Genomic DNA, 229481 nt, shown 5'->3' with positions numbered 1-229481 from the left:
CGGTCGGCTCACCGCGCGCGTGCGCAGCGGCCTCTTCCATGCTGGCGATCAGGTCTTGTCCGAACGTGCTCATCACTTCTGCTCCTTCTGTCCCGCGCCCTTGATGCTCCCGCCCTTGATGCCCCCGTCCTTGATGATGGCGGCCAGCGCGCTCACCGCCTTCTTGTCGTCCGCGCTCATGTCGCTGGCCTCAGCCTTGGCATAGGCCAGCAACAGATAGAGCGGGTGGTCGGTGTCGTAATAGAAATAAATCACCCGTGCGCCGCCCCGCTTACCGCTCCCGGCGCGTCCCCAGCGCATCTTGCGCACGCCGCCCGTGCCGGGGATGACATCGCCGCCCTCGGGGTTGCGCGCCACGTGATCGACGAGGAGCGCAAGCTCCTCCTCGCTCCATATCTTCTCCGCCTGACGCAAAAACAGGCCGGTCTCGACAACCGTGAGCGGGCGGGTCTGCATGACCGGTCTGTACGTCAATGACGCCTAATAGGCAAGAGCGGTTCGCACCGTCTCGCTCGGCCGCCCGCCCGGCCCCGTCGCGCGTCATATTCTGGTCGGCCGTGGGACGTCTCTGGTCATAGCGGACGGTTTGCCCGGCCTTGGCCCGCGAAGTCTTCGAATCGGTGGTCGCGCACACCGATAGCGTGGTGGTGGCGAGCGGCAGCATCGCTGCGATCCTGGTGTTCATGGCGCTGTTTCCCCGCAGCGAACCGAGGGGTGACAGATCAGGCCTGAAGCGCCTGCGCGACAGATCCGGGCGTAGCACGTCCCGGTGCTACCGCCGCACACAACGCCAGCAACCGCGCCGCAATCCCCTCCCCTGGCGCAATGTCGATCGTCGCAGTCGTCAGCGCGTCCGCGCACCCGGTCACGCGGTAACGCCCGGTCTCCCCCGCCACGTGCAGCCCGCCATGATGCGGGTACAGCAGCATCAGCTGCGGACAGGCATACAGCCGGCCATAAGCCATCATCTGATAGACATCGGCCTGCGACACGCCCTGTTTGGGATCATCGATCCGCGCCGCGATCCGTTTCCACTTGGTGTCGATCACCAGCAACGTCTCGGTCCCGCGGCGGACGAGGATATCCGGGCGGACCTGGAACCGTCGCGCGCCGTCGGGCTCGCTCAGGCAGAACAGCCGGCGGTCCTGCGCGACGACGTGGAGGTCGCTCCCCTTCAACGCCCGCGCGAGCATCCGCGCGACATAGGCCTCGAACAGGTCGTTCATCGCGAACAGCAGCGCAAAGCCTGGGGCCCGACCGTGCGCGGTCGTCTGATAATCGCCTCGCAACAACAACCGCGCGAGATCGCGCAAAGCGCCCCAGCGCGCATTGGTGCGATCGAGCACGATCTCGTCCCAGCGCAGCGCGGTCGCCGGAACCGCTGCGACATCGGCATAGATATAGGCCAGCTCGCGCAACCGCCGCTGGTTAGCGACCGAGCCCGACACCTGCGCGAGCCGGGTCACCACCGCCTTCATCAGGCGGTTGAGCGCGATATCGCTCGACAATGCGTCGAACCGGCAGGCGAGCCGCTGCGGGCTTGCGGCAAGCGTGGTGAACTGGCGCTGGACGTCGAGCCGCCCACGCAACGTCGGCAAGTCCTCGGCATGCCCGACATAGCGGCGTGGCATTCCGTGGCGGAGCGCATCAGTGAGCATCTCGCAGAACCGCGTGATCAGCAGCTCGAGCAGACTGTGCCGCTGGACACCGAGCGTCGTGAGCGGTCCCGTCGCGAGATCGAGATCATGCGCGACCGCGAGCATGTGGATCAACCGCGCGCGGATCTGCGTCTGGCTCGTCTCGTCGTCACCGGTGCCGAGCCCCTCGATCTTGGGGAGGATCTCGCACGTCACACCCGGCGCGGCGATCACGCCGACGGCCTGTTGCGCGCGCAGCCGGCGGTGATGGTCGGTCAGGATCCCCGCGCCATCCTCCCCGCCCAGCGTCGCCTCGCGCGCGACCGCGATCAGCCGGTCGGCGTGCACGCGGGTGAAGGCGCCCTCCCCGTCCGGCTCGATCGGGAGATATTGCCATTCGCTGACGGTGCGATGGATCATGCGAGCCCGGCATAGGCGTCAGGTGCGAAATCGTCCGAACCGGCATCGGGTTTGCGCACGCTCCACCGATACCGTTCGCCGCCATATTCGCTCTCCAGCCCCGCGGGCGCGGCCAACACGGTGCGCTGGAGGAAGCGTTCGCCCTTGGCGTCGCCGAGCGCGGCGGCGATCTTGCCCCAATCCTCGTGGAAATATTCGGCGAGCAACGGCAGCACCTTGCGCCGCATCACCCGGTCGACATCGGGGCGCGTTTTGCAGCCCATGAAGAACGCGTGGCCGATCTGATGCTCGCGATCGAAGAGATATTCGATCCGTTCGTTGAGGCGGGTGAGCAGCGCCTTGAGGTCGACCTCGGGGACATCGGGCAGGATCGACGTGTCCGGCATCATTTCGCGGAAGTCGAACCTCCGGCGAAGCGCGGTGTCGAGCAGCGCGATCGAGCGGTCGGCGGTGTTCATCGTGCCGATGATGTGGAGGTTGCTGGGCACGCCGAATGAATGCTTCGAATAAGGGAGCGTGACCCGAAGTTCGTAGTCGGCACCGATGCGCTTGTCGGGTTCGATCAAGGTGATCAATTCGCCGAATACCTTGGAGATGTTGGCGCGGTTAATCTCGTCGCAGATCATCACGAATTGCTTGGGCCGTGTGGTCTCCGCGCTTCCGGACCCCGGCAGATTGAGCGCCAGGGCTTCCCGATTGAGATATTGCTCGACCAGCCGGTAGCAGGATCGCATCGTGAACGGGCGATCGTAAAAGTCGACGGAAAGCGGTTCCTTCGGGATGTACAGCCAGCGAACTCTGCGGCGGTGATAATAGTCCTTCTCGTCGCCCGGGACATACTCATAGGGACCGGTGATTTCGCCAATCGCGCGATACCGCGAATTGCCGTAGGAGATGACGACGACATCGCCTTCCTTCATGTTGACGCGAAAGCGCGCCATCTGGACGATGTTGGCGTCATTCCCGTTGGTTCCCGGGTGATCCTGGTTCCAGCGGGCGTGGACCGCCTCATAGCTGTCATACGGCGTCCAATCGATCTCGCCGCCCCAGCCAAGGACGACGTAATTCCCGTCGATCGCTGCCTGGAAGATGTGATCCTCCGACCCGGCGCGGCCCAACGACATTTTGAAGACGTCTCGTCCGGTGAGGTCGAATGGCTCCCCAGCCTCGGCGGTCTGCATCGCCTGCTCCGCAATTCTGGCAAGCTCGCGGAACACGCCCGGCTCGGGCTTCAGCTGGAACCCGGCACCCGACGCCCCCTCGCCTTCCGTTTCGCCAGTGCTGGGCCGCAGCCCTTCCACGAAATCCTCGTACGCATAGGATTGATGGAAAGTGACGAAGCGCACCTGTCCCGCCGTGACCAGTTCGGCATAGCGATGCCGCATGGCCTCTTCGCTGGCAGGAACCACACCGTCGCATAAGGCGACCGCCTCGCGCGCCGTGGCAAAGGTCTTGCCGGTACCCGGAGGGCCATACAAAATGAGGTTGGTCGGCGTCGATTGGATCTGCCGGGCGGTAACGTCGGACCGCACCGTAAAGACAAAGGTTGTCGCCGAACTCAGCGGCTTCCCGATCCGACGCGGTGCCGCAAGGCCAGTCAATTGCTGCATCTTGGGGCCTGCCAGCGCCTGGCAGATGTTGGGCCACGCATCGGTCAAACCCAGCGTATCGTTCACCATCCGAACCGCAACGGAGACCTCTGTCTCACCAGCAACACGCGCCGGTTCGATATAGTCCGCCAGCACATGCTGACGGATCCGATCGGCGTGTGAGCCATCGCCGACCCGGTCGTTTCAAGGCTGACGGGCCAACCACCAGGCATAATCCTGTGCTTCGCCGTCGAAGGCGAAGCGGATCAACCGATCGGCCAGTTCCTTGCCGGCATCGAGCCGCCAGACGCTGTCGTTGGAGGTGTAGAAATACCAGGTCCGGGGTTCATCCAGCGGGGTCCAGTCGACCGCTACGTTCAGACCGTCCTGAGGGTTGGCCGTCACGACGCCGGTGGCACGGATGCGCATTGCCGAGATGCGCTCGCCTTTGGACTCGAACGGAAGATCGTGGGTTTGGTGGAAATAGTCCCGCATCGCGATGCGGTCTCCGGGCTGCATCGCGCGAACCGCCGCGCTATAGCGCCCTTCGTTCTGCAGCGACCAACGGTGGCTTGCAATGAAATCAGCAAAACCATCGATGTCGCCGTTCCGCGCGGTGACCAGCCAGTAGGCTTCTTCCGGATCGTCCGGCGCGGTCTCCGCATCGCCATTGGGTGCCAAGCCTAGCGCGAACTGCTCATACTGGCGCAGCACGGCATAGATGTTGCGCAACTGGCCGGTCGGATCACTGGCTTGTGGGACCAGCGAAGCGGGTGGGCGAACAGCATCGGTGCCGACTTCGGTCAGCGCTTTGATGTCATTGCGAAGCGTTTCCAATTTGCCTTCGGCAAACACCGTATCGAGATCGTTGGTCGAATACCCCAAGTCGATAAGCGATCGTTCCAGGCGAGCGATCCGCCGGATCCGTCCGTAAATCGCCTTCGGTGAGAGCGGTTCGCCATTCCACCGGCGTTCTTCCAGCCAGGTCCTGAAATCTGCTTCTTTCATAATCCGTCCCCCACAGAACGCTTTTCGCGTCCCACTATCCTCTGGTCTTAGAAGGTCGGACGAATCTCCGTCCAGTTCCAATGCTATCGCTCGGCTGAACGCCATCAGCGCCCGCGCGGCAGAAGCGGACGCGGCATTCAAAATCGTCTGTGCGCCTACCGACCGTTGCGTTTATTGCGAATATCCGCTACACCCCTCCCTTACCCGGAGACCGACGATGACCCTCCCTGCCTTCGCAGAACCGCTCGGCGGGCGTTTGCCCTCGATTGCCGACCGGCATGTCGCGAACCAGCTGCGCAGCGTAATCGCGGCGACCGCGACCGGCGATGCGACGCTTCGCGTGATGGAAGCGGGTGGGCGTACCCCGACCGAGATCACGCTGACCCCGGGCATGTCCGAGCTGCTGATGGAAATGCTGCGCCACATCGGCAGCGGGCATGCGGTGACCTTCGTGCCGATCGGCGAATTGCTCACCACGCAACAGGCGGCGGATCTGCTCAACGTGTCGCGCCCGCATCTGATCAGCCTGCTCGAGCGCGGGCCGATCCCGCATCACCGGGTCGGGCGGCACCGCCGGATCCGGGCGCAGGACATCTTCGCGTACAAGGCGCAGCGCGATGCAGGCCGAAGCGAAGCGCTCGATGCGCTCGCGGCCGAGGATGCGGACCTGCTGTAGCAGGTCCGCGCGCGATGTTCGCCAACCGCTACAGCGCTCTGGTCGACGCCTGCTCGCTGGCAAGCGTGATGCGGCGCAACCTGCTGCTGTCGCTCGCCGAGGCCGAATTCTTCCGGTTGCGCTGGTCGGACCGGATCCTCGACGAGACGCAAGCCGCGATCGACACGATGGCCGAGCGCAAGGGGCTGGCGGACCATGCCGGCCGGGCCGCCCGCGCGCGCCAGGCGATGCAGACCGCGTTCGAGGATGCGATGGTCACCGACTATGCGCGCTATCTCCCACTTGCCGACGGGTTGCCCGATCCGGACGACGCGCATGTGGTGGCGGCCGCGCTCAAGACGCAGGCGCAGACGATCATCACAGAGAATTTGCGCGACTTTCCCGCAGATCTGCTCGACCCGCTCGGGATCGAGGCGCGCAGCGCGGACCCTGGCGATTCAGGGTACGACGCGCGAGCTCACACGCGAAAAGGCCGCCCGGGGCAATCGAGAGGCCTTACCCCGCAGCGGGGGGCCTTTGGCGGTTGCTCGACCCGCCGAACGATCCCGCCGACACCGCGCGCCCGTTCACCTGGACCACTCTGCATCGCCGCCCCGGGCTCAGTGTCCTGTCGAGCAACCCGGCAAGGCGTGACAATCTAGCTCCACGCCGGGTCGGGTGCCGGGACCCCGATCTGGTCGACGCGCTGCGCCAGGCGCTCGCTAATCTGGAGGCCGAAGGCCGCGGGCTCAAACAGCAAGCGTGTTTCCCGGGGGAAACACAAGCAGTTCGACCGTATGACGCGCGCCGACCGTCAGAGCCTGTTCGCGCAGTTCGACCTGCTCCTACCCTATCTCGCCAACCTGCTGCCGCGTGATCAGCGCTAGATGATGGAACGCCCGTTCTAAAGCCTAGCCACGTCGAAGCGTATCAAGCGGATCGATTGCAAGAGCCCGGACGGCAAACTTTGGGTCCACGTCTTGCGTAATCCCGATTAAGGCATGGCGACGATCTTGGATGCCTATATCATAATCTATCGTGCGAGCTTGCTTGCTGACATGACGCGACGCGCGTCAAAGACGCCGCGCACGCTTCATCCGATGTCCTACGACTTGCTTCGCGCGATCGGGCGGCCGACAACCGGACGCGCCTCTTAGCTGCTCGGGCGGGCGCTCGACCGATTGATGTCGACCACGATCAACGCCAACATCCGCGCCGATAACTGCTGCAAAGCGACTCTAGCTGGCTCGACCGCTGAACCCAGCTGGTCGAAGAAATTACCGAGCGATCGCGCTGAATGACGCTCAGATGTCGAACTGGTTTCGAAGGCGTGACGATGTAAGGCGGGATGCTGTCGGTCGACCGTGCTTATTTCGACCTGACCGGGCGGGTGAGGACACTGGCTGTACCGCGTCGCGCGCCAGCATACCGGCGGGGCAGGGGCTCAAGGCCCGTTGCGAAACCCGCGCCTCCCAAGCCTCACCGGGCAGTGACCGATTACGCGGAAACGATCGAGGTCGCGGCGCTGCTGCGGCGTTCTGGAATGAGACTAGAGAAGCTGGCGACCGCCGGCAAAATCACGGATGCGACGATGGCGCCCCTTCGCGCCGAATGCCCGTGGTGGGACTATCAGACGCTACATGGCAAATGCCGTAGCTCACCTCTAGCCGCCGGGTCGTTTAAAGTCTGGTAAGACCCACAATACGACATTGACGACGACCCCGCCGCTTCCCAAAACCGGCCATTTGTTCATGTATTCATCCTCCAGCCAAAACGGCCGAATTTGGGAAGCGGAGACAGACAGCTTGCATGATGTATGATCGCTCTGTTGAAACAGACTGGAACGATCACGTGGCCCGTATCGGACAGCGGCGGTCCGATCGAACCGCTCGTCAGGTTCGTGACCAACCCGGCAGGCGCCGCGATCGCCAACACGGTCGGACCGCTGCGCCAGGTCGTTAGCGATGCCAAGAGCGATATGCGGCGGCATCTTGTCATCGCAGAAAGTGATTCGATGACGCCTGGAGCCGTAATTCAGGTGCAGCGATAGGGAGAGGCTCTCGCCGATCCCGTCGCAAACAGGATCGGTTTGAAGGCTCGAAATTGCGACAGCCGCGTTTGTGATGGATGACCAAGACGATGATCGTGCGCAGCAGCGAACCTTATAACGCCGAGCCTGACGCGGCGGCGCTGATCGCACAGTTCCTGACTCCGCAAAGCCTGTTTTACGTCCGTAGCCACGGCGCGGTACCGAACCTCCCCAGCGATCACGCTATCGCGATTGCCGGGATCGGGATCGCAGCACGATCCTTCACCGTGACCCAGCTCGGACAGGAGTTTCCGGCCCGCACCGTCACCGCGGTTTTGCAATGCGCGGGGAACCGGCGAACCGATCTGCAACAGGTTGCCAAGACCTCCGGTGACCCGTGGGATGTCGGCGCGGTCGGGAACGCTGAATGGACGGGCGTCCGTCTGGCCGATGTTCTGGCTGCGGTCGGAGCAGCGTCGGATCCAGCCTTGCACGTCGGTTTCACCGGGGCCGATGACGTCGACGTCGATGGCGAGGTCGCGCGATACGGTGTGTCGATAGGCATGGACAAGGCGCGCGATCCCGACGTCATCCTAGCCTGGGCGATGAACGGCGAGCCGCTGACACCGGAACACGGCGCGCCCCTGCGCCTGATCGTGCCGGGATATGCCGGGGTCCGCAGTGCCAAGTGGCTCACCCGTATCGACGTTCGCGACACTCCCTCGGAGGCGCCAATCCAGGCACGGGATTACAAGCTGTTCCCGGCGAGCGTCGCCAAGGCGGACGCTGACTGGGGCACCGGCCTGACGATCGAAGCGATGCCGCTCAATGCAGCGATCTGCACGCCGCGGCTCGGCGAGACCTTGACCGATGGCGTTCGGACGATCGCGGGCTATGCCGTCGCTTATGGTCGCGCCGTCTCCCGGGTCGAGGTGTCGCTGAATGGCGGCAGGGACTGGCAGCAGGCCGGTCTGCGGGACGATCCCGCTGCGCAATGGGGTTGGGTCCGCTGGTCGCTCGATGCCACGCTCGCCAAGGGCCACCAGCATCTGGTCGTCCGCGCGTTCGACGATACGGGACAGGCGCAGCCCGAGCGACCGGATACGATGTGGAATTTCGCAGGGTATCTCTGCACCGCCTGCCACCACGTCCATGTCCTAGTGAACTGAGACTGTGCGCCCGGCGGCGCAGCGTTGGACGTCGGAGTCGGTAGCAGCGTTTCCGACCTTCGTCCTGGCGTCGATCGGGTCGCGTTCTCTAAGCTGACCCGTGCGATCGAAGGAACAGTCAATGAAACGATGGCAATGGGTTATCCGCCTGCTCACCCGGCGGATGTGGTTCCGCGCCGCGCTGTTCTGCCTGTTCGCGGTCGCGCTTGCGCTCGCGGGTGCGCTGATTGGCCACACCATTTCCTACGACGTTGCCACGACGATCGGGGCCAAGTCGGTCGACAATATCCTCGGCATCCTCGCCTCGAGCATGCTCGCAGTAACCACCTTCTCGCTCAGCACCATGGTATCAGCCTATTCGGGCGCGACCAGCACGCTCACGCCACGGGCGGTACAGTTGCTGATTGACGACAGCACCGCACAGAACGCGCTGGCGACGTTTCTCGGCAGCTTCCTGTTCGCGATCGTCGGCATCATCGCCCTGTCCACCGGCATCTATGGCGATACCGGGCGGGCCATCCTCTACATCGGCACGATCCTGGTGATCGTCATCATCGTCGTCACTTTCCTGCGCTGGATCGAACATATCGCGCGTTTCGGCCGCGTCTCGGATACGATCGATCGTGTCGAGCGCGCCGCAACTCAAGCGGTCCGCGCGATGGCGCAGCGACCGCGCTTCGGCCCGCGCGCGCGGCTTGTTGTGCCAGACGGCGCAACGACCGTCCGGCATGACCGGATCGGCCGTGTGACGCATATCGATGCCTCCGAACTCGCCACAGTCGCGGCCGAATTGGGTGCGACTATCACCCTGGCAGCCTTGCCGGGAACGCTGGTCGATCCAGCACGCGTGCTCGCGTGGACGATGGGGACACCCGATGCGCGACAGCTCGGTCGTATCCGGGCGGCCTTCACGGTGGCGCACAGCCGCGCTTTTGATCATGATCCCCGCTTTGGCCTAGTCGTCCTGTCGGAGATTGCGTCGCGCGCGCTGTCGCCTGCGGTCAACGATCCCGGGACGGCAATCGCCGTCATCGAAGCGGGAACGCGCGTCCTCGCGGCCTTGCTGCGGCATGACCCCGACGCAGTAGCGGCAACACCCGCTGGGATCGATATGCCGCCATTCGCCTTCCCCGACCTGATCGAAGACCTCTACCGCCCCATTGCCCGCGATGGCGCAGGCGTGATCGAGGTCGGCATTCGGCTACAGAAATCGTTGGCAGCCCTGCAGGCGATAGCAATCGAGGCAACGGCCGATTGCAGAGCCGAAGCGCATGACGCACTGGCGCGCGCCGAGCTTGCGCTGACCAGTGCGGCCGACCAGAAACGTCTGGTTCACATCCACGACCGCTTCTGGCCGCGGGGACGCTGAACCGCGCTACCGGGCGACGTATACGCTTACCCCGCGACCTTTCGCAAAATGCGCGAGAGTTGCTCGACCGAATATGGCATGTGCAACAGCTCGAACCCGTGGGTGCCGTCCTGCGCGAGGACATTGCTATAGCCTGACGTCAGGACAACCGGCAGGTCCGGATATCGCGCGCGAATGGCCTTCCCAAGCTCTATGCCGTTCATGCCGGGCATCACCACGTCGGAAAACACGATGTTGAAGCGCGATGCGTTCGTGTCGAGTTCCGCCAAGGCCTCCTGAGAGTCCGCGGCCCACACCGTGACATATCCCAGTTCTGCCAGCGATTGGGTCGTGAACGTCCCGACCTCCTTGTTATCTTCAACGACGAGGAAACAGGTGCCATGACCGTCGGTCAGCGTATCATGCTCCGGTCCGGCAAGCGCTTTGATCTCTTCCTCGGCGCGCGGGAGATACAGTGTGAACGTCGTTCCGGACCCGACCCGGCTCTCGACAAGGATATCGCCATCGGACTGTTTGGCAAAGCCGAACACCTGGCTTAGTCCCAGCCCCGTCCCTTGACCTACGCCCTTGGTCGTGAAGAACGGTTCGAAGATGCGTTCTACTTGGTCCGGCGCAATTTGACCCATATTCGGTCGTTCGAGGTGACACAGCCGCTACTTAGAAGCGGACGTTCATTCATAGCATCTCAACGATAATGTTGGAGCGACTTGGAGGCTGATGGGTGAAGCGAGCGCCGGGTGATCAATGCAGCGTATGTCATCGGCAAGAAAGAAGATTGCAAATAGCGACGCCGACCGTAGTGTCGACGTAATACACCATGTGATCGGTTGCATCATGACGTTCCTGCGAATTCCCCAATGAACCCGACACGCAGGACAATCTTGGTCGGGACCGCAGGCGCTGCCTGCGCTACTGCCATGCCGACGCTGGCCGAGAGCCGGAAGCATCCAGCGGTGCAACTTCGATCATGGATGGCGCTTGCTTCCGTACCGGGGGCAAGCTGGGCCGTGTTCGACGGCGGCGCTAAGCCGATGAGCTTTGCCGAAGGATACGCCAAAGCCGGCGAGGTAAGGGCGACCACGGAGACGCTGTTCGAAGCCGCTTCCCTGTCAAAGCCGGTCCTGGCCGCTGCTATTCACGACCTCGTCCGCGATCGCCGTATCGACCTCGACGAACCGATTGCTAGCCACGTCGATTTCACCCCAGATGCCGCGACCCGGACTATAACGCCGCGTCATCTGCTGTCGCATTCCAGTGGTCTGCCGAACTGGCGAACCGAAGCGAACAGCGATCTTGTGAGCGGGTTCAGGCCTGGCTCCGACTTTCGTTATTCCGGGGAGGGCTACACCTTGCTCGCGCGGCTTGCCGAGGCGATAACCGGGCAGACCGCAGCTGAGGTCGTCCGCTCCCGAGTGCTGACGCCGGCAGGGATGACGCGAAGCAGGTACGGCTGGGCAGCCGGGCAAACACCTATGGTGGCATGGGCCCATGATGCTGGCGGCGAACTAATGGCGGACGCGGGTCCCGCCAAGTTCCAGGCGAGCCGGGACGCCGGGCCCCGGCGACCAGTTGAAACGTGGACACAGGGCGATCGGATTGCAGCGGCCAAAGCGCTTGGCAAGCCGGCCTTGCCCGTCTTCATGACCCCAAACATGGCGGCGGGACTGTGGACGACTGCTGGCGACTACGCCCGATTTCTCAGCTTCACTCAACGCTACCCGGACATGAACACGCCGACCGTGACAGTCGAAGCCGGTCTCTCCTGGGGCTTGGGGTGGGGACTCGAACATTTAGGCTCGGAGCGCTTCGCGTGGCACTGGGGTGCCAACGACGGCGTCGCCAACTTGTTCGTTCTCGATCTCGCCAGCGGCGCCGGCTTGGTGGTGCTGACGAACGGCGCCGGCGGCCAAAGGGTGTATGAACGAGCCGCCCGCGTCCAATTCGCACGCGAGTTCGACGCGCTGACGTGGTTGCAACCGTGACGTCGATTTGACCCAATTTCTGACGCTCGCGGCGGCTTCTAAGTTTCCCACGTTCGGACGTTCGTTCATCTCTACAAAACTGCCCCGCCTGGCTGGCACAACGAGAGCGGGTACCGGTCCGTACTCCGCGTGCCGCTAGCCTTGAGCCAGCCGTCGTCCCGCTTGTCTCTCAAGATTACGGATGCACTCTGCACTATTCGCGTGAGCCCGTTCCCGCGGGGGGATCGTTATGCGACTTCCTCTACCGGAGTTTTCCATGCCTGCGCGACAGCAGCGTGGAGCGCGTCGTCAACGGGCGGGCGAGATCGGAAGCGCTGCTGCAGCAAGGCGCAATCTACTACCGGCAGGCAGGGCAGAGGCGCGGCTCGAGGCCGCCGGTGATCGGCTCGTCGGCGAGCAACGCGTCGAGATACATCGGCGTCGCAGGCACGCGCACCCGCTGCATAGGTTGGCGCCAAACCGATCTGGACGATTGGTTGCGCAATCCGTTGGCCTACGAACAGGAGATCATCGTTTCTCCGGCGACGGCAGAAGGGCGGAGGGGCGCGTACCGCTGATCGTTTTCACATCCGCAGTTACACCGCCCGAAGCCGGCTCGAGACAATCGACTACAAAGGCTTTGCATGTCCGCTTGCGGCTGCAGCGTCAGAATTTGCCCTCGAGCGGAAGAGGAAACGGGACCGTGCTTACTCAGCAACCCTCTCGGCTGCGGATGTGCAGTCCTAAAAACACCGTGCCGAGCGCATGTCTTCCAGTCAGCCAAGGTCGAGCAGGTTCATCCCGTCATGGGCAAGCAGAACCACGCGCAGGGTATGTGACGGCGCAGGTGAGACGATGTGTTTTTCAACCATGATAATCTGGATACTCAAAGCCGAGTGCCACGCCATAGGCAGTCCGCCTGCCGTAACGACGCGCAATCTCGGCGAGAACACGATCGAGCGTGAACGCCGATGTCTTCGACTCAGGCGTGACGATGCGCGTGAGTGCATTCGGATCGGTACGACCGGGCAGCAGGATCAGGCCGTGCAGGGTCGTGACCGGAGCCGGGTTTCGCGTAAATGCATAGGCCTTTGCCCGGCCCGTTCGCGCGTATGCATCTGCTGTGAAGGCGACCGCTATCTCATCTACTCCCGGCGAAAGGGTGACGCCGATCGACTGGGGATGATGAAACCAGCCATTGAAGTATTCGGTGGCCGCAAAGGCTGCAAGATTGCGGCCGAACTTGGGAGAAAACCGGTGACTGTCGTGGGCCGCGTTCCAGTCGGGTGCGCCGATCATGGCTGCGACCGCCGCGGCGCGGTGGCGACCGGCGATTGCTTCGACCAAAGCCAGCGATGTCGGAACCGCCGCACTGATCCCCGCACTGGAAACGATCCGTCCATCGGCGACATAGCGACGGTCGTCGACCCAACGCACCCGGGGGATAGGTCTTGCGACGATAGCCAGCGGTTGCCCAATGCGCGGTCGCGCGATGCCCGTCGAGCACGCCGCTGCTGGCAAGCACCAACGCACCGTCGCAGATGCTGACGAGCGTGCCGCCCTTTGCTGCCTGCTGCCTCACCCAGGACAGCAGCGCGGGATCATCGTGCCGCACCACCGCCGGCACCACGATATAATCCGCGTCCTCGGGAAAGCGCCTGTCGAACTCGGCAACCGAAGCCTGCGGCTGAATATGCAGCGCGGGACGCATCGTCATGATACCCGCGCCGGTCGCGACGGCAACCACCTCGCCGACGGCCGCCTGCTGCAAGATGCCGTACGGAATGACATAGTCGGTGAGTTCGGTACCCGCGTTTATGCCGACGATCGCGATAACCGGCCGTGGTCGCCCAAAGCGCGCCTGATACGGCAAAATGTGTTCGATCGGCGGCTGCGCTGAACCTTACAGTGGAAGCCTTGGCGAGATAGAGGATTGATTAGCGGCGACCGAGCAACAGCCGGCAACAAGAAAGGCGGCTGCAACGAGCCCGATGCGATGTTCTGCAAGGGTAGAGTGAAACATGATGGGGTCCAGGTTGTGGAAAATACCCTTTCATGACCCGGATTGGGGGACAGCTCATAGGACTGCCTTGCTTCATTTCCTGCCAGTCCAAGGCCGCAACGGTCGCTCGGCGCCATTGCTGGGCCCTGCCTTGGCCAAGATCCGGCCAAGACGACCCACTTTCAGCCAGTGCCGCATCGTAAGGCGCGTTCCCGAAGCGGTCGCTGGTAGATACGCAGACTTACAGGCTGAGAAAGCGGGGGCCTGATCGTAATGCCTTTGCCTGCGCGTGAGAGGATTGCGCAGGGCGGTCCGAAATGCCCGCTTGCACTCTCGGCGATCAGCCGTGACGATGCGGCATGCTGTCTCTCCTCCCGCTTCTGCTTCTTCAGGCCGCAACCCAACAGCCGCCCCCGCTCACGCCGGCGAGCAGACCCGCACCGTCCGTCTCCAGGTGGCCTGCACGCGATGCGATATTCACGGTACGGGATTTCCGGTTTCGCTCGGGCGAGACCGTGCCCGTGTTACGCATCAACTACACGACGCTGGGATCGCCGCACCGCAACGCCAAGGGGGAAATCGACAACGCCGTCATGGTGCTGCACGGCACCGGCGGCACCGGCCGCCAATTCCTCGCGCCACAGTTCGCCGACGCGCTGTACGGACCCGGGCAACCGCTCGACATAACGCGCTACTGGATCATCCTTCCCGACGGCATTGGGCATGGTAAGTCTTCCAAACCATCGGATGGTCTGCACATGCGTTTCCCGCATTACGACTATGACGACATGGTCGAAGCGCAATACCGTTTGTTGCACGACGGCCTCGGCATCCGCCAGATGCGCCTCATCATGGGAACGTCGATGGGTTGCATGCACAGCCTAATATGGGGCGAAACGCATCCCGACTTCGCCCGGGCGCTGATGCCGCTGGCTTGCGAGCCGGTCGAGATCGCTGGCCTCAACCGCATGTGGCGCAAGCTTGCGATCGACGGGATCGAGGCGGACCCGGCGTGGGCGGGTGGAGAATATCGTTCGCCGCCCACGCAAGGGCTTCGCACTGCCGCCAGCCTGCTCTTCGTCGCGGGCGCCGCCCCGCTTTACTTTCAGGCGCAATACCCGCGCCGAGTGGCTGCCGAGGCGTTTGCCCGCGAGCGGGTGGCCGCGTCGATCGCGGGAACGGACGCGAATGACCTGATCTACCAGGTCGACGCGTCGCGCACCTATGACCCGTGGCCGCGGCTCGAGGCGATCACCGCGCCCACTGCCTGGGTGAACTCGGCCGACGACTTCATCAACCCGCACAATCTCGATTATCCGCAGCGCGCGGTACTGCGCATGCGGGATGCCAGGTTCCGCCTCATCCCCGAGACGACGGACACGCGCGGCCACGGAACGCACACCGCTGCTCGGTTCTGGAAACAGGACTTGGTCGACCTGCTCCGACGCTCCGAATAGGGATTGATGCCACAAATCCGCATGCAGACAGTCAAGCGCGTTGCTTATCTGCCTGGCTTTCGCCCTTGGGTCATTGCGGCGATCGCCGTTCGAAACCCCTTGTGCGAAGATCGGAAGGGTTAAGCGGGCGATCGCTCAACCGATTGCACGCCATGCTTCTGGCTACGATTATCTCGCCTTGCCCCCCCGGGGCGCGTCAAACGCGACTGGGGTCGAGCGTCGTCTGCGACGTCTTTTCGGCATGAACCCGAAAAACCCCACAAGGCCACGCTGGTCGCTTGCGCCGTCTCGTCAGGAACACCGCCTGGCTTGCGAGTATCGTCGCCGCTCCCCGTTGCAGATTTCGGTCGCAGCGGTCCTGCTGGTGGCCGTTGGAAAACCGGCTGTCGCCTCTGCCCGAACTGCGGGGCTTGAAGATGACACGAGCGTGATGCCTTCACTGACTTCGACCTTCATCTTGAACCCGGTGAGCGGATTGCAAGGAACCCGGTCTGCGGACTCTTCGGGAGACACGTTCGGCCCCCGCAGCATCGGGGAACAAAGCGACATCATCGTGACGGGTAAAAAGGCGCTCGCGCCCGATCCGCTGGCGACCATTAACGTCAAAGCGTTCGACGCGACCCAGGCCGTGGACCGCGCGTTCGTCGGGCCGGTTGCCATGGCCTACAAGAAAGTCCTTCCCTCGCCGGTCCGCAGCGGGCTGCGCAACGTCCTATACAATCTTCACGAACCCGACGTTTTCATAAACTATCTCCTGCAACTCAAGCCGGGCAAGGCCGCCGAGACGCTCGGTCGTTTCGCGCTCAACAGTACCGTCGGGATTGGCGGCATCCTCGACATCGCCAAACGGAAGCCGTTCAGGTTACCCCGCCGGCCCAACGGATTTGCCGACACCTTCGGGTTTTACGGCATCAAGAACGGCGCGTTCCTGTACGTGCCGCTGATCGGACCGACGACGCTGCGCGACTTTGCGGGCGGTATGCTAGACCGCTTCGTCCTGCCGGTGGCTGTGGGCAGTCCGTTCAACACACTGGCGTTCTCGATACCCGTCGGCGTGCTCAGCACGCTCGATCATCGTGCCGAATTCGACGACCAGCTGCACGAACTCCATGATGGCGTGCCTGATCCCTACAGGACATCGCGAAACTTTTACCTCACGCGACGGCAGGCAGAAATCGATCATATCCGCGGTGAGAAGCGATCGACGCGCAGGAAACTCCCGCTGTCCCCTCCAATACCCTCTGCGCGCACCGAACCGCCGCTGGCGCCGAGCGTTCAAGCCGTCACGGGGGCTACACCGGACTATGGCAATGACTGATACCGCAGGTTCCGGGCGCTACGGTCTGGTGGCACGGCTGCTGCACTGGATCGTTGTGATGCTGCTTATCGTGCAATTCACGATCGCCTGGAGCATGCCTGATATTCACGGCGGGATGCGACCGGTCGGGTTGATCGGTTGGCATCTGTCGTTTGGCGCGGCAATTCTGGCAGTAATGCTGCTTCGCCTGGTCTGGCGCCTGACGCACCGCGAACCCGCGGCGCCCGATACGCTATCCGTGCCGCTGAAAAGACTATCGCGGGGAACGCATGTGCTGCTCTACACGCTGCTCCTTGCACTCCCGTTTCTCGGCTGGGCCAACGCGTCGGCGCGCGGCTGGCCGGTCAGGCTGTTCGGTGCCATTCCGCTGCCGCCCCTTTCTACCACGGGATCCCGCCTGGGTCTCTGGCTGGGAGACGTTCACGGCACCGTTGCGATCGTCCTTCTGGCGGTGATTGCATTGCATGTCGCAGGAGCGATGTATCATCTGCTGATCGTGCGCGATCGCACCGTCCAGCGCATGCTGTAGCATAGCGCCGGTCGCTGCGTCGCATCGGGACGAGACGCGGCGGGATGAAGGAAGCAGCCGCCAACACCAGTACCAGCGTTACCTCGACCGTCACGACCCCGAACGCCCCCAGCGCTGCCGCGAGCGACGCCGCGCCGCCCGTCTTACCAATCGCGGCAACGGCGGCGACGAACAGCATGTCCTTGCCCGGCATGAAGGGTAGCCGCGAAACCAGTTGCCTTAGCGTCAGGAACAGAACGCACGTATCGAGCGTCAGCCCCGGCTCGACGGTCAGCCACATCGGAATCAGCAAGCCCAGCATCGCGACCGCCCGCACGGCATGGATACCGGCCACGAACAGCACATCGGGACCTGGCATTTTGAGCAGGCGATGCCGTAAGCTGATCATCCCGACGCTGGGCGCGATAACGAGCGCGCAGGACATAGCGACATGGGGGACGCTCAGACCCATGGTTGCCAGCCCGCGGCCTGCCAGGAACGGAACGACCAGGGCGACCGTCACGCCGTTGCCGACCAGGGCGGACAGCAGGGAAATGTCCTTGATCGCATGCGCGGGCGCGGCGATCCCGCGGCCCCGCGCCCAAGCGAACAGATACACGTCGCCGGAGTAGGCGAACATCAGTTCGTTGCTCAGGAACCGCCGGGTCAGCGCGCCGAACATTCCCTCGTGCACACTCCAGACCCGTCGGAAGATCGCCAAATCCGCCAACGGGTGAACCAGCACATAGGCCAATGCCGCAACCCAGAAGCCGACGGGGAGGTGCGTGAGGGCGGCGGCGCTTCCCGCTGGAATGTGCCGAAGCGCAACGAGCGCGATCACCAGCCAGAGGATCACCAATGTTCCACGCATGATCCCGTCACGGGCGGCGCTCGGCACCATTGTCTCCGTGACGATCAACGGTCGATCGTCCCGATCAGACCGTGGACCCCGAACCCTGCGTCGACCTCGCTGACGCGGGCGGCTGGCCCGAGCATCTGACCGAACGTCTCGGCCGTGAACAGGCGATGCGTTCCGCTTTTATCGAGCCCAACCCGCCGGAGCACGGCTGCTTCCGTCACGTAAAGAACAACTCGTCCGTGCGGCCGTGTCACACGGCGGAGTTCCACCAGCACAGCGCGCGGATCTTGCCAGAAATAGGCGACGTTCGTCGCAAGGATCCGGTCGAAACTGTGATCGGCAAAGGGCAATGCATCGAACCGTCCGACGCAGAAATGCGCATCGGGATAACGCCGGGATGCGACGGCGATCATCGCATCCGAATGATCCAGTCCCGTAACGCGCCTGGCTCCGACGACCAGCTGCAGCGCGGGAATGGCATCGCCCGCACCGCACCCCAGGTCCAGCACCGCATCCCCTGGGCGGGGGGCCAGCGCGGCGATGGCGAGGCGGGTGGGCCGACGGTTCACCAGCCGCATGGCGTCCGCCACCACCCTGCCGCCGAGGCCGCTCGGCCTGGCCAGCTGGCGGCCGAGCGCGGTTGCGATCCCGGTCACGCGTGCTTGAGCTTGGCGTCGATCTTGGCGAGCAGCGCGCGCATTTCGGCCCGGCGACCGGCGTCCCATACCGGTCGGCTGGCGTTCACCGGCGCCTGCAGCCCGCGAAGGGCATAGATCCTCGCCTCCGCGGGCCGCCCCTCATCGTTGAGGAAATCGGCGTAGAAAAAGGTGTTGTCGAGCCCGCGCGGATCTTGTCTTAACGCCCCCTCGAGCAGCGCACGCGCCTTTGCTGTGCTGCCAAAGCCGACCGGGAACCCCGGTACACGGTAATAGAGCACGCCCAGGCTCATCTTTACGCCGCCGTCGGCGATGTTCGGATCGATCGTCTGGGCGCGCTCGAGAATGGTCTTGGCGGTTTTTGCCAACCCCAATTGGCGAAAGACGCTCGCCCGCGCTGCCTCTTCGCTGGTCACGATGCCTTGCCACAAAAGGGGTTCGGCCCGTCCCGGATAGCGCGCCACGACTTGCGCTGCCTGTCCCGCCAGCACATCGAGTTCGCGGTACTGCTCGTCGCGGTTCGCGACCTGGTAGCGGATGTGCGCCCATTGATCGTTGATGCGCTGGACCGCGGCATCCATCTGCGGATTGTTGCTCGCCTGGGCCGCGCTGGCGACGCCCCAGAGCAGACAGATCATCACGGCTTTACCGAACACGCGCATTTGATGGGCTCCTAATCAATGTTCTGGAAATAGCGTACGGGCGGTTGCGACCGGCTTGGTCAGGCCGCGGTCGATCAGCCCCGGCAAGGCGGCGTTGAGCTGGCTGAAGATCCGTTCGGGCAAACCGATCGAGACGTCGTTCGCACGCTGTTCGATCGCCGCGACGATCCGGTCGGCGACCAGGTCCGGCGCATCCGCCGCCATGCCGCTCAACTCCATGAACCGCTCGACCGCCGCCGTATTGAAGCCGGTGCGAACCGCTCTTGGCGCGACATGCGTGATCGTGATGCCACGGCCGCGAACCTCGCGACGCAGCGCTTGGCTGAAGGCCTTCAGCCCGGCCTTGGCGCTCGAATAGGTCGTAAAGTAGGGATAAGGCACCGCCCCCATCACCGAGCCGATATTGACGATCTGCCCCGATCCGCGCGCAATCATCTGCGGCAGCACCGCGCTGGCGAGGATCGTCGGCGCGACGAGGTTCACGGCATAGCCAAGCGCGATCCGCGCCGGCCCTTGCGCCTCCAGCGGCCCGAAATACTGCAACCCCGCGACATTGCACAGAATGTCGACGCGCCGTCCCGCCAAGGTCGTCGCGAGCTCCGCCAAGGCATCGGGACACGACAGATCGCTTTCCACGCTTTCGGAGCAGGTCACGCTGAACCCGCGATCGATCCCCACGACATTGGCGCCGGCGTCGTTCAACCGCATCGCGATCCGCGAGCCAATCCCTCCGGCCGAACCGGTGAGGACGACCCGCAACCCGTCAAGCCGCGACATGCATCGCCTCCAGTTCGATGGCGGCGAACAGACCGCCGAACAGGCCGAACATCGCGCGGGCCATGGCGATGATCGCCGCCTGATCGCCCGGATCGTCGATCCGGTTCATCAACCGCTCGAAGAAGACCATGTGCTCCTGATCCAGCGCGCCGTGCGAGGTCAGATAATGGAAGGCGTCGTCGGGCAGCCCCAGCGCGGCCTGCACCGCCCCCGCCCCATGGCTTGCCATCGCGATGCTGGTCCCTTCGAGCACATAGACCATGCCGAAGAAGGCCGCCGGATTGCCTTCGCGGATCGTGCGATACGCGTGATCGACCATCGCCCTGGTCGCCGGCGACGGCAAACCCGCGCCAACCGCCTCGGCATCCCCGCCTGCCGCAGCAATATCGTCGAGGATCCAGTATTCGTGCCCCGTCTCTTCCTCGATATAGTCGTCGAGCGCGGTCACGAGCGTCGGGCGGTGGCTCAGGCGCGCGCGCGCTTCCTGCATCAGCGGTACGGTGTGGCGGACATGGTGAAACGCCTGGGTGGATAGGCGATATAGTCCGCGACCGAGATCCGACCGGTCAGCCCGGCGATCAGTTGCGGCGTCATCTGGAAACGCGCCTGCGCCTCGCGCGTCTCGGCGACGAGACGGTCGAAGAAGGGCTGGTCCAGTCCGGCTTCGCGATACGGGTAGGCCGCCTCGATCGCGCGTCGGCGCAAACGGCCATTGCCGGTCAGCAATCCAGCCGCAGGCGTGAACGGGGGCACAATTTGCCACTGCGCGACCCGCGCGTAGGCCGGCAGCATCAGGTTTGCGGCGGCTACGGCAGCGGAGACGTCCGCTGCCGGGTTGGCCGGTACGATCACGGCGTCAAGCGTCGATCGACCGTCGCCGCGTACCAGCACCTGTAGAATGGCGGGATCGGCGCGCAACGTACCTTCGACCCATTCCGGCGAAATATTGCGTCCGTGACTGGTGACGATCAGCGACGATTTGCGCCCCTCGATCCACAGCCTGCCAAGGTCGTCGATCCGCCCGATGTCGCCCGTTGCAAACGGCGCAGCGGGCCGTGGATGGCCGATCGTGCCAAGGAACATCGGTCCGTCGATGAGGATCTCGCCATCGTCTGCCAAGCAGATCTCGTTCGCGCCGATCGACTGCCCGACGCTGCCACGCGAACCCGGGTCGCCGTCGTCGAGCGCGACGACCGACCCGCATTCGGTCAGCCCATAGCCCTGCCGGACCGGCAGACCGACCGCGGCAGCGGCGTCGAGCAAGCGCGGCTCGATCCGCGCGCCGCCCACCGCGACCAGCGTGAGGCGCGGCAGCCGCCTGCCGGACGCGGCCATCGCGCCGACGAGACCAGCCAGATATTCCGGGACGAGGATCAGCGAGGTGATCGCATTGTCTTCGATCGCCCCGAGCATTTTCGGAAAATCGGGGCGAAACGGGTCCGCCATACCGACCGCCGCCTGCGGAAGCGCGACATAGGTCCCTCCCGCCAGGATCGTCGCATAGAATCCCGCGACGTTTTCCAGCAGGATGCCCGGCGGCAGGATCGGCAGGTGCCGCCCGGCATGGTGAGTCCCGAGATGCTCTACGACTGCGCCCGCCACACGGCACAGGTGCGTCATCGACAGGCAGATGCCTTTCGGATCACCCGTCGATCCGGACGTGAAGGTGATCCGTGCCGTCTCCTCGGGTACATCCGCCCGCAGCGTGCGACACGGTTCGACTGTCATCGTGAAACGTGGGGTCGGACCGTCCGCAAGGTCGATCGCCCCGCTGACGACGGCGGAGGCACCGGCATGATCGAGCGCTGCGGCACCCTGCGCGAGGGAAAAGAACGGCGGCAACGGGATGGTGACGATTCCGCTCCCGACCAGCGCGAGGTCGAGCAGGCATTCGGCAACGCCGTGATCGACCCGGATGCCGAGCGGTCTGGCGACATCGCACCGTGTCGCGACGTCGCTCGCCAGCATCGGCAGCGCGCGCTCCAGCGCTTCCCAGCTCATTGCGACCGAACCGTCGATCGCAATCGCCTGCGGCTGGGCTTCGGCATGACGGCGAATTGCCGTCCAGAGTTCGCTCACGGCCGTGTTCTCCCATAGGTAATGGTATCGAGCCGTCGCCGGCACAGCGCGACGTCCCCGACGCAGAGCATCGGGTCGGCATCGTAATAGCGGCCCCATTGCGCGGCCTCGCTGCCAACCGCGGAAATTGCGGCGGGCACGAGCACGATGATCGGCAGCGCCAGCCGCGCGAACATCGCGCGGAGCGGTTGCGTCAGGACGGCAACCGCATAGTCCGCCCGGCCTTCCAAGGCGGCGGCGGCTTCCCGCCACAGCCTGATCGTGGCGCCGGGCCGATGCGACGCGTGATTGCCGATTTCGGCGATCCGGTCGCGCGGCACCGTGCAGCCGAAGGTCGCGCCGACCAGGTGCTCGATCGGCCGCTCGACGTACCGCTCAAGCAGCAGCGGCTCTGCGCCTGCGGTGCGAAATCCGAGCACGGCGTGCGGAGCATCGGGCTGCCCCACCGTGAGGTAGGCGGGATATTCCGCGGTCGGAAATGCCGCATGGACCGCCGCATAGCGCTCGACAATCAGGGTACGAATGGCGGGATCGTGCATGAACACCTCGTCGATGCACGAAAGACGCCGTGGTCAGGCAGACACCCTACCTCTGCTCCGGAAGGTAGCGACGACGCCTCAGAAGGTCCGCCGCACCGACAGCGCGATCGTGCGCGGGCGAACGGGAGTATGCTGGCTCGACGCCGATACCGAGAATGGATTGCCGAACGCAAAGCTGTCTGCGCGGCTGTTCAACAGATTGTCCGCACTCACCCGCCATTGCCACGCAGCCCGGCCCGCCGATAGCGACGTCGCGAGCAGCGTGATCGGCTCACTCACTCGGTCGAGCGCAGGGTCGAAGCTCAAGCGCGTTGCGCCGACGAAGCTGGCGCGGGTGGTGACGAGAAACGTCCAGCCGTTCCTTTCCAGCGCGTATGTCGCCTCGCCGTGCGCGCTGAGATCGGGAATGACGGGAAGCCGACGATCGGCGGCAAGCGCGGGCGCGGATGCCGGGTCGATCCGCGCATGTTGCAGGAGCGTCCCCGCCGACACCGTCCAATGCGCCCCCGGGTGCCACCGCGCGGTGAGATCAACGCCTTGATTGGTCGCGTCCCCCGCGTTGCGCGTCGACAGCAACCCTTGCGGACCAAGCACATCCGCCTGGACATGCGCCCAATTGGTAACGAAGCCCCCCAGATCCAGCATCAGCCGATCGCCCGGCGACGACCAGCGCAGCCCGAGATCATAGGCCTGCAATTCGTCCGCCTCATACGTCGATGTCTCGGCGCTGGTGCCATCCGTCGCATCGATGCCGCCCGGGCGCAGCGCGGACGCATAGCGGGCGAAGACGAGGAAACGCGGGTGAATTTGCCAGGCAATCGTCGCGCTCGGGCTGGCCCTTACGACGGCTCGGCTGATCACGGCTTCGTTCAGTTGCTCGGTCCGGTCGTCATCGACTGCGGATCGGAACACGCGCACGCCCGTGCTTGCCCGAAGCGTCGGCGTCAGATGCCAGGTCCCCTCGCCGAACACTGCGACTTCCTCAACCCGGCGGCGGACCTGCAGGACGGGCAGCGACGTCGCGCCGACCAACGTTCCCCCCGCGTCCGTCGCCGCCGACAGGACCGACGCCCCCACCAACCCATCCAGCGCCCCGCGCGACAGCAACGCCCGAACCTCGCCGGTCGCGACCCGATATTGGCGCATGTCGTGATACCCCGCCGGTGCGGTGCCGCCGAGCGCAGCGGCCTTGGCCGACGCGTCGTAGGTGGCAGAAAGTTCCTGCCACGCGAGACTGCCGGCCGCCGTAATCCTTGCGGCACCAATCGATCCGGTCGCGGCAACGCTGACCAACGAAATCCCGGTGTCCTGCGGTTCCTTCAAGCGCGCCGCACGCGTGAGGGTGTGCGGTGCCTCGACATATTGGCTGTCGGCGACCGAAGAGGATTGCGTCACTCCCTGGAGGTCGACGATCCAGTCGCCACCGGGGCGCGTCCGAACCGTAAGGCGGCCACCGCTCGTCTGTCCGTGGTTGATGTCGCGTGCGCCCGCTGCCGTGTCGATCCATCCCGCCTGCCCGATGCGATAGCCGACCAGCCGGATGCCCAACCGATCGGGCACGATCGGGACGTTGATCATGCCGTCGAACGCTCCCGCTGCCGATCCCCCTTGCGTAGCGCTTACGCTTCCCTCTGCCATGCCGGCCGTGTGCGCGAGATCCGGTTTCGCGGGCACCAGCCGGTAGACGCCGCCCAGCGCCCCGGTGCCGTAAAGCGGCCCCTGCGGCCCTTTCAGCAGTTCAACCTGCGCCATGTCGACCAGGCGCAGATCCGGATCGGGCGCGTCATAGGTCAGACGGGCTTCGTCCAGTTGCACGCTGACGCTCGATTGACCGAACCCATCGAACGGGCTGTCCGCGACGCCGCGAATGAACAGCCGGTTCCGGCCGGGGCCGAGGTTTGTCACCGACAGGCCGTTGACCAGGGACGCGAAGTCCCGCGTATCGGGCGTCTGTCCCAAGACCGACAGCATCGCCGGGGACACGATCGTCAAAGGGGTTGCAGTGGACGCCAGCGGCTCACGATGCTTGGTGCCGGTGACGAGAATGTCGACCTGATCCGCGGAACCGACCGTTTCCTCTGGGGGTAAGACGCGCGATCGCCAGACGATTTTCGGTCTCGGTCGGTCGATCCGCCAAAGATCAGGGCCGACGCGGACCGCGAGCAGCCCGGTGCCCTGCAGCAGTTCGGCGAGTGCCGCGGAGACCGGCAATCTCCTGTGGATGGCCCGCGTGCGGAGCGCCGGCAGCGCAAGATTGGTCCCGATCGACACGCCCGACTGGCGCGCCAGTTCCTGAATCGATCGCTCGATCGGGCCAGCCGGAATGTCGAGCGACTTGCGCTGTGCAACGGCCGCGCTGCTAGCGCCGAGGCTCCAGACGAGTGCGAACGCCATCGCGGCGCGCGGCAACCCCGACGATCGCTGCCAGCGACTCTGCAGGTTTGGCCCCATCCCCAATCTTCAACGCTCCAGAGAAGTGGAGATCGGCGATTGCGGGATCGACCGTCGTCTCCAGGCCGGCATAGCGGGAGATGTCGTTGGCAACCAGCAGCAGCGGTGCACCGGCATAAAGAAGTTGCCCGCGTCGCCAGCTTCCGATGCTGTCTGCGGCAACGGTCGAGACGGAGACGGTGGCACCTCGTGCGACCATCGCATGCCCTCGAACCAGGGTGATCGGCGCGGTCAGCTGGAGTGACGTCACCGTCAGGTCGCCGTCGGCGACCGCGATGCGCGTAGCGGCTTGGTCGGTAGCCACGTTGAACCGTGTTCCGATGTCGGAAATGCGATAGCCGCCCGCCGCAATCGAGAGGGACCGTCCGGTCCGGTGCGGAACTTCGAAATACCCCGCACCGGTCAGCGCGAGTTGAGTCTGGTCGCCATTGCGCGCCACGAGCCGGCTATGGGGCGCGAGCGCAACGCGGCTGCCGTCGCCGAGGACGATCTCCCTGCTCGAAGCGTCGCTACGCCAAGCGACGTCGGGAGCTGCGCGGGGGATCATCGCGGTCACAGCCAGCGTCGCGGCGACTGCACCCCCACCCGCGACCACCCATCGCCAGCCAGCGCGGCGACCCGCCGCACGGGCAGGCACCTCCTTCGGCGGGTCAATACCTGCCAGGATAGCACTCCGCTGCGAGATGATATCGTCGTCCAGCAGCGCGATGCGATCGAACGCGTCGCGATGCCGCGAATCGACTTCGAGCCAGGCCGCAAACCCGTCCCAGTCCATATCGTCGGCGTCTTGTGCGGCATGCCACTGCGCCGCGCGTTGCCCAATATCCTCGTTCATTGAATCACCTCGCGTCGGCTTGCTAACCGCCGCTTCCTGCTTGTATCGGCAAGACGCCGTGCACCGACGGTCACCCCAGTTTCCCATCGTCAAGCAGCCGCCGCAGATGCGCCATTGCGACTGCCATGTGTTTTTCCACGCCCTTGCGGCTGATGCCGAGTTGCGCGGCGGTATCGGCGTGGCTCAAGCCATCCAGCTTGTGGAGCCGAAACGCCCTCGCAGCGCCTGGCGGAAGCTGCGTGATCGCGTTCGCCAGTCGTTGCGCATCTTCCCTGGCGATCAGATCGGTCTCGGCCGACGCGTCAACATGGGGTTCGGGCGCGTCGCCGCCAAATCCCTGCTCGCTGTCGGCCCACGCGCCTTCACGCGCCACGCGACGCCGTCCTGCCCGCAGACGGTCGAGGACGATGTTCTGCGCCATGCGATATAGATAGGCACGTCCGTTGCCGATCGGCCCGGAGGGCGCCGCGCCAAGCTTGAGCCAGAGCTCCTGCACCACGTCCTCGGCCTCGAAAATGCTACCGGTTCGTGCAACCAGAAAACGCAGCAAAGCTGTTCTGTGCTCGACGTACAAGGCCATCAGACCGTCTGAACCGTCTTCCCCGCCGCTTGTGTTCAACCGAACGATCCTCCGCCGGCTGCCGGTACCACACGTATGAGCGCACCGCCATTGGTGCGATCGCCAACGCGACCCGAAAGCGAACGCGCGGCGCTCCACCATCTTGTGCCGTTCCGGATTTTGCAACCTGATGGCCAGCCGTCCGTCCGCTTTCGTCGGCTGATAGCAAAAAGCCACGGTCTTTCGGTGAGCGTTCCTCACATTCGATATGCCGTTCGATCAGACTATCATACTGGCAAAGGGCGAGGGGCCCACGGCACCCGAAGATATGCGCATCGCGAGTGCCTGTAAGCGAAAGACAGTTTTTCGGCTGATCGTGCATCTTCCCGACACCGGATGGGGAAGGCAATTTCTCCACTTCTGTGTTACGCCGAACCGTTCAAACCAGTCCTTGGGCCCTGAAGCTCGTGAAACCGTTTGCGCTGATTATGAGGTGGTCGTGTAGGCGTATCTCTAACGCATCTGCAGCGCGGGCAAGTCTGCGCGTTGCGTTGATGTCGGCTTGGCTTGGGGCCGGATCGCCACCGGGGTGGTTGTGGACCAGCACAATGCTCGCTGCCATCAAGTCGAGGGACCTCCGCATGATTTCCTGAACAGGAATCGTGACCGTGCCGGTCGTGCCGATGCCGAAAACCTCATCACGAATAAGCCGCGATCGTCGGTCGAAAAACAGGACATGGACTCGCTCGACTGGGGCATGGGTCAAGTCGAGAGCCAGATAGTCCACCATGTCCTGCAGCTGTGCGGCCCCTCTAGTAATCCGGTATCGCAGGGCATGCATCATCGTGACGCGGAAAGCGCTGATGAGGCGGACCGTAGCTACGTCATTATCTGTGATCCGCAGCAGGCGTCGCCGTGTCGCCGACAGCACGGCGGCAAGCGATCCGAATTCGTCGATCAGGATATGGGCGCAGGTGGCGGCGCGTTCGCGGCCGAGCGACTGGAGGATGGTCGTCTCCAAGAGGGTTCGGCACCGTTTTGTATCGTTCTGTGATGATAGCGCCAGATGCCCGCGCCGAGAACCGCCAAGCCCAGATAGGCCGGAGCGATCTGCATTACCGCGTATCCCAATGGACGCAGGTGCCGGTTCACCACGATGTCGAAGTGGCTGAGCACGGTGATCATGTGCGTCGCCAGCAGGAATGTCGGCCACAGGCGGTTCGCTCGCAAAGCCAGGACGCCGAGCGCGACGATCAACGCGGCGTCGATGATTGTCGTAGTCATGTCCGGGGCCAGAAATCGGCGGTTGCCCACGAACGCGGCGAGATACGAAGCGATCTCGGCGGCCAGCAGCGTCGACGCTCCGACCCGCTCCGGTGCTCCGCCTTGCCGCATCGACCATATCCAGATCAGCAGCAAGGGGAGCCCGAAACGGATCAGCGGCGGGATCATGACCGATCGATCACGCCTTCTTGGCTTGCCGTCAACTGGTCGAGGTCATGGCGACAACCTTGCCGTCACCGTCATTGGTGGTCAGCACATCATCAGGGCAGCCATTGTCGCCGTAGCCGCGGATCCCGATTTGCGCCGGGATAGCCTTCAGCAATCCGTGCAGATGCAGGAGGCGTTCGCGGTTTTCCAGCGAACTCGTCATAGTCTCAGCGGCGAGCTTGAACGCGGCCGCGCCCAGTTCGAACGGGAGTCCGGCCTTCGCGCGTTCCTCAAGCATGGTTGCAATGCAGCGAGCGGTCATGGCTGTGAACTGATCGCTCGCCTGTTCGACGGGACGTAGGGCGGCGGCGACGTTTCGAGTTGCTTCTCGACGTTCCTTGAGCATTTGCTTCTCCTCATCCCGGCGGGGACGCCGTCGGGTGCACAGTTGGATTGGACGCAGCAAAAATCGATTATGTCCTGAACCGCACTCGACATCGGAATGCTTGCAATCACCACGAGAGATGTGGCGAACACGAGCAGGATGCTGAGACCGAATGTTCGGAAGACGTTCAGGTCGTATCGATTGGCTGCTCCGTCTCCATCCGGAAGGTTCACTGGCACCGGTTGCCATGACGGCAAGTCGCCGACATCGCTACCGTCTCGGAGCACTGAACCGTCCTGCTCCGATGCGGATGTCTCTGGCGCGCAATCGGTTGTGGTGGCGATACTGATAAAATGACTACCTATCGGATCGCTATGTTGAGCGCGCCACTCCAGAAGGAGCTTTGCCGCCTCCCGGCGGCTACCAACGCCAAGTTTTGCGACAGCTTTCGCGATATGGATGTCTACGGTGCTCTTGGCTATGCCAAGCTCGAACGCGATCTGTAGCGAGTCTTTGTGCTCTGCCACCTTGCCAAGACACGCTAACTGCTGCCCGGTCAATTGTGCGTCCTTGAATCGATCATCTGGCATCTGGCGCAATCTAGGCAGCGCGGATTCAATGGAAAGGCGGTCCATGGCCACGCATTGGTCGTAATCTTACGGCGCCAGAGTAAAGACAGCGGCGGACTTCGCGTGGCGGGTTCTTACAATGCTCGTTTCAGGACGCTTGTGCAGTGGCGGCGGGCAGTTGCAGAACGATGCTGACGGTGAGCTGCTGGAGCATACCACCGTCCAGTGAATGCGTTTAGCCTCAATTCCCGGACGGGGGCTCGATCAGCTTGATCGCACGTCATAGCTTAACTCAACCGACGCCACGGGGCGACTTCGGGTTTGAGCAGCGATAGCTCATAAGCCCATTTCATCAATCTGTAGTTACCTCTTGTAAGGCAGGGGCAGGATAACCGCGCGAAAGGCCTACCCGGCGGGAATGGAGCATGGCGATGGGTTCTCGTCTTGACAAAGATGGGAGGATTGAGCGCTCGACGTAGGGGCCAGTATCGACCCTGTGGAAAGCGGCACGTTCCTTGTCGACCCGCCCGAGGCGTCTAGCGATCCAACGACCCATAAAATACGCTGAACAGAATGCTCCCAGACGACATCGATATGCCGTCGCAAGGACACTGAATCACCCACGCCCAATCATCCGAAACACGGGCTGGTCAATGGCAGATCTACGCCATTCAAGCTACGCCCGCTTGCGGAATTTGCCCTTTACGACATCGCCACCGATCCGAAGCTCGTCGAGATAATCCGACCACCACTGGGCCATGCGAACACGCTCGGCCCAGTGAGCGCCCCGGTGATAGGCGGCCCGCACCCTGTCCTTTTCGCCATGCGCAAGAGCGCGCTCGACCGCATCGGGGTGCCAAAGCCCTGACTCATTGAGCAGCGTACTGGCCATCGCCCGAAACCCATGACTGGTCATCTCGTCATTCTCGAAGCCCAACCGCCGCAGGGCCACGTTCAGGGTGTTATCGGAAAGCGGCCGCTTCGTCGTGTGGAGCGCCGGGAATAGATACTCGCTCGTTCGGGCGAGCGATCGGAGATCCTGAAGAATAAACAACGACTGGCGAGACAGCGGTACCGCGTGCGGCTGCTTCATTTTCATCCGCTCGGCTGGCACCCGCCAGACCTTCTCGGCGAAGTCGATCTCATCCCACTTGGCTTGCCGCAGCTCACCCGGGCGCAGGAACACATGCGGTGCAATCCTCAGCGCGTGAAGGGTTTCGGGCCGGCCTTTATAATCCTCGATTGCGCGCAGCAGCTCTCCCACTTTCTTGGGCTCAATGATCGCCGCATGATGCTTCACTTTCGGGACCGTCAGCGCGCCGCGTAGAATGTCAGCAGGGTTTTTCTCTGTGCGTAACGTCGCAAACCCGTAGCGAAAGACGCGGCCCGCAAAAGAACGGAGCCGGAGCGCGGTCTCATGGTGCCCGCGACGCTCGACACGCTTGAGGACATCCAGCAGTTCGTGTGGCGTCACCGACGCGATAGGACGCTGGGCGATGCCGTCGAGCAATTCGAGAAACCATCGCGCCTTTTTGATGGTCGCCGGCGATCGCCCTTCCCGCTCCATCTTCTGGATATATTCCTCGGCGACGAGGCCGAAGGTCGTTTGCGCCGCCAATTCGGCGGCAATACGCCGTTGGCGCTTCTCCTCTACCGGGTCGATCCCATCAACGAGCTGAGCGCGAGCCTCGTCGCGCTTCTTTCGCGCCTGCTGAAGCGACAGCTCTGGGAAGGTGCCAAGCGACAGCTTCCGCTCATGGCCCAGCACTTTGTAGCGAAATCGCCAGAGCAGCGCCCCGGAGGGCTGAACGATAAGGAAAAGCCCGTCGGCGTCGGGAACCTTAAATGGGCGCGCTTCGGGTTTGAGCGAGCGAATCTGAACAGTCGTAAGCATGGTGGACCACAGCTCCTACGTTGCTCGTGGTCCACCGATTCGTGGTCCACTTTTGGTGGGCCACGGTGGAACAAAGTGAGAAACCGTGGAACCAGCAGGAGCCATTATACCGCAGATTTCCGCGGTTTTCTACAATGTTCTCAGTATGTACTGGTGCCGCTTACAGGACTCGAACCTGTGACCCCCGCATTACGAATGCGATGCTCTACCAACTGAGCTAAAGCGGCATGCACGATGTCGGATCGACGATCGTGGAGGCGGGCGCTTATCAAATCGAATTCGGGATGGCAAGCCGAGAGCGCAATCTCGGGAAGATTTCTGGCTTCTGCCCATCCCTTTACCGGACGTTTACCACGCAGGGCGCATAAGGTCGGGCAGTAACGGCCCCGTCGGGCCAGATAGGGCGTTTGCGCAATGGATAGTGTTCACGACTTCGAGGATGATCGGATCGGCGCCGAGGATCCCGGTCGCGGCGCGCAGGACGCGGGCAGCGATGATCTGGCGGAAGCGCAGATCGACGTCGGCACCGACGAGCGCCGCATGCACGTCCGCGCGTATAACTACTGGGTTTCGCTGCTGGGCGGGCGGGGATATCCCTCGATCAACGATCTCGATCCCGGGACCATCGCGGACTTTGGCCCACATAGCGTGCTTCTGGATTTCACACAGGGCATCGAAAACCCCGCAATCGCCTATCTCGGGCGCGCGCTGCGCGACGAATGTTCGCTCGACGCTGGCACGACCCATATCGCGCAGGTGCCGAGCCGCTCGCTCCTGTCGCGCCTGACCGACCATTATCTGCAGATCATCGCCAATCGCTCGCCGATCGGGTTCGAGGCGGAGTTCGTCAGCACGCGCGGGCACAACACGCTGTACCGCGGCATCCTGATGCCGTTCTCCTCCGACGAGGATACGATCGACTTCATCTACGGGGTGATCAACTGGAAGGAACTGGTCGACGCGGAGATGCAGGCCCGCCTCCACGCGGAGATCGAAGCGGCCCGGGGCGCACCCAAACCCGTCGCGACCGCCCCCATCTGGGCCGATGGCCCCAGCGGCGGGTTCGACGACCTGATCGAGGACGACGACCGCGCCGACGATGCACGCGCTGGCCAGCCATCCGATCCGGAAGACGCCGCCGACGTCGCGTCGCAGCGCGAGGACAGCCTTGCTGACCGGTTACTGCTGGCACAGCAGACCGCGGCCACGCTGCGTGCGGCAGATACCCGCAGCCGCGCCGCCCTGTACCGCGCCCTCGCCCGCGCGCATGATTTCGCGGCGGCGGCGGATGCCGATCCCCAGGGGTATGACGCCTTGCTGAAGCACGCGCGCATCCCGGTGCAGCTGCGTGCGCCGATGACCCCGGTGGTCAAGCTCGTCTTCGGCACCGACTATGACAAGACGCGCCTGACCGAATATGCCGCCGTCCTCGCATATGCGCGCCGTACCGGCGTACCGGCCGGCGGGCTGCAGGCATTTCTCCAGTCGCAGGACGGCGGGATCAAGGCCGTGGTAAAGGCCGAGCGGCTGGCGCGCGCGCCGGTCGCGAGCCCGCGATCCAGCCCTTCCGTCCAGCTCGCCAAGCGTCCCACGCTCGCCAGTGTCACCATGCAGACCACGTCGCCCGAAGGGGATTACGTCTTGCTCCTCGCGCGGTCGGGCCATCCGGGAACCCTCGACATCATCGCGACGATCACAGACGATTCCGCGCTGACCGAGCGCGCAATGCGCCGCGCGATCAGCTGAATTTGCTGCACCGCCACAAGTCTTGAGGTCACGAACGGACCGGCGCATAGGAGCGCGCATGCCAAAGACCACGTTGAAATCGCTGTCGGATGCCCTCGCCGTCCGGCTCACCAAGGGCGCTCTTCCGGGAGAATTGCAGGGGTTCGGGGAGGCCGAGCGCGCTACCGCCGCCAGCTTCGTCGCCGCCACCGCCGAGCGGCGAGCGCCCGCCACCGCGACGATCGCGCTCGAGCCGCTCCCGGCAACCGACCCGCGCCGCCTGATGCGGCTTGCGATCGTCAACGACGACATGCCCTTTCTGGTCGATTCGATCGCGGCGACGATCGGCGCGCACGACATTTCGATCGACCGGATCATTCACCCGGTGCTGCGCGTGACGCGCGATTCGGATGGCGCGCTGACCGAGGTCGACGAGGGTGCCGCCGAATCGATGATCTATATCGAGCTCGAACGCGTCGATGCGCGCGAGCGGCGCGAGCTCGTCACCGATCTCGCGAAGAACCTTGCGGACGTCCGTGCGGCGGTCGGCGACTGGCATGCGCTGCAGGACGCGCTGGCGGCGGATATCGCGACGCTCCCCGAGGGCGAGGGAAGCGCGCTGCTCGCCTGGCTGCTCGACCGCAACATGACCTTGCTCGGGCACCAGACGTGGTCGGGAACAGGTTCGAACGATGCGGCGACCGAAGCGCAGGCGCTCGGCATCGCGCGCAATCCGCAGCCCGTGCCGATCCTCGCCGAAGCGTCGCGCAGTCTTGCGATGCGCTGGTTCGAGGATGGCGGCGAGGCGCCGCTGCTGCTCAAGTCCAATCTCATCTCGGGCGTCCACCGGCAGGTGCCGCTCGATCTCGCTCTCGTCCCGCTGCGCGATGGCGCGCGCGTGGCCGGCCTGTCGATCCACGCCGGATTGTGGACCAGCGCCGCGCTGGGCGCGGCGCCCGAGGACGTGCCGGTCCTGCGCGCACGGCTCGCTGCGCTGGAGGCCAAGTTCGGGTTCGACCCCAAGGGCCATACCGGCAAGGCGCTGACGCATGCGCTCGCCGCACTGCCGCACGACCTGATCACCGGCTTCACGCCCGAGGCGCTCGAGGATGTCGCGCTCACCGCCATGTCGCTGGCGGATCGTCCGCGGCCCAAGCTGGTGCTGGTGCGCAGCACGCTCGGGCGGCATCTGTTCGCGTTCGTGTGGCTTCCGCGCGACGACCTCACCACCGCGCGGCGGATCGCGATCGGCGACATGCTCGCCCAGGCGGCGAACGCAAGCGTGCTCAACTGGTCGATCGCGGTCGACGATACGATCGCGCTGATCCGCTTCACGCTCGATCTGCGCGAAGGCGGCGTGCTGCCCGAGACCGAGGCGCTCGACACGCGGATCGCGCGGATGGTGCGCGGCTGGGTTCCCGCGGTCGAGGCGGCGCTGGTCGAGCAGACCGATGCCGCACGCGCGGCGCGCCTTGCGCTCAAACATGCCGCGAGCTTCCCGCAGGGGTATCGCAGCGCCAACACCGCTGAGGAAGCCGCGCGCGACATCGTGCGGCTGGCGCGGCTGGAAAACCCCGGCGATCGCTCGGTCCGGCTGTACCGCGACGAGCGCGGTGCGACCCGGCTCAAGATCTACCGCGAGGGCGGCGCGCTCGCGCTGTCGGACGCGGTACCGGTGCTCGAGAATTTCGGCTTCCGCGTGATCGAGGAACTCCCCACCGCGCTGCTCGGTGACGAACAGGGGTTCGTCCATGAATTCCTCGTCGAAATGGGCGGCACCGTTCCCGATGCCACGCTGCTCGAGGATGCGATCAAGGCGGTGCTCGAAAATCGCGCCGAGAACGATGCGTTCAACCGGCTGATCGTCGACGCCGGGCTCGCGTCCGAATCGGTCCTGCTGTTCCGCGCGTGGTTCCGCTATCTGCGGCAGGGGGGGCTGACGTACGGCCTCGTCACCGTGGTCGACGCACTGCGGCGTGCGCCGAATGTCGCGGCTGCGCTGATCGAGCGGTTTACCGCGGCGCATGATCCCGCGCGCGACCGTTCGGGGATCGCGGCAGCCGACACCGCGATCGATGCGGGGCTCGACGCCGTGTCCGCGATCGACGACGACCGTATCCTGCGCTCGCTGCGCAGCGTGATCGCCGCGACGTTGCGGACCAATGCGTTCGCGCCCGCAGGCCAGGTTGCGCTGGCGTTCAAGCTCGACAGCCATCTCATTCCCGGCCTCCCGGCCCCCGTTCCGTGGCGCGAGATGTGGGTCTATTCCGCACGGATCGAGGGCATCCATCTGCGCGCCGGCCCGGTCGCGCGTGGTGGCCTGCGCTGGTCCGACCGGCGCGACGACTTCCGCACCGAAATCCTCGGGCTGATGAAGGCGCAGCGCGTCAAGAACGCGGTGATCGTGCCGACCGGCGCGAAGGGTGGCTTCTATCCCAAGCAGCTGCCGCCCGCGTCGAACCGCGATGCGTGGCTCGCCGAGGGGACCGAAAGCTACCGCGTGTTCATCCGTACTTTGCTGTCGATCACCGACAACATCGTCGAGGGCGCGGTGGTCCACCCGCAGGACGTCGTCGTGCATGACGGCGAGGATCCCTATTTCGTCGTCGCCGCCGACAAGGGCACCGCGACCTTCTCCGACGTCGCCAATGCGATCGCGCTCGAGCACGGCTTCTGGCTGGGCGACGCGTTCGCGAGCGGCGGGTCGGTCGGTTACGACCACAAGGCGATGGGGATCACCGCCAAGGGCGCATGGGTCAGCGTCCAGCGGCACTTCGCCGAGCGCGGCACCGACGTCCAGACGCAGCCGATCCGCGTCGTCGGGTGCGGCGACATGTCGGGCGACGTGTTCGGCAACGGCATGTTGCTGAGCGCGGAGCTCAAGATCGTCGCGGCGTTCGACCACCGCCATATCTTCCTCGACCCGAACCCCGACCCCGCCGCGTCGTTCGCGGAGCGCACGCGGATGTTCGCGCTGCCGCGCTCGAGCTGGGCGGATTATGACGGGTCGCTGATCTCCACGGGCGGCGGGGTGTTCCCGCGCACCGCCAAGGTGATCGCGCTGACCGACGAAGTCCGCGTAGCCCTCGGCATCGCCGAGCGCGAGATGGAGCCGGGCGCGCTGATCTCGGCGATCCTCAAGAGCCCGGTCGACCTGATCTGGTTCGGCGGGATCGGCACCTATGTGAAGGCGCGCGCCGAGAATAACATCGCGGTCGGCGACCCCGCCAACGACCGGCTCCGCGTCGATGCAGAGGATCTGCGCGCGACCGCGATCGGCGAGGGCGCGAACCTCGGTGTGACGCAGGCGGCGCGCATCGCTTTCTCGGCGCATGGCGGGCGGATCAACACCGACTTCATCGACAATTCGGCGGGCGTCGATTGCTCGGACAATGAGGTCAACATCAAGATCGCGCTCAACCGCGAGATGATCGAGGGCCGCCTCGCGTTCGAGGATCGCAACGCCTTCCTCGCCGGGATGACCGACGACGTCGCGCATCTGGTGCTGGAGGACAACCGGCTCCAGACGCTCGCTTTGTCGATCGCCGAGGCGGGCGGGGCACAGACCGTGCCGAGCTATGTCCGGCTGATCGAGATCTTCGAGGCGGCAGGCTCGCTCGACCGCGCGGTCGAGGGGCTGGCGGGGAATGACGACCTGCTCCGCCGCTCGGCCGAGGGCCGCGGGCTGACCCGGCCCGAGCTTGCGGTGCTGCTCGCGACCGCGAAGCTGGCGTTGCAGGCGGCGATCGAACGGTCGGGGCTTGGCCTCGCCGACGAATTGCTCCCCGATCTCCACGCCGCTTTCCCGCGCGCGATGCAGGAACGCTTCGGCAAGGCGATCGACGAGCATCGGCTGCGCGGCGAGATCGTCGCGACCAAGCTCGCCAACCGGATCGTCAACCGGATGGGCGTGCTCTACCCGTTCGAACTGGCCGAGGAAGAGGGCGCCGCGATGAGCGACATCGCAGGCATGTTCGTCGTCGCGGAACGGCTGTTCGACCTCCCCGCCCTGTGGCGCGAGATCGAGACGACCGACATGCCCGAGGCGGCGCGGATCGCCTTGTTCGACGAGACGGCGGTCGCGACGCGCTCGCAGATCGCGGACCTGCTGCGCGCGACGCGGACCGGGTCCGGGCCGGGCGATACGCTCAGCCGTCTTTCCAAGGGGATCCTGGAACTCGACCGACAGACCAAGGCGTTGCTGCTGGAAGAGGCGAGCGCGCACAGCGCCCGGATCGCCGGCGCGCTCGAGGCGGCAGGTGCGCCCACCGCGCTGGTGCAGAAGGTGGTTCGGCTGTTCGAGATGGACGGCGCGGTCGGACTTGCCGATCTCGGCGACCGGCTCGGGATCGACGAGACCGTGCTCACGCGCGCGTTCACGCGGCTCGGGCAGGCGCTCGGGCTCGACTGGGCGCAGGCGAATGCGGCGCGGATCGATTCGAGCGATCCGTGGGAGCGGCTGTTGATCGCGGGGCTCGCGCGCGACTTCCAGCAGTTGCGGCTCGAATTCCTCGCGCGCTCGGCGGGGGGCAAGCTCGATCCGCAGGCGTTGGTCGAGACGTGGCTTGGCGACAATGCCGCGCGAGTCGCGCAGTTCAAGGCAGTGGTCGACCGTGCGCGGCTGGCCCCTGCCCCGAATGCGGCGATGCTGGCGCAGATCGCGGGTCAGGCGCGGGTGTTGCTGGGGCGGTAGGCGCGGTTCCGGTTATTGGGTGCGCGTCCCTGCCCGGTGCAGGGACGCGGCCTTTCTTTCTTTTTGGAGCCGGCGTTCTGGCGGTTCTGCCCCCCCCCACACTTCGTCATTCCCGCGAAGGCGAAACCTTTGCACAAAGGCAATTGGAGGTTTGGTCGCCCCCCGCTCCCGATGAGCTGCCGTCATGCTGAACTTGTTTCAGCATCCACCGCGCAACAGCCATGGTCCGGACTCGCGGAAGGCTGGATCCTGAAACAAGTTCAGGATGACGGATGTTGGAGACCGATCGAAACGACGGCCGGCGGTGGCGAAAGCTTCAAAGAGAAGGAGTCCCCTACGCCGCGACCCGCGCGCGCTGCTTTGCCTTCAGCGCGGCTTTCCACCCGCGGGCGCGCCACCACATGATGATGCCGGTGACCGCAAGCACCGCGGGCAGGATACCGCCCAGGAACACCAGCAGCTGCCACGCGAACCCCATTCGCGTCCCGTCGTGCAGCCGCCGCATCGTCCGCGCGAGCGTTTCGCGTTCGGGGCGTGCGGGCTTGACGCGACCGGTCGCGTCGTCGACGGCGACGGTGACGGTGACAGCAGCGGGGGTCGATCCGGCGAACTGGACCTTCCATTCGGGCTTGCGATCGGTCGGCCATTCGACCCGCGCGATGTTTCCTGGCGTCACCGATCCGGCCCGACTGAGGACCGCGTCGAGCGGCAGCGACGGGCGTTCCAGCACCAGCGGTCGCGCGCCGGGTCCGCCCGGCCCCCGCGCGCCGGGGCCAGTGCCGCCGCCACCGATCCCGGCAAACACCTGCGGGAACGCGATCCACACCCCCGTCAGCGACAGCATGAACAACGGCAGCGCGATCCAGAAGCCGAACAGGTGGTGCAGGTTTGTGTCGGTGTTGCGATGCCGCCGCCAGCGCAGCCCGCGCGCCCATCGCCCCACCGTCGGCCACCACAGCCACAGCCCCGAAACGCTCGACAGCAGCATTGCGACGCCGATCCACCCGACGATCTGCCGCCCGACCCCGGGCACGAGCAGATTGCCGTGGAGATTGTGCAGTACGCGCAGCACGCCACGCGCGCTGGTGCCGACCGCGAGGATCTTCGCAGTCGGCGGATCGAGATAGACCGTCGTGCGCAACGGCGGTCCGCGCCGCGCGGGGTCCGGCGGGGTGATCGCAGTGACCTGCACCGGGCCGTCGCGCTCTGGCAGCGCGAGGCTGGCGATGCGCTCGCCAGGATTCAGCGCCCCGCGCGCCGCCGCGACATAGCGTTGCGGGTCGAGCGTGGTCGTGCCGGTCGTCGCATAGCGCGCCGGGTTGAGGACGTGATCGACCGCCTCGTCCCACACCAGCACCGCGCCACTGAGCGAGAGCGGGATGATCAGGATCGCGAGCAGCAGCCCGATCCATTTGTGGAGCTGGAACCAGACGTTGCGGAGTGCAATCTTGGACATCAGACCTCCGCCCAGCGGCGCAAAAGATTGTGATAGACGCCCGTCAGCCGGACGATCTCGGGATCGTCGCTGCCGAGCCGGGCTGCGATCGACTGGATCGCGGTATCCTGTTCGAACAGCAGCGCGCGCGCGCCATCGTCGCGGACCATCGACTGGAGCCAGAAGAAGGACGCGACCCGCGTGCCGCGCGTTACGGGCGTGACGTGATGGACGCTGGACGCGGGATACAGCACGAGCTGCCCCGCCGGCAGCTTGACGCGCTGTTCGCCGAACTGCGTCGCGATGACGAGCTCGCCCCCGTCGTAGCTGTCGGGGTCCGACAGGAACAGCGTCGCCGACAGGTCGCTGCGGATGCGGAAGTCGCTCCCGCGCCGGATGCGGATCGCGGTGTCGACATGCGCGCCGAACGCATCGCCCTCGGCGTAGCGGTTGAACAGCGGTGGGAAGACCTTGAGCGGTAGCGCACTCGCCACGAACAGCGGCGACGCGGCGAGCGCATCGAGCACCAGGCTGCCGCCCGCGCGCGCCACCGCGCTGTCATCGGGCAATTGCGTGTTGCGCTTGGCAAGCGCGGATTGCGCGCCCGAGGTCGCATTGCCGTCGATCCAGTCGGCGGCATCGAGATCGGCGCGCAAGGCGGCGACCTGTTCGGCCGACAGCAGGCCGGGGATGACCGTCAGCATGTGGCACTCTGGATCGCCTGGACCCCACGCGCGCGGAACGCCGCGATGTCGCAGGCGGCGAGCCAGGCCGCGGCCTTCTCGACGAACGCCGGGGTCGCACTTGCGCCCGCCCGTCGGAGCCAGCCGAGCGCCTCCTCGACATGGCCGGTCCGGCCGAGCATCCGCGCATGGTTGAACGCGCCGCGGAAGTCCCCGCCCTGCGCCGCGCGCGCATAGCATTGCGCCGCCGCCTTGAGATCGCGCGGGACGACCCAGCCATCCTCATGAAAGCTGCCGATGAAGTTGATCGCCTTCGCGTTGCCGAGCGCGGCGGCCTTGCGGAACCAGCCGAGCGCCGCCACCCGGTCCTCGTCCACGCCATGCCCGAGTGCGAGCAACGTCGCGTAATTGTACATGCCCCAATCGAGTCCGGCCTCGGCGGCGATCCGGTAGCACGCCGCGGCGCGCGCCTTGTCGGGCCTGGTGCCCCAGCCGAGGTCATAGCAGCGCCCGACCATGTTGATCGCCATCACATGATGCTGCGCCGCCGCGCGCACGAACCAGCCGAGGGCGGCGGTCGCGTCGCGCGGCACGCCCGTGCCGTCGAGCAGCATCTGACCATAGACGGCCTGCGCATCCGCCATTCCCGCGTCCGCCGCCGCGCGGACGAAGGCGGCGCGGTGCTCGGGTGGACCCGAGAGGTGCGCGGCGATCTGCTCCGGCGACAGCGCCGCCAGTTGCTCCGGTGTCAGCATCAGAACTTGGCCGTCACCGTGCCGAACACCGTCCGCCCGGGGGCGATCGCCGCGTAATGCGCGGTGAAGGTCTGGGTGAAATAGACCGTGTTGGTGAGGTTCTGCGCGTTGACGCTGATCTCCACATTGGGGGTGATCGCATAGCTCGCGCGCGCATCGAAGCGCCAGTAATCCGGGATCCCGCGCGACAGGATGGTGGTCGCGGGCGTGATCGTCACGACCCCCGCGCTCGTCTGGGTCGCGGCGCGATTGTCGGCATAGCCGCCATATTGCCGGCCCATGTAGATCGCGCTGCCGCCGATCTGCAGCCCCTTCAAAAGCTCGTAATTGGTCGTCGCGGTGAAGCTCTGCTTGGCGGTCTGCGGGACCTGTCGGCCGGTGTTGACCGAGGGGACGTAGACCGTCTGCGCCGGCGCCGGGCCATTGGCCGCGACGGTCAGCGCACTGTTGCCGCCGTCGACGATCTTTGGGTCGAGATAGGTATAGCCGCCGAACACCGTCCAGCCGGGCAGGATCGTCCCGCTCGCGGTCAGTTCCACCCCGCGAATGCGGGTGCGGCCGAGGAAGCCGACCGTGTTCGCGTCGATCTGGACGCGCGCGTTGGTGATGTCGGTCTGGAACACCGCCAGCCCGAGCTGGAGCTTCTCGTGGAACAGGCTCCCCTTGGCGCCGACCTCGTAGGATTTGGTCTTCTGGACCTTGAGACTGTCGAGGATCGCGAGATTGGCCGCGCTGTTGGTGGTCGGCAGCGCATTGTCCTCGCGCCCTTCACCGAGCAGCGCGTTGGGCGGCGTCGCGGCGGTGGCGTAGCTTGCGTAGAGGCTAGTCTCGCTGGTCGGCTTGAACACCAGCCCGGCCTGCCAGTTGAACAGCGTGTCGGTGCGCGACAGCCGCGTGGCGGTCGATCCAGCGGCGAAGGGCAGAGTGACGGTCGACTTGAACCGGTCGTAGCGCGCGCCAAGGTTGAGGATCAGCTGCGGCAGCAGCGTGACCGAATCGAACCCGTAGACCGAGACCGTGGTGGCATCGTTCTGCGTTTCGGTATTGGCGGCACCCCGCACGATCGCGGTGGCCACGCTCGACGTGTCGTTGGCGTAATTCACCCAGGGGTCTGACGGGTTGGGAGCGAACAGGCTGGCGCAATAATAGCGCGCGATCGTCGCGCTGTTGCAGCGCGGGCTGATCGTCGATCCGTTGGCGGAAACGAAGGTACCGCGACGCGTCTTCTCCCAGGCGAGCTCTGTGCCGACCGCGAAACTGTGCTTGATCCCGCCGGTGGAGACGGTGCCGCTGAGGTCGGTCTGGTCGATCAGGCTTTCGGTATAGCTGTAGCGCGTGTTGCCGCGCCGCCAGACATAGCCGCCGGTCAGCACGTCGCCGCGCGCACCCGCCGCGCCCGTCGGGTTGGTCGTCGCGGTGCCGAAGACGTTGCCCTGGCTGTCGTCGGGCAGCGTGAAGATGTACGCCTGGTCGCTGTGCGCATAGCGCGCAGTGTTGCGCAGCGTGATACCGCCGAAATCATGCTCGACCCGCAGCATCGCCTGGTTGGTCGTCGCGTCGCGGAAGTCGCGATCCTCCAGGCCGTAGAAGGCCGAGCGCTTGACGGTGCCGGTCTGCCCGCCGCGCGTGGTGATCGTGCCGATCGCGGGGGTGGTGAAGACGTTCCCCGCCGGCAGCGCGCAATTGGTTGCCGAGCAGACATATTGGTACGGGATGCCGCTGTCCGGCAACTCGTGGCTTTCGAGGTAATAATAGCTTGCGGTCAGCCGCGTGGGCGTGCCGAGGCCGAGCGTGACACTGGGCGCGAACCCCCAGCGCTTCGCATAGATCGAATCGCGGTCGGCGAACTTCTGGTCGTGCCACAGCCCCTGGAGCCGGAAGGCGGCGGTGTCGCCCAGCTGGACGTTGACGTCGCCGGTGACGCGCTTGAAGTCGCCATTGCCATAGCTCGCGCTCGCCGTGCCGAAGGTGCGAAGTTGCGGCAGGCGCGACAGGATGTTGAGCGATCCGCCCGCATTGCCGCGCCCGCCGAGCGTCGAATCCGACCCGCGCACGATCTGGATCGAGTCCACCGCGAACACTTCCCGCGTCTGCGACGACAGGTCGCGCACGCCGTCGACATAGACGCTGCCCTGGCTATCGAAGCCGCGGATGAACGGGCGGTCGCCGATCGGATTGCCGCCTTCCGCCGCGCCGAAGGTGATGCCGGGAACGGTGCGGAGCGCATCCTGGAGTGAGGTCGATCCGGTTTGCTGGATCACCGATTTGTCGAGCACGACGATCGACTTGGGCGTGTCGACCAGCGGCGCGACGAGCTTCGGATCGCGGCGCGGCTCGCGCTGGCCGTGGACGACGATGTCGAGTTTATGGTCGGGGTCCTCGTCGTTCGCCGGGGGCGGTGGCGGGGGCGCATCGTTGGCGAAGGCGGGCAGGCTCGCAAAGGCACCGACACAGGACAAGGCGAGGTAGGCAGGCTTTGCGGCGACGAGACGTGACATGAAATTTCCCCATTCGTTGGGGTCTCGCTATTGCGAGTCACTCGCATTGTCAACGCTATTGAGAATTACTCTCATTTGAGTGCCTGCAGGAGTCGGCTTTGCGCCACGGTCAGCCGAAGACTACAAACGCTTACAAACTTCCAGGATCGCGATGCGCTCCGAAACCACCCAGCTCCGCAGCGCACTTGCCAGATTTGGCGGATCGTCCGCCATGATCCGCAGCGCATCCACTTGCGCGATCACGGCATTGAGCGGCAGCCCGCGCACCCGCGCGGCATCGTCCAGCGCGCGCCAGAAGATCGGTTCGAGACTGATCGAAGTCGCATGTCCCGCAATTGTCACCGACCGTTTGACGGGACCGACAAAGCCGCCGGCCGGTGGCACGATGCCAGTGTGCCCCGGCTCGCTCATTCGACCAGCTTGTGAAGATAAAAGGTCGTCGACCGCTTCTCGGGTCCATAGACCCCGGTGGCACGAATGGTCTTCTGGTCCGGCATCAACTCCAGCGAAAAGACGTCGTCGACGGTACCCCGCGCCGACAGATCGGTTTCCACAATGAGATCGGGCCGAGGGCTCGTGATTTGTGCGCGAACACCGGAATTATCGCCATCGAATTTAACCGGATCGCCCCCGATGATGGCGTCGAAACCGCTTCCGCTGTCGGTCCGCGAACTGAAGCGATTGCCGTGGAGTTTCAGGATCATATCCTGTCTCGAATCAGCCGTCACGCCGACACGCTTCCACGTCCCGGAAATCAGATGCGCGCCCTTCGATGGCGACCCGATCCGGCGCTGCACCGTCTCGCCCCTCACGACTTGCCCGTCGGGGCCGGTGTAGCTCGCCACATGCCAGGTGAGCGTGTCGCCGTCGGGTGAGAGGACATAGTCGACGGTATAGGCGAGCTTGCCGCGGACCTTGTCGATCTCCTTGATGACGTGGTCGCTCTCGATCGAGATCGACTGCTCATCCACATATCCGTCCGAGGAGACCGGGTGGAGGCGACCATCGGCTTTCACGGCCCTGTTGTCGTCTCGTCTGAAGACCCCGTCGCGCACGCGAAAGACCGTCGGCTTGATATCCCCCGTGATCGACGCCGTATCGATCCGCCATCGTCCGGTGAACGCCTCGTCGGTGGTTTCGGCCGACGCCACGACGCCGATCGACAGGACGGCAAGCGCGATGATCCTGGCGCCGCAAGCGACCCGAGCGATGCGACAGTTCTCTTTGGGCCGGATCAACCGCTACTCCTGTGCGTGAACGTCTTCTGTCGATACGGGATCGCACCATCCGCGCCCATCGGCGATCGTCCCTGTGCCGAACCGGCCATCGCTCAGGGCGTATCGAACAACGCCGCGAGCTGCTCGATCAGCGTGCCCCCCAGCTGCTCGGCATCCATGATCGTGACTGCGCGCGCGTAATAGCGCGTCACGTCATGCCCGATCCCGATCGCGGCGAGCTCGACCGGCGACTTGGCCTCGATCCAGCCGATCACCTGCCGCAGATGCCGTTCGAGATACGACCCCGAATTGACCGACAGCGTCGAATCATCGACCGGCGCGCCGTCCGAGATGACCATTAGGATCTTGCGCTCCTCAGGCCGCGCGATCAGCCGCGAATGCGCCCACAGCAGTGCCTCGCCGTCGATATTCTCCTTGAGCAGCCCCTCGCGCATCATCAGCCCGAGCGAGTTGCGCGCGCGCCGCCACGGCTCGTCCGCCTTCTTGTAGACGATGTGCCGCACGTCGTTGAGCCGCCCCGGCTGCGGCGGACGCCCCGCCGCCAGCCACGTCTCGCGCGATTGCCCACCCTTCCACGCGCGCGTGGTGAAGCCGAGGATCTCGGTCTTGACCCCGCAGCGTTCGAGCGTGCGCGCGAGGATGTCCGCGCTGATCGCCGCGATAGAGATCGGACGGCCGCGCATCGATCCGCTATTGTCGATCAGCAGCGTGACGACGGTATCGCGGAAGTCGGTCTCGCGCTCGATCTTGTAGCTCAAGGACAGCGTCGGGTTGACCACGATCCGCGCGAGCCGCGCCGCATCGAGAATGCCCTCCTCCTGGTCGAAATCCCAGCTGCGGTTCTGCTGCGCCATCAGCCGGCGCTGGAGCCGGTTGGCGAGCTTGGTCACCGCGCCCTGCAGATGGACGAGCTGCTGGTCGAGGTACGACCGCAACCGCACGAGTTCGTCCGCGTCGCACAGGTCGGTCGCGGCGATCACTTCGTCATAGGCGGTGGTCCACGCCTTATATTCGAACTGCGGCGCGAAATCCTGCGCGGGGCGGTTCGGGCGGACCGGAAGCATCCCCTCCTCGCCATCGTCGCCAGGCTCGCCGTCCATGTCGTCGAACGTATCGTCGCCCTGCTCCTGGCCTTCGCCGTCCTCGGCCTCGGAATCCTGCTCGGACCCGCGCGCCTCGATCTCGCCCTGGCCTTCCTCGCCCTGGTCGTCGCCGTCCTCGCTCTCGTCTTCCTGCTGTTGTTCCTCGGTGCCTTCGTCCTCGTTGCCGCCCTCGTCCGATTCATCGGGCAGCATGTCTCCCTCGACCAGCTCGAGGTCTTCGAGCACGCGAGTCACGAGCCCCGCGAACGCGCGCTGGTCGTCGATCGCGAGCGCAAGCCCGTCGAGGTCCGTGCCCGCCTTCTGCTCGATCCAGTCGCGCACCAGTTCCAGCCCGGGCTCTGCCGCGGCGGGCGGGGGCGCACCGGTCAGCCGCTCGCGCACGAGCAGCGACAACGCGGTCGACAACGGCACCTCGTCGCGGTTGCGCGCGCGCGTGATCGGGTCGGCGCGCAGGCGGGTCTCGAGCGCCCGGCCGAGATTCGCGGTGATCCCGGCATAGCCACGGCTGCCGAGCGCCTCGACCCGCGCATTCTCGACCGAATCGAACACCGCGCGCGCGACCGCATCGCCCGGGGCATGGCGGGAATGGATCGCGGCATTGTGGTGCCGCAGCCGGAGCGCGAACCCGTCGGCGAACCCGCGCGCCTCGGCGACCTGCTCAGGGGGCAGGCTCCGCGCGGGCATCGGCACCTTGATGTGCTTGCCCGACTGCGTCGGCGCGTCGGCAGTGTAAGCGAGCTCGATCTCGGGTTCGTCCGCGAGCGCGCGCGCGGTCCCGCCGAGCACGGCCTTGAAACGATCGAGGGGGGTATCAGTAGCCACGGGTCAACTCCGGCACGACGCTGTGCCCAGGTGCGAAATCGTGATCCACGGGGATCGCCGCAACCGGGGTGGTGGGATTGTCGGCTGCCACGTGCAGGGCGGCGCCACCGAAACCTAGCTATCAGATTGCGCCCGCGCCGAAAGGCAAAACAGCGGTTGGCGCAACGGTATCAGCGTCAGCCTTCGATCCGTGGCTGCGCGCTGCTCCGCGCGCCCATCTCGATCATCGTCTCGATCCGGACGACGCGCTTGTCGATCATCGCGGCATAATCGCTCAGGCCCTTCACGTCTGACGCGAGCCGATCGACTTTTCGGTCCATCACTTCCAGACGTTCCTGCATCAGCACGACGTTGCGGATCGCCTCCAGCGCGTCCCCCAGCGAACTCACGTGCGGATGCCAGCGGCGCGCAAGGTCCGATCGACCTCGTCATGGGTCGCGTCGAGCGTCTCGATCATGCGATCGATCGCGGCGGCCATCCGCGGCATCGCCACATTGACTTCGCTGACCAGCGCCGCGAGGTCGGCATCTTCGCGGTCCGCACCCTCGGCAATGTATCGGCTCGATGCCTCGCGCAGCACGTGCCCGACAGAATGGCCGGTGCGGGCGGCAAACGCATCGAGTGCTGCCTTGTCATCTGGTGTCGTCAAGAACGTCACGCGCGCGGTCTGCATGGGGCGACTCCTTATAAGGTCATTATAAGGAGCGCCCGGGCGGTTGCAAGACGAGGTGGGGTGGGGCTTACAACGGAATGTTGTCGTGCTTCTTCCACGGATTTTCGAGCTGCTTGCCGCGCAGCTTGCGCAGGCCCAGCGCGATCCGGCGGCGGGTCGAGTGCGGCTGGATCACTTCGTCAATGAAGCCCTTGCTTGCCGCCACGAACGGGTTGGCGAAGCGTGCCTCATATTGTGCGGTCTGCTCGGCGATTTCCTCGGGCGTGCGTCCGCGGAAGATGATCTCGACCGCGCCCTTCGCGCCCATCACCGCGATCTCGGCGGTCGGCCACGCATAGTTGAGGTCGCCGCGCAGATGCTTGGACGCCATCACGTCATAGGCGCCGCCATACGCCTTGCGCGTGATGACGGTGATCTTGGGCACGGTCGCCTCGGCGTAGGCGAACAGCAGCTTCGCGCCGTGCTTGATGATCCCGTTCAGTTCCTGCGCGGTCCCCGGCAGGAACCCCGGCACGTCGACGAAGGTGACGATCGGGATCTCGAACGCATCGCAGAAGCGCACGAAGCGCGCCGCCTTCTTCGACGAATTGATGTCGAGGCACCCGGCGAGCACCATCGGCTGGTTCGCGACGAACCCGACTGTGCGCCCCTCGATCCGCCCGAAGCCGGTGATGATGTTGGCGGCGTGAGTCGGCTGGACCTCGAAGAAATCGCCTTCGTCGACGGTCTTCCGGATCAGCTCGTGCATGTCATAGGGCTGGTTGGCCGACGCGGGCACCAGCGTGTCGAGCGACTCCTCAAGCCGGTCCCACGGGTCGGACGACGGCCGCTCGGGCGATCCCTCGCGGTTCGAGGCGGGGAGGAAATCGATGAAGTCACGCGCGGCGAGCAACGCCTCGATGTCGTTCTCGAACGCGACGTCGGCCACCCCGGACTTGGTCGTGTGCGTGACCGCGCCGCCGAGGTCCTCCTGCGTGACGATCTCGTTGGTGACGGTCTTCACGACATCGGGGCCGGTCACGAACATGTACGACGAGTCCTTCACCATGAAGATGAAGTCGGTCATCGCGGGCGAATAGACCGCGCCGCCCGCGCACGGCCCCATGATCAGCGAGATCTGCGGCACCACGCCGCTGGCGAGCACGTTGCGCTGGAACACTTCGGCATAGCCGCCGAGCGAGGCGACGCCCTCCTGGATGCGTGCGCCGCCGCTGTCGTTGAGGCCGATCACCGGCGCGCCGACCTTCAGCGCCATGTCCATGATCTTGCAGATCTTCTGCGCATGGCGCTCGGACAGCGACCCGCCGAACACGGTGAAATCCTGCGAGAAGACGAACACCAGCCGACCATTGATGGTCCCAGAGCCGGTGACGACACCGTCGCCCGGGACGATCTGGTCCTGCATCCCGAAATCGACGCAATTATGCTCGACGTACATGTCGAGCTCCTCGAACGAGCCTTCGTCGAGCAACACCTCGAGCCGTTCGCGCGCGGTCAGCTTGCCCTTGGCGTGCTGCGCGGCGATGCGTTTTTCGCCTCCGCCCAGCCGCGCCGCGGCGCGCTTGCGTTCCAGTTCGGCGAGGGTCGAGGACATGGCAACTCCTAAGGATCGGCTTGAACACGCGTTTGCGGGTTCTTTTCGCGTTTTCAGGCAGGAACGCAACAGCCCGCCTTGCCAAGCCCCCGCCTCCCCCGGCAGATAGCGCCCCGCAGGAGAGCGTGCATGTCCGATCCAGACCTCTATCCCGTCCCCGCCGCATGGGCCGCGCACGCGCGCGTGGATGCCGCCGGCTATGCCGCGCTTTATGGCAGCAGCCTCGCCGACCCCGACCGTTTCTGGCTGGAACAGGCGAACCGGCTGGACTGGATCAAGCGCCCCGCCATGGCGGGCGACTGGTCGTTCGATGAACAGGATTTTCACATCAACTGGTTCGCCGACGGCACGCTCAACGTCGCGGCGAATTGCCTCGACCGCCATCTCGCGAAGCGCGCGAACGACGTCGCGCTGATCTGGGAACCCGACCTGCCGAACGAGGACGCCCGACACTTCACCTTCGGTCAGCTTCATGCCGAAGTCTGCCGCTTCGCCAACGTGCTGAAGGCGCAAGGCGTCGCCAAGGGCGACCGCGTCACGATCTACATGCCGATGATCCCGGAAGCGGCGTTCGCGGTGCTGGCGTGCGCGCGGATCGGCGCGGTCCATTCCGTCGTGTTCGGCGGCTTCTCGCCCGAGGCGCTCGCGGGGCGGATCGCCGATTGCGGCTCGACGATCGTCGTCACGGCCGACGAAGGGCGGCGCGGCGGCAAGACGATCCCGCTGAAAGCCAATGTCGATGCCGCCGCGGCGCAGGCGCCGGGACTCGCCACAGTCCTCGTCGTCCGCGCGACCGGCGGCGCGGTTGCATGGCAGGACGGGCGCGACGTCTGGTATCACGAGGCCGCCGCGGACGTTCCCGCGACCTGCGATCCCGAACCGATGGGCGCGGAAGACCCGCTGTTCCTGCTCTACACTTCGGGCAGCACCGGCAAGCCCAAGGGCGTGCTCCATACCACCGGCGGTTACCTGGTGTGGGCGAGCCTGACGCACGCGCTTGCGTTCGATTACCGTCCCGGCGACGTCTGGTGGTGCGCCGCCGATATCGGCTGGGTGACCGGCCACACCTACATCCTCTACGGCCCGCTCGCCAACGGCGCGACGACGCTCATGTACGAGGGCCTGCCCAACTGGCCCGACGCGAGCCGGATCTGGCAGGTGGTCGACCGCCACAAGGTCAACACGCTGTACCTCGCGCCGACCGCGCTGCGCGCGCTGATGAAGGATGGCGACGGCTTCGTCACCGCGACCGACCGCTCATCGCTCAAGCTGTTCGGCACCGTCGGCGAGCCGATCAACCCCGAAGCGTGGCGCTGGCTGCACCACATCGTCGGCGAGGGGCGCTGCCCGATCATCGACACCTGGTGGCAGACCGAGACCGGCGGCGCGATGATCGCGCCGCTGCCCGGAGCGACCGACCTGAAGCCAGGCTCGGCGACCACGCCCCTGCCCGGGATCGAACCCCAGCTGGTCGACCCCGAAGGCAAGGTGCTGGCCGGCGCGACCGAAGGCAACCTCGTCATCGCGCGCAGCTGGCCCGGCCAGATGCGCGGGCTGTGGGGGGATGCGGACCGGTTCTTCCAGGCCTATTTCTCGACCTATCCGGGCAAATATTTCACCGGCGACGGCGCGCGGCGCGACGGCGATGGCTATTGGTGGATCACCGGCCGGGTCGACGACGTCATCAACGTCAGCGGCCACCGCATGGGGACCGCCGAGGTCGAGTCCGCGCTGGTGCTTCACCCGCACGTGGCGGAGGCGGCGGTCGTCGGCATGCCGCATGACATCAAGGGCCAGGGCATCTACGCCTATGTCACGCTCAACTCGGACATCGATCCGTCGGGCGACCTCCACCGCGAACTGATCGGCTGGGTCCGCAAGGAGATCGGGCCGATCGCGACGCCCGACAAGCTGCAGTTCGCGCCGGGCCTGCCCAAGACGCGCAGCGGCAAGATCATGCGCCGCATCCTCCGCAAGATCGCCGAGGGGGACGTGTCGAGCCTCGGCGACACGAGCACGCTGGCGGATCCTGCGGTGGTGGACGATCTGGTGGCGAACCGGGTGGTGTGATTCCAGCCCCGTGCCCGCCGGACAGGACGAGCGGGTCAAACGCACGCCCCGCCGCAGCATGGACGCCGTTTGACCCCAAGCACCCCCGCTCTTACTGGAACAACCGCGCAAACCAGCCTCTTCGGCGGTGTTGCTCCTGGGCTTGCGCGGCGGCCTGCATCAGGCCCTCCTGCCGGTAGGTCGACCCTGCCGCCTCGTGCACGCGATCGATCAGGAAACTCAGGTCGTGATGCATGACGCCGAGCCGATGCTCGATCCCCTCGAGATTGACCGAGCCGGTCGAATGCCCGACGCCACTGCTCTTCTTGGCGGGTGGGGTCAGCGCGGGATCCCCGGTCTTTTCCAGGACCACGAGAAACTCGACAGTGTCGTCGACCACGTCGATGACCTTCGCGCCGATCAACCCCGCGCTTTCGACTTCGCGGAACACGGACCGGAAGGATTCGGGCGTCCATACCGTGCAGTGTGCATCGATGTAGGGGCTGTCATTGTACAAGGCGACCCCCGTACTGATGATATCGCTCCTCGAATAATGCGGCTTCAGCCGAGCCACATCTTCGGGCTTAGTCCAGTCGACAATGTCTTCAGCCGTTATGGACAGCGAGTTTGACATAAAGTCGAGAACCTGACCGACCGTTGGCACGATCGGCTGCTCGATCCACCACTGCAACAGTTGCGCGAAATCGGTATCCTTCCGGTGGAAGTCGTTGTCGAACTTCCTGTTCGGCAGGAACAGCGCGACTCTTCCGCCGACCTTCAGCGCCTCAAGGATCTCATTCAGCCACCCCAATGTATTGGGAACATGTTCCATGACATGCGACGCGATAACGAAGTCGAAGCTTTCATTATCGTTCATGCACTGCTTCAGGGTCTTGCCCGGCTGCCATACGAAGTCGATCTTGGGCACCACCGCCCCGTCCAATAAGGGATTTTGCGACGCCTTCTGAACGATCGTTTCATTGTCGATACAGTCAGTATATCGAACATTGTACGCGTCCTTGCCAAGAACAGGCTGGAAGTAGGGAGAGACCTCCAGGCCATAACCTTGCATGTTAACGAGCTGCGCTAAAGACTCTAGAATAGCCGCTCCGTGCGCTACCATTCGTTGATCCCCCGTCGGTTTGGGGCGTGCTAACGCATCCGTTGGGCGATTGCACTAGGATGTTGCGGCGACGACAATACCGAAAGGAAATCCGCAACGAACGCGCATAGAGATCGTGGACGATCAACATGCCGACACAGATACGACACAGCATGAAACCCAATGGTCGCCGCTCCCGTACAGCGGGGTCTGCCCTTCTCCGACCCCGTTCGGGAAGCCGGCCGGTCCGCTCGCAGACGTCGAGTGTGCCAGGCGATGCCAGCTTCCCCCGCGACCGCCAATAGCCGCACGATCCCCGCCGAAACCGCACATAGCTATCCGTTGCAAGCCCCGCGGTTCTGACGCATAGGCTCCGCCGCAACCTTGGTGACCAAAGGGATTGAACATTGAAGGATCCCTCGCCGGATCATACGCACGAGGGTCATTTCGATACGGTGCGGGATCTATCTCGTCCGACGCGGCCGTCGTACCATGTCAGAAACTTGTCACGCCATACTACGCCGTTCAGACTGTGGTTGGCGATCGTCCTGATCCCGACCCTGCTGTTTACTGCCTACATGCTGTTGGTGCAGACGCCGTCTTATCTCTGTGAGTTCCGCGTGATCGTGCGGAACGCGCAGGAAGGCGGCAACTCCGCCTTCCCGCAGATTACCGGAATCGGCCTGCCCTCGGTCAACGCAGCCGACAGCTACGCCATCATCCAGTATCTGGAGAGTGGATCGGGCGTGAAGGATCTCGACCGCCGGCTGAACCTGCGCCAGCTGTATTCCGCGCCCAATATCGACCCGACCTCGCGCCTGTCGTCCAATGCGTCGCCAGAGGCGTTGGCCCGCTATTGGCAGAACCGGATCGACGCCTATTACGAGAACACCACCAATACGGTGGTGGTAAGGGTCCGCGCCTATGATCCAGCCACCACGCTGCGGCTGTCGCAGGCGGTGCTCGCGGCATCGGAACAGTTGATCAACACGATGACGGCGCGGTCGCGCCGCGATCTGGTGGCTTATTCGCGCAAGTCCGCGTCCGAGGCCGGTATCGCGCTGCGGCGGATCAATGCCCAGTTCCAGAGCCTGCGTAACCAGCGCGGCATGCTCGATCCACAGCTCGCCGCACGGTCGAACATGGAACAGCAGACGACGCTGCAGGGGGAGATCGTCAAGGCGCAGACCGAACTGGCGCTGCGCGAAAGCTACTCGCCCGGCTCGCCCGCTCTGCCGACATTCCGGAAACGGATCGCATCGCTGCGCGCCGCGCTCGCCGCGTTGCAGGCGCACTCGACGGGCGACCAAGGCAGCGGCGGCAACCTCTCGGGCGCGCTCAACGCGTTCCAGCAGGTGCAGGTCGAGCAGGACTTCGCCCAGAAACGCTACGAGTTGGCGATGGCATCACTGGAAAAGCAGGAAGCCCTGGCGGCACAACAGCAATTGTACCTGGACACCATTTTCGGTCCCACGCTGCCCCAGGAACCGGACTCGCCGCGCATCGCGATCGCGCTCGCCACGTTCCTGGCCTTCGCGATGTGCGCATGGATCATCGCGACCCTCGTTCTGAAATCCTACCGAGAGAGGGTTTAAGTGGCCGACATCCTGGTAACGGGGGGTAGTGGCGTGGCCGGCGCCGCGCTGGAGGCGCTGCTGGTCGCCCGGGGCGCGGATGTGCGCATCCTGCGCGGGCGGGCCGACGGCGACCTTGAGGACTGGCACGTCTGCCGCGCGGTGTTCGAGCGCGAGCGGCCCCGCTTCGTCTATCATCTGGCGGGCGCCGTGTTCGGCATCGGCGGCAACACGGCGTTCCCCGGCGATGCCTTCCGGCGCAACACGTTGCTCAATCTCCACGTGGTCGAGGCGTCGCGCCAGATCGGCGTCGAGAAGATCGTCGCAATGGGGACCGCCGCCATCTACGCCGATGGCTTGCAGCAGCCGATGCGCGAAAGCGACGCGCTCACCGGCGAGCCGCATGCCTCGGAATATGCCTATGCCTTCGCCAAGCGCGGCCTGCTCGTCCAGCTCGAAAGCTATCGGCGACAGTTCGGAACACGCTTCGCTTATGCGATCTCGACCAATCTCTACGGCCCGCATGACCGCTTCAACGTCGAGTACGGGCATGTCATCCCGTCGCTGCTGATGAAGTTCGAATGCGCCCGTCGCGACGGCGGCGTCGTCGAGATCTGGGGCGACGGATCGCCCCAGCGCGACTTCCTATATGCCGAAGACGCGGCTGCCGGGCTTGCGCTGATGATGGAGCAGGGTGACGGCAGCTACAACCTCGCGTCCGGAACGCCGTGCACCATCAGCGAACTCGTGACGGCGATTGCGGCTTTCTATCCCGACGTCGCGTATCGCTGGAATCCGGACAAGCCGCTCGGTCAATTACGACGGTCCTATGACGTCGGCCGGATAAAGGGTATCGACTTCCAGGCGGCCCATTCGATCGAGAGCGGCCTGGCGGCGACGATTGACTGGGTAAGATCAAACTTCGATGAATTGCGTGTCTGAAGAGGTCCCACTGCGGCGTCCGGCGCAAGCTACTGACGCCGACCGGCAGACATGCATCGCCGACAATAGAAATCGGAGACTTTACACATGGCACGCTTAGCCATTGTCAGTACTTATAACGAAAATTGCGGCAACGCGTCCTATACCCACGTTCTGAAAACGGGCTTTAGCGAGTTCGTCGAGGTTGACGTTTTGCCGCTCGATCTCTTCCTTCTTCAACGCAAGGGCAGCGCTTTCACGCGCGCCGGTGACGCCCATATCCGGGCGATGGCCGCGACGCTGCGAACCTATGATTACGTCAACATCCAGTTCGAAGCCGGGCTGTTCGGCCGGACCGTCGCGGACGTCCGCCGCCGGATCGGCTGGCTGATCGAAGCGGCACCAAACCTGATCCTGACGATGCATCGCGTCGATGTGGATTCGACGTCGCGGTGGCATGCCGCGTGGCTCGCCATTCGGGCGCGTTCGTTCAAGCCGTGGAAGCGCCGGGCCGGCTCCAAGCGGTACGTGGATCTCTATCGCGGGATCATTGAACAGGTCGGCCGGGAAGCGAAGCACAAGAACGCGTGGATCAAGGTCCATACCAAGCGTGAGCGTCGGATCATCACCGACATCTATCAGATGCCCCATTGCTTCGACTATCCGCTCGCCTTCCTGACCCCCGAGGAGCGTGACGCCGCCTGGGCGCAATCGGACATGGCGAGCTTTCATGAACGGAACGGCTTCGGTCCGGACGACAAGATCGTCGGCCTGTTCGGCTACATCTCCGAATATAAGGGGATCGAGACGGCCGTGCAGGCGCTGCTCGAATTGCCGCCGGAATATAAGCTGGTATTCTTCGGCAGTCACCATCCGCAGTCGATCCAGGCCCATTCGGCCGTGCATCCGTTCATCGACAAGCTCATCAAGCTGGTCGACGAGGTCGTCTCGGCCGTGGACGCGCGCGAGCGCGGCGACAGCCGGGTCAGGGCGGTCGGCAAACCGATCGAATCCCTGGACGAGGCCGGCCGCGTGATGCCCCTGCCCGCCACCGTTTCGCCGCCCCCACGCCTTTCGGCGAGGGTCCGCTTCGTCGGCAACCTGCCCGATGCCGAATTCATCGAGGCGTTGCGCCTGTCGGACGCCGTCGTCCTGCCGTATATCGAGGTCGGACAGAGCATGTCCGGCGTCATCGTGCTGGGCATGGAAGCCGGTGCCAAGCTGGTATGCGCCAACAACCATTCGTTTGCCGAAACACGCCGCTATTTCGGCGATACGTTCCTGGGCTTCGACATCGGCAACTATGTCGAACTCGCGCAGAAGGTCCAGCACGCAGCGGCGCAGCCCGAACGCTCGACGATGCGCGAGGCCCGCGACCAGGCCTATGCCCGCTACAACATCGCCGGTAGCATCAAGGCACAGCTCGACCATTTCCAGCACGTTGCAGAGAAGAATCCGCATGTCTAAGGTTGCTCTCATCACCGGTGTCACGGGGCAGGACGGCGCGTATCTCGCGCGGCTGCTGATCGACCAAGGATATGCCGTCCATGGCATCATCCGGCGGTCCTCCGCCCCGAACGTTCATCGTCTGTCCAAGCTCCTCGGCGGGGACATGGCGAACGGGCGGCTGAAGCTTCATTATGGCGACATCACGGACTTTTCGTCGATGGTCAGGATCATCGCCCAGGTTCGCCCGACCGAAATCTACAATCTCGCCGCGCAGAGCCACGTCGCGGTCAGTTTCGAAACGCCGGAATATACCGCCAATGCCGACGGCATCGGCGTCCTGCGCCTGCTGGAAGCGATCCGCACCGCCGGACTGAACGATCATGCGCGCTTCTATCAGGCATCGACGTCCGAACTGTACGGCAAGGTGCAGGAAACGCCGCAGACCGAAACCACGCCCTTCCACCCGCGCAGCCCCTATGGCGTCGCCAAGTTGTACGGGTATTGGATCACCGTGAACTACCGCGAAGCTTACGGCATGCACGCGTCCAACGGCATTCTGTTCAACCACGAAGGCCAGTTGCGCGGCGAATTGTTCGTGACGCGCAAGATCAGCAAGACCGTCGCGCAGATCAAAGCCGGTCACAAGCAAACGCTGCGGCTCGGCAATCTGGAGGCGCGACGCGACTGGGGGGACGCGCGCGATTACGTCCGGGGAATGCACCTGATCCTGCAGCAGGAGGAACCCGACGACTATGTGCTCGCGACGGGCGAGATGCACAGCGTGCGCGAATTCGTCGAGGTCGCGTTCGGGCATATCGACCGGACGATCCGTTGGGAGGGCGAAGGCGTCGACGAAGTCGGGCTGTGCGCCACCACGGGCGAGATGCTGGTGATGGTCGATCCGGAATATTTCCGGCCGGCCGAAGTCGATCTGCTGCTGGGCGACCCCACCAAGGCGCAAACCAAATTGGGCTGGAAGCACGAGCGCAACTTCGAGCAGCTCGTCACCGACATGGTGAGCGCCGACGTCGACCGGCAGCAGCGGATTTCCGACAGCCGGATGGTGCTCGAGGACTTCCTGTGAAGCACTCCGGCGGGGAGCAACGCGGCACATGCCGAGCCAGGAGCTGATCGAAGCCACCCGCCGCGCCGCGGCCGAGGAGGCGCTGGCCGCGGCACTGCGTCACATGGCGGCAGGCGAGCACCAGCAGGCGCGCGCCACCCTCGAGGCCGCGCTTGCGCAAATCGGCGAGCAGAAGGACTTGCTGGCGCAACTCGCGCTGCTGCAGGCAGCCGCTGGCGACCAGCGGGCGGCGATTGCGACCCTGCACCGCCAGTCCGCGATCGCGCCGCTGGAAGCGGAACAGCACGCGTTCCTCGGCTTCGAGTATCTCGCCGCGTATGAACCCGAGCTCGGCGAGGTGCACCTGCAGGCGGCGGTAAGCGGCGCCCCGGACAATGCCGTCTACAGGACGGCGCTGGTCCAGGCGCTGATGCAATTGGGCCAGGCACGCGCGGCGGTTGGCGCGGCGATGCCCGCGCTGCGCCACGGCGCGGTGAGCGGGCCGCTGTTGCACGCGGTGTTCGCCGCGACGATGCAGCTCGAACGCCCCCGCCTCGCCGGTCAGGTCCAGCGGCGCGTCCTGCGCCTTCATCCGGACGACCCTGCGATCCGCTTCGGCATGGCGCACGCGTTCCTCGCCAATGGGCAGGATGCGGCCGCGTTCGATCTGCTGTCCGATCTCCCCGACCACGACGATGCCGAACTATGGTTCCTGCGCAGCGTTGCGCTGGCGCAAGGGAAACGCTTCGAAGAGTCGTTCGTGGCGATCGAACGCGCGATCGCGCTTGCGCCAGCCGAGCGGGGCTATCTGCGTCATGCCGTCGCCGTGCTCGGACAGCTTGCCCGGCACAGCGATGCGGCAGCCTTTCTCGACACGTTGACGGATTCCGACCCCGACGGCGCCCCCGATGACGAAGCGTGGCTGCGCGGCGTCTTTGCGACCTATACCGCCGCCGGTCGCTATGATCGCGCGATCACGGTCGGGGCCCGGCTCGTCCAGATGGCGCCCGACGATATCGACTTCCTGTCGGTCTACGAAACGGTGATCAGCAAGCATCTCTACGCGCGGCTGATCAACAGCAAGCCGAACGGGGCACCGGCGCCGGACCGGCCGGCCCGCGCCCCGACCCAGGGTCGCATCCGTCCGGCGAGTTTCCTGCGAAGCTGCTCGGCGCTTTTCCGCCGCGAACTGAAGACGCGTTTCGGACGGTCGCGCGCCGGCTACCTCTGGGTGCTGTTCGAACCACTGGCGCATATCGGCATCATGATCTTCCTGATCGGCATGCTCAACCATGGCGGCCTGCCTCCGATGGGGCAGAGCTTCGCGGTGTTCTATTTCACCGGCATCATTCCGTATCACATCTTCACGCACACCGCGGGTCATCTGATCGGCTCGGTCCCGGAAAACCGGCCACTGCTGCAGATCCCCCGAGTCCGCATTCTCGACATCTTCGCCGCACGCGCGATCCTCGAGGCGTTGACCGAACTGATCGTCGCGACGATCTTCCTGAGCGCTTTCCTCATCGTCGGCATGGACGCGATGCCGCTCGAGCCGCTCGCGGTCGTGGGCGCGCTGCTGTTGCTGTGGGTCGCAGCGCTGGGGGTCGGCATGATCAGCGCCGCGATCGTCTCGGTCTTTCCAGGGTGGGAACGGATCTGGGGGGCGCTGGCATCGATCATCTACTTCTCGTCCGGCACCTTTTACGTCCCGCGCATGATGCCGATCTGGATCCGCGACATTCTGGTGTGGAACCCGGTCCTGCAGGGGATCGAACTCGTGCGCTTCCACTATTTCCATGAACCCGCGCCTGAATGGCTCAGCGTCGGCTATCTGGCCGGCTTTGCGATCGGCGCCGTCACGCTCGCGCTGATCCTGGAACGGGTGATGCGTCGGCGCATGCTGGACGTCGAATGATCGAACTCGACCGCGTCACCAAGATCTACCATCCGCGCGGCGGGGGCCGCAACGTCGTGCTCGACAAGGCGAACGTCGTCTTCCCGACCGGACGCAACGTCGGCGTGCTGGGCCTGAACGGGGCTGGCAAGTCGACCCTGATCCGGCTGATCTCGGGAACGGAAATGCCCGACAGCGGCGAAGTGCGGCGCGATCGGCAGGTATCCTTTCCGCTCGGCCTGGCCACGATCTTCCATCCCGACCTGTCGGGGCGCGACAATGTCGCGTTCCTTGCGGACATCTACGGCGTCGACCGCCGGTTCCTGGCCGATGCGGTCCAGGACTTTTCCGAACTGGGCCGGCAGTTCGACAACCAGACCAAGACCTATTCCTCGGGCATGTTGGCCAAGATCGCCTTCGGTGCCTGCCTAGGCATCGATTTCGATATCTACCTGATCGACGAAATCACCGAGGTCGGCGATGGAAATTTCCGGGAAAAGGCGCTCGCCGCATTCGCCGAACGGACCGCTTACGCCGACATCATCCTGGTGTCGCACAACGTCGACACGATCCGCCAGTTCACCGACATGGGCGCGGTGCTGCATGGCGGGCGAATCGAGATGTTCGAGGATGTCGAGGCTGCGATCGTGCGGTATCGTTCGCTGACGTGAACAGGGCGGCGTAGCGCGCGATGTGGAACCGGCGATCCCTGCTTGCGGCGGCGGGTGCTGGGCCCATCCTGTCCGCCACGCTGGCCACGGCGCCGGCGCGGGCGTCCGCGACGGTACCGGACGGCAGCGCAGCGATCATTCGTTCGGGCCGCTCGATCGAAGCCTTCGGCGCCCGGCCGGATGCCTCCGGCCCGGTCAACCTGCGCGCGTTGCGCGCGTGCGTGGCCGCCTGCCGGGACGATGGATCCCCCGTGCTGGTACCTGCCGGCGTGTTCCCGCTGTCGGACGATGGCCGACCGATCATCCTAGACCTGACCCGACCAGTGCGCGGCGCGCCGCATGCCGTCGCATTCGTCGGGCTGGCGGGGCCTGGCCAGTCGATCCTGCAGATCGAGGGCCGATCGGGCGGATTGCGCTTCGTCGCGGCCACCGACTGGTTCGATCCCGTCCTGGAGGGGCTTGGCTTCGTCGGCGCGCTTGCCGGCCCGCTGGTCTCGATCGGGCGTAATGATTTTGCGGATCCGGTCAACATGCTGCGAATCCGCGACGTCGCCGTCGACAATAGCTTCAACCAGGGCGCGGTCACGGCCCTGCGGCTCAACTATCTGGCACCGGGCAGCGTGGCGATCGGGCTGAAGGCCAATGCCTATGCCGACGGGCGAGGACACAATCACGGGACTGCGATCGAGTGCCGGCAGGTCGAGTGCATGACGTTTGCCGGCGGGGCCGCGTCGAATGCGGCGACGGGCTTCGCGATCCGCGACGGCGTCAATTTCGGGATTACCGTTCAGGGGTTCACGTTCGAGAACACCGACGTTGCTTTTGGCAATGACGTGCCGACGTCCGGTGCCCATGCGGTGATCGGCTGCCAGTTTTCCGAAATCCGGACCGCGGCGATCCGGAGCATCGGTTGCAACCGCGCGCAGTGGATTGAATTTACCGCCAACAACTTTGCCATGCCGACCGCCGCGATCGTCGATCCGGACGCATGCGAAGGCATTCGCATCCACGATCGGCACGGCATCGCGACGCCAGCACTGCCCCCTTCCGGGGCGATAGTGCGCAATCGCTCGGGGCAGCCGGTGCAGGTGCTGCTGTGGGGCGGGCTGGTCCGCTCCGTTCTGATCAATGGGATCCGGATGGGTTCAGCGGAGCCTGCCGCGTTGTCCCCAGGCACGGGCGTCATCCTGCAGCCCGGGGACACGATCGGGCTGGACTATGTCCGCGCACCACAGTGGCACTGGCGCAGCGCGGGCTGACCCGCGGCTGCGCCGATGCCGCCGGAGCGTCGCGTCAGTTCCCGCTGATCGTGCGGGCGGCGACGAACGGCGAGAACAACTGGTTGATGATCGCGACGAACTTCGCCGTCCGGTTAACCGCCGCCGTGCTGACGTACAGGACGTCCTTGTCATGCATCGGGAAACGCTGGGCGATGAAATAGCTCGCCGGATTGATCATATCGAGGCGATAGATCACGGGTTGCTCGGGTTGGCCGGCCGTCGGCGCCGCTTCGTACCGGAACAGGAAAACCGCACGCGGATTCGCGGTAGCGTCATTCGGCCCGCCCGCGCGCGCAACCGCTTCGGCGAGCGTCAGGTCGCTTTGATCGAACGGGATCTGCGCGACGCGGCTCGTGGCACCCAGCACGATGAACGTCTGCGGCCGGCGAATGAGCTCCACGCGATCCCCGGGGGTCAGGACGAGATCGTCGGGCGCCCCCACGCGGACCCGGTCGAGCCGCTCCTCCACCTGTTCGCTGCCGCGCGTCACGCGCACCACCATATCCTGCGTCTGCGCAACGGTCCCGCCGGCATTGGCGATGATATCGAGCAGCCGTTCGCGTTGCCCGGTGACCTCGATCCGGCCCGATCGCCGCACGTCGCCGGACACGAACACCGTCTCGCTGACATTACCGTGGATCGTGACCAGAACCTGTGGATTCTGTGATTTCGCCTTATAGGCCCGCTCGATCGCAACCGCGATTTCACTGGGCGTATGCCCCGCTACGCCGATCGTCCCGGCATAAGGGAGGCGGATCTTGCCCGCCTCGTCCACCGTCACCGTCGGAAAACGCTGAACCTGCGACGAGGGGTCGAAATCGCTGCCGACAGGGCGCGCGCCCCCGAACAGCGTAATTCCGATTTCGAACACCGCGATGTCCAGCTGATCCCCGACGCCTACGATCCCGGTGGACTGGTTCGGGCTCAAGGGTGCCAGCGTCGCGAGCCGGGCCGTCGTCATATCGCTCGACTGCACCGCCTTTGCGGCGATCGTTGAATCGATGTCGACGATCCGCATGCCGATCGCGTTGCGATTGGCCTGCGTGCCGCGCAGGACTTCATGCGCGGTTGGTCCACTGGTCGGCAGCGAGGCACAGCCGGATACCGCCAACGCCGCAACCAACGTCCCGAGACAATAAAGAGTAGCTAAAGGACCTTTTGCCGAAGGCAAGTCGCTGGCTGACATGAAACCTCTAACCGTAATTGACCGGAAATGGACCGTGCGACTATTCTCGACAGCTCGGCTATGCCCGGGCTCGTTAGCGCTTAGCGTCCAGCCACTCAAGCGACTAGGTGGCCGACGGCACGGCGACCAGCGTCGCCATGCCCCGAGATCGGCCGCCGTTGCTACCGCAGCAGCACCAGTTCCTCTGCCATCGACGGGTGCAACGCGACCGTCTGGTCGAACGCGTCCTTGGTCAGCCCGGCCTTCACCGCGACCGCCGCCGCCTGCAGGATCTCGGGTGAATCCGGCCCGATCATGTGAAGCCCGAGCACCTGGCCGGTCTCGGCATTGCACACCATCTTGTACAGCGCGCGCTCGTTACGGCCCGCGAGCACGTTCTTCATCGGGCGGAAGTCGGACATATAGACCTTGACCGAACCGAACTTGTTCTTCGCCTGCGCCTCGGTCAGCCCGACGCCCGCCATCGGGGGATGGCTGAACACCGCCGAGGGGATGTTCTCGTAATCCACCCGGTGCGGCTTGTTGCCGTACATCGTGTCGGCGAATGCCTGCCCTTCCCGGATCGCGACGGGGGTGAGCTGGACGCGGTTGGTGACGTCGCCGACCGCATAGATGCTGTCGCAGGTGGACTTGTTGTCTTCGTCGACGACGATGGCGCCCTTGTCGTCCAGTTCGACGCCGGCGCTGTCCAGCCCGAGCCCTTCGGTGTTGGGCGAACGGCCGGTCGCGAACATCACGCAATCCACGTCGATCGGCTCGTGCCCGCTCATCGACACGCGCAGGCACCCGTCCGGCTGCTTCTCGATCCCGCGGAACTCGGCGTTGAAGCGGAAATCGAGCCCCTTCATCATTGAGATCTGGAGCAGGCGATCGCGGATCGATTCATCATAGCCGCGCAGGATCACGTCGGTGCGGTTGATGAGCGTGACCTTCGCGCCGAATTCGTTGAAGATGCCGGCGAATTCGTTGGCGATATAGCCTGCGCCCGCGATCAGGATGCGCTTGGGCACCGCGTCGAGATGGAACGCCTCGTTCGAGGTGATGCCGAGCTCGTGCCCGGGGCACTCCGGCACGATCGGTGTCGCGCCGACCGCGATCAGGATCTTGCCCGCGGTGACCTCGCGCCCGTCGCCGAGCTTGACCGAATGCGGGCCGGTGACGGTCGCGCGGTCGAGGATGATCTCGACGCCGTTGTTGGTCAGCGTGTCGGTATAGGCCGAATTGATCCGGTCGACTTCCTCCAGCACATTGTCCCGCAGCCGGACCCAGTCGAACCCCAGGTTCTCGGGCACGTCCCAGCCGAAGCGGCGCGCGTCCTTCAGATCCTCGGCGAAATGCGCGCCATAGACGAGCAGCTTCTTGGGCACGCAGCCACGGATGACGCAGGTGCCTCCAACGCGATATTCCTCGGCCACCGCAACCTTCGCGCCATGCGCTGCCGCGACACGCGACGCGCGGGTGCCGCCGGAGCCTGCACCGATGACGAAAAGGTCGTAGTCATACTCAGCCATGTCTTGTCCTTCCGGGGCCGCCAAACACGCGGCCTGTAAATCTCTGTCAGTCACCGCCCCCACCGTTCGTTTCCAGCGGATTGGGCAGTATCGCGTATCGCTAGCGTTGCCCCGCGCGCCGCATCGGCATCGCGTCGATCGTCGCGACCAGCGTCGCGGCGTCGATCGGCTCCGAACGGCGCAGCGCGGCGTGGCCGTCCTTGCCGACCAGCACCACGCCGAACGCGGCCCGGGGCAACCGCCACCGCGCGCGCAGCGACGTGGCGGAGTCCGCCGCGCCTTTGACCGTATCCCCGGCAAGCTCGACGACCGTGACGTCGCGGGCGTCGAGTTCCCTGGACATCCCCGCGAGCGCGGCCTGCTGCGCGACCCTGCGCGCATCCGCCGCACCGGGCGCGGCGACGATCAGCACCCGTCGTTGGTGGCGCATGTCCGCCACCGTCATCGAAGCCATCATCGCCGCGAGCACGATCATCCGAACGCGCGTTTGATCAGGTCGGTGGTCGACACGTCGAATTCCTGCCCGCCCGCATCCGCCGCCTTGGCCATTTCCTTGCCGAGCTCGACGCCGAACTGGTCGAACGGGTTGATCCCGATCAGCGTCGCATTCACGAACACGCGCTGTTCGTAGAAGGCGATCAGTGCACCGAGCGTGCGCGCGTCGAGATCGTCGAGCAGGATCGTCGACGACGGACGGTCGCCCGAATAGCTGCGCGCGGCATCGTCGTTCGGGCGGCCCTTCATCAGCGCGGCGCCTTGCGCGAACGCATTGAGCAGCAGCTGGCGATGGTGATCCTCGGCGAGCGTGTCGCCCGGCTCGATCACCGCGACGAACTCGACCGGGACCAGATGCGTGCCCTGGTGGAGCAGCTGGAACACTGCATGTTGCGCATCGGTGCCGACCCCGCCCCAGGTGATCGGCGCGGACGGGCCGTTGAGCTTCTCGCCATCAACGGTCACGCCCTTGCCGTTCGATTCCATCTCGAGCTGCTGGAGATAGGACGGAAGCAGCCGCAACCGCTCGTCATAGGCGAAGGTCGCGCGCGTCTCGGCGTGGCGGTTGTGGGTGTAATAAAGGTCGGCGAACGCCGCGAGCACCGGCGCATTGTGCGCGAGCGAGGTCTGGCGGAAATGCCGGTCCATCTCGCCGGCACCGTCGAGCATCTCGGCAAAACAGTCCCAGCCGAGCGCGAGCGCGGCGGGGAAGCCGATCGACGACCACAGGGAATAGCGCCCGCCGACGCTCTCCGCGAACGGCAGCACGCGGGTTTCGTCGACGCCCCATTCGACCGCCTTGTCGGGGTCCGCGGTCAGCGCGATGACCTTGCCATAGACGTCGTCGACGCCGCCCTCGCCCATCCACTGCAACACCGACTCGGCGTTGAGCATGGTTTCCTTGGTGGTGAAGGTCTTCGACGCGACGACCAGCAGCGTCGCGGTCGGGTCGAACTTCGCGAACGCTTCCTCAAGCGCGCAGCCATCGACGTTGGAGACGATCGCCACGTCGTAGCGTCCCGATTCGCGTCCCAGGGCATCGACCAGCAGGTTCGGCCCGAGCGCCGAGCCCCCGATGCCGACGTGGAGCACATGGCGGATGTCGCCGAGCGCGCCGCCCTCGATCGCATCGATCAGTGCGCGCATCCGGGCGTGGAGCACACGGGCTGCGGCGACATCGTCTTCCGCGCCTTCACCACGCTCGGCGACATGCGTCGCGGCACGGCCCTCGGTGGTGTTGACGATCTCGCCCGCGAACAGCGCCTCGCGCTTGCCGCTGAGATCCTGTGCCTTGGCGAGTGCCTCGAACGCGGCAACCGCCTGTTCGGTCAGGTGTGTCTTGGAGAAATCGAAGTGCAGCCCGGCGACGTCGACGCTGAAGCGCGCCAGCCGCTCGGCATCCTCCGCGAACAGGGTTTCAAGCCGGGGGCTGGGAAGCCCCTCGATCGCGGTCCAGTCGGCTGCCATGAGTACCTCGTTGCGTTTGGGTGGTCGAATCCCGGTGTAGATCGCCCTAGCGTCACCCAGTTACAACCGCCAGCTTGACGACACGCTCCGTCCCCCGCAAACCGCGCCGCATGGCCGACACCGAACCCTCCCCCGCCCCGATCGGCAAAGCGCGCGTCCGCGCGGCCAAACCGGCGAAGTCCGAGACGCGCGAGACGCTGAGCTTCTTCCTGAAGCTGGCGATCGTCGTGTTCGTGTTCCGCAGCTTCATCTTCGCGCCGTTCAGCATCCCGTCGCAGTCGATGCTGCCCCGGCTTTACGTCGGCGATTACCTGTTCGTGTCGAAGTGGAATTACGGCTATTCGCGCTGGTCGCTGCCGTGGGGCGTGCCGCTGATCCCCGGCCGGATCCTCGGGCGTGATCCGGCGCGCGGGGACGTCGTCGTGTTCCGTGGGCCTCCGGGCGAGGACCATGACGTGATCAAGCGCGTCATCGGCCTGCCCGGCGACACCGTCCAGATGCGCGGCGGCCAGGTGTTCCTCAACGACAAGGCCATCCCCAAGGTGCGGATGCCCGATTTCACCATACCGCTGTCGCCCAATTATCCCGGCGGGACCGAATGCCCTGCCGAGTTCGAGGATGCGGACGCATCGGGCACGCCGATCTGCCGCTATCACCAGTTCCAGGAGACGCTTCCCAACGGCAAGACCTATGCCGTGCTCGATCGCGGCGAGATGCCGAGCGCGGACGATACCGCCGTGTACAAGGTGCCCGCGGGCAACGTCTTCGTGATGGGCGACAATCGCGACGACAGCGGCGACAGCCGGTTCGACCCGCCACAGGGCATGGGGTTCGTGCCGATGGAACGGATCGAGGGCAAGGCGGTCGTGTCGTTCTTCTCGACCGATGGCTCGGCGAGCTGGCTGCTGCCATGGACCTGGTTCAGCGCGGCGCGCTGGTCGCGGATCGGGGAAGGTTTTTGAGCGTAGCACTACAGGACTGGGTCGCCGCCGCGTTCGGGCATCGTCCGCTCGACCTCGCACCGTTCGAACGCGCGCTGACGCACGGCAGCCAGGCGGCGGCGAATTACGAGCGGCTCGAGTTCCTGGGCGACCGCGTGCTCGGGCTGGTGATGGCCGAATGGCTGTTCGAGCTGTTCCCGAAAGAGCCCGAAGGTGCTTTGTCGAAGCGGTTGAACGCGCTGGTGACGGGCGCGATCTGCGCCGACGTCGCGCGCTCGATCGGCGTGGTGCCGTATCTCAAGCTCGGCAAGCAGGCGCGCGACGATGGCGCGTCGGATAGCGACAATGTGCTGGGCGACGTGATGGAGGCGCTGATCGGCGCGGTCTATCTCGAGGCCGGGCTCGAGGGCGCGCGCCATGCGGTCCGCACCTGCTGGGACGACCGCGCGAGCCGGCAGCTGGCCGCACCGCAGCATCCGAAATCGGGGCTCCAGGAATGGGCCGCGGCGAACAACCGCAAGGCGCCGATCTATGAAGTGATGGAGCGGTCGGGCCCGCATCACGCGCCACGCTTCCGCGTGAAGGTCGCGCTCGGCGGGTTTGCCGAGGCGGAGGCGGAGGGCAGTTCGAAGCAGGAAGCGGAGACCGCGGCAGCGACCGCGTTGCTGGAGAAGCTGCGCTAATTCCATACTCTATCCCCCCCGGCGAAGGCCGGGGCCCAATCGAGGTCCAGAAGATTGCTGGCGACTGCGCGCAGTTACCTCGACCATCACTGTTGGGCCCCGGCCTTCGCCGGGGAGGCGCATTGAGGTCAGTGGAGCACGCTCCGACGTAAGCACAGATGCTATCGGCGAAGCTGCGCTAATTCCATCAGTCGGCACAGTTGCGCTTCCCCGGCGAAGGCCGGGGCCCAGTCGAGGAACAGAGGATTGCTGGCGACTGCGCGCAGTGACCTCGACCATCCCTCTTGGGCCCCGGCCTTCGCCGGGGAGGCGCGTTTAGAGCTGCGGAGCACGCTACGACGTAAGCACAGATGCCATTGGCGAAGCTGCGCTAATTCCATCAGTCGACACAGTTGCGCTTCCCCGGCGAAGGCCGGGGCCCAGTCGAGGAACAGAGGATTGCTGGCGGATGCGCGCCGTTACCTCGACCATCTCTCTTGGGCCCCGGCCTTCGCCGGGGAGGCGCGTTTAGAGCAGTGGAGCACGCTCCGACGTAAGCACAGATGCCATTGGCGAAGCTGCGCTAATTCCATCAGTCGACACAGTCGCGCTTCCCCGGCGAAGGCCGGGGCCCAGTCGAGGAACAGAGGATTGCTGGCGACCGCGCGCCGTTACCTCGGCCATCACTCCTGGGCCCCGGCCTCCGCCGGGGAAGCGGATGCAAGGAAGGAAGCGCCCCCACCCCTCCTCCCTTCGGTTGACGCCCCCGCGACCGCGCGCGTAGGCACACCTCATGCGCTTCTTCTCCGATAACGCCGCTCCGGTGCACCCCGCCCTGTTTGCCGCCATGGCCGACGCGAACACCCTCGACACCGCTTATGACGGCGACCGCTGGAGCAAGCAGCTCGACGCGCGCTTCTCCGAAGTGTTCGAGACGCAGGTCCGCGCGCTCTGGGTGCCCTCGGGCACCGCCGCAAATTGCCTCGCGCTCGCCGCGATGTGCCCGCCGCACGGGAGCATCATCTGCCACCGCGACGCGCATATCCAGAACGACGAATGCGGCGCGCCCGAATTCTACACCCATGGCGCGAAGCTGTTCCTCGCCGAGGGTGACGGCGCGAAGCTCACCTCCGAGACGATCTCCGCCGTCCTCGACGCGACGCGCTACGACGTCCACCAGACCCAGCCGCACGCGATCTCGATCACCAACGCGACCGAATATGGCCGCGTCTATTCGCCTGCCGACGTCGCCGCGATCGGCGACCTCGCCAAGTCGCGCAAGCTCGGGCTCCACATGGACGGCGCGCGCTTCGCCAATGCGATCGCTTCGTCGAACTGCTCGCTCGCCGACATGACCTGGCGCGCGGGCGTTACCGCGTTGAGCTTCGGGTTCATCAAGAACGGCGGGATGAACGCCGAGGCCTTAGTGTTCTTCGACACCGATCTCGCCGACGCGACGCTGTACCGCCGCAAGCGCGCGGGCATGTTGCTGTGCAAGGGCCGCTATCTCGCCGCGCAGTTGCTCGCGATGCTCGAGGGCAATCTGTGGCTCGACCTCGCGCGCAACGCCAATGCGGGCGCGGCGCTGCTCGCCCAAGCTGCGGGCAACCGACTGATCCACCCGACCGAGGCGAACGAGGTGTTCATCCGCGTGACCATGGAGGAAGCCGCGAAGCTGCGCGGCCTCGGCTTCGATTTCTACGACTGGGGCCCGGGCGAAGCGCGGCTCGTGATCTCCTGGGATCAGGACCCCAAGGACATCCAGCCGCTCGCCGACGCGATCGCCGCGCTTTGAGTTCCGCGCCCCCCGGCGCCTGGCCACCGCGATCGAGCCAGCTCGCGATCCTGATCCCGTTCGGGATCGTGACGCTGATCTGGGGATCGACCTGGCTCGTCATCCGCGGCCAGCTCGGTGTCGTTCCCGCGAGCTGGTCGGTGACCTACCGCTTCCTGATCGCCGGCGTCGTGATGGCGGGCTATGCGCTTGCACGGCGGGAGCGACTGCGGCTCGATGCGCGGGGGTGGCGGTTTGCGATCCTGCTCGGCCTCGCGCAATTCTGCCTCAACTTCAACTTCGTCTACCGCGCGGAGATGCACATCACGTCAGGCCTGGTGGCAGTGGTGTTCGCGCTGATGCTGCTCCCCAATGCGGTGTTCGGGCGAATCTTCCTCGGGCAGAAACTGGGGCGGCAACTGGTCGTCGGGATGGGCGTCGCGATGGCGGGCGTGGCCCTTCTGTTCCTGCGCGAGATGCGGGTCGATCCGCACGGGCCTACGCAAGTGCTGATCGGGATCGGCTTTACCGTCCTCGCGATCTTCTCCGCCTCCACCGCCAACGTGATGCAAGGCACGCAGACCGCGCGGGGGTATCCGATGATCCCGATGCTCGCTGTGGCGATGTTCCTGGGCGCGCTATTCGACGGGACGTTCGCCTGGATCACGACCGGGCCGCCGGTGTTCGAGGCGACGCTCGCCTATGTCGCGGCGACGCTCTACCTCGGCGTATTTGCCTCCGCGATCGCCTTTCCGCTCTATTTCGGCGTGCTCCGCGTGATCGGCCCGGCGAAGGCGGCCTATTCGGGCGTTATGGTGCCGGTGATCGCGATGTGCCTGTCGACGCTGTTCGAGGGTTATCGCTGGTCGGCGCTGGCAGCGGCGGGCGCGGCGCTGGTCGTCGGCGGGCTGGTCATCGCGCTCAAGGCGCGCAGACCCTCGCGATAGTCCGGGTAGCGCGGGGTCCAGTACAGCACGCGCCTGGCCTTGCCGTTCGCGACCCGGCGGTTCTCGGCGTAGAAGCCCTGCGCCATCGCCGACAGCGTCTCGAGCGCGACGAACGGCGGCGGGGCCATCCCGAGCAGCCGCGCGGCGAAGTCGACCACGTCGTTCTGGCTCGCGGGCAGGTCGTCGGCGAGGTTGTACGCGCCCGGCGGGCCGTTCATCCCCGCGATCACGCCCGAGACGATGTCGTCGACATGGCAGCGGCTGAACACCTGCCCCGGAGCCTCGATCCGGTGCGCCGCACCGCTCGCGACCCGGTCGAGCGGGGAACGGCCGGGGCCGTAGATCCCCGGCAGCCGAAAGACATGCGCGCCCGCCGCGAGCCACGCTGAATCCGCCTCCGCGCGAGCACTACGACGGCCGGTACCGGTCGGGGTGGTTTCATCGACCCACGCGCCGTTGGCGTCGCCATAGACGCCGGTCGAGGACAGATAGCCGCGCCATCCGCCGAGCCGGGCAAGGTCGGCGCCATAGGCCGCGAGGACGGGGTCGGATTCGTTCGCCGGGGGGACCGAGGACAGGACGTGCGTGGCCACTGCGATCTCGCGCCGCACCGCGTCCATGTCGTCGAAGCTGATCGTCCCCGCGCGCCCGTCACGGCTGGTGCCGACGACGCGCCAGCCGTCCTGGCGCAACCGGTCCGCGAGATGCTGGGCGGTGTAGCCGAGGCCGAAAATCAACAGGCGCATGATAGTCCTTGCCCTTATTCTAACCTCACCCTTCCCCGGCGCAGGCCGGGGCCCAGGAGCGAAACGTTTCGTCATCGCGCGAAGTTTCCAGTTACAGAAACCAGCGCTACTGGGCCCCGGCCTTCGCCGGGGAAGTGAAGAAGATGTGTCCCCTCACTTCGCGCCATATCCCCCATAGAGCAGCCCGAAGAAATCCCCCTTGTTCCACCGCGGCCGCGCGTCGCCATCGGCGATCTCGCGCGCGATCGCGTAATTTGCATTCACGAAGCGGATCCCCTGCGCCCAGTCGATCGGCTGCGCCAGATCGTCCGAGACCTGGTGATAGCGGTGCGCGAAGAAGTCGGCGGTCGCGGCCTTGCCCGGTCCCTTCTGCCCCGGCCACAGGAACACCGACGGCACCCCCTGCTGGACGAAGCGATAATGGTCGGACCGCACGAAGATGCCCTGCGCGGGATCGGGATCGGGCGACATCGTCACCCCCAGCGTCCCGACCGCCTTCGCCACGATCGGCCCGAGTGTCGAACGATCCGCGCCGAACACGGTCATGTCCTCGAACGGATAGGACAGGATCGGCATGTCGAGATTGACGTCCGCGACGATGCTGCGGATCGGCACGGTCGGGTGGCGCGCGAAATAATCCGAGCCGACCAGCCCTTTTTCCTCCGCGGTGACCGCCAGGAACAGGATCGAACGGCGCGGCGGCTTGCCCGACGCCTTGAAGCGTTTCGCTTCCTCGATCAGCGCGGCGATCCCGACGGCGTTATCCTCCGCGCCATTGTAAATCAGGTCGCCCGTCCCCTCCGCCTTGACGCCCAGATGGTCGAGATGCGCCGACAGCACCACGACCTCCTGGCCGAGCGCCGGATCGCGCCCACGGATCATCCCCGCGACGTTGGCACTGCTCGCCGATTCGAATGCGGTACGAATCGCCACCGCGAGGTTGGCGGCAAGCGGTTCGGCGGTGAAGCGCGCCTCGGCGTTCGCGGACCGGTCGAGGATCGTCTTCCACGCCGTCCGCGCGCCCGTGAACAGCTTGGCCGCGCCGCTCGCGCTCAGCGTGGCGAGTTGCGGCGCGCCCGGCATGTCGCCGGTGCCGTCGCGAAGCGCCCAGGTCGTGCGCGCGCGGTCCCAGCCGCCGCCGCCGGGGGGCAGGACGCCGCGCGTCAGCAGGATCGTGCCGACTGCCCCGTGCGCCGCGGCGATCACCGCCTTGGTCGCGGGACTCTGGAAATGCGCGCGTTCCTCGCTCTGGAAGCTTTCGGGCGCGCCGCCGAAGAAAGCGACGATCTTGCCGCGCACGTCGACGCCCGCATAATCGTCGCGCTTGTAGCGCGGTGCGACGATCCCCTGCCCGACGAACACGACCCGCGCATCCAGCGTGGTGCGCGCCGCCCCGGCGATCGCGCCCGGGGTAAAGTCGTCCCCGAACATCAGCGGTTGCGGCCCCGCCCCCGGGCGCGTCAGCACGACATCGCCGTGGTCGGCGGGACGATAACTGACGAGCGGCACGGTCTGCAGATAGCCACCGTCGTCACCCGCAGGCGCGAGCCCCGCCGCGAAGAACTGCGCCGCGACATATTGCGCGGCGATCGCATATTCGGGACTCGCCGCGTCCCGCCCGCGCAGCGCGTCCGAGGCGAGGAACAGGACATGCGCCTTCATCTGCGCCTGATCGTCGGGCAGGGCGGCGGCCAGCGGTACGCGCGGCGTCTCGGCGCGAACGGCAGGCGCCAGTGTCGCGAGCACGATAAGGAGGAAGCTACGCATCATCCCGCCGGGGGTAGCAGTCGCGCGAGGCGAGGCAAGCCGGTTGCGCACGCCACGCGATTTCGGTGGCACGTCCGCCACGTGCCCCTTACATCTCGGACAATGCTCGACATCCAGACCAGCCTCGCCCAGCCCCATGTCACCCGTCGCGCGGATTATGCCGCGCCTGACTGGCAGGTCCCGGAAATCGCGCTGGATTTCGATCTCGATCCGGCGCGGACCCGCGTCCGCGCGACGCTGCACGTGCTGCGCAGCGACGCGCATCACCGCCCGCTCCGTCTCGATGGCGACGGGCTGACCCTCCTTTCGGTCAAGGTCGACGACGTCCCGGTCAACGACTGGGTGATCGAGGACGGCACCCTGGTGCTGATGCTGACCGGCTCCGCGCATACCGTCGAGACCGAAGTCGAGATCGCGCCCGATCGCAACACCCAGCTGATGGGGCTCTACGCCTCGGGCGGCAATCTCTGCACCCAGTGCGAGGCGGAGGGCTTCCGCCGCATCACCTTCTTCCCCGATCGCCCCGACGTGCTGAGCCGCTACAGCGTGCGGATGACCGCGGACAAGGCGCGCTATCCGGTGCTGCTCGCGAACGGTGATCCGGTTGCGCAGGGCGACGCGGGCGACGGGCGGCATTGGGCGGAGTGGAACGATCCCTTCCCCAAGCCGTGCTATCTGTTCGCGCTGGTGGCGGGCGACCTCGCGGTCAATCGCGGGACGTTCGTCACCAGCTCGGGCCGGACGGTCGAGCTCGGCATCTGGGTCCGCGCGGGCGATCTGGAGCGCACGCACCACGCGCTCGACGCGCTCAAGACCTCGATGGCGTGGGACGAGCGGGTCTATGGCCGCGAATATGACCTCGACGTGTTCAACATCGTCGCGGTCGACGATTTCAACTTCGGCGCAATGGAGAACAAGGGGCTCAACATCTTCAACAGCCGCTACATTCTGGCGGACCCCGACACTGCGACCGATTACGATTACGACGCGATCGCCGCGGTCGTCGCGCACGAATATTTCCACAACTGGTCGGGCAACCGCGTCACCTGCCGCGACTGGTTCCAGCTTTCGCTGAAGGAAGGCTTCACGGTCTACCGCGACCAGACCTTCTCCGCCGACCAGGGTTCCGCCGCGGTCAAGCGGATCGAGGACGTGCGGGGCCTGCGCGCCGCGCAATTCCCCGAGGATGCAGGACCGCTCGCGCACCCGATCCGGCCTGACGCCTATCAGGAAATCTCGAACTTCTACACGGCCACCATCTACAACAAGGGTGCCGAGATCATCCGGATGCTGGCCACGATCCTCGGCCCGGACCGCTTCCGCGCTGGCACCGATCTGTATTTTGACCGGTTCGATGGGACGGCGGCGACGTGCGAGGATTTCGTCGCGAGCCTCGAGGAAGCGAGCGGCGTCGACCTCAAGCAATTTCGCCGCTGGTACGGCCAGGCGGGGACGCCACGCGTCACCGCGTCGCTGACGCACCATCTGGGGTCGGCGCGCGCGGAACTGGTGCTGACGCAACGCACCCCGCCGACCCCGGGGCAGCCGGACAAGCTCCCGGTCGTCCTGCCGCTCAAGATCAAGCTGTTCGGCGCCGAGACCGGCCATGCGCTGACCGACGAGCAGACAATCCTGCTGACCGACGCCGAGCAGACGATCGTGTTCGAGACCGTCACCGAGCGGCCCGTCCTGTCGATCAACCGCGGCTTCTCCGCGCCTGCGATCATCGCGACCGACCGGACCGCGGAGGATCTCGCCTTCCTCGGCGCGCATGACGACGATCCGTTCGCGCGCTACGAGGCGTTGCAGCAGCTGATGCTCGACACGCTCGTCCAGGGTGCGTCGCAGGGCCGCACGGATCATGCCGCCGTCGTTGCCGCGATCAGGGGTACGCTCGCCGATGCCACGCTCGACTCGGCGTTCATCGCGGAAGCCGTGCTGCTCCCTTCGGAGAGTTTCATCGGCGACCAGCTTGCGATCGTCGACCCCGAGGCGATCTTCCGCGCGCGTGAGTCGCTCCGGCGCGACATCGGGCGGGCGCTCGAGAGCGAATGGCGGTCGGCTTATGACCGCGCCCGGGCGAACACGACCGGCGGCTATGTCTACTCACCCGACGCCAAGGGCCAGCGCCGGCTCAAGGCGGTCGCGCTGGGTTATATCGCGGCATCGGGCGCGTCGGACGCGGGCGACCTCGCGTTCGCGCAGTTCGAGGCGGCGGACAACATGACCGACCGGCAGAGCGCGCTGACCACATTGGTCGGGGGCGAGGCCCCGCAGCGCGAGCCAGCGCTCGACATCTTCTACAATCGCTACAGCGACAATGCGCTGGTGCTCGACAAGTGGTTTTCGGTGCAGGCGATGGCGCCGCGCGACGATACTGGCGCAGCGGTCGAGGCGCTGTCGCGGCATCGCGACTTCACTTTGTCCAACCCGAACCGCGCGCGCGCGCTGATCGGGGCGTTCGGGGTGAACCAGCGTGCGTTCAATGCGGCGTCGGGGGCGGGGTATCGCTTCCTGGCGGACCAGTTGATCGCGCTCGACAAGCTCAACCCACAGACCGCGGCCAAGCTGATCCCGCCGCTCGGGCGCTGGCGGCGGTTCGATCCGGCGCGGGCGGGGTTGATGCGCGCCGAGCTCGAGCGGATCGTCGCCACGCCGGGGCTGTCGAAGGACATGTTCGAGCAGGCGTCGAAGAGTCTGGAGGGGTAAGGGAGATCACTGGCCGGTAATTGCTTCCCCGGCGAAGGCCGGGGCCCAGTAGCGCGCCGGATCGTGGAAGCCGCTGCGCGCTGTTACTGCTGCCATCACGACTGGGCCCCGGCCTTCGCCGGGGAAGCAGTTCGTCGTTAACGCGTCGCCGCAACCTCGGTCCGCGTAGCGGCGTGCGCGCCCTCGACCGGGTGCAACGTGACGAGCGCGACCGCGCCCAGCGCGAAGCCGCCAACGAACTGCCAGATGAAATCGGACTTCAGGATGCTGCGCATCGTCTTACCTCTTCGTCGCCGGCAGAAACGCCAGAAAACGTAGCGGTCAGATCGTCCTGATGCTGCACCGCGACAAGAGCCAAATTGCAAACGCAGCGTTGCCAAAAGCTGAACGATCGTTTCGGGTGCGGTTTACCTCAACGCGGCGCACGCCGCCTGGATCCGCTCGCAGGCGGATTTCAGCAGCGCATCCGACGTCGCATAGGAGATCCGCATCGCCGGCGACAGACCGAACGCCGCGCCCTGCACCGCCGCGACCTTCGCATCGTCGAGCAGATAGGCGACCATCGCCTCGTCGCTGTCGATCAGCTTGCCCGACGGCGTCGACTTTCCGATCAGGACCGAGAATTCGGGATAGACGTAGAACGCCCCGTCCGGCTTCGGGCAAGTGATCCCCTCGGCATCGTTGAGCATGCCGACGACGAGGTCGCGCCGCACCTGGAACGCCGCCGCCCGCTCCTTCAGGAACGACTGGTCGCCGTTGAGCGCCGCCACCGCCGCCGCCTGGGCGATCGAGCAGGGGTTGCTGGTCGACTGCGACTGGAGCTTGGCCATCGCCTTGATCAGCCACGATGCGCCGCCCGCAAAGCCGATCCGCCAGCCGGTCATCGCATAGGCCTTGGAACAGCCGTTGACGGTTAGCGTGCGCTCGTAGAGCGACGGGCAGACCTGCGCGATCGTCGCGAATTCGAAGCCGTCGTACAGGATGTGCTCGTACATATCGTCCGAGAAAATCCACACGTGCGGGTGCCGTTCGAGCACGTCGCCCAATGCCTTGAGCTCGGCTGCGGTATAGGCGGCTCCCGTCGGGTTGGACGGCGAGTTGAGGATCACCCACTTGGTCTTCGGCGTGATCGCCGCCTCGAGCTGCTCGGGGAGCAGCTTGTAACCCTGCTCGGGGCCGGCGGCGACGAACACCGGCGTGCCGCCTGCGAACAGCACGACGTCGGGGTAGCTGACCCAATAAGGCGCGGGGACGATCACTTCATCACCCGCCTCGACCGTCGCGACGATCGCGTTGAACAGCGTGTGCTTGCCGCCGACGTTCACGCTGATCTGGTCGGGCGTGTAGCGCAGGCCGTTGTCGCGCGCGAACTTGGCGGCGATCGCGGCCTTCAACTCGGGCGTGCCGTCGACGTTGGTATATTTGGTCTGGCCGTCGCGGATCGCCTTGATCGCGGCTTCCTTGACGAAATCGGGCGTGTCGAAATCGGGCTCGCCGGCGCCGAGGCCGATCACGTCGACCCCTGCGCGCTTCAATTCCTGCACGCGCGACGTGATTGCCAGCGTCGGCGATGGCTTGATCCGGTTGAGCGCGGCGGAGGGGTGCATAGCAAAGGCCTAAATCACGAAGGGTCGGGCGTGCGCTTATCGCGCCGCTGGCGCCGTCGCAACCGTTCGTCGCGCACGAATCAGACCGCGCACTGCATTGCCGATGAAAAATTCGTGCGCCAGTTCGGCCGCGGTGACCATCCCCTCGACCGCGCGCCCGCTCGCCAGCAGGTCCGCGCGCAGCACCCCGGGCAGCAGGCCGTCGGCCAGCGGCGGTGTCACCAGCACATCGCCGCGGGGGACGAACAGCGACGTGAAGCTGCCTTCGGTCAGCCGCCCATCCGGACGCTCGAACACGACTTCGAATGCCCCGGATGCCGCCCGCGCCTGATCGTAGAAGCGACGGTCGCTCGTCTTGTGGCGCAGCCTGATATCGGCGACCGCAACCGGTAAGGGCATGACGGCAACGGCGACCGGCTGGTCGGAGGCAACCGGCATCGCGCTGACCTCGATCGCAACCATGCCACTCGGCGCCAGCAGCAAGCGGACTCGCGACGCCACGCGCAGGCGGAAGGTCGCGGCCTGAAGTTCGTTACGGGCGGTGTGGCGATCGAACACGAAGTCGAACGCACGCGCGCTCGCGGCGAGCCGTTCGAGATGCCGGTCGAGCAACAGCAAGCCCTGTTCCGGGTCGAACCCCATGGTTTCGATCAGATCGAACCGCCCCGCGCGATGCGTGAGGAAGGCGAGCTTTGCCCGCGCTTCGTCCCACTCGGCAGCGGGATCCGAATCGGCGACGATGCCCCCGCCCGCCCCGAGCGTCGCCGTGTCCTCGCCCTTCGGCCAGGTCAGCGTGCGAATGGCGACGTTCGCCATCGCGTCGCCGGTCGCGTCGAAGCGGGCGATCGTGCCGGTGTAGAGGCCGCGCGGCGACGGCTCGATCCGCCCGATGGCCTGCATCGCCGCAATCTTCGGCGCGCCGGTGATCGACCCGCACGGGAACAGCGCCGCCAGCACGTCCACCGCATCGTTCCTCGGCGCCAGGTCCGCGGTGATGGTCGATACCATCTGGTGCACCGTCGGATAGGTCTCGACCGCGAACAGCGTCGGCACCGCGACCGATCCCGCGCGCGCGACGCGGGCGAGATCGTTGCGCATCAGGTCCACGATCATCAGATTTTCGGCGCGCTGCTTGGTATCCTGCGCGAGCGCCGTCGCGGCCGACCTGTCCGCGTCGTGCGAAGCCTGGCGCCGCGCCGTGCCTTTCATCGGACGGCAGGTCAGCCGCTCCCCCTCCAGCGCAAAGAACAGCTCGGGCGACAGCGAGAGGATCGTCGCCGCGCCCGTGTCGATGAGTGCGCCGAACCCGGCGGCCGCGCTGCGCCGCAGCCTCGCGTACAGCGACAGCGGGTCGCCACGGACCTGCATCGTGGCGCGATAGGTCAGGTTCGCCTGGTACAATCCCCCCGCGACGATCTCCGCCTGGACTGCCGCAAACTGCGCATCGTAGGCCAGGGGATCGATCGCCGGCACAGGCTCGGAATTCCATGCCCCGGCCGGATCGGGCAGCAACGCGGCGACCGCATCGGGGGCGATCTCAGCATAATCGGCAAAGATCCCGAACCAGGCCAAAGGCTGGTCCGTCGCGATCGGTCGCGGCACCGCGGGCTCGAAGGCGCCTGCCGCCTCATAGGCCAGGAAGCCGACCGCGTGCAGCCCGGCATGCCGTGCCGCCCGTATCGCCGCCAGCACCCCGTCCACCTCCGCGACCGTATGCGCCTCGACGATCCGGAGCGGATCGACATACAGCCGCGCCGGAGCGCCGTCCGGGCGGGCATCGTCGAGCAGGACGAAGGGCTTGGTCTGGTGGCTCAGCATGTCTGCGGATCAGATGCCCCGTCAGGCGCCCCGGGGGCAAGCCCCGGCGTCACCAACGCCACCCGCGTCTTGCTCCCTATCCCGCGCCACCGTATTCACGGGCCATGAGCACCCCACCCCTTCGCGCCGCGATCCTTCCGGTTACCCCGCTCCAGCAGAATTGCACCTTGCTGTGGTGCACCGCGACGATGCGCGGCGCGTTTGTCGATCCCGGCGGCGACCTCCCGCGGCTGCACGCAGCCGCGGCGCAGCACGGCGTGACGATCGAGAAGATCATCCTGACCCATGGCCATATCGACCATTGCGGAGAGGCCAAGCCGCTCGCGGACGCGCTCGGCGTACAGATCGAGGGACCGCATGAGGAGGATCGCTTCCTGACCTCGACCCTGTCGGAAAGCGGGGCACAATATGGCATCCCCGGCGTCAACTTCGAATCCGACCGATGGCTGGTCGAGGGGGACACGGTGACCGTCGGCGATCTCGTGCTCGACGTCTATGAAACGCCCGGGCACACGCCCGGCCACGTGATCTTCCATCACGCCCCGTCGAAGCTCGCGATCGTCGGCGACGTGCTGTTCGCCGGTTCGGTCGGTCGTACCGATTTCCCCCGCGGCAATCACCAGCACCTGATCGACTCGATCGTGACCAAACTCTGGCCGCTCGGCGACGACACGACGTTCCTGCCGGGCCACGGCCCTGCCAGCACCTTCGCGCACGAGCGCCAGACCAACATGTTCGTCAGCGACGCAGCGCTCGCTGCCTGACCGTCGGCGGCATCCTCGGGGATGCCGCTCAGCCCGCCGGAACGGCGCTCGGGGGGAGCGTCGTCCTGGCGTGGTGCCCGAGGAGCGGCACCGCAATCGCGTAACCACCGAGGCCCAGCAGCAGCAGGAAGGTCAGGATCGTCCCGACCATGCGGCCCACTGGCAGGCCGTCCATCCCCAGCGCGTGCGCCACCCGTGCCACCAGGAACGCTGCGCTTGCGCCCCACAGCCACCAGGAACTGCCGGACGTCAGTTCGATCAAGCCGATCAGGATCACGATGAACGGCGCATATTCGACGAAATTGGCGTGCGCGCGCATGCGGCGAATCAGCACTTCATTGCCGCCGTCGCCCAACAGGATCTTCGCCTTGGTCCGGACCGAACCGACCCGAATCGCCAGCCACAGGTTGATGATCGCCGCGGCCCCCGCGGTCACCAGCGTAATGGTCATGTCCGAGCCGCTCATCATCGCAAATATCCCCTCACAACGGGAGAAACCCGTCGCACGGGCGCGCAAAGCTTGCAACGCCGTATAGAATCGCTATAGGCCGCGATCTTCGCGAGATGTCAGGCCGCCGGTGCCGCTTGCGCGGTCGACCATGACGTCGATTGCGTCGTACCTGGTTCGGGCTTATCGCACCGGTTCAGACAAGTATAAGGTTTCGCCGAAATGGCCGTCCCCAAAAGAAAAACCACGCCTTCCAAGCGCGGCATGCGCCGTGCCCATGATTCGCTGACCGTCGCGTCGTTCCAGGAATGCCCCAATTGTGGCGAACTGAAGCGTCCGCACAATCTCTGTGCGTCGTGCGGCCACTATAACGGCCGCGAGATCCTGTCGGTCGAAGGCTGATCCCGACGGGATCGGCGCGGCTCGTGCTATCGGGCGTGTACCCATTGCGCGTTTTCAGGGAGCGGCCAGCGTGACGAACAGCTCCCGGATCGCGGTCGACGCGATGGGTGGCGACGAAGGGCTGGCAGTGATGCTGGCTGGAGTCGCGCGGGCACGCCGCCGCTACGACGACATGCAATTCATTCTCGTCGGTGACGAGAATGCGATTGTCGCTGGGCTGAAGCAGCATCCCAACCTTTCGGCGCATGCCGAGATTGTCCACGCGCCCGAGGTCGTCGGATCGAGCGAAAAGCCTACCCAGGCGATTCGCCGGTCGAAGAAGACGTCGATGGGCATTGCGATCGACATGGTGAAGCAAGGCCGCGCGGCCGCCTGTGTCTCGTCCGGCAACACCGGCGCGATGATGGCGATGGCGAAGCTGTCGCTGCGGATGATCCCCGGGATCGACCGCCCTGCGCTCGCCGGACTTATGCCGACGCTTGGCGACAATGATACGGTGGTGCTCGATCTGGGCGCCAATACCGAATGCGATGCGCGCAACCTCATCCAGTTTGCCGTGATGGGCGCGGCCTATGCGCGCACTACGCTCGACCTCGCGCGTCCCCGCGTCGCGCTGCTCAACATCGGCAGCGAGGACCAGAAGGGCACCGACGTGATTCGCGACGCCGCCCAGGCGCTGCGCCACGCATCGCACCTCCCGCTCGAGTTCACCGGCTTCATCGAAGGCGACAAACTGTCGCGCGGCGACGTCGACGTCATCGTCTGCGACGGGTTTTCGGGCAACATCGCGCTCAAGACCGCCGAGGGCACCGCGCGGTTCGTGGCGGATCTGCTCAAGCGCGCGTTCCGGTCCTCGGTGCGCTCGAAGATCGGATTCCTGATCTCCAAGCCCGCGACCGACCTGCTGCGCCATCATCTCGACCCGAACAATCATAATGGTGCCGTCTTTCTCGGGCTGAATGGGCTCGTTGTGAAGAGCCATGGCGGCGCGAACGAGATCGGCGTGGCAACCGCAATTGCAGCGGCGGCAAAGATGGTACGGGACGACCTGACTCGGCGAATCGCCGAGGACCTGCGTGAATTCGAGGCGAAGGCAGCATGATTCGATCGGTTATCGTCGGAACCGGATCCGCGCTCCCGGCGCGACGCGTATCGAATGCCGAACTCGCCGAGACCGTCGATACTTCGGATGAATGGATCGTCGAGCGGACCGGCATCCGCTTCCGCCATATCGCCGCGCCGGACGAGACGACTGCCACGCTGGCGGCCGATGCGTGCCGCGCGGCGCTCGGTTCGGCCGGCTTGTCGGCGCAGGACATCGATCTGATCGTGCTGGCGACCGCCACCCCCGACCAGACCTTCCCGTCCAGCGCGACCAAGGTGCAGGCTAGCCTTGGCATCAACGACTGCGTCGCCTTCGACGTGGCAGCGGTGTGCTCCGGGTTCCTGTACGCGCTGCAGGTGGCGGACAGCATGATCCGCGCGGGATCGGCGCGCCGCGCCCTCGTAATCGGATCGGAGACGTTCAGCCGCATCCTCGATTGGGAAGATCGCACGACCTGCGTCCTTTTCGGTGATGGCGCCGGGGCTATCGTGCTCGAAGGTCAGGACAATAATGATACGGGCGCGGAGGGTCGCGGGATTCTGGCGACCCGCCTCCATGCCGATGGACGGCATAACGAGCTGTTGTACGTCGATGGCGGCCCGTCCACGACCGGAACCGTCGGCAAGGTCCGCATGAAGGGACGCGAAGTGTTCCGGCACGCCGTCGTCAACCTCGCCAGCGTGATGACCGAGACGCTCGCGGTCAGCGGCCTGTCGGCCGCGGATGTCGACTGGGTAGTGCCGCATCAGGCCAACGCGCGCATTCTGGACGCGACCGCGCGCAAGCTTGGACTGGCCCCAGACAAGGTGATCGTCACCGTCGATCAGCACGCGAACACGTCGGCCGCATCGGTCCCGCTCGCGCTGGATACGGCAGTCAAGGACGGCCGGATCAAGCAGGGCGACCTGATCGTCCTCGAAGCAATGGGCGGCGGCTTTACTTGGGGCGCCGCGGTCGTGCGCTTTTAGTCTTAACCTTGTTACGGTTCTGTAACTAGCTCTTTCCGTTCCTGCCTTCCTTGTGTTAGACCAACGTCTTGCCGCTAGGGAGGGATACCGGGATGGCGCCTGCAGGAACGTTGACGAGGGCCGATCTGGCCGAAGCGCTACATCATCAGGTGGGTCTGTCGCGCGCAGACTCGTCGCGTCTGGTCGAACAGATTCTCGGACACATGTGCGGGGCCTTGGCGAAGGGGGACAACGTCAAGATCTCGGGCTTCGGAACGTTCGTCCTGCGCGACAAGGGAGAGCGGATCGGCCGCAATCCCAAGACGGGAATCGAAGTGCCGATTGCCCCTCGCCGCGTTCTGACGTTCCGGGCGAGCCAGATGATGCGCGACCGCATCGTCGAAGCTGACTGAGACCCGACATGGTGATGCAACCCTTGCTGCCCGCGAAGGCGGATGGCGCCTATCGCACGATCGGGGAACTGTCGCGCGAGACTGGCCTGCCCCAGCATATCCTACGCTATTGGGAAACGCGGTTTCCCCAGCTGAAGCCGCTGCAACGCGCGGGAAACCGGCGATATTATCGGCCTGAAGATGTAGCGCTGGTGCAGCGCATCGCGACCATGCTCAATGAAGACGGCTATACGATCCGTGGCGTCCAGCAGGCGCTGATGGCCGAACGCAAACGCCCGGCCGGGCCGCTGCCGGCGTCGAGCATCGATGCGATCCTCAGCGTGCGCGATTCGCTCGCGCGGGCGCTGGAGCAGGATCTGGGCTGAGGAAGATTGGGGACTACGACACAGTGGCTCAGGTGCAGCCGCAGAGTCGGGCACGCTTTGCCGTTCTGTCCCTATGTAATTCCGTTCGCTGCAACATATCTTGGCGCAACATGGTGCCACCCAAGGACAGGCAAGCACTTGCGTGAACTCTGCCCCCGCCAGTGCGACCGGCATTACGTAGCGGAGGCGTCGCCACAGGTCGTGACGAACGCGCCCGGATCAGCCTTGAGCCTTCGTCAGCGCTCGCGCGTCGCCGCGAAGGTGACCTTGGGGTAGCGATCCGCGACATAGCCGACGTCCCACGCGGTCTTCGCCATATAGACCGGGTTGTTGTCGCGATCCTTCGCCATCGACGTGCGGTTCAGGTCCATGAACGCCTTGAGATCCGCCGGATCCGCCGCCGACACCCAGCGCGCGGTGTCGTACGGTGCCATCTCGAGCCCCGCATCGACCTTATACTCCGCCTCGAGCCGCGACAGCAGCACCTCGAGCTGAAGCTGCCCGACCACGCCGATGATCCAGTTCGACCCGATCTCGGGGTAGAACACCTGCGTCACGCCCTCCTCGGCCATGTCGTCGAGGGCTTTCCGCAACTGCTTGGTCTTGGTCGGATCCTTGAGCGCGACGCGGCGCAGGATTTCGGGCGCGAAATTGGGCAGCCCGGTGAAGCGCACGTCCGCGCGCTCGGACAAGGTATCCCCCACCCGCAGCGTCCCGTGGTTGGGGATGCCGATGATGTCGCCCGGAAACGCCTCGTCCGCCAGCTCGCGCTCGCGCGCGAAGAACAGGATCGGCGAGTGGATCGCGATCGGCTTGCCGTGCCCGGTCGGGGTCAACTTCATGCCCCGCTTGAAGGTCCCCGAACACAGCCGCATGAACGCGATGCGATCGCGGTGGTTGGGATCCATGTTCGCCTGGACCTTGAACACGAAGCCGGTGACGTCGGCACGCTCGGGCAGCACCTGCTCGGGCTCCGCGGGCTGCGGGCGCGGACCCGGTGCATGGCGGCCGAGTGCGTCGATCAGCTCGGCGACCCCGAACTCCTTCAGTGCCGATCCGAAATAGACCGGAGTCTGGTCCCCGCCGCGATACGCCTCCACGTCGAACGCGCCATAACCGCCAAGCGCAAGTTCGGACTCGTCCTGGAGCAACTGCAGCCCCGCCGGGCTGAGCGTCGCGGCAAGCGCGGGGTCGTCGAGCCCGGTGAAGCTCAGCGCCTTGCCTAGGAACTCGCGGCTCGGCCCCTCGGGCTGGCTCAGGCTGTTGGCGTGGAGATCGTACACCCCTTCGAAATCGCTCCCCATCCCGACCGGCCAGCTCATCGGCGTGACGTCGAGCTGGAGCATCTCGGCAATCTCGTCGAGCAGCTCGAACGGCGGGCGCCCTTCGCGATCGACCTTGTTGACGAAGGTGATGATCGGCACCGAACGCAACCGGCAGACCTCGAACAGCTTGCGCGTCTGCGCCTCGATCCCACGCGCGGCGTCGATCACCATGACCGCGGAATCGACCGCGGTCAGCGTGCGATAGGTGTCTTCGGAAAAGTCCTCGTGGCCCGGCGTGTCGAGCAGGTTGAAGGTTAGCCCGTTGCGCTCGAACGTCATCACCGACGACGTCACCGAGATCCCGCGCTGCTGCTCGATCTTCATCCAGTCCGAGCGCGCGCGGCGGTTCTGCCCGCGTGCCTTGACCTCGCCGGCAAGATGGATCGCGCCGCCGAACAGCAGCAGCTTTTCGGTCAGCGTGGTCTTGCCGGCGTCTGGATGGGAGATGATCGCGAAGGTGCGGCGGTCGGACGTGTGATTCATCGCTGCGCTGTAGCGCCTCAGCCCTCCAACGTCACCTGCAACCCACAGGCCAGCGTCGCGCCCGGTGCGATCTCGACGATGCCGGGTTTGTCGCGAATATCGCCGGTAAACCCCTGCGGGTCGGCGATGCCGTGCCACGGCTCGATGCAGACGAACGCGGCCCCCGGCTTGGTCCAGATCCCGAGCATCGGCATGAGCGGGAAATCGACGCGCAATTGCGGTCCGGTCGGCGCGCCGTAGCGGACGCTGCGCGATTTGGGCTGGTCCCAGATCAGCGCGTCGCGGTCGAACAAGGCGTCGTCGAGCGCGAGCGTGCGGCCTTCGAGCGGCGACGGGCGACGCTGCTCGGCGATCCCGCCACCGATCAGCTCGCGCAGCGGCTCCGGTTCGTCCTCGGCGAAGACGATGCGGTGGTCGGCGCGCGGCAGGCCATACGGCAACGGCCAAGCAAAAGCGGGGTGGAAGCCGAAGCTCGCCGGGAGCACGTCGCCGCCGCGATTTTCGATCACCACCGCGACATCGAGCGTCGCGTCGGTGATCGTGTAGGTCACGCGCAGCGTGAAGGGGAAGGGATAGATCGCACGGCTCGCGGCGCTATCCTCGAGCAGGAAGACCGCTTGCGCTTCGCTGTGCTCGACCAGCGTGAAGAGGCTGCGGCGGGCGAAGCCGTGCTGCTGCATCGGATAGTCGGTGCCGTCGATGTGGAGCACGTCCCCGTTGAGCCGCCCGACGATCGGAAACAACAACGGCGCGTGGCCGGTCCAGAACGCCGGGTCCGCGTTGGTCATCAGCTCACGGCCGTCGGCATCGCGCAGGTGCGTCAGCTCCGCGCCGAGCGGGTTGATCGCGGCGGAAAGCTGCGGCGTGGCGATGGTGATGAGAGGGTCGGCCATGTCGGTCTGTCCTTCGATTGATGTCAGTGCTGTGCCCTTCCCTGGCCCTTCCCCGGCGAAGGCCGGGGCCCAGGAGGGCGCGGGAAGAGGCGCGCGCTGTGCGTCGTTTACCAAAACCTTTCCTGCCGGGCCCCGACCTGCGCCGGGGTGGCACCCTGCCGCTGGCATACCACCCCGGCGAAGGCCGGGGCCCAGGAGTGCACGGGAAGAGGCGGACGCTGCGCTTCGTTACCAAAACCTGTCCTGCTGGGCCCCGGCCTGCGCCGGGGATGTCGGAAAAGGAGCGGTAGGGATCACCCCCGCAAACTCGCCCCCAGCTTACCAGCCGCAGCAACCACCTTGTCCGCGACCGCCTTCAGCTCCGCCTCGGTGAAGCTCTTCTCGCCCGGCTGGAGCGTGACCTCGACCGCGATGCTCTTGTGCCCCGGCTCGACGCCTGTCCCGGTGAACACGTCGAACACGCGCACGCCGACGATCGCCGCCTTGTCCGCGCCGCGCGCCGCGCGCACCAGCGCCTCGCCCGAGACGCCGTCGGGCACGAGGAACGCAAAGTCGCGCCGCACTGCCTGCAACGCCGGCGGCGCATAGGCCGGACGCGCGAAGCTCGACGTGCGCTTGGCGGGGATCGCATCAAGGTAAAGCTCGACCGCCGCGACCGGACCATCCACGTCGAACGCACGCGTCGTCAGCGGGTGGACCATCCCGAACGCCGCGAGCACCGTCTTTGGACCCAATCGCAGCGTCCCCGACTGGCCGGGATGCCAGGCGTCGCCCGCATCCCCCATGACCTGCAGATTGTCGACTGGCGCACCCGCCGCCGCCAGCAACGCCAACGCCTCGGCCTTGGCGTCATAGGCGGTGAACTGCGTCGCCTTGCCATCCTGCCAACCACGCGCGCGCGCCTCGCCCGCGAGCACCACGCCCAGCGTCGGCCGCTCGCCATGGGCAAGATAGCGCCGCCCGAGCTCGAACAGCCGCACGCCACCCGCGCCCCGCTTCATGTTGCGCTCCGCCGCCGCCAGCAGCCCCGGCAGAAGCGACGGGCGCATCACCTTGAGCTCCTCGCTGATCGGGTTGGCAAGCGTCCACGAAGCCCCCCCGATCGCGGTCGCCTGCGCGTCCGACAGGAAGCTCCAGGTGATCGTCTCGTTGAGCCCCCGCGCCGCCGCAGCCCGGCGGACCCGGCTTTCGACCTTCTGCGCCGGCGTCGCGGTCGGCTTCGCCACCCCCGCTGCGCGCGGCAGCGGAGTCGCGGGGACCGAATCGATCCCGACGATACGGATCACTTCCTCGACCAGATCGGCCGGGCCATCCACGTCGCGCCGCGCGGGCGGCGGCAGGACGGTCCAGTCGTCCTCGACCGTGAAGCCCAATGCGGTCAGGATCTCGCGCTGGCGCTCCGGCGCAACCGCGAGGCCACCGAGCGTTTCCGCGCGCGCCGGATCATAAGCGATCCGCTTGCGCGTCGTCGGCGGGGTGCCGGAATGGGTCGGCTCGCTCGCGTTGCCACCGCACAGGTCGAGCACCAGCCTGGTGGCGATCGCCAGCCCTTCCTCGAGGAACGCCGGGTCCACGCCCCGCTCGAACCGCGAGCGCGCGTCCGAGGTCAGCATCAGCGCCTGCCCGGTGCGCGCAATTGAGTCCGGGTCGAAATAGGCGCATTCGATCACGACGTCGGTCGTCTCGGGCGTAACGCCCGAATCCTCGCCGCCCATGATCCCGCCGATGTCGTGGACATGCGCGTCGTCGGCGATGACGGTCATCGTCTCGGCGAGCGTATAGGTCTTGCCGTTGAGCGCGAGCACCTGCTCCCCCGCCGCCGCCTTGCGCGCGACGAGCCCGCCCGACAGCTTGGCGCGGTCATAGACGTGCAGCGGTCGCCCGAGATCGAACATCACGTAATTGGTGATGTCGACCAAGGTGGAGATCGACCGCTGGCCGATCGCCGTCAGGCGGCGACGCATCCATTCGGGCGCGGTGCCGTTGACGAGGCCGGTGACGCCCTGCGCGTAGAAAGCGGGGCAACCCGCGGCATCGTCGGTCCGCACGTCGGGGCCTGCGCCCGCGCCCGCAACCGGCGCATAAGCGAGCGGCTTGGCGGTGCCGAGCCCGGCGGCGACCAAATCGAGCGCGATTCCGCGCACGCCCATGCAATCCGGGCGATTGGGGAGGACGTTGACCTCGATCACCGGATCGTTGAGCCCGGCATAGTCAGGATAGGCCATGCCGATCGGCGCATCGGCGGGAAGCTCGATGATCCCGTCATGCTCCTCGCCGAGTTCGAGCTCGCGCGTCGAGCACATCATGCCGTTCGATTCGACCCCGCGGATCGCCGCGACCTTGAGCACCATCCCGTTCGACGGCACCGTTGCGCCGGGCGCGCCGAACACGCCGACCAGCCCCGCGCGCGCATTGGGCGCACCGCAGACGACCTGCAGCGGGCCATCGCCGGCATCGACGCTCAGCACTTGCAGCTTGTCCGCCTGCGGATGCGGCGCGGCGCTCAGCACCTTGGCGACACGGAACGCGGCGAGCGTCGCACCGAGGTTCTCGACGCCTTCGACCTCGAGGCCGATCCGCGTCAGCGTTTCGACGATTGTATCGAGCGAGGCGTCGGTGTCGATATGCTGCTTGAGCCAGTCGAGCGTAACCTTCATGCGCCGACTCCCTGGCTCAGCGTGGGCACGTCGAGTGCCGAGAAACCGTAATGCTTGATCCAGCGCGCATCGCCTTCGAAGAACGGGCGCAGATCATCCATGCCGTATTTGAGCATCGCGAGCCGATCGACCCCGACCCCGAAGGCGAAGCCCTGCCACTCGTTCGGATCGAGCCCGCACGCGGTGATCACTTTGGGATGCACCATTCCGCTGCCGAGCAGCTCCATCCAGCCCTCGGACCCGCCAAGCACGCGGCGGCCCTTTTCCATCGTCCAGCCGACATCGACCTCGGCCGAAGGTTCGGTGAACGGGAAATAGCTCGGGCGCAGGCGGAGCACGATGTCGTCGCGCTCGAAGAACGCCTTGAGGAAGGTCTCGAGCGTCCATTTGAGATGGCCGAGCGTGATCCCCTTGTCGATCACCAGCCCCTCGATCTGGTGGAACATCGGCGTGTGCGTCGCGTCCCAGTCCGAACGATAGACGCGGCCCGGCGCGATGATGCGGATTGGCGGTTTCTGCCCCATCATCGTGCGGATCTGCACGGGCGAGGTGTGGGTGCGGAGCACCTTAGCCTCCTCGCCCTCGCTCGCCTTCAGATAGAAGGTGTCGTGCATCGCGCGCGCGGGATGGCTCTCGGGCATATTGAGCGCGGTGAAATTGTGCCACTGGTCCTCGATCTCGGGCCCGGTCGCGACCGCGAAGCCCAGATCGGCGAAGATCTCCGCCATCTCGTCGAGCACCTGGCTGACCGGATGGACCGACCCTTGCGGTGCCGAGTCGGCGGGGAGCGTCATGTCGATCGTCTCGCGCGCCAGCCGCGCGTCGAGCTCGGCGCGGTCGAGTGCTGCCTTGCGCGCGGCGATCGCAGTGGTCACCGCCTCGCGCACGCCCTGAATGCGCGGGCCCTGCTCGAGCCGCTCCTCGGGCGACATCTTGCCGAGCGTCTTGAGCAGCGCGGTGATGCTCCCCTGCTTGCCGAGCAGCGCGACACGAAGCGTCTCGAGCTCCGCCGCCTCGGCCTGGCCGATCGACGGCAACTGCGATTCAATCTCGGCAAGGTCAGCCACGTTCATCTCCGTCATTCCCACGCAGGCGGGAAGCCATCATGGGTGCCGCCGTAGCGGGAGGTGAAGCCCTTGATCAACCCTGCGGTGCTGATGCAGCCGGCCGAGAGGACTCAAGGTAACGCCGATCTACAGCTGTTCTCCAAAACCGCCCGTCATCCTGAACTTGTTTCAGGATCCACCCCTCCGTGAGTCCGGACTATGCCCGTTGCGCGGTGGATGCTGAAACAAGTTCAGCATGACGGCAGCTTTTGGGCCGCGGGATGACCGACAGAGGAACCCCAAAACAGAAAAAGGGCGCCGGTGTTGCCACCGACGCCCCAAATCCTACCGTCTCGCAAACAGGTCGCCCTCAGGCGGCCTGGGGCAGAGCCGCCTTCGCCTGCGCGATGATGGCGCTAAATGCGGCACCCTCGTGCATCGCGAGATCCGCGAGGACCTTGCGGTCGAGTTCGACGCCGGCGAGCTTCAGGCCATGCATGAAGACGCCATAGGTAAGACCCTCGACGCGGACCGCTGCGTTGATACGCTGGATCCACAGAGCCCGGAAGTTGCGCTTCTTAACCTTGCGGTCGCGATACGCATACTGGCCGGCCTTCTCGACGGCCTGACGGGCGATACGGATCGTGTTCTTGCGACGGCCATAATAGCCCTTCGCCAGATTGAGGATCCGCTTGTGCTTTGCGTGGGTGGTTACACCCCGTTTTACGCGTGCCATTCTCTAATTCCTTCCGCTCAGCCGAGACCGTAGGGCGCCCACGCCTTGACGGCGGCGGTATCTGCCTTGGACAGCACCTTGGTGCGGCGGTTCTGGCGGATGTACTTGGCGTTGTGGCTCATCAAACGGTGACGCTTGCCAGCGACGCCATGCTTCAACAGGCCGGATGCGGTGAGCTTGAAGCGCTTCTTGACGCCGCTCTTCGTCTTGAGTTTGGGCATTTTCGTCCTTTCAGTTTTGCGACGATCTATGAACGGCCACGGCAGCCCATACCGGCCGGGCAGTTCCTCTTACTCGCAGGAAAGCGGGCGCATAGCCGCCCCCTCGTGAAAACGCAACCTCGGATGCGCGGAGGAACGATTACGCTAGGCGAACGGTTTGGCAGCGATGGACGCCGCCCCTTATCCGCCCGCTCAAGCGACCCCGGCACCAGCAGCGTCCCCGCCGCGCCGACGGCGATGGTGGCGGATCGTCCGCAACACGCTGATCGGCCTCGTCGTCGCGCTGTTTCTGGCGTGGCTGGTGCTCTACATTACCAAGGGTCGGTTCCTGAAGGGTCCGTTCGAGCGAATCGTCTCTTCGGCGACGTCGCGGCAGGTGAAGGTGGCGGGCGACTTCCAGCTCTATTTCGACCCGATCACGATCCATTTCCGCGCCGACGGGATGACGATCTCCAACCCTGCCTACACCTCGAGGCCGAACCTGTTCGAAGCCAAGCGGCTCGATTCGCGAATCGCACCGCTGTCGCTGCTGTTCGGGAAACGCCATTTCTACACGCTCGACCTGACCGACAGCGCGGTCGACCTCGAATGGAATGCCGCGCATACGCACAACAGCTGGACGTTCAGCGAGAAGAAGGGCGGCAAGCCGCTCGCCTTCCCCCGGATCGACGTTGCGACCGTGGCTGGCACGACGCTTCGCTATGTCGATCCGCGGATGCGGCTGCGCACAGATCTCGCATTCCAGACGATCACCTCGACCAATGCGCAGATCGGCAAGTCGGTCCGCTTCTCCGGGTCGGGGCAAGTCCGCAACACGCCGTTCACGCTGGTGGGCGCGCTGCTGTCGCCAGACGCCACGGTCGCGCGCGGCCAGAACAAACTGACGATGACCGCCGACGCCGCGCACAACCACATTACGGTTGCGGGCACGCTGCCGAGCCTCGCCGATATCGAGAACGTCCCGCTGACCGTCTCGTCACGCGGTCGCAACCTTGCCGAGCTGCTCGACATCATCGGCGTGGCCGTCCCGCGCAGCCGCACCTATCACGTCAACGCGCTCCTGACGCAAAGCGGTACGACCTATGCCTTCACCAAGCTGACCGGCCGGTTCGGCGACAGCGACCTGGCGGGCGCGTTCACGGTGGAGAATGTCGAGCCGCGCCTTCACATCGGCGCGACGCTGACGACGCGCAAGCTCGACATCATCGATGCGGCGCCGTTCATCGGCTACAATCCGGACATCGTCGCGACCCAGGGCGCCGTCGCCGCCGCCGCCAGCACCGGGGCGGCACCCGCGCGCATCCTCCCCAACGCTGCCATCCCGGTCGAGACGTTCAAGAATTTCAACGCCGATCTCCATTACAAGATCGGGGTCGTGCGCTCCAAGAATGTCCCCGTCTCCAACATCGACCTGACGCTCTCGCTAAAGGACAGCCTGCTCAAGCTGTCGCCGCTGACGTTCGTGATGGCGCGCGGCAATGTCGCCGCCGACATCACCTTCGATGCCCGTCGTCGTCCGGCGCACGATACATATGACATTCGTTTGTCGCCGACCCCGATGGGCCGGCTGCTGGCAGGCTATGGCGTGATCGAATCGGGGACGACGGGCGTGGTGAAAGGCCGCATCGCACTCACCGGCGACGGCGACACGCTCCACGATTCACTGGCCAGTTCGCACGGGCGGATTGCCTTCGTGATGCCAGGTGGCACCTTCTCGGCCCGCAACGTCCAGCTGTCCGAGCTCGATATCGGCACCTTCGCGCAGAAGCTGTTCCAGGGGAAGCTCAAGGAGCCGGTCAAGATCAATTGCGGGCTGATCGGGTTCAGCGTGCGCGGCGGGGTGGCGGCGGCGGATCCGATCCTGATCGACACCGAAAAGAACGTGATCGCCGGCCGTGGCGGGTTCAGCTTCCGTGACGAGCATCTCGACCTGGTGTTCCGGGCGGATGGCAAGCGGATCAGCCTGTTCTCGGCGCAATCACCCGTGGGTCTGGTGGGGTCGTTCGCCAAGCCCGGGATCAACGTCGTCACGCCGCAGTTGCTGGAACGTGCGGGCGCTGCGGCGGGGCTCAGCCTGGTGGCGACACCGGTGGCGGGGCTGCTGGCATTTGTCGATGTGGGCGATGCGAAGGCCGCGCAATGCGGCCCGATCCTTGCCGCTGCTCCCGCCAGCGCGCAGCGCACGACCAAGGGTCAGCCGCGCGACGACGTCGGGCATGGCACCACGGCGACGGCGGAGAAGGATAAGTCGGGCAAGGCGCCGCGGAAGAAGTTTCTGGGGATTTTCTGACGCGCGCGTGCCCGCCGACCGATCGTCACCCCGGCGAAGGCCGGGGCCGCCACGTAAAGGGGGCAAAACCGGCGATACCGCACCCAGACGTCTCGCCGCGCCCGGATGACCACACGGCCCCGGCCTTCGCCGGGGTGACGGGAACCGTCTCTCAGTGCCCGCCGCGGCAGGCCAGCGCCTCGAGGATATCCTCGATCCGCGCCGGATCCCCTGCCGCCACCACTTCGCCGACGCTGTCCGCGGTCAGCGGATCGCCCGCCCAGTCGCACATGCGCCCGCCCGCACCCTCGACGATCGGCACCAGCGCGGCGAAGTCGTGCAGCTTCAGTTCGGCTTCGACCACCACGTCGAGCCATCCGCTCGCGACACAACCGTAATTGTAGCAGTCCCCGCCCAGCACCGTGCTGCGCACCCCCGCGTCGAGATGTTCGAACGCGTGCAACTGATCGTCTTGGAACAGCGCGGGCGAGGTCGTGGCGAGCAACGCCTCGCTGAGCGCGGAACAGCGCCGCGTGACGGCGGGCTTGCCATTGAACAGCGTCGGCTTGCCGGTCGTCCCAACCCAGCGCTCGCCGATGATGGGCTGGTCGAGTACGCCGAGCATCGGCCACCCCTCGACCACCAGCGCGATCAGCGTCCCGAAGATCGGCCGACCGGAGATGAACGCGCGCGTCCCGTCGATCGGGTCGAGCACCCAGGCGCGGCCCGATGTCCCCTCGCGCACGCCATATTCCTCGCCGATGATCGCGTCGTCGGGGAACGTCCACTCGATCAGCGCGCGCATCGCCGCCTCGGCGGCGCGGTCGGCGAGCGTCACGGGCGAGGCGTCGCCTTTCATTTCGAGCCCCTGCTCGTTTCGCCAATATGGGCGGATCGCGGCGCCCGCGGCATCGGCGAGCGCGGCGGCAAGGGCGAGATCGGATTCGGTAATACGCATGCGGCCTGCGTAATCCCGCTGGCGAGAATCCGCCAGTCTTGCCAAAGTATCCGTGGATTGGGACCGCAAGGGGGACGACGATGCGGACACGGGATCTTGCGCTCGCCGGGAGCCTGCTGGGGGGGAGCCTGCTCGGGGGGCTCGCTGCTGCGCCGGCCACTGCGCAGTTGCGCCCGCTGCTCGATCCTCCCGCCTCGGCCGAAGCGGCACGCGCCGGGGTCGAAGTCTATGTCCTCAACGAAAGCCAGACCGCGCAGCCCGCGCAGGGTCCCGCCGAGATCGAGACGATCGCGCAGGACGGTACGCGGTTGCGCCTGGTCGCTGCGCCGGACGCCGCCGCCACCGTCGCGCCTGGCGGGTTCGCGCGGCTGCAATATCGTCTGGCGACATCCTATCCGGTCGCCACGGCGCCACTGGACCCGGACCATGCGCCGACGGCGCTTGCGGCCGCCACGCCGTCCGGCACCGCCCCCGCGACCGGCGAAAGCGTCATTGCCACGTCGCGCGGCGGGTCGGGGGCGTTTGTCGACCGACTGCGCCCCTATGCGCCGACCTATGCGGTCATGGGCGCGGGCAATTCGGGAACGAAGATATCGGCCAGCTTCGATTTTCGCCTGCTCGGCCGCGACGACGGACCCCATCTGGACTTCGCCTACACACACACCTTCTTCCTGGCCACGGACCGGCCGTCCGCCCCGCTCACTGCGCAGGGGTTCGCCCCCGAAGTGTTCCTCGACCTCCCCATCGATCCCAGCCTGACCATCGGCGGCGGGTATCGTCATGATTCGAACGGTGGCGGCGTCACCAATTCGGTCGACGTGAATCGATTCTACCTGCGGGCAAACAAGGTCATTCCGCTCGGTCACCGCTGGACCGTCGGCATTGCCCCGATGGTTTGGGGCTATTTCGGCGACCAGGGACTGGCCCCCGATCTCGATCGGTACTGGGGCTATGGCGCCCTCGCAGTCTCGATCGGCCAGCGCGACGGGATCAAGATCGCCGTGACCGGCCGCGGGAATCCGGTGACCGGCAAGGGCAGCACCGAAAGCTTCGTGTCTTATCCGCTCGCGCGGATCAGCCAGAAGCTGCCGCATATCTATCTGTTCGGCGATTTTTTCGCGGGATATGGCGAAACGCTGATCGCCTATGACCGGATCGTCAACCACGCGCGCTTCGGGATTGCGGTAACGCGGTAAATGCCTCGAATACCGGCATCGTTACGCCGTCGGTCACTCTATTTTAGCAGTTTGGGGCCTAGGCCTTCGACGACAGGCAGCGCCGCGATCCGTCGGCGCAAAGGGCAAGGGGCAGTTCGAGCGATGGCTACGGCAAGGGAGGCACGACTGGCAACGGTCGAGTACCGCGCCGACCAGGTGTTCGACCGCATCGGTCGGTTCCTGGCGCAGCACCGGTTGAGTCCGGACCCGCTCCATTACGCTTTTGCGTATCGGGTGATCAGCCAGCCCGCCGGCGTGTTGGCGCAATCGGTGGCCGCGTTGACCGAAGGCGGCATCCGGCTGACCGCGCGCGATATCGAGAAGCTCGGCGGTCAAGTCGCGACCGGTGCGACCCCGGACATTCCGGATGCCACGGATGCGGTCGAAGGGCTCGTCGCGCAGACGCAGATGCACGTCGAGGGCTTTACCGACATGATGCACGCGATCCGGACCGAAACGCAGGATTTTGGCCGCGATCTCGCGGCCAGTGCCAATGCGATGCGCGCGAGCGACAGTGCCGGCGACATCGTACGCCTGACCGGCGTCATGCTGGATCGGGTGCAATCCGCCGAAACCCGCCTCGCCGCGGCTACGCACGAGGCGGAGGAGCTGCGGTTGAAGCTGGAAGAGGCGCGCAGCAACGCCCGCTGCGATCCCCTGACCGACCTGCCCAACCGACGCGCCTTCGAGGAAAGCTTCGCCAAGCACATGCAGGCGGGCGACGCCGTGTGCCTGGCGGTGTGCGACGTCGACCGGTTCAAGCGCGTCAACGATCGCTTCGGCCACTCCGTCGGCGACCGCGTCCTGAAGGCGATTGCCGAGGCGCTGACGACCGCTTGCCCGGGCCACATGGTGGCGCGCTACGGTGGCGAGGAATTCACCGTCCTGTTCGTCGGCACGACGCTCGACGACGCCTATGCCACGCTGGAACGCGCGCGCGACGTGGTGGCGGACAAACGGTATCGTCTGCGCGAATCGGACGAGCCGCTGGGTGCGGTGACGTTCTCGGCGGGCATTACCGAGGCCAAGCCAGGCGAGTTCCTCGGCTCCCTCTTCGGCCGCGCCGACAAGCTGTTGTACACCGCAAAAGACAATGGCCGGAACCAGATCCGTCGCCTTTAGGATTCTACGCCGATCGTTGGTGCTTTGAACCACACCACCCAAGGCACTGTCGGCTGAAAAGTGCCTAAACACCTCTAAAACAACAAATTATGAAAGTGGCACGCTCCCTGCAAACGAAGGGATATCGGCGATCGGATGGTCCGCATTGCCAATCCAAAGGGAGATTTGTCATGTCGATCCGTTTCGAAGCCCTCCAGCGCGTTGCTTTCTCGCTCGTCGCCGCGCTCGTGCTCACCACCGTGCTCGCGTCGACGGCCGTGTCGGTCGCGCCACTCGCCTGATCCGCCGGGCATTGCCAACATGCTTGGATTATCGCGACTTTTGCACTGACAAGCGTTTCGCCGCACGCTAGCCTCGGGCGAGAGGTTGCACATGGCCCGAAACCGCACGCCCGTCACGACACTGACCCTTGCCGCGCTGCTGTCCGCCTGCAGCGGCGGCGGCGGGGGGTCGACGACAAGCGCGACGGTCACGCCGACGCCCACCCCGGCAGCGACAACGGCGGGGTGTTCGCTGCGCGACCGGCAGGACTGGGCCGCGGCGCAATTGCGCGAATGGTATCTGTTCCCGGACACCCTGCCCGCGGCATTGGATCCGACAGCCTATTCAACCGTCGGCGACTATGTCGACGCGCTCACTGCGACCGCGCGGTCTCAGCGCAAGGACCGCTATTTCACCTATCTGACGTCGATCGCGTCGGAAGATGCCTTTTACGCGTCCGGTGCGAGCGCCGGTTTCGGCTTCCGCCTCTCCTACGACAGCACCGCGCGGCGGGTTTTCATTGCCGAAACCTTCGAGGGCACGGCGGCGTCCGCAGCGGGTATCGATCGCGGGGCGGAGATCGTCGCGATCGGCACGTCCGCTGGTGACCTGCGGACGGTCGATGCGATCATCGCCGCGCAAGGCACCGCGGGCGTCACTACCGCGCTCGGCCCGAATACGACCGGCATCGCGCGCCTGTTGCGAATCACCGATTCGAGCGGCACGCGGGACGTGACACTCGCCAAGACCGATTATGCGCTCACACCGGTGTCCAGCCGCTACGGCGCGCAGATCATTACCGATGGCGGCCAACAGATCGGCTACATCAACCTGCGGAGCTTCATTTCGACCGCCGATCCCGCCCTGCGCGCCGCCTTTGCACGGTTCAAGACGGCCGGGATCAGCACTGTCATCGTGGACGTGCGCTACAATGGCGGGGGCCTGGTTTCGATCGCGGAGCTGATGGCGAACCTGCTTGGCGGCGCCCGCTCCGGTAGCGACGTGATCGACTATACGACCTTCCGGCCGGAAAAGTCCGCCAGCAATGTCACCGCCTTCTTTGCCCCCCAACCGCAATCGATCGCCCCCACCCGGATCGCGTTTATCGGGACCGGCGGGACCGCATCGGCCAGCGAACTCGTGATCGCGCAGGCCATTCCGTACTTTCATGCCAACGCTGCACTGATCGGCACCAATACCTACGGAAAGCCGGTCGGACAGATCGCGCTGGATCGCGCGCAATGCGACGATCGGCTCCGCGTCATCGCCTTCGCTCTCCAGAACGCAGCCCGGCAAGGCGCATATTATGACGGGCTGGCGAGCATCGTCGAGGCGAGTTGCCAGGCCAGCGATGATCTTACTCATCCGCTCGGGGACCCGCAAGAGGCGTCGACCCGCGCGGCGCTCAACTATCTTGCCGGGAAGAGTTGCCCGGCCATTGCCGCTGGCACGCAAGGCACCCTGGCGTTGCGGGCAAGCGCGACCACGCGAGAATTGCTAACGCCCGAACGCCCCGACACGACGCAACGCGAGGTGCCGGGGGCGTTCTAGTCAAACCGTTGGGTCAGGCGGTCGCCGCCTCGGCCTTCGGGTTGGTCTTGCTGGTCGCCATCTTCGTCAGCTTGTCGTCGGTCGCATATTCCTCGTCGAGCGTTTCCTGGAGAATCGCCGCGATCTGATCGCGACCGAGCTGCTTCGACCAGGCGATCAGCGTACCGTAGCGCGTGATCTCATAATGCTCGACCGCCTGCGCAGAGGCGATCAGGGCCGCGTCGAGCACGGCCTTGTCGGCGATTTCGCCAGCGACCTCGTTGGCTTCCTTGATGATCCCCTCGATCGCGGGGCAGGTCGCGCCCTTCGGCTGTTCGCCGAGCAGGTCGAAAACCTGTTCGAGGCGGCGAATCTGACCTTCGGTCTCGAGCAGATGCGTCTGGAAACCGCTCTTGAGACCGGCGTCCGTCGCCTTGTCGATCATCTTCGGCAGCGCCTTGGTGATCTGGTTCTCGGCATAATAGACGTCCTGCAGCTGATGCAGGAAAAGATCCTCGAAGGTAACGATATCCTTGGTGAACAAGCCCATGTCGTGTCTCCTCGAAAACAGTGCCGGACCTGGCGCCGATTGATGGGGGGTAGCCGGACGCGAGGGGTGGCACGTCCGGCTTGTTCGTCAAACGGGCGGACCACGGGGTGGTTGCGTGGCGGGTCCTGAAATGATGCTAACATCGGTCAACCTGCGGGATCGGCGCGACGAACAGAATTGATGCCGCCATATGGGCGTCTTCGCGCTAGAAGGCTGCGGGCCTTCCGCCCCTGAGGTATGTCCGATGGCGAAAAGCCAGAAGAAGTCGAACAAGGAAACACGCAAGCCCAAGGCCGAAAAGGCGCCGAAGGCGAATGCGTCCAACCCGACCACCAAGGGTCAGCCCGTCGCGATGGTCAACATCAAGGGATGAGCATGGTGGACGACGACCGCGGCGAGGGCGACGCCTTCGTCTATGACGAAGCCTCGGGCGAATGGATCAGTGCGGTCGATGCCGCCGCCAAGGGCGACCCCGCTGGCGACGCCGTGGTCGTTCGCGACGCGGTCGGCAACGTCCTTGCCGACGGCGACCAGGTCACGCTGATCAAGGACCTGACCGTCAAGGGTGCTGGCCAGACGCTCAAGCGCGGCACGCTGATCAAGGCGATCCGCCTGACGGGCGACGCCCAGGAGATCGACTGCCGGTTCGACGGGATCAAGGGCCTCGTGCTCCGCGCCGAATTCGTCAAGAAGCGCTGACCCCCTGGTCGCGACGCCCCTCGTCGCGACCATTGCCCCAGTCGTTCACACCAGCGTGTTGCGCCGGACCAGTTCGCGATACCAGGCAGCGCTCAGCTTGGGCGTGCGCACCTGCGTAGCGAAGTCGACGTGGTGGATCCCGAACCGCTTGGTATAGCCATCCGCCCATTCGAAATTGTCCATCAGGCTCCACAGGAAATAGCCCTTGAGCGGATAGCCCTCTGCCGTCGCCCGGTGGAACTCGGCGAGATAGTTGCGCAAATACATGATCCGGTCGCTATCGTCGATCCGGCCGTCGACCACCGGATCATCCGCCGAGGTCCCGTTTTCGGAGATGTAGATCGCCTTTGGCTTCCACAATTCGCTGACTGTCCGCACCCCCCAATAGGCGACCTCGGGGCCGACGTAGAGCCAGGGCGAGGCCATCCGCGGCGATGACGGGAGATGCGGCAGGATCTTGTAGCCGCTCGGCCCCGCATCCGCCCGGACGTAATTCGGGGCGTAGATGTTGAGCGCGACGAAGTCGAGCGGGCTGCCGATCGCCGCCATGTCCCCGGCCGCGACGCGCGGTGCATTCGCCCCTTCGCGGGCGAGATAGCCATCGGTGTAGCGCCCCTCCATGATCGCGGTCAGGAACATCGCATTTTCCTCGCGCACCGCGGTCTTTGCGGCCGCGATATGCTCGGGCGTCTCGATCACGGGCACGTAGAAATTGGAATTGTCCGCCAGGCCGACCTGCGTTCCCGGGCGCGCATGCGCGCGGATCGCCTGGACGCCAAGCCCGTGGGCGAGCACGCCGTGGTGACGCACCTGGTTGCCGGCCGCCGGCGGCAGGCGCAGGCCGGGCGCGTGCCGCCCCTCGATATGCCCGATGTCGGTGAAGCACCGCAGCTCGTTGACGGTCATGAAATGGTGTACGCGATCGGACAGTTTGCCCGCCATGTAGCCGGCATAATCGGCAAAGGCGGACGCCGTATCCCGCGATTGCCAGCCGCCCGGCAACGCTTCCGGCAGATCCCAATGGAACAGCGTGACGTAGGGCGTGATCCCGGCGACGAGCAGCGCGTCGATCAGCTTGTTATAATAATCGACGCCCTTCTGGTTCGGCGTCCCGCGCCCCTCCGGGAAAATCCGCGACCAGGCCAGCGACAGGCGATACGCCTTCACGCCAAGGCCTTTCAGCAGCGCGATATCCTCGGGGTAGCGGTGGTAGCTGTCGCACGCCACGTCGCCGGTATCGCCATTGGCGACCCGACCCTGCGTATGCGCAAAGACGTCCCAATTGGTCCGGCCGCGCCCGTCCTCGGCCACCGCGCCTTCGATCTGATAGGATGCGGTGGCACAGCCCCACAGGAAATCATCGGGAAAGGACAGCGACCCGGCCGGCGCCTTCGGAGTCATAGTGGCAAGCGCACTGCCCGTGCTTCCGGCGACGGCGGCCCCCAGCATGCTGGCCTTGATGAAATCCCGCCGATCCATAATTCATTTCCCGTACAACCCGTTGGCACGTTCGCAATCATTGACAACGTTGTCAAGAAACGTCGTCGATCGATGGCGTGCGCGGGCATGGCTGTAGCTTCACCGACTGATCGACGAGACGAAGCGGGAAGGTGAGCTCAACCGCCGCCCTTCCCGCTTCGATCGCCGATGCGCTCCGTCAGAACTTGAACCGCGCCCCTGCCAGGTAGCGCGCCGAGCCTTCCTGCATGAAGAAGATCTCGTTCGGCGAACGCCCGTAGATCTTCAGACCATCTTCGAAGATGTTGATCCCTTCGATCGACACGGCGATGTGCGGGGTGACATCGTAGCTGACGTTGAAATCGACCTGGCTATGCGCCGCCGTGAAGCGGGGGCTGTGATAGCTGTCGGCATTGACCCCGGACAGGAACTTGTCACGCCAGTTGTACGACAAGCGGGCAGAGATGCCGTATTTGTCGTAGATCAGCGTGGCGTTCGCGGTGTCGGACAGGCCGAGGAGCGCGAACTGATCCTGGTTGATCGGCGCGGCAACATTGATGCCGACGTCCCCCTTCACATGGGTGTATTGCGCCGCGACCCCGATTCCCGTCTGCCCGAAGAAGTACTGGCCCGCCAACTCGATGCCGTAGATTTCGGCATCCTTGTTGTTGATTGGCGTACTGACGTTGAACGTGAACAGTGGGTCGTTGGCATCGGCAATGATGTCGACCGCATTCAGCGTCGAGTCGACGAAGGATTGCGTCAGCGAGCGATTGACCGTGTTGTAGTTCGCAAGGAAGGTATTGGTCGCGGCAGCGGTGTTGCCGTTGTTCTGGACTAGCAACGCGGTGTAGGTGAACAGGTTGACGTCGGTGACGTCCGCCCCGATCGTCTGCAGCTGCGCCTTTGCGGTGCCCGATCGGCCCGACACGCCCGAGGACGGATCACGCAGACCATAAAGCGATTGCGGGACGACCGAGGTGCCGATGAAGTTGTGGACGCGCTTGTCGAAGAAACCGACCGACAGATAGCTGCCGGGCTTGAAATACCACTCCAGCGCCACGTCGAAGTTGTCGGAAACCAGCGGCTTCAGGTTTGGATTGCCGGAGTTTCCGCCCGTCTGACCACCAACGGCGGTCGCGTCGTTCGGATTCCCCACGCTCGCCGACGTGAACAGGTTGTTGTAGGTCGGCCGTGCGATCGTACGGCTTGCCGAGAAGCGACCGATCAGATTTTGCTTGATGTTGAACTGGAAATCCATCGACGGCAGAAGATTGTTGTACTTCCCCCGACCCGACGTGTTCTGCAGGTATTTGCTGTCGAAGATTAGGTCCTGCGTGAAGTCGTTGTCGGACTGCCACCGGATATCGGCGGGCGCATAGAGCACGCCGCTTGCCTTGACCTTCGTCTGCTCGTAGCGCGCACCGGCGACTAGCGCCGCGTCATGCCCAGCGAGCTGCCCCTTCCAGGTCACCTGGCCGTACACCGCCCAAATGTCTTCCTGGACCCGGTCGTTGCCATAGCCGTTCACGCCGTTCGCATGGCCAGGCGTATTTGCGTATGCCCCGCTGAGGGCGTTGTAGAGCGCGGTCGCGTCTTCGGTACGGAAGGCGACCAGGCCGTCGCCGCTCGCTTTCGGATCGAAATGGGTGAACTTGCAGACGAGGCAGAATTGCGAGACTTGCCCCGGTGCGATCTTCTGGACGTCGCCCGGGAAGTTGTTACCCCAGTCGCCCAGCGTCTGGTAATAGGTCGTCTGGGTCGAGAGCGTGTCGGTCTTGCGATAGTCGCCGCCAAAGTCGAAACGGCTCCCCCCGCCCAGATCCCAGCCGGCGTCGATCCGGCCTTCCTTGATCGTCTGCCGCAGGCTGGTCGAGATCTGCCGACCGACCTGGCTGCCGAGATCGCCGACGTCGAGCTTGCCGTTCCCGTTGCCCTTGATGATCGCGTTGCCGGGAGCCGGCGTCGCCGGATCGCTGAACTGGACGGTCTGGACCGGGAAGCCGTTGTTCGAATAATCCCACGAATGCTGCGCCAGCAGCGGGATCGACAGCGAAATCAGCGTCGAGCTCATCCCGTTGGGGTTATCCGGCGTGCTCTTCGACAAGCCGACATGGCCATCGGCGGTGACGGTGAAATTGTCGGTCAGCTCCCACCGGGCGTTCAGCCCGAAGTCCTGGAGCTGGTTCTTCTGCGCACGATATTGCTGTTCTGCGCCCGAATCCTTCTGCGCGCCGTTGTTCGTCTCGTGCAGGTAGGTTGCGGTGCTGACTTCATGACCCTTGTCGAAGGTGATCTCGTCGAACAAGCCGGCGAACCAGTTCGCCTCGTCCGAACGCCGTTCGGAAGCCCGGTTCTGGGCAAACAGTCCATCGGCTGTCAGCAACAGCCGATCGGTCGGCTTGAATTGCAACGAACCCTGGAAGTTCATCCGCTCGTTGGTGTCTTCGGCAAAGTGGTAGCGCGCGTCGTCGGGCCGGGCGACAAGGGTGTTAGGGTCGGACGGCGCGTTGTTGATCTTGGTGGCGGCGTTGACGTGGCTGCCACTCGGATCGAGCAAGGCCGCAAGCGTGCTGATGTTCCAGCCGTTGACCGACGCGCTCACCGCGGAGAAATTGCGCTTCTGATAGCTGCCGAACAACGACGCACCGAACGTGTGGTTCGAATTCGACCAGCTCAGCAAGCCGGAGGCCTGCGGCGTGACGTGGCTGCCACAGCTGATGCAGGCATCCGCGCTCGTGTCGTAATCCGCCTTCACCCCGAACGACCCGTTGAAACCGCTCTCGCGGGCATCGAGCGGGCGGCGGGTCACGACGTTGATCGAGGCGCCAATGCCGCCCGAAGGGATCGCGGCGCGGCCGGTCTTGTAGACCTCGAGCGTCTTCACGCCTTCGGATGCAAGGTTGGAGAAGTCGAACGATCGACCGGTGCTGCGGGTGAAGTCGTTCTCGCCGCCGACCGAGGTCTGGTCGGACGCTGCCAGTTGGCGACCGTTTAGCGTCACCATGTTATAGTCGGGACCAAAGCCGCGAACGGTGACCTGCGCGCCTTCGCCATTGCGGCGATTGATCGACACGCCCGGGATACGCTGAAGCGATTCGGCGAGGTTGGTGTCAGGGAACTTGCCGATATCCTGCGACGAGATCGCGTCGACGATCCCGGAGGAATTGCGCTTGATGTCGATCGACCGTTCAAGCGAGGCGCGAATGCCGGTAACGACGATGTCGTCAGAAATCGGCGGCGGCGTGTTCACGGGATCCTGTGACACCGGCTGTGCATTGGTGACTTCCGCGCCGGCCGCGGGTGCGGGTGCGATCACGGGCGCGGTTTGCGCAAAACCATAGCCCGGCACAGCAAGGCCGACTGCAAGTGCGATGGTTGATGTGGTGCGCGCGAGCATGCTCGCCGGGCAGAAACCCTTCATGACGTCCCCTCCTGTTCCGCGACCCCCCTGAGCCACGGCTGGTTGCCGACCGTCTTGGTCAGCTTACCCTGTTGGTAGCGATAGCATTTTGTCTTACGTTGTCAATTACGATTTGTGTCGCATCAATGCAGGATCGCAAACCGTCGGCCGGGCCGCGCGTTGATGGTGACGCGCTGCGAAGCAAGGCGATACGGAATGCTACCGTTGTCAGCCCCGACCGCGTCTGTGATATCGAGCAAGCCGCCTTGGAGGACCGTTTCCTGTCTCGTGAAATCAAACGCACCACGATCGTCGATGTCGGCCGCCAGGCGGGCGTCTCGACGAAAACCGTGTCGCGCGTCTTCAACGATGAACCCCATGTCAGCGAGGCGATCAAAGACCGCGTCCGCGCCGCCGCCGCCGCGCTCAACTATCATCCCAACGTCTTCGCCCAGTCGCTGGTGCGACGTCGGTCGCACCTGATCGGGCTGGTCTATGAAAAGCCCAGCGCGAGCTATGTCGTGGAACTGCAGATGGGCGTGCTCGACCGCCTGCAAGGCGAACGCTATCGCCTGATCGTCATCCCGATCCAGTCGGCGCAGGACAATGCATCCGAGATCGTCGGGTTGCTGCGCGCCGCCGCGCTCGACGGAGTCGTGTTGGCGCCACCGGCATCGGATCATCCGCTGATCCTCGCGCAGCTCGAGGCGGCGGGGATCCGGTACGCGCGAATCGCGCCGTCGCGCCAGCTCGAGCTCGGGTCGTCGACCCTGCTGGATGACGTCGCCGGCGCGCAGGCCGTCGCGGCGCACGTGCTGTCGCTCGGCCACCGCGACATCGGCATCGTCAAAGGCGATCCAACCCATGCCGCGACCGATGCACGGCTGATCGGGTACGGCCAGGCATTCCGTGATGCCGGCTGCCAATTGCAGCTCGACCGGATCGAGACGGGACTGTTCACCTTCGATGGCGGCTATGCGGCCGCCCGTCGCTTGCTCGAGCGGAGCGATCGACCGACGGCGATCCTCGCACAAAATGATGAGATGGCGGTGGGCATCATGCTCGCCGCCCGGGAACTCGGACTATCGATCCCGGAGGATCTGTCGATCGCGGGGTTCGACGATGCCGAGGTTTCCCGCATTGCGTGGCCGCGCCTCACGACGGTGCGACAGCCCGTTTTCGAAATGGCGGTCGCCGCGACGGACATGCTGATCGCGGATCTCGAAGGTCGCGCGGGCGAACGGCACACGCATCACAGCAACAGCCTGCTGGTCCGCGATTCCACCGCGGCCTTGCGGCCTGACCCATCCTGACCACTTCGCCCTGCGAAGCGGTATCCGGGCTGCCCGACCCTAGCGTAGCGGACTGTGACACTTGGGCAACGCGCGCGTATCTTCGTACATGAACGCGGATTCATACGACGCTGCTTTCTGTGCAGGCGGGCAGTACGTCTGCTCTTGACGCCACCCTTGCCAACCTAAGATTAGTCGCCAACGAATGAACAGTAGGCAGATCTGGAGACTAGGTAACAATACACTGCTCATCATGTGGGGCCATAACCCCTTCTATGCCTTGCCCTACTTAACCTTACACGCGTCGATACCTGGATTGGCGTTCCAACATCAACCCGACATTATAAAATGACGCCAATATGACGCAGCTGTATTTTTTCAGTGACATTGGCTGTAACATTGCTGACCAAATTGGGTTGTAGCGGCCGCTGGACCGGAATGAGAAAATTCTCGAGGTTCAGGGGAAATCACAATGACTGTTCGATCGGGCCTCCGCCTGCAGCTGCTCATGGGCGGCGCATTGCTGGCTATCACTGCCGCGCCCGCCGTGGCACAGACCGCGCCGACCGGCGACTCCGCGCAGACGACGGCCGCCGGCGACGTCGCGCCGACTGCAGACGCGGCGACCGCGCCGTCTGACCAGCAAGGTCTGGGCGATATCGTCGTTACCGCGACTCGCCGCGAAACCAACCTGCAGAAGACGCCGATCTCGATCAGCGTGCTGAGCAGCCAGGGCATCACGGATCGTCACGTCCAGAGCCTGTTCAACCTCGCCGACGGCTCGATCCCGTCGCTCCGCGTCGCGACCTTCGAGGCGCGCCAGTCGGCGCTGACGATCGGTATCCGCGGCATCGTCCCCTACGATCAGAACCAGACTGCGCGTGATGGCGGCGTCGGCGTCTACATCGACGGCGTCGCGCTCGGGAAGACCCAGGGCCTCAACGCCGCGTTGTTCGACATCGAGCGCATCGAAGTCCTCAAGGGCCCGCAGGGCACGCTGTTCGGTCGCAACACCGAAGGCGGCGCGCTGTCGCTCGTCTCGAAGGCGCCGACCGGCATCCTCGGCGGTCGCGTTACCGCGGGCGTCGGCAACTATGGCAGCCACAACGCCGACCTGCATCTCGACCTGCCGAGCTTCTACAACATCTCACTCAAGTTCGACGGCGTCTACCAGCACCAGGATCCGACCGTGAAGGACCCGCTCACGGGGTCGACCGGCTGGAACTATTACGACCGCAAGGGCGGCCGCGCCGCCGCGCGCTGGCAGCCGATCGACGGCTTCACGGCAGACTTCGCCTATGACTATGCGAAGGACGAGAACACCCCGCAGTACAGCCAGCTGGTCAACTACAACCCGGGCAACCTGCCGGTCGGTACGTTCAATTCGGCGGGTGCGCTCCAGCTCAACGGCGTCGCCTGTGGCGGCACCATCACCCCGGTGCAGGCTGCAGCAGGACGTCCGATCTGCATCGCTCCGAAAGCACCGCTCGTCGGCGTTCATCCCGACCGCCAGACCGTCGCCGACGTCGGCGTCCCGCAGCAGCCCAGCGTCGACATCACGCACGGCTTCTCGGCCAACCTGAAGTACAAGCTCGCCCCCTGGATCGAGCTGCGCTCGATCACCGCATGGCGCGGCGTCAGCACCGATCAGTGGGACAACTCCGGCGGACCGGAGCGCAGCACCTTCGCGCCGTTCGTGCCCAACACCGCCAACCCGACCGCGATCAACACGACCGGTACGTTCAGCCGCTACAGCCTGTCGTTCCTGCGCCAGCATCAGTTCAGCCAGGAAGTCCAGGCGGTCGGCAGCATCCCGCAGTTCGATTATGTCGTCGGCGGCTATTACTACACCGAGCAGGCGTCCGAATATGCCGCGACGCCGCTGAGCAACCAGTGGAACGGCGATGGCACCGCCTACACCGTGCGTTCGCCGATCCCGGGCAATTCGACCGCGATCAGCGGCGCGAACTCGGGCTATCAGCAGTATGATCCGTCGTGCAACAACGGGCTGGCGGCGACCGCTCCGCAATTCCGGAACAGCTGCCAGTTCATCACCCGCGCCAGCGCGGCGACGGACCACAACTATTCGGTATTCGGCAACCTGACCTTCACCCCGGAAGCGCTTGGCAACGTGGTGCACATCACGGCCGGCGGTCGCTGGACGAAGGATGATCGTCACGGCCTGCTCTATGTCGTCAACAACCGGACCGATCTGAACCCGGTCACCACGGTCGCCAACAGCACCGCGACGCCGTTCACGTTCAAGAACAACATCAGCCGGTTCGATCCGATGATCAACATCGCGTTCGATGCGACCCCGGACGTCCACCTCTACGCAAAGTATGCAACGGGCTTCCGTGCCGGTGGTGCGAACGATCGTTCGCTCCAGTTCAACGCCTTCGGTCCTGAAGCGGTCAAGTCCTACGAAATCGGCGCGAAGATGGACTTCCTCCAGCACCGCGCGCGCCTGAACCTCGCCGGCTACATCATGGACCGCAAGAACACGCAGTTCGACTTCGACTATTTCGATACGAATGGTTCGAGCGTCACCAACGGCAGCCACATCGAGCAGACCGTCAATGCCGGCAACAGCAAGATCCGCGGTATCGAAGCCGATCTGACGGTGAAGCCGTTCCCGGAACTGACGCTGACCGGTTCCTATGCCTACACCTACTGGAAGGCGCCGTCGGCGATCAGCCCGCTGGGTGGTGGCCTGCAGCAGCTGTACATCGTCTACACGCCTAACAATGCGGCATCGGGCGCGATCGACTATGTCACCCCGATCCACATCGCCGATGCAAGCGTCCGCCTGCATCTCGACGGCAACTATGCGAGCAGCCAGTACAGCTTCCAGCTCGAGCCGACCAAGACCGATGCGAGCTTCGTAATGAACGGCCGCCTCGCGCTCGCCGACATCTCGGTGAATGACCATAACAAGGTCACCGTCTCGGTCTGGGCTCGCAACCTGCTCGACACGACGTACATCTACCGTCGCTCGGCAGCGAACTCGACGCCGGTCCAGAACATCGGTGCCAACGGCCAGCTGGTCTCGACCAACTACGGCGGCATCCTTGGCGACTATGCCAACTTCAACCCGCCGCGCACGTGGGGCCTGGAGCTTTCGGCAAAGTTCTGATCTTCCAGATCAGACGGTGATCCTGACAGACCCGGCCCGAGCATCCCGCTCGGGCCGGGTTTTTCACGTGCCCCCTCGAAGCATCGCCATTGCGCGCAGTCAGCGCACGGCATCCCCGCACCGCAATCTGCCGCCGCGCAGCCGCGCGATCGCATCGACCAGCGTGCGGCCATCCCGGGCCGTCAATCGATCGCGCGCGCGGAGCTCATCCCTGATCGACGAGCATGTAGCCGACCCCGCGAATCGTGACGATCGGATCGCGCTCGCCCGCCGCGCACACCTGCGCGCGGACCCGTCGGATATAGGATTCGACGATGTTGGTGGCGGGCTCGACATCATAGTTCCACACCGTCCTGTAGAACATCTGCCGGGTAACGACGCCGTTCTTGTTGCGGATCAATTCGCACAGCATCTGGAATTCGAGCTTAGGCAGGCTGAGCACGCGGGTGCCGCGGACCGCACGATGCTTGACCTCGTTCACCTCGATATCGCCGGCCCGCATCAGCCCGCTTTCGCTCGCGCGCGTGGTCCGTCGCAGGATCGCCTTGATCCGTGCCTCGATCTCCACCGGTGCGGCGGGCTTGACCAGATAATCGTCCGCGCCCGCGTCGAGCCCGGCCACGCGCTGATCCAGATCGCCAAGCGCGGTCAGCATGACGATCGGCACGCTCACCCCGCGCTCGCGCAGGACCTTTGCCACCGTGAACCCGTCGACATGCGGCAACATCACGTCGAGCAGGATCGCGTCAAATCTGTCGTCCGTCGCGCGCAGCAATGCGACCCGCCCATCTTCCGCGACGACGCAGTCGTGCCCGAGATCGGCCAGATCGCTGACCAGCGACCGTGCTGCGCGGGCATCATCCTCGACGATCAGAAGACGCATAGTCGGTGGTTCCCTGACGCTGAATCGCGTCAGAGCCATCGCCTGTTCGATCGCCAGTTACAATGCATTGTCGCCCGCACGCCGGGTCGGCGCCGATGCCCGCATTCAGCCGTCGAAACCGCGCGCGGCCAGTCCCACCGCTGCCGGTACGGGGGCGCCGGGCAACCCCGGGATGGCGTCGACCCAGAAATCGTCGGCCTGGCATCCGGGGACCGGGTTGGCGCGCAACACCTCGGCCGGATCGCAGAGAACGGCGAGACAGTCCGCGAGCGATGGAGCATTGGGGGGACCAATCGTCTCGTGGACCATCTCGTCGGTCGTTTCGGCATCGGCAAGCAGGCGTGCCCGCGCCGCCGACCACAGGGCCATGCCGTCTTCCAGTACGAACGTTAGCGTGACGCGGAACTGGGGCTGGGGACCGACGCCGAAGTCAGTACCGTTCCGCATGCCGGTGAACGTTTTGGCGTCAAAGGAATACATCGGACATCCCACCGTAACTGGCCGTTGAACGACAGTGGCAACATAATCTTATCTGTTATACTTGCGAATATAGCATAAACACCATGGTTCGTTTGACTATTGCAACGCGTAATCCCGCAGCGCCCCCGGATCCGCGCGCCCATGCGCCAGGATCAGGCACAGTTCGGCGAACAGGCGGTCCCACAGGGTGCACGGAATCGACAGCGGCTGTCGCGACTGGCTGGTATCGATCTCGATCCTGCTGACCGGATCGACCGCGAGGCGCAGGGTTGCACTCCACATGCCGAAGATCTGCTCGTCGGGCAGCACGTCCGGCACGGCGAGCCGCGCCGACAGGAGAAACCCCCACAACACTTCGGCGCCGTACAGGTCCAGCGTGGCGTGCGGTTGGCCCGGGGCGTCCGGGCGCTGCATGACGACGCGCGTACCGGCGGGATGCCGCTCCGCTCGCAGGCGCAAGCGCAGGCCCAGCGCATCGATGATCTCGCGGACCCTGGGAAGACCATCGTGTTGCATAGGACTATCTTAAGCCACCACCGCCGTAATCGGACGCGCCACACCGGTAAAATGGCAATGCCCCGGGAATCCTGATCGCGCGCCCACGCGCCCGACGCGGTTCGTCGGGTCAGAACGGGAAAAGCGCGTCATAGATCTGTTGCCCCCAGCGCGCCTGTTGCGCATCCGACAATTGCCCGCGCCCGCCATAGCTGATGCGCGCCTCCGCAATCTGCGAATGGAGGACCGAATTGTCGCGCGCGATGTCCTGCGGCCGGACGATGCCGGTCACGATCAGCTCGCGCAGTTCGTTGTTGACGCGCACTTCCTGTCGCCCGCGCACGGTGAGATTGCCGTTGGGCAGAACGTCGGTGACGATCGCGGACATCGTCATGTTGATCGTTTCCGACCGGCTGATCTTGCCGCCCCCCGCCGATTGCGACTTGGAACTGGTGCTGGCGAGGTTGGTCGGATCGATGCTCTTGGGGAGCAGCTTCTGCAGCCCGAGCAGACTGCCGACACTGGCGTTTTCGGATCCGGTACGGTCCCGCGTGGTGTTGTTCCCGACCTCGGCCTTGTCGGCGATATTGATGCGGATCGTCAGGATGTCGCCGATCCGGGTGGCGCGCTGATCCGCCAGGAAGGCTGCGGCGCCGGCCCGGAACAGCGATGCGGTGACGGGCCCCGGTGCGGTGCCGGGGCCGGATCCGAACATCCCCGGAGTGCGGGCCTCGCGGCGTAGCGTGGCACCGGCCTGGCCAAGCGAAGGCTCGACCGCGACGTTGGCGGTGGTCTCCGCCGGCGACATTTTCGGGGCCTTGCCGATCGTCTGTAATCGACCGACCGCGCCGCACCCCGACAGCAGCAGCGCGCCGCTCGCCAGTACAAAAATGGTCTTCATTGCATATGTCCCCTGTCAGAATGCCCGAACCGCGGCGTCAGCCCCGCCACCCCGGCGAAGGCCGGGGCCCAATCGCGATGGTCGTGGTACCGAAGCGCGGGTCTCAGCCTACAACCGTACTTCTCTTGGGCCCCGGCCTTCCCCGGGGTGGTGGTCTGTATGGAACGGCCCTGCCCGCACGCGTCTTACGGCCCGACCAGCACCAGTCCGCTCGCCGCCGCCACGCCGTCCAGCGTTCGCGCCGTGGACGCCGCCACGACCCGGACCGGCTCGCCCGACCCCGCGCTGGCGAGCGCGCGCCCGCTGGTGGTGATCAACAGACCGCGACTGCGATAGGCGATCAGCACCGGCTCCCCGCGCCGGACCAGCCGCGGCGTCACCACGTCGGTGATCCGGACGACACTCCCCGGGGCAAGGCCCCGTGCCGCTTCCTTGCCGACCGCATCCCGCGGATCGAGCGCCCCGCGCGTCTGCCCGATCGGGCGATCCTCATAGATAAAGTCCTGCGCGCTCAGCACGTTGCCTTGCATCACCGCGTGGGCGAGCACGGCGACCTGCGCCGTCGTCGGCCGCGCCGCGAGCGGGACGGCGACGGCCAGCCGCGGGGACTGCGCCCCGAGGGGGCAGGCGACCGCGACCAGGAGGAGCAGCGCGATCCGCGCACTCATCGCAGCTGGCTCGTCGTCGCGAGCATTTCATCGGCGGTCTTCACCACGCGGCTGTTCATCTCATAGGCGCGCTGCGCGGTGATCAGCGCGGTGATCTCGGACACTGGATTCACGTTGGACGCCTCGATGAACCCTTGCGACAGCGTACCGAACCCCGGCTCGCCGGGATTGGCCAAGGTAGGCTGGCCCGAGGCGCCGGTCGCGAGGAACAGGTTGCCGCCCTGTGCCTCCAGCCCGCCTTCGTTGACAAAGGTGGCCAACTGCAATTGTCCGACCGTCTGCAGATCCGCCTGCCCGGCGAGCTTGACCTGTACCAGCCCGGTCTTGGAAATGCTGACGTCGACCGCTTCGGGCGGAATCGTGATTCCCGGTTCGACCGCGAGGCCGTCGGCCGTGACGAGCTGGCCCTGATCCGAAAGCTGCAAGGATCCGTCACGCGTGTAACCGGTCTCGCCCGACGGCAGTGTCACCGCAAAATAGCCGCGCCCCTGGATCGCAACGTCATAGCGATTGTCGGTCTGTGTCAGCGCGCCCTGCGTCGCGATGCGATAGACCCCGCCGGTCTTGACGCCCGCGCCGATCTGGATCCCGGTCGGCACGCGATTGTCGCCGCCCGCCGCGGCCCCGGGACGCGAGACCTGCTCGTACAGCAGGTCCTGAAACTCGGCGCGCTGCCGCTTGAACGCGGTCGTGTTCATGTTGGCGATATTGTTCGAAATGACGTCGACGTTGGTCTGCTGCGCCAGCATGCCGGTGCCCGCAATCGATAAGGAACGCATCTTGGGTCTCCTGGAAAAAGGGATCAGCCAAAGTGGCCGAGCTTGTCGATCGCGGTCTTGCGCATGTCGCCTAGCGCCTCGGTCATCTTCATGCTGGTCTGATAGGCGCGCAGGATCTCGACCATGTTGGTCGTCTCGACGATCGGCTGGACGTTGGAGCCCTCGACCCCACCGCTGCGCAGTTTCGTTTCTGCCGCGCTCAAGCCGCGCCCGCCGGTCGCGGTGAACAGCCCGTCGCCGCGCGGATCGACCCCTGCTTCGTCGCCGAAGACGGTGACCTCGATCCGGCCAAGCGCGCCGGTCGTTCCCGTGACGGTGCCATCCGCACCGATGCTGAGCTTGCCGATGTCCTCGGGTGGCACCGCGATCGGCTGGCCACCCTCCCCGTGTACCGCCAGGCCGCCGGCCGTCACCAGGGTCCCGTCGTCCGCGACCTTCAGATAGCCGGCGCGCGTATAGGCGACGCTGCCATCCGGCGCGTCGACCGCCAGATATCCCGGGCCGTCGATCATCACGTCGATCGGATTGCCGGTCGGCTGGAACCCGCCCGCCGCGGTATCGTGCGTCGCGCCCTGGTCGAGCACCAGCGACGTGGTCGGCACCGGACTTTGCGGGTCACCCGTCTTCTCGACATATTCGCGAAACACGGGGTCTTCGCGCTTGAACCCGGCGGTCGAAACGTTCGCGAGATTGTTCGCGGCAACGTCGAGCCTGCGCCGCAGCGCCTGCTCGTGGCTCAGCAATACATAGGAGGATATGTCCACCCGGTCGGTCCTCACGAAAATCGCTTTTTGTGGCCGCTAGGCAAAATCTGCCCGGCTGCTCTCCTATAATAGGCGGGAATTGCCGGTGCGGTCGCACGCACGGCGCCGCAGGGGACGCAAGGATGAGCGAACAGCAGACGGATACCGACGCCAGCGGAGGCACCACCCCTTCCGATGGCGACGCGGCCCCCGTCCCTGCCAAGAAGAGCAAGAAACTGATCCTGCTCGGCGGGATCGGGGCGGTGCTGCTGCTTGGCGCCGGTGGCGGCGCCTGGATGCTGCTGGGCGGAAGTGGCAAGGCCCCGGCGCCGCAAGAGGCGGCCGCCGATGCGCCCAAGGATGACAAGGGCGGCGGAGAAGCCGGCAAGGAAGGTGAGCATTTCGTCGACGTGCCCGCGATGGTCGTCAACCTGCGCAGCGCGGACGGCGCCGCGCGCTTCCTCAAGGTGCATCTGATGCTGGTGCCCGGCACGAAGATGACGCCCGAGCAGATCACCGCCAAACTGCCGCTGTTGCTCGATGCCTATCAGCCGTTCCTGCGGGAACTTCGGCCCGACGACCTTGCCGGCTCCGCGGCCGTCTATCGCGTCAAGGAAGAGATGCTGGTGCGGGCGCACCAGACGCTCGGCGACGGCGCGGTGAAGGACGTGCTCATCCAGGACCTGATTCAGCAATGAGTATCGAACTCGAGGATTTCGACCTGCCCGAACCGCCGGTCGCGCTGTTCAACGCCGATGCGACGCTTGGCCAGGCCGATATCGATGCGCTGTTCGGTGACATCGGCGCGCCGGTCGACCCCAAGCAGGGCCTGCGCGCGGTCATCGAGTCCGACGTCATCAGCCATGAGCGGCTGCCGATGCTGGAGGTGGTGTTCGATCGAATGGTGCGGATCTTCGCGACGTCGATGCGCAACCTGACCTCGGACGCGATCGACGTCAGTCTCGAGGAGGTCAATTCGGTCCGCTTCGGCGATTTCCTGAGCCGCGTGGCCCTTCCCGCGATGATCGGCGTGTTCCGGATCGAGGAATGGGAGAATTACGGCCTGGTGACGGTGGATTCCGGGCTGATCTACTCGGTGGTCGACGCGTTGCTCGGCGGGCGGCGGGGCGGGGCGACCGTGCTGATCGACGGACGCGGGTTCACCACGATCGAAAGCGACCTGGTCGGGCGAATGCTCCGCACGGTCCTTGCCGACATGAGCAGCGCGCTTGCGCCGATCACGCCCAATACGATGGCACTGGAGCGGATCGAGACGAGCACGCGCTTCGCGACAATCGCCGGGTCGACCAATATCTGCGCGGTCGCGACGTTCCGGGTCGATATGGACGACCGCGGTGGACGGTTCAGCATCCTTCTCCCCTATGCCACGATCGAACCGGTCAAGCATTTGCTGGGCCAACGGTTCATGGGCGAAAAGCTGGGGCGGGACGGCATCTGGGAACCGCACATGACCGCGGAGGTGCGCAAGACCACCGTCAGCCTGGACGTCGTGCTGGGCGAGCGCCTGCTTGCGCTCGAGACCGTGCGCGACTTCGCGGTCGGGCAGACCATTCCGCTCCACCGCGGACCGGACGATCCGCTCGACCTGCAATGCGGCGGCGTCACGCTTGGCCGCGCGCAGATCGGGCAGCGCTCCAACAACATCGCCGTCCGCATGATGACCGACATAGCCAGGGGACCCAAGCCATGACTTTCGCCACCATCGCCAACCTCCTGACGACGATCCTGTGCGTCGCGGTGCTGGTGCAGAGCCAGCGGGTCAAGCGCGCGCTGGATACGATCCGGCACGGCGAGCTCGGCCAGGTCGTCGCCGCGCTCGACCAGTCGACGCTTCAGGCGCGGATCGTGCTGTCGGAACTGAAGGGCACCCTGTCCTACGGCAGCGGGCAGGCGGCCGCCGCGGTCGAGGGCAAGGCCGTCCTCGACGAATTGCGGATGATGATCGACATCGCCGATGCCACGGCGGAACGCCTCGTTACCGCAGCCGCCGCGGGGCGCCAGGGCGACCTGGCCGATCTGGTCGAGGAGGCAGCGCTGTGAAGATGCGGATTTCGTTGCTGACGCTGACCACCGGCATGGCGGGCATCGCCGCGGTCGGCAATGCGGTCGCGGTCGCCTCACCGGCCGAACCGACCCCTGACAGTCGACTGGGGCTGTCGGTTCAGCAGGACATGGCGGTCCGGGACCGGCAGTCCGCCAGCCGCCAGCAGGCGATGGACCTGCGGGAACAGGCGGTTCGCGCCAGCGCTGCACGGATCAAGGCGGAGCTGGAGGCGAGCCGCGCCGCGCCGCCGGCGGGGCCGCAGGGCGGATCTACGGACACGACGCACGATACCTTTTCCGATCTCGCCAGCATCTATCAGGCGATGAAGCCGGCCAAGGCGGCGGTGGTGTTCGAACAGCTCGACCTCGACGTACAGGTCAAGGTTGCGCGCAAGATGCGCGAGCGGTCGACCGGCATGATCCTCGCGGGTATGTCGCCAAAGGGCGCGGCCCGCCTCACGATGGCGCTGGCGCGCGAACCCCGCGCTACGATTGCTGCGCGCTGACGTCGAGGATCAGCACCTGGCGGACCTTGGGGTCGACCGTCCGCGCCGCGTCGGTCAACATGCGGGACAGCAATGCCGCATCGACCGGCGCGCGCGCGGAGGCGTGAAGCCGGGCAAACTCCAGCCCGGCCGACAAAGCGGCGGCGCGCAACACCGGCACCCGCCCCGCTGCCCCCGCCCCCTGGGCCGGATCGGCATAGTCGAGCGCGGCCTGGACCCGCAGGGTTCCAGCGAACCGCCCGCCATCGAGGATCGGGACGCGCAAGGGCGCGACCGGAACGGCGAGCCCCGCAGCGGCTTCCCCCCCCGCCGTGACGCCGGCAGCCCCCCCGGCGGCCCAGGCGGGAATCGATGCGGTCACGAGCAGGGTCAGCGCCACCATGACCGGGCGCCAGGGATGCACCATCGCAGATCTCCATTGGTCCGCCCCAACCGCGGCGCGACACCGCCTCTATAATAGAGGCGACGGACAGCAGGCGGATTGCGCGATGAGCCACGATCAGAAACCGGCGCGGGTCCGCGTCGTCACCGCGGCGTCCCGGCCGACCACCAAGGGAGGAAACGGGGCAGCCGCCACAGCGGCGACCGAGGCTCGGCAGGACGCTGCTGGAACCGGATCCGCAAGCGTGGCCAGGCCGCGCGGCGCGGCGGGAATATCGCTGATGCTGTGCATCCTGTTCGTCGCTGCGGCGGGCCTCGGCGGCGCACTTGCCGCGGTGATGCTGCCGTGATCCGGTCGCGCCACGGCTTGCTCGCCCTCTCGGTCGCGCTGATCGGGACGGCACCGGCGCCAGTGACCGGGCCAACCGACCCGTCCCCGCCCGTTGTGCCGCGCACCGCCCCCCTTGCCGCCGTCCTCGCCGAGCAAGCGCTGCCTGCGCGCGATGGCCGCTGGCCGCGGATCCCGGACGCCATCGCATGGACCGCGATCGCCCGATCGACCCCCGACACCCGCCAGGCTGCGCGCTGGACCCTGGCGCAAAGCCTGATCGCGCAGGAGCGGATGGCCGATGCGTCGGGCGTGCTCGACACGATGGTGGGCGATGATCCCGCCCTCGCTCTGACGGCGGCCTGGCGGCTTGCCCACGGGGTCGTGCTGGCAGCGCTGAACCATCCGCATGAGGCCCTGCAGGCGCTCGGCATGCCGGCCCTGGCCGATCATCCGGAAGCCTGTGCCTGGCAGGAGCGCGCAGCCGCCGCGATCGGGGATACCGTCGCCGCCGCGCGTTCCATGCGCTGCGCCCTGCCCGCCATTTCCGGGCGCAGCGGGAGCAGTCGACGCGCCTTCCTGTTGAGCTTCGCCGATGTCGCGCTTGCAACCGGGCATCCCGCTGACGTGCGGACGATGCTTGCCCCGCTCGGCGAGCACGATCCCGCCGCCAATATGCGCCGGGCTCGCATGCTGTTGACGCAGGGCGACCATGCCGGCGCCCGGCTGCTGCTGCAACGCGTCGGGATCAGCGGGACGCCGGAACTGCGCGCGGAGGCGGCGGTCGCCTTGCTGGACGACCGTTTCGCGGCGGGCGAAATGACGCCGGACGCGGCCGTGCATGCGCTGGACGGCCTGTCGTTCTGGCGCGGCGGCACGGTCGAACGCCGCGCCCTTGCGCTGCGGTGGCGGATCGCCGAGGCGAAGCATGATCCACGCGCCGCGCTGGCCGCGGGCGCGACGTTGTTCCGCTACTTCAACCTGGGGGACCAGACCGCATCGACCTTGCTTCGCCTGCAGGGGCATTTGCGCACGCTGGTCGACGCCAATGGAGCCCCGATCGGCGCGGCGGCCGGGCTGTTCTGGGACTATCGCGATCTGCTGCCCGGCGGCGGTGAGGGCGAAACGATTGCAGCCCGGCTGGCCGATCGCCTGGCGGCGGCCGGCCTCTATGGCCGGGCGGCGGACCTGCTGCGGTTTCTCCTGGAACGCCGCCCGGCCGACGCCGCGACCGGTCCATTGTCGGTCCGCGTCGCCGAACTGGATCTCCTGGCCGATGCGCCGGATCGCGCGATTCAGACGCTGCGCGCCGGCAGTGCGATCCCCTTTCCCGCCGACATTCAGATCCGGCGTCGCACGATCGAAGCCGCGGCGCTGTATCGTCTCGGCAAGACGGACGAAGCGCTGGCACTGCTCGATGGCAGCCCCGGCGACAGGGATCTGCGCAGCGAAATCCTGTGGCAAAGACACGACTGGACCGGTTTTGCGACAGGCAATGCGGCCGACCTGCCCGGCCCGGGCGCGCTGACCGACGCAAACCAGGCGCGTGTCCTGCGCCAGGCCGTCGCCCTCTCGCGGACCGGCAATCGCACCGCGCTGGCCGGGTTGCGCAGGCGCTATGCGCGCAGCTTCGCGGTACTGACCACGCGCGACGCGTTCGACTTCCTGACTGCGCCCGCAGCCACGCTCGATCCCGCCAAGGCCGACAAGGCCTTCGCCAAGCTTGCACTGCTGGATGCACCGATGCCGCTTGCCGGGCTTGCAACCGGCCCGGCACGCGCCGCGCGCAACTAGCGTACCGCCTCAACGGCGCGCGCGCGCCAACCGCAGGACATAGCCGATCACCTCTGCCACGGCGGCATAATGTTCGACCGGGATCGGGCGATCGATCTCGGCACTCGCGTAAAGCGCGCGCGCCAGCGGCCGGTTCTCGACCAGCGGGACTCCCGCGGCGGTCGCGACTTCCCGGATCTTGAGCGCAATGGCGTCGGTGCCCTTGGCCACCACGATCGGGGCGGATCCCCGGTTGTGATCATATTTCAGCGCAACCGCAAAATGCGTGGGATTGGTAATGACGACGCTGGCATCGGGCACCGCCGCCATCATCCGGCGGCGGGCGCGCTGCATCCCGATCTGGCGGATCTTCGCCTTGATCTTGGGGTCGCCCTCCTGCTGCTTGTGCTCGTCCTTTATCTCCTGCAACGACATGCGCATCTTGGCGAGCCAGGTACGGCGCTGATAGACGAAGTCGAACAGCGCGATCGCGCCGACCAGGATCGCGACCGATCGCACCAACTGCGCGACCACACCGCCGGCAACCGTGCCGATTGCGATCGGGTCGAGGCCGACCAGCGTCTCGAAGCCCCCGACGAACGGTCGCAGCGCCAGCCCGGCAATCGTACCCACGCCGATCAGCTTCGCCAGCGTCTTGGCGAACTCGACCAGCGCCCGCATGCCGAACAGCCGCTTGGCCCCGGCGATCGGGGACAGTTTCGACCATCTCGGTGCGATCCTTGACCAGATCACCATCGGACGGGCCTGAAAGACGCCGCCAAGCAGCGCGCATCCGATCAAACTGGCGAAGAGCGGCAGCAGCGTCGCCCCGATCACACCGCACAGGCTGCGGATCAGTGCATGCGTGCCGACCGGCCCGAGCGGAACCGCCTCGGCGTTCCCCCACAGCCGCGCCAGCGCGGTGCCGAGCCGGGCGAAGGCGATCGTCCCGACGCTGCCGGTGGCGATCAACATGCCGACGAAGCCGAAGACGTGCCGTACCTCGGGCGATTGCGCGACGTCCCCCTTGGCGCGCGCATCGTCGAGGCGTTTGTCGGTCGGGTCGTGAGTCTTCTGGTCCTTGTCCCCCGCCACGGATCAGCTCCAGCCGCTTTGCATCCACTGCGCCATCGCAGCGGCAAAAGCGGTCAGCATCGCCCCGCTGGTGCTGGCGGCAATCCCGAGACCGAGCAGCAGGTTGAGCGGTTGGGCAATGAAGAACAGCTGGATCGTCGGCGCGACCCGCGCGGCGAGCCCCAGCGCCATGTTGAAGACGATCCCGTAGACGATCAGCGGCGCCGCCAGCGACACCCCAAGCGTCATCGTCTCCCCTGCGACCCGTACCGCCAGCGTCGCGAAATCGGCGGCGGGCAGGACCGACCCGACCGGAAACGCGGCATAGGACCGCACCAGTCCGCCGATCCACAGGTGGTGCACGCCCGAAGCCATGCAGACGACCGCGGCGGCGATGGCGAAGAAGCGCGACAGCTCGGGTGCCGTGCTGCTTTGCGCAGGATCGAACAACACCGCGGAGGACAGGCCGACCTGCAGGCTGATGATCGACCCGGCGATCGAGATCGCGAGAAACATCATCCGGATCACCAGCCCGAGCGCAAGCCCCGTTCCAAGTTCGGCGGCGATCACGCCGGCAAGCGTGGCATCGCTGCTCGTGGCAAGCGGAAGGACCGTCGGCGACAACAGCCCCCACAGTCCCAGCGTCATCCCCCCCGCCGCCAGCAGCCGGATCCGCGCCGGTATCGCATCTTCCGAAAAAACCGGGAGCAGCATCAACACGGCGCCGACCCGGGCAAAGAGGATCAGGAATGCGGTCGCATCCAGCGGCAGCCGGTCGAACATCCGCGTTCAGCCGTGCGCGACGTGGTCGGCGATGACGCGCATGAAATCGTTGAGCGCGGTCCCGATCATCGGCAGGGACAATAGCAGCATCGCCCCCATGGCGATCAGCTTGGGCACGAAGGTGAGCGTCTGTTCCTGGATCTGGGTCAACGCCTGCAGCAACCCGATCGCGAGGCCGGTGACGAGCGCGGCGCCCAGCAGCGGCCCGGCTACGGTGAGGATCAGGACCAGCGCGGCGCGCGTGATCTCCATGGCGGCGGCGGCGTCCATCAGATCTGCATGCGCATGATGTCGGAATAGGCACCGACGACCCGGTCGCGCACCGCCACCATCGTATCGAGCGCGGATTCGGCGGCACCGATCGCGGTCACCACATCGATCAGGTCGCCCTTACCCGCGATTTGCTTGGCCGATGCCGTCTCGGCCGCGCGCAAGCCATTGCCCGCGTCGCCGACCAGCTGCGACACCATCGCCCCGAACCCGCCGGTGGCATCCGGCTGCTCGGTTCCCGCCAGCGGGCCGGCGGAAGCGCCGCCGAACGATGTAACGCCGGCAGCGCGGCCATAGGCGTTGGCCGCGTCAAGGGCCCCGATGGACATCAGCATGTTCCTTATTTGAGCAGGTCGATCGTGCGCAGCGTCATGGTGCGGCTCGCCTCGATCGCGTTGAGATTGGCTTCGTAGGACCGCTGCGCCGCCTTCATGTCGGCCATTTCGACCAGACCGTTGACGTTGGGCGTCAGCACATATCCGCGTGCGTCGGCGGCGGGGTTGCCCGGCTGGTAGACGCGCTGGAAATCCGATCGGTCGGTGGCGACGCCACCCACCTCTACGGTCGTGGCGCCGCTCGCACGGTCGACCTCCGCCTTGAACGTCGGGATGCGGCGTCGGTAGGGGGCACCCCCCGGGGTCGTCGCGACCGAGCTCTGGTTCGCAAGGTTTTCGGCGATGATCCGCATCCGCAGCGATTGCGCGCGCAGACCGGATGCCGATACCGATACCGTACTGTCCTGGCCCATGCCGACCGTATCCCGACGCGAGGCAGGCAAGGATTGCCGCCCCCGACCCTCTTATAGGCAAGATTTTCCGGGTCGGGTCCGGGTCGGCTGAAATTCGCTCCTATAAGTCTGGACGAAAGGGGCTGCTGCATGTCCGTTCTGGAAACCGTACCCGTCGAGGTGTCGATCGTGCTCGGCGCGGTGCGCCTGCCGATCCGCCAGGTGTTGAAAATGAGCCGCGGCGCGACGATCGCGTTCGATTGCGGGCATGAAGATCCCTCGTGCATCTATGCCAATGGCACACTCGTCGCGAAGGGCCGGATCCAGGTCACCGGGGAGCGCATGGCGATCGAAGTCACCGAAGTCGTACCGCGCGGGGTTGCGGCATGACGATCCTCGCGCTGATGCGCATGCTCGGCGCGCTGGCGCTGGTACTCGGCGGGCTCGCGGGCGCCTTGTGGGCGGTGCGGCGTTTCGATCTCACCTTGCCCGGACGGATCGGCACGGCGTCCCGGCCGGAACGTCGCCTCGCCCTGGTCGAGCGACTGACCGTCGATCCCCGTCGTAGCCTGGTGCTGGTGCGTCGCGATGGACGCGAGCATCTGCTGCTGATCGCGCCCGAGGGGCATGTCGTGATCGACGCGTTCGACGCAGCGACTTTTTCCGGCATGGTCGACCGGCATGTCGCCGCGGCCCCGGCGGAGACGGCCGATGCATAAGCGTCTCTTGCTCGCCGCTGCGACCGGGCTGATCCTGGTCCCCACGCACGCCTTCGCGCAGGCAACGCTGACGCTGGGCGGCGGCGGTGCGACGAGCGGCAAGACGATCGGCCTGGTCGCGATGCTGACCGTGCTGAGCCTTGCGCCCGGAATCCTGATGACGATCACCTCCTTCACCCGGATCGTCGTCGCGCTGTCGCTGCTGCGCAGCGGGCTCGGCGCGCAGGGCGTCCCGCCCAATCCGGTGATCATCAGCCTCGCGCTGTTCCTGTCGCTGTTCGTGATGACGCCGACCTTCGAAGCCGCGTGGCAAGCGGGGGTAAAACCCTATACCGAGGGTAAGATGAGCGAGACGGTCGCGTTCGAGCGAACCGCCCAGCCGTTCCGGGTCTTCATGCTGGCGCAGGTCCGCGACGACGACGTCGCCTTGTTCAATGGCCTGTCCCGCACGCCCGCGGCACGCCGCGCCGACGTGCCGCTGACGACGCTCGTCCCCGCCTTCATGATTTCCGAACTGCGTCGCGCGTTCGAGATCGGGTTCCTGTTGTTGCTGCCCTTCCTCGTCATCGACCTGGCGGTTTCGGCCGTGCTGATGGCGATGGGGATGATGATGCTGCCGCCGGCAACCGTCGCGCTGCCGTGCAAGATCATCTTCTTCGTGCTGGTCGACGGCTGGGCGCTCGTGGCGGGCTCGCTGGTCCGCAGCTTCGCGACGGGGTGACCGCCGGTCCCGCCAGACGTCCCGTCCTCCTTACGCGCACACATCATTCCCCGCCCGGGCATCGCCCGGCCGCAAGTCACCCGCGGGCGGAGAACCGTGTCGCGCCGTCCTGCGACCAGGCGGACAACGTCACGAACGGGATCGGCTCGGGGAAGAACAACCCGACCGCATCGGGTCTGGACCATCGCACCACTGCCGCGACATGACCCAGTCCGGCCGCTTCGAGCCGAACGCTGGTGTCGCGCGCCAGATCGCCCGCGCCGCCGACACACGCACCGCGTTGCCCGATATCGAGCAGGCGTGCCGCATGCGGATGCCCCGCGACGCGCAGGATCGCCTGGCAATCCGCTTCGAGGCGGGGGCTGCGCTGCTTGAAGCGACCCTGTCCCGAATGGCCGAGCAGCGTGTCGCGCTCGACCGGTTCGGAAAAGGCGACACCAGCGGTATTGCCCGACACCCAGGCGACCGTACCCGGTACCAGCGTCGTCCCCCGCAATTCCACCGATACCGGATCCCCGACCGCCAACGGCGCGCGGATTTCGATCTTCGCGCCCCCCTGCGACAGATTGCGGATGCGGCACACCGTGTCCCCCAGCGGTGCGACGATACGACCCAGCAGCAACGTGGTGACCAGCCGGTCATCCCGCGCCTTGCGACGATCGCCCGGCAGCGTTTGTGGGTCGCTCATCCAAATATCCTCGTGGCTATCATGCAGGAACGGCCTGCGTCACCGCTACTCGCCGTACAACGCCACGGCCGAATGCTTCGGTCGCGGCATCCAGCGTCACGCGACGAAACATATCTATGTTCGGTAGCGCGCCATCGCGGCCGGCGGCAAGCGGAATACGATAGGTCCGCATGTTGATGGCGTGTTGCAGATAGGGCAGCCGCGTCGTCACCCGCGCGGCCTCTGAAGTCGGTACCTCGAGCTGCTCCTCGAACGCCGCATAACCCGACAGGCGCCCGTCGGGCAGGACGAGCGGCGCGGTCATCCGCGGCAGCGGGACGAGCGTCGTCTCGACCTCCTTGGCGACGGTCGCCCTGGCCGATGCCGCGGGCGGACCGAACGCGTAGCGCGCGCCCAGGCCACTGGCCGCACCGACGATTGCGCCCAGCAGCAGGACGACGACCGGAAGAAGACGCTTGGCCATCGTCAGAACTTGAAGCTGGCATCGGTCGGCAGGGTCGGTTTCTCCCCCTTGACGATGATCGTGATGCGACGATTCTCGGCGCGGTCGGGCTGGTCGGGATAGACCGGCTCGCTCGCCGCCTTCGCAATGACGCCCGCGATCCGATCCGGGGTCAGCCCGCCTGCTAGCAGCACGGCGCGTGCCGCCAGCGCGCGTTCGCCCGACAGGCGCCAGTTCGCCTCGTCCTCGCCGCCCGCGCCGTCGGTATGCCCCTCGATCGTCAGCCGCGCATCGGACTTCGCAAGCCTGGCCGCGATGGTTGCCATCCGGTCGCGCGCAAAGGCGTTGAGCCGCGCCGTACCGGCCTGGAACATCGGTCGATTGGCGGTATCCATCAGGGTAATGCGCAGGGTTTCCCCCTCCGCGTCGACCTTGCTCGCGACCGTGGCTGCGCTCGGCGGTCCGCTATCCAGCGCGACGCGCAGCTCCTGCGCGAGCACCCGCAGCGAGGCGTCGGGCACGTTGGCGGTGCCACCGCGCGACACGCCCCTGGTTTGCGCGTCCATCGCCGGCACCCCGTGCGCCTTGGTGGCGTCCGCATCCATCTTGCGCGAATAGCCGCCGTTGCCGGGCCGCTCGCCCGGGCTTTCGCCAAAGCCCGAGGCCGACGTGCTGGGTGGCGAGGGCGAGAAATATTCGGCAAGCCCCTTCAGGCGTTGCTTGTCGGGATTGCTGATCAGCCACAGCAGCATGAAGAACGCCATCATCGCCGTCACGAAGTCGGCATAGGCGACCTTCCACGCACCGCCATGATGCCCGGCTGCCGACTTCTTGATCTTGCGGATGACGATCGGGCGGGCATTCGGGGCATGGCTCGCCATCAGGCTGCTCCTCCACCGGCTGCGGCAACGACCGGAGCGGGACTGACGCCGGCGACCGCGACCCACAGCCGTTCCTGAACGCAGCCGAGCCGGACCGGCGCAATCGCCGCGTGCAGGTCGGCGCCTTGCGCCAACCGCTCGAGGACTGCGGCATTCTCCTCGGTCGACTGGACGATCATGTCGAATGCCTGCAGATGTTCGACATAGCGTTCGACGAAATAGGCATCCTCCACGAGCGTCTCGGCAAGCGCCTCGACCCGCTCGCGCACGGGCGCAATTCGTTGGCGATCGCGGCATGCAGCGGGGCATGCGGGACCAGCGGGGATGCGGCAGCGGAGCGGACGTCAACGGCAGCGGGAAATGTCATCGGCCTAACCATCAGAAGAGTTCGATCTCGCCACCACCCATCGGGATGCGGGGGGCAACGGGCGGTGGCAACGGCCGATCGGTGACGGTCGTGCAACGGACCTTGCCGTCAAAGGGCCGGAATTCGAGCTTGCGCGCGAGCGTCCCCCCCGTGTCGACCTGCCCGATCACGATCGCCTCGGTCGTCAGGAACCGCTTGGCGAAGGCCGCATTGGCGGATCCGATCCCGCCGAGCCCGGCGATGATGTTCGCGCCCCCGTACAGATTCGCGCGCAAGCGGTTGCGCGCCGCGCCGGCCTTCATCATCGCGTTGATCAGCAGCTCCATCGCGTGCACCCCGTAGCGTTGCAGGTCGCCGTCGCGCAGGTGCTGGTCATGCTGCGGCTCGCCGAGCAGAAAGTGGTTCATGCCGCCGACATGGACTTCGGCATCGTGCAGGCACACCGCGATGCACGAGCCCAGCACGGTCGAGATGACGCTGCCTGGTTCCCCCACCACGACATGCTCGCCCTGGATGATCGGGATACGGCGGACCGATGCGGTCATGTCAGTGCGCCGAAAACGCGTTCGATCTTTTCCTTGAGCGCGGCCGGGGCGAACGGCTTGACCAGATAGTTGTTGACGCCGAGCGCCGCAGCCTGCTGCACGATCTCGCGGTCCGAGGATCCCGTGAGCATGATGAACACGGTTTTGCCGAGCACGGCATCGGTGCGGATCGCGCGCAACAGGTCGATCCCATCCATCTCGGGCATGTTGTAATCCGAGATGACGAGATGGACGCGGTCCGAGCGGATGGCGGCAAGCGCCTCGCTCGCCGCGCCCTTGTCGCGAATGTCCTTGAAGCCGATGTCCTGGAGCGCGCGCCGAATCATCGCGCGCATACTCGCCTGATCGTCGACCACCATGACTTTGATTGCTGACGCAGCAGGCATTTATGGCTCCCTTTCTTGTCCGTCGCGACAGGCGGCGAGGATCGCGCCGGCCATGTTCGACAGACTGACTTCCTTTTCGATCGCCCCCATCTCGAGCGCGACCCGTGGCATTCCCCAGACCACGCAACAGCCGCGGGTCTGTCCGAACGTACGCGCCCCGGCTTGCCGCATCGCGAGCAGGCCGCGCGCGCCGTCTTCCCCCATCCCGGTCAGGATCGCACCGACCGCCTTCTTGCCGAGCGGTGCAACGGAGTGGAACAGCTGGTCGACCGACGGGCGATGGCCGTTGACGGGGCCGTCGGCGATCAACCGGACTTTCCCGGTCAGGCCACCGTCGAGCGCCATGTGGTGCGTACCCCCTGGTGCAATATAGACGGTTCCGGACCGAAGCGGGGCGCCATCCTGTGCTTCCCGCACATTCACCGTACAGTCGCGGTCGAGCCGGTCGGCGAAGCTCGCCGTGAACGCGGCAGGCATGTGCTGGACGACCAGCACCGGCGGGCAATCACCCGGAAATTGCGGCAGAATGCGAAACAGCGCCTCGACGCCGCCGGTCGACGCGCCGATCACGATCAGGCGCGGACGAAACGCGGTCGCCCCCACGGTGGGCGCGCTGCGCCGCTGCACATGCGTCCGGCGCGCGCGGGATTCCGCGGCGTCGCGCACCGTCTGGCACAACAGGGCGGCATCCTGTTGCCATCCGGCCGGGCCGCCCGTGGGTTTGGCGATGCAATCCACAGCGCCCAGTCGCAGCGCCTCGACGGTCGTCGACGCGCCGGCCGCGGTCAACGAGGACACCATCACGACCGGCATCGGGCGCAACCGCATGATCCGTTCGAGAAAGGAAAGGCCATCCATCCCGGGCATTTCCACATCGAGCGTGATGACATCGGGGTTCAGCGCGCGGATCATCTCGCGCGCCGCATGGGGCTCCGGCGCGGCACCCACCACTTCGATCTGCGGATCCGACGACAGGATCCGCGTCAGCGCCGCGCGCATAGCGCCGCTGTCATCGACGATCAGGACGCGCGTGCGCCGCATTATGCCTGCTCCCGCCGGGCATAGATCGTCTGGCCGCAGCCGCGCATGCGTTCGGCCGCCTCGCCGATCAGCCGCTCTGAATGACCAATGTAGAGAAATCCGTCTGGTGCGAGCTGGTCGATCAGCCGCGCCTCCAGCTCGGCCTTCGCGACATCGTCGAAATAGATCATCACGTTCCGGCAGAAGATCGCGTCATAGCGCTGCTTCATCGGCCAGGGCTCGAACAGGTTGAGCACGCGCGCGGTGACGAGCCGCCGCACCGCCTCGCCGACACGATAGCCGCCGTCATGCGGCGCGAGCCAGGCCTTGCGATAGGCAGCCGGAATCGGCTCTACCGTTTCGGCGGGATAACAGGCGCGCCGGGTCGCCTCGACCACCGGCTGGGACAGGTCGGTGGCGAGCAACTTGACGTCGCGCCCCTGTATCCACCGCGCTTCCGCCGGCGTTTCGCCCAGAAGCGACATGGCAATCGAATAGACCTCCTCGCCGCTCGAGCATCCGGCGGACCAGATGCGGATCGGCCGGTCTGCCGGCCGTGCCTGCAACCGCGGCAGCAGTGCCGACCGGAAATGCTCGAAATGATGACTTTCGCGGAAGAAGTGCGTGTGATTGGTGGTCAGCGCAGTCACCATCAACCGCCGTTCCTCGGCGTCACGATCGACCAGTGCGAGATACGCCTGGAACGTATCGAGCCGATGCTCGCGCAACCGCCGCACCAGGCGTGACTGGACCAGCGTCCGCTTGGTCGACGACAGATGGATCCGGGCCGCGCTCTGCATGATCCGCGCGACCCCGGCGAACTCGGCATCGCCCAGTACCGGCAGCGCGTCGACACTCATCGAATCGACCGGCGCGGAGGCAAGGCCGAAAGCGCTCATGCCGCGATATCCAGCGCGCCTGGTGCAGCCGCGGGGATAGCGGCCGGCGCGGATGCCGCCGCGCCAGCGACGGCTGCGGTCGGCAACAGAGCGGTCGCGGTGCTCGTCACCGTCAGCGAGTCGAGATCGAGCAGCAACACCATCATCGACGTGGCGTTGCTTCCGTCCGTGCCACGCGTGTTGATCTGGACGAGGCCGGCGATCACGTTGGTATCCTGGATCTCGACATCGGGGGCCGGCTGGATCTGGGATTCCTGGATACCGACGATGTCATTGACCTCGTCCACCAGAAAGCCCGCCTGCTTGCCCGCGATGCTGACCACCAGGACGCACGAACGGCTGTGGATCTCGCTCGGCGTCCAGCCGAGCCGTTCCGCCAGGCCGACGATCGGCACCACGGTGCCGCGCAGGTTGGTCACGCCAAGGATATAGCTGGGCACGCTCGGCAGCGGCGTGGGGGCCGCCCATTCGCGAATTTCGATCAGCGATCGCATATCGATACCGAAGGTTTGTTGACCGAGCGCGAACGTCACCATTTTCAGTTCGCCGGCATTTTCCGTCATGCTCATGCGGCAAGTCCTTTTGTCAGGGTTCGGGAGAGGGCAGCGACGGGCGCGACGAGCGCCTCGACATCGAGGATCAGCGCGATCGAACCGTCGCCAAGGATGGTCGCACCGCCAAGTCCGCGGATCGGGTGGAGATTCTGCTCGAGGCTCTTGATGACCACCTCGCGGCGATCATCGATCGTATCGACCATCAGACCGACATTTCCCGCAGTCTCGCTCTCCACGATGATGACCAGCGAGTCCTCGGGCGCCAGCGGGTTGGCGTCGTGCAGGCCGAAGGTGTGCGCGAGCCGCCGAACCGGCAGATAGGTCCCGCGGACTTCGATCACCTCGCTCCCGGGTGTGGTGGCGCGGACCTGGCCCGGCTCGGGCCGGATCGCCTCGACCACATGCGCGAGCGGCAGCACGAAGCGCTGGCCGGCCAGTCGGATGACCATCCCGTCGAGAATCGCCAGGGTGAGCGGCAGGACCAGCGTGAACGTCGTACCCCGCCCGGGAACCGAGCTGATGTCGACTCGCCCGCCCAGCGCCTCGACATTGGAGCGCACGACATCCATGCCGACGCCGCGCCCGGAAATGTTCGAAACCGTGTTCGCGGTGGAGAAGCCCGGCGCACAGATCAACTGATCGATCTCTTCGTCCGACAGCACCGCGTCGGCGCCGATCATGCCCTTTTCGATCGCCTTGGCGCGCACGCGCGCGCGGTCGATCCCGCGGCCGTCGTCGGCGACCGTCACGACGATACGTGCGCCCTTTTGCGCCGCCGACAGGCGAATGACGCCTTCTGCCGGCTTGCCGGCGCGCAGCCGTTCCTCGGGCAATTCGATCCCATGGTCGACGGCATTGCGGATCAGATGGGTGAGCGGATCACCGATCTTCTCGATCACCCCCTTGTCGACTTCGGTCGTCTCGCCGTGCGTTTCCAGGGTGACCTGCTTGCCCGTCTCGGCGGTGAGGTCGCGCAGCATCCGCGGGACGCGGTTGAACGCCTGGCGGATCGGCTGCGCACGCAGCGACATCACCGTGTCCTGGATCTCGCGGGTCAGTCGTGCCTGTTCCGGAAGTTCGACGCGCTGCTGGTCGGCAGGCGACAGGCGATCCGACAGGATCGACCCGCGGATGACCAACTCGCCGACCAGGTTCAACAACATGTCGAGCTTGTGCAGGTCGACGCGGATCGTCTGCGAACCGGCGTCGCCAGTGCGCGAGTCCTGCATCGGCGTGCTCGCCGGCGGTGCCGCCGCCGCGATGATCGCCGGCGCGGCGACTTCGACGCGGTGCAACAGATCATGGATGGCGCCGGGCTCGCTCAGCGGGGCGACCGGAGGCTGCTCCAGGAGCTTGCTGTCGCGCTCGCGCGTGATGTCGATGGCCGAATCCGGCGCGACGAAGTCGAAACAGTCGCCGATCTGGTCTTCGCTGACGTAGCCGGGCACCTTGAGCGTCCAGCGCAGATACGCCTGTTCCGGGTCCAGGTCGCGGAGCGGTGGCAGCGCGCTGGTGTCCATATCGCTGACCCGCCCGCCCAGGTCTTCCAACTCGCGGATCACGAGGATCGGCTCGGCACCATTCGCCATGGCACTCCGCGAGGGCGCAAAGACGATCGTCCATTCCGGATCGCACGGCGGGGCAGCCTCGGTTTCCTCCGGAAATTCCTCGATCACCACCGCCACCGGCTCGAAACCGAACGGGTCGACGTCGCTCTCCGCGCCCGGCGCGACGACGGGTTGCACGCTCGGCTCCGGCACAGGCGCGGGAGCGGGAGCGGCGACGGCCTCCGCACCCTGGCCGGCCAGGATCGCCTCCAGCGCCGCCAGCGACGCGGCGTCGTCGGGGCGCCCCATCGTTCCCTGCGCGGCGGCGACATGATCGGACAGCTTGTCGAACGCGCCCAGCATCACCGCGACCACGCCCGGCGCCGGCGCGATCCGCCCGGCGCGTATTTCCTCGAGAACGTTTTCGAAACGATGTGCAAACGCGGTGAGGGCCGCATGGCCGAAGGCGCCCGCGCCGCCCTTGATCGAATGCACCGCGCGAAACACGCTGGCGATCGTCTTGGGTGCCGTATCCCCGGCCTGCATAGCGGCAAGCCCCTGTTCGGCCGCTAGCAATCCCTCGGCGCACTCCTCGAAGAAGATGCCCTGGATCTCGTCGAGTTCGTTGCTCATGGGCACACCCGGCGGATCGCCGCTCCCAGTTTGGCCGCCTCGAACGGCTTGGTGATCCAGCCCGTCGCGCCCGCGACCCGCGCCCGCCCCTTTTTCTCGTCCGAGAATTCGGTCGACAGGACGAGGATCGGCGTACCGCGAAACTGCGGCAGCGCCCGGACCGCCTCGATCAGTTCGAAGCCGTCCATCTCGGGCATGTTGATGTCGGTGATGAGCAGGTCGGGCTGCACCTCGTGCATCCGCGCAAGCCCGTGCACGCCATCATTGGCGGATTCGATGGTGAAACCCTGCGCGGTCAGCGAAGCTTTCAGCAACATCCGCATGCTGGCGGAGTCATCGACGGTCAGAATCAGTTTGCTCACGGTTCAACGTCCTCCTCGGCACCAATCGCCAGGGTATGATTGAGGCCGAGCGCCGAAATGCGCGCGGCGAAGGCTGGGCTGGGATTGACGATCGCAAAGGCGCGGCCCGCGGCCTGCGAGTCGATCCTCGCGGCGATCAACAGCTGGAGGACCGCCTGCCCGACGCTTTCGACGCTGCTGGCGTCGATCGTCACGCGCTCGCCGAAATTGGCGGCGAGAACGAGCCGGACCTTGAGGTCCTCGGCGGTCACGGTGGTGCCATGGGCGGGCAGGCAGATCTGGTCCACCATGATCCCAGGATCAGGCTGGTTGGGAATTAAGGTCATTTTTGGCCTCGTCGAGTGCGGTCTCGAGTTGCTGGAATGTCGGCGCATGGTCCGACGGCGTGGCACGGCGCGCGATCTCGATCGCGACCTGCGTGGGCATGCCCTGCGCGTGCGCGACGATCGCGGTCTTGGCGATGACGAACGGCTTTCCGTCCGCCTCGACGATCTGGAGCAGTTTCGCGGCGAGCGGTCCGACCAGACAATAGGCCAGCAGCACGCCGAGGAAGGTCCCGACCAGCGCGCCGCCAATCATCGCGCCCAGGACTTCGACGGGTTTGTCGATCGATCCCATCGTCTTGATGACCCCCAGCACGGCCGCGACGATCCCGATCGCAGGGAGGCCGTCGGCCATCGCCTGCAGCGCATGTTGCGGGGCGAGTTCGTGATGATGATGAGCCTCGATGTCGTTTTCCATCGCCTCGGCCAGCTGATGCGGATCCTCGAAATTGACCGTCATCATCCGCAGGTAATCGCAGATGAACTCGATCAGATGATGGTCGCCGAGCAAGCGCGGGAAGCGGTTGAACAGGCGGCTTTCCTTGGGATTGTCGAGATGCGGCTCGATCGCCGTCGCGCCACCTTTCTTGAACGTGACCAGCAGCCCGAACAGCATCGTCAGCAGGTCGCGGTAATCCTGGTCCTTCCACCGACTGCCCTTGAAGGCACGCAGCAGCCCGGCCCCGGCCTTCTTCACCACGCCCATCGGGTTCGACACGATGAACGCGCCGATCGCGGCGCCGGCGATCGCCATCAACTCGTGCGGGAGCGCCTCGAGAATGATCTCCAGCTTGCCGCCGCTCATCAGGAAACTCCCGAAGACGCAGGCCAGGATGATCACGAGACCAACGCCGTTGAGCATATGCGATGCCTACCCCTCCGATCCGCCACCATGCGGTCTGGCAGATTATAGAGTGCTGGCGGGATGGGCGGTTGCCTGTCGATCGTTTTCACGGGACCAGCGCACTCGGTCCACGTCGGGGACGGCGCCCGCGACCGGGACCGTCGCCGAACGCCTAGAATAGACGCAAACCCCCTTTGCAGGAGCACTCATGTCGGTTGAGGCCTATTGTCGCGCGCGGACGATCGTCGAAAGCCCCCGGGCGACCGAACGTCGGCTGATCGGACAGATGATCGGGACGATGATCGCGGCGCGCGACGAGGGGCTGCAGGGCGTCGAGCTGATGCCGGTGCTGCACCGCAATCGCGAGATGTGGACTACCTTCGCCGCCGCCTGTGGCGCACCCGGCAATGCGCTGCCCGACAGCTTGCGGGCCGGCATCATCTCGATCGGGCTGTGGGTCGATCGCTTTACCAGTGACGTGATCGCCGGGCGCGCATCGATCGACCCGCTGATCGGGGTGAACCGGTCGATCCTCGACGGCCTCGCGACCGAGCCGCTCGCGGCCTGAGCGCCGCTCAGTCCGTCAACAGGCCCGCGGCGAACGCGAGCCGCAACGCTTCGGACAGGCTGCTGACGTCGAGCTTCTGCATCATGTTGGCGCGATAGATCTCGACCGTGCGGGGCGAGAGGTCGAGATCATGCGCGATCACCTTGTTCGCGCGCCCCTCGATCAATCCGAGCAGGACCTCACGCTCGCGCGGCGACAAGCTGGCAAGACGGGCGCGGGCGTCGTCCGTCCGGGCGTTGCGCGCGGTCATGTCCTCGAACCGGTCGAAGGCGGCGTCGATCACATCCAGCAATCGATCGGGATCGTACGGCTTTTCGAGAAAATCGAAGGCGCCTGCCTTCATCGCCTGGACGGCAATGCCGACTTCGCCGCGTCCCGTCAGCATCACCGCCGCGAAATGATCGCGCCGGGGTTGCAGCGCGCGCAGCACATCCAGCCCGGTCGCGCCGGGCATGTGGAAATCGAGGAGCAGCACGCCACGGTCCATCGCATCGATCGCGTCGAGGAACGCATCCCCGGACGGGAAGCCGCGGACGATCAACCCGGACACCTGCTGGAGCAGGGTCTGCAACGAAAGCCGGACCGGATCGTCGTCGTCGACCACATAGACGCTGCGCATCATCGCTGTGTGCCCCCCGATTCCTTGACGACGCGCGGTACGGTGAACCGGAATTCGGCACCGCCCGAGGCGAGATTTTCGGCCTGCAGGCTGCCCCCGTGCGCTTCCACGATACGACGGCAGATCGACAGGCCGATGCCCATTCCCGCTTTCCCCTTGGTCGAGGTAAACGGCATGTACAGTTGCGCCAGGATCGCCGCCGCGATGCCCGGCCCGGTGTCGGATACGGCAATCTCGATCCATTCCGCGTCGACCACGCGCGATGCGATCCGGATCCGCCGCCGTTCCTTGGCAACGGTGTACAGAGCATCCAGGCTGTTGCGCAGGAGATTGACGAGCACCTGCTGCACCTGGATGCGATCCGCGAACATGAAGTCGGCGTCGGGTGCCAGCTCGTAGCAGATGGTCACGTCGAGCCGTTCGTAGCCGACGAGGACCAGCGCACTCGCGGCGCGGATCGCCGCCTCGACCGGCTCGATGCGCGTCTCGGTCTCATGCCGCGAGGCGAAGTCGCGCATCCGCCGGATGATTTCGCCCGCGCGCAGGGATTGGTCGCCCGCGGCGATGATCTGGTCGCGCAGGGCGTCCTCGTTGCGATCCGCCTGCGCGAGCCCGCGCCGGGCCGCCGCGAGATAATTGGAAATGGCGGTCAGCGGCTGGTTGATCTCATGCGCCAGGCCAGCGGCCAGTTCACCCATCGCGTTCAACCGTCCGACATGGGTCAACTCGCTGCGCAGCGAACCGAGCCGTTCCTCGGTCTCGATCCGTTCGGAAATATCGCGAACGAACCCGGTGAAGACCCGGACACCGGCATAGCGCGCTTCACCCACCCGCAGTTCGATCGGCACTTCGCGCCCGTCGATCCGACGCGCGGTCAGGAAGCGCGTTCGATCGATCACGCGTTTCGTACCCGTTCGGAGATAATGCAGCAGGTAGCCATCGTGCCGGACGCGATGGTCGTCGGGCATCAGCATCGACACGTTCGCCCCCACCACTTGTCGCGCGGCATAGCCGAACAACCGTTCGGCGGCCGGGCTGAAGGTGAGGATGATGCCCGTTTCGTCGATGACGATCATCGCATCCGGGACGGTCTCGAGCACGGAGCGCAGCTGTGCCTCGCGCGCGGCGAGCTGTATTTCGTTCGCTACCCGGTCGGTGACGTCGATGTTGACCCCGATCGCGCGCGTGAGCTGGCCCGTGCCGTCGTAGAAACACCGCGAGGAACCTTCGATCGTGCGGACCTCGCCGTCGGCGCGCCGCATGCGATAGCGAAAGGAGAAGCGGTCCGCCTTCGCCCAGACGGCGGCGGCCATCCGCTTTTCGATGATCACCCGGTCCTCGGGAAAGACATCCGCTGCCCAGCTCGCATAATCGCGGACGGAGCCCGCCGGAATGCCGAGCAACGTCTCTGTATTCGCAACCCAATGGATCGCATTGCTCTCCACGTTCCACTCGAACACACCGATCGAATGGGCCTGCGCCGCGAGCAGCAAGCGCGCCTCGCTATCGCCCAGCGCGCGTTCGGCGGCAGCGCGCGCGGTGATGTCGCTCATGGACAATATGGAAAGTCGGCTGGCGCTGCCGGCGCTGCGCGCGACCTCGAGCAGGCGGAGCGCGTGGCCGTCGCGATGCCGTTCGATCAATTCGATCCCCTCGCGCTGGTCGTTCGATCGCGTGAGCGGCGGCGGGTCCCCCTCCAGCGTTCGAGACTGCAGCAACGCATATTTGTTTTTGCCGACCGCATGCGCTGCCGGCCAGCCGTAGAGATCCTCGCAGCCGCGCGACCAGTGTGCGATCGTTCCCGAGGAATCGATCATCACGATCGGTGCGCAGTCGAGCGCGTTCGCGAAATTGCGTGTCGCCATGCGTTCGGCGACCAACCCCGTGATCAGCCACCAGATGACCGCGCCCAGGACAATCGTCTCCAGCGGCACGACCGCCATGAACTGGGTCGGATCGGGCGGCGCGGGAAGGATCAGTCCCTGCAGCACCTCGATCAGCGCCGGGGTGACGAGAATGGCCGGAAGGACCAGATGCAGGTTGCGCCAGCCCCTGATCTCCTGCTGCGCGAGCGCCACCAGGGCGGCATCGCACGCTTCGATCAGCACGGCGATCGCGAGCACCATCGCCGGGATCGCGACAGGCACCGCGACGGCCGTATTCTGCAACGAGGCGGGCGAAGGGCTCGCGCGCAAGGTCACGTCGAGCGCGATCATGACCAGGCTGGTTGCCAGCGCGGCCGTCAACGCCGCGATCCGCGTAAAGTCGACGCGGCGAACCCGCAGCAACGCCACGCTGACCAAGAGCAGGCCTAGGATCACCGGCATCCCCCCGGCGCTATCGAGAATACCGGGATGCGCGGGACCGCGCACGAGCGTCACGGTGACAATCAGCGCGGGACCCGTCAGCAGACTGGCGATGATCCAGACCGGCGCGGGCCGATGGGTTGCGGTCAATGCGGCGCAGACGAGCAAAAGACCAACGGCGTCGGCCGGCCGGGCCACCATCCCGCCATGACCAAAATCGAGCAAGTCAGGGATGCGAAGCGCCCAACCCAGAAGAACGGTAACAGTACTGGCGATGCAGACCACCAAGCAGGCGATACGGCTCGTTCGACGGACCGGGTCTGTTGCAGGGCGCACTTCCGCTGACTTTGGCACTTTCCTCCTGCAACAACAGAGTTACCATTTGCGACAATAAGCGACGACGGACCGCGAAACGCAAGAGCCGCCACACCCACCGTATCCGCCGATGGTTAAGACTGTGCTACATGAAGGTCGCGGCGACGATGGCGCCGAGGTGATCCGACGGTCGCTGGTCGAACGCGATCTCGACCGGCGGGGACGTACTGTAGCCGAACATGCGTCCGTCACGATCGACCGTCACCGCAACGATCCGGAGCGCCGTCACTTGCGTTTCTTCCGCAGCATCGTCCTGCCCGAGCGTGGCGGTTTCGTCCACGACCGCGAGCCCTCCCGCGACCGGGTACCGATCGGGGTCGACGATAACGATCGCATTGCCGGGCAATCCGCCGCCCAGCGTCGGGCGACAGGCGCGCAACCCGAACGCCCGCGATCCCGCGTCGCCGATTTCCAGGATCATGATCCCGGTAGGGGTTCGCGCGATCAGCCCGTTGCCGAGCGGCGTGCCGAAGACCGGGAGACGCCGCCCGCCCTGCCCGTCCGGCGCCACCGCACTGACCGTTCCGCTACGCAGGTTGGCGATCTCGGCGCGCAGCGCCACCATCCGCTCGCGCATGCGCTGGCCGCGCAACGCCGGATTCTGCATCGCCACCACCATCGCGTGGAGCGTGCCGTCCGCGGCCTGTATCGAAAGCTTTCGGCGCAGTGCAGCTTCGTCCGGCACCTCGAGCATCTGGCAGATCGCGGCCTGAGTCGTCGCGTTCCAGCGGGCGAACGGTCGCTGCGCATTCTCGATGCGTGACAGCGTAACCGGGGCGATGCCGTAAGTCCGCTCGATCGCGGCGATCGTCAGCGTGCGATCGGCTTGGCGCCGCAACCGGATCGCCGCCGCCAGCGACAGCGCGAAGACTTCTTCGGGAACATCCACCGCCCGCCGATCGGCAAAGGGAGCGGCCCAGCGATCGATCGAGAACTGCGGCGCATCGAGGTCCAGCAGCAGGTCTTCCGCCTGAATTCCAAGCGTGTCGGCAATTCTGCCCAGCTCATGCGCGCGCGGGACGACCTCGCCGCGCTCGATCTTCGATAGCCGGATGTAAGGGATGTCCGGGATACGGCTCGAGAAGGGCAGCAGCCGGGAAAAACCGGCGCGCTGTCGCGCTTCGCGTACTCGGTTCGGGAACACCACGGCGCGGAACGGGTCGACGGTCAGAGCATTTGGCAAAGGCGGAATATCGTCGGCGTCGACCAAGCTCATCTACCTTGTTCCCGGGCCTGTCGACCGGACATACCCCATCCAGAGCATAGGCTGGCACCGGAGGAGGGTAAATCCTCCATTCCGGGGGTCAATGGCATCGTTGGGGCGCTCGGCGTGGCGCTCGCAGCAGGGCGAGCCCACCGTCCGGCGAGAACCGTTTCAGCGCAATCAGGCCCCGCGGGTCGGCCAGCCGTCGGTCGATCCAGCCCGGGTCCATCGGCCACAGGTCCTCCGGCGTGATCGCAATCCCCGTACCATCGCTCAGGATCCCGATCCGCGCTGGCCGGGCGCGTTCCGGCCAGCGCGCGCGCAGCAGATCGAACAAGAGCTTCGACGTCCGCACGATCTGGCGATCCCGGCGACGGTTGGTATCGAGCACGAGGTCCGTCGCGCACAACTTCCGGTCCCAACACCGCAGGTGGATGCCGGGGCTGCCGAATTCCGCGGCCGAAGCGATCAACACCGTGCCGTGCGCCGGATCGTCGCGCTCCAACAGCGACCCGATCGCGCAGCAGAAGTTGGTGGCGACGGTATCCATCAGCGTATCGCTGAACGGGACGAGCGTGGAGGCCAAGGGATCGAACGGCTCGTCGGCACGCGCGGTCGGGCTGGAGAGCGACGCAGTGCGCATCACTGCAGCCGATCGCTGCTGATCGCGCCAAAACCGTACCGCACGGGTTCGCCACGCATCCCATCCAGGGTCCGGTCGATCGCATCGGTTCCGTCGATCGCCTCGACCGCTGCCGGGTCGAGCACGATCACGCGTGCCAATGCATTATGGGGCGCATGCGTATCGGGCAGGATCGTGGTGTCGGCCGCACCGTGGTCGGTCTTGCGCCGGCGCGGGTGCGGTTTGCGACGGTCGGCAAAGCCCGCGAAGCGCGGGTCCGACGTCGCGATCTCGGCAACAACGCGAGCGGCGCGCTTGGCCACCTGGCGGGCGCGTTCGCGCTCGATCGGGCATGTGTCGACATCCTCGGCCGGCATCGGATCGTCGCGCAGGCGGCGCTCGACCAACGCGCGCTGGGTTGCGATCCGCGACTCCAGTTCGGCAAGGTCGCTCGCATCCGGCGTCACCGGCTTCGCGCGGAACCGCGGCAGTGACGTCGTCTCGGACTGGACCGAACGGACGCTGCGCGCCTTGCGCTTCAGCTGGTCGACGCCAACCTGGCGCAATTGCGCGACATAAGCGTCGAGCAGCGCGGTCCGCAGGTCGTCCGCCATCATGCCATCGACCCCCGCTTCGGTACGGTCGAGCGCGGCTTCGTCCTCGATCATCGCCTCGAGCGAAGTGGGTTCGCCATCGGGCCCGATCGTGGCGGCGTGCAGCGACACCGTGGTCGCCTCGACCCGGCGCGCGGACTGACGCTGGTCCGTCATCAGCCGGAAGCGCAGGCTCTGCAGTTCGCCGCGCAGCTGCCAGTTGACGAAAGTGGTGAATTGCGCGCGGGTCGGGTCATACGCCTCGATGGCGCGGTGCACGCCGATCGCACAGCATTGTTCGGCATCGTCCCAATGGGCGGTAAGCCCATATTGACGGATGAAATGCCGGATCCGCGGCGCGATGATCTTGAGGACCGCGGCGAAGGCGCGATCGGCGAGGATCCGCTGTCGCGTCGTCGGCGTCGCGCCAGGCGCCGGGCGGTTGGCGATGACGTCGGCGACGGCGGCTTCCAGGGCAATGGTGGTCTTCGACATGAGCTCCCCCAGGGGCTGTCGGGAGCAGCACCGTTGCTGTTCCCGTTGCGCCAACCATGCCCACCGGGGTTAAATGGGATTATAAATATCCTATACGTAAAACCCCGAGGTCGAACTGTTCGTCGACTACTAAACCAATGGTAATGGGCGATTTACGGTGGGTACCGGGTCGTTAACCATTCTATAGGATGAATGCAGCTGCGCCCCTCAAGCGAAGCGCTGCGGCTGCACGTTGCGGGTCACATAGGCGGTCAGCCAGGCGCGGTGCGCCGCGCTGGCGTCCCCGCTCGCCGCGATCGCGCGGCTGGCACTGCTGCTGCCGATCTGTGCCGTCAGCAGCGCATGTGCGTGGGACTCGGCCAGGCCGCCCTTCAGGAAACGCACGAGATCCCCCGGTCCCAGGTGATGCCCGAGATAGGCCGATCGTGCGATGGCTGCGGAATCATTCCCGACGGGCACACCGGCGCGATGCAGCGTGTCGAGGTTGCTGCGCGCGTAATCCGCGATCGTCTGGATCGCCGCCGGAGCGTCGTATCGCAGCGCGAGCAATGGCGCGCGCGACTCCGGGCGAACCCGCCCCCGTTCATCGAGCCAGCCACGCGCGCGCGCGACGCCGTTGAGCCATGACCCGGGCTTTTCGGCGATCGATTGCCAGGTACGACCGAGAAACTGCCCCAGTCCGGCCGCGCTCGACCGCGGATTGCGCGAGAAGCAATTCCACCGCCCACTCGAATCCTTCGCCGCCTCAGCCTGGACGATCGCCGCCAGCGCCGTGTCGGGGATGCCGGAACGCGCCGCCGCGGCGCGCAGCGCTGTCGCATGAACGACATTGGGGCCGAGATTATGCATCGCGCCATCCACCGATCCCGGCGGGCAGACCGCGCCATCACCGACGGCCAGATCGTCGAGCGATGCCTGTGGCGTGTTGCCGTGCCGCGCATCGAACAGCGCGATCAGATGCGTCAGGTCGATCCGGTCCGCATAGCCGGACATCGGATCGACCGCAGTCGGCGCCGCCGGACCCGACAGCGTATCGGCGGTGGAGGGGGACGGGGAACCGCCGGTACCGAGCGCCGCGCGCCACAATTGGTCGGACACCTGCGCATGGGCCGCCGCTTCGATCAGGTTGGCACGCTGGGTCGGCGTCAGGCGCGCCGCATCGCTGACGGGCGTCATCGCTCTTGCGGGCGCTTCGCGCTGTGCAATCGGACAAAACGCGCGGCCGACATGTCGTCGACCAGCGCCTGCTGCTCCCGGTCCTCGGCCAGCCGCACTTCATTGCGAAACACATCGGCCGCCGACTCCACCGCCCGGATCGTGGCATATTGGCGTGCAGCCCGGTGGCGGAGCAGGTCGAGCTCGACTTCGGCTGCGTCAGCCTCCGCCGCGCGCCGTTCGCGCTCGTCGCGCGCGCGCGCCAGATAGGAATCGGACAGCAGCAGACAGTTGCCAGCCGCAAGCCGCGCTTCCGCGGCGATCTTCTCGCTCAGCGCGAGATGGAGCAGGCGCGCCTCCGCCAACCGCGACGAAGACGCTGCAATCACTTGCGTCAGCGCGTCCATTTCCCGGTCGAGCGCGCGCAGCGCGGCATCATACGGCGTTTGCATCTCACTCCTCCAACAACTGCGCGATGGCCGCGAACGCCTCCGCCGCGTCCCCGCGATCCTGCTTCGTCTGGGTCAGCAGGGCCTCGATCTGCGGCGCGATGCGGATCGCGCGATCCACCTCGGGATTGGCGCCCGTGGCATAGGCGCCCAGCCGCACGATCTCTTCCATGTCGCCGTGCGTCGCCAACAGTTGGCGCGCGGCGATCCGGATCCGATTATGGTCGCCCGAAAGGCACTGCGGCAACATGCGCGATACCGACTTGAGCAGGTCGATCGCCGGATAGCGGCCCCGTTCGGCGATCTTTCGCGTGATCACCACGTGTCCGTCGAGGATTCCCCGGACGGCATCGGCAACCGGCTCGTTGTGATCGTCGCCATCGACCAGCACGGTGAACACCCCGGTAATGGTCCCCTGCCCCGGCAGCCCCGGCCCGGCGCGCTCCAGCAACCGTGGCAATTCGGCGAAGACGGTCGGGGTATAGCCGCGCGTGGCGGGCGGCTCGCCATTGGCCAGGCCGATCTCGCGCTGCGCCATGGCAAAGCGCGTCACCGAATCCATCAGGCACAGGACGTTCAGCCTGCGGTCCCGGAAATGCTCGGCGATCGCGAGCGTCGTCCACGCCGCCTGCCGCCGGATCAACGCCGGTTCGTCGGACGTCGCGACGACCACCACGCTGCGCGCCAGGCCCTCGGCACCGAGATCGTCTGTCACGAATTCCTGGACCTCGCGGCCGCGTTCGCCGATCAGCCCGATGACCGCGACATCGCACGCGGTCCAGCGCGCGAGCATCGACAGCAGCACCGACTTGCCGACCCCCGATCCCGCGAACAGCCCGAGCCGCTGCCCGCTGCAGAGCGGTACGAACAGATCGAGCGCGCGGACCCCGGTATCGATCCGTGCGCCGACCCGCGCCCGTGCCGCCGCGGGCGGCGGCGGCGCCTTGATCGCCTGTGGGTCGGGGCCGTTGGGCAAGGTGCCGAGCGCATCGATCGGCCGGCCGAGCCCGTCCACCATTCGCCCGAGCCAGCGCAGCGACGGACGGACCGCGAACGCCCCGTCCTCGAGCCACGCCGGCGTCCCGGACATCAACCCGTGCGGATCGCTGAACGGCAGACATTGCGCTCGTCCTTCATTGATCCCGGTGACTTCCGCAGCGACCGGACCGCTCGTCGTCTCGATCGCGATCCGCGATCCGATCTGCGCTGCTCCCGAAAGGCCGTCGATTTCGATCAATGCGCCCTGCACCGACACGACGCGGCCGTAGCGCCGATAGGGCGACACCGCAGCCAGCGTGCGGGCGGAAGAGGCAAGCGAATGCATGTCCCGTCAGGCCGCGAGCATCGCGGCATCCGCGCGGACGGGCACGCCTTCCTGCCGGATCAGCCCGCGGCATTCGGCAAGGGCACCGACATAGTCGCACACCGCGACGGCGTTGGCGAAGCGGACGCCGGCGGCACGCGCGGCATCGTCCGGCCGGCTGGCGAGCAACGCGCCGAGATCCACAAGGATCTGCGCCCGATTGCCCTCGACGTCCTGGCCGACATAGGCCTGCAGGCACGCGTAATACAGGCGGCGGGCGGGGGTGACCGCGAGCTCGGCAGGCATGATCGCCGCACCCCGCAGGATCGTGGCCTCGTTCTCGACGATGACCTGGGCGGCCACCGGCACGCGCAGGATCGCGCCATTGACGATCATCGTTTCGCCGTCGTGCAAGGCAAAGCAGCGCATCGCGCAATCCTTCCTGAGAGGTCCCGATCTTATAGGCGTGCGCGCGGGCTGCCGGGCGCATGCGGCAAGATTTGCCGGTGCCATCCCCCTTTTGGTGCAGCGGCGTCCGCGCGCGCGGCGATCCTCTATGATGCTTGCGATATGCCCGGACACGGTCCGGCGCGTTAGACGTGGGAGACCCCGGTTGAGCCTTTATTCTGCCCTGTACGCTGGTGTTTCGGGCCTCAGCGCCGAGTCCGCCGCCATGGCCGCCGTTGCCGACAACATCACCAACATCAACACGGTGGGGTATGGCCTGCTCCCGATCATCAACGATGCGACGCGCGAACCACGGCTGGACGACCAGGTCCGGGCGTTGCGGCGGCAGATGGCGACCGAATTCGGCTTCGTCCTCCCGGCGGTCCGGATCATCGACAATCTCGCGCTCAAGCCCGACGAATATCTCGTCACCATCAAGGAAACCGAGGCGGCGCGCGGTGAAATCCGGCTCGACCGCTTGCTGGTCATCAACCCGGGCGGGGGGCAGGTCGGGATTCCCGGCGAAGCGACGCGCGAACCAGTGTTCAATCTCCCCGCCCTGTGGATCGACCGCGACCTGCGCGAGGAGGCGGGGTTCCGCGGGCTGACCGTGGTGGATGCGGGGACCATCATCACCACGCACCTGACCGAACTGGTCAAGGGCAGCATCGCCGACCTGCTGAGCTATACCGAAGTGCAAAAGCTGCTCGGCGAAATCCATCCGGATTCGGCCAAGCTGGTCGCCGAGATCGTTCCCGCGCGAATCTCCGTATCGGGCGTCCAGCGGATCCTGCAGAACCTGCTGTCGGAAGGCGTGTCGATCCGCGACATCCCGACCATCCTCGAAGGCATTGCCGAGGCCGCGCCGATCACCGCCAACCTGACGCAGATGACCGAACACGTCCGCGCCCGGCTTGCCCGGCAAATCTCGGCGCAACAGGCGCTGGACGGCGCGATCCCGATCGTCACCCTGTCGGCCGATTGGGACACCGCCTTTGCCGAAAGCATCGTCGGCCAAGGGGACGACCGCCAGCTGGCGATGGCGCCTTCGGCGCTGCAGGGGTTCATCGCGGCGGTGCGCGAGACGTTCGACGGGCTGGCGGGCGAAGGCGAGATCCCCTGCCTGCTGACCAATCCGTCGATCCGCCCGTTCGTCCGATCGGTGATCGAGCGCGTGCGACCGGCAACCGTCGTCCTCTCCCAGAACGAGATTCACGCACGCGCAAGGGTCAGGGCGCTCGGGAGTATCGGTTAGCGCGGCGTGCTCGTCGAGAACGGTCGGTCCGCCGCGCCGGTGGCCCAGGCCTTGTCGGGCGTGGCCTGCATCCGGAAGTGCAGCGTGCCGCCCGCCACGATCTGGTCGTGGCGCAAATACGCCTTGGTCACCGCTGCGCCGTTCAGCGTGACGCCACCGACGTACGGATGCGCCGCATCCAGCCCTTCGGTGCTGATCGTCAACCGCTTGCCATTGGGAAGCGCGAGCACGGCGCGATCGACGAACGGGCGGCCGATGACATATTCGAGGCTCCCCGGCGTCACCGGATAGAAGCCCAGCGCGGTAAAGACGAGCCACGCCGACATCTGCCCGAGGTCGTCATTTCCCGCGAGGCCGTCGGGCGTGGGATGATACTGGCTTTCCACGATCTGCTTCAGCCGCGCCTGCGTCCGCCACGGCGCGCCGGCATAGCTGTAGAGATAGGCGACGTGATGGCTCGGCTCGTTGCCGTGGATGTACTGGCCGATCAGCCCGGCGATATCCTCGGCATGGCTATAGTCGAGCTTGGAATTGTCGTAATCGAACATCGCGTCGAGCTTGGCGACGGTCGCCTGGTCGCCCCCCAGCGCGACCGTCAGCGCTGCCTGGTCCTGCGGCACGAACCAGCTGTATTGCCACGCATTGCCCTCGGTATAGTCCGACCCGTAATTGATCGCGGTCGGGTCGAAGGGCACGCGGAACGCGCCGTCGCTCTTGCGCGCGCGGACGAAGCCGGTCCTGGGGTCGAAGCTGTTGCGCCAGTTCGCGGCGCGCTTGCCGAACGTTACGGCAACGTCCGACCGCCCCATCGCCGCCGCCATGCGCGCGATGGTCCAGTCGTCATACGCATATTCGACCGTTTTGGAGGCGGCCTCTGGCTCGCGATCGATCGGGACGTAGCCGAGCTTCATGTAATCGCCGAGCCCGCCGTACGGCGCATAGGTCGCGCTCGCGACCATCGCGTCGAGCGCGGCCTTGGGGTCGAACCCGCGGATCCCCTTGAGATAGGCGTCGGCGATCACCGGGGCGGCGTGATAACCGATCATTGTCCAGGTCTCGCGCCCCTGGAACTGCCAGACCGGCAGGATCCCGTACGGGCTGTCCTCGCGGCTCGCGATCAGCGAGCGGACGATCTCGCTCGTCGTCGCGGGCGGCTGGACCAGCGTCAGCAGCGGATGCTCGGCGCGGAACGTATCCCACAGCGAGAAGGTCGAGCGGAAGGTGTAGCCTTTCGCGAGATGCACCTGATTGTCGGGCCCGCGGTAGCGCCCGTCGACATCCCCTGCGACCGACGGCGCGAGCAGGCTGTGGTACAGCGCGGTCGCGACGTTGCGGCGCATCGGCGCGGGTGCTTCCAGTGTCAGCACGTCGAGCGCCTTGTGCCACGCCGCGACCGTCTTCGCGCGGATCGCGTCGAAACCACCCGTCTCGCTGGCGAGATTGGCGATCGCGCCCGCTTCATCGACCGAGGAGATGGCCACGCGCACCTCCAGCGGGCGCGCGAGCCGGCCGAAATCCAGCCTGGCGACCAGCGCGCGGCCGAGCCGCTCGGCCACCGCGTCGCTGTCGCGGCCGGGGCCCTGGAAGCCCTTGTACGGCACGTTCTGCTCGGTGCTGACGAAGCCGTGGCCGGTCAGCGGCGCCGAGAAGCGCATCGCGAAGAACAGCTGCCGGTCGGGCGCCCAGCCGCGCGTCTGCCGCGCACCGACGAGCGTTCCGTCGGGCAGCAGGCGGAGCGACGACCACAGGATCTTGCCCGAATAATTGTACAGCGACGAACGCAGGTCGATCACCAGATGCGCCGCCTTGCCCGCCGGGAAAGCGTAGCGGTGCACCCCGACGCGCGTCCCCGCGGTCATTTCCGCGCGAACGCCGGGATCGGTCAGCGTTACCGCATAATAGCCGGGGGACGCCGCTTCGCTGCGATGGTCGAAGCGCGAACGATAGCCCGACCCCGGTTTCGCCGCATCGCCCGGTTCGAGCGGGACCGTGTCGCCTGCGACCGGCATGACGAGGAAATCGCCAAGGTCGGAATGTCCCGCGCCCGAAAAGTGCGTGTGCGAGAAGCCTTCGATCGTCGGGTCCGAATAGCGATAACCCGCCGCCCATTTGTACGCATCGCGGATGACGTGACCGGTGTCGGTATCCGGGCTGAGCTGCACCATCCCGAACGGCGCGACCGCGCCCGGGAAGGTATGTCCCTCGCCTCCCGTGCCGATCATCGGGTCGACCGAGTCATAGGTCGATTGCGCGGCGAGCGGCGTCAGCGCGATCGCGGAGGAAACGGTGAGCGCGGCGAGGGTGCGGAGCAGGGTCATTGCGCAAGTAGAGCAGCCACCTGCAGCAATGGAAAGGGCGATCAGGTGTTGCGTTGTGCATACCGCGTCGCCAAGGCTCCGGGCATGGCAGAAGATCTAGACGCCTGGTTGCTCGCCAACAGGCTCGGAATCCCCGACACGATCGCGTATCTGCGCAAAACCTACCCCTCGCCGACGTGGCGGGAGCATCATAATTTCGGGGAGCTTGCCGACTTCTGGCTGCGGGTCCACGCAAGTCTGCGCGAACAGGGCGGGCAGTTGCAGAAGATCACCGAGGCGTTTCGCGAGGGCACCCTCGACGCGACCACGTTCCAGCGGACGTTCGTCCCGCGCTTCAACCATTTCCTGCAGCATCTCGAAGGGCATCACCAGATCGAGGACGCGGCCTATTTCCCCAAGTTCCGGGCGCTCGATCCGCGAATGCAGACCGGTTTCGACTTGCTGGAGAACGACCATCAGCTGATCCACGGGGCGCTGCTCTCCGCGCTCGAGCATGCCCGGCTGGTCGTCGCGGCGCTACCCCGCGGCGCGGATTCGGTGCGGAGCGCGAGCGACGACTATGCCGTCTCCACCAACCGGCTGATGGCGTTGCTCGCGCGGCATCTGGCGGATGAAGAGGATCTGGTGATCCCGGCGATGCTCGAACATGGCGAACGCAGCGTCGGCTGACGCACGCCCGTCCCGTTACCCCGCCCGCTTCAACGGACCGAGCGCGATTCCCAGCCGTTTCACGCGGTAATAGAAGGTCTTGCGCGGGATACCGAGCTGTTCGATCGCGGCGCCGACCTCGCCGTTCGCAGCCCCCATGGCCGCAATGATCGCGGCGCGTTCGAATGCATCGAGCCGCGCGGGCAGGCTCTGCGGCCGGTCGTCCGGCGCGGCCACCGCCGCATCGAGCCCAAGCACGAAGCGTTCCGCGAAATGCGCGAGTTCGCGGACATTGCCGGGCCAGTCGTGCGTCGCGAGATGATGTTGCGCCGCGCCGCTCATCGCCGGCAGCGGCTGGCCCAGCCGTGCGGCGGACTCGCCGACGAAATGCGCGAACAGCGGCACGATATCCTCGCGCCGTTCGCGCAGCGGCGGGATCCGCAGCCGCACCGCCGCGATCCGGTAGAGCAGCGCGGGCGCGATCGCATCCTCGCCGCGGGCGCCTTCCTCCGCCGCCGTCGCGATCACGCGCAGGTCGATCGGGATCGTGTCGCGCGCGCCGGGCGTAACCAGCGCGCGTGCCTCGACCAGCGCGGTCAGCCGGGCCTGCAACGCGCGCGACGCCTGGTCGAGATCGTCGAGCAGCAGCGTCCCCCGGCTCGCCGCGACGACGCTGCCGCTGCCGACCCGCGCGAACAGGTCGCCGTCGAGCAGCGCATCGGGATAGGCCGCGCACGCCACCCCGAGCAGGCGATGCCGCCGCCGCTTGCCCGCCGCGTGGATCCTTCGCGCGAGCAGCGCCTTGCCGGTCCCCGTCTCGCCCTCGATCAGCAGGTCGATGTCGGCGTCCGCGAGCGTCGGGATCATCGCGCGCAGCCGTTCGATCGCGGGCGACTGACCGATCAGCCCATCGTCGGCCTCCGCGAGTGCGGCGGCACGCAGCTTCCGGTTCTCGAGTTCGAGCGCCCGCGCCGTCGCCGCGCGGGTGACGGCGGCGACCAGCACGTCGGGATCGAACGGCTTGGTCAGGAAATCCCATGCCCCCGCCTTCAGCGAGTCGACCGCCATCGCGACATCCCCGTGTCCGGTGATCAGGATCACCGGCAACGTCGGGTCGCGCGTGCGCAGCAGATGGAACAGCTCGGTCCCCGACAGCAGCGGCAACCGGACGTCGGTGACGACCACGCCTGCAAAATCCGGCGTGATCGCCGCGAGCGCGGGCGCGGCGGCGGGATAGGCATCGACCGCGAACCCGGCGAGCGCCAGCAACTGCGTGGTCGAGACGCGCAGGTCCTCGTCATCCTCGATCAGCGCGACGCGGGGCGGCGTGCTTGTCATGGCGCGCGCCGCAGCAGGATCTCGAAACAGGCGCCCCCGCCCCCCGGCACCAGGCGGAGATGCCCGCCGAGATCCTCCATGATGTCCTTGGCGATCACCAGCCCGAGCCCGAGTCCCGCCGCCCGACTGGTGGCGAACGGCGTGAAGAGCCGATCCGCGATGTCAGGCGCGATGCCAGGCCCGTTGTCGCGGATCTGGAGCACGACCGTGTCCGCGCGTCGGTCGAGCGTCACCACGATCCGCGGCGCGTCCACCGTCGCGACCGCTTCGGTCGCGTTTTGCAGCACGTTGACCAGGACCTGCTCGAGCCGGATCCGTCCTGCGACGACATCGAGGCCCGCCGGAAACGTCGGCCAGTCCACCGCCACGCGCGACAGGTGGTCGCGCAGGATCAGTTGCGCCCCCTCGATGACGTCGGTGAGCGCGACCGGACCGATCTCGCCGCTCGCCTTGCGCGCGAATCCGCGCAATTGGGCGGTCACTGCGCCGATCCGCTCGGTCAGCCGGGCGATCGCCCGGAGGTTGCCGCGGACCTCCTCGGTCGCACCGCGGTCGAGCAGGGTCTCGCCGGTCGCGGCATAGGTGCGGATCGCGGCGACCGGTTGCGCGGTCTCGTGCGCAACGCTGGCGGTGACCTGTCCGAGCGTCGCGAGCCGGTTGGCCTGGCGCAACGCCTCGCGCAGCGCGCCTGCCCGCGATTCGAGCGCGGCGCGTTCCTCGATCTCGCGGCTGAGCGCGGCGGTCCGGTCGGCGACCGCGCTTTCGAGCAGGCTGGTGCGCTCGGCGCGGCGACGCGCGCGTGACCAGGCGCCATAGGCCAGACCGATCAGCGCCAGCGCCAGCACGCCCGCCGCGGCCGCCACCGCGCGCGCGACGTCGTCGACCGCGAGACGCGTCGATTGCGCCAGCGTCACCCGCCAGCCCGCGAAATCGGGTGCGGTCTGCTCGACCAGCAACGCGCCGGGGATGCCGGCGATGCGGATCAGCCCCGCGCCGTCGCGCTGGAACGGCACGCCCCGCAGCGCCGCCGCACCGCTCTCGCGCAGCGCACGCTGTCGCAATGCTGGGGACAGCGGCCGGGTCGTCGCGAACCGCCACGCCGGGCGGCTCGCGATCAGGATCAATCCGGCGGGATCGGTGACATAGGTCACGCCCCCGGCGGCCGCCCATTGTCGCTCGATCGCGGCGAAATCGAGCTTGACCACCACCACCCCGCCCGCCGCGGTGCGCCGCGCGAGGTACAGCCCCGGGCGGTTGCTGACCGTCCCCAGCGCGAACTGTCGGCCTTCCCCGCGGCGTCGGGCATCCTGGAAATACGGGCGGAAGCGATAGTCGCTGGCGACGAAGCTGTGGCTGCTGCGGAAGTTGCTGGCGGCGATCGCGTGGCCATCCGGGGCGATGACATACATGGCGGCCGCCCCGGTGAGCGCCGCCAGCCGTTCGAGCTTGCGATCCAGCGCATCGGTCGCCCCCGCCCCCCCGGCCAGCGCGGCGACCACGTCGCGGTCATCGGCCAGTGCCAGCGGAAGGAGCCGGAACCGGGCGATCTCGCTCGCCAGCAGCGCCGCGCGCAAGCGCGCATCGGCCGCGACCGACGTCGCCAGCCGCGCACGTGCGCTTTGTTCGACCGCGGTGCCCGTCCCCCAACCGACCGCGACCGCCAACAGCAGCGCGACGAGCAGGATCGCATATCGCTGGACGGGAAACGGCCGGGCCATGCGCGACTGTACCAGCCTCCCTGTCATGTGCAACTTTCGGCACACGGGCGCGCATTGCGCGGCCAAAGTCGGCACACCGAGCTAACGCGATGATGCGTAAGCCATTGTTTTTTGGTTAATATTCGACTCGTCGCATTTACGCCCCGGCCGCAGCATCTTGGCGGCAATACTGCAACCACAGGTATCGCCGCAGAGCAGAACCTCGCGACCCAGAGGATGAAGGCCCCATGACCATTTCGATTCCCGCCGCCGGCGACCAGCCGCCCGCCGCCCCCAAGCGGTGGTATGCGCAGCTCTATTTCCAGGTGCTCACCGCGATCGTCGCGGGCGTGCTGCTCGGCCATTTCGCGCCCCATACGGGCGAGGCGATGAAGCCGATCGGCGATGCCTTCATCAAGGCGGTCAAGATGGTGATCGCGCCGGTCATCTTCCTCACGATCGTGACCGGCATCGCCGGGATGCGCGATCTCGCCTCGGTCGGGCGCGTCGCGGGCAAGGCGTTCGCCTATTTCCTGTTCTTCTCGACGCTTGCGCTGATCATCGGAATGGTCGTCGCCAACGTCGTGCGCCCTGGCGCGGGGCTCAATATCGATCCCGCCTCGCTCGATACCTCCAAGATCACCGAATATGCCGAGAAAGCGCATGAGACGACGCTGACCGGCTTCCTCACCAGCATCATTCCCGACACATTCCTGTCGGCGATGACGCAGGGGAACATCCTGCAGGTGCTGTTCATCTCGATCCTGTTCGGGATCGCGCTCGCGCTGATCGGGGACCGCGGCACCAAGGTGGTCGACCTGCTCAACGACGTGTCGATCGCCTTCTTCCGGCTGGTCGGCATCGTGATGCGCGCGGCGCCGATCGGCGCGTTCGGCGCGATGGCGTTCACGATCGGCAAGTACGGTGTCGGCACGCTCGCCAATCTCGCGACGCTGGTCGCGACCTTCTACGGCACCTCGCTGCTGTTCGTGCTGGTCGTGCTCGGGCTGGTCGCACGGTTTACCGGCTTCTCGATCATCAAGCTGATCATCTACCTCAAGGCCGAGCTGCTGCTGGTGCTCGGCACCTCGTCGTCGGAAAGCGCACTGCCCTCGCTGATCGAGAAGATGGAACGCGCAGGCTGCCCCAAGTCGATCGTCGGGCTGGTCGTCCCCACCGGCTACAGCTTCAACCTCGACGGCACCAACATCTACATGACGCTCGCGGCTTTGTTCATCGCGCAGGCGTGCAACGTCGACCTGACGCTCGGGCAACAGCTGCTGCTGCTGAGCGTCGCGATGCTGTCGTCGAAGGGCGCGGCGGGCGTTACCGGCGCGGGGTTCATCACCCTGGCCGCGACGCTCTCGATCGTGCCGTCGGTGCCGGTCGCGGGGATGGCGCTGATCCTCGGGGTCGATCGCTTCATGTCGGAGTGCCGCAGCCTGACCAACTTCATCGGCAATGCGGTCGCGACCGTCGTCGTGTCGAAGTGGGAGGGCAAGCTCGACGTCGAGCAGCTCAACGCCGCGCTTTCGGGAAAGGTGCTTCCGGCGCCGGCCGTCTCGTCCGCCCCTGCCGCGCTTAGCGTCGCCAACTAAGCGCCAAAGGACTTTTCATGACACATCTTTCGCGGCTGCGCGCCGCCACGGCCATCCTCGTGCCTTTCGCCGGCCTCGTCCTCGCCCCTTCGTCGGCGCTCGCACAGGCAAGTTCGGTCGAAAAGGCCCCCGCCACCCCGATCGCGACGGGCTATCCCGCCGCCGGGTCGGGCGATGGCGCCAACGCCAACGGGTACAATTTGTCGCGCTGGGCCGAGGACTGGCGCGGCATGGCGGACCCGGCAAAGCGCAACGATCCGCTCGACCGGCTCAAGTTCCTGCCGCTCGACTCGAATGGCGACATCTACCTGACGCTGTCGGGTGAAGCGCGGCTGCGGATCAACCACACCACCAACCCCAATCTGCGCGAGAGCAAGGCGCAGCGGCAGGACATTCTGCGGATCGTCGGCGGTGCCGACCTGCACGTGGGCCCGCATCTGCGTGGCTATATCGAGGTCGCGCATGGCGGGATTTCGGGTGTCGAGCTCGGCGCGCCCGCCGCGACGCTGCGCAACGATCTCACCGTCCAGCAGGCGTTCGTCGAGGGTGACGTCGACGTCGGCTCGGTCCAGCTCGGCGCACGGTACGGGCGGCAGGAATTCACCGACGGCCCCAATCTGCTCGTCTCGCAGCGCGACAACAACACGATCCGCTATACGCTCAACGGCATCCGGCTGTGGGCCAAGGGCAAGACCGTCCGCGCCGACCTGTTCGACCTCAAGCCGACCGCTTACGGCGATCTCGGGACCGAGGACGACATCAGCGATCCTGCGCGGCGCTTCTCGGGCGTGTCGCTCGGCTTCGCGGTGCCCAAGACCGCGTTCGGCGGGTCGAGCGTGTTCGTCGACCCGTTCTTCTGGCGGCGCAAGAATTCGATTGGCGCCTGGGGCGGGCGGATCGGCCCGGCGGAGCGTTTCTATGCGGGCGTCCATGCGTATGGCGATGCGGGGCCGGTAACGATCGACTGGACCGCCAACCACCAGTTCGGCACCTATATCGACCAGCGGATCGATGCGTGGCAGTTCTTCGTCGCGCAGACCTACCGTGTCGGCAAGGCCAAGACAGCGCCGCGCGTCGGCGTCCATTTCGATTATTCGAGCGGTGGCGGCGGCTATGGCGGGCGGACGCTGAACAACGCCTATGCGCCGTTCGGCAACAACATCTATTACAGCTACCAATTGTTCCTGACGCCGTCGAACCTCGTCACGCTCGCCCCCAACGTGACCGTATCGCCCGCCAAGTCGCTCCGCGTGACCGCGGAATATGCGCTCAACTGGCGCGCGAATGTCACCGATGCGGTGTACCGCGCAAGCGGCGCGCCATTCGTTGGAACGCAGAACTTCCGCGCCGCGCGGATCGCCAACGTCTCGCGGTTGCAGGCGGTGTGGGCGGTGACGCCGCGCATCTCGGTGACCGGGCGCTACGAGCATCTCGCCGCCGGGCCTGCGCTCAGCGACGCGGGCTTCAAGAGCTCCGATTTCCTCGCCGGCTGGATCAGCCTGCGCTTCTAAGAAAAGGACCCCGATCATCGCTCCCGCTCATCACGCCGCCGCGCGCGCGCTGCTCGCCGATCCGCTGACCAACAAGGGCACCGCCTTTACCGAGGCGGAGCGCGATGCGTTCGGGCTGCACGGGCTGCTCCCGCCGCACATCGGTACCCTCGGCAGCCAGATCGACCGGCGGATGCGCGCACTCGACGGGATGGCGGACGATTTCCACCGCTATGCCTTCCTGCGTGAACTCCAGGATTCGAACGAGATCCTGTTCCACGCGCTGGTCCAGCGCGACCTGCCGCGGATGCTCCCGCTGATCTACACGCCGACCGTCGGCGAAGGGTGCGAGCGATTCAGCGAAATCTGGCACCGCCCGCGCGGGCTGTTCCTGAGCTATCCCAACCAGGGCCGGATCGCGGATATCCTCGCGGACCCGGCATTCGACCGGGTCAAGGTGATCGTGGTGAGCGACGGCGAGCGCATTCTCGGGCTCGGTGACCAAGGCGCGGGCGGGATGGGGATCCCGATCGGCAAGCTAGCGCTCTACACCGCGTGCGCGGGGCTGCATCCGGCGGAAGTGCTGCCGATCCTGCTCGACGTCGGGACCGACAATGCCGCGCGGCGCGACGATCCGCTGTATGTCGGGTGGCGGCATGCGCGGGTGCGCGGCGAGGAGTATGACGGCTTCCTCGAGAGCTTCGTGGCGGCGGTGTCGGAGCGCTGGCCGAACGTGCTGCTGCAATGGGAGGATTTCGCAGGCCATAACGCACATCGCCTGCTCGATCGCTATCGCGACCAGCTGCTGAGCTTCAACGACGATATCCAGGGCACTGCGGCGACCGCGCTCGGCACGTTGCTGTCGGCGATCCGGCGGACCGGCGGCGCGCTTGCGGACCAGCGGATCGTGTTGTTCGGCGCAGGCGCGGCGGGGTGCGGGATCGGCGAGCTGCTGGTGCGCGCGATGGTCGCCGACGGGCTGAGCGATGCCGAGGCGCGCACGCGGATCTGGGCGGTCGACCGCGACGGGCTGATCGTCGCCGGCATGCCCGGGCTGACCCCGCCGCAGACCGCGCTTGCCCGACACGAGACGGACATTCCGACCCCGCTCGACCTGCTCGGCACCGTCCAGCGGATCCGGCCGACCGTGCTGGTCGGCACCTCGGGGCAAAGCGGCGCGTTCGGCGAGGCGGTGGTGCGCGCGATGGCGGCGGGGGTCGAGCACCCGATCCTGTTTCCGCTGTCCAACCCGATCTCGCGCGCGGAGGCGCATCCGACCGACCTGTTCGACTGGACCGACGGCCGCGCGATCGTCGGCACCGGCAGCCCGTTCGGGGTCGCGGGCGTGACGCAGGTCAACAACGTCTTCATCTTCCCCGGCGTCGGGCTAGGCGCGCTCACCGTGGGCGCGCGCTGCGTGACCGAAGGCATGTTCATGGCGGCCGCACGCGAACTGGCGACGATGGACGGCGAAGGCGGCAACCTGCTCCCGCCGATCACCCGGTTGCGCGACATTGCGCTACGCGTCTCGACCGCGGTCGCGCGGCAGGCGGTGGCGGAGGGCGTGGCGCCCGCGAACAGCCCGGCGCCGACCGAGAGCGATATCCTGACGACGATGTGGGTCGCGCGCTACGACTGAAGGGCATAGGCCGACGCAGCCAAAGCTGCCCGTGCGGCGTTGCATTGCGCTATGATCGTGGCGACTGCCCTCCGCTGGTTGCGTCATGTGGCAACGCTCGCACTCCTCGTCGCGCTCGCGCTGGTCGTTTTCCTGGTTGTCCGCCCTGCGCCACAGGATCTGCCGTGGACGCCCCTTCGGCTGGACCAGCCGCCCGGGCTGTTCACCGGGCGCAAGCTCGCAGCGTTGGCGCGCGACGCGCCTGCCTGTCGCGCGCTGCTGCGCGGTGCAGGCCTGAAATTCGCCGCGGTGCCGCCACATGGCAGCGATCAATGCCGCATACAGGACAGCGTGCGCATCGTGCCGCGGCAAGAGATGCTGGTGCTCAGCCCAGCGGTCGCCACCGCCTGCCCGGTCGCCGCCGGCCTGCTGCTCTGGCAGGCACAGGTGGTCCAGCCCGCCGTGCAGCGCCTGCTCGGGACGACGGTGGCGCGGATCGAACATCTCGGCAGCTACTCGTGTCGTCGGATGTACGGCCGATCGGGTGGCAGCTGGAGCGAGCACGCGACGGGGAACGCCATCGACGTCAGCGCATTCGTGCTGGCGGACGGACGACGCGTGTCGGTACTGCGCGACTGGTCCCGTGACGATGTGCGCGGGCGGTTCCTGCACGCGGCCCGCGATGGGAGTTGCCGTATCTTCGCGACCGTCCTGTCGCCGGACTATAACGCCGCACACCGTGACCATCTGCATCTCGACGAGGCAGACCGGGGCAACTTGGGCTGGCGCGCCTGTCGCTGACCGGCGAAGCAGCCGCAAGGCGCGCGATGACGCGACGTTGCGCCGGCCCTGAAAAATGTTTCTGCCACCGTCCAATTCATTAGAAAACGTTTTAAATATTCTTTATAAAAGCTTTTGTTAATAACTAGGTAATTTGAGCCGGCCATGGTCTTGGCGCGTAAGGCGGATGTCTGGATAGAAAATTGTTTCACGACGATGACACTGGCGGCGATGAAACGGGTCGTCTTGCCGCGCTCCATCGCTACGATTTGTTTGGCAGTCCGCCGGAGCCTGATTTCGACAAGATGACCGCCCTTGGAGCGGAATTGTTCGAAGCGCCGATCTGCGCGATCGTCCTGGTCGCCGAAGATCATCTGTGGCTGAAATCGCATCATGGGACGGATTTGACCATCCTCGCCAAAGCAAAGTCGTTCTGCAGCGAGGCGATCGGCGATAGCGCGCCGCTGCTGGTCGCGGATGCAACGACCGATCCACGTTTTGCACATAGCGAGCTGGTGCAGCTTGCCGGTATTCGCGCTTACGCCGGCGCACCGTTGACCACCGCCGATGGCCATCGGATCGGGACCTTCTGCGTGCTGGACACGATCACGCGCCAATTCACCCCGCAACATGCCGCAATGCTGACGCGCATGGCGGGCATCGTGGTCGACCTGTTCGAGCGGCGTTACGGGGACCGCGTTTCGGAAATCCTGGCGCCCTTCGCGCAAGGCGCCCACATGGCGCTGATCACGACCGACGGGGCCGGCCGCGTGTCGTTCTGGAACGTGGGCGCCGAGGAGATGTTCGGCTATAGCCGCGCGGAAATGACCGGGCAGGATATGGCGCGGATCGTTCCGCCCCGTTTCCGCGGTTCGCATCCGGACGGTTTTGCCCGGGTCGCGGCAGGCGCGGAATCGAACCTCGCGGGCCGGCCGCTCGAACTCATGGCGCTGCGTAGCGACGGGTCGGAATTCCCGATCGAATTGTTCCTGACCATCTGGCGCGGACCGCTTGGCGTCGGATTTGGTGCACAGATCCAGGACATTTCGGAGCGTCGCAGTCGCGAAGAGCAGCTCGAATATCGCGCAAATCATGACCCGCTCACCGGCCTGCTCAACCGCACGGCGTTCAAGGCGTGCGTGTCCGCGCATCTGCGCAAGAACGCCAGCGCTGCGGTGATCGTGTTCGATCTGGACGGGTTCAAGACCGTCAACGACGACCTCGGCCACGCCACCGGCGATGCGCTGCTGCAGGCGCTGGCGCTGCGCACCCTGGCGTTTACCCGGGACGGCGAGGTCGTTGCGCGGCTCGGCGGGGACGAATTCGCGTTGCTGCTCGCCGACGGCAGCGAACTGGGCGCCATTCGGGAGCGTGCCAAGACGTTGCTCGAGCTGATCAATCGTCCTTTCGCGGTCAACGGATACCAGTTGAAGCTGGCCGGCAGCGTGGGGATCGCGATCGCTCCCTTGCAGGCGCGCGATACCGAAGCGTTGCTGATCCGGGCCGATCTTGCGCTGTTCAAGGCCAAGAACGATGGCGGAAGCCGGTACCGCATCTTCGACACGGGGATGGAAAAGCAGCTCGCAGCGACCCGCGTGTTCCAGGACGAACTCCGCCACGCCTTTGCCAAGCAACAGTTCGAACTCCATTTCCAGCCGCAAGTGAGCCTGGCAGACGGCCGCCTGGTGGGCGCCGAGGCCTTGTTGCGCTGGCGCCATCCGACCTTGGGCCTGCTCTTCCCGAAGGCATTCCTGTCCATTCTGGAAACCCATGCGCTCGCCTTCCAGACCGGCGGGTGGGTGCTGGACGAAGCCTGTCGCACGCTCGCGCAATGGCGACTCGCCGGGCTTTCGGGGATCCGCATGGGGGTCAACCTGTTCGCCGCGCAGCTCCATGCCGGCATGCTCGTCGAAACGGTCGAAACGACGCTCGCGCGGCACGGCCTGGCGCCGGCGGACCTGGAGCTGGAAATCACCGAGACGATCGCGTTGCGCCAGGATCGGCGGGAGCTCGACCCGCTGCGGACGCTCCATACGCGCGGCGTCGGGATCGCGTTCGATGATTTCGGAACGGGCTTTGCATCGCTCAGCGCGCTGAAGACCTTTCCGCTGTCCCGCCTCAAGATCGACCGCTCGTTCGTCCAGGACGTGGTGAGCGACGCCCATAGCCAGGCGATCATCAAGGGTGTCGCGACGATCGGGCGCAATTTGGGGATCAACGTCATCGCGGAAGGGATCGAGACCCGCGCGCAGGCGGAGGCCCTGCGCGAGGCGGGCTGCGATGCCGGCCAGGGGTTTCTGTACGGACGCGGCGTCCCGGCGGACGCCTTCCTGGCGCGGTATCTCGACAACCCGCGGTCCTATGCCCCCGCATTGGACGAGGCGGAGGCCTGAGCGCTTGCCAACCTTTCGCGCGTCGCAGCTTAGGACCGGAATGCGACGCCCTCTTGCGCCGCGGCGCACAAAAGCTAAGCCCCCGCAACGACACGAGCCTTATTGTGAACACACGTGGGAAGCAGGAGATCTGATGCATTTCAGAGCGATGCCCAAATCCATGCTGCGCCGCGCGCGATGGCTTGCCCTCACCTGCACCGCGCCGCTGGTCGGACTGTGCGCCACCTCGTCGACGCAAGCGGCGTCGTCATCCTTCGATCTGGTCGGCCCCAAGGTCGAGGTCACGGTCAAGCATGGCGCGGTGACGCTGCCGCTCGAGTCGGTCCCCAATCTCGTCGAGGGCGATCTCGTTTCGGTCAAACTCGATTTGCCGGAGGAGCAGACCGAGGGCTTTCGCATCGTGGCGGGCTTCCTGCGTGGTGCGATCGACCGGCCTGCCAAGGACTGGTTTCACGAGGCGCGTAGCTGGAAAGGCAAGGGCGCCGATTTTTCGCTGACCGTCCCCAAGGGCGCGCAACAGATGGCGCTGCTCGTCATTCCCGAAAGTGGCGGTGGCGCCAATGCCGTGATCAGCACGGTGCGCAAACGGCCCGGCGCGTTCGTCCGCGCGGTGCAGGAACTCAACCAGGCGACGCTGGACCGGGCCCGGCTCGACGCCTTCCTGCGCGAAACGCTCAAGGCCGAACGGCAGAACCCCGAAAGCGTCTCCGCCGCCTCGCAGGTGCTGACGCGCAGCCTGTCGATCAAGCTCAAGGCGGAATGCCTCCAGCAACCCGCCGAGCTGCAGGCCGCCTGCCTAACCGGCGACCGCGAGACGTTGTTGCTGGCCGACACGCACAGCTCGGCACTGGCCTCCACCCTCGCTGGCGCGCCGACCGATCTCGCCTTCCAGCTCAGCGCGACGCCCCAGGCAGGCTACGGCTCGTACAGTTCGTACATCGGCGTGGTGCGCGACATGTTCCGCCTGCTCGGTGCGTTCCAGTCGACCCAGCTGCAGTTCATCCCGGCACTGGCCCAGATCGGCAACGGGCGCGCGACCCTGCTGCTCAACACGCCCTTGTCCTTTGCCAAGCCGACGTCGGTCATGGTCGTCGCGATGCCCGCGATCGAGGCTGCAAAGCCGCCCCCCTTGCGTCCCTCCACGCCCGACATCGCGCTGTGCGCGTCCCCCGACATGGTGTTGCCGGTCGAGGGCGCGCCGTTGATCTACGCAACGCAATTCGCCCGCGAGATGGCGTTGCGGCTGAAACGTCCGGACGGCACGCTGGTCGACGTTCCGGTCCACGCCGAGGCGCGCCGCGGCGGCTATGTGCTGGACGGGCCCATTCCGAACGGACCGTTCGGGGGCGCGATTCCGGCGCAGCTGCATGGCACCTGGGGCTTTACCCCGTTTGACGGGCCGAACTTCGCCTTGTCCAACCCACTCGTCAACAGTTGGAAGACGGCCGAGGGCACGTCGCTCGTCGTCGGCCGCGCCAACGATGTCGAGATCCTCGGCGGCGGCGCGGGCTGCGTGTCGCAGGTTTCGGTGCGCCGGGGCGACGGGGCGCCCCGGCCGGTACCGTGGAAGCAGGCGGGCACCCGCGGGATCGTCGCGACGCTGCCCCTCGAAAAAATGGCTCCGGGACCGGTCTCGATCGTGATCGAAGGGGTTGCCGGATCGACCCCGGCCGTGGTGACGCTGTCCGCCCTGCAGGAGGCCAGCAGCGTCGACGAACTGTCCTTCCACGCGGGGGATGGCGAGGCGATCCTGACCGGTGCCCGGCTCGACCAGGTGCGCAGCATGACGATGGGGCCGATGACGTTCCATCCCGGGGGTTTGACGCGGGTCGACAATCAGGACCGGCTGACGCTGCTCGCGAACGACCCGGCGCAGGCGCAGACGATCGGCGCGGGAACCAGCCTGACCGCGGAAGTGACCTTCAGCGCGGGCCGCCGCAAGACCATGCCGGTGACGATTGCCGCACGCCGGACCGGGGCGGTGCTCGTCCGGATCGCGGGCCAGACGCCCGCGCACGACGGCACCATCCCCATCGTCATGCGCGACCCCAACGTGTTCGCGCAGGACGCACGGATCAGCTTCGCGTTTCACAAGGATGCGATGGAGCCGCTCGATGGCCAGGAGTCGATCGAGGTCGCGACCGCGGACGGGCGTGCATCCGGAATCATAAAACCCGGCAAGGGCTATGATCTGCAGGACGCGGCGACCGGGATCATCGCGTTTTCGCCGATCGAGGCACTGGGCGCGCTGGCCTACGGTCCGGTCCGCTTCCGGGTCTGGCATGACGACATCGCGTCCAACTGGACGCCGCTGGCAACGATCGTACGCTTGCCCGACATCCGCTCGGTCAGTTGCCCCGGGCGCGAGCGCTGCCAGATCGGCGGGGACCGGCTGTTCCTGGTGAAAGCGATCGGCGCGAGCGAACAGCCCGATTCGATGCAGGCGATCCCCGACGGCTTCGTCGCCGCCAAGATCACCACGCCAGCGAGCCGCGACGGTCGGATCTATCTCCAATTGCGCGACGCGCCGCAGGCCTTTGCGACGGTGTCCACCACGAACCGGTAGCAGTGCAGCATTGGTGCGGACGATGAGGATCCTTCCCCATCGTCCGCGGCTCAACCGAACCGGATCACGAACAGGCTGGCATTGTCGCTGCCATCCCGCGCCAAGGCGTTGGCGACCGCCGCGCCGGCAATGGCAAGGATCGCGGGCGACGCCGCCCCGGCAGATACAAAACGCTGCACGGGCAGCGACTACGCAGCAAAGGATGTGAGTCAGTCAATCGAAACACGGTCGGATCAACGCCTTGTCGGATGAAGCTGCCGAAATGGCGGGGCGTGCGGACGCTATCCGGGTCTGGACAGGCGGGCGGAAGGACCGGTAACGCCGCGCGGATGAGCATTACCGCAACGATCATGAACACGGCCACCGGCCAGCCCATCCAGAAAATGGTTTTCGGCCGGATGCCCAAGCCGTGGGTGTCCTTCAATCTCGAGACCGGCGAGCTCGTCACCGCCGACCGCGTCGAAGTCGGCAAGCCCGCGCCGGGCAAGTTCGCGGTGCCGGTGGCGGTGTGGGTCACGCCCAAGGGCTGATTCGCCACCCCTCAAACGACAACGCCGGTCATGGCATCAGGACGCATCTCGCGGTAAGGGCCGGCGATGTTGCGCATTACCGAACTGGCCCTTCCGCTCCATCATCCCGATGAGGCGCTCCCCGCTGCGATCTGCAAGCGGCTCAAGATCAGCCCACGCGACCTGATCCGCTTCAAGGTCGCGCGCCGTGCGCACGATGCGCGCGACAAGATGGCGATCCTTCTGGTCTATTCGCTCGATGTCGCGGTGAAGAACGAGGCGACCGTGCTCGCCAAGTTCCGCAAGGACCGCAATGTCGGCACGACGCCCGACACCCGCTACAAATTCACCGCGCAGGCCCCCGCCGTGCAGAGCGAGATCCGCCCGGTCGTGATCGGCGCTGGCCCGTGCGGGCTGTTCGCCGGGCTGATCCTCGCGCAGATGGGGTTCCGCCCGATCATCCTCGATCGCGGCAAGGTCGTGCGCGAGCGGACCAAGGACACCTGGGGGCTGTGGCGCAGGAGCGTGCTCAACCCCGAATCGAACGTCCAGTTCGGCGAAGGGGGTGCCGGCACCTTCTCCGACGGCAAGCTCTACAGCCGGATCAAGGACCCGCGGCACCTCGACCGAAAGGTGCTGACCGAGTTCGTCAAAGCGGGCGCGCCCGAGGAAATCCTGACCGAAGCGCATCCGCACATCGGCACGTTCCGGCTGGTGACGATGGTCGAGAGCATGCGCGAGAGCGTCGAGGCGCTCGGCGGCGAATATCGCTTCCAGCAGCGCGTCGAGGGGATCGATATCGAAACCCGCGGCGACGGCAGCCGCCACGTGCGCGGGCTCCACATTCACGACGGCAGCTATCTGCGCGCGGATCATGTCGTGCTCGCGATCGGGCACAGCGCGCGCGACACGTTCAAGATGCTCCACGAGGCTGGGGTCTATGTCGAGGCCAAGCCCTTCTCGCTCGGGGTGCGGATCGAGCATCCGCAATCGTGGATCGACACCGCGCGCTTCGGGCCGAGTGCTGGCAACCCGATCTTGGGGGCGGCCGACTACAGCCTGTCGCACCACTGCAAGAACGGGCGGACGGTCTACAGCTTCTGCATGTGCCCGGGCGGCACCGTCGTCGCGGCGACCTCGGAGGAAGGCCGCGTCGCGACCAACGGCATGAGCCAATATTCGCGCAACGAACGCAACGCCAATTCGGGGCTGGTCGTGGGCATCGACCCCGAGCCCGACTATCCGGGCGATCCGCTCGCGGGGATCGCGTTCCAGCGGCACTGGGAGTCGCTCGCTTATGTCGCGGGCGGGTCGAGCTACAAGGCGCCCGCGCAACGGCTGGGCGATCTGCTCGAGGGCAAGCCGTCGTCCGCGCTGGGGCAAGTCGTGCCGTCCTATCGCCCCGGCGTGACGATGGGCGACCTGTCCGAATGCCTCCCCGAGTTCGCGATCACCGCGATGCGCGAGGCGCTCCCGGTGTTCGGGCGGCAGATCCCGGGGTACGACCATCCCGACGTGCTGCTGACCGGAGTCGAGACGCGCACCTCCTCGCCGGTCCGCTTCAAGCGCGGCGACGATCTGCAGAGCCTCAACACGCGCGGGCTGTATCCGGCGGGCGAAGGGGCTGGCTATGCGGGGGGCATTCTCTCGGCGGCGGTCGACGGGATCAAGATCGCCGAGGCGGTGGCCGCGAGCCTCACGCAGACGGCGATGCCGCTGCCGGAGTGAACCGAACGGTCCAACCTTTGTTGTGCACTGCAACACAAAGGGAGATTGACGATGGCCAGCACGGCCAAACCCCTCACCGCCGAGCGCGCGATCCTGATCCTCGGCTGGGTCGCGACCGCGACGGCGGTGATGATGTACGTGTCGTACATCTCGCAGATCCAGCTCAACCTTGCCGGGCACAAGGGATCGGTGATCCAGCCGCTGGCGACGGCGGTGAATTGTACCTTGTGGGTGGCGTATGGGCTGCTCAAGCCGCAGCGCGACTGGCCGGTGGCGCTGGCGAATGCGCCCGGCGTGGTGCTGGGCGCGATCACGTTCGCAACGGCGTTGTAACGGTATAGCCCCTCCCCTTCAGGGGAGGGGTTGGGGTGGGGCAGTCCAGCAAAGCAACCTCTCTGCGAGACACAGCCCCACCCCCGGCCCCTCCCCTGAAGGGGAGGGGCGAAGCCCGACTACTACGCCAGCGTCATCAAACTCGCATTCCCGCCGGCCGCGGTGGTGTTGATCGAAACCGAAACCTCCTCGCACAACAGATCCAGCGGATACGCATCCGCCCGCGCCACCACGGCCGCGCTCGATGCGCCATGCAGCGACACGATCGCCCCCTCCCGCGCCGCCAGCGCGCGCGAAGCGGCGGCGACGTCCGCCGCATCCCCCTCGACCAGCGCGCCCGCCAGCGCATCGACCTCGGAGAGCCCTTGCGACGGCCAGCTGATCCGCGCCGCCACCGCCGCGGGCATGCCCGCCGGAGGCACCGCAAGCGGACCGCCCGGAATAACCACCGCATGGTTCCCCGTCGCGAGCACCGCGCCGATCTGCCGCCAGAGCCCGTGCGCGGTCCGCGCGATCACCGCGATCCGCCCGCGCGGGTGGAGCGCGTAGCGGTTGGTCTCGCCGACCGGCCCGGCCAGCTCGACGGTATAGCCAAGCCGCGAGCGATCCGCGATCGCGCCGACCGCCGCCGCCATGGCGGGCTCGCCCTGCGTCCCGAGCCAGGTCGCCAGCACCCGCGCGACGGAATCGCCCGTGCCCGCCTCCGACGGCGTGGCGGCCGCAGACGCCTGCACCAGTCGCGTGAGATACATCGGTCCGCCTGCCTTGGGCCCGGTTCCCGAAAGCCCACGCCCGCCGAATGGCTGGACACCGACGACCGCGCCGATCGTGTTGCGGTTGACGTAGAGGTTCCCCGCGCCGATCCGCCGGGTCACATGCTCGATCGTCGCATCGAGCCGGGTATGCAGCCCGAAGGTCAGCCCGTAGCCGGTCGCGTTGATCGAATCGATCAGTGCGTCCAGCCCGCCGCTGCGATACCGCAGCACATGGAGCACCGGCCCGAACACCTCGCGCCCGATCTGCGCGATAGCGTCGATCTCGATGATCGTCGGCGCGACGAAGGTGCCGTGTTCGGTCTCGAGCGCAAGCCGTGCCTGCTCGACGCGGTGCCCCGCAGCCTTCATCCGCGCGATATGATCCTCGATCCCGTCGCGCGCCTGCGCGGTGATGACCGCGCCGATGTCGACCGCGAGCCGGTCGGTCTTGCCGATCACCAGCTCCGCCACAGCGCCGCGCAGCATCGCCAGCGTGCGATCCGCGACTTCCTCCTGCAGGCACAGCACGCGCAGCGCCGAGCAGCGCTGCCCCGCGCTGTCGAACGCGGACGCAAGCACGTCGCCGACGACCTGCTCCGCCAGCGCGGACGAATCGACGATCATCGCATTCTGCCCGCCGGTCTCGGCGATCAGCGGGATCGGCGTGCCCTGCGCGGTCAGCCGCCCGGCGAGCTGGCGCTGGATCGTCCGCGCGACCCCGGTCGATCCGGTGAAGATCACGCCCGCAGTGGCGGGCGCGCCGACCAGCGCGGCGCCGACCGCGCCATCGCCGAGCACGAGCTGGACGACCGCCTCGGGCACTCCCGCCGCATGGAGGATCCGCACCGCTTCCGCGGCGATCAGCGGGGTCGGCTGCGCCGGCTTGGCGACCACCGGGTTGCCCGCGACCAGCGCGGCGGCGATCTGCCCGGTGAAGATCGCGAGCGGGAAGTTCCACGGGCTGATGCACGCGATCGGCCCGAGCGGCGTCGCACCGCCGAGCGTCTCTCGCGCCTGCATCGCGTAATAGCGCAGGAAATCGACCGCTTCGCGCACCTCGGCGATCGCATTCGCGGCGGATTTGCCCGCCTCGCGCATGACCAGCCCCATAAGTGTCGGCATCGCCTGTTCGAGCGCGTCCGCCGCGCGATCGAGACACGCCGCGCGGTCGCCGACCGAAGTCGCGGCCCAGGATGCCGCGACACCGGCCGCGCGCTCCATTGCGGCGGTCGCCTCCGCATCGGAATGCTCGAACACACGACCGACGATATCGCGGTGGTCGGCGGGGTTGCGGACGAGCACCGGCGCGCGACCGTCTTCCACGCCCGCGCTCCAGTCCTGCTGCGCGCTTGCGACCAATGCGTCGCCAAGCGCGAGCAGGCTCGCCTCGTCGCTCAGGTCGAGGCCTGCCGAGTTGCGGCGTTCACCGTAGATATCAACGGGCAGCGCGATCTCGTCATGCGGCGCGCCGGGCACCGGCATCGCGCGGACGATCTCGACCGGATCGGCGATCAGGTCCTCGATCGGCACCGCAGGGTCGCCGATCCGGTTGACGAACGACGAGTTGGCACCGTTCTCGAGCAAGCGTCGGACGAGATACGCGAGCAGCGTCTCGTGCGTGCCCACCGGTGCATAGACTCGGCACGGGCGCGCAAGGCCATTCGCGCCGACGACCTGGTCGTACAAAGGCTCCCCCATGCCGTGGAGGCACTGGAACTCGTAATCGCCGACGACAAAGTCCTCGCCCGCAAGCTGGTAGATCGTCGACAGCGTCTGCGCGTTGTGCGTCGCGAATTGCGGGAACACCGCGTCGCGCGCCGCCAGCAATTTCCGCGCGCACGCGATGTACGCGACGTCGGTGTAGATCTTGCGCGTATAGACCGGATAGCCCGACAGCCCGTCGACCTGCGCGCGCTTGATCTCGGCATCCCAATAGGCGCCCTTGACCAGCCGGATCATGATCCGCCGCCCGGTCCGCCGCGCGAGCGCGATGACGAAATCGATCACCAGCGGGCAGCGCTTGCCGTAGGCCTGGACAACGAAGCCCAACCCCTTCCACCCGTCGAGCGCGGGATCCTCGGCGAGCGCCTCGAGCAGGTCGAGCGACAGTTCGAGCCGGTCCGATTCCTCGGCATCGATGTTGAAGCCGATGTCATAGCCCTTGGCGAGCAAAGCGAGCCCGCGCACGATCGGCAGCAATTCGATCATCACGCGTCCTGCCTGGGCGCGGCTGTAGCGCGGGTGGAGTGCCGACAGCTTGATCGAGATCCCCGGCCCGCCATAGACGCCGCGCCCTTCCGACGCTGCGCCGATCGCGTGGATCGCCTGTTCGTAGTCGCGCAGATAGCGCGCCGCGTCCGAAGCGGTCGTCGCTGCCTCGCCGAGCATGTCGTAGGAGAAGCCGTAGCCGCGCGCCTCACGATCCTTTGCGTGGCGCAGCGCCTCGTCGATCGTCTGGCCGGTGACGAACTGCTCGCCCATCATCCGCATCGCGAGATCGACCCCGCGGCGGATCACCGGCTCGCCGACCCGCGCGACCAGCCGCGTCAGCGCGGTGGCGAGACCACGATCGTCCGCGCTTGCGGTGAGCTTGCCCGTGACGACCAGCCCCCAGGTCGCGGCGTTGACGAACAGCGAGCGCCCGTCCCCGATGTGCGATGCCCAGTCGCCGCCGCCGATCTTGTCGCGGATCAGCGCATCGCGCGTCGCGGTGTCGGGGATGCGGAGCAACGCCTCGGCGAGGCACATCAGCGCGACGCCCTCCTGGCTCGACAGCGCATATTCCTGGACCAGCGCCTGCACCCCGCCACGCGCCTTCGATCCGCGCAACCCCTCGATCAGCGCGCGCGCGGTCCCGGCGGAGGCGCGGCGGACCGCGTCGGGCACGGTGGCCGCCGTGACCAGCGGCGGGACGCAGACCGGCTCGGGCGTCCGCGTGGCGGCGGTGATCGCCGATCGCAGCGGATCGGCGGTGCGGATCATCGGGGCGAAACGGGCGAACGGCGTGCGCTGGTCGGTGGTCATGGCAGTCCTTCGGGCAGGTGCGATCCGCTATAGCAGCACACCCCTGGGGAATCCGTCCGATCATGCTTGACTAGGACGCCATATCGACCCCAATTGGATGCGATGACAGGTACAGTTCCTACGCAACGCGCCATTGTTGGTGAACTTGACCGGTTCGATCAGGCGATCATCGCTGCGTTGGCGCAGGACGGCCGGATGACCGTCACCGATCTGGCGGAGCGGATCGGCCTGTCCAAGACGCCTACGCAGGTTCGCCTGAAACGGCTGATCGACCAGGACTATATCCTCGGCTTTCGCGCGGTGACCAATCTCGCCAAACTCGGGCTCGACCATGTCGCCTTCACCGAGGTCAAGCTGTCCGACACGCGCGAGAGTGCGCTGCGCGACTTCAACGCGGCGGTGCGCAAGATCCCCGAGGTCGAGGAATGCCATCTGATCGCGAGCAGCTTCGATTATCTGCTGAAGGTCCGCACCACCGACATCCGCCGCTATCGCTACGTGCTCGGCGAGAAGATCTCGAGCCTGCCGCACGTCGCGAGCACCTCGACCTTCGTCGCGATGGAAACGATCCTCGATCACGATCGCTGAATGGCGCAAAAAGGGTGGTGGGCGATGACGGGCTCGAACCGCCGACATTCTCGGTGTAAACGAGACGCTCTACCAACTGAGCTAATCGCCCGCGCGACTCAACGACAAGGTCGGTTCGGCGTGCCGGGGCCAATGCCACCGGTCTGCGGACAGGGCAAGCCCGTTCATTCGTCAGCCGATGGCTAAGCCGGCATGCCGGACCGCCGCGACATAGTTGCGCATCCCGAGACTGGCGCGAGCCGATAAGACCATGAACGCGCGGCGACGGTCGAAGGGATCCGGGCGACGTTCGAACAACCCGGCCTCGGTCATGCGCGCGATCCAGCGCAGCGCTGTCGTCGGCGCGACGGCGGCGGCGATGCACAGGCTGGACACCGAAACCTGCACGCGCTCCAGCTCCGCGGCGAACAAATCCAGCAACATGTCCCACGCCGGGTCCTCAAACAGTCCTGCTCCGAAAAACTGGTCCCGCAGGCGACGCGCGCGGATCGTATCCCGCACGTCGCGGACTCGAATGTCGGAGCGGTCCGCCGAGGGGCCGGTGCGATAGCTGAGGCTGGTATCCGTTACCAATCCGACCCGTACCGCCTCGTCTTCGCCGCGAGTCAGGCGGGTCAGCGTTTCGGCGATCCGCGCAATTTCCTCGTTCAGCCGCATCAACCGCGCCGCCTCGCCATTCGGTCCGATTTCATGAACCCGCTCGAGCGTGGGACTGAGCGCGAGGCAAAGGCTGCCGACGCATTCCGCGACCGATGGCGCGCATAACAGGTCCACCGGGGCCGCGCCGATCGCGGAAGCGACGAGATCGATCTGGGACGGTTCCAGGACGATGACGACGCTCGCGTCGCGCATGCCGGCAAGATCGGCGAGCAGCGGCAACACGTCCTCCAGGACAGCATCGGCAACCCCGATGGTCTCGGCGAGGATCACCCGACATAAGGCTTGTCGCTCGAGCCGGGGGCCCGCCTCGGCCCAGGACAGATGCGCCTGCAGCCTTGCCCCGCTGGCCAGGACTGCCATGCCCCCCGTGGTACGGCCGGAGATCGGAGCTTCGTCCGCGATCACCAGCACCGACCGGCGATCCGCTCCCGCGCCATCAGCTCCGGTGCCGGCGAGCCATTCGACGTCTGCCTGTCGTGTCATTCCGCGCTCCCCCCAGATGCGGCCGCAAAGGTCTATGTAAAGTACGCATTTTGCCAAAGGCGAAACAGCGTCGATCACGCCATTTCGGTGCATGTCCCTGCAATTGGGCTGGTAACCGTCGCGCCGGTACCACCGGAATGGTGCAGGTTTTCCGACACTATTCGTAGATCGAACCAATGTCGTCGAACTCGGCGTGCAGCAATCCCATCGCCGCGGTTCCCAGCGCTCCGGCACCAAGCGCGATCCAGAATGCACCTGCCGCCGCCGCGAGCAGCCAGCCAAGGATCGTACGGGCATCGATCGTTCCGAACTGTCGTTCGAGCTGATGCTGTTGAGCAAGCTGAAGCGCCTCGCGCGAAAAATGACCGTTCGCCAGATCGGCGAAATAGGGTGCCAGCGTAACGGAGGACACCGCCGTAAACGCCACCATGACGATCAGCGCGATCACGAAATACGCGCCGAACAGGGTCCAGAAATGCCCCTTGCTCAATGCCCAGCCCTCACCGAGCGCGATCCGGCGCCGCAGCATCGTCAGCGGAAAAATGAGGGACATCCGAACCTGCAGATAAACGCTGAGGGCGACGACGGTTATCACGACGGGGATCGCGAGCAGCACGCCCGCGATCGGCGAGGCGACGCTGAGAAGGGCGATCAGAAAGGTCGCGATCATCAGGACCGTCAGCCACGCGACCGTGAACAGGATGGCCAGGACCGCCCCCACCCCCAGCAGGCGCAGTTCGTCGAAACCGAGACGCAGGAACGCAAACCGACTTTCCTGCGGCCGCACGGCAGCGCGCAGTCCTGCTGCGTAAAGGACGATGACCAGCAGGAGCATGCCCAAATTGAGCACGGACAGCTGGCTCATCACCCCTGGGAGGGCAGTCGGGGCGACCGACGACCCGGTGCCGCGCTGCAGCGCCACCATATCGTGAACCAGCGGCCGCATCGTCAGGGCCAGGATGCCATTCATCCCGAGATACAGCACTGCCCACACCAGCACGGCACCGATCCGCTCGCGCAGCAGCCGAAAGCCGCCGCCGATAATATCCCCTACCGTCATCGTTCACCCGCCCCGATCATCGTGCCCATGCCGATTGGAGCGGAAGGCCAGACGTTAGTCCAGCGACTTGACGATTTCCTCGACCATCTTCTTGGCGTCGCCCAGCAACATCATGGTATTGTCCATGTAGAACACGTCGTTGTCGACGCCGGCATAACCGACCCCGCCCATCGAGCGCTTGATGAAGAGCACGGTCTTGGCCTTTTCGACGTCGAGCACCGGCATGCCGTAGATCGGCGAGGTCTTGTCGGTCTTGGCCGCCGGGTTGGTCACGTCGTTCGCGCCGATGACGAAGGCGATGTCGGTCTGCGCGAATTCGCTGTTGATGTCCTCCAGCTCGAACACGTCGTCATACGGCACGTTCGCTTCCGCGAGCAGCACGTTCATATGCCCCGGCATGCGGCCCGCGACCGGATGGATCGCATATTTTACGCGGACCCCGTGCGCCTTGAGCTTGTCGCCCATTTCGCGCAGCGCGTGCTGCGCCTGGCTGACCGCCATGCCGTAGCCGGGGACGATGATCACTTGCTCCGCCTGTCCGAGCAGGAACGCCGCGTCGTCGGCGCTGCCGCGCTTCCATGGGCGCTGTTCCTTGGCCTCGCCCCCCGCCGCCGCCGCATCGCCGCCGAAGCCGCCCGCGATCACGCTGATGAAGCTGCGGTTCATCGCCTTGCACATGATGTAGCTGAGGATCGCGCCGGACGATCCGACCAGCGCGCCGGTGATGATCATCGCGGTGTTGTGGAGCGTGAACCCCATCGCCGCCGCCGCCCAGCCCGAATAGCTGTTGAGCATCGACACGACGACCGGCATGTCCGCGCCGCCGATCGGCACGATCAGCAGGAAGCCGATGACGAAGCTGAGCAGCGTGATCGTCCAGAACACCCAGGCGCTCTGGTCGAGCGTGAAATAGGCGACCAGCCCGAGGATCCCCGCGAGCACCGCGAGGTTGATCACGTGCCGTCCCGGCAGGAGGATCGGCTTGCCGCCCATATTGCCGTTGAGCTTGAGGAAGGCGATCACCGATCCCGAGAAGGTGATCGCGCCGATCGCGACGCCGAGCCCCATTTCGATCCGGCTCTGGACGAAGATCACGCCCTGCTCGGCGATCCCGAACGCGCCCGGATTGAGGAACGCCGCGCAGGCGACGAGGACGGCCGCCATGCCGACGAGCGAGTGGAAGGCGGCGACGAGCTGCGGCATGTCGGTCATCGCGATCCGGCGCGCGGTCACCAGTCCGATCACGCCACCCAGCGCGATCGCCGCCAGGATCTCGACCACGGTGACCGTATCGACGTGCGAGAAGAACGCGACGAAGTCCTCGCCACCGGTCGTGCCGACCGCGACCAGCTGAATCGTCGGGACATGCGTCACCAGCGTCGTCACCACCGCGATGGTCATGCCGATGATGCCCATCCGGTTGCCGCGTTGCGACGTCGCCGGGCTGGAGAGCCCGCGCAGCGCGAGGATGAAGCACACCCCCGCGACGAGATACGCCAGCGACGCCCAGGGATTGACGGTGATGTGTTCCATGATGCTCAATCCCATTCCGTCACCCCGGCGAAGACCGGGGCCGCCCTGTTATCCGGGACGGGCGGTGCCCCAAACCCAATGCCCTCGGCCTGCGCCGGGGAGACGGGTTACTTAACGACCGGCGTCTTCTTCTTGTACATCGCGAGCATCCGCGCGGTGACCGCGAAGCCCCCGAAGATGTTGACGCTCGCCAGCACCACCGCAAGCAGCCCCAGCCCCTTCGACACCGCACCGCCCCCGCCGATCCCGGCCGCCGCCGCCGCGATCAGCGCGCCGACGATGATGACCGAGGAGATCGCGTTGGTCACCGCCATCAGCGGCGTGTGGAGCGCGGGCGTGACCGACCAGACGACGTAATAGCCGACGAAACAGGCCATGACGAAGATCGACAGGATCGAGATGAAGTCCATTAGATACCCTTTGCGTGCAGCAGGAGCGCGACACCCGCGCCGATCGTGGCGCTGATCGCGGTCGATACGCCGGCGATGATGGTGACGGTAGACCACAGCCGACCAGAGATATCGCGCCCGTTGTCAGCGATTTGCCTGGTCAGCATCGCCGCGTTGTCAGCGAGTTGTCTGGTCATCGCGCTGGAGCTCTCTGCGATGGCTTGCTTCATTTCCGCCAGTCGCGCGTCCAAATAATCCTTGGTGACAAGATCCTCGCGCCCCGTCGTTTGCGCTGTTCCAAACGCGTTTGCCAACACCCGCGCCTGATCGTGCCCGAAACCGGCATCCTCGAAACTCTTTGCAAAAGCGAGCGTATCGATCGGCACGTTCATGGTCGCTCCTGTCCGCCGCCCCGGCGCTTGATCCCTTTACGCCAACAACCGCGCGTTCACCACCTTGCCGCCTTGGGTCAGCCGGATCGCGTCGCCGATTTCCTCGTCGAGCACCGGCTTGCCCTGTTCCTTGTCCCAGAACGCGCTCAGGAAATTGAACAGGTTGCGCGAGAACAGCGCCGACGCATCCGCCGCCAGCCGTGAGGCCACGTTGCGATAGCCGACGATCGTCACGCCCGACACGACCACCGCCTCGCCCGCGACCGATCCCTCGACATTGCCGCCGCTTTCGACCGCGAGATCGACGATCACCGACCCGGGCCGCATGCTCGCGACCTGCGCCGCCGAGATCAGCCGTGGTGCCGGGCGCCCCGGGATCAGCGCGGTGGTGATGACGATGTCCTGCTTGGCGATATGCCCCGACACCAGCTCGGCCTGCGCCGCCTGATATTCGGGGCTCATCTCGCCGGCATAGCCGCCCGATCCCTCACCCTCGATCCCAGCGACATTCTCGACGAAGATCGGTTTCGCGCCGAGGCTCTGAATCTGCTCGCGCGTCGCCGAGCGGACGTCGGTCGCGGACACCTGCGCACCGAGCCGCCGCGCGGTGGCGATCGCCTGGAGCCCGGCGACGCCGACCCCCATCACGAATACGCGTGCGGCGGAAACCGTGCCCGCCGCGGTCATCATCATCGGAAACGCGCGGCCATAGGCTGCGGCGGCATCGAGCACCGCCTTGTAGCCCGCGAGGTTCGATTGCGACGACAGGATGTCCATCGATTGCGCGCGGGTGATGCGCGGCATGAATTCCATTGCCAATGCCTCGATCCCGGCGGCGGCATAGCCATCGATCCGCGCGCGATCGGCAAACGGGTTCAGCGCGGCGACCAGCCATGCCCCGTTCGCGGCACCGGCGAGCGCATCGGCGTCCGGGCCCTGCACCCCCAACACGATCTCGGCGCCGGCCAGCGTCGCCGCACGATCCGCTACCGTGGCGCCCGCGGCCGCATAATCCGCATCGGCGATCGACGCGGTCGCGCCGGCCCCCGCCTCGAGCGCGACACTTGCGCCCAGCGCGATGAATTTCTTGACCGTTTCGGGGGTCGCGGCAACGCGACGCTCGCCCTCGGCGGTTTCGCGGAGGACGGCGATCTTCATCCTATTTGCCCGAGATCAGCCACACCACCACGAAGGCGATGATGAAACACGCGACTGCGCCATATTTGAGCACGCCAATGACCTTGTCATACGTCGCGCGGTGGACTTGGAGATCACTTTCGGTGGCCATCGGTTCGGTCCTCGCCCTATCGTTGCGTCCGGCTTAGCGCGCGGGAGGCAAGCCCTCAACCCCCAGGAAATACCAAGCCGCCATGTCCCGGCCGTCCCATGCCGGGGCGCTTAAGGGCGCTTTCACACCTTGCCGTTATGGATTCGTCGTGAACGGACAGGACTCGGGGAAGAGCATGACGCGTAACGGGCAGCGCCTGCTGATGCTGATCGACGACGAACCCGCGCAGCGCAGGCTGATCGCGGCGATCGCCGCGCGGCGCGGCTGGCGGGCGATCTTTGCCAATGACGGCGCGATGGCGATCGCGATGCTCGGCACGCAGGAAGGGCTGCAGCTCGATGCGATCCTGCTCGACCAATGGGCCCCCGAGGCCGATCCGACCGCGCTGATCGCCGAGCTGCGCAGCCTGCGCCCCACGCTGCCGCTGTTGCTGCTGACCGCCAACGGTTCGGTCGCGCAGGCAGTCACCGCGATGCGCACCGGCGCGACCGACTTCCTGGTCAAGCCGCTCGCGCCCGAGCGCCTGCTCGCCGCGCTCGACGCAGCGGTGGCCCAGAAGACCGCGGGCGAACTCCGCCCGCTGACCGAGAAGATTCCCGCGCTGCTCGCGTTCGACGAGATCGTCGGCTCGGCGCCCGATTTCCGTGCCGCGCTCGCGATCGCCGCAAAGGCCGCGCGCGCGCGCGTGCCGGTGTTGCTCGAAGGCGAAAGCGGCGTCGGCAAGGAAGTCGTCGCCGAGGCGGTCCATGCCGCCTCGCCGCGCGGCAAGAAGCCGATGGTCGCGGTCAATTGCGGCGCGATCCCCGCGAACCTCGTCGAAAGCGAACTGTTCGGGCACGAGAAGGGCGCGTTCACCGGCGCGTTCGAACGCAAGATCGGGCGCTTCCAAGAGGCCGACGGTGGCACGCTGTTCCTCGACGAAGTCGGCGAGATGCCGCTCGAGGCACAGGTCAAGTTGCTCCGCGTGCTGCAATCGGGCGAGATCCAGCCGCTCGGCGCGCGGCACACGCGGGAGGTCGACGTGCGCGTCATCGCCGCAACCAACAAGCGGCTGATCGACGAAGTCGAGGCAGGCCGCTTCCGCGAGGACCTCTATTACCGGCTCAACGTCGTCCAGGTCACGATCCCGCCGTTGCGCGAAAGGACCGGCGACATTCCCGCACTGGCGCGGCACCTGATGGCGCGGATCGCGCAGCAGCCGGGCCTGCGCCAGCTCGGCATCACCGACGATGCGCTCGCGCTGCTGGGTCGCTACGACTGGCCGGGGAACGTGCGGCAGCTCCAGAATGCGCTCTTTCGCGCGGCCGTGCTGTGCGATGGTGCCGCGCTGACGCAGGCCGACTTCCCGCAGATCGCGGCGCTTGGCGGCAAACGCCACGCGCCGACCATGCCGGTGCCGATGGCGACGTCCGGCGGCGTCACGCTGTTCCATGCCGACGGCAACCTGCGCGCGCTGGAGGAGATCGAGGCGGACGTCATCCGCCTCGCGATCGGCCATTACCGCGGGCGGATGACCGAAGTCGCACGGCGGCTCGGGATCGGCCGGTCGACGCTGTACCGCAAGCTCGGCGAACTCGGGATCGACAACGCGGTCGCCTGACCGGCTGCTACCAGAGGATTCCCCGCTCGGGCTTGACCGGCTCGGGCGCAGCATCGCCGAGCGACTGGAGCAGGTCGATCTCGACCGTCCGGCACATCGCGGTCAGCGGCAGATCGTGGACGGTGTTGGCGAACGGATCGACCAGATCGTCGCCGATCTTGAGCACGGCGAGGAACATCAACCCCGCGACAGTCGACCCGATCGGCGTGGCGAAGCCCAGCGTCTCGACCAGCCCGATCGGCAGCAGAATGCAGAACAGGCGCGCGAAGAATTCGGGGAAAAAGCGGTATTGGTTGGGCAACGGGGTGTTCTTCAGCCGCTCCATTCCCCCTTGCGCATTGGCGATATCGACCAGCACGCGCTCGATCGAAGCCTGCTGGATCGTGTCGAGCCAGCCCTGCTGGCGTGCCTGATCGACCCGCCGTCCCGTCCCGTCGAGAATACCGTTGGCGACGTTGTTGCGGGCAAGCGACGGGGCCGCTTCATCAGGCGACAGGAAGCGGAGCGCCTCCTCGCGCGGATCCTGCTTGCGCAACTGGCAGCGCAGCACGTGGACATAGGTGATCTGGCGCAGGATGATCGCACGCTGCAGATCGCGTCCCTCCTCGTCCGGCAGATAGCTCCGCGCGGCGCGTGACAGACTGCGCGAGGCGTTGATCATCGCGCCCCACAGGACGCGGCCCTCCCACCAGCGCTGATAGGCCGAAGTGCTGCGAAACCCGAGGAACAGCGCGAGCGCGGACCCGAACAGCGTCAACGGAAGCGACGGCGCCTTGAACGGCAGCACATAATACGTGACCGTCACGATCACGTCCCACACGAACAGGGCGAGCAGGGGGCGCCAGACCTCGGCGACGATCTGGCGATACCGCGGCACTGCATCGATGATCATGAACTTCCTCCGGGCAGTAGGGTGGGATGCGCGATACGGAGACGAGCGGCTGGGGTCCAGTGCGGCGCCCCCGGCATGGTGCCCACGAGTCCCGCTGGCACGCCCCGTTACGCCGTCTGGCGTGTCGCGCAGATGACAGCTATGTTATTTTTCTCCCTGCGGAACGGACCACGCCGTAAAAGGCTTCATTCCGCATGGATCAGAAAAAAGCGCCCATTGTCGAAGCCTTGGCGCAAGTGGAGCGCCGACCGATCCATGGCTTCGGCGCGCCCGGGCATAATCAGGGGGCGGCGATCCCGGCCGACCTGCGCCGCCTGCTGGGCAAACGCATTTTCGCAGCGGATCTGCTGACCCCGAAGGGCCTCGACGACCGGACCGAAGGTGCGCACGTCGTCCAGCGCGCGCATGAACTCGCGGCGGACGCGTGGCAGGCGGATTTCTGCCGCTTCGTCACGGGCGGATCGACGCAAAGCCTCCACACCGCGCTGGCGGCGGTCGCGGGTCCCGGCGACACCGTGCTGTTCGCCACCAACGTCCACAAGGCCGAACGCTCGCACGCGCTCGCGACCGGGCTCGATGCGGTGCTGGTGCCGGTGCTGATCGACGACGACTGGGATATCGACCACGGGATCACCCCCGCCGCGCTGTCGGCGGCGCTGGCCGCGCATCCGGATGCCAAGGCGTTCGTCGTGGTCAGCCCGACCTATTACGGCGTGACGAGCGACATCGGCGCGCTATCCACCATCTGTCACGACCACGGCATTCCGTTGATCTGCGACGCGGCGTGGGGCGGAGCGTTCGCCTTTTGCGAGCGGCTGCCGGACGATGCGCTGACCAAGGGCGCGGATATCGCGGTGTACAGCCTCCACAAGACGATGGGGTCGCTCGCGCAAGGCTCGGCGTTGCTCGCCAAGGGGACGCTGGTCGACCAGCAACGGCTGTGGATGGCGTTCGAACTGTTCGAGACGACCAGCCCGTCGGTGCCGATCCTCGCGAGCCTCGATGCGACCCGGCGCGACCATGCGCTGGATGGCGAGCGGATCTGGGGTAACGTGCTCGACCGCGCGGCGAAGTTGCGGCGTCGTCTGGCGCGGATACCCGGGCTCCGCGTCTTCGGCGAGGAACACCTTCCTGCGGCAACGCAGCTCGATCCGACCAAGGTGCTGATCGACCTCTCCGCGCTCGGCGTGACGGGCTATGCGGTCGACGACTGGCTGGTGAAGCATCACCGCGTCAGCGTCGGGCTGTCGGATGCGCGGCATCTGCTCGCGGTGGTGTCGATCGGGACGACCGCCGCGGATGTCCGCGCGCTGGTCGGTGGGCTCAAGGATCTGGCGAAGCAGGTCGCCGCCGGCACTGCCGACCTGCCCCCCGCCGGGGTGTTTCCCGGGCTTTCGACGCTGTCGGTGACGATGGCGGCGGACCCCGAGGAGGCGTTCTTCGGCGAGGTCGACCACGTTCCGATCGCGGAAGCGGCCGGCCGGATCGCCGCCGAGGTGATCGCGCCAGCGCCGCCGGGTGTCCCCCGCCTCGTTCCCGGGCAGCGGATCGAGGCGGCGCATGTCGCGTGGCTGGTCGCGAACCGTGATGCGGGGGCGTTCTTCCTCGATCCGATCGATCCGAGCGAGCGCACGATTCGGGTGGTGCGCTAGGGCGCTTTTCCCTTCCCCCTGTTATGCGCTTCCCCGGCGAAGGCCGTGGCCCAGTCGAGATGGCCAAGGGTCTGAAGCGCAGGCCTCCGCTTTCTTCCGGTCCTCTCCTGGGCCCCGGCCTTCGCCGGGGAAGCGAACAGGGTCTCGTGCAGGGACCGCTTCAGCGCCCCACCAGCGCCTGGTCGCGCAACCCGCGCCAGACGCGCACCGCCTGCACCGTCTCCGCCACGTCGTGGACGCGCAGCAATTGCACCCCCGCCTCGATTCCCTTGAGCGCAAGCGCGAGCGACCCGCCGAGCCGCGCATCGGCGGGGGCCTCGTTCGACAGCGCGCCGATCATCCGCTTGCGGCTCGCACCCAGCAGGATCGGGCAGCCGAGCCCATGGAAGAGCGTCAGCCCGTTGATCAGCGCGAGATTGTCCGACAGGCTCTTGCCGAAGCCGATGCCGGGATCGACGATGATCCGGTCGCGCGCGACACCGCCCGCGACGACCGCGTCGATCCGCGCGTCGAGCCAGTCGAACACGTCGGTCAGCACGTTGCCATAGCCCGAACCGCCATGCCCGCCCGCCGCCGGATCGGGCGAATGCATCAGCACCACCGGACACTGCGCCCGTGCGACCACGTCGAGCGCGCGATCGTCCCACAGCAACGCGGCGACGTCGTTGACGATCGCCGCGCCCGCCGCGAGCGCGGCTTCCATCACCCCGGCCTTTCTCGTGTCGATGGAAACCAGGGTCCCGCTCCGCGCGAGCCGCTCGACGACGGGGACGACGCGCGCGATCTCGTCGCCTTCCCAGACGACCGGTGCGCCGGGACGCGTCGATTCACCCCCGACGTCGATCAGCGCAGCGCCCGCCGCCGCCATCGCGACCCCCGCCGAGGCGGCGGCGGCGGGGTCGTCGGCATGCGTCCCGCCATCCGAGAAGCTGTCGGGCGTGACGTTGAGGATCGCGGCGACCGAGGGCTGGTCGAACCGCAGCGTGCGCGCACCGAGCGTCAGCGCGGGGCGCGGCGCGGTGATGCGCGCGTGGAGCCGCGCGGCGCGATCGTCCTGCAGCAGCCGGTCGAGCACGGTGACGGGCACGGTGCGACGCTCCCCCGCCTCGATCACTTCATAGGCGGCGAACCACAGCATCCCCCCCGCCAGCCGCGCGACCTCGCCGTCGCGACCGACGGGCGTGTCGACGAACTGGACCGGACGGAGGTGGAGGGTCATGATGTTCTCCCGTCACTCATCCGTTCGTTTCTCGACTTCGCTCGAACCGAACGGACAGAGGGGCGCTCAGGGTTGCGTCGCGAGCAGATATTCCTGCCGCAGCGAATCGATCGGCTTGAGCCCCTCGCCCGTCTCGAAATGCCAATAGGTCCAGCCGTTGCACGACGGCGCGTTCTGCAGCGTCGCGCCGAGCTTGTGGATCGATCCGGTCGCGCCGCACAGGCTCTCGAGGCTGCCGTCGGCGCGGACCAGCGCACGGTGCTTGCGCTTGGCGTCGACAACGACGCGGCCCGGCGTCAGGAACCCGTTCTCGACCAGCACCCCGAACGCGACCTTGGGCGCTGCCTTGGGGCTTTGCATCGTCTTGAGCAGGCTTTCATCGAGCGGCAGTGCCGCGGCAATCCGTTCCTCGGCGGCGGCGATATAGTCGGGCTCGCGCTCGATCCCGATCCAGCGCCGGCCGAGCCGCTTGGCGACCGCACCGGTCGTGCCCGTGCCGAAGAACGGGTCGAGCACCACGTCACCCGGCTTGGTGCACGCCAGCAGGATGCGGTACAGCAAAGCCTCCGGCTTCTGCGTCGGGTGGACCTTGATCCCGTCCTTCTTCAACCGCTCGGGTCCGCCGCACACCGGAAATTCCCAGTCGCTGCGCATCTGGAGCTCGTCGTTGAGCGTCTTCATGCTGCGATAATTGAAGGTGTAGCGCGCCTTCTCGCCCATCGACGCCCAGATCAGCGTCTCATGCGCATTGGTGAAGCGCGTGCCCTTGAAATTGGGCATCGGGTTCGACTTGCGCCAGACGATGTCGTTGAGGATCCAATAGCCGAGATCCTGGATCGCGGCGCCGACCTTGAAGATGTTGTGATAGCTGCCGATCACCCAGATCGCGCCATTGTCCTTGAGGATCCGCTTGGCCTCCGCCAGCCACGCGCGCGTGAAGGCATCATAGGCGTCGAGGCTGTCGAACTTGTCCCAGGCGTCGGTCACCGCGTCGACATGGCTGCCGTCGGGCCGCGCGAGATCGCCGCCGAGCTGGAGGTTGTAGGGTGGGTCGGCGAAGATCATGTCGACCGACTTGGCCGGCAGCGCGCGCATCGCGGCGATGCAGTCGGAGCGCAGGATCTGGTCGAGCGGAAGCTCCGCCATCGGCGCGAGCGTGGCCGTGCCTCCGGCTTTGATCTTTTCCAAAACGCCCATCATTGCCGCCCCTGTTCGCTGTCGCGCGCATCCCTGCGAATCTGGGGACTCCCGTCAAGGGGCGATGCGTTAACCAGATTCGCGGGCGATTCGTTAGCCATGCGGAACATTTCCGGAAGCTCTCTAGATGTTGAGTCCGCATCGATCGGCGGACTCAAGCGATGGTGTGTGACGCAAAAGACTCAGAGCAGAAGATACGCATCCGCGACCGGCCGAAAACTTCTCCGGTGGAGCGGGGTCGGCCCATGTTCGCGCAAAGCCGCCAGATGCGCGGCGCAGCCATAGCCCTTGTTGGAGGCCCACCCGTAGTGCGGATGCGATTCGGCGTGCGCGAGCATGATCGTGTCGCGGGTGTGCTTGGCGACGATCGACGCAGCCGCAATCGACGTGCTGATCGCGTCGCCCGAAACCAGCGGGGTGGCGGCGTGGCTCCAGCGCGGCAAACGGTTGCCGTCGACCAGCACATGACCCGGCGCGACGCCCAAAGCCTCGACCGCGAGCGTCATCGCCTTCATCGTCGCCCAGTAGATGTTGAGCACGTCGATCTCGTCGGCCTCGACGATCCCGATCCCCACGGTCGCGCAGTCTTGCAGCCGGTCATGCAGCCGCAACCGCTCGGCGGCGGAGAGCTTCTTCGAATCGTTGATCCCGCGCGGGATGCCCTTGGCCGGCAGGATCACCGCGGCGGCGACGACCGGGCCGGCGAGCGGACCGCGGCCCGCTTCGTCCACCCCCGCGACGGGCGCGAGACAGAGCTTTTCGTGTTTGAGGCTAGGCATCGGGCAACCGCCATGGCGGAAAGCGCCGGTTCTCGCCAGCATGGTAGAGGCAGACCGTATTGCCCGCGGGATCGCGCAGCCGCGCCTCGCGCCACAGCCACGGCCGGTCGGTCGGCGGCTGGTCGAACACCATGCCGTCCGCCTCCAGCCGGGCGACGGTGGCATCGAGATCGTCGCATTCGAGGAACACCGTCGGGCGAGCCCCCTGTTCGATCGACAGCGTCGCGCCACCCGGCGTCTCGAACCGCGCATAATGATCCGCGCGCTCGACGATCTGGCGCAGGCCGAGCGCGCGGTAGAAATCACGCGAGGCGGCAGGGTCGGTGCTGCCGAGCGTGATCTGGTTGAGCCGCCCGTCCGCGCCGAGATCGAGCCGGACCGACTGTTGCCCCATCGGGCCATGCCCCCCGCCCAGGCCCGGCGCGCCCCGCAACGCGAGCCGTACGAACGTCCGGGCCCCCGCCACCGCAGCCGACAGGCCACGCCCCTGCGCCAGCAACGTCGCGATCGCGGAGGCCAGCGTGCAGCCGGTGCCGTGCGCGCTGGTGGTATCGATCCGCGGGGCGGACCAGCGTGCGATTTCGCCTTCGGGGCCGACCAGCCGGTCGATCACGTCCGGGCCTTCGCCGTGGCCACCCTTGGCGAGCAGCGTCGTCCCGCACGTCCGGGCCAACGCTTCCGCCCCGCCCCCAGCAGAGCCGCCCCCGGCCGAACCCCCCGGTGCCGCCGCAAGCAACACCGCCAGCTCGGGGAGATTGGGCGTGGTCAGCGTCGCGATCCGCATCAGCCGGGCGAACGCCGCGATCGTCGCCGGGTCGGCGAGCATCGCGCCGCTGGTCGCGACCATGACCGGATCGAACACGATCGGCACGTCGAGCGTCGCGAGCCGGTCGGCGACGGCGTGCGCGGTCTCGGCCGAGCCGATCATCCCGATCTTGACCGCATCGGCGCCGATGTCGGACAGGCACGCCTCGATCTGGGCGACCACCATCGTGGTCGGCACCGGCATCACCGACTGGACGCCGCGCGTATTCTGCGCGGTGATCGCGGTAATCGCGGTCATCGCATGGCCGCCGAGCATCGTGACGGTCTTGATATCCGCCTGGATGCCCGCGCCGCCGCCCGAATCCGACCCCGCGATGACAAGGATGCGCGGCGTCATGCGCGGAAGGTTAGGGGAAAGTCAGGCGAAACCGCCCGCGAAAACCGCGCCGCCGGGGTTCGCCGAAGACAATTCGGCCGGGCGCGGAAAGGTTCGGGGATGCGTTGCATGGTCTGGTCAGTCTGGCACGAAACCGGGGGTGTAGGACAGTCCCGCGCCACCGGCGACGGACCGCCGCCGCATTATCCCCGCCCGCGTGGGGCGGCCGCGCGATGATAGCGCACCGTGCCCGCCGGATGCCGCGCGAGCGCTTCGTCGACGCGCGCGGGGCGATCCATCAGTTCGCCGCCACAATTGGGGCAACGGTCGTCGAGCGCCTCGGCGCAGGGTGCGCAGAAGGTACATTCGAACGAACAGATGAACGCGCCGGCCTCGTCGGCGGGAAGATCGGTGCCGCAGCGTTCGCAGTCGGGGCGCATTTCAAGCATGGCGCGGTGTACCGTCGTCGATCGGCCGTGTCATCCCCGATGCCGGGGGCGCCTGACCGCGCCCCCTCCCCTGTGCGGCGCCGAAGCCACAGCGGGACTGCGCTACTTGCGTTCGCTCAGCTTGCGCTCCCATGCGAGCGCATCGCGGACGATCAGGTCCAGGTCCGCGCGCTGCGGCGTCCAGTCGAGCGTCGCGAGGATCGCGCGATTGTCCGCGACGAGTTCCCCGGCATCGCCCGCGCGCCGGCCCTCGACCACGCGCTCGAGCTTGCGGTTGGTCACCCGGTCGACCGCGTCGAGCACCTCGAGCACCGAGAACCCCTTGCCATAGCCTGCGTTGAGCGTGTGGCTGCGGGTCGGCTCGGCCACCAGCACGTCGAGGGCCGCGACATGCGCCGCCGCGAGATCGCTGACATGGATGTAGTCGCGCACCCCGGTGCCATCGGGCGTGGCGTAATCGGTGCCATAGACCCCGACCGTCGCGCGCTTGCCGAGCGCCGCCTCGACCGCGATCTTGATGAGATGGGTCGCGCCGACGGTCGACTGCCCGCTCCGCCCGGCCGGATCCGCGCCCGCCACGTTGAAATAGCGCAGCGCCGCATAGTTCATCGGATGCGCGGCCGCGACATCGCGCAGCATCGCCTCGGTCATCAGCTTGGACGTGCCGTACGGGTTGATCGGCACGGTCGGGTCACCCTCGGCGACCGGCACGCGCTCGGGCGTGCCATAGGTCGCGGCGGTCGACGAGAAGATGAAGTGCTTCACGCCGGACACGACCGCACTCTCGATCAGCGCGCGGCTCGCGACCGTGTTGTTGCGGTAATATTTGAGCGGATTGCTGACCGATTCGGGGACGATGATCGAGCCTGCGAAATGCATCACCGCGCGGACGCGATGGTCCCGCATCGTCGCGCGGACCAGTGCATCGTCCTCGATCTCGCCGGTCACCAGCGTCGCGCGCGGGTCGACCAGCCAGTCGAACCCGGTCGTCAGATTGTCGTACACGACGACGCTGTGCCCGGCATCGAGCAACGCGAGCACCGCGTGGCTTCCGATATAGCCTGCGCCACCTGTAACGAGCACCGAACCGTCGAGCATAGCCGTCCCCTTTTGTCGTCCTGCGCCGTACCTATCTTAGAGCCCTAAACAAGGAGCGTATCATGGCAAGCGAAGTCGCAACGCTGGCAGGCGGATGTTTCTGGTGCACCGAAGCGGTGTTCAAGGACGTCATCGGTGTCGAAAGCGTCGAGAGCGGGTATATCGGCGGCAACGTCCCCAACCCGACCTACAAGCAGGTCTGCGGTGGCGACACCGGCCACGCCGAGGCGATCCGCGTCACCTTCGACAGCGACCAGGTCCGCTATGGCGACATCCTCGACATGTTCTTCGCCACGCACGACCCGACGACGCTCAACCGCCAGGGCAATGACGTGGGCACGCAATATCGCTCGGCGATCTTCCCGCATTCGGACGAGCAGGCGGAAGAAGCGCGTGCGGCGATGGAGCGAGCGGCAAAGGATTGGCCCGCGCCGATCGTGACGACGATCGAACCGCTGACGGAGTGGTATGAGGCAGAGGACTATCACCAGGATTATTGGGACAGCGAAGGGCAGCGCAATCCGTATTGCATGGCGGTGATCCCGCCCAAGCTGGCGAAGCTCCGCAAGAGCTTTGCCGAGCGGTCGAAGACGGTCTCGGCGTAACGCTGGGTGCGGGCGGGGGCTGACGGTTCCCGTCCGTCTCCACGTCGCTTCCCCGGCGAAGGCGAGTCCCCTGCGAAACCACAGCTGTTCTCCCGCGAAGGCGGGAGTCCAGGAGTCGCGAAAACTGTAAGCTGTTGTTTTGCTCGCCCTGGATTCCCGCTTTCGCGGGAAAACAGCAAAGGACCGGTCGGCAGACCAACTTTTGGCGAGGTTTCGCGAAGGCCGGGGCCCAAGAGCGAGCCGGCTGGAAGCGAGCCCCGACCCCAGCTTGCAGATCGCCCTCTGCTGGGCCCCGGCCTTCGCCGGGGAGGCGCAGCGGGGTGTCGTCTGGCGCTTTTCGAAACTGGCCTGCGACCGGCGCTGGCTAGTCCCTATGCGCCGCGCGACGCAGGCGATCGTTGATCGCCGTGCCGATCCCGTCCAGCGGGATCGCAGCGATCGCGATCCGCGCACGGGCAGAACCATCGGCAAGGTGCAACGCATCGAACAGATTCGCAGCCGCCTCGGTCAAATCGCCCCGCGCCGATAGCGACGTGTCGCCGCCAATCGCGCCGAACCCGATGAGATATTCGTCAGCCTCCGCCTCGGTCGCGTTCAACCGGAGCGGCTTGTTCGGCGCGTAATGACTGGCGAGCTGGCCCGGTGCGGTGATGATTGCCGCGCCGTCTTCTCCTTCCTCTTCTTTGACTCGCTTCCCCGGCGAAGGCCGGGGCCCAAGAGTGGCCGGGTCGATAGAGAGCGCAGCACTCGCTTGCAGATCGCCCTCGACTGGGCCCCGGCCTTCGCCGGGGAAGTGCAATGGGGGTATGGCGGAATCCCCCCTGAACCGCGCGAGATCCTCCGCCGTGATCGGCCCCGGTCGCAACACCTCCAGCCCCGCCACGATCGTCGACTCCACCCCCGCCGCGGTCGCGCCGTCATCCACCACCAGCGCGATCCGCCCGCCGAGCGACGCCACGACATGCGCCGCGCGTGTCGGGCTGATCGCCCCGCTCGCATTGGCCGACGGCGCGGCGAGCGGCACCCCCGCCGCCGCGATCAGTGCGCGCATCGCGCGGTGCGCGGGTACCCGGATCGCGATCGTATCCAGCCCCGCCGTCACCAGCGACGCAATCCCCGCGTCGACGCGCACCGGCAGGACCAGCGTCAACGGTCCCGGCCAGAACGCCTCGGCCAGCGCGCGCGCGGTCGCGTCGAACCGCGCGATCCGCTCCGCCGCCGCGAGATCCAGCACGTGGACGATCAGCGGATTGAAGCTCGGCCGTCCCTTGGCCGCGTAGATTCGCGCGACCGCCGCCGAATCGGTCGCGTCGGCGGCGAGCCCGTAGACCGTCTCGCTCGGGATCGCGACCGGCTGCCCGCTGCGAATCAGCGCGGCGGCCTCGGCGATCGCTGCGGCGCCGTAGGGTAAGGTGCGCGTCGGCATCGGCGGGTTTGGCGCAGTCATCATGCGGCGCTATAGCCCGGCCGACCCCGTGCGATAAGAGGATGTAACCCGTGTTCACTCCAGCCACCGCCGACCAGCGCTTCGTACTCGACCATATCGTCGGGATTGCCGATCTCGCCGCGACCGACCGCTTCGCCGCCGCCAGCGACGACGTCGTCGACGCGGTGCTCGACGGCGTCGGCCAGTTGGCGGTCGGCGAATGGGCGCCATTGCTCCGCACCGGCGACACGGTCGGCGCGAAATGGACCCCCGAGGGCGTCGTCATGCCCGCCGGCTTCATCAAGGCGTATCACGATTACGTCGAGGGCGGCTGGGGCACGATCGGCGTGCCCGAGGAATTCGGCGGACAGGGGCTGCCCTTCGCGATCCAGACCGCGGTGCTCGATACGCTGGGGGCGGCGAACATGGGCTTCGCGCTCGCCCCCACGCTGACGGTCGGCGCGATCGAGGCGCTCGCGCATCACGGCAGCCCTGAGCAGCAGGCGTTGTACCTCCCGCATCTCGCGACCGGCGAGTGGACCGGCACGATGAACCTGACCGAACCGCAGGCCGGATCGGACGTCGGCGCTTTGCGCACCACCGCAACCCCGCGCGGCGACGGCACGTTCCTGATCAAGGGCACCAAGATCTACATCTCGTTCGGCGACCACGACATGGCGCCCAACATCGTCCACCTCGTCCTCGCGCGCACCCCCGGAGCGCCCGCCGGAACCAAGGGAATCTCGCTGTTCCTGGTCCCCAAATACCGTCTCGACGCGGACGGAAACCCCGGCGAGTTCAACGACGTGCGTGTCGTTTCGATCGAGCACAAGATGGGCCTCCACGCCTCCCCGACCTGCGTGCTCAGCTTCGGCGACCAGGACGATTGCGTGGGCGAGCTGATCGGGGCGGAGTTCGGCGGCATCCGCGCGATGTTCACGATGATGAACAACGCGCGCCTCAACGTGGGACTCCAGGGCGTCCAGGTCGCCGAGGCTGCGACTCAGGCGGCGGTCGGCTATGCGCTCGACCGCGTCCAGTCCGCGCGTGCCGGCTCGGGCAATGCCGAACCCGTCCGCATCGTCGAGCATCCCGACGTCCGCCGCATGCTGCTCCGGATGAAGGCGCAGACGCAGGCGGCGCGTGCGCTCGTCTATTACGCCGCGTCCCAGGTCGACCGCGCGACGCTCGGCGAAGCGGGCGGGCAGGAGCGGCTCGATATCCTGACCCCGCTCGCCAAGGCGCACGGTACCGATCTCGGCAATGAGGTCGCGAGCCTCGGCATCCAGATCCACGGCGGGATGGGCTATGTCGAGGAAACCGGCGCGGCGCAGTTCTTCCGCGATGCGCGCATCACGCCGATTTACGAGGGCACCAACGGCATCCAGGCCGCCGATCTGGTCGGGCGCAAGCTCTCGATGGACAATGGCGGCGTGTTCGCCCGCCTGATCGCCGACATGCGCGCCGAGGCGCAGGACAGCGGGCTGGTCGCGCTGATCGAAGCGTGCGACGAGGTCGGGCGGCGGCTGGCGACGCTCGACGCCGACGACAAGCTCGCGGCGAGCTATCCGTTCCTGACGATGCTGTCGGTCGCGGTATGCGGCTGGCTGATGGAGCGGCAGGGCCGTATCGCGGCGGACGCCGAGGGCGACCGCGACTTCCTCGGCATGAAGGTCGCCGCCGCACGCTTCTATGTCGCGCAGATCGTCCCCGAGGCGATGGGGCTCAAGGCCGCGGCGATGGCGGATGCGAGCGTGCTCTATTCGATCGCGCCAGAGGCGTTTGCCGCATGAGCGACGCGGCCTTCGACCTCGACGCCTATTTCGCCCGCGTCCACCTCCCCGCGCGGCCTTCGGTCGATCACCTCGGGCTGGGCGTGCTGCAACGCGCGCACCGGCTGGCGATTCCGTTCGAGAATCTCGACGTGCTGCTCGGTCGCGGGATCGCGATCGACAGTGCGAGCGTGTTCGCCAAGCTCGTCACCGCGGGGCGCGGCGGCTATTGTTTCGAGCATAACCGGCTGTTCCTCGATGCGCTGCTCGCGCTCGGGTTCGACGCGCGACCGCTGCTGGCGCGGGTCTGGATTGCCGCCACCGACGTGCCGCCGCTGACGCATACGTTCAGCCTGGTGACGATCGGCGAGGAACAGTGGATCGCCGATACGGGGTTCGGGGGCAGCTACACCCCGCCGATGCCGCTGATCGACGGCGCACAGGCGACCGCCCCCGATGGCGCGCTGTTCCGGCTCGACCGGGCTGGCGAGCATGGCTGGATGCTGCTGCGCGACGGCGACCTCGCGACCACCGACGGGCGCGGGTCGGGGACCGGGTTCCAGCCGCAGTACAGCTTCGAAACACGGCCGGTGTTCGCCGCCGATCTCGCGCTCAGCAACCACTGGACCTCAACCGCGCCGGTCAGCCGGTTCCTCCACACGGGAGTCGTCAGCATCGTGCTGCCCAACGGCTTCGCCTCGCTGACCGATACGACATACAAGCGGCGCGCCGGCAGCGACGAGACGCGCGCGGAGATCACCGATCCGCGCGTCTACCGGCTGCGGCTGAGCATGATGTTCGGAATCACGCTGTCGGCGGAAGAGGTCGCCGCGCTCGGGGTGGTTGCGGGATAGCGGAGCGGGGAGTTTCGGGCTCCCTCCTTTACTACTTCCCCGGCGAAGGCCGGGGGCCAGTCGAGGTGGCGGCGGTAACTCCGCGCATCCGCCAGCAATCTATCGTTTCTCGACTGGGCCCCGGTCTTCGCCGGGGAAGCGTACATTGTGTGAGACGGCGTTTACGCCTTCTCACGCTCCAGCAGGTCCGCAACATCCAGCCCGAGCAAGTCGATGTGCGCCGCGATCCGCGGCCAGCTGGTCTCGAGGAAATGCGTGCGTTCGGCCGCGCGCAGTTTCTCCGCCGCGCCCGGCAGGACGAACATGCCGACGCCGCGCCGGACCTCGACATAGCCGTCGTCCTGGAAGCTCTGATAGGCCTTGGCGACGGTCAGCGGATTGGCGCCATGTTCGGCGGCGAGCGCCCGCACGGACGGCAGCTGATCCCCGGCACGGAACTGGCCGCGCAGGATCGCCGCCGAGATCGTCCCACGCAGCTTGATGTACACGGGCGAGTCTTCGCTGTTCAAGGCTGTCATGCTGATATAATACAGCGCATTACTATTCTGTCCAGTCTTTTAATGTGTCCAATTTGTAACAATGTTTGCCAAATCGGGACGCGGACGCTCGTCTAATTGCCTCGACGGCGTTCCCAGGAAAATGAACCCGGCGATCCGTTCGGGATCCGATCCGAACGCATCGCGCACCGCGGCCGAGTAGCTCGGCCATCCGGTCAGCCACCCGCCCGCATAGCCCAGCGCATGCGCGGCGTGCAGCAGGTTCATGCAGGCCGCCCCCGCCGACAGTTCCTGCTCCCACAGCGGAATATGGCTCTCGGTGCGGGGGGCGGACAGCACCACCACCAGCGTGGGAGCCTGTTCGGCGAATTGCACCAGCGCCGCGATCTCAGTCGCCCCCGCCTGCGGGCGTTCCGCGCGATAGGCGGTGGTGATCACGTCGGCGAGCGCGGCACGTTGCCCGGGTGCGACGACGACGAAGCGCCAGGGGGCCAGTTTCCCGTGATCGGGGGTGCGCGCCGCGATCGTCAGGATCGTCTCGAGTTCGGCGGCGTCGGGCCCGGGCGCGACGAGGTCGCGCGGCTTGCCCGAGCGGCGCGTGGCCAGGAGCGAGAGCGGGGTTGTGCGGTCATTGAACATGGATCGCCCTTTAGCGGGACACGGCGGATATTTACACACCCGCGATTGGCGTTAGTCTTGCCCGCAACCCATAGCGCCGCATTCGCCGGCGCCACGACATATTCAGGAGTTAGTACATGGTGGACACCCCGACCGCGGATACCCCGCGCGAGCCGGATATCACGCATGTCAATCCGGCGGCGGGCGAGACGTGGTTCGGCCACCCGCGCCAGCTCGCGCGGCTGTTCACCACCGAGATGTGGGAGCGCTTCGGCTATTACGGCATGCGCGCGCTGCTCACGCTGTATCTCACCAAGCATTTCGTGTTCGGCGATCGCGCGGCGACGGGCCTCTACGGCGGGTTCACAGCACTCGTGTATCTGACCCCGCTGGTCGGCGGGTATCTGGCGGACCAGTATCTTGGCTCCAAGCGCTCGGTGAAGTTCGGCGCGATCATGATGGCGGTCGGCTATTTCACGCTCTGCTTCGGCGGGCAGACCGCGGTGCCGTTCGCGACGATCGACGGGCAGCGCTACACCGTCACGGTCGAGACCAAGGCCGGAGCCGAACAGCGCTTCATCACCGACCAGGGCAAGCGCCTGCAGGTGAAGGGCAATGACGACGGCACCGTTTCGCTGCTCAGCGCCGACGGCAGCACCGCGCGGACGATCGCCAAGGATGGCTTCAAGTCGGATGCCGAGCGCAGCCCGCTGTTCGTCACGATCATGCTGATCGCGCTCAGCCTCGTCTCGGTCGGCAACGGCTTCTTCAAGCCCAATATCTCGACCATGGTCGGCGAACTTTACGCCAAGGACGACCGGCGCCGCGATTCCGGCTTCACGATCTTCTACATGGGGATCAACCTCGGGTCCCTGGGCTCGCAGATCCTGTGCCCGATCCTCGCCGAGACGATCGGCTGGTGGGCGGGCTTCGGCCTCGCCGCGATCGGCATGCTGATCTCGTTCACGCTGATCCAGTTCGATGGCGGCAAGCTCAACGGATACGGCGAGCCCCCGGTCCGCAGCGGGCCGGACCGGACGATCCCGATCTTCCTCGGCGCGCTGGTCGCGGTGCCGGTGCTGTACTTCCTGTTCGTCAACCTGATGAACTCGGTGCCGCCGGTGCCGGGGTCGGGCTTCATCGGTTACCTCGCGTCGCTGTCGCTGATGGGCAAGCTGCTGTTCGGTACGTTCCTCGTCGCGATCCCGGGCATCCTGATCTGGTCGTTCGTGATCGGCGACCGGCGCGAATTCCAGATGATGCTCGCGGCGATGGTGCTGATCGTCTTCAACGTCGTGTTCTGGACGCTGTTCGAGCAGGCCGGTTCGTCGCTGACGCTGTTCGCCGACCGCAACACCGACCTGCGGCTGTTCGGCGATTTCGCGATCTCGGCGCCGCAGACGCAGTTCTTCAACGCCTTCTTCATCGTGACGCTCGCGCCGATCATGAGCATCCTGTGGACCGGCCTCGCCAAGCGCGGGCTGGAGCCGTCGATCCCGGTCAAGTTCGGGATCGCGCTGATCGGCGTGGGGGCGGGGTTCCTGTTCCTGGTGCTCGGCGCGGGCTTTGCCGGGCCGGGGTTCCAGGTCGGGATCTGGTGGCTTGCGGGCCTTTACCTGATCCACTCGCTGGCGGAATTGTGCATCTCGCCGGTCGGGCTGTCGATGATCACCAAGCTGTCGATCGCACGGATCGTCGGGCTGATGATGGGCGTGTGGTTCCTGTCGATCAGCTGCGCGCAATATGTCGCCGGGATCGTCGCGCAGTTCGCCAGCGTCGACACGGTTGGCGGGCAGGTCACCAACCTCAAGGTCAGCCTCGACACCTATACGGGCACCTTCACCACGATCGCCGAGGTCGCGATTGTGCTAGGGGTGATCCTGCTGGTCCTGTCGTGGCCGCTCAAGAAGTGGATGCACGGGGTCAAATAAGCGGGGGATGACAGGATGGACGGCACGTACATGGTTCTCGCGAGCGCGGCGGCGTTCGTCGGCTCGCACTTCCTGCTGTCGCATCCGCTCCGCGCGCCGATCGTGCGCGCGGTCGGCGCGAACGGGTTTCTCGGAATCTATTCGCTCGTTGCCTTCGCGACGCTCGGCTGGCTCGCGCACAGCTATCAGACCGCTCCCGCCACCGCGCCCCTCTGGGCGGTGGGAGAGGGGATCTGGGGTCCGGTCACGCTCGTCATGCTCGTCGCGAGCATTCTGCTGATGGGGTCGCTGCTCGGGAACCCCGCGCTTCCCGGCAAGCCCGCGACCGCCGCGCCCGCAACGGCGCGCGGCGTGTTCGCGGTCACGCGGCATCCGATGCTGTGGGCGTTCGCTTTGTGGGGGCTGTGCCACATCGCGGTCTATCCGATCGCAGCGAACATCATCGTCGCGGTCGCGATCATCGTGCTGTCGCTGGTCGGCGCGGCGCTGCAGGACGCCAAGAAGGAATCGCTCCAGCCCGACCTGTGGCGCGACTGGGAACGCAAGACGAGCTACTGGCCGTTCGTCGCGATCGCGCAGCGGCGGGCGAAGTTCGGCGGGTTCAGGCCGCATGACATTGCGGGCGGCGTGGTGATCTGGCTGGTCGCGACCTGGGCGCATCTGCCGCTCGCGGGGATCGCGGCGGGGGTGTGGCATTGGGTGTATCGCTAAAGTCCGTCTGAACGGTCACCTTGGGCCCGTTGGCCCGGACGGGGCGATCGGAAACGCGACTATTCCCCAGCCGTTCGCCCTGAGCGCAGTCGAAGGGCCCTCGCAAACCGAACCGAGGCCCATGGCGCGAGCGAGGCTTCGACTTCGCTCAGCCCGAACGGGGGGGATGGACCTCAGCAAAATGGTCCCTGGCCGCTAACCCGCCCCCTCATGCAGCAGCGCATCCGCGCTGTCTGTCGCGACCGGGACGCTGCGCGCGGAGACGGTGAGCGTCACCGCCAGATCCATCACGACATTCCCCATCGTGCGGAAGATGTCCGGGATCGTCTCGACCGCGACGAGTAACCCGAGCGGCGCGACCGGCACCCCCAGGGTCACCGCGATCGGTGAGATCGCGCCGATGAAGCTGATCTGCCCGGGCAGGCTGACCGACCCGAGCGAGGTCAGCACGGCGACCGCGGTTCCCGCGGCCAGCGTCGCGAAGCTCATCGGCACGTTGAACCAGGTGGCGACGTAGATCGCGACCGCCAGGTTCATGGCCGGCCCGGTCGCGCGGAGCATCGCCACCGCGATCGGCAGGACCACGCCCGAGGTCGCGACGGGCACGCCCATCTCCTCCGAACTGCGCAGCATCGCCGGCAGACTGGCAAGCGAGGACTGCGTGCTCATCGCCACCGCCAGCACCGGCGCCGCCCCCCGGGCAAAGCGCCCGAGCGCGATTCGTCCGCCTAGCACCGCGAGCGGGAAGGCGAACAGCGAGACGATCACGCCGACGCTCGACACCGTCACGATGTAATGGAGCAGCGCGCCGACCGCGGCGGTCCCGGTCTTGGCCGCCACCGTCACTGCGAGCGCGAACACGCCGATCGGCGCGATCCAGATGATCCAGCCGATCACCACCAGCATCGTGTCGCGGATCGCCGCGAAGAAGCCGGTCAGCAGCGCGCGCTGTTCCGGCGCGATCCGCGCGAGCGCGAAGGCGAACACCAGCGCGAACAGGATCAGCGACAGGAACCCGCCGTTCGCCGCCGCCGCGACGACGTTGCTCGGCACCATGCCGGCGAGGAATTCCCCGATCGGCGGGACCGGCCCGGCGGGGGCCGCCCCGGCCAGCGCGGCGCGCAGCGCGGTCCCGGATGCGGCGGGCATCGGGACGAGATGGAGAAACAGCGGGGTCAGGATCGCCGCCATCACCGCGCTGAACACCATCACCGCGAGGATGATACCGATCGACCGCGCCGCCACCGCGCCGCTGCGCGCCGCCTCGGCCGTGGCGGCGATCCCGGTGACGAGCAGCGAGAACACCAGCGGCAGCACGGTCATCTGCAAGGCGTTCAGCCATGCGGTCCCGATCGGCTCGGCGATCTCGACCGTCACCGGCACCGCCCCCGGGGCCCAGCCCGCCAGCGCAATGCCGACGGCAAGCCCCGCGACAAGCGACAACAGGATACGGCTGGATTGCGACATGCAGGCCCTTTTGCAGATGCGCGGCACGATTTGCCCGCTTATGGATTGAACGCACATAACCGAACGGATGCGCGCGTAATGGCAAGAAAATATTTCGGTACCGACGGAATTCGCGGCCTCACCAATGCCGCGCCGATGACGGCGGCGATGGCGATGCAGGTCGGCATGGCGGCCGGCGCGCACTTCCGGCGCGGTGATCATCGCCACCGCGTGGTGATCGGCAAGGACACCCGCCTGTCGGGCTATATGCTGGAGTCCGCGATGGTTGCGGGCTTTACCAGCGTCGGCATGGACGTGGTGCTGCTCGGCCCGATGCCGACGCCCGCGGTCGCCATGCTGACCCAGTCGATGCGCGCCGACCTCGGCGTGATGATCTCGGCCAGCCACAATCCGTATTTCGACAATGGCATCAAATTGTTCGGTCCTGACGGCTACAAGCTGTCCGACGACGACGAGACCGCGATCGAGACGCTGATCGACGGCGAGATCGACCTCAGCCCCGCGACCGAGATCGGCCGCGCGCGACGGGTCGACGATGCGCAGGGGCGCTACATCCATTTCGCCAAGTCGACCTTCCCCGAGAACCTGCGGCTCGACGGGATGAAGATCGTCGTCGATTGCGCGAACGGCGCGGCGTACCGGGTCGCGCCGACCGCGTTGTGGGAACTGGGTGCCGACGTCGTGTCGATCGGCGTGACGCCGAACGGCAAGAACATCAACGACGGCGTCGGCTCGACCGCGCCGCAGACGCTGTGCGAGACGGTCGTGGCGACCGGCGCGCAGCTCGGCATTGCGCTCGATGGCGATGCCGACCGGCTGATCGTGGTGGATGAAAAGGGCCATGTCGTCGACGGCGACCAGCTGATGGCGACGATCGCGAGCGGCTGGGCGCGCGCCGGGCGGCTCAAGAACGGCGGTCTGGTGGCGACGGTGATGTCGAACCTCGGGCTGGAACGTCATCTCGCGACGCAGGGCATCGGGCTGGTCCGTACCAAGGTCGGCGACCGCCACGTGCTCGAGGCGATGCGCGCGCAGGGGTATAACGTCGGCGGCGAACAGTCCGGGCACATCATCCTGTCGGACTATGCGACGACGGGCGACGGGCTGGTCGCCGCGCTGCAGATCCTCGCCGAACTCGCCCGCGCGGGCGTACCGGCAAGCGAACTGCTCCACCGGTTCGAGCCCCTGCCGCAGCTTCTGAAGAACGTCCGGTTCGCCGGCGGCAAGCCGCTCGACGCGGAGTCGGTCAAGGCGGTGATCGCCGAGGCCGAGACCGAGCTGAAGGGCAAGGGGCGGCTGGTGATCCGTCCCTCGGGGACCGAGCCCGTCATCCGCGTGATGGCCGAAGGCGACGACCTGGCGCAGGTCGAGGCGGTCGTCGACCGGATCTGCGACGCGGTGCGCGTCGCCGCGGCATAGTCGCGCGTCCAGCGCCTGCGCGGGGGTGCCGGTAGCATCCCCGCCGCTGCTCCCGGGCGCCTGCCTCGACGGGAGCACGAACGCGCGCTCGCAAGGCTCTGGAGCGCGCGGCGGGGAGCGGGCGCAAAGCCGGTTCCCCCGGGCCCGCCCTCGGTCAGACCCGCTCGCGTTCCAGCACGGTGTCCGGCTGCGGCGACATCGTCCGGCACAGCACGTCGAACTTGCCGTCCTGGATCCGCACCTCATTGAACGACGGCGGTGTCGTCCGCGTCCGTTCGGACAGCGTCCCGGCCCCGATCATCCGCACCACCTGCCCGTCGATCGCGTGCGCGATGTCGAACGGATCATGGACATGCCCGGTCAGCACCGCATCCACCCCCGCCGCCGCGAGCGCCGCCAGCGCGGTCGTCCCGCGATGCGTGCTCGCCGAAGCCCGCGTATCGGCCTCGACCAGCGGATGGTGCGCGGCGATGAACACCAGCCGGTCGTCAGGCACCGCAGCCACCAGATCGAGCGTGCGCTGCAGCGCGCCACGGCTGACCACGCCCTTCGACCAGTTGAGCCGCCACTGCGCCCGTGCGGTCGTCACCAGCGGGACGATCGCGACCCCCGGCAGGTCGATCGGCCGCTCGACCATCGCCTCGACCTTCCCCATCCGCCGATACGGGCGGAAGACCCGTTCGAACGGGTTCCAATAGGGCAGGTCATGATTGCCCACCTCGACCGTGACCGGAACGGGGAGGCGTTGCAGCCATGCGAGCCCCGCGGCGAATTCGCGCCGCCGCGCGCGCATCGTCAGGTCGCCGGTCATGACGACGGCATCGGGGCGCTCGGCCTGGACCAGCGCATCGAACCACGCGACGGCAGCGGTATCCTCGCGCCCGAAATGGACGTCGCTGACATGAAACAGACGGATCATCGTGGTTTCCCCCTCAACCATCGAGCGTAGCGAGAAAAAGATCGCGGGTCTTGCCCAGCCGCACCTCGCTGCCCGGCTCCAGCATTACCGGCTCGCCATCGAACAGCGCCAGCGCGGGCTTGCTCCCGCGGGTGCGAAAGCTGGTCGTCTGGCACTGCGTCACCTCGGATGCGGCAACCCAGTCGCCGGTCAGCCACTCCCAGCCCAGTCGCGTGATGCCGCGGAAATCGCGCGCATCGATCGCGGCGACGTCCAGCTGCGCTCCGTCCGCCCGGACCAGCACGGCCTGCGCGCCCGCCTTCAACCCCGGCACGCCGTCGAGCCGGATCCCCTTGCCGAAGGTCCGGCTCCAGGCATGGCGAAGCGCGCGCGCCAGTCCCCGCAAGCTGCCGCTCCGCACGATCTCGCGCGCGCGCACCCAATTGGCGGCCGGCCCGAGGATCAAGCCGACATAGGCGCGATGGTCGCCGACCTGGACGAACGACAGCCGCGTGCGGCGGGCGCGGGCATGCGCCGCAGCGATGATCTTGGCAGGATCGGCGCTGCCGTGGAGCAGCTTGGCGAGGAGGTTCATCGTGCCACCCGGCAGGATCAGGATCGCGCCTTTCCACTCGAGCAGCGCGGTCACCGCCGCGTTGATCGTACCGTCGCCGGCAAACAGCACGGCCGTGTCGACCCCCGCCGCATCCAGCGCCTGGGGAGTCGGCAGCGCGTCTTCGGGAAAGGCGGTACGCCCGACCAGTGTCAACCCGCGTGCGTCGCAGATCGCCTCCAGCGCCTTCGCCTTGGCCGCGGTCGCCGTGCCCGATTTGGGATTGGTAATGAACCAGAGTGTCTTCATCGCCCCGCCAACGCACCAGTCCCGAAAAAGTCACTGGGCGACGGTCGGGACGCAGGGGATGACCGGCGCGCACGGTGTCCACAAACCGCTGTTCGGACGCAGGCGGTTGGTGCAACGGTGCAACATGACCGATACGCACGCCGCCAAACCGATCGCCGAACTGACGCTCCGCGGAATTCTCCTAGGCGGCGTCATTACGCTGATGTTCACCGCGGCGAACGTCTATCTCGGGCTCAAGGTGGGGCTGACCTTCGCGACCTCGATCCCGGCGGCGGTGATCTCGATGGCGATCCTCAAGCTGTTCAAGGGATCGACGATCCTCGAGAACAACATCGTCCAGACCGTGGCGAGCGCGGCGGGGACGCTCGCGGCGATCATCTTCGTGCTGCCGGGGCTGGTCATGATCGGCTGGTGGCAGGACTTCCCCTATGTCCAGACCGCCGCGATCACGATGACCGGCGGCATCCTCGGCGTGATGTTCTCGGTCCCGTTACGCCGCGCGCTCGTCGTCGATACCGACCTGCCCTACCCCGAAGGTGTCGCGGCGGCGGAGGTGCTGCAGATCGGCGCACAATCGCGAGAGGGCGAGTCCGAGGCGCGGCAGGGCCTGCTCATCCTGATCTGGAACAGTATCGCTTCGGGCGCCTTCGCGATCCTCACCCAGACCAAGATCATCACCGACACCGCTGCCACGAGCTTCCGCGTCGGGGCGGGCGCGACGGGAATTTCGGGCAGCCTGTCGTTCGCGCTGATCGGCGTCGGGCATCTCGTCGGCATCTCGGTCGGCGCGGCGATGGCGCTCGGCCTGGTGATCGGCTGGTTCGTCCTGGTGCCGGTGCTGACCGCCGCGCATCCGGCACCCGGCGACATCGCCGCCTGGGTCAACACCGTGTGGACGGGCGACGTCCGGTTCTTCGGCGCGGGCGTCATCGGGATCTCGGCAGTCTGGACGCTGGTCAGGATCGCCGGACCGGTGGTCGGCGGGGTCCGCTCGGCGCTCGCGGCCAGTGCGGCACGCGGCAAGGGCGAGACGCTTGCGCTCGAGGAACGCGATCTGCCGATCGTCTGGGTCGCCCTCGTCGCGCTGCTGACGCTGCTGCCGATCGCCTGGCTGCTGTGGGACGTGATCGCGGGCGGGGCGCTGGTCGGCTCGGCGGTGTTGCTGATCGCGGGGGCGCTGGTGTTCGTGCTCGTCGCAGGGCTGATGATCGCGGCGGTGTGTGGCTATATGGCGGGGCTGATCGGCGCGTCCAATTCGCCCGTCTCGGGGATCGGTATCCTCGCGGTGATCGGCGCCGCCGTCATGCTCGTCGGGCTGTTCGGGCAGCATCCCGGCGCCGACACCACCCGGGCGCTGATCGCCTATGCGCTGATCGTCACGGGCATCGTGTTCGGCGTCGCGACGATCTCGAACGACAATCTGCAGGATCTCAAGACCGGCCAGCTGGTCGGCGCGACGCCGTGGAAGCAGCAGGTCGCGCTCGTGATCGGCGTGGTGTTCGGTTCGCTGATCATTCCCCCGGTGCTGAACGTACTCAACAGCGGGATGGGGTTCGTCGGTGTGCCCGGTGCTGGGCCCAACGCGCTCGCGGCCCCGCAGGCGGGGCTGATCTCGGCGCTCGCCAAGGGCGTGCTGTCGGGGGATGCGAACTGGAGGATGCTCGGCTACGGCGTCGCGGCGGGCGTGGTGCTGATCGCGCTGGACGAGCTGCTCGGTCGGCTCCGGCTGTTGCGGCTGCCGCCGCTCGGGGTGGCGCTCGGCATCTATCTGCCGATGGCGGTAATCCTGCCGACCGTGCTGGGGTCGGTGTTCGGCTGGATCTACGACCGCTGGGCGCGCCGCAGCGCCAATCCCGACGTCGCCGAGCGGATGGGGACGCTCACCGCGACCGGGATGATCGTCGGCGAGAGCCTGTGGGGCGTGGTGTTCGCGCTGATCGTGTGGCTGAGCGGGCGCGATGCGCCGCTGCGGCTGATGTCGGGCCACGAAACCGCGGCACTGATCGGGGGGACGGTGTTGTTCCTCGCAATCGTGGCGATCCTGTATCGGTCGACGATACGGCGGGTGGGGACACATGTTGGCTGACGGCGCCGAACACGACGGACGGCACTGAGGGGATTCTCGCGGGCGCGGGAATGACGGAGAGGTGTCGGGACACCCCGCCCCCCGGCGATCTTTGCCGGAGAGCGGTTACGCCATCGCTTCGAGCAACGAGCCGATCGGAATGAACGCAAACGCCACCGAACTGTCCGCCACGCCGTACGGCACGAACAGCGTATCGCCATGCCGGATCGCGCCGCAGGTATAGACGACGTTGGGCACATAGCCCTCCCGGTCCTGGTTCGCCGCCGCGAGGATCGGCTCGCGCGTGCGGCCGATCACCTTGGACGGATCCGCCTTGTCGAGCAGCACCGCGCCGATCGCGTATTTGCGCATCGCGCCGACGCCGTGCGTGAGCAGCAGCCAGCCCTCGTCGAGCTCGATCGGCGGACCGCAATTGCCGATCTGCACCAGCTCCCACGGGAACGCCGGGGTCAGCAGCTTCTGCCCCTCGTCCCAATGCGTCAGCGTGTCGGACTTGAGCAGGAACAGGTTCTCGCCGTCCTGCCGCCCGATCATCATATATTGCCCGCCGACCTTGCGCGGGAACAGCGCCATGCCCTTGTTGCGTGCGGCGGGGCCGGTCATCGGCACCAGATCGAACGCGCGGAAATCACGGGTGCGCATCAGCTCGGACTGGATCACCGAGCCGTTATAGGCGGTGTAGGTGCCGAGCCACTCGACCGTACCGTCGTCATGCGTGAAGTGGACGAGACGGAGATCCTCGAGCCCCTTCGACTGCGCCGCGGTGATCGGGAAGATCACCGTTCCCGACAAGGTGGAGTCGCGATGGCGGAACACCGTGATCGGCCCTTCGGGGAGCGTTTCCTCGTCGATCCCGACCGCGTCGGTCGCGGTCGCGAACGGCGGCTCGGGCGCGAGCTTCAGTTGGTTGCCGTCGGTGATGATGCCTTCGCGGAACGCGACCGAGGAGATGTGCCCCTCGCCGACGGCGCGCAGCGACATCAGGATCCGCTGCGATCCCGCGGGCATGCCCGACTGGTCGAAATGCGGCACCGCGCTCGGGTTCATCAGCGCGGCCGCGGCATAGCTGTATTCGTGGCAGAAATAGGCGCCGATCAGCTGGCGCTTCTCGTCGCCGATCTCACTGCCGTCGATCCCGAGCATATCCTCGATCTCGTCATAGCGCGTCATGAAGACGCGCCGCGTCTGCCAGTGCCGCGCCTCGAAATCCTTGAGGACCAGTTCGAGTTCGGCACGGGTCTGCGCGGCATCGAGCGACATCACGGCGCCCACGATCCGTTCGGTCCGGCTGCCCCCATTGCGCGACCACGCAAGGTGGAATGGCCGGACGACCACTCGGGAAGGATCTGCGTGCAGCCGCAGCGGGTGTTGAAACAGCTCTATCACGCGCATTTGCCTCGTTTAACGCCTTGGCGGCGTCACGAGCGAGGCTACGCGACGGCGCTATTCGGTCCTGCCACGCTTTCCGTACGCTTTGCCAGCCCCGAAATCGTGCAATTCGCCATTTGTAGCGCCAGGATCGATTCCGCACCCTGATTGCGGTTCAGTCCGGTGGGCATCAGGCCATCGAAACAGCCGCCATCCTGCGACGTCGCCAGCGGCAGGTCGAGGTCATTGGCACCCAGATACCAGCGATACGCCCGCCCGGCTTCCTCGACCCAGCGCAGGTCCTGCGACGCGAGATAGGCAGCATGGCACGCATCGATCGTCGCCTGCGCCTCGAGCGGCTGCTGGTCGAATTGCAACGGCTCGGCATAGACCCGACCGAAGCTTTCGCTGCCGACCGCCCGGAAGCGGCCCTCGGGCGAGGTCTGCTTGCCGACGATCCAGTCGAGCGTGGTCAGGCCGCACTGGATGAACTCGGGCCGTTCGAGCGCCATGCCCGCGCGGATCAGCGCCTCGGGCAAGCGCGCGTTGTCATAGGCGAGCACGATCTCGAACCACTCCCACTCGGGCCGCCGGGCGACTTCGAGCAGATCGCACAGTTCGTCGCCGTAGCGCGCCAGGATCATCCTGGACAAGGCATGGCCCGGATGTGCGTCGAGCATCGCCGCCGCACCCAGCATCGCAAAGCCATGCGCGCGGGGCGAGCCCAGTTCCATCGTGATCGACGCCGTCATGTCGAACATCCGGACCGCCCAGTCGCGGTGCTTCGACGACTGCGCATCGCGCGCAGTGACGCCGAGCGCCCACAAGGTCCGCCCGTTCGAATCTTCTGATCCGGTTTCCTCGCACCAGGTGCGATCGAAATTCATGAAATTGCGGAAACGGCGCATGTCCGGGTTCCAGGCATATTGCAGGAACGACGCATAGATCGTCATCCACTTATCGCGCTGGACCTCATCCATGTCCGGCATCTGGCTGACGAGCATCAGCGCGCGCGCGTTGTCGTCGATGCAATATCCGTGACGTCGGTCCGGCACCGAATAGATCGAATGCTGGAGCATGCCGGTCGAATCGCTCATCCGCTCGACCGCCGCGAAGTCGGGCTTCAGCGGCGTGAAGGACGAATGCGCACCGTGCAGCCGACGCGGCTTGGCGGACACCATCCCCGCAATCTCGCGCATCGCGACCTCCGCGAGGCGCGGCCAGATCATCGTGCGACCGCGCGCATAGGCCCGTTCCTGCAAGCGCGTACGGTTGCGATCGCTGCTCAGCAACGCGTTGATCTCGCGCGCGAACGCCGCGGAATCGCTGAAGTCGACGAGCACGCCGTGCCCATCCGCCAGGATCTCGGTCGCATGGACGTACGGGGTCGATACGACCGCCTTGCCGACGCCGACCGCATAGCTGAGCGTGCCCGACGTAATCTGCGCCGGGTTGAGATACGGCGTCGCGTAAATGTCCGCCGCCTGCAGATAATCGATCAGCTCGTCATGCTCGAGGAAGGCATCGATGAACTGGATGTTGTTCGACACGCCGAGCTTCTCGGCAAGCGCCTTGAGGCCGTCACGATACTTCTCGCCCTCATAGGCGACGAGGTTGGGATGCGTCGCGCCGAGCACCGCGTACAGCGTCTCGGGATGCTCCGCGACGATCTTGGGCAGCGCCTCGATCATCACCTCGATCCCCTTGCCCGGTGCGAGCAGGCCGAAGGTCAGCACGACCTTGCGCCCTTCCCAGCCGAAGCGCGGCTTGAGCGTGTCGGGCTCGACGAAGTCACGATCCGGAACGCCGTGCGGAATCATCACGATCGACCGACCGCTCGCGCCATAGACGCGCTCGAGGATTTCCCGGCCACGCTCGGCCATCACGACGACGCGCGAGGCGCGCTGCAACAGGCCTTCCATGACGCGACGCTGGTCCGCATCCGGCTTTTCGAGGATCGTGTGGAGCGTGACGATCACGGGCAACGACACCCGGTCGAGCAGCGCGAGGATATGCTCGCCCGCGGGGCCGCCGAAGATGCCATATTCGTGCTGGAGCCAGATCGCCTGCGCACCGCTCGCCTCGATCGCGCGCGCCGCGTCGAGATAGGCGACGCGGTCCTGCTCGGGGATGCTGCGGGTGACTTCGGGCGGGTAGACGTAGCGGCCGGGGTGATCGTCCATCGCATAGACGTCGATCTTCAGGTCGGGGAACCGCCCCTTCAGCGCCGTGAACGTGTCCGTCGTATATGTTGCAAGGCCGCATTTCCGAGGCAGGAAATTGCCGATCAGTGCAAGGTGATCGATCGGGGTCACGACATCTGCCAAGTGCACCATGCTCGTAATCCTAAGAGTAAAAAGGGGGAATTCCCCTCAGCTGTCTCCAAACGAACGGCCAAGTTTCAATATGGTTGCAGAGATGTTGCACCGCAACAGCGGATTCACGCTAATCTCGATCAACCTTGCGCCAGGATGAACGAACCGCCGGATCAGCCGCGGCCGCGATATCCCGGCACGTCCTGCGACGGCAGCCAGAGGTGCTCGGGCGGCGGCCCCGACTGCCAGAACACGTCGATCGGGATGCCACCGCGCGGATACCAATAGCCGCCGATTCGCAGCCAGACCGGCCTCATTTCGTCATACAGTCGCTGACCGATGCCGACCGTGCAATCCTCGTGAAATCCCTGATGGTTGCGGAATGCGCCCAGGAACAGCTTGAGCGATTTCGATTCGACGATGGTCTCGCCCGGCGCATAGTCGATCACGAGATGCGCGAAGTCGGGCTGGCCGGTCACGGGACACAGCGAGGTAAATTCGGGCACCGCGAATCGTACGAGATACAGCGATCCCGCGCGCGGGTTGGGAACGTAATCGAGCACCGCCGCTTCTGGCGAAGCGGGCAGCGCGCTGGTCTGGCCAAGGTGTAAGGGTGTCATGCCCGAAAGATAGGAGAGCCCACGCCGAAATGAAACCGCCCCGCCCTGCACCGTGCGACACGCTCATCCCCATCCTTGGCGACCAGCTGTCGTTCGCGCTGTCGTCGCTGCGCGATGCCGACCGCGCGACCAGCCGCATCCTGCTGATGGAGGTCGCCGACGAGACCACCTACGTGCGCCATCACAAGCAGAAGATCGCGTTCATCTTCGCCGCAATGCGGCATCATGCCGAGGTGCTCCGCGCGGACGGCTGGCGCGTGGATTACGTCGCGCTGGACGACCCGGACAACCACGGCAGCTTCACCGGCGAGGTGGCACGGGCGGTCGCGCGGCATGATCCGGCGCGGATCGTGGTGACGGAGGCCGGCGAATGGCGCGTCCAGGCGATGCTCGAGGCGTGGGAAACGGTGTTCGGCATTCCCGTCGACATCCGCAGCGACGACCGGTTCCTCGCGACGCATGCCGAGTTCGAGACCTGGGCGGACGAACGCAAGCAGCTCCGCATGGAATATTTCTACCGCGACATGCGCCGCAAGACGGGGTTGCTGATGGACGGCAAGGATCCCGTCGGCGGCCAGTGGAATTTCGACCACGACAATCGCAAGCCCGCGCAATCCGACCTGCTGATGCCGCGGCCCCTGCGCTTTCCCCCCGATGCGATCACGCAGGACGTGCTCGCGCTGGTGGCGGACCGGTTCGCGGATCACCCCGGCAGCCTCGACAGCTTCGCCTGGGCGGTGACCGCCGCGGATGCGGAACGCCAGCAGCAGCAGTTCCTCGACCATGCGCTCGCGGGCTTCGGCGATTACCAGGACGCGATGCTGACCGGCGAGCCCGCGCTGTGGCATTCGTTGCTGTCGCCCTACCTCAACGTCGGGCTGCTCGACGCGCTTGCCCTGTGCCGCGCGGTCGAGAAGCGGTTCCGCGCGGGCAAGGTGCCGGTCAACGCCGCCGAGGGCTTCATCCGCCAGATCATCGGCTGGCGCGAATATGTTCGGGGGATCTACTGGCGCGAGGGGCCGGACTATGCGCACCGCAACGCGCTCGGCGCGACGCGCGCCCTCCCGGCGTTCTACTGGACCGGCGAGACCGACCTGCACTGCATGGCCGAGGCGCTCGGCCAGACGCTCGCCAACGCGCACGCGCATCATATCCAGCGGCTGATGGTGACGGGCACCTTCGCGCTGCTGATCGGCGCGGACCCGCACGCGGTCCATCTGTGGTATCTCGAAATATATATCGACGCCTATGAATGGGTCGAATTGCCCAACACGCTCGGTATGAGCCAGTTCGCCGACGGTGGCCTGCTCGGCTCCAAACCCTATGCGGCGAGCGGCGCTTACATCAACAAGATGTCCGATTACTGCAAGGGTTGCCGCTACGACGTCCGCCAGCGAACCGGCCCCGACGCCTGCCCGTTCAACGCGCTCTACTGGGATTTCATCGCGCGGCACGAGGACACGCTCGCGCGCAATCCGCGCATGGCGATGCCCTATCGGACATGGAGCAAGATGGCGCCCGCGACCCGGGACGAGATCCGCGGGTCGGCAAAAGCCTTTCTCGACCGTCTCGACGCCGCCGCGGCGCCGCGTTAGGCTCTCCGGAACGACCATAAAAGGAGACGGCAGATGGACTCGCTGGTGACCACCGAATGGCTCGCGAACGAGCTGGGCGCGAACGACCTGCGGATCGTCGACGCGACCTATTTCGCGGGTTTCGGCAACCGGGATGCCGCCGCCGAATATGAGGCGGCGCACATTCCCGGCGCGGTGTTCATGGACCTGGGCGAGATCGCCGACACGTCGAGCGACCTGCCCGCGATGCTCCCCACGCCCGAGAAATTCGCGAGCCGGATGCAGTCGCTCGGGCTCGGCGACGGCAGCCGGATCGTGCTGTACGACAACTCGCCCTATCACACCGCGGCGCGCGCGTGGTTCATGCTCCGCACCTTCGGCGCGCACGACGTCGCGATCCTCGATGGCGGGCTTGCCAAGTGGCAGGCCGAGGGCCGCGACACCGCCAGCGGCAAGGAGCAGCTGCGGCACCGGCACTTCACCGTCTGGGCCGACGACAAGGGCGTGCGCACGCTCGACCAGATGAAGGCGAACGTCGACAGCGGCGCGGAGCAGGTGCTCGACGCGCGCTCCGCGGCACGTTTCACCGGCGAGGAAGCCGACCCGCGCCCCGCGACGCATCCGGGGCATATCCCGGGGTCGAAGAACCTGCCCGTGGGCCAGTTGTTCAACCCAGACGGCACGTGGAAGACCGGCGACGCGCTGCGCAGCGCGTTCGAGGGCGCGGGGATCGATCTCGCCAAGCCGCTGGTGACGACCTGTGGCTCGGGGATCACCGCCTCGGCGCTTGCGTTCGCGGCGCATCTGCTCGGGACGGAAGCGGCGGTCTATGACGGCAGCTGGTCCGAATGGGGCGCTGATCGCACGACGCCAAAGGCGACCGGCGCAGCTTAACATTCTTCTTTCTAAGCCCCTCCCCCTCGGGGGAGGGGTTGGGGTGGGGCCGTCCAGCAAAACTTACCTCTCTGCGAGGCACTGCCCCACCCCCAACCCCTCCCCTGAAGGGGAGGGGCTTGAACGAACGCCCCTGCGTTCGGCGCTCCTCTGCTCGGGACGGAAGCGGCGGTCTAGGACGGCAGCTGGTCCGAATGGGGCGCCGATCGCACGACGCCAAAGGCGACCGGCGCAGCTTAACATTCTTCTTTCTAAGCCCCTCCCCCTCGGGGGAGGGGTTGGGGTGGGGCCGTCCAGCAAAACTGAGCTCTCTGCGAGGCACGTCCCCACCCCCAACCCCTCCCCTGAAGGGGAGGGGCTTGAACGAACCACCCTTGCCTTTCGCCGCGCCCCCCGCTTTGCAGTGTCGAGCATTGCAGGACCCAGCGCCATGAACGAAACCGACACCCCCAAGGGCACCTCCACCCGCGTCGTCACCGCCGGTCGCCGCAAGGAATGGACGCAGGGGATCGTCAACACCCCAGTCTGGCGCGCTTCCACGATCCTCTACGACTCGGTCGCCGACCTGCGCGCGGCCGGCGCGCGCGACACCCACCACCGGCTGTTCTACGGACGCCGCGGCACCCCGACCCAATGGAGCCTCGCCGACGCGCTGACCGAACTCGAGCCCGGCGCGGAAGGCACGTTCCTCTACCCCTCCGGCGTCGCCGCGATCGCCGCCGCATTGCTGTCGGTCCTGTCCCCCGGCGACGAGGTGCTGATCCCCGACACCGCTTATGATCCCACCCGCTCGCTCGCCAACGGGCTGCTCGCCCGCATGGGGATCGCCACGCGCTTCTACGATCCGCTGATCGGCGCAGGGATGGCCGACGTCATCAGTGACACCACTCGCGCCATCCTGCTCGAAAGCCCGGGCAGCCTGACCTTCGAAGTGCAGGACGTGCCCGCGATCGTCGCCGCCGCCAGGGCGCGCGGCGTCACCACGCTGCTCGACAATACCTGGGCGACGCCCCTGTTCTTCCCCGCGATCGCGCACGGCATCGACCTGACGATCCTCGCGTGCACCAAGTACGTCGTCGGGCACAGCGACGTGATGCTCGGCTCGGTGACGGCCGCGCCCGGGCATTTCGCGCGGCTGCGCGACACCAGCTTCCAGCTCGGGCAGGTCGCCAGCCCGGATGATTGCTGGCTCGGGTCGCGCGGGCTGCGCACCATGGCGATCCGGCTGCGCCAGCACGAGCAGAGCGCGCTCCAGATCGCGCACTGGTTGCAGGACCAGCCGGAGGTGGCGACCGTCCTCCACCCCGCCCTCCCCGGCTGCCCGGGACACGAGACGTTCATGCGCGACTTCTCCGGCTCGTCCGGCCTGTTCTCCTTCGTGCTGCAAGGCGGCGACGAGCGCGCGCGCGCCGCGCTGATCGACGGGCTCGCGCATTTCGGCATCGGCTACAGCTGGGGCGGGTATGAGAGCCTCGCGATCCCGGTCGACCCGCAACGCCATCGCAGCGTCACGCGCCGCGCCGATGCCGGGCCGATGGTGCGGTTGCAGATCGGCCTGGAGGATCCCGAGGATCTCATCGCCGACCTCGCTGCCGGCCTGGCGCGGTTTGCCGCGATCGGCTGACGCGGCACCTGTGGCGTAGTAGCAACATTTCCTTACGAACCGGCAACGGTCGGGCAATCCCGCTTGTGCGGCGCAGCAGAACACGGCATTGTCGGCACCTCTTCGGTTATCGGCGCGGGATGGCTTCAAGCCGTCGACAGATGCTGGATCGGGGAAAGCAGGCGGGGACAGTCGCATTTTCGAAAGGGAAATGATGCGCTTCTCCAGAACAACGCTCGGCGGGCTCATGCTCGTCGCATCCGCTACGCCTGCCCTCGCGCAGGAAACCGCACCGCCACCGGCGATCACGATCAACGGCACCGCCGCCGTCGTGACCGACTATCGTTTCCGCGGCATCTCGCAGACCGACCGGAATGCGGCCGTGCAGGGGTCGATCACCGTCACGCACCAGTCGGGCTTCTACGTCTCGGTCTGGGGGTCTTCGGTCGACGATTACGTCACCGTCGCGGGCACCGGCCACCAGGAAATCGATCTGATCGGCGGCTACAAGAAGACCGTCGGCGGCACGACCTTCGACGTGGGGGCGCTCTATTACTTCTATCCCAAGACGCATCCGACCGGCGACAGGAGCAGCTCGGACTTCATCGAGCCCTATGCCGACATCTCGCACACCTTCGGTCCGCTGACCTCCAAGGTGACGGTCAATTATGCGCCCAAGCAGAAGGCTCTCGCGCTCGACCAGGGCGCATCCGGCCTGCTGCGCAAGCGCGACAACGTCTATCTGGCGGGCGATTTCTCGGCCGGGATCCCGAAGACCCCGCTCGGCCTGACCGCGCACGTCGGGCATAGTTTCGGACCGAGCTGGCTCGCGACCGATTCGACCGGCAAGAAGGGCTATACCGATTGGGGCCTCGGCGCGACCGCGACCTACAAGGTGCTGACGCTGGGGGTATCCTATGTCGATACCGACGCGCGGTTCCTGTCGGGCACCGGCCGCAACGTCAGCAAGGGCGGCGTCGTCGCCTCGCTCGGCGTGGCGTTCTGATCCTCCCCGCCTGATCCCGCCGGGGTGACGGACGGATACAAAAAGGGGGGCAGCGATGCCCCCCTTTTTTCGTGCTCGCGCGGCGAACGCTTATTTGGGCGTGGCCGTCCGCGCGGTCTGCCCATCACCCTCGGGGGCGGAAACGATGTCGCGGGTGGTGGTACCCTTGTCGACCACGGTCGTCCCCGGGTCGCCGACCGACGAGCGGATGCCCGGATCGTCATTGTCGATCCCCGCCTGGCTGATCGTCGCCGCTTCCCCCGCGCTGCGCTGTGCCGTGCCGCCGAACAGCGCGTCGAGCGCCTGTGCGTTGGGGCTGACGTCGTTCGCGCGCGCCGCACCCGGCTTGGGCGGGGTCAGCGAGAAATCGGGCGGGATCACCAGCGGTGCCTGGCGCGCGACGGTGAACTCGTCGGGGCCGCTGCGACCGACGCGGTTGTGCGCGCAGCCCGAGGCAAGCAGGACGAGCGCGAGCCCAGCGGCGATGGTCGTCGATTTACGCATGCAAAGTCTCCGTTGGGCCCTGATCTGCCCCTGAAATCGTCGCGCCCGGTGGCGTTCCGGCCCCGGTCGCTGGTGCATCCGCTGCCGGAGCCCCCCGCACCGGCTTCTCTCGTACCAGAAGCGCGCGCGCGAACAAGATGACGACGCCGATCGAGATCGCGGCATCGCCGATATTGAACACGAGGAACGGCTGCCAGCTGCCGAAATGCAGATCGGCGAAGTCCACGACATAGCCGAGCCGCATGCGATCGAGGATATTCCCCATCGCGCCGCCGAGCACGAGGCCGAGCGCCGCCTGCTCCACGCGGTTGGTCTCGCGCCACATCCACACCAGCACGCCGAGCGCGATCGCGCCGGTCATCGCGACCAGCAGCCAGCGCATCGTGTCGGTATCGGCATGGAGCAGCCCGAGCGAAACACCGTGGTTGGCGACGAAGCGCAGGTTGAAGAACGCCGTGACATAATGCGCGTCGGTCATCGCGTCGAGCTTGAGCCCCTCGGTCACGCCGAGCTTTGCCGCCTGGTCGCACAGGAACAGCAGGGTGGCGGTCGCGAGGCCGGCGAAGGGGAGCTTCATGCCACCACCTCTTCGCAGCGATCGCACAAATCGCCGTCGACCGTGACTTCGGGCAGGTGCCGCCAGCAACGCCCGCATTTGTGGAAGTCGGTCCGGTTGACCGCCACGCCCGCGCCCGTCGTCACCTTGGCGACGATGAACAGCTCGGCGAGCGCCTCCACCGGCATCGGCGCGTCGGGAACGACGACCTCCGCCTCGAGGCTGGAGCGCACGATCTTTTCGCGCCGCAGCGGTTCGATCGCCTCGGTCACTTGCGTGCGGAGTGCGCGGACCTGCGCCCAATGCGCGACGTCCACGCCGTCGACCGCGGGGAGCTCGGGCCATTCGAGCAGATGCACCGACTCGTCTTCGCTCGGGAAGCGCGCCTGCCACGTCTCCTCGGCGGTGAAGCACAGCACGGGGGCGGCATAGCGCACCAGCGCGTGGAACAGCATGTCGAACACGGTCCGGCACCCGCGCCGCTTGGGATCGTCCACCCCGTCGCAATACAGCGAATCCTTGCGGATATCGAAGTAGAAGGCGGACAGGTCCTCCTGCGCGAACTCGGTCAGCAAGCGCACGTAGCTGTTGAAATCATACACCGCGACCGCCGCGCGCAGCTTGGCGTCGAGCTCGGCAAGCAGCTGGAGCACATAGCGTTCGAGCTCGGGCATCTCCGCGACCGGGAGCCGCTCGGCCTCGTCGAACCCTTCGAGCGCGCCGAGCAGATAGCGGAAGGTGTTGCGCAACTTGCGATACTGGTCGGAGACGCCGTTCAGGATCTCCTTGCCGATCCGGTGATCCTCGGTGAAATCGACCGACAGCGCCCACAGCCGCAGGATGTCCGCGCCCGATTCCTTCATCAGGTCGAGCGGGTTGATCGTGTTGCCGAGGCTCTTGGACATTTTCATGCCCTTGGAATCCATCGTGAACCCGTGCGTCAGCACCGCATTGTACGGCGCCCGCCCGCGCGTCCCGCAGCTCTCCATCAGCGACGACTGGAACCAGCCGCGATGCTGGTCCGAGCCTTCGAGATACAGGTCGGCGGGCCATTGCAGGTCGGGCCAGCGCCCGCTGTCGAGCACGAACGCGTGGGTGCAGCCGCTGTCGAACCACACGTCGAGAATGTCGGTGACACGCTCGTAATCGGCGACCGCATAGTCCGGGCCGAGCAGGTCCTGCGCGGCTTCCTCGCTCCACGCATCGACGCCCTCGGCGCTGACCGCCGCGACGATCCGCGCGTTGACCGCGGGGTCGACGAGATACTGGCCGGTCTTGCGATCGACGAACAACGTGATCGGCACGCCCCAGGCGCGCTGGCGGCTGATGACCCAGTCCGGGCGCCCCGCGACCATCGCGGTGATGCGGTTCTGGCCCTTGGGGGGATACCAGGTGGTCGCTTCGATGGCCGCGAGGGCGGTTTCACGAAGAGTGCGCGGAGTTCGCCCCTCCCCTTCAGGGGAGGGGTTGGGGGTGGGGGGTGTCTCACCGAGACCGCCCTCTGCCGGTGTCTCACCGAGACCGAGCTCTGCTGGACTGCCCCACCCCAACCCCTCCCCCGAAGGGGAGGGGCTAGGAAGATCCATCGGGATAAACCACTGCGGCGTCGCGCGGAAAATCACCTTCGCCTTCGACCGCCACGAATGCGGATACGAGTGCGCGAAATCATCGCTTGCCGCGATCAACGCGCCGACGCTGCGCAGGTCCGAACAGATCGGCCCCTCTGCAGAGACGAACTTCTTGTTGATCACCGAGCCCTGCCCGCCGAGCCACGCCCAGTCGTCGCGATACATCCCCGCGCCATCGACCGCGAAGACCGGCTCGATCCCGTACTGCTTGCACAGCAGAAAATCGTCCTCGCCATGATCGGGCGACATATGGACGAGCCCGGTGCCAGCGTCGGTCGTGACGAAATCGCCCGGCAGGAACGGCCGCGGCCTCAGGAAAAATTCGGCGAGCGGCGAGTCCTGATCGACACTTAGCCCCTCCCCTTCAGGGGAGGGGTTGGGGTGGGGACGTTCAGCGAGCGCATCGCCCGACGGGACGGCCCCACCCCCAGCCCCTCCCCTGAAGGGGAGGGGAGCAAAAGCGTTCGCCATCGGATGCCGCGCGGTCGCGCCCTCGAGCTGCGAGCCCTTGATCGACTGGAGCGCGGTGACGGTGCCCGCGCTGTCGCCGATCTTGAGGATCACCGGATGCCCGATCCGCGCGCCGAAGCTCTCGAGCAGATCATGCGCGATCAGCAACGTGCGTGGCCCCTCGGCCATGTCGTCGAAGCGGACCAGCAGATATTCGATCTCCGGCCCATAGCTCAGCGCCTGGTTGACCGGGATCGTCCACGGCGTCGTCGTCCAGATTACCGCATGGGCGCCGACCAGCTCGGGCGCGTTCGGCGCATCGACGATCTCGAACGCGACGTCGATCTGCGTCGACACGACGTCCTCATATTCGACCTCGGCCTCGGCGAGCGCGGTCTTCTCTACCGGCGACCACATCACCGGCTTCGCGCCGCGATAGAGCTGGCCGCTCTCGGCGAACTTCATCAGCTCGGTGACGATCGTCGCCTCGGCGGCGAAATCCATCGTCAGATAGGGGTGATCCCAGTCGCCGTTGATGCCCAGCCGCTTCAACTGCTCGCGCTGGACGTTGACCCAATGCTGCGCATAGGCGCGGCACTCGGCGCGGAACTCGCGCGGCGGGACCTCGTCCTTGTTGCGCTTCTTGGCGCGATATTGCTCCTCGACCTTCCATTCGATCGGCAGGCCGTGGCAGTCCCAGCCCGGCACATAGGGCGCGTCCTTGCCGAGCAAGGTCTGCGTCCGGCACACCGTATCCTTGAGGATGTGGTTGAGCGCATGGCCGATATGCATGTCGCCATTCGCGTACGGCGGGCCGTCATGCAGGATGAACTTTTCGCGCCCGGCGCGCGCGGCGCGGACCTTCTCGTACAGCCCCATCGCCTGCCACTTCGCGAGAATCCCCGGCTCCTTGGCGGGGAGGCCCGCCTTCATCGGGAAATCGGTCTTCGGCAGGAAGACGGTATCGCGGTAATCGCGCGCGGGTGCGGGGGTATCAGTCATTTGCAAGCGGCCTTAGCCGAGCCACGCAACACTATAAAGCCCCTCCCCTTCAGGGGAGGGGTTGGGGTGGGGCAGTGCGCTGCCAGCGGTCGGGGAGAGTGGAAGCAGTGGCCGCGATGATCTCGGCAACGCCTGCGAGGTTCGTCATGACGTCGGGATTGCCGAAGCGGATGATCGTAAAGCCGAGCGTTTTCAAGCGCACGTCGCGTTTGCCGTCGGCAGGACCATCATGCGTATCGCCATCCACCTCCACCCCAAGCCCGATCCCCGGGCAGAAGACGTCTAGAATCGCCTGAGCCTCGAACACGACATGCTGGCGGCGAAACTTGAGGCCATTCAGCTGGGAGTTAGAAAGCGCCCGCCACAGCCTCACCTCAGGCTCGGTAGGATTGCGCCGCATCTCATGCGCGCGAGCCAGCAGCTCCGCCTCAGTGGCCATCACTTCCCCACCCCAACCCCTCCCCTGAAGGGGAGGGGCTAATCGCGTCCTACTCCTGCACTCGTTACTCCCTCGACACGCCTACTCCGTCACACCCCAAGCCTCACCAACTCCACACCATCCCCGTCTCACTAAACGGCTTAGGCTCCAACGGCGGGATCGTCGCCGCATTAAGCTCGCACTGCCAATACCCCACGTCGATCCAGCGCCCGTCCTTATATCCCGCCTCGCGGAAGAACCCCGCGCGCCGGAACCCAACCGACTCATGCAACCGGATCGAATGATCATTGGGCAGCGCGATCACCCCGATCGCATGCGTAAACCCCTGCGCGCGCACCGTGTCGATCAGCGCATCGTACAATTGCCGCCCGTTGCCGCGCCCCTGCGTGCCGATCTCGAGATAGACCGTCGTCTCGATCGTGTAGCGATACGCCGGCCGATCCCGGAACGCCGAGGCATAGGCATAGCCGCGCACCGGCCCGCCCTCGCCCTCGGTCACGACCAGCCACGGGTAGAGCCCGTTCGACTTGGCCATCCGCGCGCACATCGTCGCGGTGTCAGGCGCGTCGGTCTCGAACGAGACCGTCCCGCGCTCGACATAGGGCCGGTAAATGTCGGCGATCGCCGCCGCGTCGTCGAGCGTCGCGGGCCGCACCGCGACGCGGGTCGGCCCTTCGGACGGAACCTCCCGCGGCGCGATCACAGCGCGAACCGCGCGAGCACCAGATCGAGCAGCTTCGCGTCGCCGGGCCGCGGTGCGGTCCCGCCGATGCCGTCGCACTCCAGGCAGCGCGCCTGGATCGCCGCGCCCGTCCCGATCCGCTTCACGTCACCCAAAGCGCGCGCGAACACCGCACGGCGATCCGCCGCCATCCGCGTGAACGCGTCGCCCGCCGAGGCATCGTCATCGTCGCGGTTCGACGACAGGATCTGCTGGAGCATCATCGCGAACGCGCCCGGCTTCTTCTCGAGATATTCGGCATGGACGTCGGCGGGCTTCAACCCGGCGCGCTTGGCGGCTTCGTCGATCGCATCCTGCAACCCGCCGAAGCGATCGACCAGCCCAAGCTGGTGCGCGGTCCCGCCATCCCAGACGCGGCCCTGCCCGATCTCGTTGACGCGCTCGGGCGTCATGTGCCGCGCGTTCGCGACGCGGGTAATGAACTGGCGATAGCCGTTTTCGATTCCCGCCTGGAAGATCGTGTCGGTCTCGGGCGTGGTGCCGCCGTAAATGTCCGGCTGCCCCGACAACGGCGTGGTGCGGACACCGTCCGCGGTCAGGCCGATCTTCTTGAGCGTGTTCTCGAAGGTCGGGATGATCCCGAAGATGCCGATCGAGCCGGTGATCGTCGTCGGCTCGGCGAAGATCACGTCGCCCACGGTCGACACCCAATAGCCGCCCGACGCCGCGAGATTGCCCATCGACACGACGATCGGCAGCTTCTGCGCTTTAGCCTCGATGATCGCGCGGCGCATGTCCTCGGATGCGAGCGCCGAGCCGCCGGGCGAATCGACGCGGACCACGAGCGCCTTGAGGTCTTTCTTGGCGAGGCCGTCGAGCACCAGCTTGGCGACCGTGTCGCCGCCGACCGAGCCCGCCTTGGACTTGCCGTCGATGATGTCGCCCGCGATCGTCAGCACGCCGATCTTGGCGCCAGCGGTCGGCAGCGGGTTCGCCGCGACGTAATTGGCGAGCTTGATCGTGTTGAACGTCCCCGGTGCCTTGCCATTGGGGGTACCCGCGAGCTGCGCGACGCGCTTGCCGAAATCGAGCCGGGTGCCGAGCTTGTCGACGATCCCCGCCTTGAGGTTGGCCTCGGCGATATTGCCCTGCGCCGCGGTGATGACCGCGCCGGGAGTCGTCAGGAACGGCTGGAATTTCGCCTTGGGCCGCGCCTTTGCGACCACTTCCTGCCACTGCTGGAACAGCACCTGGTACAGCTTGACGACTTCTTCCTTCGCCTCGGGCGAGGCTTCGGTGCGCGTGTAAGGCTCGACGAACGACTTGTACTTGCCGACGCGGTAGACGTGCGCGTTGACGCCGAGCTTGTCGATCAGGCCCTTGTAATAGAGCTGGCTTCCGCCCGGCCCCATGAACAGCGTGCCGCCCATCGGGCTCATCCAGATCTCGCTGGCGTTCGCAGCAAGGCGGTAGCCGCTGTCGGTATAAGCGGTCGCGTAGGCGAGCACCGGCTTGCCCGTATCGCGCACACGGCGGAGCGCATCGCCGACTTCGGTCAGCGATGCGGGATAGCCGCCCGCGAACGAGTCGAGATCGAGCACCACCGTCTTGACGCGGTCGTCCTTCGCCGCCTTGTCGAGCGCGCGCACGACGTCGCGCAAGCGATATTCGGGGGTCGACCCGCCGCCGCCGAGTGCCGCGAACGGGTCGCCGGGCGAGGGCTGCTCGACGATCGGGCCGTCGAGCTTGAGCACCAGCGCGCCATCCTTGATCGCGCCCGCATTGGGTTTCGCCGCGAGCAGGCCGAACAACAGGCCGAAGAACAGCAGCATGGCGACCAGCACCAGCGCATCCTTGATCCCGACCAAAAGTTTCCAAGCGCCCCGAACGAGTTTCACCTGCGCCGCTCCCTGCAAATCGCGGAAAATTACCGCGTACAGCTAGAGCAGCGCTTGGCGCGAGTAAATGCGTGTTAGCGGCGCAACACAGCTTTTTGGCGCGCGGCTCGGCCCGCCCGCGAATAGGACCGGCTCGCCAGAGAATCGCGGGCAGCCCGTATTGACGATGGCGGGTGGCGTACGCATATGCGCCGTGCTGGCACTCACCGCTGGCGAGTGCCAACAGCTGTTCATAGAAAAGGGACTCCGCGCATGAACTTTCGTCCGTTGCACGACCGCGTCCTCGTCCGCCGCGTAGAGGCAGAAGAGAAGACCGCAGGCGGGATCATCATCCCGGAAACCGCCAAGGAAAAGCCGCAGGAAGGCGAAGTCGTCGCCGCCGGCACCGGCGCGCGTAACGAAGCCGGTGAAATCCACCCGCTCGAAGTCAAGGCCGGCGACAAGGTGCTGTTCGGCAAATGGTCCGGCACCGAAATCAAGATCGACGGCGAAGACCTTCTGATCATGAAGGAATCGGACATTCTCGGCATCGTTGCCTGAGTCTTTCCGTAAACGACCTTCACTATCTTCAACTTCTGAAAGGGTAGCCCACCATGGCATCCAAGGACGTAAAATTCGGGCGTGACGCCCGTGAGCGCATTCTCCGCGGCGTTGATATTCTCGCCGACGCGGTCAAGGTCACGCTGGGGCCAAAGGGCCGCAACGTCGTGATCGACAAGAGTTTCGGTGCCCCGCGCATCACCAAGGACGGCGTCACCGTCGCCAAGGAAATCGAGCTCAAGGACAAGTTCGAGAACATGGGCGCGCAGATGCTGCGCGAAGTCGCGTCGAAGACCAACGACATCGCTGGCGACGGCACGACCACCGCAACGGTTCTGGCGCAGGCGATCGTTCGTGAGGGCATGAAGTCGGTTGCAGCGGGCATGAACCCGATGGACCTCAAGCGCGGTATCGACCTCGCGGTCGTCGAAGTCGTCAAGGACCTCAAGGCCCGCTCGAAGCCGGTTGCCGGCACCAAGGAAGTCGCCCAGGTCGGCATCATCTCGGCAAACGGCGACACCGTCGTCGGCGAGAAGATCGCTGAAGCGATGGAGCGCGTCGGCAAGGAAGGCGTGATCACCGTCGAGGAAGCCAAGGGTCTCGAGTTCGAGCTCGACGTCGTCGAAGGCATGCAGTTCGACCGCGGCTATCTGTCGCCCTACTTCATCACCAACCCCGACAAAATGACCGTCGAGCTTCAGGATCCCTACATCCTGATCCACGAGAAGAAGCTGTCGAACCTGCAGGCGATGCTCCCGATCCTGGAAGCCGTCGTCCAGTCGGGTCGTCCGCTCCTGATCATCGCCGAGGACATCGAGGGTGAGGCACTTGCCACGCTCGTCGTCAACAAGCTGCGCGGCGGCCTCAAGGTCGCAGCGGTCAAGGCACCGGGCTTCGGCGATCGCCGCAAGGCGATGCTCGAGGACATCGCGATCCTGACCAAGGGCGAGATGATCTCGGAAGACCTCGGCATCAAGCTCGAGTCGGTCACGCTCGGCATGCTCGGCACCGCCAAGCGCGTCACGCTCGACAAGGACAGCACGACCATCGTCGATGGCGCGGGCGATCACGAGTCGATCAAGGGCCGCACCGATGCGATCCGTCAGCAGATCGAGAACACGACGTCCGACTATGACCGGGAGAAGCTCCAGGAGCGTCTCGCAAAGCTGGCCGGCGGCGTTGCCGTGATCAAGGTCGGTGGTTCGACCGAAGTCGAGGTCAAGGAGCGCAAGGACCGCGTCGACGACGCGCTGCACGCAACCCGCGCAGCCGTCGAAGAGGGCATCGTCCCCGGCGGCGGTACGGCTCTGCTGTACGCAACCAAGGCCCTCGAGGGCATGAAGGGCGCGAACGACGACCAGACCCGCGGCATCGATATCGTCCGCAAGGCGCTCTACGCGCCGGTTCGCCAGATTGCGGCGAATGCGGGCCATGACGGTGCGGTCATCTCGGGCAAGCTGCTGGACGGCAACGACCCGACGATGGGCTTCAACGCACAGACCGACCAGTATGAGAACCTCGTGGAGAGCGGCGTGATCGACCCGACCAAGGTCGTCCGCACCGCGCTGCAGGACGCAGCCTCGGTCTCGGGCCTGCTGATCACGACCGAAGCGGCCGTGTCGGAAATGCCGGAAGACAAGCCCGCCATGCCGATGGGCGGCGGCGGCGGCATGGGCGGCATGGGCGGCATGGACTTCTGATCCGGCGGGGCCTGCGCCGACCGCTCGGTCGGCGCGGGTCCTTGCTGGTTCGGCAGGAACCGACGCCCGGCCGTTCGGCTGGACCAAAGAAAGGGCCGGGGGAGCGATCCTCCGGCCCTTTTCTCGTGCCCTGCGTGCACGTTACTCGCGGTCGAGCTCCGGCGTATCGGCGATCGCGGCGGCGGTTGGAGCCGCCGGCGTACCGCAGCGCTTCATCCGGCCGATGCCCTTGAGATAGGCACGCCGGATCGAGCCCGCATAGACCGCCGCCTCGGCGCGGCGCTGTTCCTTGTCTGCGCCCGTGATGACCCGGACGATCCCGAGCCCCGGGATCAGCGAGTTGACCGCAGTCCGCGCCGCAACGGCTGCGACTGCCGACCCCTCCCCCTTCGCGCGCCGCGCTGAATCCGCGTCGGGTCCGAGCGCGGCCTCCAGGCGGCGCACTTCGGCAAGGATGGCCGAACAGCTGCCGGTATTTGCCCCCGAATAGGGTGCCGATGCCGCGAGCTGGAGCACCGCCGGGATTTTCTGGTTCTTCAGTCGCGTATCGCGCAGCGGTTGGGTGATCGCGCGTCCCACGCTGTCCTGGCCACCCGCCGAAGCCATCGTCGGGCTTATCGCCATCACCGTCGCCAGGACGAGGGTTGCCACACCATGCCGCATCGCTGTCATCTCCAAAGGGTGCACGCAGAAAGCGCCGCCTCGGGAATTGTTCCGTATGCGGTATAACCCGCGCACCCTCGCGGAACGGCCTACCACGAGCCAAGGCCCTGGTGACCGTCACGCCAGCGTCATGAACGGACGCTAGCGGACCAGAGCCACGGAAAGATTGGGAAAAGCCAATCTTCGTGCGGGGGAAATTCAACATGTTCGGACATTTCCGGACGCGTACGGTCGCGTCCACTGCAACGCTTTGCGCAGCCTTGCTCGGCTCCACTGCCTTCCCGGCCCTTGCCGCGGACGTAGCCGGCCGGGTCGTAGATCCGGTCACCGGCAATGCGCTGCCCGGCGCCACCGTTTCGGCCGGCGGTCGCACCGCAATTGCCGACGATGACGGGATGTTCGTGATCCGCGATCTTCCCGCCGGCCCGGTCGAGCTTACCTTCCGCTATGTCGGATATCCCATCGCGACCCGCAGCGCGGTATCCAGCGATGCGCCGTCGGTCGTTGCCTTCCGCCTGGAGGCGCCGAATGCCGATCCCGTCGGCAAGGATATCGTCGTCACCGGCCAGCGCGCCGCGGATCGCCGCGCCTTGCAGGCCAAGCGGACGGCGAACGTCATTCAGGATACGCTCAACGCCAATGACGTCGGCAAGCTGCCCGACCAGAATGTCGCCGAGGCGGTTCGACGTCTGCCCGGCATCTCGGTCGCGAACGATCAGGGCGAAGGGCGCTATGTCATCATCCGCGGCGCCAACCCCAATCTCGCCAACGTCACGATCAATGGCCAGACGGCCCCAGCGCCCGAGCCCGAGGGGCGGCAGGTCAAGCTCGACGACATCCCCTCGTCGCTGATCGGGTCGGTCACGGTGGTCAAATCGCTGACCGCCGACCGCGACGCCAATGCCATCGCAGGCCAGGTCGACATCACGACCCTGACCGCCTTCGACCGGACCCGTGCCTTTGCCAATGCGCGGATCGCCAACGGGTATAACACTCTCAACAGCCGCAACCCCTATGAGGGGGACATCACCGCGGGCACGCGCTTCGGGGCGGGCAAGACCTTCGGGATCGTCCTATCGGGAAATTACTCGCGCCGTCCGATCGAGTCCGAGAATCTGCAGGGGTCATCGGCGTGGAAGACCGTCAACGGCGTCGCCGTTCCGGACGATTATCGCCTGCGCGACTATAATCTCACCCGCACTCGCTACGGTCTGGTCGGCAATTTCGACTGGCGGCCGAACGCGACCACCAGCGTCTATCTCCGCACGCTCTATTCGGCGTTCAAGGATCACGAGACGCGCGACCAGTTCCGCATCGAGATCCCGCAGACGGCGACGGTCGCGGCAGGGGGTACGTTCAGTTCGCGCGGCACACGCTTCCTGCGGTTGCGCAACGAGGACGATTCGACCTTCACCGGCCAGCTTGGCGGGAAGGTCGGGCTGGGCGGGTCGCAGCTCGAGGTCAGCGGCACCTATAGCAAGGCGCTCAAAAAGGACCCGCTGCGCTCGGAATATTCGTTCCGCACCGGCAGCACCGCGCTGACCGGCCTGTCGCTCGACCTCGCCGACACGCTGTTCAAGGTCAATACCGCCAATGCGACGCCGAACACGCCCGCCTTGTTCAGCGGTTACCGGGTCAATTACGACCGCCGCCGCGCCGCGGAAAACCTGTACCAGGCGCGTGCCGACCTGACCGTCCCGATCGCCTTCGGGGACGACAGCGCGATCAAGATCGGCGGCAAGTTCCAGCAAACCGACAAGACCAACAACCGGGATTTTCAGCAATATAATCTGACCGCGGGCAACCTCGCGACCACCGGCGCCTCCAGCAACGACGGCAGCACCATCTATGACGGGCGTTATGCGGTCGGTCCGCGGATCGACTATGACCGGGCGCAGACCTATTACACGGTCACCAACCCGGGCGCGCGGACGCTCGACGTCGCGGGCAGTCTCGCCAACTCGCTGGTCAACGATTACGACCTGAGCGAGAAAGTCTATGCCGGCTACGTCATGGGCACGGTCAAGCTCGACCGGTTCACGATCGTGCCGGGCGTCCGCGTCGAGCACACCGACGGGACGTACAAGGGCAAGGCGTTCACCACGGCCTCCACCGCGACGCAGGGGTTCAACGTCGTCAACAGCCGCAAATATACCGATGTCTTTCCCGACCTGAACGTGCGGTTCGATGCGTCGAACCGACTGGTGCTGCGGGCGGCGGCGACCACCGCGATCGGCCGGCCCAATTATGCCGACCTCGCGCCCTACACGAGCGTATCGGACACGACGCTCAACAAGGGCGTGGTCGCGCTCGGCAATCCCGATCTCAAGCCGTACAAGGCGGTCGCGGGGGATCTGTCGGCGGAATATTATCTGCCCGGCCAGGGGATCCTGTCGATCGCCGCCTTCTACAAGCATCTCGACGACCCGATCTTCACCGCCGGCGTCAACCGCGCCGGCAGCTTCGGGGGCATCACCTTCACCAGCGCGCTGGTGACCCAGCCGCTCAACGCACGGAGTGCCGAACTGTACGGGGTCGAGGCGAACCTGCAGACGCAGCTGCAATTCCTCCCCGCGCCGCTGGACGGCCTCGGTATCTCGGGCAATTTCACCTATACCGACGGGTCGGCGCGCGGCGTGCCCAACCGGGCGGACAAGGTGCCCAATTTCCTCCAGTCGAAATACATCGGCACGGCGCAGATCTTCTACGAGAAATACGGCCTGACCGCGCGGCTGGCCTATACCTATCGGTCGCAATATCTCGACACGCTGGGGGATTCGACCGCCACCGACCAATATACCGCCGAGAACAATTCGCTCGATGCACGCATCGGCTTCTCGCCGGTCAAGGCCTACACGCTGTTCGTCGAGGCGAGCAATCTGCTCGATTCACCCTGGCGCCGGTTTCAGGCGGTCAAGACCCAGCTGATCGAGAACGAACGCTATCGCCAGAGCTTTCGCGTCGGCGTCCAGTTGGCGTTCTGACCGGCCACCCCCCCGCCGCGACCGGCGGGGGTTTGGCATGCGCGATCAGCGCTTCATCGCCTCGATCAGCGCCTTGACCTCCTGGCTGCGCCCGCGCGGCAGGATCAGGATGTCGCTGCCGCTCGCCACGACGATCAGATCCTCGACCCCGACCAGCGCGATCCGCGCACCGTCGCTGCGCACCAGGCAGTTCTTGGTGTCGATCGCGATCACCTCGCCATCGCCTTGTCCCGCATGCGTGTTGCCGTCCGCGTCGCGATCGCTGATCTCGTGCAGCGCATCCCAGCTTCCCAGGTCGCTCCAGCCCATGCTGACCGGGACCACCGCGACCTTCTCGGCCTTTTCCATGACCGCATAGTCGATCGAGTCCGACGGGGCCGCGGCAAAGGCGTCGGCGTCGGGAAACACGCGCGTGCCGTCGTGGCGCGCGCTTTCCATCGCCTTCTGGCAGGCGCCGAGCATCTCGGGCGCATGAGTTGCAAGCGCGTTCAGATAGGCGTCCGCGCGAAACAGGAAGATCCCGCCGTTCCACGCATGATCGCCCGCTGCGAGCATGGCTTCGGCAGCGTCGCGCGGCGGCTTTTCGACAAATTTCGCGACGCGGTGGACGCCGCCTGCAATCTCCTCGCCCATCCGGATCCAGCCATAGCCCGTCTCGGGCGCATGCGGATCGATCCCGAAGGTCACCAGCCACCCATCCTGGACGAGCGGCAACGCCGCCTGGATCGCCGCATGAAAGGCCGGAACGTCGAGGATGACGTGATCCGACGGCATCACCAGCAACGGCGCGTCGCCTGGCGCCGCCAGCGCGGCGAGCGCGATCGCGGGTGCCGTATTGCGGCCGACCGGCTCCAGGATCAGCGCTTGCGGTGCCGCGGTCACCGCCTGCAGCTGCGCCTCCACCAGATCGGCATGGCGCGCGTTCGCGACGACGATCGACGCGGCGAACCCGCCGCCCTGCGCGCGCTGCGCTGTCAGCTGGAGCATGGTATCCTCCGCGGTCAGCGCAAGCATCTGCTTGGGCATCTCGGGCGTCGACATTGGCCACAGTCGGGTTCCCGATCCGCCCGAGAGGATGACGGGAACGATCGGCGTGGTCTGCGGCATGCGAATGACTCCTTGTTACCCCGCTGTAGCGTGCGGAGCTGCGCTTGGTAACTGCCCTGGATCAACCGCGATCCAGGGCCTTCAGCCTTTCTTTGCCAATTTCTGCGACAGCCGCATCCTATCGTCGGCGGTGTTGCAGCCGGCGCTGCCAATTTGGCGGACAGGGTGCGCGCGCGATGATCAGGCTGTTCAAACACTATATCCCGAATGCGGTCCTGCTGCTCGGCCTGTTTGACGTCTGTCTGCTGATCGTGGCGGGCGAGCTGGGGTACACGCTTCGTATGGGGCAGCTTGGCCTGCCGGTACTGCCGATGGCGGGACGGGTCCCCCAGTTGGTGACGTTTGCCGGCAGCGTCGAACTCGCGATGATCGCGGTCGGTGTCTATGGCGCGAGTGCGCTCCAGTCGCTGCGCCACGCCACGGCGCGGCTGCTCGTCGCGGTTTCGCTCGGCACGATCTTCCTCAGCGTCATCTATTTCGCCTTGCCGACGATCACGTTCTGGCGGTCCAACCTGCTTTATTCGATGATGATCGCCGCGGTTCTCCTGATCGCGCTGCGGATCCTGCTGGGCAAGACGCTGGGCGGCCAGGTGTTCAAGCGACGGGTCGTCGTGCTGGGCGCGGGCGCGCGGGCGGCGCGGCTGAAGGCCCTGTCGCAGGTGCCAGGATCGGGGTTCGTCGTCGTCGGCTACGTCTCGATGAGCGAAAGCGCGCGCGTGATTCCGGAGGCGATCGCCCGCGACGCGATCTACAATCTTGCCGACCATGTCGTCCTGCTGAACGCCAGCGAAGTGGTGCTCGCGCTCGAGGAACGCCGCAACGCCCTGCCGCTGAAGGATCTGTTGCGCATCAAGACCACCGGGGTCCACGTCAACGAAATCTCGACATTCCTCGAACGCGAAACCGGACGCGTCGACCTGCAGAGCGTCAATCCCAGCTGGTTGATCTTCTCCGACGGGTTTTCCTCCGGTCGCATGCTGTCGTCGATGTTCAAGCGCCTGTTCGACATCGCGGCGAGCATCATCCTGCTCACGCTGACCCTGCCGCTGATCCTGATCGTCGCGCTGTCGATCAAGCTCGAAAGCAAGGGCCCCGCCTTCTATCGCCAACGGCGCGTCGGGCTGTATCACGTCGGCTTCGACTGTATCAAACTGCGGTCGATGCGGCAGGATGCGGAAGTCGCGGGAACGGCCGTGTGGGCCGAGAAGAACGATCCCCGGATCACGCGGATCGGCCGCATCATCCGCAAGGTCCGGATCGACGAACTGCCGCAGACCTGGTCGGTGCTGAAGGGCGAGATGAGCTTCGTCGGCCCCCGCCCCGAACGCCCGCAGTTCGTCGACGATCTCGAGCAGCAACTGCCATATTATGCCGAGCGCCACATGGTGAAGCCGGGGATCACCGGCTGGGCGCAGATCAACTATCCCTATGGCGCATCGATCGAGGATGCCCGGCAGAAGCTGGAATATGATCTCTATTATGCCAAGAACTACTCTCCGTTCCTCGATCTGCTGATCCTGCTGCAGACGATCCGCGTCGTGCTCTGGCCCGAGGGCGCGCGCTGACGTCGTGGACGGCCTTGCGACCTTGATCCTGTGGAGCCACGCGCTCGCCGCCCTGTTGTTCGCAGGCGTGGCCCTCTCGCAGTTGCGCGATGGCGGGACCGGATTACCGCGACTGACGTTCATCCTCGCGCTGCTGCTGACCGCACTATGGGCGCTGGCGGTCGCGGGGATCGAGTCGACCGACGGCATTCCCCGCCTCGCCGAGTCGCTGCGAAACCTGGCGTGGCTCGGGTTCATGTACGCGCTCGTCCGGCGCGATCCACGAACCGCGGAGCATCGCGCGGTAGCGATCATTTACGGCATCGTCGCGCTGGTCGTGCTGATCAACGCCGGACTGGCGGTCGTATGGACGATGTCCGCCGCAGGTTTCGTGCCCGAGGTCGCGACCTTGCGACTGGCGCTGCGGATGATGGTCGCCATCAGCGCGCTCGTCCTGGTCCACCATCTGTATACCGCCGCCGCGCCCGCTGCGCGGGGGGGCATCCGGCTGGTCGTGATCGCCCTGCTCGCGATGTGGAGCGTCGACCTGCTGCTGTACCTCGTCGCCTATGCCAGCGGCACCTTCCCCCCCGCCATCGTGGCAGGGCGCGGGATCGTGATGGCGTTCGCGGCGCCGGCGCTGCTCATCGCGGTCCAGCGCAACGGCGACTGGACGCTGCACCTGTCGCGCACGATCGCCTGGCAGACGCTCTCCTTCGCCGCCACCTTGCTGTACGCCGCGGCGATGGTCGGCGCGACGAGCGTGATCGCCATGCTCGGCGGCGCAACCGCCCGCCTGTGGCAGACCGCGTTCGTGGTCGGATCGACCGCAACCGCCGTGGCCATCCTGTCCTCGCCCCGGGTTCGCGCCTGGACCAAGGTCAAGGTCGCCAAGCACCTTTTCCGCCATCGTTACGATTACCGAACCGAGTGGATCCGCTTTACCGACACGCTCGGCAAGCCCGACGATGCCGCGCCGCTCGATGCCCGGATCATCAAGGCCGTGGCGGACCTGACCGAATCGCCGGCCGGACTGCTGCTCGTGCCGGAGGCGACGGGCCTCGGCGTGGGGCTGGGCTGGAACTGGGAAGCGCCAAGCGCCGTGGCGCCGGCCATACTGGCGCGGCATCTGGCCGAGACCGCCCGGATCGTCGAACTCGACCCGGTTCGTGCCGGAACCGCCGAGCCGGGTGAGGCCGCGACGATTCCCCCCTGGATGCTGGACGGCGACGGCTGGGTCATCGTTCCGCTTGCGCATCTCGATCGGCTGCAGGGGGCGATCCTGCTCGCCCGTCCACCGATCGACCGTTCGCTCGACTGGGAGGATTTCGACCTTCTGCGCATCGCCGGGCGGCACGTCGCGAGCTACCTCGCCGAAGCGCGCGCGCAGGAAGCGCTGGCCGAGGCGCAACGTTTCGACGAGTTCAACCGGCGCTTCGCCTTCATCCTGCACGACGTGAAGAACCTCGTCAGCCAGTTGACGCTGGTCGCGCGCAACGCCGAGCGTCATGCGGAAAATCCGGCGTTTCGCGTCGACATGGTCGCCACGCTCAAGGACTCGGCCGGGCGCATGAACGACCTGCTCGCGCGCCTGTCGCAGCATCACCGCGCGCGTGCCGACGATCTTCGCCCGGTCGCTCTCGTCGAACTGCTCGAGCGCGTCGCTTACGCCAAGCGCACGCAGCACCCGATCGCCGTTTCGGGCGACCCGGCGCTTGCGGCGCAGGCCGATCCGGTTCGTCTGGAACAGCTGCTGGGGCACCTGGTGCAGAATGCGATCGAGGCGAGCACGGCGGCCGACCCGGTTGATCTGTCGCTCGAAACCGATGCCATGCACGTGACCATCGTCGTTGCGGACCGCGGCTGCGGCATGACTCCGGGGTTCGTGCGCGACCAGCTGTTCAAGCCCTTTGCCTCGTCCAAGCCCGCCGGCTTCGGAATCGGCGCGTTCGAGGCGAAGCAACTCGCCGAAGCGATGGGGGGCCATGTGCTGGTCGACAGCCAGCCCGGTACGGGAACGCGCTTCCGGGTCTGCCTGCCGCACGCGCAAATGCTGGTCGCCGCCGCATGATCGAGAAGCCCAAACTGCTGATCGTCGAGGATGATCTCGGCCTGCAACGCCAGTTGCGCTGGGCGTATGAAGACTATCAGGTCATTACCGCCGTGGACCGAGCGACCGCGATCGACGCGGTTCGCGCCGAGGAACCGGCGGTGGTCACGCTCGATCTGGGCTTGCCGCCCGACGCCGATGGCACGCGGGAGGGTTTCGCCACCCTGGCGGAGATCCTGAAGCTCAAGCCCGACACCAAGGTGATCGTCGCCTCCGGCCACGGCGCGCATGCCAGCGCGTTGCAGGCGATCGCCGAGGGGGCGTGGGATTTCTATGCCAAGCCGATCGATATCGACGCGCTTGGCATGATCGTGGCGCGGGCCTTCCACGTCCACGCGCTGGAAGCGGAAAACCATCGCCTGTCGATCCGCACGGTTGGCGCCGGCCTGGGGGGCATCCTCACCGCCAGCCCGGAAATGCTCAAGGTGACGCGCACCATCGAGCGCGTCGCCACGGCCGATGTCTCGGTGATGTTGCTCGGTGCGAGCGGGACCGGCAAGGAACTGCTGGCGCGGGGGCTGCACGATACGAGCCACCGCCGCGATGGCGCATTCGTCGTGATCAATTGCGCGGCGATCCCGGACACCTTGCTGGAATCCGAACTGTTCGGGCACGAAAAGGGCGCATTCACCGGGGCGTTCAAGACGACCGAAGGCAAGATCGAGCAGGCGGCCGGGGGCACGCTGTTCCTCGACGAGATCGGCGACGTTCCGCTGCCGCTGCAGGTCAAGCTGCTGCGCTTCCTCCAGGAACGGACGATCGAGCGGATCGGCGGGCGCAAGCCGATCACGGTCGACACGCGGATCGTCTGTGCGACGCATCAGGATGTCGATGCGATGGTCGCGGCGGGCGGATTCCGCGAGGATCTCTATTACCGGCTGGCCGAGATCGTCGTGCGCATCCCGTCGCTCGGCGAGCGCAGCGGCGACGCCGTGCTGCTCGCCCAGCATTTCCTGAAACGCTACGCCCGTACGATGGGCTCGGGCGTGACCGGGCTGGCGCCCGATGCGCGCGACGCGATCACCGCCTGGCGCTGGCCCGGCAACGTCCGCGAACTCGAGAACCGCATGAAGCGCGCGGTGATCATGGCCGAGGGCAAGCTGGTGACGGCCGCCGATCTCGACCTGCCCGACAGTGTGCCCGAGCCTCCGCTGAACCTGCGCGCCGTGCGGGAGACGGCGGACCGCACCGCGATCGGCCAGGCGCTGGCGCGCGCGGAGGGCAACATTTCCAATACGGCCAAACTGCTCGGGGTCAGCCGCCCGACGCTGTACGATCTGCTCAAAAGCTACGATCTTCAGGGGTAGGCGCCGTCGCTGGCCACGGCCGGTCGTCCAGGCTGGTGAGGCGGTGCGTCCGCGTGTAGCACCGTGGCGATGACCGATCCGCTTGCCCGAATTGCCGCCGCGCTCGAGCGCCTGGCGCCGCCCGCCGCCGAATCCGCGGATCCGCTGGCGCATCCGGCCTATGTCTGGCGCGGCGCGGTGCTCGAACCGGTCCGCGCGTTCCGCCCGCTGCCGCTCGATCGGCTGCACGGGATCGACGCCCAGAAGACTGCGTTGCTCGCGACCGTGCGCCATCTTGCGGACGGGGCGGCGGCGCATGACGTCTTGTTGTGGGGCGCGCGGGGATCGGGCAAGTCGGCGCTGGTCAAGAGCGTGACCGGCGCGGTTCAGGCCGACGGCGGCGCGCTCGCCCTGGTCGAGATCGTTACGCCGCAGCTCGATACGCTGCCCGCGCTGTTCCGGCTGATCGCGGACGTACCCCGCGCCTTCGTGCTGTTCCTCGACGATCTCGGGTTCGATGCCGCGGCGGACGGGCGCGCCTTGCGTTCGATGCTGGATGGCGGCGCGGAGGCGCGGCCCGCCAATGCGCGGTTGGTGGTGACGTCCAACCGCCGTCATCTGGTGCCACGGGAGATGATCGACCAGCCGACCGCGGTCAATCCGCGCGATGCCGCGGACGACGGGCTCGCGCTGGCGGACCGGTTCGGGCTGAGCCTCGGGTTCCACGTGGTCGATCAGGACGGCTATCTGGCGATCGTGCGGGCTTATGCCGATGCGCACGCCCTGCCGTTCGATCCGGTCGACGCGGTCGGCTGGGCGACGCGGCGCGGGAGCCGGTCGGGGCGCGTCGCGTGGCATTACGTCGTCGATCTCGCGGGGCGCGAGGGGCGGTCGCTGGAACCTTGATTTCGTCACCCCGGCGAAGGCCGGGGCCGTCTGGTTACCCGGGCGCGACGGGGTCACAGAATGCCGTATCGCCGGTTGTGCCCCCCAACATGGCGGCCCCGGCCTCTGCCGGGGTGACGCGAGAGCTTACCCCTGCCCTTCGACCATTTCCGCCAGTTCCAGCCAGCGCAGCTCGGCGGCGTCCTTGTCCGCCTGCGCCTGGCCGATCGCTTCCATCAGCTTCTCAAACCGGTCGGGATCGCGCGTGTAAAGTTCGGGATCGGACAGCAATTCCTGGTCGCGCATGATCGCCGCCTCGAGCGTCTCGATCCGCTTGGGCAGGATCTCGTAATCGCGCTGATCCTTGTAGGTCAGCTTGACCTTGCCCGGGGCCGCCCCGCCCGCGACCGGCGCAGCGGAGGTCGCGTTCTTGGCGATCGAGCCGCGCTTGGTCGGCGCGGCGGCCTTGCGGCGACGCTCCCAGTCCTCATAGCCGCCCGCCACGACATCGACCGTGCCTGACCCGTCGAGGCCCAAAGTGATCGTCACGGTGCGATCCAGAAAGTCGCGATCGTGGCTTACGATGAGCACGGTGCCATCATAGTCGCCGATCACGTCCTGGAGCAGGTCGAGCGTCTCCAGATCGAGATCGTTGGTCGGCTCGTCCAGGACTAACAGATTGGAAGGCTTGGCAAATTCCCGCGCGAGCAGCAGGCGCGAGCGTTCGCCGCCCGACAGCGTCCCGATCTTCGCGTCGAGCACGCCGGGCTCGAACAGGAATTCCTTGAGATAGCCGACGACATGCTTGCGGATGCCCTGCACCTCGATCCAGTCGCCGCCGTCCGCGAGCACGTCGCGGATCGTCTTGTCGGGCTCCATCTTGCTGCGCTGCTGGTCGATCACGATCCGCTCGATCGTCTTGGCAAAGCGGATCTGGCCGGTGTCGGGCTCCAGTTCCCCGGTCAGCAGCTTCAACAACGTCGACTTGCCCGCGCCGTTCGCGCCGACGATGCCGATCCGGTCCTTGCGCGTCACGCGCAGCGACAGGTCGCCGATGATCGTGCGGTCGCCGAACGCCTTGGAAATGTGCTTGGCGTCGATCACCACCTTCGAACGCGCATCGTCGGTGCCGATCGTCAGGTTCGCCGACCCTTGCGGCCCGACCATCGACGCGCGTTCGGCGCGCATCTCGACCAGCTTGGTCAAGCGGCCCTGGTTGCGCTTGCGCCGCCCGGTGACGCCGCGCAGCAGCCAATGCTCCTCGAGCTTCAGTTTCGCGTCGAGCTTCTCGGCGTTGCGTTGCTCGTCGGCATAGACCTGCTCGGTCCACGCATCGAACCCGCCGAAGCCGATCTCGGCACGCCGCAAATTGCCGCGGTCCATCCACAAGGTCTGCTTGGTCAGCTTGGTGAGGAAGGTGCGGTCATGGCTGATTACGACGAACGCGCCGCGGAACCGACCGAGCCATTCCTCGATCCACTCGATCGCGCCGATGTCGAGATGGTTGGTCGGCTCGTCGAGCAGCAACACGTCGGGGTTCTGCGCGAACGCGCGGACGATCGCGGCACGGCGACGCTCGCCGCCCGAGGCCTTGGCGGCTTCGCGCGTGAGGTCGATCCCGAGCTGGTCGGCGATTGCCTCGGCTTCATATTGCAGCGGCGCATCGTCGCCGCCGAGGACGTAATCCGCGAGCGTGTTGCACCCGATCATCGCGGGCTCCTGCTCGAGCAGGATGACGCGCGTGCCGGGGACGATCGTGCGGCGGCCCTCGTCCGAATCGATCTTGTTGCCGAGCAGCTTCATCAAGGTCGTCTTGCCCGCGCCGTTGCGCCCGATCAGCGCGAGCCGGTCGCGCGGGCCGACATGGATGTCGAGGCCACGGAAAAGCCAACCCGAGCCCTGAATGACGCCGAGATTTTCATATGCGAGGATAGGTGCTGCCATGACACGCGCGTTAGGCGGTGGGGCGGCTGGCGGCAAGCTTTGTGCACTGCAATACGCCCCGTCACCCCCGGGGTGGCGAGACGTCTGCGAAAGTTGGATACCGCTCCGTCATTTGCTGTTTTCCCGCGGAGGCGGGAATCCAGGGCCAAGCAGGACAACGGCTTAAAGCTTTCGCGACTCCTGGGCTCCCGCCTTCGCGGGAGAACGCCGGTCATTTCGCAGAGGTCGTGCGGAGGCCGGGGTGACGGGTTCCACTTCGCCACACTTCATCCCCATTCACAGGCTGTTCAACGCAAGCCACCTATGCCAAGCCCATGAAGATGCTAGCCGCCATCCTGATGGGACTTGCCATGACCCCCGCCCCCGCCGTTCCGATGGCGGCCGGGTTGATGCAACGTGGCGACCAGATGGAAGCGTTGCGCGGACGGCGCGAGGGGCGCTGGCTTCCGTCGAAGGATATCGAGGCGCGGGTCGTGCCGACGATGCCCGGCGCACGCTATCTCGGGTTCGACTTCGATCCGGAGGGCGGGATTTACACACTCAAATTCCTGCGCAATGGATCGGTCATCTGGGTCGAGGTCGACGGCCGTTCCGGCCAGATCATCGGCCGTACCGGCAACTGAGCGCCATCGGCGCCGTCCAAGGGGAAATTTGCATGCGCGTTCTGATCGTCGAGGACGAACCCAATCTCGGCCAGCAGCTGAAGAGCACGCTCGAAGGTGCTGGCTATGCGATCGACCTTGCGACCGATGGCGAGGAAGGGCATTTCCTCGGCTCGACCGAGAATTACGACGCGATCATCCTCGACCTCGGCCTGCCAGAAATCGACGGGCTGACGGTGCTCGACCGCTGGCGCAAGGAAGGCCGCACCGCGCCCGTCCTGGTGCTGACCGCGCGCGACAGCTGGTCGGACAAGGTCGCCGGGCTCGACGCGGGCGCGGACGATTATGTCGCCAAGCCGTTCCAGTCGGAGGAACTGATCGCGCGGCTACGCGCGCTGATCCGCCGCGCCTCGGGCAATGCCTCGTCCGAACTGACCGCGGGCGGCGTCCGGCTCGATACGCGCAGCGGCAAGGTCACGCTGAACGGGGAATCGGTCAAGATGACCGCGCAGGAATATAAGCTGCTCAGCTACCTGCTCCATCACAAGGGCAAGGTGGTCAGCCGCACCGAGCTGATCGAGCATATCTACGACCAGGATTTCGACCGGGATTCGAACACGATCGAAGTGTTCGTCACGCGCATCCGCAAGAAGCTCGGGCAGGATGTCA

At 66.4% G+C, this 229481-nt stretch carries 210 protein-coding genes, 2 tRNA genes and 2 pseudogenes (2 of these 214 cut by a window edge); 87 read left to right on the top strand and 127 right to left on the bottom strand.

What is annotated here, in order from left to right; genetic code table 11:
• The 5 genes from L8G49_RS09460 to L8G49_RS09440 all read right to left on the bottom strand — a co-directional run.
• On the bottom strand, positions 1 to 73 hold the start of the coding sequence (locus tag L8G49_RS09460) for a helix-turn-helix domain-containing protein (protein WP_242184755.1). The gene continues 218 nt to the left of window position 1, outside the view; the window shows 73 of its 291 coding nt (coding positions 1-73); the start codon lies at positions 71 to 73; its stop codon lies off the left edge, out of view.
• Entirely contained in the window at positions 73 to 456 is a 384-nt protein-coding gene (locus L8G49_RS09455) for a type II toxin-antitoxin system RelE/ParE family toxin (protein WP_242184732.1), read from the bottom strand. Before L8G49_RS09455 ends, L8G49_RS09460 begins: the two co-directional genes overlap by 1 nt.
• A 266-nt stretch (positions 457 to 722) precedes the next feature.
• On the bottom strand, positions 723 to 2057 hold the full coding sequence (locus L8G49_RS09450) for an McrC family protein (protein WP_242184725.1): 1335 nt from the start codon (positions 2055 to 2057) through the stop codon (positions 723 to 725).
• Positions 2054 to 3736: an AAA family ATPase gene (locus tag L8G49_RS09445; RefSeq protein ID WP_242184723.1), complete on the bottom strand. Its 1683-nt coding sequence runs from the start codon at positions 3734 to 3736 to the stop codon at positions 2054 to 2056. Before L8G49_RS09445 ends, L8G49_RS09450 begins: the two co-directional genes overlap by 4 nt.
• 114 nt (positions 3737 to 3850) lie before the next feature.
• Positions 3851 to 4654 carry a hypothetical protein gene (locus tag L8G49_RS09440; RefSeq protein WP_242184721.1) on the bottom strand — a complete coding sequence of 268 codons (804 nt, stop codon included), beginning with the start codon at positions 4652 to 4654 and terminating at the stop codon, positions 3851 to 3853.
• 217 nt (positions 4655 to 4871) lie between these two features.
• Between L8G49_RS09440 and L8G49_RS09435 the strand changes: the two genes are divergently transcribed.
• The 7 genes from L8G49_RS09435 (at position 4872) to L8G49_RS09410 (ending at position 9876) form a co-directional block, all read left to right on the top strand.
• Complete coding sequence (locus tag L8G49_RS09435) at positions 4872 to 5330, top strand: helix-turn-helix domain-containing protein (RefSeq protein ID WP_242184719.1); 459 nt, start codon at positions 4872 to 4874, stop codon at positions 5328 to 5330.
• A 14-nt stretch (positions 5331 to 5344) separates the two neighbouring features.
• A complete protein-coding gene (locus L8G49_RS09430) occupies positions 5345 to 5971 on the top strand; it encodes a PIN domain-containing protein (RefSeq protein WP_242184710.1) in 627 nt (208 codons plus the stop codon).
• Between the two features lie 339 nt (positions 5972 to 6310).
• Positions 6311 to 6466 (top strand): replication initiator protein A, encoded by a 156-nt coding sequence (locus L8G49_RS21115; RefSeq protein WP_347272052.1) that lies wholly within the window; start codon positions 6311 to 6313, stop codon positions 6464 to 6466.
• Positions 6467 to 6798: 332 nt separating this feature from the next.
• A complete protein-coding gene (locus L8G49_RS21110) occupies positions 6799 to 7002 on the top strand; it encodes a hypothetical protein (RefSeq protein WP_347272051.1) in 204 nt (67 codons plus the stop codon).
• 135 nt (positions 7003 to 7137) lie between these two features.
• A complete protein-coding gene (locus tag L8G49_RS09420) occupies positions 7138 to 7359 on the top strand; it encodes a hypothetical protein (protein ID WP_242184708.1) in 222 nt (73 codons plus the stop codon).
• A 77-nt stretch (positions 7360 to 7436) separates the two neighbouring features.
• Complete coding sequence (locus tag L8G49_RS09415) at positions 7437 to 8507, top strand: molybdopterin-dependent oxidoreductase (RefSeq protein ID WP_242184707.1); 1071 nt, start codon at positions 7437 to 7439, stop codon at positions 8505 to 8507.
• Between the two features lie 121 nt (positions 8508 to 8628).
• A complete protein-coding gene (locus L8G49_RS09410; RefSeq protein ID WP_242184692.1) occupies positions 8629 to 9876 on the top strand; it encodes a DUF2254 domain-containing protein in 1248 nt (415 codons plus the stop codon).
• 26 nt (positions 9877 to 9902) lie between these two features.
• Here the strand turns inward: L8G49_RS09410 and L8G49_RS09405 are convergent, their stop codons facing one another.
• Positions 9903 to 10502, bottom strand: coding sequence for a response regulator (locus L8G49_RS09405; RefSeq protein WP_242184690.1), 600 nt, complete (start codon positions 10500 to 10502; stop codon positions 9903 to 9905).
• Between the two features lie 291 nt (positions 10503 to 10793).
• Between L8G49_RS09405 and L8G49_RS09400 the strand changes: the two genes are divergently transcribed.
• A complete protein-coding gene (locus L8G49_RS09400; RefSeq protein ID WP_242184688.1) occupies positions 10794 to 11858 on the top strand; it encodes a serine hydrolase domain-containing protein in 1065 nt (354 codons plus the stop codon).
• A 275-nt stretch (positions 11859 to 12133) separates the two neighbouring features.
• A complete protein-coding gene (locus tag L8G49_RS09395; protein WP_242184687.1) occupies positions 12134 to 12415 on the top strand; it encodes a hypothetical protein in 282 nt (93 codons plus the stop codon).
• 286 nt (positions 12416 to 12701) lie between these two features.
• On the opposite strand, the gene L8G49_RS21105 is transcribed toward L8G49_RS09395, so the two are convergent.
• Positions 12702 to 13274 (bottom strand): hypothetical protein, encoded by a 573-nt coding sequence (locus L8G49_RS21105; protein ID WP_242184896.1) that lies wholly within the window; start codon positions 13272 to 13274, stop codon positions 12702 to 12704.
• A gap of 88 nt (positions 13275 to 13362) precedes the next feature.
• A pseudogene (locus L8G49_RS21100) lies at positions 13363 to 13608 on the bottom strand (transcriptional regulator); the annotation flags it as partial.
• 590 nt (positions 13609 to 14198) lie between these two features.
• Between L8G49_RS21100 and L8G49_RS09380 the strand changes: the two are divergent.
• The 3 genes from L8G49_RS09380 (at position 14199) to L8G49_RS09370 (ending at position 17143) form a co-directional block, all read left to right on the top strand.
• Positions 14199 to 15296: an alpha/beta fold hydrolase gene (locus tag L8G49_RS09380; protein ID WP_242184679.1), complete on the top strand. Its 1098-nt coding sequence runs from the start codon at positions 14199 to 14201 to the stop codon at positions 15294 to 15296.
• A gap of 334 nt (positions 15297 to 15630) precedes the next feature.
• Entirely contained in the window at positions 15631 to 16614 is a 984-nt protein-coding gene (locus L8G49_RS09375) for a VacJ family lipoprotein (RefSeq protein ID WP_242184669.1), read from the top strand.
• Positions 16615 to 16642: 28 nt separating this feature from the next.
• Complete coding sequence (locus tag L8G49_RS09370; RefSeq protein ID WP_242184667.1) at positions 16643 to 17143, top strand: cytochrome b/b6 domain-containing protein; 501 nt, start codon at positions 16643 to 16645, stop codon at positions 17141 to 17143.
• A gap of 894 nt (positions 17144 to 18037) precedes the next feature.
• Here L8G49_RS09370 and L8G49_RS09365 read toward each other — a convergent pair.
• The 12 genes from L8G49_RS09365 to L8G49_RS09310 all read right to left on the bottom strand — a co-directional run bounded on the left by L8G49_RS09365 (position 18038) and on the right by L8G49_RS09310 (position 28376).
• Complete coding sequence (locus L8G49_RS09365) at positions 18038 to 18637, bottom strand: methyltransferase domain-containing protein (protein ID WP_242184662.1); 600 nt, start codon at positions 18635 to 18637, stop codon at positions 18038 to 18040.
• On the bottom strand, positions 18634 to 19299 hold the full coding sequence (locus L8G49_RS09360; RefSeq protein ID WP_242184660.1) for a hypothetical protein: 666 nt from the start codon (positions 19297 to 19299) through the stop codon (positions 18634 to 18636). Before L8G49_RS09360 ends, L8G49_RS09365 begins: the two co-directional genes overlap by 4 nt.
• A 15-nt stretch (positions 19300 to 19314) precedes the next feature.
• On the bottom strand, positions 19315 to 20076 hold the full coding sequence (locus L8G49_RS09355) for an SDR family NAD(P)-dependent oxidoreductase (RefSeq protein WP_242184651.1): 762 nt from the start codon (positions 20074 to 20076) through the stop codon (positions 19315 to 19317).
• Complete coding sequence (locus L8G49_RS09350) at positions 20063 to 20566, bottom strand: iron-containing redox enzyme family protein (protein ID WP_242184644.1); 504 nt, start codon at positions 20564 to 20566, stop codon at positions 20063 to 20065. Before L8G49_RS09350 ends, L8G49_RS09355 begins: the two co-directional genes overlap by 14 nt.
• The gene (locus L8G49_RS09345) at positions 20566 to 22155 is read right to left on the bottom strand and encodes an AMP-binding protein (protein WP_242184642.1); all 1590 of its coding nucleotides are present in this window, start codon (positions 22153 to 22155) and stop codon (positions 20566 to 20568) included. Before L8G49_RS09345 ends, L8G49_RS09350 begins: the two co-directional genes overlap by 1 nt.
• Entirely contained in the window at positions 22152 to 22694 is a 543-nt protein-coding gene (locus L8G49_RS09340; protein ID WP_242184636.1) for a thermostable hemolysin, read from the bottom strand. Before L8G49_RS09340 ends, L8G49_RS09345 begins: the two co-directional genes overlap by 4 nt.
• Before the next feature lie 78 nt (positions 22695 to 22772).
• Positions 22773 to 25088 carry a TonB-dependent receptor gene (locus tag L8G49_RS09335; RefSeq protein ID WP_242184634.1) on the bottom strand — a complete coding sequence of 772 codons (2316 nt, stop codon included), beginning with the start codon at positions 25086 to 25088 and terminating at the stop codon, positions 22773 to 22775.
• A complete protein-coding gene (locus L8G49_RS09330) occupies positions 25054 to 25980 on the bottom strand; it encodes a FecR domain-containing protein (RefSeq protein WP_242184632.1) in 927 nt (308 codons plus the stop codon). The genes L8G49_RS09335 and L8G49_RS09330 overlap by 35 nt, the downstream gene beginning before the upstream one ends.
• 70 nt (positions 25981 to 26050) lie before the next feature.
• Positions 26051 to 26800, bottom strand: coding sequence for an RNA polymerase sigma factor (locus tag L8G49_RS09325; protein ID WP_242184631.1), 750 nt, complete (start codon positions 26798 to 26800; stop codon positions 26051 to 26053).
• Positions 26801 to 26978: 178 nt separating this feature from the next.
• Positions 26979 to 27560 (bottom strand): JAB domain-containing protein, encoded by a 582-nt coding sequence (locus L8G49_RS09320; protein WP_242184630.1) that lies wholly within the window; start codon positions 27558 to 27560, stop codon positions 26979 to 26981.
• The gene (locus L8G49_RS09315) at positions 27497 to 27991 is read right to left on the bottom strand and encodes a hypothetical protein (protein WP_242184629.1); all 495 of its coding nucleotides are present in this window, start codon (positions 27989 to 27991) and stop codon (positions 27497 to 27499) included. The genes L8G49_RS09320 and L8G49_RS09315 overlap by 64 nt, the downstream gene beginning before the upstream one ends.
• Positions 27992 to 28022: 31 nt before the next feature.
• A complete protein-coding gene (locus L8G49_RS09310) occupies positions 28023 to 28376 on the bottom strand; it encodes a hypothetical protein (RefSeq protein WP_242184628.1) in 354 nt (117 codons plus the stop codon).
• Between the two features lie 332 nt (positions 28377 to 28708).
• On the opposite strand from L8G49_RS09310, the gene L8G49_RS09305 reads away from it, so the two are divergent.
• Entirely contained in the window at positions 28709 to 28861 is a 153-nt protein-coding gene (locus tag L8G49_RS09305; RefSeq protein WP_242184627.1) for a hypothetical protein, read from the top strand.
• 739 nt (positions 28862 to 29600) lie between these two features.
• On the opposite strand, the gene L8G49_RS09300 is transcribed toward L8G49_RS09305, so the two are convergent.
• Together L8G49_RS09300 and L8G49_RS09295 are read right to left on the bottom strand one after the other, a co-directional pair.
• Positions 29601 to 30818 carry an integrase arm-type DNA-binding domain-containing protein gene (locus L8G49_RS09300; RefSeq protein WP_242184626.1) on the bottom strand — a complete coding sequence of 406 codons (1218 nt, stop codon included), beginning with the start codon at positions 30816 to 30818 and terminating at the stop codon, positions 29601 to 29603.
• A 151-nt stretch (positions 30819 to 30969) separates the two neighbouring features.
• Positions 30970 to 31045: transfer RNA gene (locus L8G49_RS09295), tRNA-Thr, on the bottom strand.
• Positions 31046 to 31232: 187 nt separating this feature from the next.
• On the opposite strand from L8G49_RS09295, the gene L8G49_RS09290 reads away from it, so the two are divergent.
• Complete coding sequence (locus tag L8G49_RS09290) at positions 31233 to 32564, top strand: hypothetical protein (RefSeq protein WP_242184625.1); 1332 nt, start codon at positions 31233 to 31235, stop codon at positions 32562 to 32564.
• Positions 32565 to 32622: 58 nt separating this feature from the next.
• On the top strand, positions 32623 to 37236 hold the full coding sequence (locus L8G49_RS09285) for an NAD-glutamate dehydrogenase domain-containing protein (RefSeq protein WP_242184624.1): 4614 nt from the start codon (positions 32623 to 32625) through the stop codon (positions 37234 to 37236).
• A 334-nt stretch (positions 37237 to 37570) separates the two neighbouring features.
• Here the strand turns inward: L8G49_RS09285 and L8G49_RS09280 are convergent, their stop codons facing one another.
• The 10 genes from L8G49_RS09280 to L8G49_RS09235 all read right to left on the bottom strand — a co-directional run bounded on the left by L8G49_RS09280 (position 37571) and on the right by L8G49_RS09235 (position 48037).
• Positions 37571 to 38692: a PepSY-associated TM helix domain-containing protein gene (locus L8G49_RS09280; protein ID WP_242184623.1), complete on the bottom strand. Its 1122-nt coding sequence runs from the start codon at positions 38690 to 38692 to the stop codon at positions 37571 to 37573.
• The gene (locus L8G49_RS09275) at positions 38692 to 39375 is read right to left on the bottom strand and encodes a Fe2+-dependent dioxygenase (RefSeq protein ID WP_242184622.1); all 684 of its coding nucleotides are present in this window, start codon (positions 39373 to 39375) and stop codon (positions 38692 to 38694) included. Before L8G49_RS09275 ends, L8G49_RS09280 begins: the two co-directional genes overlap by 1 nt.
• A complete protein-coding gene (locus L8G49_RS09270) occupies positions 39369 to 40109 on the bottom strand; it encodes a tetratricopeptide repeat protein (protein WP_242184621.1) in 741 nt (246 codons plus the stop codon). The genes L8G49_RS09275 and L8G49_RS09270 overlap by 7 nt, the downstream gene beginning before the upstream one ends.
• Positions 40109 to 42607 (bottom strand): TonB-dependent receptor, encoded by a 2499-nt coding sequence (locus L8G49_RS09265; RefSeq protein WP_242184620.1) that lies wholly within the window; start codon positions 42605 to 42607, stop codon positions 40109 to 40111. The genes L8G49_RS09270 and L8G49_RS09265 overlap by 1 nt, the downstream gene beginning before the upstream one ends.
• 120 nt (positions 42608 to 42727) lie before the next feature.
• A complete protein-coding gene (locus L8G49_RS09260; protein ID WP_242184619.1) occupies positions 42728 to 43018 on the bottom strand; it encodes a ribbon-helix-helix domain-containing protein in 291 nt (96 codons plus the stop codon).
• Positions 43015 to 43845 carry a hypothetical protein gene (locus tag L8G49_RS09255; RefSeq protein ID WP_242184618.1) on the bottom strand — a complete coding sequence of 277 codons (831 nt, stop codon included), beginning with the start codon at positions 43843 to 43845 and terminating at the stop codon, positions 43015 to 43017. The genes L8G49_RS09260 and L8G49_RS09255 overlap by 4 nt, the downstream gene beginning before the upstream one ends.
• Positions 43846 to 43937: 92 nt before the next feature.
• Positions 43938 to 45770: a cobaltochelatase subunit CobT gene (cobT, locus tag L8G49_RS09250; protein WP_242184617.1), complete on the bottom strand. Its 1833-nt coding sequence runs from the start codon at positions 45768 to 45770 to the stop codon at positions 43938 to 43940.
• 176 nt (positions 45771 to 45946) lie between these two features.
• Positions 45947 to 46159, bottom strand: coding sequence for a hypothetical protein (locus L8G49_RS09245; RefSeq protein ID WP_242139656.1), 213 nt, complete (start codon positions 46157 to 46159; stop codon positions 45947 to 45949).
• Positions 46156 to 46443 carry a hypothetical protein gene (locus L8G49_RS09240; RefSeq protein WP_242184610.1) on the bottom strand — a complete coding sequence of 96 codons (288 nt, stop codon included), beginning with the start codon at positions 46441 to 46443 and terminating at the stop codon, positions 46156 to 46158. The genes L8G49_RS09245 and L8G49_RS09240 overlap by 4 nt, the downstream gene beginning before the upstream one ends.
• A gap of 67 nt (positions 46444 to 46510) precedes the next feature.
• Complete coding sequence (locus L8G49_RS09235; RefSeq protein ID WP_242184602.1) at positions 46511 to 48037, bottom strand: acyl-CoA carboxylase subunit beta; 1527 nt, start codon at positions 48035 to 48037, stop codon at positions 46511 to 46513.
• A 129-nt stretch (positions 48038 to 48166) separates the two neighbouring features.
• Between L8G49_RS09235 and acs the strand changes: the two genes are divergently transcribed.
• Positions 48167 to 50107 carry an acetate--CoA ligase gene (acs, locus tag L8G49_RS09230; RefSeq protein WP_242184600.1) on the top strand — a complete coding sequence of 647 codons (1941 nt, stop codon included), beginning with the start codon at positions 48167 to 48169 and terminating at the stop codon, positions 50105 to 50107.
• 91 nt (positions 50108 to 50198) lie between these two features.
• Here the strand turns inward: acs and L8G49_RS09225 are convergent, their stop codons facing one another.
• On the bottom strand, positions 50199 to 51158 hold the full coding sequence (locus tag L8G49_RS09225; protein WP_242184598.1) for a methyltransferase domain-containing protein: 960 nt from the start codon (positions 51156 to 51158) through the stop codon (positions 50199 to 50201).
• A 437-nt stretch (positions 51159 to 51595) separates the two neighbouring features.
• Here L8G49_RS09225 and L8G49_RS09220 point away from each other — a divergent pair, with 437 nt between their 5' ends.
• The 7 genes from L8G49_RS09220 to L8G49_RS09190 all read left to right on the top strand — a co-directional run bounded on the left by L8G49_RS09220 (position 51596) and on the right by L8G49_RS09190 (position 60019).
• Entirely contained in the window at positions 51596 to 52783 is a 1188-nt protein-coding gene (locus tag L8G49_RS09220; RefSeq protein ID WP_242184597.1) for a hypothetical protein, read from the top strand.
• Positions 52784 to 53704, top strand: a complete 921-nt coding sequence (locus tag L8G49_RS09215) for an NAD-dependent epimerase/dehydratase family protein (RefSeq protein ID WP_242184596.1) — start codon at positions 52784 to 52786, stop codon at positions 53702 to 53704.
• An 87-nt stretch (positions 53705 to 53791) separates the two neighbouring features.
• A complete protein-coding gene (locus L8G49_RS09210; protein WP_242184595.1) occupies positions 53792 to 55150 on the top strand; it encodes a hypothetical protein in 1359 nt (452 codons plus the stop codon).
• A complete protein-coding gene (gene gmd / locus L8G49_RS09205; RefSeq protein WP_242184594.1) occupies positions 55143 to 56216 on the top strand; it encodes a GDP-mannose 4,6-dehydratase in 1074 nt (357 codons plus the stop codon). The genes L8G49_RS09210 and gmd overlap by 8 nt, the downstream gene beginning before the upstream one ends.
• Before the next feature lie 28 nt (positions 56217 to 56244).
• Positions 56245 to 58110, top strand: a complete 1866-nt coding sequence (locus tag L8G49_RS09200) for an ABC transporter permease (RefSeq protein WP_242184593.1) — start codon at positions 56245 to 56247, stop codon at positions 58108 to 58110.
• Positions 58107 to 58760, top strand: coding sequence for an ATP-binding cassette domain-containing protein (locus tag L8G49_RS09195; RefSeq protein ID WP_242139665.1), 654 nt, complete (start codon positions 58107 to 58109; stop codon positions 58758 to 58760). The genes L8G49_RS09200 and L8G49_RS09195 overlap by 4 nt, the downstream gene beginning before the upstream one ends.
• A gap of 20 nt (positions 58761 to 58780) precedes the next feature.
• Positions 58781 to 60019, top strand: a complete 1239-nt coding sequence (locus L8G49_RS09190) for a hypothetical protein (RefSeq protein ID WP_242184592.1) — start codon at positions 58781 to 58783, stop codon at positions 60017 to 60019.
• 34 nt (positions 60020 to 60053) lie between these two features.
• Here L8G49_RS09190 and L8G49_RS09185 read toward each other — a convergent pair whose 3' ends face one another.
• The 4 genes from L8G49_RS09185 to pgi all read right to left on the bottom strand — a co-directional run bounded on the left by L8G49_RS09185 (position 60054) and on the right by pgi (position 64699).
• Positions 60054 to 61151, bottom strand: coding sequence for a polysaccharide biosynthesis/export family protein (locus L8G49_RS09185; RefSeq protein WP_242184591.1), 1098 nt, complete (start codon positions 61149 to 61151; stop codon positions 60054 to 60056).
• 236 nt (positions 61152 to 61387) lie between these two features.
• Positions 61388 to 62737, bottom strand: a complete 1350-nt coding sequence (gene gorA, locus L8G49_RS09180; RefSeq protein ID WP_242139668.1) for a glutathione-disulfide reductase — start codon at positions 62735 to 62737, stop codon at positions 61388 to 61390.
• 100 nt (positions 62738 to 62837) lie between these two features.
• The gene (locus tag L8G49_RS09175) at positions 62838 to 63212 is read right to left on the bottom strand and encodes a DUF4174 domain-containing protein (RefSeq protein ID WP_242184590.1); all 375 of its coding nucleotides are present in this window, start codon (positions 63210 to 63212) and stop codon (positions 62838 to 62840) included.
• The gene (pgi, locus tag L8G49_RS09170; RefSeq protein ID WP_242184589.1) at positions 63209 to 64699 is read right to left on the bottom strand and encodes a glucose-6-phosphate isomerase; all 1491 of its coding nucleotides are present in this window, start codon (positions 64697 to 64699) and stop codon (positions 63209 to 63211) included. Before pgi ends, L8G49_RS09175 begins: the two co-directional genes overlap by 4 nt.
• Positions 64700 to 64809: 110 nt before the next feature.
• Between pgi and lepB the strand changes: the two genes are divergently transcribed.
• The 4 genes from lepB (at position 64810) to L8G49_RS09150 (ending at position 69023) form a co-directional block, all read left to right on the top strand.
• The gene (gene lepB, locus L8G49_RS09165) at positions 64810 to 65661 is read left to right on the top strand and encodes a signal peptidase I (RefSeq protein ID WP_242184588.1); all 852 of its coding nucleotides are present in this window, start codon (positions 64810 to 64812) and stop codon (positions 65659 to 65661) included.
• The gene (gene rnc / locus L8G49_RS09160; protein WP_242139672.1) at positions 65658 to 66323 is read left to right on the top strand and encodes a ribonuclease III; all 666 of its coding nucleotides are present in this window, start codon (positions 65658 to 65660) and stop codon (positions 66321 to 66323) included. The genes lepB and rnc overlap by 4 nt, the downstream gene beginning before the upstream one ends.
• A gap of 772 nt (positions 66324 to 67095) precedes the next feature.
• The gene (locus tag L8G49_RS09155) at positions 67096 to 68097 is read left to right on the top strand and encodes a beta-eliminating lyase-related protein (RefSeq protein WP_242139673.1); all 1002 of its coding nucleotides are present in this window, start codon (positions 67096 to 67098) and stop codon (positions 68095 to 68097) included.
• Positions 68094 to 69023 carry an EamA family transporter gene (locus L8G49_RS09150; protein ID WP_242184587.1) on the top strand — a complete coding sequence of 310 codons (930 nt, stop codon included), beginning with the start codon at positions 68094 to 68096 and terminating at the stop codon, positions 69021 to 69023. The genes L8G49_RS09155 and L8G49_RS09150 overlap by 4 nt, the downstream gene beginning before the upstream one ends.
• Here the strand turns inward: L8G49_RS09150 and L8G49_RS09145 are convergent.
• Positions 68933 to 69769 carry an SDR family oxidoreductase gene (locus L8G49_RS09145; RefSeq protein WP_242184586.1) on the bottom strand — a complete coding sequence of 279 codons (837 nt, stop codon included), beginning with the start codon at positions 69767 to 69769 and terminating at the stop codon, positions 68933 to 68935. The two genes, L8G49_RS09150 and L8G49_RS09145, sit on opposite strands and share 91 nt — an antisense overlap.
• A 153-nt stretch (positions 69770 to 69922) precedes the next feature.
• Positions 69923 to 71539: a M28 family peptidase gene (locus tag L8G49_RS09140; RefSeq protein WP_347272049.1), complete on the bottom strand. Its 1617-nt coding sequence runs from the start codon at positions 71537 to 71539 to the stop codon at positions 69923 to 69925.
• A gap of 99 nt (positions 71540 to 71638) precedes the next feature.
• Here L8G49_RS09140 and pepN point away from each other — a divergent pair, with 99 nt between their 5' ends.
• A complete protein-coding gene (gene pepN / locus L8G49_RS09135; protein ID WP_242184585.1) occupies positions 71639 to 74245 on the top strand; it encodes an aminopeptidase N in 2607 nt (868 codons plus the stop codon).
• A 137-nt stretch (positions 74246 to 74382) separates the two neighbouring features.
• On the opposite strand, the gene L8G49_RS09130 is transcribed toward pepN, so the two are convergent.
• The 3 genes from L8G49_RS09130 to pabB all read right to left on the bottom strand — a co-directional run bounded on the left by L8G49_RS09130 (position 74383) and on the right by pabB (position 77670).
• Positions 74383 to 74520: a hypothetical protein gene (locus L8G49_RS09130; RefSeq protein WP_242139677.1), complete on the bottom strand. Its 138-nt coding sequence runs from the start codon at positions 74518 to 74520 to the stop codon at positions 74383 to 74385.
• A 132-nt stretch (positions 74521 to 74652) separates the two neighbouring features.
• Positions 74653 to 75852: a pyridoxal phosphate-dependent aminotransferase gene (locus L8G49_RS09125; RefSeq protein WP_242139678.1), complete on the bottom strand. Its 1200-nt coding sequence runs from the start codon at positions 75850 to 75852 to the stop codon at positions 74653 to 74655.
• 36 nt (positions 75853 to 75888) lie between these two features.
• Positions 75889 to 77670: an aminodeoxychorismate synthase component I gene (pabB, locus tag L8G49_RS09120; RefSeq protein ID WP_242184584.1), complete on the bottom strand. Its 1782-nt coding sequence runs from the start codon at positions 77668 to 77670 to the stop codon at positions 75889 to 75891.
• A 104-nt stretch (positions 77671 to 77774) separates the two neighbouring features.
• Between pabB and L8G49_RS09115 the strand changes: the two genes are divergently transcribed.
• On the top strand, positions 77775 to 78434 hold the full coding sequence (locus tag L8G49_RS09115; RefSeq protein ID WP_242139680.1) for an MBL fold metallo-hydrolase: 660 nt from the start codon (positions 77775 to 77777) through the stop codon (positions 78432 to 78434).
• Positions 78435 to 78462: 28 nt separating this feature from the next.
• On the opposite strand, the gene L8G49_RS09110 is transcribed toward L8G49_RS09115, so the two are convergent.
• On the bottom strand, positions 78463 to 78885 hold the full coding sequence (locus L8G49_RS09110; RefSeq protein WP_242184583.1) for an MAPEG family protein: 423 nt from the start codon (positions 78883 to 78885) through the stop codon (positions 78463 to 78465).
• Between the two features lie 219 nt (positions 78886 to 79104).
• On the opposite strand from L8G49_RS09110, the gene rpmF reads away from it, so the two are divergent.
• The 5 genes from rpmF to L8G49_RS09085 all read left to right on the top strand — a co-directional run bounded on the left by rpmF (position 79105) and on the right by L8G49_RS09085 (position 82114).
• Positions 79105 to 79284: a 50S ribosomal protein L32 gene (gene rpmF / locus L8G49_RS09105; RefSeq protein ID WP_242139681.1), complete on the top strand. Its 180-nt coding sequence runs from the start codon at positions 79105 to 79107 to the stop codon at positions 79282 to 79284.
• A gap of 70 nt (positions 79285 to 79354) precedes the next feature.
• Positions 79355 to 80386, top strand: coding sequence for a phosphate acyltransferase PlsX (gene plsX / locus L8G49_RS09100; protein ID WP_242184581.1), 1032 nt, complete (start codon positions 79355 to 79357; stop codon positions 80384 to 80386).
• On the top strand, positions 80383 to 81357 hold the full coding sequence (locus L8G49_RS09095) for a beta-ketoacyl-ACP synthase III (RefSeq protein ID WP_242139683.1): 975 nt from the start codon (positions 80383 to 80385) through the stop codon (positions 81355 to 81357). The genes plsX and L8G49_RS09095 overlap by 4 nt, the downstream gene beginning before the upstream one ends.
• Before the next feature lie 92 nt (positions 81358 to 81449).
• On the top strand, positions 81450 to 81749 hold the full coding sequence (locus L8G49_RS09090) for an integration host factor subunit alpha (protein WP_242139684.1): 300 nt from the start codon (positions 81450 to 81452) through the stop codon (positions 81747 to 81749).
• 8 nt (positions 81750 to 81757) lie between these two features.
• On the top strand, positions 81758 to 82114 hold the full coding sequence (locus L8G49_RS09085) for a MerR family transcriptional regulator (RefSeq protein WP_242184570.1): 357 nt from the start codon (positions 81758 to 81760) through the stop codon (positions 82112 to 82114).
• Between the two features lie 236 nt (positions 82115 to 82350).
• Here the strand turns inward: L8G49_RS09085 and L8G49_RS09080 are convergent, their stop codons facing one another.
• The 6 genes from L8G49_RS09080 to rpmI all read right to left on the bottom strand — a co-directional run bounded on the left by L8G49_RS09080 (position 82351) and on the right by rpmI (position 89475).
• Positions 82351 to 83922 carry a peptide chain release factor 3 gene (locus L8G49_RS09080; protein ID WP_242139686.1) on the bottom strand — a complete coding sequence of 524 codons (1572 nt, stop codon included), beginning with the start codon at positions 83920 to 83922 and terminating at the stop codon, positions 82351 to 82353.
• Between the two features lie 17 nt (positions 83923 to 83939).
• Positions 83940 to 84815 (bottom strand): aldose 1-epimerase family protein, encoded by an 876-nt coding sequence (locus L8G49_RS09075; RefSeq protein WP_242184568.1) that lies wholly within the window; start codon positions 84813 to 84815, stop codon positions 83940 to 83942.
• Positions 84816 to 85108: 293 nt separating this feature from the next.
• Entirely contained in the window at positions 85109 to 87472 is a 2364-nt protein-coding gene (gene pheT, locus L8G49_RS09070) for a phenylalanine--tRNA ligase subunit beta (protein WP_242184566.1), read from the bottom strand.
• Complete coding sequence (gene pheS, locus L8G49_RS09065) at positions 87469 to 88554, bottom strand: phenylalanine--tRNA ligase subunit alpha (protein ID WP_277923173.1); 1086 nt, start codon at positions 88552 to 88554, stop codon at positions 87469 to 87471. The genes pheT and pheS overlap by 4 nt, the downstream gene beginning before the upstream one ends.
• Before the next feature lie 334 nt (positions 88555 to 88888).
• Positions 88889 to 89254 carry a 50S ribosomal protein L20 gene (rplT, locus tag L8G49_RS09060; RefSeq protein WP_010161044.1) on the bottom strand — a complete coding sequence of 122 codons (366 nt, stop codon included), beginning with the start codon at positions 89252 to 89254 and terminating at the stop codon, positions 88889 to 88891.
• A 17-nt stretch (positions 89255 to 89271) separates the two neighbouring features.
• Positions 89272 to 89475: a 50S ribosomal protein L35 gene (gene rpmI, locus L8G49_RS09055; RefSeq protein ID WP_131532218.1), complete on the bottom strand. Its 204-nt coding sequence runs from the start codon at positions 89473 to 89475 to the stop codon at positions 89272 to 89274.
• 166 nt (positions 89476 to 89641) lie between these two features.
• On the opposite strand from rpmI, the gene L8G49_RS09050 reads away from it, so the two are divergent.
• Positions 89642 to 91765 (top strand): AsmA family protein, encoded by a 2124-nt coding sequence (locus L8G49_RS09050; protein WP_242184556.1) that lies wholly within the window; start codon positions 89642 to 89644, stop codon positions 91763 to 91765.
• 151 nt (positions 91766 to 91916) lie between these two features.
• Here the strand turns inward: L8G49_RS09050 and hisN are convergent, their stop codons facing one another.
• Complete coding sequence (gene hisN / locus L8G49_RS09045) at positions 91917 to 92702, bottom strand: histidinol-phosphatase (RefSeq protein WP_242139691.1); 786 nt, start codon at positions 92700 to 92702, stop codon at positions 91917 to 91919.
• A gap of 80 nt (positions 92703 to 92782) precedes the next feature.
• On the opposite strand from hisN, the gene L8G49_RS09040 reads away from it, so the two are divergent.
• The 3 genes from L8G49_RS09040 (at position 92783) to L8G49_RS09030 (ending at position 96853) form a co-directional block, all read left to right on the top strand.
• Positions 92783 to 93898 carry a phospholipase A gene (locus L8G49_RS09040; RefSeq protein ID WP_242184548.1) on the top strand — a complete coding sequence of 372 codons (1116 nt, stop codon included), beginning with the start codon at positions 92783 to 92785 and terminating at the stop codon, positions 93896 to 93898.
• Positions 93899 to 94021: 123 nt separating this feature from the next.
• On the top strand, positions 94022 to 95041 hold the full coding sequence (locus tag L8G49_RS09035; protein ID WP_242184546.1) for a sensor domain-containing diguanylate cyclase: 1020 nt from the start codon (positions 94022 to 94024) through the stop codon (positions 95039 to 95041).
• 372 nt (positions 95042 to 95413) lie between these two features.
• Positions 95414 to 96853, top strand: coding sequence for a S41 family peptidase (locus L8G49_RS09030; protein ID WP_242184526.1), 1440 nt, complete (start codon positions 95414 to 95416; stop codon positions 96851 to 96853).
• Between the two features lie 13 nt (positions 96854 to 96866).
• Here the strand turns inward: L8G49_RS09030 and L8G49_RS09025 are convergent, their stop codons facing one another.
• Positions 96867 to 97382, bottom strand: a complete 516-nt coding sequence (locus tag L8G49_RS09025; protein WP_242139695.1) for a ferritin-like domain-containing protein — start codon at positions 97380 to 97382, stop codon at positions 96867 to 96869.
• 244 nt (positions 97383 to 97626) lie between these two features.
• On the opposite strand from L8G49_RS09025, the gene L8G49_RS20990 reads away from it, so the two are divergent.
• Positions 97627 to 97755 (top strand): hypothetical protein, encoded by a 129-nt coding sequence (locus L8G49_RS20990; protein WP_269724634.1) that lies wholly within the window; start codon positions 97627 to 97629, stop codon positions 97753 to 97755.
• 2 nt (positions 97756 to 97757) lie between these two features.
• The gene (locus tag L8G49_RS09020) at positions 97758 to 98081 is read left to right on the top strand and encodes an alkylphosphonate utilization protein (RefSeq protein ID WP_242139696.1); all 324 of its coding nucleotides are present in this window, start codon (positions 97758 to 97760) and stop codon (positions 98079 to 98081) included.
• A gap of 45 nt (positions 98082 to 98126) precedes the next feature.
• Here the strand turns inward: L8G49_RS09020 and L8G49_RS09015 are convergent, their stop codons facing one another.
• The 3 genes from L8G49_RS09015 to L8G49_RS09005 all read right to left on the bottom strand — a co-directional run bounded on the left by L8G49_RS09015 (position 98127) and on the right by L8G49_RS09005 (position 103322).
• The gene (locus L8G49_RS09015) at positions 98127 to 99560 is read right to left on the bottom strand and encodes a GH1 family beta-glucosidase (RefSeq protein WP_242184522.1); all 1434 of its coding nucleotides are present in this window, start codon (positions 99558 to 99560) and stop codon (positions 98127 to 98129) included.
• 178 nt (positions 99561 to 99738) lie between these two features.
• A complete protein-coding gene (locus tag L8G49_RS09010; protein WP_242184512.1) occupies positions 99739 to 102963 on the bottom strand; it encodes a TonB-dependent receptor in 3225 nt (1074 codons plus the stop codon).
• A 122-nt stretch (positions 102964 to 103085) separates the two neighbouring features.
• A complete protein-coding gene (locus L8G49_RS09005) occupies positions 103086 to 103322 on the bottom strand; it encodes a hypothetical protein (RefSeq protein WP_242184509.1) in 237 nt (78 codons plus the stop codon).
• Between L8G49_RS09005 and L8G49_RS09000 the strand changes: the two genes are divergently transcribed.
• Positions 103293 to 104255, top strand: coding sequence for a LacI family DNA-binding transcriptional regulator (locus L8G49_RS09000; RefSeq protein WP_242184506.1), 963 nt, complete (start codon positions 103293 to 103295; stop codon positions 104253 to 104255). The two genes, L8G49_RS09005 and L8G49_RS09000, sit on opposite strands and share 30 nt — an antisense overlap.
• 451 nt (positions 104256 to 104706) lie before the next feature.
• Entirely contained in the window at positions 104707 to 107370 is a 2664-nt protein-coding gene (locus tag L8G49_RS08995) for a TonB-dependent receptor (RefSeq protein ID WP_242184486.1), read from the top strand.
• A 205-nt stretch (positions 107371 to 107575) separates the two neighbouring features.
• Here L8G49_RS08995 and L8G49_RS08990 read toward each other — a convergent pair whose 3' ends face one another.
• From L8G49_RS08990 to L8G49_RS08960, 7 genes are all read right to left on the bottom strand, one after another.
• Positions 107576 to 108253, bottom strand: a complete 678-nt coding sequence (locus L8G49_RS08990; RefSeq protein ID WP_242139701.1) for a response regulator transcription factor — start codon at positions 108251 to 108253, stop codon at positions 107576 to 107578.
• Between the two features lie 105 nt (positions 108254 to 108358).
• The gene (locus tag L8G49_RS08985) at positions 108359 to 108700 is read right to left on the bottom strand and encodes a hypothetical protein (protein WP_242184475.1); all 342 of its coding nucleotides are present in this window, start codon (positions 108698 to 108700) and stop codon (positions 108359 to 108361) included.
• A 129-nt stretch (positions 108701 to 108829) separates the two neighbouring features.
• Entirely contained in the window at positions 108830 to 109249 is a 420-nt protein-coding gene (locus L8G49_RS08980; RefSeq protein ID WP_242139703.1) for a hypothetical protein, read from the bottom strand.
• Between the two features lie 109 nt (positions 109250 to 109358).
• A complete protein-coding gene (gene flgH, locus L8G49_RS08975) occupies positions 109359 to 110129 on the bottom strand; it encodes a flagellar basal body L-ring protein FlgH (protein ID WP_242184470.1) in 771 nt (256 codons plus the stop codon).
• A gap of 185 nt (positions 110130 to 110314) precedes the next feature.
• Complete coding sequence (flgA, locus tag L8G49_RS08970; RefSeq protein WP_242184466.1) at positions 110315 to 110797, bottom strand: flagellar basal body P-ring formation chaperone FlgA; 483 nt, start codon at positions 110795 to 110797, stop codon at positions 110315 to 110317.
• Positions 110794 to 111576 (bottom strand): flagellar basal-body rod protein FlgG, encoded by a 783-nt coding sequence (gene flgG, locus L8G49_RS08965; RefSeq protein ID WP_242139706.1) that lies wholly within the window; start codon positions 111574 to 111576, stop codon positions 110794 to 110796. The genes flgA and flgG overlap by 4 nt, the downstream gene beginning before the upstream one ends.
• A 23-nt stretch (positions 111577 to 111599) precedes the next feature.
• Entirely contained in the window at positions 111600 to 112340 is a 741-nt protein-coding gene (locus tag L8G49_RS08960; RefSeq protein WP_242184464.1) for a flagellar hook basal-body protein, read from the bottom strand.
• 122 nt (positions 112341 to 112462) lie between these two features.
• On the opposite strand from L8G49_RS08960, the gene L8G49_RS08955 reads away from it, so the two are divergent.
• From L8G49_RS08955 to L8G49_RS08940, 4 genes are read left to right on the top strand one after another with little or no spacing between them, the layout of a single operon-like run.
• Positions 112463 to 113017 (top strand): flagellar basal body-associated FliL family protein, encoded by a 555-nt coding sequence (locus L8G49_RS08955; RefSeq protein WP_242184450.1) that lies wholly within the window; start codon positions 112463 to 112465, stop codon positions 113015 to 113017.
• Positions 113014 to 114030, top strand: coding sequence for a flagellar motor switch protein FliM (fliM, locus tag L8G49_RS08950; RefSeq protein ID WP_242184437.1), 1017 nt, complete (start codon positions 113014 to 113016; stop codon positions 114028 to 114030). The genes L8G49_RS08955 and fliM overlap by 4 nt, the downstream gene beginning before the upstream one ends.
• Complete coding sequence (locus tag L8G49_RS08945) at positions 114027 to 114380, top strand: hypothetical protein (protein WP_242139709.1); 354 nt, start codon at positions 114027 to 114029, stop codon at positions 114378 to 114380. Before fliM ends, L8G49_RS08945 begins: the two co-directional genes overlap by 4 nt.
• A gap of 2 nt (positions 114381 to 114382) precedes the next feature.
• Entirely contained in the window at positions 114383 to 114889 is a 507-nt protein-coding gene (locus L8G49_RS08940) for a hypothetical protein (protein ID WP_242184882.1), read from the top strand.
• Here the strand turns inward: L8G49_RS08940 and L8G49_RS08935 are convergent.
• Complete coding sequence (locus L8G49_RS08935) at positions 114870 to 115295, bottom strand: hypothetical protein (protein ID WP_242184435.1); 426 nt, start codon at positions 115293 to 115295, stop codon at positions 114870 to 114872. The two genes, L8G49_RS08940 and L8G49_RS08935, sit on opposite strands and share 20 nt — an antisense overlap.
• An 82-nt stretch (positions 115296 to 115377) precedes the next feature.
• Between L8G49_RS08935 and L8G49_RS08930 the strand changes: the two genes are divergently transcribed.
• Positions 115378 to 115620 carry a hypothetical protein gene (locus L8G49_RS08930; RefSeq protein WP_242139711.1) on the top strand — a complete coding sequence of 81 codons (243 nt, stop codon included), beginning with the start codon at positions 115378 to 115380 and terminating at the stop codon, positions 115618 to 115620.
• Entirely contained in the window at positions 115617 to 117392 is a 1776-nt protein-coding gene (locus tag L8G49_RS08925) for an endoglucanase (protein WP_242184431.1), read from the top strand. Before L8G49_RS08930 ends, L8G49_RS08925 begins: the two co-directional genes overlap by 4 nt.
• 9 nt (positions 117393 to 117401) lie before the next feature.
• Here the strand turns inward: L8G49_RS08925 and flhB are convergent, their stop codons facing one another.
• Genes flhB through flgC form a run of 5 tightly spaced genes read right to left on the bottom strand, consistent with a single transcriptional unit; the run spans position 117402 to position 120246 of the window.
• Entirely contained in the window at positions 117402 to 118466 is a 1065-nt protein-coding gene (gene flhB / locus L8G49_RS08920) for a flagellar biosynthesis protein FlhB (RefSeq protein ID WP_242184429.1), read from the bottom strand.
• Between the two features lie 3 nt (positions 118467 to 118469).
• Entirely contained in the window at positions 118470 to 119228 is a 759-nt protein-coding gene (locus L8G49_RS08915; RefSeq protein ID WP_242184428.1) for a flagellar biosynthetic protein FliR, read from the bottom strand.
• Positions 119229 to 119234: 6 nt separating this feature from the next.
• Positions 119235 to 119498 (bottom strand): flagellar biosynthetic protein FliQ, encoded by a 264-nt coding sequence (locus tag L8G49_RS08910; RefSeq protein ID WP_242139715.1) that lies wholly within the window; start codon positions 119496 to 119498, stop codon positions 119235 to 119237.
• Positions 119498 to 119827 (bottom strand): flagellar hook-basal body complex protein FliE, encoded by a 330-nt coding sequence (locus L8G49_RS08905; protein WP_242139716.1) that lies wholly within the window; start codon positions 119825 to 119827, stop codon positions 119498 to 119500. The genes L8G49_RS08910 and L8G49_RS08905 overlap by 1 nt, the downstream gene beginning before the upstream one ends.
• Positions 119828 to 119838: 11 nt before the next feature.
• Positions 119839 to 120246: a flagellar basal body rod protein FlgC gene (flgC, locus tag L8G49_RS08900; protein WP_242184426.1), complete on the bottom strand. Its 408-nt coding sequence runs from the start codon at positions 120244 to 120246 to the stop codon at positions 119839 to 119841.
• A 129-nt stretch (positions 120247 to 120375) separates the two neighbouring features.
• Here flgC and L8G49_RS08895 point away from each other — a divergent pair, with 129 nt between their 5' ends.
• Genes L8G49_RS08895 through fliP form a run of 3 tightly spaced genes read left to right on the top strand, consistent with a single transcriptional unit; the run spans position 120376 to position 121665 of the window.
• Positions 120376 to 120615: a FliM/FliN family flagellar motor switch protein gene (locus L8G49_RS08895; RefSeq protein ID WP_242139718.1), complete on the top strand. Its 240-nt coding sequence runs from the start codon at positions 120376 to 120378 to the stop codon at positions 120613 to 120615.
• Entirely contained in the window at positions 120612 to 120944 is a 333-nt protein-coding gene (locus tag L8G49_RS08890; protein ID WP_242139719.1) for a flagellar biosynthetic protein FliO, read from the top strand. Before L8G49_RS08895 ends, L8G49_RS08890 begins: the two co-directional genes overlap by 4 nt.
• A complete protein-coding gene (gene fliP, locus L8G49_RS08885) occupies positions 120937 to 121665 on the top strand; it encodes a flagellar type III secretion system pore protein FliP (protein ID WP_242184424.1) in 729 nt (242 codons plus the stop codon). The genes L8G49_RS08890 and fliP overlap by 8 nt, the downstream gene beginning before the upstream one ends.
• Before the next feature lie 76 nt (positions 121666 to 121741).
• Here fliP and L8G49_RS08880 read toward each other — a convergent pair whose 3' ends face one another.
• The 13 genes from L8G49_RS08880 to motA form a co-directional block, all read right to left on the bottom strand.
• The gene (locus L8G49_RS08880) at positions 121742 to 122353 is read right to left on the bottom strand and encodes a PilZ domain-containing protein (protein WP_242139721.1); all 612 of its coding nucleotides are present in this window, start codon (positions 122351 to 122353) and stop codon (positions 121742 to 121744) included.
• 19 nt (positions 122354 to 122372) lie between these two features.
• Positions 122373 to 122816, bottom strand: a complete 444-nt coding sequence (locus L8G49_RS08875; protein ID WP_242139722.1) for a hypothetical protein — start codon at positions 122814 to 122816, stop codon at positions 122373 to 122375.
• 2 nt (positions 122817 to 122818) lie between these two features.
• Complete coding sequence (locus L8G49_RS08870) at positions 122819 to 123676, bottom strand: flagellar motor protein MotB (protein WP_242139723.1); 858 nt, start codon at positions 123674 to 123676, stop codon at positions 122819 to 122821.
• On the bottom strand, positions 123676 to 123945 hold the full coding sequence (locus L8G49_RS08865; protein ID WP_242184412.1) for a hypothetical protein: 270 nt from the start codon (positions 123943 to 123945) through the stop codon (positions 123676 to 123678). The genes L8G49_RS08870 and L8G49_RS08865 overlap by 1 nt, the downstream gene beginning before the upstream one ends.
• A 109-nt stretch (positions 123946 to 124054) precedes the next feature.
• Positions 124055 to 124588, bottom strand: a complete 534-nt coding sequence (locus L8G49_RS08860) for a chemotaxis protein CheD (protein WP_242139725.1) — start codon at positions 124586 to 124588, stop codon at positions 124055 to 124057.
• A complete protein-coding gene (locus L8G49_RS08855) occupies positions 124585 to 124974 on the bottom strand; it encodes a response regulator (RefSeq protein ID WP_242139726.1) in 390 nt (129 codons plus the stop codon). Before L8G49_RS08855 ends, L8G49_RS08860 begins: the two co-directional genes overlap by 4 nt.
• Positions 124975 to 126015: a chemotaxis response regulator protein-glutamate methylesterase gene (locus L8G49_RS08850; RefSeq protein WP_242139727.1), complete on the bottom strand. Its 1041-nt coding sequence runs from the start codon at positions 126013 to 126015 to the stop codon at positions 124975 to 124977. It lies immediately after the preceding gene.
• Positions 126015 to 126893 carry a protein-glutamate O-methyltransferase CheR gene (locus L8G49_RS08845; protein ID WP_242139728.1) on the bottom strand — a complete coding sequence of 293 codons (879 nt, stop codon included), beginning with the start codon at positions 126891 to 126893 and terminating at the stop codon, positions 126015 to 126017. Before L8G49_RS08845 ends, L8G49_RS08850 begins: the two co-directional genes overlap by 1 nt.
• Positions 126890 to 127462 (bottom strand): chemotaxis protein CheW, encoded by a 573-nt coding sequence (locus L8G49_RS08840; RefSeq protein ID WP_242184409.1) that lies wholly within the window; start codon positions 127460 to 127462, stop codon positions 126890 to 126892. Before L8G49_RS08840 ends, L8G49_RS08845 begins: the two co-directional genes overlap by 4 nt.
• A complete protein-coding gene (locus tag L8G49_RS08835) occupies positions 127459 to 129627 on the bottom strand; it encodes a chemotaxis protein CheA (RefSeq protein WP_242184407.1) in 2169 nt (722 codons plus the stop codon). Before L8G49_RS08835 ends, L8G49_RS08840 begins: the two co-directional genes overlap by 4 nt.
• Positions 129624 to 129989: a response regulator gene (locus L8G49_RS08830; RefSeq protein WP_242139731.1), complete on the bottom strand. Its 366-nt coding sequence runs from the start codon at positions 129987 to 129989 to the stop codon at positions 129624 to 129626. The genes L8G49_RS08835 and L8G49_RS08830 overlap by 4 nt, the downstream gene beginning before the upstream one ends.
• Positions 129986 to 130315 carry an STAS domain-containing protein gene (locus L8G49_RS08825; protein ID WP_242139732.1) on the bottom strand — a complete coding sequence of 110 codons (330 nt, stop codon included), beginning with the start codon at positions 130313 to 130315 and terminating at the stop codon, positions 129986 to 129988. The genes L8G49_RS08830 and L8G49_RS08825 overlap by 4 nt, the downstream gene beginning before the upstream one ends.
• Positions 130290 to 131174: a flagellar motor stator protein MotA gene (motA, locus tag L8G49_RS08820; RefSeq protein ID WP_242139733.1), complete on the bottom strand. Its 885-nt coding sequence runs from the start codon at positions 131172 to 131174 to the stop codon at positions 130290 to 130292. Before motA ends, L8G49_RS08825 begins: the two co-directional genes overlap by 26 nt.
• 190 nt (positions 131175 to 131364) lie before the next feature.
• Here motA and L8G49_RS08815 point away from each other — a divergent pair, with 190 nt between their 5' ends.
• Positions 131365 to 131724 (top strand): flagellar biosynthesis regulator FlaF, encoded by a 360-nt coding sequence (locus L8G49_RS08815; RefSeq protein ID WP_242184401.1) that lies wholly within the window; start codon positions 131365 to 131367, stop codon positions 131722 to 131724.
• 7 nt (positions 131725 to 131731) lie between these two features.
• On the opposite strand, the gene L8G49_RS08810 is transcribed toward L8G49_RS08815, so the two are convergent.
• The 9 genes from L8G49_RS08810 to L8G49_RS08770 all read right to left on the bottom strand — a co-directional run bounded on the left by L8G49_RS08810 (position 131732) and on the right by L8G49_RS08770 (position 141274).
• On the bottom strand, positions 131732 to 132346 hold the full coding sequence (locus L8G49_RS08810; protein WP_242139735.1) for a response regulator: 615 nt from the start codon (positions 132344 to 132346) through the stop codon (positions 131732 to 131734).
• Positions 132343 to 134799 (bottom strand): PAS domain S-box protein, encoded by a 2457-nt coding sequence (locus L8G49_RS08805; RefSeq protein WP_242184393.1) that lies wholly within the window; start codon positions 134797 to 134799, stop codon positions 132343 to 132345. Before L8G49_RS08805 ends, L8G49_RS08810 begins: the two co-directional genes overlap by 4 nt.
• 310 nt (positions 134800 to 135109) lie before the next feature.
• Positions 135110 to 136240 (bottom strand): helix-turn-helix transcriptional regulator, encoded by a 1131-nt coding sequence (locus L8G49_RS08800; protein ID WP_242184391.1) that lies wholly within the window; start codon positions 136238 to 136240, stop codon positions 135110 to 135112.
• 88 nt (positions 136241 to 136328) lie between these two features.
• Entirely contained in the window at positions 136329 to 136874 is a 546-nt protein-coding gene (locus L8G49_RS08795) for a hypothetical protein (protein WP_242184390.1), read from the bottom strand.
• Positions 136871 to 137938, bottom strand: coding sequence for a sigma-70 family RNA polymerase sigma factor (locus tag L8G49_RS08790; protein WP_242184380.1), 1068 nt, complete (start codon positions 137936 to 137938; stop codon positions 136871 to 136873). Before L8G49_RS08790 ends, L8G49_RS08795 begins: the two co-directional genes overlap by 4 nt.
• A gap of 207 nt (positions 137939 to 138145) precedes the next feature.
• Entirely contained in the window at positions 138146 to 139114 is a 969-nt protein-coding gene (locus L8G49_RS08785; RefSeq protein ID WP_242184378.1) for a peptidoglycan-binding protein, read from the bottom strand.
• Entirely contained in the window at positions 139111 to 139545 is a 435-nt protein-coding gene (locus tag L8G49_RS08780) for a hypothetical protein (protein ID WP_242184376.1), read from the bottom strand. The genes L8G49_RS08785 and L8G49_RS08780 overlap by 4 nt, the downstream gene beginning before the upstream one ends.
• Before the next feature lies 1 nt (position 139546).
• The gene (gene fliI, locus L8G49_RS08775; protein WP_242184374.1) at positions 139547 to 140866 is read right to left on the bottom strand and encodes a flagellar protein export ATPase FliI; all 1320 of its coding nucleotides are present in this window, start codon (positions 140864 to 140866) and stop codon (positions 139547 to 139549) included.
• A 6-nt stretch (positions 140867 to 140872) separates the two neighbouring features.
• Complete coding sequence (locus tag L8G49_RS08770) at positions 140873 to 141274, bottom strand: flagellar biosynthesis repressor FlbT (protein ID WP_242184371.1); 402 nt, start codon at positions 141272 to 141274, stop codon at positions 140873 to 140875.
• On the opposite strand from L8G49_RS08770, the gene L8G49_RS08765 reads away from it, so the two are divergent.
• Entirely contained in the window at positions 141192 to 142547 is a 1356-nt protein-coding gene (locus tag L8G49_RS08765; protein ID WP_347272048.1) for an FHIPEP family type III secretion protein, read from the top strand. The two genes, L8G49_RS08770 and L8G49_RS08765, sit on opposite strands and share 83 nt — an antisense overlap.
• Here L8G49_RS08765 and L8G49_RS08760 read toward each other — a convergent pair.
• Positions 142544 to 144865, bottom strand: coding sequence for a GH92 family glycosyl hydrolase (locus L8G49_RS08760; protein ID WP_242184363.1), 2322 nt, complete (start codon positions 144863 to 144865; stop codon positions 142544 to 142546). The two genes, L8G49_RS08765 and L8G49_RS08760, sit on opposite strands and share 4 nt — an antisense overlap.
• An 84-nt stretch (positions 144866 to 144949) precedes the next feature.
• Between L8G49_RS08760 and L8G49_RS08755 the strand changes: the two genes are divergently transcribed.
• Positions 144950 to 145534, top strand: coding sequence for a hemerythrin domain-containing protein (locus tag L8G49_RS08755; RefSeq protein WP_242184343.1), 585 nt, complete (start codon positions 144950 to 144952; stop codon positions 145532 to 145534).
• Positions 145535 to 145549: 15 nt separating this feature from the next.
• Here the strand turns inward: L8G49_RS08755 and L8G49_RS08750 are convergent, their stop codons facing one another.
• Positions 145550 to 146851, bottom strand: coding sequence for a sigma-54 dependent transcriptional regulator (locus L8G49_RS08750; RefSeq protein ID WP_242184341.1), 1302 nt, complete (start codon positions 146849 to 146851; stop codon positions 145550 to 145552).
• A complete protein-coding gene (locus L8G49_RS08745; RefSeq protein WP_242184330.1) occupies positions 146848 to 148569 on the bottom strand; it encodes an ATP-binding protein in 1722 nt (573 codons plus the stop codon). Before L8G49_RS08745 ends, L8G49_RS08750 begins: the two co-directional genes overlap by 4 nt.
• Before the next feature lie 227 nt (positions 148570 to 148796).
• Here L8G49_RS08745 and L8G49_RS08740 point away from each other — a divergent pair, with 227 nt between their 5' ends.
• The 6 genes from L8G49_RS08740 (at position 148797) to L8G49_RS08715 (ending at position 158993) form a co-directional block, all read left to right on the top strand.
• Positions 148797 to 150146: a dicarboxylate/amino acid:cation symporter gene (locus L8G49_RS08740; RefSeq protein WP_242184328.1), complete on the top strand. Its 1350-nt coding sequence runs from the start codon at positions 148797 to 148799 to the stop codon at positions 150144 to 150146.
• A 17-nt stretch (positions 150147 to 150163) separates the two neighbouring features.
• On the top strand, positions 150164 to 151657 hold the full coding sequence (locus L8G49_RS08735; RefSeq protein ID WP_242184326.1) for an alginate export family protein: 1494 nt from the start codon (positions 150164 to 150166) through the stop codon (positions 151655 to 151657).
• Positions 151575 to 153275 carry an NAD-dependent malic enzyme gene (locus L8G49_RS08730; protein WP_347272053.1) on the top strand — a complete coding sequence of 567 codons (1701 nt, stop codon included), beginning with the start codon at positions 151575 to 151577 and terminating at the stop codon, positions 153273 to 153275. The genes L8G49_RS08735 and L8G49_RS08730 overlap by 83 nt, the downstream gene beginning before the upstream one ends.
• 51 nt (positions 153276 to 153326) lie before the next feature.
• Entirely contained in the window at positions 153327 to 154055 is a 729-nt protein-coding gene (locus L8G49_RS08725; RefSeq protein WP_242184324.1) for an extensin family protein, read from the top strand.
• 182 nt (positions 154056 to 154237) lie between these two features.
• On the top strand, positions 154238 to 156427 hold the full coding sequence (locus L8G49_RS08720; RefSeq protein WP_242184321.1) for an EAL domain-containing protein: 2190 nt from the start codon (positions 154238 to 154240) through the stop codon (positions 156425 to 156427).
• A 133-nt stretch (positions 156428 to 156560) separates the two neighbouring features.
• Positions 156561 to 158993: a hypothetical protein gene (locus L8G49_RS08715; protein ID WP_242139768.1), complete on the top strand. Its 2433-nt coding sequence runs from the start codon at positions 156561 to 156563 to the stop codon at positions 158991 to 158993.
• 50 nt (positions 158994 to 159043) lie between these two features.
• Here L8G49_RS08715 and L8G49_RS20985 read toward each other — a convergent pair whose 3' ends face one another.
• Complete coding sequence (locus L8G49_RS20985) at positions 159044 to 159172, bottom strand: hypothetical protein (RefSeq protein WP_277923171.1); 129 nt, start codon at positions 159170 to 159172, stop codon at positions 159044 to 159046.
• A 150-nt stretch (positions 159173 to 159322) separates the two neighbouring features.
• Between L8G49_RS20985 and L8G49_RS08710 the strand changes: the two genes are divergently transcribed.
• The 3 genes from L8G49_RS08710 (at position 159323) to L8G49_RS08700 (ending at position 161563) form a co-directional block, all read left to right on the top strand.
• Complete coding sequence (locus L8G49_RS08710) at positions 159323 to 159523, top strand: hypothetical protein (protein WP_010214848.1); 201 nt, start codon at positions 159323 to 159325, stop codon at positions 159521 to 159523.
• 66 nt (positions 159524 to 159589) lie between these two features.
• Positions 159590 to 161230 (top strand): NAD(P)/FAD-dependent oxidoreductase, encoded by a 1641-nt coding sequence (locus L8G49_RS08705; RefSeq protein ID WP_242184319.1) that lies wholly within the window; start codon positions 159590 to 159592, stop codon positions 161228 to 161230.
• A gap of 51 nt (positions 161231 to 161281) precedes the next feature.
• On the top strand, positions 161282 to 161563 hold the full coding sequence (locus tag L8G49_RS08700; RefSeq protein ID WP_242184318.1) for an SWEET family sugar transporter: 282 nt from the start codon (positions 161282 to 161284) through the stop codon (positions 161561 to 161563).
• Between the two features lie 122 nt (positions 161564 to 161685).
• Here L8G49_RS08700 and putA read toward each other — a convergent pair whose 3' ends face one another.
• Positions 161686 to 165342: a trifunctional transcriptional regulator/proline dehydrogenase/L-glutamate gamma-semialdehyde dehydrogenase gene (putA, locus tag L8G49_RS08695; protein WP_242184294.1), complete on the bottom strand. Its 3657-nt coding sequence runs from the start codon at positions 165340 to 165342 to the stop codon at positions 161686 to 161688.
• A 102-nt stretch (positions 165343 to 165444) separates the two neighbouring features.
• Here putA and L8G49_RS08690 point away from each other — a divergent pair, with 102 nt between their 5' ends.
• A complete protein-coding gene (locus L8G49_RS08690; protein ID WP_242184278.1) occupies positions 165445 to 165930 on the top strand; it encodes an Lrp/AsnC family transcriptional regulator in 486 nt (161 codons plus the stop codon).
• A gap of 15 nt (positions 165931 to 165945) precedes the next feature.
• On the opposite strand, the gene L8G49_RS08685 is transcribed toward L8G49_RS08690, so the two are convergent.
• From L8G49_RS08685 to L8G49_RS08650, 8 genes are all read right to left on the bottom strand, one after another.
• A tRNA-Val gene (locus L8G49_RS08685) sits at positions 165946 to 166021 on the bottom strand.
• Between the two features lie 80 nt (positions 166022 to 166101).
• Complete coding sequence (locus tag L8G49_RS08680) at positions 166102 to 167073, bottom strand: hypothetical protein (protein ID WP_242184255.1); 972 nt, start codon at positions 167071 to 167073, stop codon at positions 166102 to 166104.
• Between the two features lie 157 nt (positions 167074 to 167230).
• Positions 167231 to 168133 (bottom strand): hypothetical protein, encoded by a 903-nt coding sequence (locus L8G49_RS08675; RefSeq protein ID WP_242184253.1) that lies wholly within the window; start codon positions 168131 to 168133, stop codon positions 167231 to 167233.
• A gap of 54 nt (positions 168134 to 168187) precedes the next feature.
• Complete coding sequence (locus L8G49_RS08670) at positions 168188 to 169666, bottom strand: NAD(P)(+) transhydrogenase (Re/Si-specific) subunit beta (RefSeq protein WP_242139774.1); 1479 nt, start codon at positions 169664 to 169666, stop codon at positions 168188 to 168190.
• A 107-nt stretch (positions 169667 to 169773) separates the two neighbouring features.
• Positions 169774 to 170076, bottom strand: a complete 303-nt coding sequence (locus L8G49_RS08665; protein ID WP_242139775.1) for a proton-translocating transhydrogenase family protein — start codon at positions 170074 to 170076, stop codon at positions 169774 to 169776.
• A complete protein-coding gene (locus tag L8G49_RS08660) occupies positions 170076 to 170447 on the bottom strand; it encodes a hypothetical protein (RefSeq protein WP_242184251.1) in 372 nt (123 codons plus the stop codon). Before L8G49_RS08660 ends, L8G49_RS08665 begins: the two co-directional genes overlap by 1 nt.
• 36 nt (positions 170448 to 170483) lie before the next feature.
• Positions 170484 to 171605: an NAD(P) transhydrogenase subunit alpha gene (locus tag L8G49_RS08655; RefSeq protein WP_242139777.1), complete on the bottom strand. Its 1122-nt coding sequence runs from the start codon at positions 171603 to 171605 to the stop codon at positions 170484 to 170486.
• A 1-nt stretch (position 171606) separates the two neighbouring features.
• Positions 171607 to 171735: an aa3-type cytochrome c oxidase subunit IV gene (locus tag L8G49_RS08650; RefSeq protein WP_242139778.1), complete on the bottom strand. Its 129-nt coding sequence runs from the start codon at positions 171733 to 171735 to the stop codon at positions 171607 to 171609.
• Between the two features lie 175 nt (positions 171736 to 171910).
• Here L8G49_RS08650 and L8G49_RS08645 point away from each other — a divergent pair, with 175 nt between their 5' ends.
• On the top strand, positions 171911 to 173335 hold the full coding sequence (locus L8G49_RS08645; protein ID WP_242139922.1) for a sigma-54 dependent transcriptional regulator: 1425 nt from the start codon (positions 171911 to 171913) through the stop codon (positions 173333 to 173335).
• A 7-nt stretch (positions 173336 to 173342) separates the two neighbouring features.
• On the opposite strand, the gene L8G49_RS08640 is transcribed toward L8G49_RS08645, so the two are convergent.
• Entirely contained in the window at positions 173343 to 174227 is an 885-nt protein-coding gene (locus L8G49_RS08640) for a bestrophin family ion channel (RefSeq protein WP_242139779.1), read from the bottom strand.
• 194 nt (positions 174228 to 174421) lie between these two features.
• Between L8G49_RS08640 and L8G49_RS08635 the strand changes: the two genes are divergently transcribed.
• Positions 174422 to 175879 carry an aminotransferase class I/II-fold pyridoxal phosphate-dependent enzyme gene (locus L8G49_RS08635; protein ID WP_242184243.1) on the top strand — a complete coding sequence of 486 codons (1458 nt, stop codon included), beginning with the start codon at positions 174422 to 174424 and terminating at the stop codon, positions 175877 to 175879.
• Positions 175880 to 176039: 160 nt separating this feature from the next.
• Here L8G49_RS08635 and folP read toward each other — a convergent pair whose 3' ends face one another.
• From folP to galE, 6 genes are all read right to left on the bottom strand, one after another.
• The gene (gene folP / locus L8G49_RS08630) at positions 176040 to 177098 is read right to left on the bottom strand and encodes a dihydropteroate synthase (RefSeq protein WP_242184240.1); all 1059 of its coding nucleotides are present in this window, start codon (positions 177096 to 177098) and stop codon (positions 176040 to 176042) included.
• A 66-nt stretch (positions 177099 to 177164) separates the two neighbouring features.
• Positions 177165 to 178295 carry a site-specific DNA-methyltransferase gene (locus L8G49_RS08625; RefSeq protein WP_277923188.1) on the bottom strand — a complete coding sequence of 377 codons (1131 nt, stop codon included), beginning with the start codon at positions 178293 to 178295 and terminating at the stop codon, positions 177165 to 177167.
• Between the two features lie 182 nt (positions 178296 to 178477).
• Positions 178478 to 179074 (bottom strand): ribonuclease HII, encoded by a 597-nt coding sequence (locus tag L8G49_RS08620; RefSeq protein ID WP_242184238.1) that lies wholly within the window; start codon positions 179072 to 179074, stop codon positions 178478 to 178480.
• Positions 179067 to 180236: a bifunctional hydroxymethylpyrimidine kinase/phosphomethylpyrimidine kinase gene (thiD, locus tag L8G49_RS08615; protein ID WP_242184229.1), complete on the bottom strand. Its 1170-nt coding sequence runs from the start codon at positions 180234 to 180236 to the stop codon at positions 179067 to 179069. The genes L8G49_RS08620 and thiD overlap by 8 nt, the downstream gene beginning before the upstream one ends.
• 182 nt (positions 180237 to 180418) lie before the next feature.
• Positions 180419 to 180664: a DUF1272 domain-containing protein gene (locus tag L8G49_RS08610; RefSeq protein ID WP_242139784.1), complete on the bottom strand. Its 246-nt coding sequence runs from the start codon at positions 180662 to 180664 to the stop codon at positions 180419 to 180421.
• A gap of 102 nt (positions 180665 to 180766) precedes the next feature.
• Positions 180767 to 181762 carry a UDP-glucose 4-epimerase GalE gene (gene galE, locus L8G49_RS08605; protein ID WP_242184226.1) on the bottom strand — a complete coding sequence of 332 codons (996 nt, stop codon included), beginning with the start codon at positions 181760 to 181762 and terminating at the stop codon, positions 180767 to 180769.
• A gap of 62 nt (positions 181763 to 181824) precedes the next feature.
• On the opposite strand from galE, the gene msrA reads away from it, so the two are divergent.
• Positions 181825 to 182367, top strand: coding sequence for a peptide-methionine (S)-S-oxide reductase MsrA (gene msrA, locus L8G49_RS08600; protein ID WP_242184225.1), 543 nt, complete (start codon positions 181825 to 181827; stop codon positions 182365 to 182367).
• Between the two features lie 364 nt (positions 182368 to 182731).
• Here msrA and L8G49_RS08595 read toward each other — a convergent pair whose 3' ends face one another.
• Positions 182732 to 183817: an L-threonylcarbamoyladenylate synthase gene (locus L8G49_RS08595; RefSeq protein ID WP_242184209.1), complete on the bottom strand. Its 1086-nt coding sequence runs from the start codon at positions 183815 to 183817 to the stop codon at positions 182732 to 182734.
• 47 nt (positions 183818 to 183864) lie between these two features.
• Between L8G49_RS08595 and L8G49_RS08590 the strand changes: the two genes are divergently transcribed.
• Positions 183865 to 185586, top strand: a complete 1722-nt coding sequence (locus tag L8G49_RS08590; protein WP_242184194.1) for an acyl-CoA dehydrogenase — start codon at positions 183865 to 183867, stop codon at positions 185584 to 185586.
• Complete coding sequence (locus tag L8G49_RS08585; RefSeq protein ID WP_242184192.1) at positions 185583 to 186419, top strand: arylamine N-acetyltransferase; 837 nt, start codon at positions 185583 to 185585, stop codon at positions 186417 to 186419. The genes L8G49_RS08590 and L8G49_RS08585 overlap by 4 nt, the downstream gene beginning before the upstream one ends.
• A 161-nt stretch (positions 186420 to 186580) precedes the next feature.
• Here the strand turns inward: L8G49_RS08585 and L8G49_RS08580 are convergent, their stop codons facing one another.
• Both L8G49_RS08580 and L8G49_RS08575 read right to left on the bottom strand, forming a co-directional pair.
• Entirely contained in the window at positions 186581 to 186937 is a 357-nt protein-coding gene (locus L8G49_RS08580) for a GntR family transcriptional regulator (RefSeq protein ID WP_242139790.1), read from the bottom strand.
• Between the two features lie 39 nt (positions 186938 to 186976).
• A complete protein-coding gene (locus L8G49_RS08575) occupies positions 186977 to 187555 on the bottom strand; it encodes a nitroreductase (RefSeq protein ID WP_242184183.1) in 579 nt (192 codons plus the stop codon).
• 116 nt (positions 187556 to 187671) lie between these two features.
• Between L8G49_RS08575 and L8G49_RS08570 the strand changes: the two genes are divergently transcribed.
• Entirely contained in the window at positions 187672 to 189465 is a 1794-nt protein-coding gene (locus L8G49_RS08570; protein WP_242184174.1) for a peptide MFS transporter, read from the top strand.
• A 15-nt stretch (positions 189466 to 189480) separates the two neighbouring features.
• The gene (locus tag L8G49_RS08565; protein WP_242184173.1) at positions 189481 to 190176 is read left to right on the top strand and encodes an NnrU family protein; all 696 of its coding nucleotides are present in this window, start codon (positions 189481 to 189483) and stop codon (positions 190174 to 190176) included.
• A 195-nt stretch (positions 190177 to 190371) separates the two neighbouring features.
• Here L8G49_RS08565 and L8G49_RS08560 read toward each other — a convergent pair whose 3' ends face one another.
• On the bottom strand, positions 190372 to 191643 hold the full coding sequence (locus tag L8G49_RS08560) for a cation:dicarboxylase symporter family transporter (RefSeq protein WP_242184166.1): 1272 nt from the start codon (positions 191641 to 191643) through the stop codon (positions 190372 to 190374).
• A 78-nt stretch (positions 191644 to 191721) separates the two neighbouring features.
• Between L8G49_RS08560 and glmM the strand changes: the two genes are divergently transcribed.
• The gene (glmM, locus tag L8G49_RS08555; RefSeq protein ID WP_242184164.1) at positions 191722 to 193062 is read left to right on the top strand and encodes a phosphoglucosamine mutase; all 1341 of its coding nucleotides are present in this window, start codon (positions 191722 to 191724) and stop codon (positions 193060 to 193062) included.
• Positions 193063 to 193216: 154 nt separating this feature from the next.
• Here glmM and L8G49_RS08550 read toward each other — a convergent pair whose 3' ends face one another.
• Positions 193217 to 193981 carry a metallophosphoesterase gene (locus tag L8G49_RS08550; RefSeq protein WP_242139796.1) on the bottom strand — a complete coding sequence of 255 codons (765 nt, stop codon included), beginning with the start codon at positions 193979 to 193981 and terminating at the stop codon, positions 193217 to 193219.
• A 13-nt stretch (positions 193982 to 193994) separates the two neighbouring features.
• Complete coding sequence (locus tag L8G49_RS08545) at positions 193995 to 194822, bottom strand: diacylglycerol kinase family protein (protein WP_242184162.1); 828 nt, start codon at positions 194820 to 194822, stop codon at positions 193995 to 193997.
• 124 nt (positions 194823 to 194946) lie between these two features.
• Between L8G49_RS08545 and L8G49_RS08540 the strand changes: the two genes are divergently transcribed.
• A complete protein-coding gene (locus L8G49_RS08540) occupies positions 194947 to 196908 on the top strand; it encodes an oligopeptide transporter, OPT family (RefSeq protein ID WP_242184870.1) in 1962 nt (653 codons plus the stop codon).
• A 105-nt stretch (positions 196909 to 197013) separates the two neighbouring features.
• Here L8G49_RS08540 and L8G49_RS08535 read toward each other — a convergent pair whose 3' ends face one another.
• From L8G49_RS08535 to queF, 3 genes are all read right to left on the bottom strand, one after another.
• Positions 197014 to 198300, bottom strand: a complete 1287-nt coding sequence (locus tag L8G49_RS08535) for a glycoside hydrolase family 130 protein (protein WP_242139798.1) — start codon at positions 198298 to 198300, stop codon at positions 197014 to 197016.
• A gap of 38 nt (positions 198301 to 198338) precedes the next feature.
• Positions 198339 to 200612, bottom strand: coding sequence for a glycosyltransferase family 4 protein (locus tag L8G49_RS08530; protein WP_242184160.1), 2274 nt, complete (start codon positions 200610 to 200612; stop codon positions 198339 to 198341).
• A 152-nt stretch (positions 200613 to 200764) separates the two neighbouring features.
• The gene (queF, locus tag L8G49_RS08525) at positions 200765 to 201211 is read right to left on the bottom strand and encodes a preQ(1) synthase (protein ID WP_242139800.1); all 447 of its coding nucleotides are present in this window, start codon (positions 201209 to 201211) and stop codon (positions 200765 to 200767) included.
• Positions 201212 to 201240: 29 nt separating this feature from the next.
• Here queF and L8G49_RS08520 point away from each other — a divergent pair, with 29 nt between their 5' ends.
• The 5 genes and pseudogenes from L8G49_RS08520 to L8G49_RS08500 all read left to right on the top strand — a co-directional run bounded on the left by L8G49_RS08520 (position 201241) and on the right by L8G49_RS08500 (position 206288).
• Positions 201241 to 202806, top strand: coding sequence for a cryptochrome/photolyase family protein (locus L8G49_RS08520; RefSeq protein ID WP_242184158.1), 1566 nt, complete (start codon positions 201241 to 201243; stop codon positions 202804 to 202806).
• A 33-nt stretch (positions 202807 to 202839) separates the two neighbouring features.
• Positions 202840 to 203679 (top strand): 3-mercaptopyruvate sulfurtransferase, encoded by an 840-nt coding sequence (gene sseA / locus L8G49_RS08515; protein ID WP_242184156.1) that lies wholly within the window; start codon positions 202840 to 202842, stop codon positions 203677 to 203679.
• A 135-nt stretch (positions 203680 to 203814) separates the two neighbouring features.
• Positions 203815 to 203919 (top strand): annotated as a pseudogene (locus L8G49_RS08510) (sulfurtransferase); the annotation flags it as partial.
• Between the two features lie 190 nt (positions 203920 to 204109).
• A complete protein-coding gene (gene metC / locus L8G49_RS08505) occupies positions 204110 to 205303 on the top strand; it encodes a cystathionine beta-lyase (protein ID WP_242139803.1) in 1194 nt (397 codons plus the stop codon).
• A gap of 193 nt (positions 205304 to 205496) precedes the next feature.
• Complete coding sequence (locus L8G49_RS08500) at positions 205497 to 206288, top strand: TorF family putative porin (protein WP_242139925.1); 792 nt, start codon at positions 205497 to 205499, stop codon at positions 206286 to 206288.
• A gap of 90 nt (positions 206289 to 206378) precedes the next feature.
• On the opposite strand, the gene L8G49_RS08495 is transcribed toward L8G49_RS08500, so the two are convergent.
• The 6 genes from L8G49_RS08495 to sppA form a co-directional block, all read right to left on the bottom strand.
• The gene (locus tag L8G49_RS08495) at positions 206379 to 206792 is read right to left on the bottom strand and encodes a DUF3035 domain-containing protein (protein WP_242139804.1); all 414 of its coding nucleotides are present in this window, start codon (positions 206790 to 206792) and stop codon (positions 206379 to 206381) included.
• The gene (gene lspA, locus L8G49_RS08490; RefSeq protein WP_242184149.1) at positions 206785 to 207369 is read right to left on the bottom strand and encodes a signal peptidase II; all 585 of its coding nucleotides are present in this window, start codon (positions 207367 to 207369) and stop codon (positions 206785 to 206787) included. The genes L8G49_RS08495 and lspA overlap by 8 nt, the downstream gene beginning before the upstream one ends.
• The gene (ileS, locus tag L8G49_RS08485; protein WP_242184135.1) at positions 207366 to 210428 is read right to left on the bottom strand and encodes an isoleucine--tRNA ligase; all 3063 of its coding nucleotides are present in this window, start codon (positions 210426 to 210428) and stop codon (positions 207366 to 207368) included. The genes lspA and ileS overlap by 4 nt, the downstream gene beginning before the upstream one ends.
• Before the next feature lie 49 nt (positions 210429 to 210477).
• Complete coding sequence (locus L8G49_RS08480) at positions 210478 to 210867, bottom strand: endonuclease domain-containing protein (RefSeq protein ID WP_242184130.1); 390 nt, start codon at positions 210865 to 210867, stop codon at positions 210478 to 210480.
• Positions 210868 to 210970: 103 nt separating this feature from the next.
• Positions 210971 to 211570, bottom strand: a complete 600-nt coding sequence (locus L8G49_RS08475; protein WP_242184120.1) for a GNAT family N-acetyltransferase — start codon at positions 211568 to 211570, stop codon at positions 210971 to 210973.
• A complete protein-coding gene (sppA, locus tag L8G49_RS08470; protein WP_242184118.1) occupies positions 211567 to 213447 on the bottom strand; it encodes a signal peptide peptidase SppA in 1881 nt (626 codons plus the stop codon). The genes L8G49_RS08475 and sppA overlap by 4 nt, the downstream gene beginning before the upstream one ends.
• Positions 213448 to 213699: 252 nt before the next feature.
• Between sppA and groES the strand changes: the two genes are divergently transcribed.
• Entirely contained in the window at positions 213700 to 213987 is a 288-nt protein-coding gene (groES, locus tag L8G49_RS08465) for a co-chaperone GroES (RefSeq protein WP_010162031.1), read from the top strand.
• 53 nt (positions 213988 to 214040) lie between these two features.
• Positions 214041 to 215687 (top strand): chaperonin GroEL, encoded by a 1647-nt coding sequence (gene groL, locus L8G49_RS08460; RefSeq protein WP_010162030.1) that lies wholly within the window; start codon positions 214041 to 214043, stop codon positions 215685 to 215687.
• A 141-nt stretch (positions 215688 to 215828) separates the two neighbouring features.
• Here the strand turns inward: groL and L8G49_RS08455 are convergent, their stop codons facing one another.
• Complete coding sequence (locus tag L8G49_RS08455) at positions 215829 to 216338, bottom strand: hypothetical protein (protein ID WP_242139811.1); 510 nt, start codon at positions 216336 to 216338, stop codon at positions 215829 to 215831.
• A gap of 215 nt (positions 216339 to 216553) precedes the next feature.
• Here L8G49_RS08455 and L8G49_RS08450 point away from each other — a divergent pair, with 215 nt between their 5' ends.
• The gene (locus tag L8G49_RS08450; protein WP_242184108.1) at positions 216554 to 219334 is read left to right on the top strand and encodes a TonB-dependent receptor; all 2781 of its coding nucleotides are present in this window, start codon (positions 216554 to 216556) and stop codon (positions 219332 to 219334) included.
• 45 nt (positions 219335 to 219379) lie between these two features.
• Here the strand turns inward: L8G49_RS08450 and L8G49_RS08445 are convergent, their stop codons facing one another.
• Complete coding sequence (locus L8G49_RS08445) at positions 219380 to 220441, bottom strand: mannose-1-phosphate guanylyltransferase/mannose-6-phosphate isomerase (protein WP_277923170.1); 1062 nt, start codon at positions 220439 to 220441, stop codon at positions 219380 to 219382.
• A gap of 176 nt (positions 220442 to 220617) precedes the next feature.
• On the opposite strand from L8G49_RS08445, the gene L8G49_RS08440 reads away from it, so the two are divergent.
• The 4 genes from L8G49_RS08440 (at position 220618) to L8G49_RS08425 (ending at position 226287) form a co-directional block, all read left to right on the top strand.
• A complete protein-coding gene (locus L8G49_RS08440; RefSeq protein WP_242139813.1) occupies positions 220618 to 222006 on the top strand; it encodes a TIGR03013 family XrtA/PEP-CTERM system glycosyltransferase in 1389 nt (462 codons plus the stop codon).
• A 4-nt stretch (positions 222007 to 222010) separates the two neighbouring features.
• Positions 222011 to 224056, top strand: coding sequence for an XrtA/PEP-CTERM system histidine kinase PrsK (prsK, locus tag L8G49_RS08435; RefSeq protein ID WP_242184099.1), 2046 nt, complete (start codon positions 222011 to 222013; stop codon positions 224054 to 224056).
• A complete protein-coding gene (prsR, locus tag L8G49_RS08430) occupies positions 224053 to 225402 on the top strand; it encodes a PEP-CTERM-box response regulator transcription factor (protein ID WP_242184096.1) in 1350 nt (449 codons plus the stop codon). The genes prsK and prsR overlap by 4 nt, the downstream gene beginning before the upstream one ends.
• Positions 225403 to 225471: 69 nt before the next feature.
• Positions 225472 to 226287 carry an ATP-binding protein gene (locus L8G49_RS08425; RefSeq protein WP_242184088.1) on the top strand — a complete coding sequence of 272 codons (816 nt, stop codon included), beginning with the start codon at positions 225472 to 225474 and terminating at the stop codon, positions 226285 to 226287.
• 126 nt (positions 226288 to 226413) lie between these two features.
• Here L8G49_RS08425 and L8G49_RS08420 read toward each other — a convergent pair whose 3' ends face one another.
• A complete protein-coding gene (locus L8G49_RS08420) occupies positions 226414 to 228210 on the bottom strand; it encodes an ATP-binding cassette domain-containing protein (protein WP_242139817.1) in 1797 nt (598 codons plus the stop codon).
• A gap of 314 nt (positions 228211 to 228524) precedes the next feature.
• Here L8G49_RS08420 and L8G49_RS08415 point away from each other — a divergent pair, with 314 nt between their 5' ends.
• Positions 228525 to 228833 (top strand): hypothetical protein, encoded by a 309-nt coding sequence (locus L8G49_RS08415; protein WP_242139818.1) that lies wholly within the window; start codon positions 228525 to 228527, stop codon positions 228831 to 228833.
• 32 nt (positions 228834 to 228865) lie between these two features.
• A protein-coding gene (locus L8G49_RS08410) for a response regulator transcription factor (protein WP_010162021.1) crosses the window boundary here: on the top strand, positions 228866 to 229481 show its 5' portion. 50 nt of this gene lie beyond the right edge of the window; 616 of the gene's 666 nt are visible here — the first part of the coding sequence; the start codon lies at positions 228866 to 228868; the stop codon falls past the right edge of the window.

This window comes from Sphingomonas sp. CARO-RG-8B-R24-01 (assembly GCF_022662295.1).
GTDB lineage: Bacteria > Pseudomonadota > Alphaproteobacteria > Sphingomonadales > Sphingomonadaceae > Sphingomonas.
The sequence above is the reverse complement of the archived record's forward strand: the minus strand, read 5'-3'. Positions and strand labels throughout refer to the sequence as shown.

Coding starts and splice junctions, on each gene's coding strand:
- flgA (WP_242184466.1), bottom strand. CDS start 110,797: ATGAGTGCGCGGATCGCGCTGCTCCTCCTGGTCGCGGTCGCCTGCCCC.
- L8G49_RS08545 (WP_242184162.1), bottom strand. CDS start 194,822: ATGAAGACACTCTGGTTCATTACCAATCCCAAATCGGGCACGGCGACC.
- L8G49_RS09450 (WP_242184725.1), bottom strand. CDS start 2,057: ATGATCCATCGCACCGTCAGCGAATGGCAATATCTCCCGATCGAGCCG.
- L8G49_RS09200 (WP_242184593.1), top strand. CDS start 56,245: ATGCCGAGCCAGGAGCTGATCGAAGCCACCCGCCGCGCCGCGGCCGAG.
- L8G49_RS08945 (WP_242139709.1), top strand. CDS start 114,027: ATGACTTTCGCCACCATCGCCAACCTCCTGACGACGATCCTGTGCGTC.
- L8G49_RS08835 (WP_242184407.1), bottom strand. CDS start 129,627: ATGAGCAACGAACTCGACGAGATCCAGGGCATCTTCTTCGAGGAGTGC.
- sseA (WP_242184156.1), top strand. CDS start 202,840: ATGGACTCGCTGGTGACCACCGAATGGCTCGCGAACGAGCTGGGCGCG.
- L8G49_RS08550 (WP_242139796.1), bottom strand. CDS start 193,981: ATGATCCGTCTGTTTCATGTCAGCGACGTCCATTTCGGGCGCGAGGAT.
- glmM (WP_242184164.1), top strand. CDS start 191,722: ATGGCAAGAAAATATTTCGGTACCGACGGAATTCGCGGCCTCACCAAT.
- L8G49_RS08520 (WP_242184158.1), top strand. CDS start 201,241: ATGAAACCGCCCCGCCCTGCACCGTGCGACACGCTCATCCCCATCCTT.
- L8G49_RS09075 (WP_242184568.1), bottom strand. CDS start 84,815: ATGGCCGACCCTCTCATCACCATCGCCACGCCGCAGCTTTCCGCCGCG.
- L8G49_RS08815 (WP_242184401.1), top strand. CDS start 131,365: ATGTCGGTTGAGGCCTATTGTCGCGCGCGGACGATCGTCGAAAGCCCC.
- prsR (WP_242184096.1), top strand. CDS start 224,053: ATGATCGAGAAGCCCAAACTGCTGATCGTCGAGGATGATCTCGGCCTG.
- acs (WP_242184600.1), top strand. CDS start 48,167: ATGTCCGATCCAGACCTCTATCCCGTCCCCGCCGCATGGGCCGCGCAC.
- thiD (WP_242184229.1), bottom strand. CDS start 180,236: ATGACGCCGCGCATCCTTGTCATCGCGGGGTCGGATTCGGGCGGCGGC.
- flgC (WP_242184426.1), bottom strand. CDS start 120,246: ATGGGCCAGGACAGTACGGTATCGGTATCGGCATCCGGTCTGCGCGCG.
- L8G49_RS09265 (WP_242184620.1), bottom strand. CDS start 42,607: ATGTCACGTCTCGTCGCCGCAAAGCCTGCCTACCTCGCCTTGTCCTGT.
- rplT (WP_010161044.1), bottom strand. CDS start 89,254: ATGGCACGCGTAAAACGGGGTGTAACCACCCACGCAAAGCACAAGCGG.
- L8G49_RS09175 (WP_242184590.1), bottom strand. CDS start 63,212: ATGATCGTGCTCGCGGCGATGATGGCTTCGATGACGGTGGCGGACATG.
- groL (WP_010162030.1), top strand. CDS start 214,041: ATGGCATCCAAGGACGTAAAATTCGGGCGTGACGCCCGTGAGCGCATT.
- L8G49_RS09355 (WP_242184651.1), bottom strand. CDS start 20,076: ATGTCGCGGCTTGACGGGTTGCGGGTCGTCCTCACCGGTTCGGCCGGA.
- L8G49_RS08745 (WP_242184330.1), bottom strand. CDS start 148,569: ATGGCCCGGCCGTTTCCCGTCCAGCGATATGCGATCCTGCTCGTCGCG.
- L8G49_RS09130 (WP_242139677.1), bottom strand. CDS start 74,520: ATGCGCAGCATCCTGAAGTCCGATTTCATCTGGCAGTTCGTTGGCGGC.
- L8G49_RS09145 (WP_242184586.1), bottom strand. CDS start 69,769: ATGCGCCTGTTGATTTTCGGCCTCGGCTACACCGCCCAGCATCTCGCG.
- L8G49_RS08560 (WP_242184166.1), bottom strand. CDS start 191,643: ATGTCGCAATCCAGCCGTATCCTGTTGTCGCTTGTCGCGGGGCTTGCC.
- L8G49_RS08445 (WP_277923170.1), bottom strand. CDS start 220,441: ATGCCGCAGACCACGCCGATCGTTCCCGTCATCCTCTCGGGCGGATCG.
- L8G49_RS08540 (WP_242184870.1), top strand. CDS start 194,947: ATGACCGATACGCACGCCGCCAAACCGATCGCCGAACTGACGCTCCGC.
- L8G49_RS08725 (WP_242184324.1), top strand. CDS start 153,327: ATGATCGTGGCGACTGCCCTCCGCTGGTTGCGTCATGTGGCAACGCTC.
- L8G49_RS08440 (WP_242139813.1), top strand. CDS start 220,618: ATGATCAGGCTGTTCAAACACTATATCCCGAATGCGGTCCTGCTGCTC.
- L8G49_RS08845 (WP_242139728.1), bottom strand. CDS start 126,893: ATGAGCGCTTTCGGCCTTGCCTCCGCGCCGGTCGATTCGATGAGTGTC.
- L8G49_RS09035 (WP_242184546.1), top strand. CDS start 94,022: ATGGCTACGGCAAGGGAGGCACGACTGGCAACGGTCGAGTACCGCGCC.
- L8G49_RS08765 (WP_347272048.1), top strand. CDS start 141,192: ATGACCTGGGCGGCCACCGGCACGCGCAGGATCGCGCCATTGACGATC.
- L8G49_RS08635 (WP_242184243.1), top strand. CDS start 174,422: ATGGATCAGAAAAAAGCGCCCATTGTCGAAGCCTTGGCGCAAGTGGAG.
- L8G49_RS08735 (WP_242184326.1), top strand. CDS start 150,164: ATGACACATCTTTCGCGGCTGCGCGCCGCCACGGCCATCCTCGTGCCT.
- L8G49_RS09050 (WP_242184556.1), top strand. CDS start 89,642: ATGGACGCCGCCCCTTATCCGCCCGCTCAAGCGACCCCGGCACCAGCA.
- L8G49_RS08670 (WP_242139774.1), bottom strand. CDS start 169,666: ATGGAACACATCACCGTCAATCCCTGGGCGTCGCTGGCGTATCTCGTC.
- L8G49_RS08690 (WP_242184278.1), top strand. CDS start 165,445: ATGACAGGTACAGTTCCTACGCAACGCGCCATTGTTGGTGAACTTGAC.
- L8G49_RS09275 (WP_242184622.1), bottom strand. CDS start 39,375: ATGCTGACGGTCATCCCCGGCCTGCTGTCGGCCGAACAGGTCGCCGCC.
- L8G49_RS08800 (WP_242184391.1), bottom strand. CDS start 136,240: ATGAGCTTGGTCGACGCCGACGATATTCCGCCTTTGCCAAATGCTCTG.
- metC (WP_242139803.1), top strand. CDS start 204,110: ATGAACGAAACCGACACCCCCAAGGGCACCTCCACCCGCGTCGTCACC.
- L8G49_RS09410 (WP_242184692.1), top strand. CDS start 8,629: ATGAAACGATGGCAATGGGTTATCCGCCTGCTCACCCGGCGGATGTGG.
- fliM (WP_242184437.1), top strand. CDS start 113,014: ATGAGTATCGAACTCGAGGATTTCGACCTGCCCGAACCGCCGGTCGCG.
- pgi (WP_242184589.1), bottom strand. CDS start 64,699: ATGGCAGCCGACTGGACCGCGATCGAGGGGCTTCCCAGCCCCCGGCTT.
- L8G49_RS08500 (WP_242139925.1), top strand. CDS start 205,497: ATGCGCTTCTCCAGAACAACGCTCGGCGGGCTCATGCTCGTCGCATCC.
- L8G49_RS09210 (WP_242184595.1), top strand. CDS start 53,792: ATGGCACGCTTAGCCATTGTCAGTACTTATAACGAAAATTGCGGCAAC.
- L8G49_RS08650 (WP_242139778.1), bottom strand. CDS start 171,735: ATGGCCACCGAAAGTGATCTCCAAGTCCACCGCGCGACGTATGACAAG.
- L8G49_RS09020 (WP_242139696.1), top strand. CDS start 97,758: ATGGTGGACGACGACCGCGGCGAGGGCGACGCCTTCGTCTATGACGAA.
- L8G49_RS08645 (WP_242139922.1), top strand. CDS start 171,911: ATGACGCGTAACGGGCAGCGCCTGCTGATGCTGATCGACGACGAACCC.
- L8G49_RS09195 (WP_242139665.1), top strand. CDS start 58,107: ATGATCGAACTCGACCGCGTCACCAAGATCTACCATCCGCGCGGCGGG.
- L8G49_RS08420 (WP_242139817.1), bottom strand. CDS start 228,210: ATGGCAGCACCTATCCTCGCATATGAAAATCTCGGCGTCATTCAGGGC.
- L8G49_RS09330 (WP_242184632.1), bottom strand. CDS start 25,980: ATGAACGAGGATATTGGGCAACGCGCGGCGCAGTGGCATGCCGCACAA.
- L8G49_RS09030 (WP_242184526.1), top strand. CDS start 95,414: ATGGCCCGAAACCGCACGCCCGTCACGACACTGACCCTTGCCGCGCTG.
- L8G49_RS08700 (WP_242184318.1), top strand. CDS start 161,282: ATGGCCAGCACGGCCAAACCCCTCACCGCCGAGCGCGCGATCCTGATC.
- putA (WP_242184294.1), bottom strand. CDS start 165,342: ATGACCACCGACCAGCGCACGCCGTTCGCCCGTTTCGCCCCGATGATC.
- L8G49_RS08850 (WP_242139727.1), bottom strand. CDS start 126,015: ATGCGGCGCACGCGCGTCCTGATCGTCGATGACAGCGGCGCTATGCGC.
- L8G49_RS09095 (WP_242139683.1), top strand. CDS start 80,383: ATGATTCGATCGGTTATCGTCGGAACCGGATCCGCGCTCCCGGCGCGA.
- L8G49_RS09455 (WP_242184732.1), bottom strand. CDS start 456: ATGCAGACCCGCCCGCTCACGGTTGTCGAGACCGGCCTGTTTTTGCGT.
- L8G49_RS08740 (WP_242184328.1), top strand. CDS start 148,797: ATGACCATTTCGATTCCCGCCGCCGGCGACCAGCCGCCCGCCGCCCCC.
- L8G49_RS09305 (WP_242184627.1), top strand. CDS start 28,709: ATGACTACCTATCGGATCGCTATGTTGAGCGCGCCACTCCAGAAGGAG.
- L8G49_RS08855 (WP_242139726.1), bottom strand. CDS start 124,974: ATGCCTGCTGCGTCAGCAATCAAAGTCATGGTGGTCGACGATCAGGCG.
- rpmF (WP_242139681.1), top strand. CDS start 79,105: ATGGCCGTCCCCAAAAGAAAAACCACGCCTTCCAAGCGCGGCATGCGC.
- queF (WP_242139800.1), bottom strand. CDS start 201,211: ATGACACCCTTACACCTTGGCCAGACCAGCGCGCTGCCCGCTTCGCCA.
- L8G49_RS09340 (WP_242184636.1), bottom strand. CDS start 22,694: ATGCACGATCCCGCCATTCGTACCCTGATTGTCGAGCGCTATGCGGCG.
- L8G49_RS08570 (WP_242184174.1), top strand. CDS start 187,672: ATGGTGGACACCCCGACCGCGGATACCCCGCGCGAGCCGGATATCACG.
- L8G49_RS08840 (WP_242184409.1), bottom strand. CDS start 127,462: ATGAGCATGACGGAAAATGCCGGCGAACTGAAAATGGTGACGTTCGCG.
- L8G49_RS08880 (WP_242139721.1), bottom strand. CDS start 122,353: ATGAGCGACCCACAAACGCTGCCGGGCGATCGTCGCAAGGCGCGGGAT.
- L8G49_RS08985 (WP_242184475.1), bottom strand. CDS start 108,700: ATGCGGAACGGTACTGACTTCGGCGTCGGTCCCCAGCCCCAGTTCCGC.
- hisN (WP_242139691.1), bottom strand. CDS start 92,702: ATGCGTATTACCGAATCCGATCTCGCCCTTGCCGCCGCGCTCGCCGAT.
- L8G49_RS09155 (WP_242139673.1), top strand. CDS start 67,096: ATGCGCTTCTTCTCCGATAACGCCGCTCCGGTGCACCCCGCCCTGTTT.
- L8G49_RS09140 (WP_347272049.1), bottom strand. CDS start 71,539: ATGATGCGTAGCTTCCTCCTTATCGTGCTCGCGACACTGGCGCCTGCC.
- L8G49_RS08530 (WP_242184160.1), bottom strand. CDS start 200,612: ATGGTGCACTTGGCAGATGTCGTGACCCCGATCGATCACCTTGCACTG.
- L8G49_RS09240 (WP_242184610.1), bottom strand. CDS start 46,443: ATGCAGACCGCGCGCGTGACGTTCTTGACGACACCAGATGACAAGGCA.
- pheT (WP_242184566.1), bottom strand. CDS start 87,472: ATGAAGGTTACGCTCGACTGGCTCAAGCAGCATATCGACACCGACGCC.
- L8G49_RS09080 (WP_242139686.1), bottom strand. CDS start 83,922: ATGAATCACACGTCCGACCGCCGCACCTTCGCGATCATCTCCCATCCA.
- L8G49_RS20990 (WP_269724634.1), top strand. CDS start 97,627: ATGGCGAAAAGCCAGAAGAAGTCGAACAAGGAAACACGCAAGCCCAAG.
- gorA (WP_242139668.1), bottom strand. CDS start 62,737: ATGGCTGAGTATGACTACGACCTTTTCGTCATCGGTGCAGGCTCCGGC.
- L8G49_RS08495 (WP_242139804.1), bottom strand. CDS start 206,792: ATGCGTAAATCGACGACCATCGCCGCTGGGCTCGCGCTCGTCCTGCTT.
- flgG (WP_242139706.1), bottom strand. CDS start 111,576: ATGCGTTCCTTATCGATTGCGGGCACCGGCATGCTGGCGCAGCAGACC.
- L8G49_RS08565 (WP_242184173.1), top strand. CDS start 189,481: ATGGACGGCACGTACATGGTTCTCGCGAGCGCGGCGGCGTTCGTCGGC.
- L8G49_RS08890 (WP_242139719.1), top strand. CDS start 120,612: ATGACGATCCTCGCGCTGATGCGCATGCTCGGCGCGCTGGCGCTGGTA.
- L8G49_RS09190 (WP_242184592.1), top strand. CDS start 58,781: ATGTGGAACCGGCGATCCCTGCTTGCGGCGGCGGGTGCTGGGCCCATC.
- L8G49_RS09310 (WP_242184628.1), bottom strand. CDS start 28,376: ATGCTCAAGGAACGTCGAGAAGCAACTCGAAACGTCGCCGCCGCCCTA.
- L8G49_RS09085 (WP_242184570.1), top strand. CDS start 81,758: ATGGTGATGCAACCCTTGCTGCCCGCGAAGGCGGATGGCGCCTATCGC.
- L8G49_RS08935 (WP_242184435.1), bottom strand. CDS start 115,295: ATGGTGCATCCCTGGCGCCCGGTCATGGTGGCGCTGACCCTGCTCGTG.
- L8G49_RS08940 (WP_242184882.1), top strand. CDS start 114,383: ATGCGGATTTCGTTGCTGACGCTGACCACCGGCATGGCGGGCATCGCC.
- L8G49_RS08620 (WP_242184238.1), bottom strand. CDS start 179,074: ATGCCTAGCCTCAAACACGAAAAGCTCTGTCTCGCGCCCGTCGCGGGG.
- L8G49_RS08580 (WP_242139790.1), bottom strand. CDS start 186,937: ATGACAGCCTTGAACAGCGAAGACTCGCCCGTGTACATCAAGCTGCGT.
- L8G49_RS09015 (WP_242184522.1), bottom strand. CDS start 99,560: ATGGATCGGCGGGATTTCATCAAGGCCAGCATGCTGGGGGCCGCCGTC.
- L8G49_RS08585 (WP_242184192.1), top strand. CDS start 185,583: ATGAGCGACGCGGCCTTCGACCTCGACGCCTATTTCGCCCGCGTCCAC.
- fliP (WP_242184424.1), top strand. CDS start 120,937: ATGCATAAGCGTCTCTTGCTCGCCGCTGCGACCGGGCTGATCCTGGTC.
- L8G49_RS08995 (WP_242184486.1), top strand. CDS start 104,707: ATGACTGTTCGATCGGGCCTCCGCCTGCAGCTGCTCATGGGCGGCGCA.
- L8G49_RS09335 (WP_242184634.1), bottom strand. CDS start 25,088: ATGGCGTTCGCACTCGTCTGGAGCCTCGGCGCTAGCAGCGCGGCCGTT.
- L8G49_RS08860 (WP_242139725.1), bottom strand. CDS start 124,588: ATGACCGCATCGGTCCGCCGTATCCCGATCATCCAGGGCGAGCATGTC.
- L8G49_RS08425 (WP_242184088.1), top strand. CDS start 225,472: ATGACCGATCCGCTTGCCCGAATTGCCGCCGCGCTCGAGCGCCTGGCG.
- L8G49_RS08875 (WP_242139722.1), bottom strand. CDS start 122,816: ATGGCCAAGCGTCTTCTTCCGGTCGTCGTCCTGCTGCTGGGCGCAATC.
- L8G49_RS09430 (WP_242184710.1), top strand. CDS start 5,345: ATGTTCGCCAACCGCTACAGCGCTCTGGTCGACGCCTGCTCGCTGGCA.
- motA (WP_242139733.1), bottom strand. CDS start 131,174: ATGCTCAACGGCGTTGGTCTCGTGATCATCCTGGCCTGCGTCTTCGGG.
- L8G49_RS08750 (WP_242184341.1), bottom strand. CDS start 146,851: ATGACAAGCACGCCGCCCCGCGTCGCGCTGATCGAGGATGACGAGGAC.
- L8G49_RS08655 (WP_242139777.1), bottom strand. CDS start 171,605: ATGAAGATCGCCGTCCTCCGCGAAACCGCCGAGGGCGAGCGTCGCGTT.
- L8G49_RS08825 (WP_242139732.1), bottom strand. CDS start 130,315: ATGACCTTAATTCCCAACCAGCCTGATCCTGGGATCATGGTGGACCAG.
- L8G49_RS09225 (WP_242184598.1), bottom strand. CDS start 51,158: ATGCAAGGTTATGGCCTGGAGGTCTCTCCCTACTTCCAGCCTGTTCTT.
- L8G49_RS09260 (WP_242184619.1), bottom strand. CDS start 43,018: ATGAGCGAGCCGGGGCACACTGGCATCGTGCCACCGGCCGGCGGCTTT.
- L8G49_RS09025 (WP_242139695.1), bottom strand. CDS start 97,382: ATGGGCTTGTTCACCAAGGATATCGTTACCTTCGAGGATCTTTTCCTG.
- L8G49_RS08480 (WP_242184130.1), bottom strand. CDS start 210,867: ATGGCCACTGAGGCGGAGCTGCTGGCTCGCGCGCATGAGATGCGGCGC.
- L8G49_RS08715 (WP_242139768.1), top strand. CDS start 156,561: ATGCATTTCAGAGCGATGCCCAAATCCATGCTGCGCCGCGCGCGATGG.
- L8G49_RS08575 (WP_242184183.1), bottom strand. CDS start 187,555: ATGTTCAATGACCGCACAACCCCGCTCTCGCTCCTGGCCACGCGCCGC.
- L8G49_RS08770 (WP_242184371.1), bottom strand. CDS start 141,274: ATGCGCTGCTTTGCCTTGCACGACGGCGAAACGATGATCGTCAATGGC.
- L8G49_RS08915 (WP_242184428.1), bottom strand. CDS start 119,228: ATGTTCGACCGGCTGCCGCTGGATGCGACCGCATTCCTGATCCTCTTT.
- L8G49_RS09350 (WP_242184644.1), bottom strand. CDS start 20,566: ATGCAGGAAGCGCGCGCGCGCCTGAGCCACCGCCCGACGCTCGTGACC.
- L8G49_RS08870 (WP_242139723.1), bottom strand. CDS start 123,676: ATGGCGAGCCATGCCCCGAATGCCCGCCCGATCGTCATCCGCAAGATC.
- L8G49_RS09440 (WP_242184721.1), bottom strand. CDS start 4,654: ATGAAAGAAGCAGATTTCAGGACCTGGCTGGAAGAACGCCGGTGGAAT.
- pepN (WP_242184585.1), top strand. CDS start 71,639: ATGCTCGACATCCAGACCAGCCTCGCCCAGCCCCATGTCACCCGTCGC.
- pabB (WP_242184584.1), bottom strand. CDS start 77,670: ATGCTGAGCCACCAGACCAAGCCCTTCGTCCTGCTCGACGATGCCCGC.
- L8G49_RS09300 (WP_242184626.1), bottom strand. CDS start 30,818: ATGCTTACGACTGTTCAGATTCGCTCGCTCAAACCCGAAGCGCGCCCA.
- L8G49_RS08895 (WP_242139718.1), top strand. CDS start 120,376: ATGTCCGTTCTGGAAACCGTACCCGTCGAGGTGTCGATCGTGCTCGGC.
- L8G49_RS09435 (WP_242184719.1), top strand. CDS start 4,872: ATGACCCTCCCTGCCTTCGCAGAACCGCTCGGCGGGCGTTTGCCCTCG.
- L8G49_RS09445 (WP_242184723.1), bottom strand. CDS start 3,736: ATGGTGAACGATACGCTGGGTTTGACCGATGCGTGGCCCAACATCTGC.
- L8G49_RS09090 (WP_242139684.1), top strand. CDS start 81,450: ATGGCGCCTGCAGGAACGTTGACGAGGGCCGATCTGGCCGAAGCGCTA.
- L8G49_RS08930 (WP_242139711.1), top strand. CDS start 115,378: ATGAGCCACGATCAGAAACCGGCGCGGGTCCGCGTCGTCACCGCGGCG.
- L8G49_RS09270 (WP_242184621.1), bottom strand. CDS start 40,109: ATGCTGACACCGGAGCAACTGGCGGCGCTGTCGCCGGAGCAGATCGCC.
- ileS (WP_242184135.1), bottom strand. CDS start 210,428: ATGACTGATACCCCCGCACCCGCGCGCGATTACCGCGATACCGTCTTC.
- L8G49_RS08810 (WP_242139735.1), bottom strand. CDS start 132,346: ATGATGCGCAGCGTCTATGTGGTCGACGACGACGATCCGGTCCGGCTT.
- L8G49_RS08675 (WP_242184253.1), bottom strand. CDS start 168,133: ATGACGGTAGGGGATATTATCGGCGGCGGCTTTCGGCTGCTGCGCGAG.
- L8G49_RS09360 (WP_242184660.1), bottom strand. CDS start 19,299: ATGCGCGTGTTCGGTAAAGCCGTGATGATCTGTCTGCTCTGGGGCGTC.
- L8G49_RS08790 (WP_242184380.1), bottom strand. CDS start 137,938: ATGTCGAAGACCACCATTGCCCTGGAAGCCGCCGTCGCCGACGTCATC.
- L8G49_RS09125 (WP_242139678.1), bottom strand. CDS start 75,852: ATGCACCCCTCCGCCGCGCTCAACCGGATCAAGCCATCGCCGACGCTG.
- L8G49_RS08665 (WP_242139775.1), bottom strand. CDS start 170,076: ATGGACTTCATCTCGATCCTGTCGATCTTCGTCATGGCCTGTTTCGTC.
- L8G49_RS09110 (WP_242184583.1), bottom strand. CDS start 78,885: ATGACCATTACGCTGGTGACCGCGGGGGCCGCGGCGATCATCAACCTG.
- L8G49_RS08450 (WP_242184108.1), top strand. CDS start 216,554: ATGTTCGGACATTTCCGGACGCGTACGGTCGCGTCCACTGCAACGCTT.
- L8G49_RS08955 (WP_242184450.1), top strand. CDS start 112,463: ATGAGCGAACAGCAGACGGATACCGACGCCAGCGGAGGCACCACCCCT.
- L8G49_RS08535 (WP_242139798.1), bottom strand. CDS start 198,300: ATGCGCGTGATAGAGCTGTTTCAACACCCGCTGCGGCTGCACGCAGAT.
- L8G49_RS08415 (WP_242139818.1), top strand. CDS start 228,525: ATGAAGATGCTAGCCGCCATCCTGATGGGACTTGCCATGACCCCCGCC.
- L8G49_RS09115 (WP_242139680.1), top strand. CDS start 77,775: ATGAGCACCCCACCCCTTCGCGCCGCGATCCTTCCGGTTACCCCGCTC.
- L8G49_RS21115 (WP_347272052.1), top strand. CDS start 6,311: ATGGCGACGATCTTGGATGCCTATATCATAATCTATCGTGCGAGCTTG.
- L8G49_RS08710 (WP_010214848.1), top strand. CDS start 159,323: ATGAGCATTACCGCAACGATCATGAACACGGCCACCGGCCAGCCCATC.
- L8G49_RS09290 (WP_242184625.1), top strand. CDS start 31,233: ATGGATAGTGTTCACGACTTCGAGGATGATCGGATCGGCGCCGAGGAT.
- L8G49_RS09235 (WP_242184602.1), bottom strand. CDS start 48,037: ATGTCCTCGACCCTCGCCGAACTGGAACGCAAGCGCGCCGCGGCGCGG.
- L8G49_RS09280 (WP_242184623.1), bottom strand. CDS start 38,692: ATGTCCAAGATTGCACTCCGCAACGTCTGGTTCCAGCTCCACAAATGG.
- fliI (WP_242184374.1), bottom strand. CDS start 140,866: ATGCATTCGCTTGCCTCTTCCGCCCGCACGCTGGCTGCGGTGTCGCCC.
- L8G49_RS08760 (WP_242184363.1), bottom strand. CDS start 144,865: ATGACCCTGCTCCGCACCCTCGCCGCGCTCACCGTTTCCTCCGCGATC.
- L8G49_RS09005 (WP_242184509.1), bottom strand. CDS start 103,322: ATGGGGTTCATCGTTGAAGACGCGCGACACGGTTTTCGTCGAGACGCC.
- pheS (WP_277923173.1), bottom strand. CDS start 88,554: ATGACGGAGATGAACGTGGCTGACCTTGCCGAGATTGAATCGCAGTTG.
- L8G49_RS08785 (WP_242184378.1), bottom strand. CDS start 139,114: ATGACGCCCGTCAGCGATGCGGCGCGCCTGACGCCGACCCAGCGTGCC.
- L8G49_RS08640 (WP_242139779.1), bottom strand. CDS start 174,227: ATGATCATCGATGCAGTGCCGCGGTATCGCCAGATCGTCGCCGAGGTC.
- L8G49_RS08660 (WP_242184251.1), bottom strand. CDS start 170,447: ATGAACGTGCCGATCGATACGCTCGCTTTTGCAAAGAGTTTCGAGGAT.
- L8G49_RS09400 (WP_242184688.1), top strand. CDS start 10,794: ATGCCGACGCTGGCCGAGAGCCGGAAGCATCCAGCGGTGCAACTTCGA.
- L8G49_RS08905 (WP_242139716.1), bottom strand. CDS start 119,827: ATGTCCATCGGGGCCCTTGACGCGGCCAACGCCTATGGCCGCGCTGCC.
- L8G49_RS09415 (WP_242184707.1), top strand. CDS start 7,437: ATGACCAAGACGATGATCGTGCGCAGCAGCGAACCTTATAACGCCGAG.
- rpmI (WP_131532218.1), bottom strand. CDS start 89,475: ATGCCCAAACTCAAGACGAAGAGCGGCGTCAAGAAGCGCTTCAAGCTC.
- msrA (WP_242184225.1), top strand. CDS start 181,825: ATGGCAAGCGAAGTCGCAACGCTGGCAGGCGGATGTTTCTGGTGCACC.
- groES (WP_010162031.1), top strand. CDS start 213,700: ATGAACTTTCGTCCGTTGCACGACCGCGTCCTCGTCCGCCGCGTAGAG.
- L8G49_RS09285 (WP_242184624.1), top strand. CDS start 32,623: ATGCCAAAGACCACGTTGAAATCGCTGTCGGATGCCCTCGCCGTCCGG.
- galE (WP_242184226.1), bottom strand. CDS start 181,762: ATGCTCGACGGTTCGGTGCTCGTTACAGGTGGCGCAGGCTATATCGGA.
- lspA (WP_242184149.1), bottom strand. CDS start 207,369: ATGAAGCTCCCCTTCGCCGGCCTCGCGACCGCCACCCTGCTGTTCCTG.
- L8G49_RS08705 (WP_242184319.1), top strand. CDS start 159,590: ATGTTGCGCATTACCGAACTGGCCCTTCCGCTCCATCATCCCGATGAG.
- L8G49_RS08680 (WP_242184255.1), bottom strand. CDS start 167,073: ATGACACGACAGGCAGACGTCGAATGGCTCGCCGGCACCGGAGCTGAT.
- gmd (WP_242184594.1), top strand. CDS start 55,143: ATGTCTAAGGTTGCTCTCATCACCGGTGTCACGGGGCAGGACGGCGCG.
- folP (WP_242184240.1), bottom strand. CDS start 177,098: ATGACCCTCCACCTCCGTCCGGTCCAGTTCGTCGACACGCCCGTCGGT.
- L8G49_RS09040 (WP_242184548.1), top strand. CDS start 92,783: ATGCGGACACGGGATCTTGCGCTCGCCGGGAGCCTGCTGGGGGGGAGC.
- L8G49_RS09010 (WP_242184512.1), bottom strand. CDS start 102,963: ATGAAGGGTTTCTGCCCGGCGAGCATGCTCGCGCGCACCACATCAACC.
- L8G49_RS08625 (WP_277923188.1), bottom strand. CDS start 178,295: ATGGGCGTTTTGGAAAAGATCAAAGCCGGAGGCACGGCCACGCTCGCG.
- L8G49_RS08980 (WP_242139703.1), bottom strand. CDS start 109,249: ATGCAACACGATGGTCTTCCCAGGGTCCGCGAGATCATCGATGCGCTG.
- L8G49_RS08595 (WP_242184209.1), bottom strand. CDS start 183,817: ATGATGACTGCGCCAAACCCGCCGATGCCGACGCGCACCTTACCCTAC.
- L8G49_RS08755 (WP_242184343.1), top strand. CDS start 144,950: ATGGCAGAAGATCTAGACGCCTGGTTGCTCGCCAACAGGCTCGGAATC.
- lepB (WP_242184588.1), top strand. CDS start 64,810: ATGGCCGACACCGAACCCTCCCCCGCCCCGATCGGCAAAGCGCGCGTC.
- L8G49_RS08910 (WP_242139715.1), bottom strand. CDS start 119,498: ATGGACGCCGCCGCCGCCATGGAGATCACGCGCGCCGCGCTGGTCCTG.
- L8G49_RS09380 (WP_242184679.1), top strand. CDS start 14,199: ATGCTGTCTCTCCTCCCGCTTCTGCTTCTTCAGGCCGCAACCCAACAG.
- L8G49_RS08780 (WP_242184376.1), bottom strand. CDS start 139,545: ATGCAAACGCCGTATGATGCCGCGCTGCGCGCGCTCGACCGGGAAATG.
- flgH (WP_242184470.1), bottom strand. CDS start 110,129: ATGAAGACCATTTTTGTACTGGCGAGCGGCGCGCTGCTGCTGTCGGGG.
- L8G49_RS09405 (WP_242184690.1), bottom strand. CDS start 10,502: ATGGGTCAAATTGCGCCGGACCAAGTAGAACGCATCTTCGAACCGTTC.
- L8G49_RS09315 (WP_242184629.1), bottom strand. CDS start 27,991: ATGATCCCGCCGCTGATCCGTTTCGGGCTCCCCTTGCTGCTGATCTGG.
- L8G49_RS08990 (WP_242139701.1), bottom strand. CDS start 108,253: ATGCGTCTTCTGATCGTCGAGGATGATGCCCGCGCAGCACGGTCGCTG.
- L8G49_RS08610 (WP_242139784.1), bottom strand. CDS start 180,664: ATGCTTGAAATGCGCCCCGACTGCGAACGCTGCGGCACCGATCTTCCC.